Source organism: Brevibacillus agri, from assembly GCF_004117055.1.
GTDB lineage: Bacteria > Bacillota > Bacilli > Brevibacillales > Brevibacillaceae > Brevibacillus > Brevibacillus agri.
This window is the reverse complement of the sequence record NZ_CP026363.1, coordinates 2,498,197-2,726,256: the sequence shown is the minus strand read 5'-3', so window position 1 is coordinate 2,726,256 and position 228,060 is coordinate 2,498,197. Positions and strand designations below refer to the sequence as shown.

The following is a 228,060-nucleotide window of genomic DNA, read 5'->3' as shown; positions in this document are numbered from 1 at the left end:
GTAGGTGATGTTCATGTTGCGACGGATTGCGTGAACGGTGTGACCCATACCGATCGCAAATCCATCCCCGTCGCCGCCAGCCGCGATAACAGTCAGCTCGCGGTTTGCCATTTTCACACCTTGTGCGATTGGCAGGGCACGTCCGTGAATACCGTGGAAACCATAGCAGTTGATGTAGCCGGAAATACGCCCGGAACACCCGATACCAGAAATAACCGCCAGATTTTCAGGTTCCAGACCTACGTTCGCTGCGGCGCGTTGAATCGCCGCCTGGATGGAGAAGTCTCCACAGCCTGGGCACCAGTTAGGCTTTACGTTATTTCGAAACTCTTTCATAGTCGCCATGTTTTACCAGCTCCTTCACTTCAGCATAGATTTCCTTCGGCAGGAATGGGTTACCGTCATATTTCAGCACAGATTGGATTTTTTCAGCGCTTCCCACGTGTTGTTTGATGAGGTTTGTAACTTGTGCTTGGATGTTATGCTCAACAACAATCACTTTTTTCGCTTTGTCCACAAGTGCTTTGATTTGTTCGGTCGGGAATGGATGCAGCAAACGGATTTGTGCATGGTTGACCTTGATTCCCTCTTTTTCCAGACGGCCTTTTGCTTCTTGAATCGTACCGATGGTGGAGTTGATCCCCACTACCAGAACATCCGCGTCAGCATGAGGAGCATCGACTGTTACAGGGTTTTTGAACGTTTTCAAAACGCCATCCAGCTTGCGCATACGTTTATCCATTTGTTGGATACGGTTAGCAGCATTCTCGGAAGGACGACCGGTTTGATCGTGCTCTACCCCTGTTACGTGGTGCAAACCGTATTTTTGACCAGGAATGACGCGTGGAGAAACGCCGTCTTCGGTTACTTCATAACGTTTGAACAGGTCGTTTTGCTCTTTTTCTGGCAATTCTTGTCCAGCGAGCAGCTTCCCGCGGCGGATTTCTACTTTGCTGTAGTCAAATGGAGTAACGGTTTGTTTGCCCAAAGACAGAGTCAGGTCCGTCATGAGAATAACTGGCAGTTGGTATTCTTCCGCAATGTTAAACGCTTCAACAGCATCGTAGAAGCACTCTTCTACTGTGCTTGGCGTGATTACGACTTTTGGAATGTCACCGTGTGTACCGTAGATCATCGCATTCACGTCGGATTGCTCGATTTTGGTCGGCATACCTGTGGATGGGCCACCACGCTGGGTGTTTACGATCACAACTGGTGTTTCTGTAATACCAGCCAGACCGATTGCTTCCATCATCAGGGACAGACCAGGACCTGCAGAAGCAGTCAAGGAACGAGCACCTGCGAAGTTAGCGCCGATCGCCATTGTAATAGCGGCGATTTCGTCTTCTGTTTGGATAACGGTTCCGCCGAGTTTTGGCAGTTTTTTAATCAAGTATTCCATAACTTCGGAAGCCGGTGTGATCGGGTATGCCGGCATGAAGCGGCAGCCTGCTGCTACAGCACCCAAAGCGATCGCATCGTTACCGATCAGGAACAGTTGTTTTTGCGGGTCAGCCTTTTCCATTTGGAACTCAGGCAGTTGGCCGCCAGTCAGTTCATTTACAAAATCAAATCCGCGACGAATCGCTTCCATGTTCTTTTCTACTACTTTTTCGCCTTTGCGGAGGAACATATCTTCAACGATTGCTCGGTAACTTTCCACTGGAATGCCGAGGATTGCACTGGACGCACCAATCGACACCATGTTTTTCATCAGGGAAGTTCCCAGTTCATCAGCGATCTCAGTTAGTGGTACAGTGAAGAAGCGAACTGGCTTCAACCCGTCCGGCAACTTTGGATTGAATTTAGCATCAGCAATGATGATGCCACCTTCGCGAAGCTCATGCGCGTTAAAATCGATTGTCTCCTGGTCAAACGCTACGAGAATGTCCAGATCGTCGGAGATCGCACGCATTGGCGTTGTACTCACGCGAATTTTGTTGTTCGTGTGTCCACCCTTGATACGGGAAGAGAAGTGGCGGTAGCTGTACAGATGGTAACCCATCCGGTTCATCGCCATCGAGAAAATCTCACCAGTACTCTCGATGCCCTCCCCTTGCTGTCCTCCAACTTTCCAGGAAAGTTGACTAATCATTCAGATTCCACCCTTTCAGTGACTGTGAGCAAGCTGCCCATCTTACCTGAAAAAAGATTGATAAGATGTGACAATTCTGTGCATAGACAGTAACAATTGTAGTCCTGTCCCTGTCAAATTGCAAGTGCTTTTACTCAACTTACTTTTGACCTGAATTTTAATGTTGAACTTGGTACATTAATATCCTCATGTATTATTGTAGCACGTTTCCGAAAACACGCAACCAATTTCCTTGCACAAATTTCAATACTTCCGCCTCTTTGTAATGTCTGAGCAGCGCTTCTAGTAACTGGGAATACGCCGCTGCTGATGACAGGTCCATCACGTCCCAAAACCCCGGGTCCGCCAAATGGGAAACGTCGATGACCATCCCCAGCCGATTCATCTCTTCTATTACTTGTCGACCAAAAGCAGTAAGTCCGCCCGGATTCGGTTCGCCGCTGCCATCCGCCACGCATTTGCCATGATTCCAGGTCAACGTCATGCCGCGGACGCCGAGACGATACCACGTGCGAAGCTGTACGAGGCTTTCCTCCAGAGCATGTGCCCCTTCTACAAACAGAATAGCCCCTTTCTCCCCCTTTAATACGCGCTCGTCCAAATCAGCCATTGTGTAAATCGGGCGGAATTGTTCACTCGCCACCTTTTCATAAAAGATATCGATCATTTCTAGTATCGTATGAAAACGGCGGCCATACGGCACGTGAACAGGCACAAAACAGGCAAGCACCTGTATATCCACATTCCCTTTTGCGAGGGCAGGAAAACCCGCTTGCAAAAAATCGTCTTCTTTATAGAAGTCACGCTCCGGTTCTTTCCACAGCTTGCCCAACACATCGCAATGCGCGTCGAATATTTTCATGCATGCTCTCCCCTTTTTCTTCCTACTTGTCTGTAGCCGCTTTTTTGGACACGAAAAAACCTGTTCATTCTTCGAACAAACAGGCAGGCGATACGTTTGCAGTTTTATTATCTGGGTTCTACGATTAGTTTGATTGCAGTACGCTCTTCTCCATCAATCACGATGTCCGTAAAGGCTGGAATACAAATGAGGTCAACTCCACTCGGCGCTACAAACCCTCGTGCGATTGCTACGGCCTTCACAGCTTGATTAAGCGCCCCAGCGCCAATGGCTTGGATTTCGGCTGCACCGCGTTCACGGAGAACGCCGGCAAGGGCACCAGCAACGGAATTGGGGTTAGACTTTGCTGAAACTTTTAATACTTCCATCCTTTTTGAACCTCCCGTCTGATAGGAATCCTGTCATCATTAGAATGATATTCGCATAACCCCTAAAAATTCCTGCTAACTCGCTAGAAAGATTCAAAAAATTCTAATCTTATGTTCATTATTCCATAAAGGGATGGTCTACGTCAATTCTGATTCGCTCCAATTTCTTCGCTTGCCCGGTTGCCTTGTCAAGCGTAATCAGGACGGCGTTCAACTGCGCAGGATCTGGCGCCACTTCGAAGCGGACAGGCAGTTGGGTCAAAAATTTGCGGATGACCGCCTCGCGTTCCATCCCGAGGATGCCATTGCTCGGACCGCACATCCCTACATCGCACAAAAATCCTGTCCCTTGCGGCAAAACGCGTTCATCCGCGGTCTGCACGTGCGTGTGCGTACCGACTACAGCCGTGACGCGTCCGTCGAGATACCAGGACATCGCCTGTTTCTCCGAAGTAGCTTCGGCGTGGAAGTCGACAAAAATCAGCTTCGTGCGCTTGCGTGCCTGCTCGACCAGTTTGTCTGCCACCTGGAAAGGGCAGTCGAGCGGCGGGAGAAACGTCCTGCCCATCAGGTTGATGACTGCAAGCTCTCCTTCCGACTGCTTGATGTACGTAATGCCTTTTCCGGGCGCGCCCGCAGGAAAGTTCGCCGGGCGGATCATCCGCGGCTCCTCGTCAATAAAATCGAAAATCTCGCGCTGGTCCCACGTATGGTTTCCGAGCGTAATCGCCTGAACACCGATCTCGAACAGCTCTTTGGCGATCTTCTCGGTAATGCCTCGGCCATGCGCCGCATTTTCGCCGTTAGCGACAATGAACGTAGGCTTGTATTTTCTTTTCAAAAGCGGCAGGTACGTCTTGACGATGTCTCTGCCGGGCGATCCCATAATGTCTCCGATAAACAAAAGCTTCATCTACCATTCACCTCATTGCTAGTATACACAACTATTGCGTGATTAGAAAAAAAGTAAAGTGGCCGTCAGCCACTTTACTTTGCATACTCGACCGCCCTTGTTTCACGAATGACTGTCACTTTGATGTGACCAGGGTAGTCCAGTTCATTTTCAATTCGTTTCGTAATCTCCCGTGCCAGACGGGTAGCTTCCGCATCATCAATCTTGTCAGGTTGAACCATCACGCGAATTTCGCGTCCTGCTTGAATCGCATAAGACTTTTCGACGCCATCGAACGACTCAGAGATTTCTTCGAGTTTCTCCAAACGTCTGATATAAGTTTCCAATGTCTCACGGCGTGCGCCTGGGCGTGCAGCAGACAGAGCATCTGCAGCTCCCACGAGCATAGCAATGACGGAAGTTGGTTCGGTATCACCGTGATGAGAAGCAATACTGTTGACAACCACTTGATGCTCGTTGTATTTCTTGGCCAGTTCCACACCGATCTCGACGTGGGAACCTTCCACTTCGTGGTCGATCGCTTTTCCGATGTCATGCAGCAAACCTGCACGTTTGGCCAGCTTCACGTCTTCTTTCAGCTCGGCAGCCATCAAGCCAGCGAGATGAGCCACTTCCATGGAGTGTTTGAGCACGTTCTGACCATAGCTGGTACGGTAACGCAGGCGTCCCAAAATCTTAATCAGGTCTGGATGCAGGCCGTGTACTCCGGTTTCAAATGTTGCTTGTTCTCCGTATTCGCGAATGCGCTCGTCTACTTCACGGCGTGCTTTTTCCACCATTTCCTCAATACGGGCAGGGTGGATACGGCCATCCGCTACGAGCTTATCAAGCGCTGTTTTGGCGATTTCCCGGCGGACCGGATCAAAGCCAGACAGGATGACGGCTTCTGGCGTGTCGTCGATAATCAGATCGATACCGGTTAACGTCTCAAGCGCGCGAATGTTTCGGCCTTCCCGTCCGATAATCCGGCCCTTCATCTCATCGTTTGGCAACGTCACGACAGAAACGGTGGTTTCTGCGACGTGATCGGCTGCACAGCGTTGAATGGAGGTGGTAATAATTTCACGAGCGCGTTTGTCCGCCTCTTCTTTGGCTTGTGTCTCTATTTCTTTAATCATCACAGCCATTTCGTGGCGAACGGTATTTTCCACATCGGTCAGAATGATATTTTTCGCTTCATCCTGCGTCAGTCCGGAAATGCGTTCCAGCTCGGAAACTTGTTCTTTATATAAGTGCTCTACCTTGCTTTGCAGTTCTGCGATGGTACGGTCGCGCTCAGACAACTCTTCTTCCTTGCGCTCCAACTGTTCCATCTTGCGGTCCAGCGTCTCCTCTTTTTGAAGAATACGCCGTTCCTGACGCTGGATCTCGTTGCGTCTCTCACGCAACTCGGTTTCTGCTTCGGAACGAAGCTTGAACACTTCATCCTTGGCTTCCAGCACCTTTTCCTTTTTTACGGCTTCGGCATCCCGTTTCGCTTCCTCGACGATCTGGCGCGCAGCTTCCTCCGCACTGGAGATTTTTGCTTCCGCAATCGATTTACGAATGAAGTAGCCAGCACCCAAGCCGATGAGCAGGGCGACGAGCACGATGACAACTGTTAGTATAGGATCCATAGGCTTTTTCGTTTCACCTCCTTATTGTAAGACATCTCCCCGCTTTCCAAGCATTCGTTTTTCATGGAGTGCCGCTTTCGTTTTGCTCTCGCATTTGAACATTCGCTAAAAAACAGGACCGATTTTACTCGGTCCGCTGAATCCGTACTGCTGTCGCACGGTTGTTCAGTTGTTTCACAGGCAACGAGTGAGCAAAGCGCAAAAAGTTATGATACACCAAGTAAATACAAACCTATTTTATTATTTGTGAACAAGAATTGTCAAGAACATGCAAATAGAGTCAATCCTCTCCAACCCTTCTCTGGCGCAATTCTCCCCGAATCTGTTGGATGATGGAATGCGAGAATCCTTTGCGCATCAGCATGGCTAACAGCTTTCTCTCCTCGTCAGGATTCGGCGCTCCTTCGATGCGCCGCGCTTTCTTCTCTACCAAAGCGCGCGCCGCTTCCAGTTCAGCCTCTCTGGAAACGCCCTGCACGGCATCTTCTGCAATCGACTTGTCCACTCCGCGCTGTGCCAGCTCCATCCGCAGCATATAGGAGCTTCGCGGCTTCAGGCGCAGCCTCTCCTCCACCCATTGCTTGGCAAACGCTTCGTCGTCTATGTACCCTTGCTCCTCGCAGCGCTGGCAAATCTCGTCGGCGACGCGGATCTCGAAGCCCTTTTCCAGCAAGTACGCATGCAGTTGACTGCGCGTGCGCGGACGCATCCCCAAATACTTCAACGCACCCAAATACGCCTTGTGCTTTTCTTCTGCGACCAGCACCTCGCTGTAAAATGCCTCGTCTACCTCCGTGCCTTTAAACAGGTTGTACTTTACCAGTATGTCTTCATGTACCGTAAACGCATACTCCCCGTCCAAATCTATATGGTAGCGCTGCCTCTGCTTGTTATCGCGGTGAACGGCAGTAATTTGGCCGCTCTTCATGCGCTCTCGCTCCTCTCCAGTCGTTTTTCACACAAAACAGCCTGTCTCATCGACAGGCTGTTGACTTTTCGCTCATTAATCGAGGTCAAATGCTGGCTCTTCCTCTTGCTCCGGATCGATCACCGGCTCTGCCTCTGGAACGGAACCAGGGTTGAGGCTGAAGTACTCGCGAACTTTTGCCTCGATCTGCGCTGCAATATGCGGGTTTTCCTTGAGGAAGACTTTCGAGTTTTCCCGTCCTTGGCCGAGGCGCTCCTCGTTGAAGGAGTACCACGCACCGCTTTTTTGCACGACGTCGATTTCGGAACCGATATCGAGGATGCTGCCCTCTTTGGAGATCCCTTCCCCGTACATGATGTCCACTTCAGCGACCTTGAACGGTGGCGCTACTTTGTTTTTCACGACTTTGATCTTGGTCTTGCTACCCATGATGTCGTTGCCGACTTTGATCGCTTCGGCTTTGCGGACATCGAGGCGCACGCTCGCGTAGAACTTCAGGGCGCGTCCACCAGGAGTTGTTTCCGGGTTCCCGAACATCACGCCTACTTTTTCACGCAACTGGTTGATGAAGATCGCAATCGTCTTGGACTTGTTGATCGCACCGGACAGCTTGCGCAGGGCTTGCGACATGAGGCGGGCTTGCAGACCTACGTGGGAGTCTCCCATTTCGCCTTCAATCTCTGCCTTCGGAACGAGCGCCGCTACCGAGTCCACGACAATGATATCGACTGCACCGGAGCGTACGAGCGCCTCGGCAATTTCCAATGCTTGCTCCCCGGTATCCGGCTGGGAGAGCAGCAGCTCGTCAATGTTCACGCCCAGCTTCGCTGCATAGACAGGGTCCAGCGCGTGCTCGGCATCGATGAAAGCTGCTTGTCCGCCTTGTCTTTGCACTTCTGCGATGGCATGCAGTGCTACGGTTGTTTTACCGGAAGACTCTGGACCGTAAATCTCGACGATCCGGCCGCGCGGGAATCCACCCACACCCAATGCGATATCCAAAGCTAACGCTCCACTGGAAACGGTAGAAATCTGAACGTTGGACACTTCTCCCAACTTCATGATGGAACCTTTTCCAAATTGCTTTTCTATTTGACGCAATGCACTCTCCAAAGCTGCGCGACGATCTGACAAATGGTACACACCCTTTCACTATTCGCATCTCTTTTGCTTGTCTTCATCATACATCGAGACAGAACCGTTTGCCAAGTGTTTTTTACGAACAAATATTCGCATCGCAAAAAACAGCCATTTCCTGGAAGTTTCCAGCGAAATGGCTGTCTGTTTTTCACCTGTAGCGAAGTTAGGAGCGCTTCGCACCGCGCGGCTTCGCCGGCTCCAGGTTGATGCGCTTGCCGTTGATCCGGGTTTGGCGGAGCGATTCGTAGACGAACGCCGCCACTTCTTCCGGCACTTCCACAAACGTGAAGTTTTCGAAAATGTCGATGCGGCCCACCGCTTTGCCCGGGATGCCGACCGACTCGGAAATTTCGCGAACCAAATCTTGCGGCTTCATGTTCGCGTTGCGGCCTACGTTCAGGAAGAAACGCACCATGCCTTTTGCCGCACCCGTCTCTCCGAAGTTGTACGCTTCGGTCTCCTGAATTTGCCCTGCTTCGGTATGGAAAGCCAGGTGCAGTGCCGCAGCCGCAACCTTCTCAGCCGGGTATTGGCCCACGAGCGTTTCCGCTACTTTTTGGTACATATCCGCAATCGCATCGCTTTCCAGCAGGCTGGTCAACTGCTCGCGGAGCTGCTCCTGCTTGCGCTCAGCCACTTCCTCCAGCGACGGAACGTTGCGGGACAGCACTTGTGCTTTTGTCTGCTTCTGGATGAACATCATCTGTCTAACTTCACGCGGAGTCACCAAAGTCATGGCGATTCCTTTGCGTCCGGCGCGGCCTGTACGCCCGATCCGGTGCACGTAGCTCTCGGAGTCTTGCGGAATGTCGTAGTTGATGACGTGGGATACGTTTCCTACGTCGATCCCGCGCGCCGCTACGTCGGTGGCGATCAAAAACTCGATGGAGCCTTCGCGGAAGGCATTCATCACCTTGTCGCGCTGCGCCTGGGAAAGATCGCCGTGCAAGCCGTCCGCCAAATACCCGCGAGATTGCAGCACTTCGGACAGCTCATCCACCCCGCGCTTGGTGCGGCAGAAGATGATGCCAAGCTCCACGTCCTCGCTGTCGAGAATGCGACACAGGCTCTCTACTTTGTTCCGGTCAAACACTTTGTAATACACTTGTTCGATCAATGGCGCTGTCACTTCTTCGCGGCTGACCGCGATCGTTTGCGGCTGCTTCATGTAGCGGGTCGCCAGGCGCTTGATTTCAGGCGGCATCGTTGCGGAGAAAAGCAGAGTCTGACGCTCTTCCGGCATATGTGTGATGATCGTTTCGATATCTTCGATGAAGCCCATGTCCAGCATTTCGTCCGCTTCATCCAGAACGAGCGTATGTACATGATCGAGCTTCAATGTTTTGCGGCGCAGGTGGTCCATGACGCGGCCGGGCGTCCCGACTACGATCTGCACGCCTTGGCGCAGGGCGCGAATCTGGTGGCCGATCGACTGTCCGCCGTAGATCGGCAGCGTGCGTACTTTGTTGTATTTGGAGATGCGCAGCAGCTCTCCGGCAACCTGGATGGCAAGCTCGCGCGTCGGAGTCAGCACGATAGCCTGTACGCGGTTGGCTGGCGTAATTTTCTCCACGAGCGGAATCCCGAAAGCTGCGGTCTTACCCGTTCCCGTCTGTGCTTGGCCGATCAGGTCTCCCCCAGCCAGCACTTTCGGAATGCAAGCGGCCTGGATCGGCGATGGCTCTTCGAAGCCCATATCGTGGATCGCCTGCAAAATGGATTTATGTAAAGGAAAATCAGAAAACATCGTCATGAAAACGTCACCTTTCTTTTTGCATTTGCAGCGCATAAAATAGCGCAAATTTGGCGGCACGCCCAACAATCGCCTGTCTTCTGCCAGCCAGGCGCAGTTCTTTTACTACTGTGGGCATCCCTTCACCCGCAATTCCGACGTAGACAAGGCCAACAGGCTTGCCCTCCGAAGGGTCGGGTCCAGCCACACCCGTCACGGACACGCCGTATGTGGCTCCCAGCTTGGCTCGCACATTTTCTGCAAGCAACTGCGCCGTTTGCCGACTGACCGCACCGTCCGTATTCAAAACCTCTTCGGGCACGTCAAGCAGCCGGTTTTTCACATCGTTTGTATAACAGACTACGCCGCCTTGAAAAACAGACGAGCTGCCGGGAACGGACGTAATCAGCGAAGCGACCGTGCCGCCTGTACAGCTTTCCGCACATGCGATCGTTTCGTTTCGCTTTTTCAGCTCGCTCACCAAGACGGCATGCAGGGACGAATCTTCTCCCATCCCGTACACATACTCGCCAACACGCTTGCGAATTTCTTCTTCCACCGGCAAAATCAGCGCTTCCCCTTCTTCTGCCGTAGCCGCTCTCGCCGTGAGCCTGAGCGTCACTTCAAACTCCTTGGCATACGGCGCGATCGTCGGGTTGTCCTGCTTTTCAATCAAATCCAGCAGCCGCTCCTCCAGAGCGGATTCCCCGATTCCGTAGAAGCGCAGCACATGGGAATGGAATACTTGCTTCTCTGGCAACAGGTCTGTCAAGTACGGCATCACGTAGCGATCCACCATCGGGTACAGCTCGCTCGGCGGTCCAGGGAGCAGCACGAACGTACAACTGTCATGACGGATCGCCATCCCAGGCGCCATCCCGAAGTCGTTGGAAAAGACATGGCTGCCTGAGAGCACCAGCGCCTGCTTCCGATTGTTCTCCGTCATGACAATCCCACGTTGCAAAAAGAATTGTTCAATTCTTTCCATGGCTTCCTGGTTCGTTTCCAGCCCGACGCCCACGTGTGCTGCCACCGTTTCTTTTGTCAGGTCATCCTGGGTCGGTCCAAGCCCCCCTGTCAAAATGACGAGATCGGATCGGCCGGATGCGAGCGCAATGACCTGCCGCAATCGCTCTGAGTTATCTCCCACAACCGTATGGAAATAGACTCCCACGCCAATTTCCGCCAGCTTCTGCGACAGAAACTGGGCATTTGTGTTGGCAATTTGGCCTAGCAAAAGCTCGGTACCTACTGCGATAATCTCCGCTCTCATTTTCCTCATCCATTCTCTTTGAGAGTAGAAAAGCCTCTAACCAAACAGTTTATCACCGATAGCGGCTATAGAGAAGAGTCTTGTGAAAAAAGAGACCAATACCCGTAGCTACGAGTATTGGATGACGTTGCGATTTTTCGCAAAGTAGTCGTACCCGGAATAAAGCGTGATAACGACCATAGCCCACGTGGCGACTTCGTCAAACGGAATCCCGAAAAATTCAAAGGGGAAGTTGCGGATCATGACAGCGGTAATCGCCACAATCTGAACCCATGTCTTCAGTTTACCCAATGCGCTGGCAGCAATTACCTGACCTTCTGCCGCAGCGACCAGGCGCAAACCTGTTACAGCAAATTCCCTGCTGATGATGACAATCGCGATCCACGCTTCCAGACGCTGCATCTCCACGAGGGAAATCAGCGCTGCGGAGATCAGCAATTTGTCTGCAAGCGGGTCCAAAAATTTTCCCAGATTCGTCACGATCTTGCGTTTGCGAGCGATGTAACCGTCGAGTCCGTCCGTACTGGCTGCTAGGATAAACACCAAAGCCGCAATCAGCTCGTTATACGTCATCGTCAGGCTGCCAATGGAAAATGTCCCGATGTTGTAACGCACCAGCAGAAAAAACATGACTACCGGCACCAGGAAAATCCTGGCGAGGGTGATGCGGTTGGCGAGATTCACCTAGACTACCTCCCCGGCCAAATCGTATTCATAGGAGTGTGTGATCTTCACTTTTACGATAGAGCCTAATTTGCCTTTGAACCCTGTGACGAATACTTCCCCGTCAATTTCCGGGGCGTCGTATTGCGTCCGGCCTACATAAATATCGTTGCGTCCCTCGTAGCGTTCGATGAGAACGTCCAGCTCCTGGCCGACGAAGCGACCGTTGCGATCGCCTGCAACCTCACGCTGAATTTCCATCAGCATGTTCGCGCGCTTTTCCTTGACTTCTTCGTCGACATGGTCGGGCAAGCGGGAAGCAGGAGTGTCATCCTCATTCGAATACGTAAACACGCCCAGTCGATCGAAGCGGATGTCCTTCACAAACTCGCAAAGGCGCTCGAAGTCCTCTTCTGTCTCTCCAGGGAAGCCTACGATCAACGAGGTGCGCAGCGCTACATCCGGCACCTGCGCGCGGATTTTCGCCACAAGCTCGCGAATATCCGTTTGTCGCCCCGGACGACGCATTCTTTTCAGGATATGGTCTTCCGAGTGTTGCAGCGGCATGTCCACGTATTTGCACACTTTTGGATTGGTCGCAAACGTGTGGATCAGCTCGTCTGTAAAAAAGCCCGGATAGGCGTAGTGCAGACGAATCCACTCGATTCCATCCACTTCCGCCAAACGGTTCAACAGCTCTGGCAACATCAGCTTTCCATCGTAAATGTCTGTACCGTAGTTCGTGGAATCTTGAGCGATCAGGCTCACTTCTACAATCCCCTGCGCAGCCAGGTGGCGCGCCTCTTCGACGATGGATTCAATCGTCCGGCTGCGGAAGCCACCCCGCATCAGGGGAATACTACAGAAGGTACAGGCGTTGTCGCAGCCCTCGGCAATTTTAATGTATGCAGAGTACGTGCCTTCCTTCACCTTCCGCTTTACTACATCTTCGTACGTAAAGATCGGGTTGCCCACAAAAATCGGACGCTTGCCCGCCAGCGATTCTTCAATGATCCCTGTAATCGACATAAAATCGCCTGTACCGACAATGCCGTCCACCTCGGGAATCTCGTTCAAGATATCCTCTTTGTAGCGTTGTGTGAGACAGCCTGCCACCACAAGCGATTTCAGCTTGCCGGTTTCCTTCAATTCACCCATTTCCAGAATCTTGTTCACAGATTCTTCCTTGGCTGCATCGATGAAACCACAGGTATTGACGATGACCACGGTTGCTTCTTCCGGATTGTCAACCAGTTCATAGCCTTTTTCATCTATCAGATGGGCCATCATGTCCGAATCGACAAGATTCTTTTCACAGCCCAGCGTAACAATCGCTACTTTTTCTCGCGTACCTACCTTCTCTGCCATCTTTTTTCCTCCAATTGGTCACACCAGCCCATATTACACCTATCCAGTATAATATAAGCCTAAAGGAAGTGTCAAAAGAGACGAAAGTACGAAAGGCAAGCATTACGCTTGCCTACTGTGCTGCTGCTTCTTTCATTTTGATGGTGATGTTCGACGGCATGAACTTCATTTTGGACGTATCGACTACCGCTCCGTTCACCGTCAATTCGACAACGGTCGGCTTTCCGAGACGCACATACGCCGATTTCCCCAGTTCAATCGTGATTTCTTCCTTGGCTCCCTTTTTCAGTTCGCCTTCCTCGACGTACTTTTTGCCTTTTCCTTCCGATACCCCGAACCAGCTTCTGTCTTCCTTCACTTTCAGGTGGACGGTGATTTTTTCTCCACCCTGCAGGGAGTAGTTGTACATGGAACCTTGCTGCGAATCGAACGTGATCGTCGCCTGAGAAGTGACCTCTCCCGGCTCGGGTGTCGTCGTTCCCGGCTCAGGGGGAGGCGTGACAGTAGATGGCGGTTGCGGCTGCTGCGCGATCGGCGAGGTGGGAACCCCTCCACCTTTGTCCGGAGTGACGATTTCCGCTCCAGGAGTGACTGTTCCGCTCGGTACAGGCTGCGTGCTGATATTGCCGTTGTTATTTACTGCTGCGATGTAAATAACGCCGATAATCAAGGCAATGAACAACACCAGCAAAGTTTTGGTGACCCAACGCCCCGCCTGCAGCGGATTATTCGCGGAAGCAACTCTCCGGCGACGCAATCTCTCCACTTGCTCCGTTGGCGGCTGGGCTGGCAAATCGGCCTGAAAATGCGTCAGGATGTGATTCGGGTCCAAACCGACGGCTTCCGCATAGCTCTTTATGAACGCACGCGCATAAAAGTGGCCAGGAAGTACATGAAAATGACCTCTTTCAATGGCTTCCAAATATCGCCGCTGTATCTTGGTGATTCGTTGGATGTCGTCGAGCGTGATTCCTTTTTCCTCGCGGGCCCTTTGCAAGACTTGACCTAGCTCAGACACAGTTGCCCCTCCTTAATTCATGTCAAAATTATCAAAGCCGCGATTGTTAATCAGCTCGTATGTAATCTCCTCATCTGGATAGTGGCGAAGTTCGATAATGTAGTGGAAATCAGACATTTCGTACTCAGACTCCCGCACAAAAATATCCGGATGCTCAATGATTTTCGCGGCAGGAAAGTTCATAATCTCCCGAAGCAGGGTGTAGTGCTTCTCTGTCGATCGCAGCGTTGAAACAATCCCATCTATCAAATATACATGATCGGTAGACATCTCATCAATGGCTAAGGAGCTTCGCACCGTTTGTCGCAGCAAAGTTGAGGAAATGAACGTCCAGCGCTTGTTCGCCGAGACACTTGCTGCAATCATCGACTCCGTCTTCCCCACGCGAGGCATTCCCCGGATGCCGATTAGCTGATGGCCCTCTTTTTTCAAAATCTCGGCCATGAAGTCTACCAAAAGCCCCAGCTCGTCGCGCACAAAACGGAACGTTTTTTTGTCCTCGCTGTCACGCTCGATGTACCGGCCATGCCGAACGGCAAGACGGTCGAGCATGGTCGGGGGACGCAACCTCGTTATGGTTATGTTGTCCATTTTTTGCACAACGTTGCGCAAAACCTCCATTTTTTCATCGTCGTCCGTCAAGAGCAGCATGCCGCGTCGCATCGTATCCACGCCGTTGATCGTCACGATATTAATGTTCAACATCCCCAGAATAGAAGACACGTCCCCTAACAGACCCGGACGGTTGCGGGCAATTTCGTACTCCATGTACCATTCTTTTTTCGCTTCCATATACAATCCTCTCCGCCACCCAAAATGATCTTCTTCTGTAGTATATCACGTTCGTATCATTCGACAAACGCGAAAAGAAAAATCCCCATGAATAGGGGATTTAAACGTCTAGTTGCCACGATTGACATTATCGGAATTTTGAACGAGCTTCACCATGAGGGAAGCGAGTGCTTGCTGTTGCTGCTGATCGCCCGCATCCCAGAGCTGCTTCAACAGACGCTCTTGTTCGTTTTTCGGGTCGACCTGCTCTGCCAGATAGCCTCCAATCTGGTACGCTACGTTTTCCAGTGTCTGGCTTTCCATGCCAGCCTGTTTCGCCTGCTCTACTCGCTCTCCGAGAAACTCTTTCCAGTCGCGAAAGTTGTCCAAAATCGACATTAGGAAATTCCCTCCTTTTTTCGTTGCGGCAACGGTCTTCTACCGACCGCCCACACAAGAGGTAGACTTCCACCATTTCTCGGAAATTATTCACGAGAGCGGGAACAGGACTTACGTGTACCAGCCGCCGTTTGGACTGATGATCTGGCCTGTGACGTAGCTCGCGTCTGCGGACAGCAAAAACCGCACGACAGCCGCCACCTCGCGGGGATCGCCCAGGCGGTTCGCAGGGATTTCGTCCGCGATCATCTCCACTTCATCCGGGGAAAAACGCTCCATCATCCCGCCCTGGATCGCTCCGGGAGCAACCGCGTTGACCGTGATGCCATTCGGGGCCATTTCCTTGGCGAGCGCTTTGGTAAACGTGTTGATCGCGCCTTTGGTCAAGGAGTAAAGCACCTCGCAGGAGCCGCCAGTCAGTCCCCAGATCGACGAGACATTGACGATTCGTCCGTAGCGCTCGCGCAGCATCGCAGGCAAGGCAGCCTGGCAAACCAAAAAGGCGGAGCGAACGTTCATCGCCACCAGCTCGTCAAACGTCTCGACAGACACGTCGGTAAACAACCCGACGTGATCGGCCGAGGCGTTGTTGACAACGAGAAGCGGCGGCGCTGACATCTGCCCGAACATCGCCGCGATCTGCCCAGGATCGCGCAAGTCAGCCTGCAGCTTGACGCAAGGGACAGCGCGCTCAGAGCACAGATGCACCAGCCGGTCCAGCTTGTGCTCTGAGCGGTTGTAATGCAGGTAAAGGGGCACCCCTGCTTCCGCCAGGTAAGTACCGATCGCCTGGCCGATTTCTCCGGAAGCCCCCGTCACCAATGCCCAAGGCATTTTTTCCGTCATGCTCATTTTCTACTCCTGCGGCGAAGCGGAACGCACGATGGATACCGCCATTTGCTCCTCGAGAAAATGCTCCTGCAGGCGCGTCTCCGCTTCTTCGCGTGTAATTGACTCCAACGTTGGCACCACGGAGAACAGATCGTTTCCGTTGAACTTGAAGCTCGTAAACTGATTGGCGATAAACTCCACGGAGTTGAGCGAGCGCAGGAAATGGCCGATCTTTTTCCGCTTGGCCCGCTCGAACTCCTCCTGGCTGATCCCTTTTTGCTTGAGCTGCGCGATTTCTGCCTTGATCGTCGCCACGAGCCGATCCGGGTCGGGCGTATCTCCGCCGATGATCGTATAGGCGTAGTCCTGTTCGCTGCTGTAGTCAAAATCAAAGCTGTCCGTAATCAGCTCGCTCTCGTACAGCCGCTCATAAATAGCCGAGCTGGTGCCAAACGCGATGTCCAATACGAGCTTCGTCGTCAAATCTCTGCGCAGCAACGCTTCTTTGGTCAGTCCCGTTTCCTTTTCCTTGATGCCGATCATGCACTTGGGCAGACCGACGGTGAGAAACGCTTCGATCTTTTCCTGAGCCGGTGCGGCAGGCTCCTCGGGAAATACCCGGGTAATTTGCGGAGCTGGCGGAAATTCCTTTTTCGTCTGGTTCTCGCGGATCAGCTTCATGATCGCCTCCGGTTCAAACGAGCCTACGACCAGAAGCAGCATGTTCGCCGGATGGTAAAACGTTTCATAGCATTGGTAGAGGTATTCTTTGGTGATGTGCGAGATCGTTTCGATCGTGCCCGCGATTTCGATGTTGATCGGGTATTTTTGGTACATCGCCTTGAGCAGATTCATGTACACTTTCCAGTCCGGATTGTCGTCGTACATCGTAATTTCCTGACCGATGATTCCTTTTTCCTTTTCCACGCTGGCATCGGTGAAGTACGGCTCTTGCACGTAATCGAGCAGCAAATTCAAGTTGTCATCCAGCTTGTCTGTGCACGAAAAAAGGTAAGCGGTGCGGTTGAAGCTGGTGAACGCGTTGCAGGAGGCTCCGTTTTTGCTGAACTCGTGCATGACGTCGCGATCTTTTTTCTCAAACATTTTGTGCTCAAGAAAATGCGCGATTCCGTCCGGCACATTAATCTCTTCGCCGCTGCGCGTCTTGAAGTGGCTGTCAATCGAGCCATAGCGTGTGGTAAATACGGCGTACGTCTTGCTGAAGCCTTGCTTGGGAACCAGGAAAACTTGCAGCCCATTGTCCAATGTTTCGTGGTAGACGGTTTCGTTTACTTGCTCAAAAACAGTCGTCTGCATAATTACGCCTCTCCCTTCTTGTCGCGCAGCAAGTAGATCGTATCGATCGCTACCTTATTCGCCACCCGTTTGATGTCTTCGATGCCGGCCTGCTCAATTCCCGCGAGCAGTTCATCCAGCTTGCGCTTGCGGCCGCTAATCACGCCGTTGTAAGTGAAATCAATCATGCCGCGGGCGCTGTCCAAAAGCTCGCGAAACTGGTTGGACAAGGTAGCTCGCGTCTGCGTCAGCTCTTCCTCGGAAATATTGCCTGCCCGCATCTGCTCCAACTGTTCCTTGATGATCTCGACTGCGCGCTTGTATTTGCCGACGTCGATGCCGGACATAATCATCATGATTCCTTTATGGCTCTCCAGGCGCGATACAGCGTAGTAAGCGAGGCTTTCTTTTTCCCGGACATTGACAAACAACTTGGAATGCGGGAATCCGCCCAAAATGCCGTTGTACAACAGCAAGGCCGGATAGTCGTCATCCTTGTACGTCACCTGCGTGCGGCAGCCGATATTCAGCTTGGCCTGGTTCACATCGAGGCGATCGACGACTTCCTTTTCTTCCGCAACTTGCTTGGTCGCGCCACCGAGCTGCAACTCGCCCGCTGCCTTGCGCGCAAGCGGGATGTGCGTGCGGATCGCATCGGCCACTGTTTGCGGCTCGACATCCCCGACGACAAACATGTTGATCGGATTGGTTGTGGTGATTTCCTGAAAATAGCGGTACAGCTCCTGGCCCGTGATCGCCGGCAAGTCTTGCACTCGCCCCTGGACCAGCAGGGAGAACGGCTCTCCTTTGCACATCTCTTCTGTGACGCGCTGATTGGCGTACTTCATCTTGTCGTCAATCAGGCTCTCGATCCGCTTTCGCAGCGCTTCTTTTTCCTGCGTCACATACTTCTCGGCAAACGCATTGTTTTGCACATACGGCCGCACCAGCATGTCGCCTACGAACTGAATCGCCTGCTCCAATAGCGCGTCCTCTTTAGACAAGTACTTCTCGTTCGGCACCTCCATATAAATTTGCAGGATTTGCCGTTCGCCTTTTTTCATGACATCTACATCAAAAATGGCGCCGTACAAAAAGTCGAGGTGCGCACGCAACAGCTTGGTCTCCGGAAAACGGGCGCTCGCCCGCTTCATGACGTTCGCCAGCAGCGCGGTCTTGGTCACGTGTTCCTCCGACAGAGCCTGTTCAATCATCGTCACGATCGTCGTAGTCTTGAATTTGGCGGTCGGAAGAATATGTACGTTCATCCCGTTCATTTGGGAGCTTTGAAACGCGATCTCAGACGTCTGTGCTTTCATGGCAACTTCTCCCTTCTCCATCTGCTTATACTTCTCTATTGTAACCAATTGGCAGGCCATCTTTCATCAGAATCTTCCATTATAACTGCCCTGTTTTCCATCGTATGCGCCTGCGGCCCGCCGTAAGACTCCTCGCTTTCGTCCTTTGGCGTCCGGCTGTTCCTGCGTTTTTTTCGCGAAAAAGAAAAAGAGCAAGCCGGCCTTCTCGGGCGCGTGCTCGCTCTCGATGCTACATATCCATATAATCCCAATCTCTGGTGTCTTCCGAAGTGCCGCCTTCTTCCACGAACCGGCCGCAATCAGAAGACAGGCAAAGCACGCCATCCAACTGCTCGTCGTGAAAAGGCAAGCCGTGATTTCCTCCACAGTATGGACAGATCCACATACGAAAAGCCCTCCTATTCGTCAGGATTCCTTACCGTATAGTCTGTCCCATTACCCAAACAAGCTTACCACTTTGTTTTGCTCCCAGTAACGAAGGTAGTCGTACGGATCGACAGCTCGTCCGTTGTCATTCCGATACAGCCCGAAATGCAGATGAGGCGCAAACATCCCCACCGTACCTGGACCGCCATAGCCTGTATCTCCGACAAATCCGATCAACTGTCCTGCCTTGACCGTCCCCCCGACGCGAAGGCCGGGAGCGTAGGCGCTGAGGTGGGCGTAATACATGCGAAACTGCCCGTTTTTATCGGTAATGTTGATCCGCCAGCCGCCGTACGTATTCCAGCCTACGCGATTGATCGTCCCGTCCGAAACCGAATAGATCGGCGTCCCTTTTGGCGCCATGATGTCGATGCCTTCATGCCTGCGGACACTGCCGTTGTGGCTCTCCGTCCATTCGCGATCGGAACCGAAGCTGTCGCCATACGGCTCGTACCAGCTCGCATCGTTGAACGGAAACAAGTATTCCTGACCGAGCAAGCGTTTATCTCCGACCTTGTCTGCCAGAGGATGCTCCGCTTTTTTCGCCGCGTGCGGCAAAAACAGAATTTGCCCAATCGTCAGTTGATCGCTGGACAAGTAGTTGTTTTTCTTGATCGCACTCATCGTCGTCCCGTGGCGAAGCGCAATGGCCCCGAGCGTGTCATTTGGCTGCACCACGTACGGATTGGCGGCTTCCTCTACCGTGACGGCACGATCCTCCACAGGCTTTGTCTGCACGTGCGCCACGGACGACGTCGCGTCCCACTCCACCTGGTAGCCGAGCGCCTCGCTGACGAAGCGCAGCGGCACGAGCGTACGTTGATTGACGATAATCGGCGGCGCCTCCAGCGTAACCCGCTCCCCGTTCACATACGCCAGCCGACTGTTGACATCGAGCGAGACATGCTTGCCTTTTTGGCCAAAAGAAACGCGCTGTTGCTCGGCATCATACTCGACCTGCGACCCTGTCGCTTCGGCAATCACCCGGATCGGCACGAGCATCCGTCCGTTTTGGCGCAGCGGCAAAACGTCAGACTCCACCCCTTTGCCATCCACTACCAGCGATATGACCGGACCTGGCTCTTTTGCCGCTGCCGTACTGGCTAGTCCGCCAGACAGCCACAGACCAAGACAGGCAAAAAAAGCGCCCAGAATCCCGGCAGAACGTAAACGGCTGCGCTTATGTAGCCAGCAGTTCATTTCTTTCCCTCCCCGCGCAATCTCACAAGAAAAATTATCGCATACGGAAAGGAACGGGTTCCAGACGCAAATTATGTCAACTGATCCTTAACGAGAGCCGGTATCGTACGGTTTGCCCAGTGCGGCAGGAGCGTTGGAGCGTCCAACCAGACCAGCCATGACCAAAATAGTCAGTACGTACGGCAGCATGAAAATAAACTCGGTCGGAATGAACTTGGTCAGTCCGAAAATCTGCACCAAAGACTTGATCGCTTGGGCAACCCCGAAGAACAAGGCAGCGCCCATCGCTCCGGCCGGATGCCATTTTCCGAAAATCAACGCGGCAATCGCGATAAACCCTTGGCCGGATACGGTGTTATGGGAAAAGTTGCTCGTCGTCGTCAGCGAGATTGTCGCCCCGCCCAAAGCAGCCAGCGCACCGCTAATCATGACAGCGGTATAACGCATTCTTTTCACGTTGATCCCAACCGTGTCAGCAGCGCGCGGATGCTCACCGACCGCGCGTAGACGCAAGCCGAACGGAGTTTTGAAGATCAGGTACCAGGTCAAAAAGACCGCGATAAACGCCAAATAGCTCGTCGGATACGCTTCAAAGATAGCATGTCCCAAATACGGGATGTCGTGCAAAAGCGGAATTTCCCACTTAGCAAAGACGCTGGACAAGGTCGTTGTCTGGCCCGCGCCGTTAAAGATGATTTTGGTCAAGTACACGGACAGACCTGCCGCCAAAAAGTTCAAGGCCACGCCGCTGACTGTCTGGTCCGCTTTGAAGGTAACGGAAGCGACAGCGTGCGGAAGGGCAAAAATCGAACCGGCGATCCCCGCCAAAATAAAGCCGATCCACGGAGCGAATGCTCCCAGCGAATCTTGGAACGCGTACGTAATGACGGCACCTGTAAAGGCACCGATAATCATCATGCCTTCCAGCGCAATATTCACGACACCAGAGCGCTCGGAATAGAGCCCGCCCAGAGAGGCAAAAATCAGGGCAGTGGAAAACACGATGGTATCATGAACGAGGTTGCTAAGAATGACTCCCCAATCCATCAGTTTCCACCTTCCTTTTTCTTCTTCAAGATTGGTTTGACAAAAATTTTCACGATGCCGTGCGCCGCCACAAAGAAGATGACCGAAGCGATTACGACACGGATCAGCTCAACAGGCACGCCAGCGCCGAACTTCATGCCGGCTGCCCCGAAAGTGAGAATCCCGAACAAGATGGCGGCAAGCACGACGCCAAGCGGCGTATTTCCGCCGATCAACGCGACAGCGATACCGTCGAAGCCATAGCCTGGCTGCGCAGTCATGATCGCCTGGTAATGGAACACGCCCAAAATCTCGCAAGCGCCGCCAATCCCCGCGAACATGCCGCCGATGAACATCGCATTGACGACGTTGCGGTTTACGTTCATCCCCGCATATTCGGAAGCGTGCGGATTCAGACCTACGGCACGCAATTCGTAGCCGGACTTCGTTTTCCAAAGAATGACGTAGAAAAAGATAGCGGCAAGCACAGCAAGCAAGGTTCCCCAGTGCAAGCGGGCACTGTCAAACATTTGCGAGAGCCAGCTAATCGTAATCATGGATGATTCCTTAATCATTTCCGAACGCTGTTGTCCGGCCGGGATGAAAAACGCATTCATGACCCAGTTTGCCAAGTACAGCGCGACCCAGTTCAGCATGATGCTGGTGATAACCTCGTTCACGCCGCGAGCGGCTTTCAAGTAACCGGCAATCGAGCCCCACAGGCCGCCTGCTACCGCACCTGCAATCACAGCGAGAGGAGCGTGGATGTAAGCAGGAAGATCAAAAGAAACCCCTACTGTCGTCGCAGCGATCATCCCTACAATAAACTGCCCCTCTGCCCCAATGTTGAACAGTCCTGTCCGAAAGGCAAACGCCACTGCAAGACCCGTAAAGATCAGCGGTGTAATCTGCCGGATCGTTTCCCCGAAGTTATACGCGCTTCCGAATACCTTTTCGATCAGGGCCATGTAAGCCTGAATCGGGTTGAAGCCGCCTGCCAGCATGGCGATCGCCCCGGTCAGCAGGCCGAGAATGATCGCGACGACAGGAACGAGGAACGATTCTTTTGTAAAGACGGCAATCACTTTATTCATCGTTTCCTCCTCCAGGCATTCGTTTTCCGCCGGACATCATCAAGCCCAGCTCTTGCTCGCTCGTCGATTTCGCATCGACAATTCCTACAATGCTACCTTCATAAATCACGGCAATCCGGTCAGAGACGTTGATGACCTCATCCAGCTCCAAGGAAAGCAGCAGAACCGCTTTGCCTTTGTCGCGTTGCTCGATCAGACGGCGATGAATAAATTCGATCGCCCCTACGTCCAGACCGCGTGTAGGCTGCGCCGCGATCAGCAAATCCGGGTTTTTGTCCACTTCCCGGGCGATAATCGCCTTTTGCTGGTTCCCTCCGGACAATGCTCGCGCTGGCGTGTAGATCGACGGCGTGCGCACGTCAAACTCCTCAATCAGCTTGGCCGCATGCTTGTCAATCGCGCCATAGTCGAGAAAGCCGTTTTTGTTAAACGTCGGGTGGAAATACGTTTCCAACACCATATTCTCGCTCATGGTAAAATCGAGAACCAATCCGCGCTTATGACGGTCTTCCGGAATGTGCGACAAGCCCGATTCGGAAATATCCCGCGGCGACTGGTTCGTAATGTCTTTGCCATTGAGAAGGACACGGCCACTGGTTGCTTTCCGCAACCCGGTCAAAACTTCAATCAGTTCACTCTGCCCGTTGCCGTCTACGCCTGCAATCCCCAAAATCTCGCCCGCCCGCACTTCCAGGCTGAGATTGTTCAGCGCATTGACGCCGCGGTTGCCCATGGCGGTGAGGTTTTCGACAGCGAGGATGGTTTCCTTCGGCTTCGCCGCGGTTTTATCCACGCGGAAGTTGACTTCGCGCCCCACCATTTTGGCTGCCAGTTCGTCCGGGTTCGTGTCTTTAACCAGCACGGAGTCAATCACTTTCCCGCGACGGATAATCGTGCAGGCGTCGCAGACGGCCATGATTTCCTTGAGCTTGTGGGTAATCAGGATGATGGTCTTGCCCTCTTTGACCAAGTTATGCATGATTTCAATGAGTTCATGAATTTCCTGAGGGGTAAGAACAGCAGTCGGCTCGTCAAAAATCAAGATGTCGGCCCCGCGGTAAAGCGTTTTCAAGATCTCTACGCGTTGTTGCATCCCTACGGAGATATCCTGAATCTTTGCTCTAGGATCAACCTTTAGCCCGTATTGATTTGACAGCTTTTCCACCGCTTTTTCAGCGCTTTGGATATCTATTTGCAACCCGTTTTTCGGTTCGTTTCCTAATACAATGTTTTCTGTTACCGTAAACGTCTCCACAAGCATAAAATGCTGGTGCACCATCCCGATGCCAAGCTCGTTGGCAACGTTAGGGCTTGTAATCTTCACTACTTTTTCGTTGATAAGGATTTCGCCTTCATCTGGTTGATACAGGCCAAACAAAATGTTCATTAACGTCGACTTGCCTGCGCCATTCTCGCCGAGAAGCGCATGAATTTCGCCTTGCTTGACAGAAAGCGTGATGTTGTCGTTTGCCACAATCCCCGGGAACCGCTTGGTAATCCCTCGCATCTCAACTACTTTTTTTACCGAACTCAACCATGCTCACCCCATTTTTTGGGTTTAGTGTGAAGGTAAAGAACAAGGCCAGTTCCTAGAACCAGCCTTGTCCATTTGCCGCTTCATCGTTTTACTTGTCTGGCACCGAGATTTCGCCTTTAACGATTTTTTGCTTGTATTCTTCAACCAGCTTCAGTACGTCTTCTGGAACGTTCTTATTGGAAGTGGAAGCCAAGCCTACACCGTCTTCAGCAAGACCGAGCCATTTGATTTTACCGCCCTCGAATTTACCTTCGGACAGGTCTTTGGATACACGGAATACAGCTTCGTCAACGCGTTTTACCATGGAAGTGAGAGTAATCTCGTCACCGAATGTCAGGGATTGGTCTTTGTCTACACCGATTACCCAAACGTTTTCGCCTTTAGCTTTGCGGTCTTTTGCTTCGTTAAATACGCCATCACCTGTACCGCCGGAAGCGTGGAAGATGATGTCAGCGCCTTGACCGTACATTTGGGAAGCAGTGGATTTGCCAAGGTCAGGCTTGTCAAATGCACCTGTGTACACTTTGATTACTTTAACGCTAGGATCAGCCGCTTTTACCCCTGCTTCGAAACCAACTTCGAAACGTTTGATAACCGGGATTTCAACGCCACCAACGAAACCGACTGTTTTCGTTTTGGTCATTTTCGCTGCTACTACCCCAGCGAGGAAGGAACCTTCGTGCTCTTTGAAGAGAACGGATTCCACGTTAGGCGCATCTACTTCCGCGTCAATGATCGCCAGTTTCGCATCTTTGTTTTCGTCAGCTACTTTTTTCAGGTGATCGCCCATCAGGAAACCGATACCCCAAGTCAGATCCCATTTGTCTTTTACAAATTGAGTCAGGTTAGGTACATACTCAGCATCGCTGGTGGATTGCAGATAGTTTACGCTGTCTTTTGGCAGGTTCAGCTCGGTTTGGAAACGTTGCAGACCTTCCCAGGCACTTTGGTTGAAGGAGTTGTCGTTTACGCCGCCAACGTCCGTAACCATACCAACTCGGATCGCTGTTTTGGCACCGCCTTCAGCGCCGCCATTGCTTGCGCCAGTCTGACCTTGAGGTTGTGCTTCTGGTTTGCTTCCGCAGCCAGCAAGAACAAGCGACAGGCTGAGTGTTGCCACAGAAAGCACGGATAGAACTTTCTTCATCTGAGATTACCCCCTGTTTTTGGTTGATGAAAATTGTTGAGTGAGGTTTCCCCCACGATTACAACCGTCTCCGCACGACGTGAAAGTGAATTTTGTCAGCTCTGAAGTAGTTATGGGAGTATAAAACCGGCTTTTCACTTTCGTCGTAATGAATCTGCTTGAGCAAGAGCAATGGTGTAGATTTGTCGCAGTGCAGCAGATTGGAAACCTTTTCATTGTAGCCCATGGGTTCAATGTGAGCCACTGCATACGAAATTCGCACCCCTGTAGCGCTCTCCAGCCATTTGAAAATGGACTCCCCGCCAGCCGTGTAGCCTTCTGGCACCAAGCGCGCAGGAATACGGTCGATACAGTAGACCACTGGTTCGCCGTCGGCCGTCCGAATGCGCTCTACCGTCAGCACGCCTTCGCCCGGATTCAAGGCCAAGCTTTTCCGCTCCTCGTCTCCTGCCTCGCCAAAGTACGTCTTCAGGATCATCGTTCCTGCTGTGTATCCTTGGCGTTCAATTGCATCCGTCACACTAAAGAGTTCCCCAATTCCGCCTGAAAAAACAGGTTTGGAATTGATAAATGTCCCTACACCGTGTCTGCGAATGACAATTTTCTCTTCTTCCAGAAGACGGAGCGCCTCGCGAAGGGTTGCCCTGCTTACGCCTAACTGCTTGGATAGTTCGGCTTCGGATGGGAGGCGTTCACCGGGACGCAGTTGTCCGGTTTCGATATCACTCTTGATTTTGTCCATAACCAAGAGGAAAAGTGATCGAACATTCCCTTTGATGCTCATCGTCAATTCACTCCTGTTGTCCGCTAGCCATCCCAACAGGTAGGACGTCAGACCTCTGATTCTCATGAGACGTGATAACAACAATTCCCCTCAATCTGTTAAAAATTTTACATGAGGGTCGTCCATCATGCAAGTCAAATATTTTTAACTGCGGCCAGAAAAAATGACTTTGCCAGTTGCACGACACCAGCAAAGTCAAGGGATTTAGGAAATATTGGATTCAATGGAAGGACGAGGCACACGGACCTCTCGCGGCTTCGACCCTTCGTACGGGCCGACGACTCCTTGCGCTTCCATCATGTCGATCAACCGGGCCGCTCGCGTGTAGCCTACCCGCAAACGCCGCTGCAAAAGCGAGGCCGAGGCCGTTTGCGCTTCTGACACGATCTGGACAGCCTGATCGTACAGCTCGTCATCCACGACAGCCTGCTGCTCCTCCTGCACTTCTCCCGGAATCATTTCTTCGTTGTAGCGCACTTCCTGCTGCTCTTTGACAAAGCGGACAACTTCCTCGACTTCCTTGTCAGAGACGAAGGCGCCTTGCACGCGAATCGGCTTGGAGGCTCCCATCGGCAAGGAGAGCATGTCGCCTCTGCCCAGCAACTTCTCCGCTCCGCCCATGTCGAGAATCGTGCGGGAGTCCGCCATCGAGGAGACGCCAAAGGCGATCCGGGAAGGGATGTTCGCCTTGATGACCCCTGTGATGACGTCAACAGAAGGACGCTGTGTCGCAATAATCAAATGAATGCCGGAAGCGCGCGCCATTTGCGCGAGGCGGCAAATCGCGTCCTCGACCTCGCCTGGGGCGACCATCATCAGGTCAGCCAGCTCGTCGACGATGACGACGATGTACGGTAAAGGCGGGCCCTGCACTTGCGCATTGTACATCTCGATGTTGCGGCTGCCCGTTTTCGCAAACAGGTTGTAGCGCCGCTCCATTTCGGCCACGACTTTTTTCAGCGCGACCGAAGCCCGCTTCGGATCTGTCACGACCGGGGCCAGCAAATGCGGGATGCCGTTGTAAACGTTCAGCTCGACCATTTTCGGGTCAACCATCATCAGCTTGACTTCGTCCGGTTTCGCCTTGAACAAGATGCTCATAATCAAGCCGTTGATGCAGACTGACTTCCCGCTGCCCGTAGCTCCGGCCACCAGCAAGTGCGGCATTTTCGTCAGATCGGCCACGATCGGCTGGCCCGAAATATCGCGGCCCAAAGCAACGGTCAATTTGCCTGGCGCATCCTGATATTGCGGCGATTCCAGCACTTCGCGAAGCGACACGACGGCTACCTCGGAGTTGGGAACCTCGATACCGATCGCCGATTTGCCTGGAATCGGCGCCTCGATGCGAATGTCTTTGGCTGCAAGCGCCAGCGCCAGGTCGTCTGTCAAACTGACAATCCGGCTCACTTTTACCCCCGTGGCTGGCTGCACCTCGTAGCGGGTGACGGCCGGGCCGCGATGCACTTCGGAAACCGTCGCGCTTACGCCAAAGCTTTTCAACGTTTGCACCAGCTTGAGCGCATTCGAGGTGTGGTCCACATCTTTGGCCGTTCCCGTTGAACGCGGTCTGGACAGCATCTGCAAGCTCGGCAGCTCATATGGCACCGCTGGCTGTTCTTCTGCCGTCTCCAGCGTCCCGAAAATCTCTTCGTCGCCTTCCAGGGCAAACGTAATTTCCTGTTTCGGTTGTGCGGCAACAGGCTTGGGCGTTTGCGCAGGCTCTGCCGGCCCCCCATCGTCTTCCATCGCGATCCGGTCGGCAAAATCGTGAATGACAGGAATGACAGGCTGCTCCGCTGCCTGCTCGTCGAAGTTCGCCTTCAGCTCTCGCACAGAAATCGCATCCGGGTCAGGCTCGCCAGCTTCTGCCAGCTTCTGCTTGCGCTGCGCGTCCGCTTCCTTCGCCTCTTTTTTCCGGCGCTCGCCCTCTTCCTGCAAAAGCTGCACGGAGTCTTTGACCGTCTCCTTCGCCTTGCCGTAGAAAAGTGCGATTTTGTCCCGGACAAACATCAAAATGTTCACATAAGAAAGATTGAACAGAAACATAAGACCGACGAGAAACAAAAAGACGATAATTAAGCCAGTCCCGATCGTTCCGACGAGGCCGTTTGTGACAGCGAAGAAAAGCGCCCCCACCATGCCCCCGCCCACTCCGGTCGTGGACACTTTTTGGCTGTGATCGAGCCAAATTCTGTCCCATGTGACCCGAATGATGCTCTGCTCGGCGAATTTGCCGTCAGCCGTGATTTGCTTGTACAAAATCATATGGTCCCACGTCAGGATCGCTACACCGATCAGCGCAATCCCAAGCACGCGATAGGTGAGCCGCGGCGCCTGTCTCGTAAACATCATGTGGACAGCCATTCCGATCATCAGCACAGGGATGAGAAAATCCCAGGAGCCGGCAACGAACCGGAACATAAACGCCAGAATATTTTTGCCCAGCCATCCGCTTTCCAGAAGTCCGATCAAGGACAGCACAATAATGAGCAATCCGAGCAGCTCTATTTTGACAACCGAGGCCAATGCCGCTTGTGACCGCTCTCTTTTTCTCCTACTCAATGGCACGCCTCCTTCTGTGCTCACTAACGCTATGTACAAAAATGGTAAAAAGGCAGCCGTATTTTGTTCGGCTGCTGTTCGTACATCATTAGTATAACACAGGAAATTCATAGAAATACAGGACTTCTTAGACGAGCCATTCGGGGTGAAACTGAACTTTTTGTCCGGGAGCGTAATGGGCTTTCAAATAGTCTTGCGGGTCCGGGCTAATCAGCCTGACGATTCTTCCCTCATACGGTCCGGTCCGCTCCACCAGCATAGTCGCATGGCCGTTCGTAATCTCTTCCAGTTCCTGCTTTTCCACCTGGTCCATGTTGGCAAAAACCGTCTCCGTCGGGATAATCGAGTATAAAATCATTGAAGAACCCGCCCCTCCCCGTTTCTTGCTTTTTCAATCAGCTCATTCAGTTTTTTCAGCGCCTTGCCCAGACCGCCGACCTCGTCGATCAAGCCGTACTTGACGGCATCGACGCCGATGACATTCGTTCCGATGTCACGCGTCAGCTCGCCTGTGCGCGTCATCAGCTCGCGAAACTTCTCTTCGGAAATATTCGAATGACGGGCGATAAAGCTGACGACGCGATCCTGCATCTTGTCCAAGTATTCAAAGGTTTGCGGAACGCCGATCACGAGTCCGGTCAGCCGAATCGGGTGAATCGTCATCGTCGCCGTTTCCGCAATAAACGAATACGTGCCGGCAACCGCAATCGGAACGCCAATGCTGTGACCGCCGCCGAGAACAAGGGTCACGACAGGTTTGGACATCGAGGCTACCATCTCGGCAATCGCTAGTCCTGCTTCCACGTCTCCGCCCACGGTGTTCAAAATGACGAGAACTCCTTCGATCTTGCTGTTTTGCTCGGCTGCAACCAGTTGCGGGATGAGGTGTTCGTACTTGGTCGTCTTGTTTTGCGGCGGTAACTGAATATGCCCTTCTACTTGTCCGATAATGGTCATACAATAAATATTGCTTTCCAACTGCGGTACGTTCGTTTGCCCCAATTGGCTGATCGAGTCCAGAAGCTTTTTCTTCGGATCTTCCTGGGCTGGCGCTTCCGCAGGCGGCGTAGCAGCAGGCTCCTGTCCGTCCGGAGGCGTGCTTTCCGAGGCTGCGCCTTTGTCGTTGTTCGCCAGTGAGCTTGTAAAAGGCGGCCTATTTAAAAATTGGTTGTATGGTTGCTTCGACATGGATGATCCTCCCTCCCTTTCCTCTGTAGTATGGATAGCAGATGGGAAAATCATGCGCCGCGAAAGACCAAAAAAAGCCAGGAACCCCGTTGTTTTGGGGGATTCCTGACTCTTTTCCTAGCCTTACACTTCCATGATAATCGGCAAGATCATCGGACGGCGACGAGTTTGCTCGTACAAATAACGTCCCAATGATTCTTTTACGTTGTTTTTGAGGGATGACCATTCGTTTACATTTTCTTCCATGCACTTGACAAGTGTTTGGGTCACTATGCGATTCGCTTCATCCAGCAGTTCCTCGGATTCACGCACGTAGACGAAACCGCGAGAGATGATGTCTGGACCAGACAAAATCGTGCCATTTTGTTTGCTGAGTGTAACGACAACTACCAGTATGCCGTCTTGGGACAGTAATTTGCGATCTCTAAGTACGATGTTTCCAACATCGCCGACACCCAGGCCGTCAATCAGGACATTGCCTGCGTGGACTTTCGGGCCATAACGCGCCCGGCCCCCGGAGATTTCCACCGTGTCGCCGTTATCCAGCAAAAAGATGTTCTCCTCTGGAATGCCCACCTGTTCAGCCAGCAAGGAATGCATTTTCAGCATCCGGTATTCGCCGTGAACGGGAATAAAGTACTTAGGCTTCATTAAATTCAGCATCAGTCGCAGTTCTTCCTGACTGCCATGACCGGAGACGTGGACGGTTCCGTTAGGTCCATGGCCGCCATAAATCACATCAGCGCCAATTCTTGAAAGCTGGTCAATCGTGCGCGCTACATACTTTTCATTTCCCGGAATCGGGGTCGCTGCAATAATGACCGTATCTCCTGGAAGGATGTCAATTTTCCGATGGGCGGATCGGGCCATGCGTGTGAGCGCAGACATTGGCTCTCCTTGGCTTCCAGTAGATAAAATAACGACTTGCTCAGCAGGCAGCTTGTTGATTTCGTCGCTCTCGACAATCAAGCCTTCCGGAACGAACAAATAGCCCAGCTCTCTGCTGATATTGATGACGTTTTGCATGCTCCGGCCGACAACTGTCAGCTTGCGGTTGAACTGCACGGCTGCATCCACGACTTGCTGGATGCGGTGCACGTTCGACGCGAAGGTAGAGACGACGATTCGTCCCGTCGCCTTGCTGAAGACGTCTTTGATCGCGATGCCGACAGAGCGTTCCGATCCGGTAAATCCAGGCCGTTCCGCATTCGTACTGTCAGACAGCAAGCACAATACACCACGATCGCCAATCATGGCCATTTTTGCCAGATCGGCAGCCTGGTTGTTGATCGGTGTTTGGTCGAACTTGAAGTCTCCTGTGTGGACGACGTAGCCTTCAGGCGTTTCCAGGCATACTCCCACACAATCCGGAATACTGTGATTCACCCGGAAAAAAGTCGCTTTCATTTTTCCGAGGACGACCTCTGAATCGCTGTTAATCAATACTCGCTTCGTTTCGTTTAGAATACCCGCTTCTTTCAATTTTGCATCAATCAGGCCGAGGGTAAGTTTTGTCGCATAAACCGGGACTTTCAAATGCTTCAGCACATAGCTGAGGCCGCCGATATGATCTTCGTGTCCATGCGTAATAATGATACCCCGAACTTTGTCGCGGTTCTCTTCCAAGTAGGTGATGTCCGGAATCACCATGTCAATTCCCAGCATTTCCTCTTCCGGGAATTTCAATCCGGCATCAATCACTACGATGTCGTCCCCGCTTTGTACCACATACATATTCTTCCCAATTTCGCCGACTCCGCCCAGGGCGAAAATGAGAACAGAGTGATTCGACTTTGCCAAACGTGTAACCTCCTATATTTAGTTGTCATGTCCACTCAAAAAAACCGCCCCAAATCACTTATTTTCATTATACCCGAAGTGAAAACCCGAACACAAGGAAAAAGAGCCATCCCAATTGTGGAATGGCTCTTTTACGCATCTCGTGCTTTTTTCAGTTAGGCAAACAACGAGTGAACAAATGCTTTTTCCTGTTCGTTCAGCTCCACCAATGGCAGACGTACCCCCCCCACGGAAACGCCGAGCTTTTCCAGCGCGACTTTGGTCGGCCCCGGGCTCGGATACGCGAACAGCCCTTCAAACACAGGCATCAGTTTGCGGTGAATGCTCGCCGCTTCCGCGTGTTTTCCTTGGAAGAAGGCGTCCATCATCTCGGTCATTTGCGGGCCGACAACGTGGCTCGCCACACTGACAATGCCTACCCCGCCAATCGACAGGATGGGCAACGTCAAGCCATCGTCACCGCTGTACAGTTCGAAGCCTTCCGGAGCATGCTCGATAATTTGCGCCATCTGACCCAGGTTGCCGGAAGCTTCCTTGATGCAAACGACGTTGGGCAGCTTTGCCAGACGCAAGGTCGTCTCTGCCGTCATGTTCACAACCGAGCGGCCAGGTACGTTGTACAGCATGACAGGGAGGTCCGTCGACTCTGCCAATGCTTTGAAATGAGCGTACAGACCTTCCTGGGACGGCTTGCTGTAGTAAGGAGCCACAACCATGACAGCGTCTACGCCGATGGACTGAACCTCCTGGGTGAACTCGATGCTGGACGCGGTGTCGTTGCTGCCCGTTCCGGCGATAATGTGGCACTTGCCTTTTGCATACGCAACGGCGTGGCGAAACAGTTCCAGCTTCTCCGCGCGGGAGAGCGTCGGCGACTCGCCTGTCGTTCCGCTCAGTACGATGCCTGTCGTCCCGTTGGCAATCAGGTGATCGATCAGGCGCTCCGTTTTATCGAAATCAATCTGTAATTGTTCATTAAAAGGCGTTACCATGGCGGTAACCAGCCGACCAAAACGTGCCACTAGCTTTCCAACTCCTCTTGTTGTAATCAGTAGGCATCAAAAATGAAAATAAGAGTGCTCACATATGGTGGGCATGCAGATTGAACTGTTGATGCAAGGCACGTACGGCCCGCACCATTTCCGCCTCATGCACCAGTACCCAAATGGTCGTATGGGAGTCGGCCGATTGCAAAATCTGAATGTCTTCTTGCGTCAGAGCCTCAACGATTCGTGCCATGACGCCCGGCACTCCTGTCATTCCTGCCCCGATGACGGAAACCTTTGCGCAATGCGGCAGCAGTTGCGGTTCGTAGCCCATATCTGTCAAGAGCCGCGCTGCTTTCGGTCCCATCTCGTCGTGAACGGTGTAGGCAACCCCCAGCGGATTCACGTTGATGAAATCGACACTGATGTTATTCGTTGCCATCGTTTTGAATACTTGCAGTTGTGTATCGTAGTAGCCTTCCTTGTTGGCCACCTTGATCTGGGTAATGTTCGGCACGTGGGCAATCCCCATGACGACCCTGTCCTGAACCGAATACCCCTTCTTGCCGATCTCCAGCATGGTCGTCACAAGTGTGCCAGGGTCGTCCGAAAACGTAGAGCGAACGCGAATCGGCACGTTGGCCTGCATCGCGATTTCTACCGCCCGCGGATGAATCACTTTTGCTCCCAGGTGAGCCATGTTGCAAATCTCGGTGTACGTCACCATTTCGAGCGGCTGCGCTTCTTCGACGATGCGCGGGTCCGCTGTCATGATGCCCTCTACATCCGTAAAAATGTCTACCATCTCCGCTTGCAGGGCAACGCCGAGAGCTGTAGCTGTCGTGTCGCTGCCACCGCGTCCCAGCGTCGTAATTTCCCAATTCTCTGTCCGCCCCTGGAAGCCGGGCACGATCACGACTTGGCCTGCATGCAGGTCTTGCAAAATGCGGCTCGGGTCAATCGACATAATTTGCGCATTCGTAAAATCGTCGCTCGTCACGATGTTGGCCTGGCCGCCAGTCAAGATAGTAGCCTTGATGCCGCGGGAATTGAGCATGCTGCACATGACAGTCGCGGAGATGATCTCCCCTGTATGCATCAGCATATCCATCTCGCGGCGAGGCAGTTGGTTCCCATTGCTGCGAACCAACTGCAAAAGTGTATCGGTTGCGTACGGGTCGCCTTTGCGCCCCATGGCCGATACGACAACGACGAGGGCATAGCCTTCGTCGATCGCTTTTTCTATATGGTAGATTGCCCTCATCCGGCAATCTTCCGTCGTCAAGGAAGAACCACCGAACTTCTGGACGAGAATCTTCACAAACCTCTCCCCTATGCTCTTGCTTTGATGAGTTCTTCAGCGATTTGTACTGTATTCCATGCTGCACCTTTGAGAAGGTTGTCAGAAACGATCCACATATGCAGTCCTCGAGGATGATGGAGATCACGACGCAAGCGGCCGACAAACACATCTAGCTTGCCGGTAGCATCCGTAGCCAGAGGATATTGCTGTTCTTGCGGCGCATCTACCACCACAACGCCTGGGGCGTTCTCCAGGAGAGCTCTTACCTCGTTCAGGTCGTAATCCTGTTTCAGCTCCACGTAAACTGACTCACTGTGTCCGTAAACGACCGGAATGCGTACGCATGTGGCAGAAACCTGCACAGTGTCATCACCGAAGATTTTTTTGGTTTCATTGACCATTTTCATCTCTTCGTAAGTAAAGCCGTTGTCAGTAAACACATCAATTTGCGGAATCGCGTTGAAGGCAATTTGATGGTGAACAGGCAGTTTTCCTACAGGCAGGACATGACATTCTGCTTCTTTTCCGTCCAGAACGTCGCGGCTCTGGTCGCGCAGCTCGTTGATTGCGGACTGGCCGGCACCAGACACTGCCTGGTAAGTAGAAACGATAATGCGGTCTATTCCAAAACGATCATACAAGGGTTTCAGAGCGGCTACCATCTGAATGGTAGAGCAGTTTGGATTCGCAATGATTCCTTTATGAGCGAGAGCGGCGTCCATGTTCACCTCTGGCACAACGAGCGGCACATCCGGGTCCATCCGGAATGCGCTGGTGTTGTCGATTACGACGGCGCCGTGACGCACAGCGTGAGGAGCCAGTTCCTTGCTCACGCCTCCTCCCGCGCTGAACAGGGCAAAATCGATTCCCGCAAAGCTCTCAGGAGTAGCTTCTTCCAGGACAACTTCTTGTCCCTTGAACGTGACTGTCTTGCCGGCAGAACGTCCGGAAGCAAGCAGCTTGAGCTGTTTAATCGGGAAGTTGCGCTCTTCCAGTAAGCGAATCATTTGTTGTCCGACTGCGCCAGTCGCACCGACTACTGCTACATTGTAAGTCAGTTGGTTAGCCATCTCTTACTCTCCTCCTAATCGCGAAAAGCAGGTGAATTGTTTTTTTGTGTTTGGTTTAGTAGTTGAATCTTTCGATGAGCAAGGGTTGCAATTGCCTACCTTCCAATGCCGCCTCGCATGTTTCCAGTAACAGGTCCATGCGGGCAACGAGCGAGTTTGGCTTTTTGTCCGGAGCATCCTGCCCGAACGGCACGAAATAGATATTCTTCGCCGCCAACAGCTTGGCAATATTGGCAGCGTTTAATCCCAGACCATCATTGGTGGAGATTGCGATGACAAGCGGTCGCAAATTGCGCATGGTCGCCTTGGCAGCCATGAGTACCGCGCTGTCGGTGATGGCATTTGCCAGACGGCTGGTCGAGCTGCCCGTGCAGGGAGCAATCACCATCACGTCCAACAATTTTGAAGGTCCCAAAGGTTCTGCCTGGGGAATCGTCGAAATCAGTTCCTCCCCTGTCAAATCCTTGAGCTGCTGTTGCCAGCTCTGCGAGGTTCCAAAGCGCGTGTCCGTCGTCATGATCGTATTCGAAACGATCGGAATCACTCTCGCTCCGGCGTCCACAAACCGCTTGATTTGCGGCATGGTTTCTTCAAACGTGCAATGCGATCCTGACAATCCAAAGCCAATGGTCTTTCCCTGCAGCATGCTCATGTTGACTCCCCCCTGGTTCTCCTCTGCTCCGCAATGAGACGCGACAAAATCTGGGCCAAAATCTGCCCTGCGGTTTTCGGTGCAACGATTCCAGGTAATCCGGGAGCGAGAAGCGCTTTGATGCCTCGTCTTTCGGCGTATCGAAAATCTGTCCCTCCCGGCTTGGAGGCAAGATCGAGAATAAACGCCGATTGCGGCATTTGCGCAATGATCTCTGCCGTGAGGAGTAGCTGCGGGACGGTATTAAAAATGAAATCAGCATTCGTGACTTGTTGCTTTAGCTCACTGATCGGGAAGGGAGTCAATCCCATCTCATAGATGCGTGCCAAGTGTTCCTGACGCCTAGCCCCCACTCTAACACGCGCTCCCAGTGCATGCAGGGCCCGGGCCATAGACAAACCTGTTCGACCTAATCCCAAAACGATTGACTGAGATCCATGAATCGTGATATCCGTATTTTGAATCGCCATCATGAGTGCTCCCTCCACCGTCGGGATGGAGTTATAGATGGCTACGTCATCGCGATCCAGCAGCTCCACGAGGGGAGTCTGCTTGGATGCCAACAGTTTTTTCAGGTAAGGTTTTGCCATTCCCGTATATACCACGCAATGCTTCGGCAAGCTTTCCACGTGTTGATCCAGAAGCTGCAATTGTTTCGAGCAAAAGATGCTTTCCACAAAGCCTTGGTCATCGGTTCCTACGATGGGCAGGATGAGGGCGTCCACGTCTTTCAACACATCGCATGTTAATGGTCTCTTCGTTGCCCCTGTAAAATTGCTTTCCAGGTTGTCGAAGCCAACTAACGTGACACTGGCGTCCAGTTGAATGCATCGCTTGATGACTTCCAACTGGCGAGCGTCTCCGCCAATGAAGGCAACATGTATGCCGGTTAGCATGCTGCGTTCCCCTTTCCACACATTTTACTGCATTAAATGATCGGAACGCAAAGGTTTTCCTCTTGAAAAAGTTGACGGAAATCCATGCGGTCTACCCCCATCCTATTCGACTCCCGCTACTTCGGTGACACCCCCGCCTACTTTTGCGTAGCTTGTGTCTCTACCTGCGCAAGCGAGATGATGACCATGTCCGGACCGATTTTCACGATCGAGCTCCACGGGATAACCAGGTCCTCCCGTTTTTTTCCGAAGCCAAAGAAGCTGCCGCCGGGCAAAATGATCGACTGAATGACGCCGTTTTCCGGGTGGATGACGAGGTCGGAGTCGCTGATGACCCCCATTTTTTCCCCGTTGTCCAAACCGATGATTTCCTTCCCGCCCAGTTCGCTAAGCCGCATGGAGAAGCCCCCCTTTGTCCTGTTTGCGTTACTGTTGATATACGCAAAAAAATCCGGGCTATGCCGGATTTTTCACAGAGGGAGCTATTAGAGCAACAGATCGTTTTTCACATTGGACGGGTATCCATCCAGCGGGCTTACCATCGCCATCGCCAGCTTAGAGCGGAACAGCTCTTGCGCTACAGCCAGGACCGATTCGTGCGAGACGCGGTCGATTTTGGCGATAATTTCATCGAGGCTGAGATGGCGCTCCAGCAGCAGCTCATTTTTACCGAGGCGGCTCATCCGGCTGTTGGTGCTCTCCAGACTGAGCATGAGGCTACCTTTCAACTGTTCCTTCCCTTTGTTCAGCTCCTTGTCGGTGATGCCGTGATCGGCCACATCGCGCAAGACGTTCGTCACGATATCGAACACCTGCCCCACGTGCTCAGGCGCCGTGCCCGTGTAGACGGTAAACGTGCCCGCTTCCTTGTAGGAGGAATGGTACGAGTAGACCGAGTAGGCAAGCCCCCGCTCCTCGCGAATTTCCTGGAACAGCCGCGAGCTCATGCTGCCTCCCAGGACGTTGTTCAGCAAAATGAGCGAGTAAACGTCCGGATGCCCCACCTTGAAGCCCGGCAGCGACAGGCACAGATGCGCTTGCTCTGTAGCTTTGTTGTGGGCGATCGCGTTTGCCGCGAACGCAGGCTCCGCTAAAGGCGCGAGCTTGCCTGGTCGCTCGAAGCCGCTGAAACGCTTTTTGATCTCTTCAATGAGGCTGTCGTCAAAATTGCCGGCAACCGTTACGACCGTGTTCGTCGGGAGGTAGTGGGCGTTGATGTAGCTGAGCAGGTCATCACGCTTCAGGCTGCGCAGCACGTCTTCCGTTCCCAAAATCGAATAGCCGAGCGGATGCGTGCTGTAAGTCGCTTTTGCGATCAAATCGTGGACGAGATCGTCAGGCGTGTCTTCGTACATGCTGATCTCTTCGATGACCACGTTTTTTTCCTTTTCCAGCTCCTCCGGATCGAATACGGAGTCGAAATACATGTCGGCCAGCACGTCCAGCGCAATCGGAGCGTGCTGGTCGAGCACCCGCGCATAGTAGCAAGTATATTCTTTGGAAGTAAAGGCGTTTACGTTTCCGCCGATCTCGTCAAAAGTCTCCGCGATTTCTTTCGCAGAGCGCGTACTCGTTCCTTTAAAAAACATATGTTCAAGAAAATGGGAAATCCCGTTGTTTTTCTCGTTCTCATATTTCGAACCGGTCCCCACCCAGATGCCTAGCGCAACAGAGCGAACAGACGGAATACGTTCCGTCACAATTCTAAGACCGTTATCACACGTATGACGTTGTATCACACAAATCCTCCTCGGTTAATCATCTCTCTATCCGCAAACTTTCGGGAAGTGAATGTAAACACGTCTAACTATAGCAAACTTCTTTTATCTCCACAATAAAATGAACACGTTTTCGCATCACGGCAGGCGGCGGCTGGAGAGCACCTCGGATACGGTGACCGGGTGCAAGCCCTTTTGCTTGGCAATCGTGAGCAACTGGTCCAGACTGGCCTCTGAGGCTGCTGTCGGGTGCATCAGCACAAGGACGCCGTTGCCCATCAAGCCGCTGATTTTTTTGATGACAAAACTTGGGGAAGGCTTTTTCCAGTCCACGGTATCGGCCGTCCACATGATCGTCTTCATCTGGTAGGAGGCGTGCGCGATTTGCACGACCTGCTTGTTGAACGATCCGGAAGGGGGAGCAAACAAGGCGGGCTTGATCCCCAGTGTTTTGGAAATGACGTCCTGTGTGCGGCTGATCTCCTGGTGGATGCGCTGCGTCCCCAGCGTGCTCATGTCCGGATGCGAGTAGGCGTGATTGCCGATCTCATGGCCGCGCGCGGCAATTTTTTTCGCCTCTTCCGGATAGCGCTTGACCCACGAGCCATCCAGAAAAAACGTCGTCTTCACTTTGTGCTTATCCAATGTATCCAGCATCGAATCCAAGTATTCATTGCCCCAGGCTACGTTAATCATGAAGGAAATGGTCGGCTTCTTCGGATTTCCCCGGTAGATGGGCTGCGCCCCAAGCTGATCGAGCGAGACGGCTGGCGGAACTTCCTTGTAGACCAGCATTTCCGGCCCGGTCACTCCGGCAGCGAGCATCTTTTCCACGGACGCTTCCACGTCCACGACGCGTCCGTTGTAGCCAGGGATCGCTTTCCACGTCTGATCCACGACGGCATCGACAGGCGCTTCCTCCCGTCCTTCCTTCCACTGCTCAATCTGGGCCCGCAACCGCTCTTTTTCATCCAAAATTTTTTCCGCCGTCACGACCTGATCGTTTTTGACAAAGCTGATGTATTGGTGGATCGGCTGGTATTGCAGCAGCAGCGCCATCGCTCCTGCGACAAAGACCGTAACCCACAGCCTCCTCTTTCTTTCAGCCATCGTGGAGCCAGCCCTCCTCTTTGTACGTACAAGTCTCTCTTTGTCCAATGTATGAACGAGGCGAGTGACTTAGACATTTTGGCCAAAAGAAAAAAGCTTCCGTACACGAATTTCTTCGAGTGACGAAGCCTTTTGTTTGTCGTTTATTCTGCTTGGGTCGGTGCCTTGTCGGCCTGAGCTGCGGCCGCTTGTTCCTTGAGCACGGCTTTGCGGGACAAGTTGATGCGACCTTGATCGTCGATCTCGGTTACTTTTACTTGTACCTTGTCGCCAATTGCTACGACATCTTCCGTCTTGGCTACGCGTTCCTCAGCCAGTTGGGAGATGTGACACAAACCTTCCTTGCCAGCAAACAGCTCGATGAACGCCCCGTACTTCTCTACGCGCTTGACGGTTCCCAGATAAATCTGGCCGACCGCAACCTCGCGAACCAGGTCCTCGATGATTTGCTTCGCGCGCATGTTCGCTTCGTGGTTGATCGAAGCGATGAACACACGTCCATCTTGCTCGATGTCGATTTTGACGCCGGTTTCTTCGATGATTTTGTTGATGACGCGACCTTGTGGGCCGATTACATCGCGGATTTTGTCCGGGTTGATGGTCATGGTCAAAATCTTCGGCGCGTAAGGAGACAGCTCTTTGCGCGGTTCGGAAATCGTGCTCATCATGTGCTTGAGGATGTGCAGGCGACCTTCGCGCGCTTGCTCCAGCGCTTGCTGCAAAATTTCCCGATTGATCCCGGAAATTTTGATGTCCATCTGAATCGCCGTTACGCCAGCCTCGGTACCTGCTACCTTGAAGTCCATATCGCCTAAATGGTCTTCCATGCCCTGGATGTCTGTCAAAATGGAGAAAGACTGTTCATCCTTGCTCATAATCAAGCCCATGGCGATACCGGCTACAGGAGCCTTGATCGGTACTCCGGCATCCATCAGAGCCAGCACGCTCGCGCAAATGGAAGCTTGCGATGTCGAGCCGTTGGACTCAATGACTTCGGAAACTAGGCGGATCGTGTACGGGAACTCGTGCTCGGAAGGAATGATCGGCTCGATTGCACGCTCACCCAACGCTCCGTGCCCGATTTCGCGACGGCCTGGAGGACGCAGCGGACGAGCTTCCCCTACGCTGTAAGGCGGGAAGTTGTAATGGTGCATGAATCGTTTCGATTCTTCCAGTCCAAGACCATCGAGAATTTGCACATCGCCCAGCGCGCCCAGTGTGCAGACGCTCAACGCCTGTGTTTGACCGCGGGTAAACATCGCGGAACCGTGCGTGCGGGACAAAATGCCAGTCTCGCTGGAAAGCGGACGAATTTCGTTCAAAGCTCGTCCATCCGGGCGAACTTTTTCTTCTGTAATGAGACGGCGAACTTCGTCCTTGACGATGTTGCCCAGCACTTCGCTAATCATTTTCTCCTGCTCTGGATAAGCTTCCGGATCTTTGGCAGCGAAATGTTCCTTCGTCTCTTCCTTGATGTTGTCAATCGCGTCGTAACGCGCCTGCTTCTCTTCAATCCGAACGGCTTCTTTCAGACGTGCTTCTGCAAATTCGCGCACAGCCTGATCGATTTCCGGATCGACTTCATGCAGGATGACTTCCATTTTTTCTTTGCCGATTTCGGCTACGATCTGGTTTTGGAACTCCACCAGTTGCTTGATAACCTCATGGCCGGCCATGATCGCTTCCAGCATAACGGACTCTGGCACTTGGTTAGCGGCTGCTTCCACCATGTTGATCGCTTTGTGTGTACCTGCGACTACGAGGTGAATATCGCTTTTTTCTGCCTGCTCCACAGTCGGGTTGATGATGAACTCGCCGTCAATGCGCCCAACGATGACACCGGCAATCGGTCCTTCAAACGGAATCTCGGAAACGCATAGAGCGGCAGACGTCCCGATCATAGCGGCGATTTCCGGAGAGCAGTCCTGGTCAACCGACAGAACAGTATTGACAATTTGTACGTCGTTGCGGAATCCTTCTGCAAAAAGGGGACGGATCGGGCGGTCAATCAAACGGCTTGCCAAAATGGCTTTTTCGCTTGGGCGACCTTCTCTTTTAATAAAGCCGCCGGGAATTTTACCGACCGCATAGAGACGTTCCTCATAGTTGACAGTCAACGGGAAGAAGTCGAGCGCTTTCGGCTCCTTCGAGACTGTAACTGCAGACAGGATTGCCGTATCGCCGTACCGAACCAGAACCGAGCCGTTCGCCTGTTTGGCCATTTTGCCAAATTCCAGCGTCAGCTTGCGGCCTGCCAGTTCAAAATCATATGTACGGTATTGTTGCTCCATGATGCTAGCAGTCCTCCTTTGCGACAATGTGCATATCTACACTTTGTTTTCTACCTGTATGTATTATTTCCTGCCACCGTGAAAATTAAATGGTGAGCTTTGGCAGTCGTTTTGGATAATAAAAAAAGCTTCTGTTGAAGCCAATTCCATTGCGCCTGTATCGCATGCTTTGTGTTATCGCTTCAGAGAGCCTGACAGCAAGAAGCGCCAAGCTCTCCTACACGATAGAAAAAGCGGGAAGAACCCGCTTTTTACAAAACGCTGACTAGCGGCGCAGACCCAGGCGGTCTACTACCGAACGATAGCGTTGAACATCTGCTTCACGCAGGTATGTCAACAGGTTGCGGCGTTGACCTACCATTTTCAACAGACCACGACGGCTGTGGTGATCTTTTTTGTGCGTACGCAAGTGTCCGTTCAGGTTGTTAATGTTTTCGGTCAAGATAGCGATTTGAACTTCCGGCGAACCGGTGTCGTTCTCGTGAGTACGGAACTCTTGGATCAGTTGAGTTTTACGTTCTTGAGACAATGCCATCATGACTCACCTCCTTATTTTATATCCCGTTAGCCGAGTCTGCCGTCGGTGAGCATCGGACAGCCAAGCTACGGTTATCTGTACAACGTTTTGAATTATAGCATATCATTTCAGGAAAAGCAAAGAGATTCCGTTACGAGATTCCCTCGGCAAATTTGCGCTTGGCCATGTCTACGTCGCGGCCGATTTGCGCGATCAGCGCATCCACACCGCCGAACTTTTGCTCTTCCCTGATGTAGAACAGAAATTCTACTTCGACTTCCTTGTCGTAAATGTCACCAGAGAACTCGAAAATGTGCACTTCTAGTGATTTTTCTTTCTTCTCCAGCTCAAACGTAGGCTTGATCCCGACATTCATCACGCCGAAGTAGCTCTTGGAATCGACCGTGAAGCGCACGCCGTACACGCCGTTTTTGCCGATGAGATAAGGCTGTCCGACCCGGACGTTCGCCGTCGGGAAGCCGATCGTGCGCCCGCGCTTGTCGCCGTGAACGACCTTGCCGCGCACCTTGTACGGGCGGCCCAGCAGATGGCGCACCTGCTCGACATTTCCGTGGTGGAGATACTCGCGGATGATCGTGCTGCTCACTTTTTCCCCCAGCCGGTTGACCGGGCTGATGATGTCGAGCCCGTAGCGGCCTTTGCTCATCTCCTGCAGCGTTTGGGCGGTTCCCATTCCCCTGTAGCCAAACGTGTAGTCGAAGCCGACCACGACATGCCGGCACGCGAGGGGAAGCATGCACTCGGTAATGAAGTCCTCCGGGTAAACCGCGGCAAACCCGATATCGAACTTCATGACATACGTCCTGTCTACCCCCATCTTTTCGAATTGCTCCAGCTTGTCGGAAAGCGGAGTGAGGTAGCTCGTATAGCCGCTTTGCCCAAGAACCTCGCGCGGATGGGGGTCGAACGTCAGCACCGTACTCTCCCATCCGTTCGTTTTTGCGGTGTCAATCGCCTTTTGAATCACCCGGCGATGTCCAATATGTACGCCATCGAAATAGCCAAGCGCAATCGCGCATGGCGTCGCCTGCAACTCATTTGGTAGTGGATAGGTCAGGGAGATCGTTTTCACGGTTTACACCTCGGCTGGAAAGACTTTTTCTGCTTTGGCGAAAAGACCTTTGTCCCCACGGCACACGCGATGAATCCCCAGCAGCTCTTCGCCTGCAAACAGGCAGATCAGGCTGCCTACCTCGGCATCGACTCCTGGCAGCGCAGTCGCCAGTCCATTGCGCACCGCACGGGTTCGCTCCGGTTTGACCTGATAAGACGGCAAAAATGAAATCGCCTGTGGGATGGAGACAAGATAACGGGAGAGGTCCTCCCCACTCGCAGCCCGCTCCTCCAGTTCCTGAAGAGGAATCGCCTCCTCCTCTACGAACGGACCGCTCTTGATTCGCCGAAGCAGTTTCATATGGGCAGGATAACCCAGAGCGCGACCGAGGTCAACACATAAGGTGCGCATGTACGTCCCTTTCGAGCATGTGCACGTGAACGAGATATCGACGCTGTCCCCGTCTACCTTGATCTCGTGGAGCGTCAGCTCGTACAGCGTCACTTTGCGCGGCTGGCGCTCGATGACCGTGCCTTCGCGGGCCAGGTCGTAGAGGCGCTTCCCGTTTACTTTTACCGCGGAAAACATCGGCGGGACCTGCTCGATCTCTCCCAAAAACGATTGCAGCAATTGCTCGATGCGCTCTACCGTAATCGCGGCTGCGTCTACCGGAGCTTGCTCCAGCACTTCACCGGAGGCATCCTCCGTCGTCGTCGCGGAGCCGAGCCGCAAGACGACGTTGTAGCGCTTGGGCAAATCCTGCAAATACTCTACCAGGCGAGTCGCGTTGCCCACGCAGATCGGCAGCACGCCTGTCACATCGGGGTCGAGCGTTCCCGTGTGTCCTACCTTTTTCGTTCCATACAGCCGGCGGATGCGCGCCACACAATCGTGGGAAGTCATGCCCGCCGGCTTGTCGATTACCAGCACGCCGTGCGCGTTACTCATCGTGTTTCACTCCTAATGCTGGCTCCAGTACGTCCCATACTTTTTGTTTCGCTTCCGCGATCGTCCCTTTGACCGTGCAGCCGGAAGCTTTGGCATGCCCTCCGCCGCCGAGTTGCTTGGCAACAGCCGACACGTCCACGCGATCTCTCGCGCGCATGCTGACCTTGACGATTCCCGGCTCCGACTCCACAAAGGAAACGCCGACCTCGACGCCTTCGATGTTGCGGCAGTAGTTCACCAGTCCGCCTGCATCCTCGCGCTTCGCCTCTGCCTCGGCAAAATCATCGACCGACACGCAAATGGAGGCGACGAGGTTTTGGTGGGACAACTGCAACGTCTGCAGGGCGCGGCGCAATATTTTGACATGCGCAAACGTGATTTCCTCCAGGCATCGCTCCGCCACTTCGCCCGGCTTCACCCCGTAGGTCAGCAAGCGGGCCGCGATTTCCATTACCCGTGGCGTCGTATTGGAGTAGCGAAAGCCGCCTGTGTCTGTCAAAAGGCCGGTATAGATGCACAAGGCGAGTTCTTCGTTGAACGCGATTCCCGCCTCTTCCGCCACTTCAAACAAAATTTCCGCTGTCGCCGCCGCTTCCGGCCGCACCAGGTTGACCGTTCCGAACATGTCGTTGGTCGGGTGGTGGTCGATATTGAGGACAGCGGCGCCAGATGCAAATAAAGGCCGCACATCGCCCATCCGTGACTCATCGGCACAGTCTACGGCGATTACGGCCTCGAACATTTCGGTCAGCGGTTGTTTGCGCAGGTTGCGCAAGCGGTCAAAACGCGGCAAAAAGTCAAACTTGAGCGGCGTTTCCCCTTCGTTCACCACTACGTACTCTTTTCCCAACTGTTCAAGCATGAGCACGACTCCAAGCGCAGAGCCGGTAGCATCGCCATCTGGATTGACATGGGAAAGAACCAGGAAGCGGTCATGCTCCCGGAAAAAGCGGGCCGCTTCCTCTACTGCTGCTCGATTAGGATTCATCCTGTTTCTCTCCTTCTGTGGAGATTTCCCGCAGGATCGACTCAATTTTGGAACCGTAGTCAATCGACTCATCCAACTTGAAGACGAAGTCGGGAATATGGCGTAACTTGACGCGTTTGCCAATTTCGGTACGCAGGTAGCCTTTGGCTTTCGTCAGTCCTGCCAGAGAGTCTTTGCGCTGCTCCTCGCTGCCGAAAATGCTGACGAATACTTTCGCAAGCTGGAGATCGCTGCTCACTTCTACATCCGTTACCGTAACAAAGCCGACGCGAGGATCTTTCAGTCCACGTTGCAAGATGAGGCTCAGTTCTTTTTTGATTTCTTCGCCGACGCGGCTCATTCGTGTTTTGTTCATCTATTCTCACCTCCGCTGGCTGCCCTATTCGTAGTATTCCGTATCGACCCGAATCAACTCCACATCGGGATGGTTTTCCACGAACCGCACGACAGCCTGCATTTCTTGTTGCAAAAATGACATTTCATTAGCAACGGCAGCGATACCCAACACGGTACGCTGCCACTGCTCGGGATAAGCCATCTCCGCTGCGGAGACGTTGAAGCGGCTTCGCAGCTTGCCAATGAGACTTTTGACGATGGCCCGTTTTTCTTTCAAGTTTTGGCAAGCGGGCAGAAACAGTTCAATCTGCACCCCTGCTACCATTATTGCTTCACTTCAACCATGACGAAGGCTTCGACTACGTCGCCGACTTTGAGGTCCTGGAAGCGTTCCAAGGTCAGACCGCACTCGTAGCCTGCGTTTACCTCTTTGGCGTCGTCCTTGAAGCGTTTCAAGGTGTCCAGCTTGCCTTCGTAGATGACGATGCCTTCGCGGATCAGACGAGCACCTGCATCGCGGCTCAGTTTTCCTTCGGTTACATAGCAACCGGCGATGTTGCCGACTTTGGATACTTTGAAGACTTCGCGGATTTCTGCCTGACCGATGATGTTTTCTTTGTACACAGGGTCCAGCATGCCTTTCAGAGCTTGCTCGATCTCTTCGATCACGGTGTAGATCACGCGGTGCAGACGAATGTCGATTTTCTCCTGTTCAGCCATGCTGCGAGCGTTTGGCTCAGGACGCACGTTGAAACCGATGATGATCGCATTCGATGCGTTTGCCAGCGTAACGTCGGACTCGGTGATCGCGCCGACGCCAGTGTGAATGATTTTCACGCGGGTACCGTTGACGTCGATTTTTTCCAGGGAGCCGCGCAGAGCTTCTACAGAACCTTGCACGTCGCCTTTTACGATCAGGTTCAGCTCTTTGATATCGCCTTCCTGAATGTGCTGGAACAGATCGTCCAGCGATACGCGAGAGCTTGCACGGCGCTCGGATTCACGCTGCTTGGCTGCGCGCGCTTCCCCGATTGCACGGGCTTTTTTCTCGTCTTCAAACACGCGGAACTGGTCGCCCGCTTGCGGTACATCGTTCAGACCTGTAATTTCCACAGGGGTAGAAGGACCTGCTTCTTTCAGACGGCGGCCTTTGTCGTTGACCATCGCACGTACACGGCCGTAGGTAGAGCCGACTACGATCGGATCGCCGACGCGCAGCGTTCCTTGCTGTACCAGAATGGTCGCTACAGGACCGCGGCCTTTGTCGAGCTCAGCTTCGACTACCGTACCGCGCGCACGCTTGTCAGGGTTTGCTTTCAGCTCCTGAACCTCTGCGACGAGCAAGATGTACTCAAGCAGCTCTTCGATCCCAGTGCGCTGCTTCGCAGACAGTGGAGAGAAAATGGTGTCCCCGCCCCACTCTTCCGCAACGAGCTCATACTCGGTAAGCTCTTGCTTGATGCGGTCGATGTTGGCTTCCGGTTTATCCACCTTGTTGACAGCGACGATGATCGGCACGTTTGCCGCTTTCGCGTGGCTGATCGCCTCTACGGTTTGTGGCATCACGCCGTCATCGGCAGCAACGACGAGGATCGTAATGTCGGTAATTTGCGCACCGCGGGCACGCATGGTCGTGAACGCCGCGTGACCAGGTGTATCGAGGAACGTGATCTTCTTGCCTTTGATCTCGACCTGATAAGCACCGATATGCTGGGTAATCCCGCCTGCTTCCCCCGCTACTACGTTCGTGGAGCGGATGGCGTCGAGCAACGTTGTTTTCCCGTGGTCAACGTGACCCATGATGGTGACGACTGGCGGACGCTCTACGAGCGACTCAGGCGGATCTACTTCTTCGAGCGTTTCGAAGTTGGTTTCGTCGATGACGATTTTTTCTTCGACTTCTACGTTGTAATCAGCGCAGATCAGCTCGATCGCTTCGCGTTCCAGGTATTGGTTGATCGTTGCCATGATCCCCAAATTAAACAACTTTTTGATGATTTCCGCCGGTTCCTTGCGCAGTTTCACAGCCAGCTCGTTCACCGTCAACGACTCGGTAAAGGTGATTTTGCTAGGCGTCTCAAGCACTGGACGCTGTGGCTTTTGTCCGCCGCGCTGGTGGTTGTTGCCGCCACGACGGTTGTTTTGGTTGCGGTTATTTCCGCCGCGGAAAGGCGTGTTCTTTTTGTTGTCTTCAAACGTCTTTTGCGTTTGTGGAGCTTTTTTGATTTTCTCGCGTTTTTCCAAACCGACATTGGATGGAAGTTTTACTTTGTCTTCAAACTCATCCCCGGTGCGGCCTTCCGTTTGGCTGGCAGTTGCCTGTTGCGGAGGACGCTGCTGGTTTTGCGGTCTTTGTTGGTTTTGTGGTCTTTGTTGGCTCTGTGGACGTTGTTGGTTTTGCGGCTTACGGTCAGTCGGTTTTGCTGGTTGACTTCTCATATGGTTTGGTCTTCTCTCCTGATTCTTCCCCTGATTTTTTCCGTGTTGAGGACTATGCTGATCGGGCTGATTTCCGCTGGTGCTGCCTGGACGATTGTTGCCGGAAAAATCGCCGCGATCGCGTTCGTTTTGTCTGTCGTTTTTTGCAGCTTGTGACGGCTGCCCCTGCCCTGCGTGGGACTGGGTTTGTTGTCCTCTGGATTCGTTGGGGCGTCGTTGATCGTCCATTTGTTTTGATCTTGCATCGCCAGGCGTATTGCGCGCTTCCGGCTTGGAGCCGGCACGCAGTTTGGCCATGTGATCCTCGATCCGCTTGATCGTCCCTTCTTCCATAATACTCATATGATTTGCTACTTCTATGTTCAATCGTTTTAGCAAATTGAGGATTTCCTTACTGCTCATGTTGTGCTGTTTGGCATATTCATACACACGTGTCTTCAAATAAACTTCACCCTTTCTAAGTTAGGTGAGCAGACGCTGAATGCTTTCAGCCAACTTCCCATCGGTCACCGCCACGGTAACGCGCCCATCTTTTCCGATTGCGTGTCCCAATGAATATCGGTCGCCTGTGGTTACACATGAGACCCCGTAATAGGAACATTTATCCTTGACTTTTTTGGCCGTATTGTCAGATGCGTCCGATGCGAGCAAAACGAGACGGGCCTGGCCGTTGCGAACAGCCGTGATGACCAATTCCTCCCCGGTCACGATTTTGCGCGCGCGCATCGCAATGCCGAGCAACTGAGCTGCTTTAGGGATCATCGTCCCATCATCTCCAGCCATTTCTCACGAAAAGCATCGTACTTCTCTTCGGAGATGGACATGTTCAGGGCACGTTCCAGCACTTTTTTCCATTTTCCCGATGCGAACGCATCCGGCTTCAGACAGCTTTCCTGCCGACACACATAGGTACCGCGTCCCGCCGCCTTTCCCGTCAGGTCGATGACAATCTCCTCAGCGGGCGTCCGGACTACGCGGATCAATTCCTTTTTCGGAAACATTCCTTGGCAAACAATGCATTTACGCAAAGGGATCTTTTTTTGCTTCATGACTATTCGTTGTCGACTCCTTCATCGCCCTCTACTTCTTTCGGATAGACGATGCCTTCTTGGTCTGCCTGGGACTCGCTCTTGATGTCGATCTTCCAGCCTGTCAGCTTGGCGGCCAGACGAGCGTTTTGTCCGCGTTTGCCAATCGCAAGCGACAACTGGTAATCCGGCACGATGACGCGGGTTACCTTTTCGGCGAGGTTGACTTCTACATGCAGCACCTTCGCCGGGCTGAGCGCGTTTGCCACGTACTCGGCAGGATCTTCGGACCAACGAACAATGTCGATCTTCTCACCCTTCAACTCGGTCACGATCGTCTGTACGCGCATGCCTTTTGGACCGACACAAGCCCCTACAGGATCTACGTCCGGATTGATGGAATGAACAGCGATTTTCGAACGATCGCCTGCTTCACGAGCAACGGACTTGATTTCAACCACACCATCGTAAATCTCTGGCACTTCCAATTCAAAGAGGCGCTTCAAAAGTCCCGGATGGGTACGGGAAACGACGATTTGCGGTCCCTTGGTGGTTTTTTCTACTTTAATGATGTATGCCTTCACCCGATCTTGTGACTTGAACTCCTCGGAAGGCATTTTCTCGGTGATCGGCATAACCGCTTCCGCTTTGCCCAGATCAATGTAGTAATTGCGGGCGTCCATACGTTGAACAACCCCTGTGACGATATCATCCTCGCGCTCGATGAACTCGCTGTAAATGAGACCGCGCTCCGCTTCGCGAATGCGCTGGGTCACCACTTGCTTTGCCGTTTGCGCGGCAATGCGGCCGAAGTCGCGAGGCGTCACCTCGATTTCCACGATATCGTCCAGTCGGAAGTTCGGATCGATTTCTTGGGCAGCTTCCTGAGAAATCTCCAGACGCGGGTCCAAAACCTCTTCCACCACGTTTTTGCGTGCATACACGCGAACCATACCTGAATGACGATTTACATCCACCCGCACATTTTGGGCCGAGTTGAAGTTACGTTTGTATCCAGAGATAAGAGCCGCTTCGATGGCCTCGATCAGCACGTCTTTGGTGATGCCTTTCTCTCTCTCAATGGCTTCTAAAGCCTCGATAAAATCGCCGTTCATGACTTTCGTTGCCTCCTCCTTTACTTACCCACCGGCCGCTGGCATCTAAAAGACGATGGCCATGCGTGCCGTGTCAATTTGCTCCTGGGAAATCACGTACGTTTTTTTCGCTTCCTTAACAGTCAGCTTGCCGTCCTCGTACGATACCAGTTCGCCTTCGAACAGGCTTGCTCCTTCTATCGGCTCTTTGGTTGTAATGTGCACGTGCCTGCCGACAGCTTTGGTAAAATCCTTATCCTTGCGCAACGGACGCTCAGCACCCGGCGAAGATACTTCCAAAAAGTATGCAGTCGGAATCGGATCTACTTCGTCAAGTTTTTGACTCAGCTTCTCGCTGACAAGGCTGCAGTCATCGATGTCGATGTTGCCAGTTTCATTGTCGATAAACACGCGCAGAAACCAGTTGCTGCCTTCCTTTTTGTACTCGATGTCAACCAGTTCCAAACCCAATTCGTCAACAATGGGCGTGACCAGTTCGGTGACGATGCCCGTTACCTTGCTCAAGCAAGTACCTCCTTTACGTTTGAACCATGAGGTGCAGCCAGAAAGAAAGAGTGGGTTTCCCCACTCTCGATCTGTCGTGCGTATAAAACCAGTATTTCCAAAAAAATTATAGCATAACAGCCCTCCGCTGACAACCTTTGGATGCGGCTGCATCGCTTCGCTGCCCTAGAACAGCGACAACTGGTTCGATTCCGGCAGACCTTTCAGCGCGCCCTGCTCCTCCAAATACTCCAGAATCGTCTTGGAGATACGCGAGCGGGACAACAGGTCTTCCTTGGACAAAAACTCGCCTTCCTCCCGCGCCTGCACGATGCTGATCGCGGCGTTCGTCCCGAGACCTGGCAAGGCATTGAACGGCGCAATCAACGAGTCGCCTTTAATCAGGAAGCGGGTAGCGTCGGATTCATACAGGTCGACGTTGGCAAAACGGAAGCCGCGCTCCACCATCTCCAAAGCCATCTCCAGCACGGTGAGCAGCGCTTTTTCCTTCGGCTGTGCGTCGTGACCCTTGCCCTCGATTTCTTCGATTTTTTGCCGGATCGCTGCCGAGCCTTTGACCATCAGCGGGATGTCGAAGTCGTCGGCGCGCACGGTAAAGTACGTCGCGTAAAATTCGAGCGGGCGATGCACCTTGAAGTAGGCGATCCGCACGGCCATCATGACGTACGCGGTGGCGTGCGCTTTCGGGAACATGTATTTGATGCGCTGGCAAGACTGGATGTACCATTCCGGCACGTTGTTTTTGCGCATTTCTTCCTGATCCTCTTCCGGCACGCCTTTCCCTTTCCGCACCGACTCCATGATTTTGAAGGCGCGCGACGGCTCCAAACCTTTGTAGATCAAATAAACCATGATGTCGTCGCGACAACCGATTACTTCAGGCAGTTTACAAATGCCGTTGCGAATCAAGTCCTGCGCGTTGTTCAACCATACATCCGTACCGTGGGACAGACCGGAAATCTGCACAAGCTCGGCAAACGTCGTCGGCTTCGTATCCTCGAGCATCTGCCGAACGAACTTCGTTCCGAATTCGGGAATGCCGAGCGTGCCCATATTCGTCCCGATTTGCTCCGGCGTCACGCCCAACGCTTCCGTCGAGCTGAAGATAGACATCGTCTTTTTGTCGTCGAGCGGAATCGATTTCGGGTCCATGCCGGTCAAGTCCTGTAGCATACGAATGACGGTCGGGTCGTCGTGTCCGAGAATATCGAGTTTCAGCAAGTTGTCGTGAATCGAGTGGAAGTCGAAATGCGTCGTGCGCCACTCGGACTCGCTGTCGTCTGCCGGGAACTGGATCGGACAAAAGTCTTCAATTTCCATGTAGTCCGGAACAACAATAATCCCACCCGGGTGCTGTCCCGTCGTTCGTTTTACCCCTGTGCAGCCGTTGACGATCCGCGAAATTTCCGCATTGCGCAGCGTCAGTCCGCGCTCGTCGGCGTACTTTCTGACGTAGCCGTACGCTGTCTTTTCCGCAACGGTACCGATCGTCCCCGCACGGTACACGTAGTCCTCGCCGAAAAGCTCCTGCGTGTACTTGTGCGCCCGCGGCTGGTAGTCACCGGAGAAGTTCAAGTCAATATCGGGAACCTTGTCCCCTTTGAAGCCGAGGAACGTCTCGAACGGAATGTCCTGCCCATCCTTGGCGTAGTTGGTGCCGCACTGCGGGCATTCCTTGTCGGGCAAGTCGAAGCCGGAGGCAATCGAGCCGTCCGTAATAAACTCGCTGTGCTTGCAATTCGGGCAGCGATAGTGCGGCGGCAACGGATTGACCTCGGTAATCTCCGCCATGGTCGCGACGAAGGAAGAACCGACCGATCCACGCGAGCCGACCAGGTATCCATCCTGCAGCGACTTCGTTACCAGCCGCTGCGAGATCAAGTAAATGACGCCGAAGCCGTGCGTGATAATACTGTTCAGTTCTTTTTCCAGCCGCTTTTCCACAAGCTCCGGCAACGGATCGCCGTACAGCAGCTTTGCCTTGTTGTAGCACATTTCGCGCAACTCGTCGTCTGCGCCCGGGATGACCGGGGTGTACAGCTTGTCCGGAATCGGGCTGACGTCTTCGATCATGTCCGCAATCGCATTCGTATTTGTCACGACGATTTCTTTGGCCAGCTCTTCGCCAAGGTAGGAAAACGACTCCAGCATTTCATCTGTCGTGCGCAAATACAGCGGCGGCTGATTCCCGGCAGTCGGGTCGCCTTTTGACAACAGGAACACATCGCGGAAAATCTCATCCTGCGGGTTCAGAAAATGAACATCCCCTGTCGCGACGACGAGCTTGCCCATTTCCTTGCCCATTTCCACGATCATCTTATGGTAGCCCTTCATCGTCTCTAGCGACGGAATTTCTTCATTGCGAAGCAGTGGCGAGTAATGGTCAAGCGGCTGAATTTCCAGAAAATCGTAAAAAGCAGCGACTTCCTTCAACTCTTCAGACGATTTCCCGCGCAGGATCGACTGCATCAGCTCGCCTTCCTTGCATGCGGTTCCAATCAGCAAGCCTTCGCGGAATTTGGTCAACTGACTGCGCTGAATGCGCGGCCAACGGAAAAACGTCTCCACATGCGAACGGCTGACGAGCTTGTACAAATTTTTCAGCCCCGCCTTGTTTTTCACGAGAATCGTCGCATGGAAAGGACGGCCGCTCTTGTAGTCGGCTTCTTCGTTGCTCTTCTCGTTCAACTCGGCCAGCGTCTTGATTTGCGCTTCCTTGATGTCTTTGAGCATTTGCTGGAACACGTGGGCGAGCGCAACTGTATCGTCCAACGCCCGGTGGGCATTAATCAGCTCGACATTGAACTTTTTGGCGAGCGAGCCCAAGCGGTAGTTGCGCATTCCTTTGTACATCATCCGCGCCAGAGGCAGCGTGTCCAGAAACGGGTTGTTCCACGGCTCCATGCCGATCCGCTTCGCGCAAGCATTGATGAACGCCTTGTCGAACTCCGCGTTGTGCGCGACGAGCACGGCATCTCCGGTAAACTCCTTGAACTTGCGCAGCACAACATCGAGCGTGTCTTTGCCGCGGAGCATGTCGTTCGTAATCCCGGTAATTTCTGTCGTCTTCGGGCCGATCTCCAACTGCGGGTCAATCAGCTCGGTCCACTGGTCGACGATCTCTGCCCCTTTCATCTTCACGGCAGCAATTTCGATAATCGTATGCTCGGCGGCATTCAGACCTGTCGTCTCCGTATCGAAGACAACGTATTCGGTCGTCTCGTCGATCGGCAAGTTGTTGTCGGCGTTCAGGTTGTAAACGATGTCGATGCCGTCCTCCACGACATACGCCTCCATGCCGAGGATGCACTTCATGTTGTGCTTCTTGGCAATCGAGTACGCCTCTGGGAACGCCTGCACCACTCCATGGTCGGTGATGGCAATTGCCTTGTGCCCCCATTTCGACGCGGTCGAGATCAGCGACTTGACGGAAGCTACCGCATCCAGCGCGCTCATCGGAGTATGGCAATGCAGCTCGACGCGCTTTTCCTCGGCCTGATCCCGGCGAATGACCTGTTCGATCTGGTTCAGGTCGTTGGCGTTCATCACCAGCTCGCGGATAAAGGTGTCATGCTGCACGCTGCCGCGCACCTTGACCCACATGCCGTCCTTGAGCGCCTCCAGCATCTTGACGTCCTCCTTGTCGCGGGAGAACATCTTCACGGTCAGGGAGTCTGTGTAGTCGGACACGTTGAAGGTCAACAGATGACGTCCGCTACGCAGCTCTTTGACCTCGACGTTGAAAACCGTACCTTGAATCACGACGCGGCGCTCTTCTTCCTGAATCTCGCAGATCGGAATCGGCGCGTCCTTGATTTCGTAGCCCATCATCAAGGTCGTGATGGCTTCTGTCTTTTCCGAGCCTTTGCTTTCCTGGGCAGCGGCTGTCATGACGACTTCGACCAGCGCGCGCTCTTCCTCGTTGCGCTGCTCGACAAACGCCTGATAAGCCTCATCGCTTTCTTCGCCGTGGAAGGAAAAGCGCATGGAGCAATCCGTCGCCTTTTGAAAAGCGGCTAAGAGCTCGTTGTCCGCCCGTTTGCGCTTCGCGACTTCGACGGTCATCTCTGTCGGTAAGTACACCTTCACTTCCTGCTGCTCGACCTGCTTTCTGGCAGAGCGTAGCGTGACGGCCAGCGAATTGAGCGTCGGCTCTAAGCTTGCGACCAGCGCATCCCAATACTCCTCTACCACGAAGCCTAGCTCTGGTTTTTGCTTGTAGCGGAATCTGGCATCGACTTTTGCCAGGTGGGAAAAGGTTTGCGTCAGGCGCTTCGTGAACGCTGCATAGGCTTCTACGGGCAGCAGCTTGGGCAAGGTAAAATGAAAGACCCATTCCTTGTTTTGCTTGTAAAGCTCAAGCTTGTCAATCTGTCCGTCAAGAAAATAGCGGTTGACCCATTCGTCAGGCACTTCCATTTGCTTGAGCAGCAGAGAGAAGCGCTGTTTTTGCTCTTGTGTACGGTCCACGGTATTCCACCCTCCCAAAAACAAGAAAAAGAGGTACTCCCATTGTGTCCAGGGGAGTACCCCGTAAAATTCGACAAAATCTTCCTTCAATCCTGCTAGTTACTCGTTGCCGAACAGGGCTGCCCCGGTATGGTCTACACGAGCAAGCATCGTTTTCACTTCAGATACGAGGTCCTCCAGCTTCACGTTCACGGTTTCCCCGTTTTTGCGGACGCGAACTTCGACGGTGCCCTCTTGCGCCGCTTTGTCCGATACGGTAATGCGCAGCGGCAGGCCGATCAAATCAGCATCCTTGAACTTCACGCCAGCACGCTCCGGGCGGTCGTCGAACAAAACTTCCACGCCCGCTTTTTGCAAAGCTTCGGTAATTTGTTCGCTGATTTGGCGTTGCTCCTCTACTTTAACATTGACCGGGATCACATGTACATGGAAAGGAGCGACAGCTACTGGCCAAATGATGCCATTCTCATCGTTGTTTTGTTCAATGACAGCAGCGATCGTCCGCGATACGCCGATCCCGTAGCAGCCCATAATCATCGGCTGGCTGCGGCCGTTCTCATCCAGGTACGTTGCTCCCATCGCTGTTGAGTACTTCGTTCCGAGCTTGAACACATGGCCGACTTCCACCCCACGCGCAAACTTGATCGCGCCGCCTGTACGCGGGCACTCATCGCCTTCTGTGATGTTGCGCAAATCAGCAAAACGGGAAACGGCAAAATCACGGCCTGGCACAACATGAGTCAGATGGTAGTCGGTTTCGTTTGCGCCAACGATGCCGTCATACACATCCTGGACGTAGTTGTCCGCGATGATTTCCACTTTTTCGCCATCCAAGCCGACAGGGCCAACGAATCCGGCAGGCGCCCCTGTCACGGAAACGATATCCGCTTCGGATGCCAAACCGACGATTGTCGCATCGTACAAGTTTTTCAGCTTCACTTCATTCAGCTCGTGGTCACCGCGCACAAGCACCATTACCAGCTTGTCATCGACGCGGTAGAGGAGGCTCTTGATGATTTGCTTCGCTTCGATGTTCAGGAACTGGACGAGCTGGTCGATGGTCTTGATCCCCGGCGTATGTACTTTTTCGCGGGCTGGCGCTTCTTCCGTCGGCTTCGCGGATGGCTTGTACACGACTTCCGCTTTTTCCAGGTTGGCTGCAAAATCGCCTTCTTCGGAGTAGGCAATCGTGTCTTCGCCGATGTCACACAAGGCCATAAACTCGTACGTGCCTTTTCCGCCAATCGCGCCTGCGTCCGCTTCTACTGCGCGGAAATTCAGGCCGACACGGGTGAAAATGTTCGTGTAGGCGTCGTACATCGCCTGGAAGTTGCGATCCAGTCCTTCCTGGGTCGTATCAAACGAATACGCGTCCTTCATGATAAACTCGCGGCAACGGATCAAGCCGAAGCGCGGACGCACTTCATCGCGAAACTTCGTCTGGATTTGGTACAGGTTGATCGGGAGCTTTTTGTACGAGTTGATCTCGTCGCGAACCAGGCTGGTGATGACTTCTTCGTGAGTCGGTCCGAGCGCAAAGGAGCGGTCGTGACGGTCGCGCAAACGCACAAGCTCTGGGCCGTACACATCCCAGCGGCCTGTCTGATGCCACAGCTCAGCAGGCTGCATGGCAGGCATCAACAGCTCCTGGGCCCCTGCCTTGTTCATCTCTTCACGCACAATGGCCTGGATTTTATGCAGGGTACGAAGCGCCAATGGCAGGTACGTATAAATCCCGGAAGCCAGTTGGCGGGCCATACCGGCGCGGAGAAGCAGCTTATGGCTGGCAATCTCCGCATCCGCAGGCACTTCCCGCAAGGTAGGAATCAACATTTGACTTTGCTTCAACACGTGCGTGTCCTCCTTATGCCTCGTCAGCAATCAACGACGATCAGCCTACCTCGGTAGGTTTTTTCTCGTTGACCATTTCGTTAATTTCTTTCATCAGCTCTTCAAACAGTTCGTTTTCTTTCACTTTCCGAACAATGACACCATTGCGGAAAATCAGCCCTTCGCCGTTGCCGCCCGCAACGCCGACATCCGCTTCGCGCGCTTCGCCCGGCCCGTTTACGGCGCAGCCCATGACAGCTACTTTCAGCGGAACTTTCAAAGTGGAGATCGCGTCCTCAACCTTTGTCGCCAGTCCGATCAAGTCGATCGCACAACGGCCGCAGGACGGGCACGCGATGACGACCGGATCGTTGTTGACGATATCGAGGCTGCGCAAAATTTGCTTCGCCACCTTGATTTCCTCCACCGGGTCGGCCGTCAGCGATACGCGGATCGTGTCGCCGATACCCATCGACAGCACGGTCCCGATCCCGACGGAAGACTTGATCGCGCCGGAAAACTGCGTACCTGCCTCCGTCACCCCTACGTGCAGCGGGTAGTTGCGCTTTTGCGCCATCAGCGAATACGTTTGGATCATCGTCGGCACGTCGGAAGATTTCAGGGAGATGACGATATTATCGTAATTCAAGTCTTCCAAAATTTCCACGTGGTCTACTGCGCTCTCGACAATCGCTTCCGGCGAAGGATAGCCGTACTTCTCCAGCAGCCTTCTTTCCACGGAGCCGGAGTTTACCCCGATGCGGATCGGTACATTGCGCTCGCGGCAAGCTTCGACCACGCGTTTTGTTTTTTCCTTGGAACCGATGTTTCCGGGGTTGATCCGGATTTTGTCGATGCCGCTCTCAAGAGCGATCAGTGCCAGCCTGTGGTCGAAATGGATGTCCGCAACGAGCGGCAGCGGGGAACGCTCCTTGATTTTTTTGATGGCGCGGGCTGCGTCTTCATTGATGACGGCCAGGCGGACAATTTGGCAACCGGCATCATGAAGTCTTTGAATCTCGGCCAGTGTCTTCTCTACATCACGCGTGTCTGCTGTCGTCATCGATTGAATTACTACGCTTTTTTGGCCACCGATTTGCACGCCTCCCACAAAAACCGGTTTCGTCTCCTCGCGCTTGTACATTTTGCACCATCCTTTAATTTTGTCTGTTTTCTACTCATCATGATAGTACGTTATTGAAAGAACAACCGTTGCAGATCGTTCCAGGTTACAACCAAAATTAACAGCATCAAAAAGGCGAAGCCGAGAAAATGCACCATGCCTTCTTTGTGCGGATCAACCGGACGCCCGCGCAGCGCTTCTACCGCGAGAAATGCCAGTCGACCGCCGTCCAGGGCCGGAAGCGGCAGCAAATTGAACAGCCCCAGGTTGATCGAGAGGGCGGCTGCCCACTTCATCAAAATCGCCATGCCTTGCTGGGCGAACTCTCCGGTCATTTTGAAGATGCCCACCGGACCGCTCAGGTCGTTAAGCCCTACAGAGCCGGTAAAGAGCATCCCTAAGCTTTTCAAAATCATCGCCGTGAACTCATAAGTCGAGGAAGCGCCGTACTTCAACACTTCTCCCGGGGCATACGTCAATGGGTTCGTCACCATGATTTTGCCCACGTTATTTTCGTCTTTTGCGACCTTGACCAAAACCGAGTTGCGCTGTCCATTGCGCTCGTACTCAAACTTCATTTCTTTACCCGGCGACGTACTGATAATCTGGACGATTTCTTTCCAGGAAGCCACAGGCTGTCCCTGAATGGAAATAATTTTGTCCCCTTGCATCAAGCCCGCCTCGGCCGCCGGGCCGTTTGCTCTGACCTCGCCCAAATACGGGATGTCTTTTGGCACCCCATACAAAAGCCCGATCGCGATGAACAGGACAAACGCCAGCAGGAAGTTGGCAAAAGGCCCGGCAAAAATGGCCCAGAAGCGCTGCGAGATCGTCTTGCCTTTAAACTGCCTGTTCAAAGGCGCGATTTGCACCTCTTGTCCATCTTTAACCAGTTGCGCCTGGGGATGAACGGAAAACTGGCGCTCTTCCCCGCCCACATCCAGCACGATATGCAAATCTTTTTCCAAGTCAAAGCGAACAACCGTACCTGTAATCGCCCGAGGGGAAGCGCTCCCCGGTCCATCCAGCAAAAAATGGGTTACCTTTCCTAACGCATCCCGCTCCAGGCTTACTTCCATGTGCGGCTTCAACATATCCATCTCGGGGTCTTCGCCCGCCATGCGGACCATACCTCCAATAGGTAAGAGGCGAAGAGTGTATTCCGTTTCTCCCCCCTTCACGCGAAAAATTTTTGGCCCCATTCCCAGCGCAAATTCGCGGCACAGAATCCCTGCTTTTTTTGCCAAAAGAAAGTGTCCGAGCTCGTGCACGAAAACGAGCGCACCAAAAACGACGACGATCGCGAGAATTGATTCAACGGAATCCATGTTGGGAAAAGGCAAGTGAACAGCCACCTTTCGTTGGAGTGTCTAGATCCAGTTTTGTTATACGGACGCAAGCGCATGCGTGCGCGCCCACCGATCAGCTTCAAAAATCTCTTCCAGTTCAGGATTATGCACGCCCTTATGAGCCTCGCACGTCTGTCTGACGACCTTTTCGATGTCGAGGAAGGCAATCGCCCCCTTGAGGAAAAGATCGACAGCCACTTCATTGGCTGCATTCAGGACAGCGGTGTACGTGCCTCCCGCTTTCCCGCACTCATATGCCAATTGTAGCAGAGGATAGCGTTCAAAATCCATGGCAGCAAAATGAAGCGAGCCGATTTTGACCAGATCAAGAGGTTCCGTAGTCAGATTTTTTCTGCCGGGATAGCTCATGGCGTACTGGATCGGCACTTTCATATCCGGCGTGCCCAGTTGCGCCATCACGGCCCGGTCTTTGTATTCTACCATAGAGTGAATGATACTTTCATAATGCAGCACGCAGTCGATTTGTTCGTACGGCAAATCAAACAACCAGTGGGCCTCGATCACCTCGAAGCCTTTGTTCATCATCGTAGCCGAGTCAATGGTGATTTTTGCGCCCATGCTCCAGTTCGGGTGCGCCAATGCCTGCTCTTTTGTCACCTTCTGCAGCTCTTGGCGGCTCAAATGGCGAAAAGAACCGCCTGATGCCGTCAAAATGACCCGCGCCACATCTTCTGCCCGCTCTCCCTGCAGACATTGAAAAACAGCGGAATGCTCGCTGTCAACCGGGATGATCGCCACGCCCTTTTCCTTCGCCCGCTTCATCACGACGGGTCCTGCGCTCACCAGCGTTTCCTTGTTCGCAAGCCCGATCGTTTTTCCTGCCTCGATCGCCGCGAGTGTAGGAGCGACCCCTACACTGCCAACGACAGCGGTCATGACCATGCTGGCGGCTTCATGGCGGGCAACCAACTCAAGCCCTTCTGAACCGCAGACAATCTCGGGCTTGTATCCGCTCCCCAGTCGTTCGCGAAGCCGGGCAGCCGCCTGCTCGTTCCCCACCGAAACAAGCTCAGGCCGAAACGTTTCGACCTGCTGGGCGAGCAGCTCCACATTCGTCCCTGCTGCCATGGCGACGACAGAAAACTCTTCGGGATGCTGTTCCACGACTTCCAGCGTGCTTGTTCCAATCGAGCCGGTTGAACCCAAGAGCGCTATTTTTTTCACTGATTTCACCCTCTATATCTCTTCTATATGCACCAGGTTTCAGACGATACCTAGCAGATGCAAAACCGGAAAGACAAGCAAAAAACTGTCGAAACGATCCAGCACGCCGCCGTGTCCGGGAATGAGCTGTCCTGAATCTTTTACGTGAAAATGTCGTTTGAACGCCGACTCTACCAGGTCGCCCAACTGCCCGACGACACCGGCGACCAGCGCGATGACGAGCGCCTTGTCAAATGGCAAGCTGCCGAAGCTTGCATTGATGACGATGACGACCAAAATAGCCGCTGCCAAGCCGCCAAGCGCACCCTCGACCGTTTTGTTGGGACTGATTTCCGGCCACAGCTTGCGCTTGCCGATCGCTTTCCCGACAAAATAGGCCCCCGAATCCGTCGACCAGATCGCTGCGATCACCAGCGCGGTGAGCATCAGTCCGTCGGGGAGGTTGCGGGCTGCGGCCATGTATGTAAAACCGAAGCCTATGTATAACGCCCCCACCAGCGTAAGGGCGACGTGTTCAATGTGAAACTGATTTTTCCGCAAAACGGAGTAAATCAACAAAAGCAGGATGACAGGCAGCAACAGATCCGGCATACTGATGCGAAGCCATTCCGAAAACGCGAGCGACGGCCAGAGCAAGCTGACCACGAGCGCGTAGCCGAGTATTCCTGCCACATGGAATGGCTGAATGCCAGCCATCCGCATAAATTCAAAATGGCCTATGACGGCCAGCAAAAACACCAATAGTGAGTACCAGGCTCCACCTAGGTAGATAAAAAAGAGAAAAGCCGCTCCACCAATCAGGCCTGTTATGATTCGTTGCTTCAACTGATTCCACCTCTCGGCTATACCGCCCCGTAGCGACGAGCTCGGCCTTGGTATTCCACAATCGCTTGAAAAAAGTGTTCACGGGTAAAATCAGGCCAGAGCACATCCGTAAACCACAATTCTGTGTAAGCCAACTGCCAAAGCATAAAGTTACTCAAGCGAATTTCTCCACTGGTGCGAATCAAGAGGTCAGGGTCCGGAATGTCGCTTGTATAAAGATAACGGGAAATCGCTTCTTCATCCAGTTCTCCCGGATCGAGCTCCCCCGCTTTTACTTTCTGTGCCAACACGGAAAACGCTTTGACGATTTCGTCGCGACCTCCGTAATTCAAGGCAAAACACAATTGAAGACCTTGATTTCCTTGGGTGCGCTCCTCTGCTTCATGCAGAGCCTTCAACGTATGCGACGGCAGCTCTTCCTTGCTGCCGAGCATGCGGATGCGCACGTCGCGTTCGATCAATTCATCCAATTCTGTCGACAAAAATTCCTGCGGAAGCTTCATGAGAAAATCGACTTCGTCGCGTGGTCGCTTCCAGTTTTCTGTAGAAAAAGCGTACATGGTCATGTAACGCACGCCGATCTCGTCAGCAGCCTTTACGACTTCCTTTACCGTTTTCATGCCTGCTCGATGCCCGGCGACCCGGGGTAAATTGCGCATATTGGCCCAACGACCGTTGCCGTCCATAATCACCGCGACATGCTGCGGGATTTTTCCGGAACGATCCAACTCGGCTGGTACCGATTGTTTTTCCTTGCGGCTCCATTTGCGCGCCAGATGTTCTAACATAAAGTGTTCCCCCGTAATGAGAGATATAGACGTACATCCCCCTCAAATGAGGGGGATCGCCCTTAAAATTATACTTCCAAGATGTCTTTTTCTTTGTCCTTCACGATCTTGTCGACTTCTGCGATGAACTTGTCGGTCGTTTTTTGGATCGTTTCCTGATGGCGACGGGATTCATCCTCGGAAATGGTCGCAGCCTTTTCCAGCTTTTTGATCTCGTCATTCGCATCGCGGCGAATATTGCGGATGGCGACTTTCGCTTCCTCTCCGCCTTTTGACGCCAGCTTCACGAGCTCTTTGCGGCGCTCTTCGGTAAGCGGCGGGATGACCAGGCGGATGATAACCCCATCATTGGATGGAGAAATGCCCAGGTCAGACTGTTGCAGCGCACGGTCAATTTCTTTCAGCGCGGTTTTGTCCCACGGCTGGATCGTCAGCATGCGCGGCTCAGGAACGCTGATGTTCGCGAGCTGGCTGATCGGTGTTGGCGTACCGTAGTAGTCCACCATCACGCGGTCCAGCATCGCAGGGTTGGCACGGCCTGCACGGAGGCTGGACAAGTCTTTTTTCAAAGCGAGGATCGCTTTATTCATACGTTCTTCCATGTCTTTTAGCACTGTTTGTGGCATGATTATTCCCCCTTCACTAGAGTACCGATTTTATCGCCCATTACTGCCCGGCGAATATTGCCTTCTTCGGAAATGTTAAACACGATGAGTGGGATGCTGTTATCCATGCACAAGCTCGATGCGGTCGAATCCATAACACCCAGCCCTTTGTTGAGGACTTCCAGGAACGTCAGCTTGTCGTACTTTTGCGCATTCGGATCCAGGCTCGGGTCAGCGGAATAGACCCCATCGACCTTGTTTTTCGCCATCAAAATGACCTCTGCTTCGATTTCAGCAGCACGCAGGGCAGCCGTCGTATCTGTAGAAAAATAAGGGTTACCCGTTCCGGCAGCGAAAATGACCACGCGCATTTTCTCCAGGTGGCGAATGGCGCGTCGGCGTATGTATGGCTCCGCCACTTGTCGCATCTCAATCGAGGTTTGGACACGAGTCGGGACGTTCACTTTTTCCAACCCATCCTGCAAGGCGAGTGAGTTCATAATCGTGGCCAACATCCCCATGTAGTCAGCAGTAGCCCGATCCATTCCTTTGGAGCTTCCGGAAAGTCCGCGCCAGATGTTACCTCCACCGACGACTACGGCGACTTGTACTCCCAATTCTACGATTTCCTTGATCTGGTTCGCTACGGAGAAGATCACCTTCGGGTCGATTCCGTACCCGAGGTCCCCCGCCAGTGCTTCCCCACTCAACTTTAACACAACCCGTTTATAGGCAGGAAGTGGCATGTGAAACGGCCTCCATTCATGAATCATTCTCTGTGCCTCGTCTGCATTCCTTCTGAAAAGCTTCGGACACATTGCTTTTTACGTGCAGGAGAGTTTCACATGTCGTGAAACTCTCGCTTTGAAAATAGGGAACACGAAGGTGTTCCCTATACCTTTATTACTGCTTATTCACTTGAGCCATTACTTCGGCTGCGAAGTCTTCTTGCTTCTTCTCGATCCCTTCGCCTACTTGGAAGCGAGCGAATTCTTTCAAGGAAGCGCCTGCTTCTTTCAACAGAGCAGATACTTTCTTGTCTGGGTCTTTTACGAATGGTTGCTCAACCAGTACGTATTCTTCGAAGAATTTGGAGAGGCGGCCTTCCACCATTTTCTCTACGATGTTAGCAGGCTTGCCTTCAGCCAGTGCTTGGTTTTTCAGAACTTCGCGCTCGCGATCGATTTCGTCTTGGGAAACCTCTTCACGGTTAGCGAAACGAGGGTTGGAAGCAGCAGCGTGCATACCCAGGTCTCTCGCCAATGTTTCGTTTTGCGTGCCTTCGAGTGTTACCAGCACGCCGATTTTACCACCCATGTGCAGGTAAGTACCGAATATGCCGTTGTCGGATTTCTCGGATACAGCGAAACGACGGAAGGAGATGTTTTCTCCGATAGTCGCGATTTTTTCGTTGATAACTTGTGCCAGAGTGTCGCCAGCACCTTTGAACGGTTGCTCCAGCGCTTCCTCTACAGTTGCAGGGCGTTGGGATACAACGTGCTCAGCGATGTCTTTCACGAGTGTTTGGAACTCAGGGTTTTTCGCAACGAAGTCTGTTTCGCAGTTTACTTCCACAACTGCTGCTACGTTACCAGCAACCGCTGTAGCTGTCAAACCTTCTGCTGCGATACGGCCGGATTTTTTCGCCGCTTTTGCGATACCGCGCTCGCGGAGCAGGTCAATCGCTTTTTCCATGTCGCCCGCTGTTTCTTCCAGCGCGCGTTTGCAATCCATCATACCTGCGCCTGTACGCTCGCGCAGTTCTTTAACCGCTTGTGCACTAATTGCCATTGAGTGAAACCTCCTTGGAAAGTTACAATCTACAAATGCCTTTTGAAGAAAAAAAAGGATGGACGGGGGCTCTGACACCCTCAGTCCACCCTTTTACACACTTGCTTACGCAGTTGTTGTGGCTTGTTGCTCTGTTCCTTGGTTGCCTTCCAAGAGAGCGTCTGCCATTTTTGCAGTGAGCAGTTTCACAGCGCGAATTGCGTCATCGTTACCTGGGATCACGTAGTCGATCTCATCTGGATCGCAGTTAGTATCTACGATTGCAACGATTGGGATACCCAATTTGCGAGCTTCTGCTACAGCGATGCGCTCTTTACGAGGATCGATGACAAACAGAGCGTCTGGCAATTTATCCATGTGAGCGATACCGCCGAGGAATTTTTCCAGGCGATCCATTTCTTTGCGCAGAACGATAACTTCTTTCTTAGGCAATACTTCGAAAGTACCATCGTTTTCCATGCGTTTCAGCTCAGCGAGGCGAGCTGTACGTTTTTTGATGGTTGTGAAGTTTGTCAGGGTACCACCCAACCAGCGTTGGTTGATGTAGTAGTGACCTGTACGTTCAGCTTCTTCTTTTACGGATTCTTGTGCTTGTTTCTTCGTACCAACGAAGAGCACTTTTCCGCCGTCTTGAGCGAGTTCACGTACGAAGTTGTACGCTTCCTCAACTTTTTTCACGGTTTTTTGCAGGTCGATAATGTAGATTCCGTTACGTTCGGTGAAGATATAGCGAGCCATTTTCGGGTTCCAACGACGAGTTTGGTGACCGAAGTGTACACCAGCCTCGAGCAGTTGTTTCATCGAAATTACTGCCATATTTCACACCTCCTTCAAAAAGTGGTTTTTTTGATGCCTACCTCCGCCTCACCGCATGTTCCAAGCAATTCTGCCAAAGTGGCAGCACCATTGCCGGAATTGGTGGACGTGCGATTTCAACACCGTAAATGAATATATCATATGGGTGTTTCAATTGCAACAAACGAATTCCATTATTTTTGCAAAAAAATACCGCCTTATTTTTTCGGCGGCGTGGTGATGAGCTTGGCAATCTCCGCCTCCGAGACAGGCACCGAAACCTGATACGTCCCTACCCGGATGCGGTTCAGCTTGTCCATGGAGCGCAACTCTTCCACAAACTTGTTGTTTTTAGGCAATATCCCTTCCTTGACGAGCGTCGCGGCAACTCCCTCCGCCGTCGCTTTGTACGGCACTGTAAAGGAGACGGTTTTCTTCGCTGCGGGAGACGCGACAGCAGGCGGCTGTGGAGCGGCAGTTGCGGCTGGTGCTGTCGCCGGCGTGGTGCTCTGGCTCGCCGTCTCAGCGGCAGGAGCAGGCTGTGCGGCACTCTCCACGCTTGGCGGTGTCGCTTCGCTCGTCACTGGCGCTTTCGGCTGGACTGTCGCCGGGGGCTTCGTCTGCTGCACTTCAGGCGCTGCCGGCGCCTTCGGGGCGCTCGGTGCAGGCTGGACGTTGACCTTTTTTTCTTCCTGCCATTGCTTGTATTCCTCTGGCGTGAGTACGACCATTTGCAATTCGGTCGCCGCCTGCTTGATTTCTTCCTCGGTAAGTGCTGCCGGTGGCGCTTCGCTTTTCGGTGCGACCAGACCGATGATCGAAGCAGCCACGAGCAAGCCTGCGCCAAATCCGAATAACAGCTCGCGTTTACGCATCGGCAAAACCTCGCTCGTTCCTTTGCGCCAGCGCGAAAATGAGGTCGATTTCCCCGCGGCCTGCGCCCAGCCGCTTGGCGATCTCGTCAGGAGAGAGCCCTTCCCGGCTCAACTCGAACACGCGCCGATAGCGCTCGCGCAAAGCCAGCATATCGACATCCTCCGCCGCAGGTTGCGCGCCATTCGCTTGCCCCTGCTCGGCGGAGGCGGCCACTTGCGCATGGGCAGCTCTTTCGTTCCATTGCTGCTCCAGTTGCTCGACCCGCTTTTTCAACAGATCGATTTCGTGAAGCAAATCAGCCCTTGTTTCTTGCCATTCGGCAGAAAGAAGGGCGGTTTCCTGCTTGAACTGCTTGCTTAACCGTTGCAGGCTTTTTTCAGTTTCTGCCTTGTCTGTCAGTCGCTGTGTCGGTATGGCGGCAGCATCATCCGGCGTCTTTCTTTGCAGGAAAAAAGCAAGCAGCATGATGATGATTCCCGCTCCAATCAAGATGAGATACACTTGGTCCATGTTGGCCACCTTTGCTTCTGGCTTGTCTTACTTTGTTCCTTTTATAAGGAAATATCAATAAAGCGCCCGCGCATGGGATCTCGCATGGAGACAGAGGAAGGGGAGCTGTGCTCTTTTGCTGCGGCATTCTTTGCTTCGGCAGATGCGCTGTGCGCTGGGTCCTCCTGCTTCTGCTGCTGTCCCTGCTCCCTCTCGCGAATCTGATTTTTTTGCGTTTCATCGACGTTCGCCGGACGCTGGCGCATGTGCGCGTCCAAATCTTTGCGCTGATCGATCATCGACTGTGTTTCATGCATGGACCGTTGTAGCTGGTGCTCCTGAATCCGGCTGACCTCTAACGTGCGTGGCAGCGCCACTTGCAATTCAACCGCTTTCAAACTCATACAGCTCAACTCCCTTCCTCGCCTGCGGAATCAAACTCGGCTTTTAGATGAGGGTTGCGGTACTGATTTCCCCATCGAGGACGATAAAGCGCGTCCGGGCGTACTCATGCTTGATAAAATGCACGAGCTTGCCGAATGTCAGCTTGATCCCCGGATACATAACTTGGTACACCTCTACGGCGGCGGGGCCTTCGCCTTTTAGCTCGATTTCCAGCTCCTTTTTCCGGGCTTCAAGCTCCTTGCATTCCTTTTCCAAAACCAGTCGCGTATTGGTCAGCTTGATTTGCATGATCCGCTTTTCGGTTGTAAGCTCCTTGCCTGAGTGCAAAATTTGATTGAGCACACCCAGGCCCTGATCCGTTTTGCGTAAATTTTCATACACATTCTGCAAATCTTTTTGAATGTTGGCCAGTTCCTGGCGCAGTTCCGGCTTCACGCCTACCTCCAAAACGGTAGGGGTTGCGCTGTTGTTGCCGAACACCCGGGCGGCAATTTTTTCTCCCGCCTGCAGGACGCCCCCGATAATAATGCCTTTCGGGCCTTTGCAAATGATTTGCTTTCCTGCCCGCACGGTGGAAAACATGATGCTCTGCGACACGATCACCTGATGGCCCGCCGTCACATTCGCATTTTGGATAAACGACGTGCGGATGTCCTTCCCTGCGACGATCATGCCTTTGTCCTGCGCCACGATGCCGCTTTTAATCTCAATCGACCCGTCCGCGTACAGTTCGGCTCCTTCCACGCTTCCCAACACGCGGATATCGCCAGATGCCTTGACCCGAAATCCGTTCAATACGTTCCCGCGAATGACCACCGTTCCCACAAAGTCAATGTTGCCTACACCAAAATCGACATCCCCGTTCACTTCAAAAACGGGAAAGACGTTCAGTTTGTCCTGGTCGGTAAAGGAAACTTGTCCATCAATGGCAGCGTAAAGCATCGTACGCTCCTGGTTGTGCACGACATTTTTGCCGGGCTTGATGTTGATTTCCTTGCCTGCTTTGGGAGCGATGGGCTCTCCGGTAACTGCTGTCCCCGGGGTTCCAGGGGTAGCTGGAATTTTGCGGGCTAAGAGCTGTCCTTTTACTACATTCGGTATGCTGGTTATATTATAAAAATCGACTCGGCCATCTTCCAGTTCTTTTGGCCCTTCCTCATCGGAAACAGTTGCCAAATACGGATACTCGATAAAAGCATCGGTTCCGTCAACTGGAGCGACTCCGCGCGCAATCGTGACGCGGGCGTTTGCATACTTCGCAGGGATTGCACACAGCTCCTGCACAACTTCTTCGAGGATGCCCGCCTTCACTTTGCTCGTTTGCAGCGCGTTGTAGACGTCCGATTCCTTGAGCACGATGCTTTCGAGGTCTTCTTCCCCGACTTTCAGAAAGATTTCTGCCTCTAGTTTATCTGCTGAGATTTTTACCTCTAGTCTATAATTCCCGATCCCTTCCATACATTCTACCCCTCTCAAGCTTGGGTACATTACGTTTACATCAATTGCGACTTCCATCTCGACAAGGCGGAACGAAGCCGGAAAAGAGCCTTCGAATGAAGCTGGGAGATCCGTGAAGGTGACAAGCTCATGATTTCAGCGATTTCGGACAGCGTCATCTCCTCGAAGTAAAACAGGGAGACGACGAGTCTTTCCTTCTCTGGAAGCTTGTCGATTACACCTACTAGCACTTCTTTCAAGCTGCCGACTTCTGCTACCGTTTCCGGTCGCGGAGTCAGCTCGTCCACGATGTAGGAATGTCTTGCGGTCTTCTGCTCGTCCTCTTCCCCTACTGCCTCGTCAATGGAAACCATGCTGGCCAAAGAGGTTTCCAGAAACACCTGCTGCAGATCTTTTTCGCTTATTCCGAGATATTCGGAAACTTCCTGATCGGTTGGCATTCGCAGCATTTTCTGCTCCAAGGTGGTGTACGCTTCTTCGATTTTTTTGGCCTTGTCCCGAACGGTGCGAGGGATCCAGTCATTTTCACGCAGGCCGTCAATCATGGCTCCGCGAATGCGCCACATAGCATATGTCTCGAATTGCAGTCCCCGCGTATGATCGAATTTGGCCAAAGCGTCCAGCAACCCAAATCGTCCGTAGCTGATTAAGTCATCCTTGTCCACGTTAGCCGGCAAATTGATGGCCAGCCGATTTGCCACCTTGTCCACCAGCGGCAAAAACTTGGTGATGAGATCAACTTCCGCTTCGCGACTGCCCTCTTGCTTCCACATGACCCATTTATCGAACTCTTTTGCTTTTTCTTGACTGGTTAGCCGTGCCACGAATAGTCACCAACCTTTACTCATCTGTTAAGCGCCTAACGACCTCTGCAACGGTGGCTGGATCCTCAGTAGGAGGTACCGCCTCCAGCTTGGTGAAGGAGAGCGGAGAAAATGCTTCCTCTGCCGCCGTCTCACCCGTTTGTTCTGTCGGCTTCGCCTCTGTCCCGCCTTCAGCCAGAGGAGCGGTTGACTCCTCTGGTCCTTCTGCTGTCACGGACTGGCCTGGTGTCTCGGTGACGAGAGCCAGAACAAAGCGGATCGGAAAAGCGGCAAGGAAGAATATCACCAGAGCAATGACGGCCCGCTCCAGAGAGACAAGCCAGACATTACTCGCAAGTGCCGTGCAAAATGTGATGACAAAAGCGAGCAACCCCATGCCTGCATTTATCCAAATGGTTCCCAACATTCTTATACTTCCTTCACACCTTGATTTACCGTACGGATTTGAAGAACCCCACTGGTGGCATCCATCTCTATTGTCCGACCGCAGTTTCCCCCTGTATCTTCTGCCACGATTCTAATGTGAGCTTCCTTCAAAGCCTGTTTGCAAGCCTCGACATTTCTAGGCCCAATCCGCATGGTGTCGCTGCTTCCGAGAAAGGCAAACATCTGTGCTCCACCCGCGATTTTGGCGACGATATTCCGGGTTTGGGCACCTGCTTTTTCCATCAACTCGATCAGATGGGGAATCGCTGTATCGGCGTACTTCCCGATCGTCACCTCCCCGCTTTTGGCCAGCGAAGACTCCGGAAGCATAACGTGTGCCATCCCTGCAATTTTATGGATATGATCGTAGAGGACAACCCCTACGCAAGAACCCAGACCTGTGGTTCGTAGCTTGCTCGGTGGCTTTGCCACACCGAGGTCGGCCATACCTATCTTAATAATCTCCATCGAACGGAACCCCTAATGAACGAAATAGAATAGGAAGCGATTCAGGATCAGGGATAAGGAAAAAGTTCCCTTTGACTTTTTCATTGCCTTCAAAAAAAGCTGTGTCAATCGTGAGGGCAAAGTCACCCGCTTGACCCAACGCTATTAATCCGTAGCTGAGAATCGCTCCAGCCATATCCACAGCGAGCGCAGGTACAGAAGGCTGCAGGTTGAGCTGTGTGAAATCTGCCAGTGAGGAGAGATAGGACCCAGTCAAAATATTGCCGATCTCGTGAAGAGCCGAAATTTCCAGCTCTTCCCAATCATAAACATCCTTGTTGATCCCCGTAATTTGTTCCAGCAGATGTCTCGCAGAGTCCAGGTCGAGAATGAAAAACATGTTTCCTGGACAATCGCCTTCAACTCGTAAAAAGACGGTAACGACAACCGCTTCCGCGCCACCGACACAATCCGCCACTTCGTCAAACGGTATGATGCTGACCTGAGGCACTTTCATGTCGATCTCTTTTTGCATCAGCTTGGAGAGAGCCGTTGCAGCATGTCCTGCACCGATGTTCCCGATTTCCCGCAGCACATCAAATTGGAAATCCCCAAACTTTGTGAAATAGGCCATCTTTCTTACCCCTCAATTGAGTCCAGTTGTTTGATTTCCTCTGTGCTCAATACTTTATCGAGATTCAACAAAATCAACAGTCGTTTGTCCAGCTTCGCTACTCCGCGCAGATAAGCGGCTTCAACCCCGCCTACAACTTCTGGCGGCGGCTCAATCGCATTGACCGGGATGTCGATGACATCGTTGGCAGCATCCACAATCAAGCCGACTTCCAGTTCGCCTACCGCGACGATGATGATGCGGGTCGATTCGGAATAGAGGCTTTCCTCCAGCCCGAACCGGTTGCGAAGGTCAATGATCGGGGTGACTACTCCGCGCAGGTTGATAACTCCTTTGACGAACTGGGGCGTGCGTGGAACACGGGTGATGTGCTCCAGCTTTTCGATCGATTTTACTTGATTGACTTCTACCCCGTACTCTTCGTCCTTCAACCGAAACACAATCACTTTGACTTCGCTTACGATTTCTTTTTGATCGAGCATGTGGCTGCCCCTCCCTCTACTTAATCAGTGCGTTGCAATCAATGATGAGAGCGACTTGGCCGTCTCCCAGGATCGTTGCACCCGAAATGGCAAAGACGTTGACCAGGTACTTGCCAAGTGATTTGAGGACGATTTCCTGCTGGCCGATAAAGGAATCGACCACAAGGCCGGCCATTTTTTCCCCTTTGCGGACGATGACAACCGCTACTTCATCGTCTTTGTCCGCCCCGTTGTCCGGCACCTGGAAAATGTCCTGCAAGGAAACGAGCGGAACAACGCGTCCCCTGAAGTCGATCACCTTTTGGCGATGAGCCATCATGATCTGGTCTTTCTTGAACACAGCCGTTTCAATAATCGAGGAAAGCGGCACCGCGTACTTCTCGTCTTTTACCTGCACAAGCATCGCAGAAATGATCGAGAGCGTCAGCGGGAGCTGGATCAGGAAAGTCGTTCCTTGTCCGCGAACAGATTCGACACCGACGCTGCCGCCGAGCGATTCGATCTTGGATTTGACGACATCCAGCCCTACGCCGCGGCCGGAAATATCCGAGACCACTTCAGCGGTACTAAAACCCGCTGCGAACAACAGTTCGTGAATTTGCTTATCCGACATGCTATCTGCGTTGGCCGGATTCACAATGCCCCGTTCAATCGCTTTTTTCAGCACTTTTTCCTTGTTGATGCCTGCGCCGTCGTCTTTCACTTCGATAAAGACGTGGTTGCCGCTGTGGAACGCGCGCAGTACGATCGTTCCTTCTTCCGGCTTTCCGGCCATTTTCCGATCTGCCGGCGATTCGATCCCGTGGTCGAGCGAGTTGCGCAACAAGTGGTTGAGCGGGTCCCCGATCTCGTCGATGACGGTGCGATCCAGCTCTGTCTCCGCCCCGATGATTTCCAGATTCACTTTTTTATGTAGCTCCTTCTGCAAATCGCGAATCATGCGCGGGAAGCGATTGAAGACTTGCTCGACGGGAACCATGCGCATCGTCAGGATGATGTTTTGCAAATCTCCGCTGATGCGGCTCATATGCTCCACCGTTTCCTGCAGCTCGCTTTTGCCGATCTCGCGAGCCAACTGCTCCAGACGTCCGCGGTCGATTACCAGCTCGCTGAACAGGTTCATCAAAATGTCCAGGCGGTCGATGTCGACGCGGATCGTTTTGCCGCCAGCGGTCGCTTTCTTGGCAGCGGCTGCCTGGGCATTGTCCGGCGCTTTTTTCTCCACAGGTGCGGCTGCTTCCGTCACTACAGGAGTTGGTGGCGCTTCTTTTTTCAATTGAATCGGATCAATCGCAACGTCCTGTATCTCCGAAATGTTGAGAATCGTGCTGCGGACTTTTTCCGCAGACTGCATGGTGACGTAGGCGATCTCGAAAGATCGCTCGAAGCACTCGTTTTCGATATCCTCGACCGACGGCTTCGTCTTGATGACTTCCCCCATCGATTCCAACTGGTCGAACACCATGTAGGCGCGCGCCGCTTTCAGCAGGCAGTTCTCATTCAGCGTGACCTTGATCCACATCACGTTGTTGCCGAGCTCCTTGGACTGCTTCAGCACCATCAGCGCGTAGTCGTCCAGGTCGTGGTCCTCGGCAGGCGTGCCTTCCGCTTGCGCCGCCTCGACTGCTTCCTCTTCCGCTACGGCTGTCGCAGCCGCCGCCACTTCCTGTTCGGCGGAATAATCGCCGGAGACAATCGCCCTCAGCTTTTTCACCGGACCCGATACGTCGGCCGAGCCGTCTCCGCCTTCTGTAATATCGATCACCATGCTTTCGATCAGATCCACGCTTTGAAAGATGACATCCATGATGTCACTGGTGATCGTCAGCTTCTGGTTGCGAATCAGATCGAGCACGTTTTCCGCTTCGTGCGTCAGGCTGGCCATATCTTCGAAGCCCATGGTCGCCGACATCCCTTTCAAGGTGTGCGCCGAACGAAAAATTTCCTTGACGTGCGCAATGTTTCCCGGATCACTTTCCAACAGCAACAAATTGGCGTTGATTGCTTGCAGGTGTTCTTTTGACTCCTCAATAAACATGTCCAAATACTGATTCATATCCATCGGTGATCCACCTCCCAAAATCAGTGCAAGAGCTTGCACAACAGCTCTGGAATTTTTTCTAATGGGGCCACATGATCTGCCAGTCCTGCCTGGATCGCCGCTCGTGGCATCCCGAATACGACACAACTCGACTCGTCTTCGATAATACTGGTAACAGGTCCAAGCTCCTTCATCTGCTTTAGACCTTTGGTCCCATCATTTCCCATGCCTGTCATGATAATTGCCCATTTGTCTACATTTGTCAATCGACTGGCGGATTCAAAAAGGACGTCGACAGAAGGTCTGTGACCTCCCCGCGGCTCTTGCTGGTGCAGGTGGGCCTGCAGCTTTCCATTCGCCTGGTGCACCTCAAAGTGATACCCGCCTGGTGCAATATAGGCTGTGCCCGGCTCAAGCCATTCCCCGTCCGTTACTTCCGTCACACGTATGTGGCATAGGGAGTCGAGCCTTTGCGCCAGCGATTTCGTAAAACCAGCCGGCATGTGCTGCACAATCGCGATCGGTGCCGGGAAGCCAGCCGGGATTGCGGTCAGGACGTTTTGCAGCGCCTTGGGGCCGCCTGTCGACGTTCCCAGCACGACCAGTCTTGCTTTTCCGCTGCTTTGCAGTCGCGGCAAAGCGTTCAGGACAGGCGGCTGTGCCGTTCGCACCGGAGCGGTGGCAGAAGCCGGACTTGGCCGCATTGGCTCTGGCGCGGCAGGTCTGCTCGGTCGCAGCGTCCGGCGCATGTGGCCTTTCGCTACCACCGCCGCTTTGACCCGCTCGATCAGCCGATCCGCGACTTTGTGAATATCGAGTGAAATCGGGCCAGACGGCTTCGTAATAAAGTCAAAGGCACCCAGTTCCAAAGCCTGAATCGTCGCCTCTGCTCCCTCGCGTGTCAGGCTGCTCAGCATAACCACTGGCACCGGACAGTCTGCCATGAGCTTTTCCAATGCTTCCAGGCCGTTCATGATCGGCATCTCGATGTCCAGTGTGAGGACATCCGGACTGAGTTGTTTGCACTTTTCGATACATTCGAGTCCATTCTTTGCTCGATCAATCACTTCAATCTCGGGATCGCCTGATAAAATGTCGCTAATAACTTTACGCATGAATGCAGAATCATCTGTGACCAGAACTCGAATTTTGCTCAATCGAATGTCACTCCCTTCCTACCTGTTTGCCTTATCGTATGAAGTGTTTCAGCCTCGCAAGAAAACCTTTCAGCCCGCTCGTCATTGCATCTGCATCGGCTGGAGTCTCCAAATACCGGGCTACCAGATTCCGAATGCTTTTTGCGGCTTGCGATTGCGGATATGTAAGTAGAAAAGGACGCTGTTGCTTCACAGCCTTTGATACGTGAGGATCGTCAGAAACATGTCCAAGCGACTGGATGTCCATGTCCAGAAACCGCTTGGCGACCATCGCCAGCTTGTCGGCCGTCATCTTGCCTTCTCTCTCCGAGGAGACGCGATTGATGACCAGGCGGATGACAACCGCAGGGTTGCGGGCGTGGAGCATTTTAATCACGGCGTAAGCGTCCGTAATCGCGGGCGGCTCCGGCGTTGTCACCAGGATGACTTCATCCGACGAGAGCATGAAGCGCAACGACTCCTTCGACAAACCCGCTCCCGTATCAAAAATGATCGTATCCGCATAGCCCTGCAACGGATTCAGGCGGGAAAACAGCCGATCCAGCTTCGGCTCGTCCAGTTGCATGATCTGGGTAAATCCAGACCCGCCCGCAATAAATTCCAGTCCCCCGGGCCCTCGCTCAATGATTTCCCAAACATCAGTGTCCGGCTCAAGCAAGTGGAACAGGTGCTTCTTCGGCGTAATCCCCATCAACACATCGAGGTTGGCAAGGCCGAGATCGACGTCGAACAAGACTGCTTTATGGCCCCGTTCGAGCAATCCAAGCCCAAAATTCAAGCTGAAATTGGACTTGCCAACCCCGCCTTTTCCACTGGTCACGGTCACCAGCCGGGTCGTTTTTTCTCTTGCGCCGGATTGCTGCATGCGCACGCGAAGTTGTTCTGCTTGGTCTCTCATCTAAGTCAATCTCCCATAATCATCGTCGCCGCAAGCTCTGGTGAGGCTGCCACGATATCGTCTGGCACGTTTTGTCCCGTCGTGAAGTAAGAGAGGGCAAGCTTGCTCTCATAGCAAATGTTCAAGATCGAGCCGTAGCTGTTCGTCTCGTCTGCCTTGGTGAAAATGACCTGCTTGGCAGGGACCTCCGCAAAGTTTTCCACGATGGTTTTCATGTCGTTGTACTTCGAGCCGAGACTCAGCACGAGGTAATTCACGCTGTTCTTCCCATGCTCGACCAGCTCGCGAATCCCTTGCACGTATTCATCGTTGCGGAAATTGCGGCCAGCCGTGTCGACAAAAATGAGATCGCAGTCGCTGAGACGCTCCATAGCCGGGGCCATTTCTTTCGGAGAAAACACAACCTCCAGCGGCACATTCAAGATGTTGGCGTACGTCTTCAACTGCTCCACGGCTGCCATCCGGTACGTATCTGCGGTAATAAACCCGATCCGGCGCTTTTCCTTCAGCATGCTGCTGGCTGCCAGCTTGGCGATCGTGGTCGTCTTGCCTACGCCCGTAGGCCCGAAAAAGAAGGCGAACTGGACATTTCGCGGGATGCCTGCTGACTTCGGTGCGTAGGGCGCAAGCATCGACGCAATGATCTTGCGCGTCTCGCGAAAAGCCGTTTCCTCGCTCCATCCGCCCTGAGGTTGCGCCTGCTCCATCAGCTTGCGGATGATTTCCGCCGTCACCTCTTCCGCCGTCTCCTGCCTGACCAGCCGGCTGCGTACTTCCTGCACGGCGGGCGGCAGTTGCTGGCTGAGATCGTTGACCAACAGCTTCTGGAACATTTGCCGCATGTCGCGGACTTCGTTCGCGAGGGCATCGTGCGTCGTGCTGCTGGGAGCTGCCGCGCTTTCCTTTGCCTGCTCGGCGGGAGCTTCTTTGACCGCAACTTCCCTCTGCCGGCTGGCCGGCTGTGCCGCCTCCGTGCGCGTCGCCACAGCAGCCGGGGCAGATGCCGGATTGTCCGGCGTCCTTGGCTCGCTTCGTTGCGGCATCGCTCGCTCAGCGGCTTCTTTTGCCTGGTTGGCTCTGCGATAAGCTTGCTGAGCCGTGTAGGTACCCGTCTGCCCAGTGGAGAAAACGTCCTTCGACCGATGCTCATCCGCGACCGGAGCACTCTCGCGTTCCGTTGCCTTTTCATCGACAGCAGCGATTACTTCGATTTTCTGTTTGCCAAACATACCGAACAATCCGCCTGTCTTGATCGATTTGGAGTTCAGGATGACTGCGTCTATTCCCAGATCGAGCCTGATTTTTTCCATCGCCTCTGGCATCGAATCGACAATGTAACGTTTTACCCTCACGAAATGTTCACCATCCCTACGCTTTGCACTTCAACATTTGGCTCTAGCTCGCTGTACGACAATACAGGAATATCAGGCATCATTCGCTCCACCAACTGACGCAGGTACATGCGAATGGCCGGTGACGAGAGGATGATCGGCTGCTGGCCGGAGTTAATCATTTTGCTCACTTCCGCCGACATGCTTTGGAAGATCCGTTGCGACGTCTCTGGGTCCATCGCCAGGTAGCTTCCCTGCTCAGACTGTTCCACCCGCTCGGAGATTGCTTTTTCCAAGCCGGCGCCTGCTGTCAGCACCCGCAAAGGCTGTCCGGGCTCTGTAAACTGCAGCGTAATCTGTCTGGACATCGCCTGTCTTACGTACTCGGTCAGCACTTCCGGGTCTTTTGTAAACATGGCGTGGTCCGCCAACGCTTCGAGAATGACTTGCAGATTGCGAACCGACACTTTTTCACGCAACAGCTTCTGCAGTACTTTTTGCACATCGCCAATCGACAAAAGTCCTGGAATGAGCTCGTCCACCAGTACCGGGGCCACTTCTCGCACGTTGTCGATAAGCGCCCGCGTTTCTTGTCGGCCGAGCAGCTCATGCGCGTGGCGCTTGACCACTTCTGTGAGATGCGTCGCTACGACAGACGGCGGATCGACTACCGTGTAGCCAGACAGCTCGGCAATCTCCTTATTTTCTTCTGTTACCCATAATGCAGGCAATCCAAACGCAGGCTCTACTGTTTCGATCCCGACAATGGAATCATCGTCAATTCCAGGGCTCATGGCGAGGTAGTGATCGAGCAGAATTTCCCCTTTGGCGACCTGGTTGCCTTTGATTTTTATCATGTATTCGTTTGGCCGCAACTGAATATTGTCGCGGATGCGGATGACGGGAACGACGATCCCCATTTCCAGCGCGATCTGTCTGCGAATCATGATGACGCGATCCAGCAGGTCCCCGCCTTGCTTTACGTCAGCGAGCGGAATCAGGCCGTAGCCAAATTCGAACTCGATCGGGTCCACTTGCAAAAGGTTGACCACGCTTTCCGGACTGCGCACTTCTTCGATTTGCTGCTCCTCCACCTTGTCTGCCGATTCCTGAATCTCGATCTTCTGCTTCTTGTCCATCCGCCACGCTGCGTAACCCATGATCCCGGACACCGGCAAAACAGGCAGCAGCCCGATTGGGGTGAACAGGCCAAGCAGCAGCATGCAGCCAGCTACGATGTACAAAAGGCGCGGAAAGGAGAACATTTGCCGGGCGATGTCGTCGCCCAGCCCTTCCCCGGAGGTGGAGCGAGTGACGATGATCCCGGCTGCGGTCGAGATGAGCAGCGCAGGAATCTGGCTGACGAGTGCATCCCCGACCGACATGGTGGTAAAACGGGAAGCAGATTCTTGAAAGCTGAAGCCATGAACAAGCATCCCGATGATGAATCCGCCGATGATGTTCACAATAAAGATGATAATTCCTGCGATGGCGTCCCCTTTGACGAATTTGCTGGCACCATCCATGGCCCCGTAAAAGTCTGCCTCATTTTCGATCTTTTTTCTCCGTACACGCGCTTCTGCTTCTGTAATCATCCCTGCATTCAAGTCCGCGTCGATACTCATTTGCTTCCCTGGCATCGCGTCGAGCGTAAAGCGTGCGGCTACTTCTGCGACACGCTCGGAGCCTTTTGTAATGACGATGAACTGAATGACGATCAGAATCAGAAACACGACGAATCCGACTACCTGGTTCCCACCGACGACAAAGCTGCCAAACGTCTCGATCACTTGTCCGCCTTCCCCATGCGACAAAATGTTCCGCGTCGTGGACACGTTCAAAGCGAGCCGAAACAACGTCGTAATCAAAAGCACTGTCGGAAAAATGGAGAACTCCAGCGTTTCTTTTGTGTACATCGACACAAGCAAAATGGTCAACGCAAGGGAGATATTCAAAATGAGCAGCAAATCAAGAAGCCCAGAAGGGAGTGGGATTACCATCATGACAACAATGCTTATCACAAATAGAATCGTACCAATTTCCTTGAATCGAAATCCCACCGTTCATCCTCCTTCCTCGTTATTTCACTTTCCCTTGCAGCTTGTAGACGTACGCGAGGACTTCCGCGACCGCTTTAAACATCTCTTCGGGAATTTGTTGTCCAATTTCAACCTGACTATAGAGAGCCCGGGCCAGGGGCTTGTTTTCCATCGTAACAATCCGGTGCTTCTTGGCCACCTCTCTGATTTTCAGCGCCAGGTAATCCTGGCCTTTTGCCACTACCGTAGGGGCGCTCATTGCACTGGCATCGTAGCGGATTGCGACGGCAAAGTGGGTCGGGTTCGTAATGATGACGTCCGCTTTCGGCAGCTCTTGCATCATCCGACGCAGCGCCATGCTCCGCTGCCTCTCGCGAATTTTCCCTTTGATTAGCGGGTCCCCTTCCGCCTGCTTGTGCTCGTCTTTAATGTCCTGTTTGGACATCCGCAAATTCTTTTCATGTTCATACCGTTGATAGGCGTAATCCATAATCGCCAGAATGAACAGCAGCAAACCGATGTAAATTCCGAGTTTGGTTACTTCAGTTCCTGTAAAAGACAGGACGCTCCCCAGCGAGAGCAAGGAAAGCTGGGTGACTTGTTCTTTTGCACTCCATAAAATGACGTAAGCCACATACATGCAAGCACTGATTTTCAATAGCGATTTCAGCAATTCGACGAGGGAGCGCATGGAGAAAATGCGTTTGGCTCCTTTGATCGGGTCCAGCTTCTCCAGCTTCATCTGCAGCGGCTCCGTACTAATCATCCAGCCCACCTGCATGTAATTGACGGCGAAGGCGACCAGAAAGGCCAGCCCCAGTACAGGGCCCACGATTTTCAGCGCCTCGAAGGCCATCGACATGACGATGACTTTCAGATTCTCTTCGTTCAACTGCCAGCTCGTAAACGTGATAAGCGCTTCTCGCATCAGGTTCTGGAACGTACTGAGCATGGAAGGCCCGAGCATCATCAGCAAAAAAAAGAACGAAGTCAATACGATGGAAGGAGAGAGATCCTGGCTTTTCGCCACCTGCCCCTTTTTTCGGGCATCCTCCTTTTTCTTGGGAGTCGCCTTCTCCGTTTTTTCGCCGCTAAAAAACTGCAGGTCTACGGGGTAAAGGAACCTCATCTGCGTCATGGTGATCCTCCGAGCGATTTCATCATTTCTGCGAGTGCCCGGAACATGTTGTCAAACAGTCCGTTTAACGTCAGTAAAAAGGCGGGCATGACAACGATCAAGAGCAGAAAGCTGGCAAGCAGTTTGATCGGCAAGCCGACCACAAAAATATTAAACTGCGGGACAGATTTGGCGATAATACCAAGAGAGAGGTCTACCAAAAACAGCGCGACCACGATTGGCGCCGCCATCAAAAACGCGCTCAAAAACATGTTCTGAAACACTTTGACCGCTGTCATCATCGCGCTTTCACTGCCAAAAGCGGCCCACATGCGATCCACCGGAATCGCCTGGTAGCTGCTCATGATCCCGCGCAGCAGCATGTGATGTCCATTGATGCTAAAAAAATACAAAATCGCCAAGATATTCTTGAAGTTCCCCGTCACAGGGATGTAGGCGCCCGTTTTCGGGTCGATCACGTTCGCCATGGCCAGGCCCATTTGCATGTCCATCAGCCCTCCGGCAACCTGGACAGCGACAAACATCAGCTCGCAAATATAGCCGAGAATCAAGCCTACGAGCGCTTCCTTTATCACAAAGAGCATAAACGTCAAATCCAGCGGAATCTGTCCTTGCACCGGCAACGCTTGAAAGCTAATCAAGGCGACGATGAAGGCCAAGCCGATTTTGAACTGGGCAGGCACGCCCCTGATCGCGAAAAAGGGAGCCACTACAAAAAAGGCGCTCATTCTGACAAACACCAGCAAGAAAACAGGCAAATACGTGAGATAAAGGCTCATACGCTATCCGACAAAACGATGCAGGTTTCCGAAGATCCCCATCGTAAAATCTAGCATGACGCGCAGCATCCACGGTCCTACCGCCAAAATGATAATAAACACGGCGACGATCTTCGGAATGAATGCGAGCGTCTGCTCCTGAATTTGCGTGGTTGCCTGAAAAACGCTGACCATCAACCCGACCAGTAAGGCGATCCCGAGCGCGGGCGCCGAAACCAGCAGGATGGTGTAAACAGAGCTTTGGGCAATTTGCATCAGTAATTCCTGTGTCATGCTCTAACCTCCTGGTCCCTTCGGAATGTCGCTAAAAACTGGTCAAAAGGGATTTCACTACTAAGTACCAGCCGTCTACCATAATGAACAGCAAAATTTTGAACGGCAGCGAAATCATGACCGGCGGCAGCATCATCATCCCCATCCCCATCAAAATGCTGGAGATAATCATGTCGATGACCAGAAACGGGATGAAGATCATAAAGCCGATCTGAAAGGCCGTTTTCAGCTCGCTGATCGCATAGGCAGGTACGAGAACAGTAAGCGGAATATCCTGAATCGTCTTCGGTCGCTCCGCTTTCGTAAATTCCAAAAACAGCGCCAAATCTTTTTCGCGCGTCTGCTTGGCCATAAATTCCTTGAACGGAATGACCGCCGCATCGAATGCCTGCTGCTGCGTCAGCTTGCCCTGCATAAATGGTTGCACGGCCGTTTCATTCACTTTGCCCAAAGTCGGGGCCATGATGAAAAACGTCAGAAACAAAGCGAGCGCCACCAGCACCTGGTTGGGCGGCATTTGCTGGGTCGCCAAGGCATTTCGCACAAACGACAAGACAATGACAATTCGCGTAAAACTCGTCATCAACAACAAGATAGCTGGTGCCACTGAGAGCACAGTCAAGATCAGCAACAACTGAATCGCTGAGGATGTCTCCTGTGGTGTCCCAGTGCCGCCGCCGATTTGCAAGTCAATGCTCGGAATTAGCGGTGTTCCTCCTGGCGCGGCTGCCGCCATCTCCGGTACCGCGAGCACTGCGGCAACAAGCACAAGCACCTGTAAAAAATATTTCATTTTCGGTCCCCTCTGTCGGAAACTTCCTCTTTGTCCCACAAGTCGGAGTTGAGTGGTCGATTTTTCACGTTGTCCCACTGCCCTTTCAAAAGCTCCTGAAAGGTTTTTCCGTCCACATCCGAAGAAAACAGCAACTCTTCGTCAGCCTGCTTCTTTTTGCCGAATGGCAGCCAGTTCAGCGATAACGGGTTTTTGATCGGTGCGATTTCCGCATCGGCCAAGATCAGGTCCACCTCTTCCCCCGGTTCGATGCGGCGAAGCAGTTGGACATTCTCTCCCACTCCCACAATGTACAAGGACTCTCCGATCATGACCACCTGCAGCGTCTTCCCGTTGCCAAGGGCTGCCGCACTGATAATTTTGATCGGTCCTTGGCTTTGCCCGACTTGGCGTCGCCCGAGAAAACGGAGCAGGAAAAAGATAAGAACAGCGATAAAGCCGAGTGAAAAAATGACTTGCACCAAATAACCGATCATGCTGCCTGTTCCGCTGCCCGGAATGGCCGCCGGCTGTTCGCCGCCGGCGGGCGCATTGCTCTTGTCTGTATTCCCTTGGTTGTACGCATCGGCTACAGTACCTTCCGCATGGACGGCAATGGGCAGGGCGGAGACAAACAGCACGAGGATCAGACTGAAGATCCACAAAAGCCTCGTCCCTGCATTCCGGATCTTCATCATTAGCTCAAAGTCTTTTTGATCGCTTCCAGCACGCGATCTGCCTGGAATGGTTTTACGATGAAATCTTTCGCGCCCGCCTGAATCGCATCAATAACCATGGCCTGTTGTCCCATCGCGGAGCACATGATGACGCGTGCGTTCGGATCGAGCTTTTTGATTTCTTTCAGAGCAGAAATGCCATCCATTTCCGGCATGGTAATGTCCATTGTCACCAAATCTGGTCCCAATTCCTTGTACTTCTCAACCGCCTGTGCTCCATCGCTTGCTTCCCCTACGACGCTGTAGCCGTTTTTGGACAAAATCTCCTTAATCATCATACGCATGAATGCTGCATCATCAACGATCAATACTTTGTTTGACATGAATAGATCCTCCCCAATACTTGCTCTTGATTTGTGGTTTATTGCAATTTTTGAACACGATCAAACTGGCTGATGATATCGGTGACGCGGACACCGAAATTCTCGTCGATGACGACAACCTCGCCTTTGGCAATCAACTTGTTATTGACCAAAATGTCTACATGCTCACCTGCCAGCTTGTCCAACTGTATGATGGATCCGGCAGACAAGTCAAGAATTTCTCTAATCAACTTTTTGGTACGTCCCAGCTCCACCGTTACTTGCAGCGGAATGTCTTGCAAGAGATTCAAATTTTGCAGTTCTCCTGTGTACATCGGGGACGCGCCAAGCGGTGCAAACTGCGCTGGCACGACATTTGCCTGGTTGGCTGCCGGGCTTCCGAAATGCTGCGGCGCTGGCGGAGCCATAGGCGGTTGCTGGTAAACGCCCGGATACGGAGCATACCCCGGCGGCATCGCATATTGCGCGTATGGGTCCGGATACATCGGTTGCCCCGGATAACCCATCGGCGGAGCATATCCAGCCGGTGGCTGCTGCATCGGCTGCTGTGCAGGAGGCGGCGGCGCTACAGGCGGTACGGGGCTCTGTACAGGCTCCTGCTGCACAGGCTGGGCTGGCGGTGGAGCGGACGCGCTCGGGGCCGGAATAGACGGCATTTCCGTCTCGGCTACAAGTGCTGCGGCTGCCTCGTCATCCGAGCCTCCCACCAGTCGGTCGATCATTTTCTTCGCAAAAGAAAGCGGCAAAAGCTGCATGATATTCGAGTCAATCAACTCGCCATGTTCGCCGACTTTCAAGCGGAAGGAGACTTTCACCAGCGGGCTGTCATCGTCGGAGAAGCTGTCTCCGCCCTTGCCCTGCGCCAAGTCCATCACGTCGATGCCCGGAGGTGTAATGTTGATGAACTGGTTGAAGATCGTGGACATGGATGTCGCCGCTGAACCCATCATTTGGTTCATCGCTTCCTGGACTGCGCTGATGTGCAGCTCGGACATTTCCGTATCGGCAGGCTTGCCATCTCCCCCCATCATCAGGTCTGCGATTACCGCCGCATCTTCCATCCGAATGACCAACAGGTTGATCCCTTTGAAGCCATCCGTGTACTCGACGTGGACCGCCACATGAGGAATTGGAAACTCGCTTTCCAACTCATCCACGTTGACAACGGAAACGGTCGGCGTGGTAATGTCGACTTTCTGGCTTAACAAAGTGGATAACGCGGTTGCGGCGCTGCCGAAGGAGATATTTCCGATTTCGCCAAGCGCGTCCTGTTCAAACGGGGAAAGAAAATCAGCCACATTCTGACTCTCCGCGGGCTTTGCTTCCTCTTCGTCCTCAACCAAGTTGTTCGCGCGAAGTAGCGCGTCAATCTCGTCTTGAGAAAGCATATCTCTACTCATTTTGGTCCTCCCCCTCCTCTATGACTTCATCAATCTGCACGGCCATTCTGCCTTTGAGCGTACCCGGTTGCCCCAGGAACTTCAACTGATCGCCTATCTTGATCTTCAGCTTGCTGTCAAGCGACTGATCCAACTGGATGACATCGCCTTTTTGCAGCGCCAGAAAATCGCCGACGGTAATCGTAGCCGTCCCCATTTCCGCAATGATCGGCAGTTTGGCCACCTTTACTCGTTCTTCGACACGCAGGCGTTCATCTTCATCCCGTGTCTTTTTCTGCTTGGAGAACCAGTACTGACCGGAAAGCTTGGTCATGATCGGCTCCATTACGACGTGAGGCAGACAAAGGTTAATCATTCCTGTCGTGTCCCCGATTTTCGTACTGAACGAGATTACGACGACAATCTCGTTTGGCGAGACAATCTGCATGAACTGGGGATTCATTTCCAGTCCTTCCTGGTACGGATCAAGCTCAATAATTTGCTTCCATGCCTCGTGGAATGTATCCAGCGCCTTGCCGAATACTCGCTCCATCACCGTTGTTTCAATTTCCGTAAGTGCACCCATTTTTTCCGGGATTGCACCCTGGCCACCAAGAAGCCGATCCAGCATGGTATAGGCGATGTTTGGATTGACCTCCAAGACCATTCGTCCTTCCAAAGGAGGAGCTTCGAAGATGTTCAAGATGGTCATCTTGGGAATGGAGCGTATAAATTCGTCATACGGCAATTGATCGACGGAGGCAACCGTAATTTGCACGAAGGTACGGAGCTGAGCTGAAAAATAAGTAGTCAACAGCCTCGCATAGTTCTCATGGATTCGTGTCAAGCCACGGATCTGGTCTTTGGAGAACCGCAACGCGCGTTTGAAATCATACACTTTGACTTTGCGCTCAGTCTCTTCTTTTTTCAGCTCGTTGGCATCCATCTCACCAGATGATAGAGCGGCCAACAACGCGTCAATCTCACTTTGTGAGAGAACCTCGGCCATATGTCGTCACCTCCTTGCTATGTATCCGTGTGATCGCTTCCCTAGGACAAGACCCGCTTGGTCGTCACGACTTGCACGATTTTGCCTTCTTGCATCAGGGAGCTGATTTCATTCATGATTTTCGCTTCCAGCTTGTTTACGCCTTCGGTTCCTTTTATGTCTTCTGGTGTCAGGCCAGCCAACGTTTTAATAATCACCTGATTGACCTGTGGCAATCGCTGCTCCAGTTCCGTTTTGGCATCTGCACTGTCCGCTGTAATGCTGAAGCGCACAATCATGTAATTGTTCGTCAGCAAATTGGTTGTGATCTCGCCAGTATCTACGGAGTACTCCTGCATTTCTTTCGCTGACAAAGGCTTCACTTCTTTTTCTTCGGAGCTGGCCGTCTGCCCGGCCGGAGAGAGATACGTTTGCCAGAGCACAAACGAGATGACTCCCAGTAGCGAAATCGCGATGATGATAATTAGAGCCATGTTAAACAAACGATTTTGAAACATCGCAATGCCTCCCGCTATTCATTTAAATCGTCCGGCAGCTTGGGTGCAGTCGCTATCGGATGAGCGTTTTGATAAAAAGCCTGAACACGTTCAGCGATGGACTCTACGGAATCCTTCACGATGTACTTCCTGTCGTTGAACAACGTAATCACGGTATCGGGTGTTGCTTCAACCGTTTCGATGTGAGTGATGTTCAGATAAAACGCAGTGCCGTTAAAACGGGTCAGTTTAATCATCGTGTGCTCCTTTTCGGGATTAAACAGGGGAAGGAGTAAATCGCTTCCCCGCCTAATCCACTGCAAGAAGTTATCGTTTCAGATTCACCAGTTCCTCGAGAACGGAATCGGACGTCGTAATGATCCGCGAGTTCGCCTGGAAGCCGCGCTGCGCCACGATCATTTCCGTGAACTCTTCAGAGAGGTCGACGTTGGACATTTCCAGTTGACCGGCAATGATGCTCACGCGTGCATCTGCTGGAGTAACTGGTGTCATTGGGTCTTCGTCACGAGCACCGGCGTTCACCGTGTTTTCATAGAGCGAATTGCCGACTTTTTTCAGACCGCTCGGGTTGTTGAACGTCATGACGCCAATCGTGTTGTCGGCTGCAAGCGCGCCCGCATCGTCTACGGTCGTAATGACGCCGTCTTTGCCGATGGAGTAGGAGACGACACCGTCAGCCTGGCTGATCTGGATCGGAGCAGCATCGCTGTTCAACAGTTTCAGTCCTTGCGGGTTAACCAGGAAGCCTTGGGAGTCGCGGGTGAAGTTGCCTGCGCGCGTGTAGTAGATCGTCGCGCCGTCATCCGGGCTCACCATGAAAAAGGCGTCGCCTTCAATGGAAAGGTCTGTCGGCAAGTTTGTCGTCATCGGGCTTCCCGCCGAAAACACGGTATCAATCGATGCGATCGAGGAACCGAGACCGATCTGGGTCGGGTTGGTACCGCCTTTTCCACCGTCGGTCGGAGCGCCGGCACCTTGCACATTTTGGCTCAAAATATCTTGAAACATGACACGGCTTTTTTTGAAGCCAACCGTATTTACGTTCGCAATGTTGTTCCCAATGACATCAAGCTTTGTTTGAAAGCCGCGCATACCTGAGATACCTGAATACATGGAACGAAGCATGATCTGTCTCCTCCTCTGCTCTCTTACAAGTCTGGATTACCTCTGTCGTTCGGTAACCCGTAGGCTTCCTCCGGAGAGGTCCAGCCCGCTCGTACAGGCCATTTATACGAAGATGGCGCTGTCGATGTTGGTAAATACATTGTCCTTCATGCTGCCATCGTCCACAGCGGTAATGATTTTCCGATTTACGATGCTCACGACATAAGCCACGTTATCCATAATGATGAGAGATTCTCTGGCCCCTTTGGAGGCTGCCTTTTGAACCGCTGACTCCAAACGTTCCAACTGATGCCCTCCAAGCGCGATTCCACGTTGCTGCAGGCGGCTCATGGCATGCTGACTGAACGAAAGTGGCTGTGCTTTGGCATGTGGAGTCGTCGATTCGGTCAAGTACTGTTGAAACGTTTTGCTGGCTCCCGGCGCTGTCTGGGCAGCCGCTTTGGTGACGTGATTCGGTTTCGGAGGGAAATAGGGCTGCGCGACACGAAAATGGTTCATGCTGCTTCCTCCTTCATTCCATCCCTAGACGAGATCGTCCACTCCACGGGCTGATTCCCGCAGGCGATTCCATAGCGACTCGCTCGTTTCACTGCTGTCTACGAGCGCCTCTAGCGCAAACTCTTGTTCAGCCTGTTTTTGTTGCTGTTGCTGCTGATTGTCCCGCTGCTGTCCGGCTTGCTCGCGCTGTTGCTGGAAGCTGAATGCCGTGTCCTGCTGTTGATTGACCTCCAGACGATCGACCTGCAAGCCTTGCTGCGTCAAAGCCAGCCGCAATTGCGGAAGCTGGTTGTCGAGCAAATCTTTTCCGGCCTGTGTCTCGGCGTGGAACTGGGCGGTAATTACCCCGTTGTGCGAAGTAATCGTCACGTCCACCTGCCCGAGCGACTGCGGATTCAAGATCAGCCGTGCTTCATGCACACCGTTATGGCCGCTTAGTTGCAGCTTGGAAACGAAAAGCTGGGTAAGCTGCTGCGGCAATTGGTTCGCGTTCACATGGTGCGTCTGTCCGACTGCCTGTTGAAAACTTGCCACGCTTTGCGTCTGAGGCGCTTGCTGGGAAACAACCGAAATTTGGTTCGCTGTCGTCAGCAGCGATTCCTCCGGGTTTCCTTCCTGATTCAGCAAACTGCCGGAAAGCGTCGGCTGGATCGGTTGGGAAGATACTCCCGCTTCCAGCTTGTAGGCAGCCAGGCCGAGGTTCATCCGCAAAGGCGAAATCGTCTTGAACGCTTCTTGCTGCGATGCATTTAGATTGGGAATCGTCTCGGAGCGCAGCGGCAGCGCGCCATGCTTCGCTTTGCTTTCATTGCCTTTTTGGTTCTTCAGTGCTTCGAGAAGTGCGGCCAGCTTGTCCATCTCATCGGCAGATGCTTCCTTTTGCGAAAGCTTGGACAAAAGTTGCTTGAGATCCACTCCAGCCTGCGAGGCAAGCTCCATGCCTTGTCCGGACACTTTGCCCAAAAGCTGTTCAACCGCTGCTGCCTTTTCGCCTACTTGCTCGTTCAGTTCTGCGTTTCCTTGCTGACCTGCGGCAAGCAGTTGAGCGATCAACGCCATCAGTTCATCGAGCAATTTCTGGTCTTCCTCTGACAAGCCTGCCGGAGAAGCAACTGCCCCTTTGGAGTCTAGCATCGTTTCAAAAGTTTGCAGCATTTGCAAAGAGAACAACTGCCCCATGCCAGCATCTCCATTGCCTGTGGCAGCACCGACAGATGTGACGCTCCCGGCTGAACCTACTGGCGGAGTCAGATTGGCTACATTCATCTCGTTCACCTCCTCTTTTGGATTTGTTGCTTATGGAAACGACAACGAAAAGCCATGCTTTTTGTTATCGAAGCAACTCTTCTGTGATGCGTGCCGCCAGATTGTCTTTCTCTTTTTTGTCTTCCTTGGCGATCGCAGAGAGTGTTTGCGCCCGCTTGTCCGCAGGCATTTCTTTTAAGAGGGTAAGCGCTCTGCTCTTGTTCGTACTCATGAGCGAGCGAATGACCGCGGCAGAATCTTCTGCTGGCATCTGCGCGAATGTCTCGCTCAGTGCCTGGTCGTTTGCGCTGGAGGAAGAGCCGCTGCGCGTCTCGCTAAGCGCCTTTGTCAGCACCTGAACCCGCTGTTGCAAGGCCGCAATGTCGTCGTCCTTGTTGACAACAGAATCTTTCAGCAGTATCGAAATGTCTGCCGCTTTTTTCGGGTCCATCTTTGCCAAAATGTCTGCGCGCTGATTGGGCTTCATTTTGGTCATGACCGCGACAGACTCGTCCAGGCTCAAATTTTCGATGATGGCTGCTGCGTTTTTCGCTGACATCGTCGTGTACACTTTGGCGAGGTCCGTAAACTGCTTTTGCCGCTCCTCTTCGCTGGCTCTTTGTTCCTCCATGAGCTTGTTCAAGTCTTGCACCTGCTTTTCCAGCGCTTGAATCGTGGCGTCTTTTTTCGCTGCTTCTTCTTTCAGCGCGGAAATTTGCTGCTGATTTTTCGCCTGGTCTTGCTGCAGGGTCGCCACTTGCTTCTCCGTGTCTGGTTCTTTCTTTTCCTCCTCACCGGACAGCGTGTCGTATTCGTCCGGGACGAGCTTTTCCACGTACGGTATGGAGTTAGCCCAGTGGAGAACATTCCCTAGCACGTTCACTCCCAGCAAGCTCAGGAGAACGCCGCCAAGGAGGCTGGCAAACAGTGCAGGAATGACGATCATGTAAAAAAACCATTCCAACCTGCCGTATTCCCGTTCTTCTTGGATTTCTTCCATCTGGTACCTCCCTTAGTTGCTGCGGCGAAGATAGAGCTGCGTGCCGATCTCATCCATTTCTTTTTGCTCACGCTGTCTCTGCTCGTCGAGAAATTGATGGAGAGATTTTTCCCGCAGTCGTTGCCACAACTGGGACTCTTTCATTCTCTCGGTCAAATGGGACTGACAGCGCTCCACGTCCTGCTCACACCCGCGCAAGGTTCGTTGCTGCCTCGTAATCGAGCGGGCTACCGCTTGCTGGTACTGCGCGATAGAGATAAGCTGCGCCGCGCTGCACGTCTGCATTTGCGCTTCCTCAAGCATATGGGTCATCTCATCATGCTGTTCAGTCAATTGCACAAGTTTCCACTCTTCTTCGTTTTTGCGCTGAATCGATTTCCCAAATGCCCACTCTGCCTGCTCTTTCTCTTTTTCCTTCAGATCCAGAACTTTTTGGAGATGAAACTGAAACACTTTCACTCTAGTCCACTCCTCCGAAATGGGCTAACAGCGCCTTGATTGCGCTTTGAAGGGTCGAGGGCTCATGTGTGCCTTGGGCCGTAAACTCAGAAATGATGTCTTTATAGCGGATCGCGGCATCAATGTCGCGGTTTGATCCTGGCTTGTACGCTCCGATGTTAATCAAGTCTTCCGCTTCCCGGAATGTCGCCAGATGCTTTTTCAACTGTCTGGCGGCTTCCTTGTGCTCGTCCGAGACGATTTCCGACATGACGCGGCTGACGCTTGCCATCACATCAATGGCAGGAAAATGGCCTTTTTGTGCGATTTTCCGGTCGAGGACAATGTGTCCGTCCAAAATTCCCCTCGCCGTATCCGCAATCGGATCGTTCATGTCATCCGAGTCGACGAGTACCGTGTAAAACGCCGTGATGCTGCCTTTGTCGGCCGTTCCTGCCCGCTCCATCAGCTTCGGCATCAGGGCGAACACGGACGGGGTGTAGCCGCGTGTGGCTGGAGGCTCTCCGATGGCTAGTCCCACTTCCCGCTGCGCCATGGCAAACCGGGTGACAGAATCCATCATCAGCATCACATTCAGTCCGCGATCCCGGAAATATTCGGCGATCGAGGTCGCAATCAAGGCTCCCTTGATGCGAATCATGGCCGGCTGGTCGGAAGTGGCGACGACGACGACAGACCTCTTTAGCCCTTCTTCCCCCAGATCGCGTTCAATAAACTCCATGACTTCGCGTCCGCGCTCCCCGATCAGCCCGATGACGTTGATGTCCGCCGTCGTATTGCGGGCGATCATCCCCATCAGAGTACTTTTCCCTACCCCTGATCCGGCAAAGATGCCGACACGTTGTCCTTTTCCGACCGTCAAAAGTCCGTCTATGGCGCGTACGCCGACGCTGAGCGGCTCCTTGATGCGCGGGCGCAGGATCGGGTTCGGCGGGAGGTTGTTCGTCGGATAGGAAGCCAGTCCGAGCGGCAGCGTCCCTTGATACGGCCTGCCCAGTCCATCCAGCACCGAGCCGAGTATTTCCGGCCCTACTTTTACTTCCAGCGATCGGCCCGTCGCCACAACGTCGCAGCCCGGTCCGATGGCTGTCAGCTCGCCAAGCGGCATCAGCAGCACTTTGTTTTCCCGAAAACCAACCACTTCGGCGATAATCGGCTCTTTGCTGTTCGTCGGGTACAGATGGCAAATCTCGCCGAGCTTCACTTCGGGTCCTTGCGACTCGATGGTCAGGCCGACCACCTGTGTCACTTTCCCGTTCACGCGTAGCGGATCGAGCTCATACAGCGCCTGTCTGTACTTGGATATGTCCAGGATGCTCATCGGGACTCACTTCCTCCGGCAATCGCAAGCAATGCTTGTTTGATCTCTTCTAGTTGTGTATCCACCCGTGCGTCCACGCTTCCGAGCTGTGTGCGAATGACACAGCCGCCATCTGCTATCGTGTAGTCCGGATAGATGGAAAGCTCCGCCTGTCCTTCCAGCAACGCCAGCAGTTGGGGGCGATGCTCGGAAACGTAATGGAAGTAGTTGTGGTTGACGCAGATCGTGATCTCGCCGTGGACTCGCGAGCGCCGCAGCGCTTTTTTCGCAATTTCCAGCACCTGCTCCGGATTTTGCTGCAGTTCCTGTCCGATAATTTTTTTGGCGATTTCCAGGGCCAGCTCTACCAAAAACGGCTCTGCTTCCGCGATGATCTGCTGCTTGCTGCTGTATGCCTGCTCCAGAATCGCACGCGCCTCGGCGAGTGCTTGCGTCTCTTCCTCGTACGCTTGCTGCTTGCCTTCTGCAAAGCCTTTTTCGTGTCCTTCGGCCGTCGCTTGCTCCTGCGTCGAGCTGAACAACTGGGCAGCCTCCTGCTGTTTCTGCTCCCACCATTGCTGAATCTCCAGCGAGGCTTCCTGCTTCAGTTGTTCGGCCTCTTCTATCGCTTGGCGGAGAATGGTTTGCGCGGTTTCTTCCGCGTCTGCCAGAATCGTTTTGGCCTCTATTTCAGCTTCTTGAAAAATTTGTAGATTTTTTTGCAACCTTTCGGGATCACTTTCCGTCTTAGGTGGTACAGGCGTCACCGAGAGGAGGACAGAGTCCTCTGAAGGCCGATAATTCGCCACTTTAATGATCCTAGACAATGATATCATCTCCTCCACCGCGGGCGATGATGATCTCACCAGCCTCCTCTAAGCGACGGATAATCGCAACGATACGAGATTGTGCTTCTTCGACGTCGCGCAGACGAACTGGTCCCATGAACTCCATTTCTTCTCTGAAAGTGTCCGCCATCCGTTTGGACATGTTGCGGAAAATAACTTCGCGAACTTCTTCGCTGGACACTTTGAGCGAAAGCTGCAAATCCGCATTTTCCACGTCGCGGATGACGCGCTGAATGGAGCGGTTGTCCAGTGTGGCGATATCTTCGAATACAAACATGCGCTTCTTGATTTCTTCGGCCAATTCGGGGTCCTGAATTTCGAGAGAATCGAGAATCGTGCGCTCCGTCCCACGATCGACACCATTGAGAACTGCCACGATTGCCTCGATCCCGCCAGCTTGCGTATAATCCTGTGTCACCGTTGCCGAGAGCTTCTGCTCGAGGACTTGCTCCACCTGGGCGATCACTTCCGGAGAAGTGCTGTCCATCGTCGCAATCCGCTTCGCTACCTCAGCCTGGCGCTCTTGCGGCAAAGCCGACAAAATCATCGCAGCCTGCTGCGGTTCGAGATAAGAAAGCACCAGTGCAATGGTCTGCGGATGCTCGTTTTGGATGAAGTTTAAAATTTGACCAGGATCTGCCTTCCTGGCAAAATCGAACGGCCGCACTTGCAGGTTTGCCGTCAAGCGATTGATGATATCCATCGCTTTCGTCTCGCCCAGCGCTTTTTGCAAAATTTCTTTTGCGTACGTAATGCCGCCTTGCGAAATGACTTCCTTCGCTACGGCGATTTGGTGAAATTCAGCCAAGATTTTATCTTTTTCATCAGTATCTACTTTTCGCACATTGGCAATTTCCAATGTCAACTGCTCAATCTCATCCTCACGCAAATGCTTGAACACCTGGGCAGAGATTTCCGGCCCTAGTGAGATGAGGAGGATAGCCGCCTTCTGTCTTCCCGACAACTCTTTAGCGCCGCGAGCCATATCTTTCACTCCTTAATCTTCTGCTAGCCAAGTACGAAGCAGAACAACAAATTCATCCGGCTTGCTTCGCGCCAATTTTTCAAGCTGTTTTCTGACCACGACCTGGTCTCCATCTTCCTGATAGATCAAGTCAGGAATTTCGGCAGGTTGGTTTGGAGCCAGCAAGTCTGACATTTCTTCTTCCTGTTCCTGCTTCGCCTGGTTGCGTCTGCGGATGATGAGGAAGGCTACAGCGGCGAGAGCCAGCACGGCAATACCACCAACGGTCCACAATACAGCCGGGCTGAGTGCACTGGATTCTTCGACAGCCACTTTGCCAGAAAATTGACGTGGGAGAACGGAAATGTGTTTGTCCAGTTCTTCTTCGCTCAAATCGGTCGCTCTGTCGCTCAGTGTCACACGGACGACATTGCGCAGTACCTGTTTGATACTTTCGATTGTAGCAGCATCTAATTCTCCGCCAGTCGGCGGTTCGACCCCTACGTTGATCGTCAAATCTTCAATCTTGTACGGGCTTAGTGTAACATTTCGCGTGATTCGATTGACTTCGCGGTTAATGGTATCATTCAGTTCTTCATACTGACTGTTGCTGCCCTGAGGATTGTTCCCTGGGTAGTTGGGGACTGCATTCGCGCCTGTTCCGGCGATGCCCCCCGGCGGTTGGCCTTGACCCGAGAAAGCTTTTGATAATTTTTGAGAAGAGATGATAAGTCCTTCGTTGTTCTCTTTGTCGGGCGCCTCCACGAGATTTTCCACGCGGTTTTCCTTATCAAAATTCATTTTGATAAATGCGTGCACAATCACTTTGTCTCGGCCCATAATCGTTCCAAGCAAGTTATACAGGTTTTGTTGAATCTTCTTCTCAACCTCGGACTTGATTGCCTCTTGCTGTTTGAAGCTGCTTAATGTTCCTTCTGCTTCGTTGCCTTCCGCGCGTTCCAGCGGATTCGAGTATTGGTCCGTAATCGCGATGGCGTCCATCGGCAATTTCGGAACGCTTCGGGAAACGAGCAAATACAGCGAGTTAATCTGCTTTTGATCGAGCGTCGTACCCGGTTCCACGTCGACGATGACCGATGCCGTTGCCGTATCCGGTGTCTCTGTCACCCAAACACTTTCCTGCGGCAGTGTAATCATCACTTGTGCCGAGCGCACGCCTTTCACACGTTCGAGCATTTTGCGCAGCTCTTGTTGCAACGCTTCTTTTTTCATCACATCGAATTGCCTGTCGGTAACACCGAGCGTATTGGAAAAAATCTCAGAGTTGATGCCTGCCTGGCTGGGGATTCCTTGTGCGGCCAGATCGACGATGACATCCTGTGCCATTTTTTCCGGTACTTCAATGCTTGTCCCATTTCCCGTAATCCGGTACGGAATCTGCTGGCCTTCAAGTTCTTTTTTGATTGCGCCGATTTCTTGCTCGCTCAGTCTCTGATCGTAGAGTGGCTTGTAGACCGGCTGAGAAGCGATGTATATGTATAAGCCCAGCGAAATTAGCAGAAAAAGCGAGATTCCGGCAATCATCCATTTTTGTTTCTTGGAAAACTGGTTCCATTTAGACGTAAGCTGATTTCTGTATAAAGCTAAACGTTCGTTCATGATTCACCTCTCACTGGATAAAACGACAATCAAATCGGCATTCGCATGATTTCTTGGTAGGACTCGATCATTTTATTCCGGACTTGCATGGTCAATTGCAGCATCACGGAAGCTTTTTGTCCGGCGACTGTCAATTGATGCACATCCGTAATTTCTCCGGCAGCGAATCGATCTGCAAGATTTGCCGATTCTACTTGAGCCTGATTCACCTGGCTTAGCGCGTCCGTCAAGTACGACGAAAAGTCTTTTGTCACTTCGGCAGGCGTTGGCAGTTTGTTTGCGACAGGCGTCCGAACCGGAACCGTTTGGGAAAGTGCGTTTATGTCCATCTTTTATTGTTCACCTGCTTTATTTGATTTCCAATGCTTTCAACATCATCGCCTTGCTTGCGTTTAAAGCTGTCACGTTGGCCTCATAGGATCGTGATGCCGAGATCAGGTCGACCATTTCCTTCATCGGATCGACATTCGGCAAAAGCACGTAGCCCTCTTGATCCGCATCGGGATGAGCAGGGTCATATACGCGTTTAAATGGCGTGGTGTCCTCCTGAATGGCCGTGACTCTTACCCCTTGTTCTCCGCCACTGCCAGAAACAGTTCCCACTGCCGCCTGCAGAAAGCTGTCGAACGATTGGGTCGAGCGGGGTGACAATTCGACCATTTTTCGACGGTACGGCTGCCACTTGCCATCGACAAAACTCGCGCGTGTCGTTTCTGCGTTCGCAATATTCGACGCGATCGTATCCAGGCGCAAGCGATTGGCAGTCAATGCAGAGGCACTCGTATTAATTCCTTGAAACAAGCTCATCGTTATTTCCCTCCACCCTCAATGACACTGCGCAGCTTCTGGAAATGCCCTGCTGTCAGTTGTGTTAAGCCGCTGTACCAGATCTGGTTTTTCGCCAGCTCTGTTGTCTCTGCTTCCAGATCGACATCATTCCCGCTGTTCTGCACGTAGCTATTCGGATTGGAAACGACTTGAGGCATTGCAACCCCGCCGGCATTGCCAAATGGAATATGGCGTTGATCGGTGCGATAAGCCGCAAGCTTCCCATTTCCTATTTGCCCATTTAGTTCCTCTTGCAGATAGCCCTCAAAAATTACCTGTTGACTTTTGAATTGAGGGGTATCGATGTTGGCAAGATTGTTCGCGATCGTCCGGTGCCGCAACGTCGCGGCATTCATCGCTCTCTCTAGGACCTGCAGATGATAGCTCTCCAGCATATAGCCTTCTCCCCCAATTATGTGTCAATTCATTTCCACAAAACTGCCTATAATTCCTGTATTTTCGACATCCAATTTACGATTCAATCATAGCAAAATCGTAATAGTGAAAAAAGCCCCTATTGATGGCGACTTTCAAAATGATTCAATGGCACTAAATCCCTGTTTTTTACTTGTTTTGACATGCAATCCATATTCAATGCGTCACAAGTGGGCTAGCACTAAAAAATCAATAGATAATTTCTGGAAGCGGTTTGTCGGACATTGTTGAAACTGGGTATAAATACCCATGAAAAAAGGTATAGCAACCGATGTCGCTATACCTTTCAGTTCACTTTGACTAAACTTTTATTGCCATTTTCCTTACGAAGTTTTGAGCTTTTCCAGCTCAGGCAGCAGTTTTTCGTTCAAAACTTTGATAAAAGTTCCTTTCATTCCCAAGGAACGGGATTCAATGACCCCCGCACTCTCCAGCTTGCGCAGTGCGTTTACGATAACGGAGCGGGTAATGCCTACGCGATCGGCAATTTTCGAAGCGACGAGCAAGCCTTCTTTGCCTTCGAGCTCTTCAAAAATGTGCTCAACCGCTTCCAGCTCGCTGTAGGACAAGGAACCGATTGCCATTTGCACGACAGCCTTGCTGCGCGCTTCTTCCTCAATCGCTTCCGAACGCTCGCGCAGGATCTCCATTCCTACTACGGTCGCGCCCACTTCCGCGAGGATCAGGTCATCGTCCACAAACTGGTCGTTGATGCGTCCGAGAATCAGTGTACCCAAACGGTCTCCGCCACCCATGATCGGAACGAGAGTCGTCCAGCCGGAACGGAATACGTCTTTCATCTCCACCGGGAAAATAGTGTAAGGGCTTTCTACGTCCAGGTTTGCGGACGTTTCTTCCACTTTCAGAAGACCTTGGCTGTACTCCTCTGGAAAACGGCGCTCTTCCAGCATTTTGCGCATGCGGCCATTGTCCATTTCCTGGTGGATGGCAAAACCAAGCAGCTTGCCTTTGCGACTTACGACAAATGTATTCGCTTCAATTACGTCACTCAGCACTTGCGCCATTTCGTTAAAATTAACAGCATGGCCCGCAGATTTTTGCAACATGCGGTTAATTCTTCTTGTTTTCGACAGTAGATCCATCTGTATTTCCTCCCAATGTATGTGTACTACCTACCCAATCATTATAAAATGTATTGACTCAAGTCTTTGTTCCCCGCGATCGATCCGAGCTTTTGCCGGACGTAATCAGGGGTGATTTGCACAACTTCCAGATGAATTTCCGGGGCTTCAAACGAGAGATCCTCCAGCAGCTTTTCCAGGATGGTGTGCAAGCGTCTAGCACCGATGTTGTCTGTGCTCTGATTGACCTCCGCAGCCATTTTCGCGAGCTCCTGAATCGCTTCCTGCGTAAATTCTACCCGCACGCCTTCTGTTTCCAGCAAAGCCACATACTGCTTGAGCAGCGCATTTTTCGGTTCCGTCAAAATTCGCACAAAATCCTCGACGCGCAAGCTCGTCAGCTCAACCCGGATCGGAAAACGCCCCTGCAGCTCAGGAATCAAATCAGACGGTTTGGCCATGTGAAACGCTCCAGCCGCGATAAACAGGACGTAATCGGTTTTTACCGGACCGTATTTCGTCATAACCGTAGAACCTTCCACGATCGGCAAAATATCTCGTTGCACGCCTTCGCGGGATACATCCGGTCCACGGCCGTCCTTGCCTGCAATCTTGTCGATCTCGTCGATAAAGATAATGCCATGCTGCTCTGCCCGACGGATCGACTCTTGCGTAACTTCGTCCATATCCACCAGTTTTTGCGCTTCCTGCTGAATTAATACCTTTCGGGCATCTTTAATTCGCAATTTTCGCTTCTTCGTCCGTTTAGGCATCAAGCTGCCGAGCATATCCTGCATTTGCATCCCCATTTGTTCTGTACCCGGAACCTGGAACATGTCGAACATCGTTGGCGATTGATCTTCTACCTCTATCTCGATCATTTGTTCTTCCAACTGTCCATTCGCTAGTTGCCAAGCCACCTGTCTGCGCTGTTGCAGAACGGAAGCTTCTTCCTGGTCATGCGACGTTTGCTCTTGCTGCTGTTGTCCGCCGAACAGCATTTCCAGCGGATTTTTGAACGAGCTTTGCTGTTTCCGGGATGGAACCAATGCGTTTACGATCGCCTCGTTGGCGAGCTTTTCCGCTTTTTCTTTGACGGATTCCACTTTTTCCTGCTTCACAGTTCGGATGGAGGCTTCCACCAGATCGCGCACCATCGACTCAACATCTCGTCCTACATAGCCAACCTCGGTGAACTTGGTCGCCTCTACTTTGATAAACGGCGCGCCGGTCAGCTTGGCGATCCGGCGGGCAATCTCGGTTTTCCCCACCCCGGTCGGTCCGATCATCAAAATATTTTTGGGAACCACTTCGTCAATCATCTGCTCCGGCAAAAGGCTCCGACGATAGCGATTGCGAAGCGCCACAGCGATGGCTTTCTTGGCTTGTGCCTGCCCGACGATGTATTTGTCCAAATGCTCTACGATCTTACGCGGAGTTAATTGCTCAAGATTCAGCACAGAAGTTCCTCCCTTTTGCTCAATTCAACTCATCCACCACAAGATTGTTGTTCGTGAACACGCAAATCTCCGCAGCGGTTCGAAGTGATGCTTCTGCAATTTCCCGGGCACTCAGGTGCGGCGCGTATATTTTCAGAGCGCGACCGGCAGCCAGGGCAAAACTTCCGCCAGAGCCGATCGCCAAAATCCCGTCATCTGGCTCGATGATTTCTCCGTTGCCGGAGATCAGCAGCAGGTGATCCTTGTTGCCAACAATCATCATCGCTTCCAGGCGGTGCAAAACTTTGTCCAAACGCCACTCCTTCGCCAACTCAACAGCAGCCCGCTGAAGGTTTCCATGGTATTCCTCGAGCTTGCCTTCGAACTTTTCAAACAGCGTAATTGCGTCGGCAACTGAGCCTGCAAATCCTGCCAAAACTTCTCCGCGATAGAGCCTTCTCACTTTTTTGGCCCCATGCTTCATGACCATGCTGTTTCCAAAGGTAACCTGACCGTCACCGGCCATCGCGGTTGCCCCGTTATGCGTAATAGCGAATATGGTTGTTGCGTGAAACTGTTCCATCACTGATTCCTCCCGTTATGTCCGATTGGCGGAACCTGTACTATTCGGGTTAGCCCGCGGGTGAGCGGTGTCATATACATGGCGAAGTCGCTCCTTGGTCACATGCGTGTAAACCTGCGTCGTAGAGACATTGACATGTCCCAGCAGCTCTTGGACCGTCCGGAGGTCAGCTCCTCCATTCAACATGTGGGTCGCAAACGTGTGACGAAAGGTGTGAGGTGAAGCACGCAAATGAGAAGCGCACATATCTACGTATTTGTCTACAATCCGGCGGACGCTGCGGTCGGACAACGGCTCTCCGCGATAGTTAAGCAGCAGGTTGCCGTGATCTACTCTGCCGGCCAACAGTTTTTCTCTTCCATACTCTAGGTATTGCCTAAGAACGTCGCAGGCATAACTTCCCACAGGCACATACCGCTCTTTTGCCCCTTTTCCATATACAAGCGCGACGCCCATGCTCGGATTCACATCGTCGACTGACAAGGTAACCAGCTCAGAAACTCGCATGCCGCTCGCGTACAACAGTTCAAATATCAGCCGATCGCGTATTCCTAAAGGCGTTGATGTATCTGGCAGATCAAAAAACGCTTGAACTTCTTGTGGATACAAAAAGGAAGGGAGTTTCTTCTCCATCTTCGGAGTGGAAACGAGTTGGAACGGATTTTGCTCCAGTTGACCTTCACGCAACAAAAATCGATACAAGCTTCGCAAACTCGAGAGCTTGCGCGCAATACTTCGCCGGGATAACCCCCTGCCCGCCAAGTGCGCGAGAAAGGAGCGACCATGCAAATAAGAAACAGCAGCAAATGCAGAGATTTGGTGCTGTTCCATAAAGGAGACAAATTCGCTGATATCTGCCATATACTGCTTTACCGTATGAGGAGAGGCGTTTTTTTCGACTCGCAAATAACGGGTAAACATCGCAAGATCCGCAGAAATTTGTTGCGAAATGTCCATATGGGATGCACCCTCCTCGAAGCACCTATATAGTAACACAGACGAAATTCGGATATCAACGCTAATTGTGTCGTTATTGTGTAAAATTCTGAATTGTATCTAGCGCCCGCTCAGCAAGCTTTTCGTTTTTCTCACGCTTGTTGCGAATGCGCTCTGGCCACTCGGGAACCAGCCCGAAATTCGCGTTCATCGGCTGAAAATGTTTCGGATCCGCCGTCGTAATATAGCGCGCCATGCTGCCCATGACCGTTTCCGGCGGGAGCACGATCAGCTCTTCGCCTTTTGCCAGACGCGCGGCATTGATGCCTGCGAGCAGTCCGGAAGCGGCAGATTCCACGTAGCCTTCCACCCCTGTCATTTGGCCTGCAAAAAACAAGGTGTCCCGCTCCCTGTACTGATACGTAGGGCGCAGCAGCTTCGGCGAATTAATGAACGTATTGCGGTGCATGACGCCGTAACGGACGATTTCGCAGTTTTCCAGGCCAGGGATCAGCGAGAACACCCGCTTTTGCTCCGGCCATTTCAGATGGGTCTGGAAGCCGACGATGTTGTACAAGGTAGCCGCGCCGTTGTCCTGGCGAAGCTGAACGACTGCGTACGGCTTTTTGCCTGTGCGCGGGTCTGTCAGACCGACCGGCTTCATCGGGCCGAACAGCATCGTTTGGCGTCCGCGTTTTGCCATGACTTCGATCGGCATGCAGCCCTCGAAGAAAATTTCTTTTTCAAACTCCTTCAGCGGAACCGCTTCGGCGGCAATCAGCTCATCGTAAAAGCGATTAAATTCTTCCTCCGTCATCGGGCAGTTCAGGTAAGCAGCCTCCCCTTTATCGTACCTGGACGCCACGAAGACTTTGTTCATGTCGATCGAGTCTTTTTCGATAATTGGTGCTGCAGCATCATAAAAATATAGGTATTCTTCCCCAGTCAGCTCCTTGAGCTTTTGGGAAAGCGCTGGCGATGTCAGTGGTCCTGTCGCAATGACGACGATGCCATCCGCGGGAATGTCGGTGATCTCGTCGGTGATAACCTCGATCAGCGGATGATTTTTCACAGCATCCGTGACATAGCCAGCAAACTCATGCCGGTCTACCGCAAGCGCTCCCCCTGCCGGAACGGCGCAACGGTCAGCAGCCTCGATAATGACCGAGCCTAGACGGCGCATTTCTTCCTTTAATACGCCGACGGCATTGGCCAAGGAGTTCGCGCGCAAGGAGTTGCTGCAGACCAGTTCCGCGAATTTGTCGGTATGATGGGCAGGTGTCTGGGTCTTAGGCCGCATTTCGTACAGCTTGACGGGAATGCCTGCCTTGGCAATTTGCCAGGCAGCCTCGCTTCCGGCCAAACCCGCGCCTACTACAGTAATAGTTGGTGTTGTCATGCTGTTCTTCCTCCAAGCTACAAATTCTACCTCGTCCAATCAGGAGTCTGCTTCTTCCTGATAGTCGCATTTGGTGCAGACAACGCTAACCCCTTGCTTCTTGCGCTTTTTCTCCACGAGTAGGCTTGCGCATTTCGGGCAAGGACGGGCAATCGGTTTGTCCCACGATACAAAATCGCATTCCGGATATCGGTTGCAGCCGTAAAAAATACGGCTCTTCTTAGATTTACGTTCGATAATGTGTCCAGTTTCACATTGCGGGCACTTTACCCCTGTTTCTTTGACGATCGGTTTCGTGTTGCGGCATTCCGGGAACCCGGAACAAGCGAGGAACTTGCCGAAGCGCCCGAGCTTGTAGACCATCACGCGGCCGCACAGCTCGCAAGTCTCGTCAGACTCTTCGTCTTTCAGCTCGACTTCCTTCATTTCTTCTTCCGCTACGGCCACTCGCTTGGCAAAGTCACCGTAAAACGCATCGAGAATTTGAACCCAGTTCGCTGTGCCTTCCTCGATTTCGTCGAGATCGGACTCCATATGGGCGGTAAACTCCGCGTTGAGAATTTCCGGAAAAAACTCCTCGATCAGCGTAATGACGATTTCGCCCAGCTCTGTCGGGATGAACCGCTTTTCCTCCAGCGCGACATAGCCGCGCTTCTGAATAGTTTCCAGCGTTGGAGCGTACGTAGAGGGACGGCCGATGCCGCCTTCTTCGAGCGTCTTGATGAGACGCGCCTCCGAGTAACGCGGCGGCGGCTGGGTAAAATGTTGCGCCGGCGTTATTTCTCGCTGTTCCAGCGTCTGGCCTTCAGCGATTGGCGGCAGGAAGCTCTCTTCTTCCGTGCCGTCATCATTTCCTTCTATATAAACCTTCATAAATCCAGGGAACTTCACTTTCGAGCCAGTCGCCCGGAACATGACGCCCCCTGCATCAATATCTACACTCATGGTATCGAGTACAGCGGAAGACATCTGGCTCGCCAGAAACCGCTCCCAAATGAGTCGATACAAGCGCAGTTGATCTCTCGACAAAAATTCCTTGATCTCATCCGGCGTACGTGCGACCGAGGTTGGGCGGATCGCCTCGTGCGCGTCCTGAGCGTTTTCTTTTTTGACCTGGACACGAGGTTCTGCCGGTATGTAGTCAGCGCCGAATTTTTCCAGTATGTACTCTTTCGCCTCATTTTGCGCGGTTTCGGATACGCGGGTCGAGTCTGTACGCATATACGTAATCAAACCGACTGCGCCTTCCTTGTTGCCGACGTCAATCCCCTCGTACAGCTCCTGGGCGATCCGCATCGTCTTGGCGGTACGGAAATTGAGCTTGCGCGCGGCTTCCTGTTGCAGAGAGCTGGTGATAAACGGCGGTGCAGGATTGCGTTTGCGCTCGCGCTTTGTTACCTTTTGCACGACAAACGACTGATCCTTCATTTTGTCCAGCACGCGCTTGACGTCCTCTTCCGACTTCAGCTCGACTTTTTCATCCTCATAGCCGTAAAACTTCGCCTCAAACTCTTTGCCGTTGCTTGCGAGCTTGGTGGCAATCGTCCAGTACTCTTCGGGAATGAATTGCTGGATTTCGCGCTCCCGATCCATAATCAGCTTGACGGTGACAGACTGGACGCGTCCGGCGCTCAAACCTTTGCGCACTTTTTTCCACAGGATCGGGCTGATGTTGTAGCCGACCAGCCGGTCCAAAATACGCCGCGCCTGTTGGGCGTTCACCAAATCCATGTTGATATGGCGCGGATGCTTGAACGCTTCCTTGATCGCGTCTTTGGTAATCTCGTTGAACACCACGCGAAGCGGCTGGTTCAAATCGAGTCCGAGATATTGGGCCAGATGCCAGGCAATTGCTTCCCCTTCGCGATCCGGGTCGGCTGCCAGATAGACTTTCTTTACTTTTTTGGCGGCATCCTTCAGGCCCTTGAGTACATCGCCCTTGCCGCGAATGGTTATGTATTTGGGTTCAAAGCCATGATTGACATCTACCCCCATCTGACTTTTCGGGAGGTCGCGCACATGTCCCATGGACGCTTTCACGATATATTTGCTACCCAGATATTTTCCAATGGTTTTCGCTTTCGCAGGGGATTCTACGATTACGAGCGTATCAGCCATTTTTTTCCTCCCCTTTTAGTAAGGAATCTTCCCTATTATTAAATATGCTTATCCGATTTGTCAAACACTTGCAAGCTTTAGGGGATTCCCGGGAAAGGTCAAACATGCCTTAGCGCCGCGCGAAATACCCCCCTGGCAGTGCCGCAAGCACCCCTTTTGCCTCCAGTCGGACAAGCAATTGGTGCACGTTTTTGCGCCGGTCAGGCTCCAGTTGCTGTACAAGCTCATCCACGTGCACGCCTTCGTAAGTGATCGCCTCCACAATCACGCTTTCCTCTGCGGTAAGCGTTATGGAACTCCTGCCTTTTCCGGCGACAGACGCTGATTCAGCACCGCTCGCATAAGCCCGCGGCAACTCCTCCAAGATATCGCAGGGTCTTGTTACTAGCTTTGCTCCTTGTTTGAGCAAGTTATGCGGCCCTGCGCTCATCAAGGAAAAAATCGGGCCTGGAACGGCAAAAACGTCGCGTCCTTGCTCCAGCGCACAGTCCGCTGTAATCAGCGATCCGCTTTTTTCTGCTGCTTCCACGACTACTACGCCCAAACTTAGTCCACTGATAATGCGGTTTCGCTCGGGGAACAGCCCTGGGACGGGCGGAGTATCTGGCGGATATTCGGACAAAAGTAGTCCAAAAGATTCAATTTTTTCGTAGAGCGTTTGATGCCTTGGCGGGTACACATGATTCAGCCCGCAGCCCAATACGGCGATGGTCTTTCCTCCAGCCGCAAGCGCCGTCTGATGCGCTTCGCCATCTATGCCATAGGCCAGACCGGATACAATCGCAAGCCCCGCCTGCACCAGCTCTTTCACCAAATACGCGCAGCTCGCCCGGCCGTACGGCGTTGGCTTGCGCGAGCCGACAACACCGATGGCCGCCTCTGCAAGCAGCTTGCGATCGCCTCGGCAAAACAGCGTCAGCGGCTGGTCAGGAATATGCCGCAGCAAGGAGGGATAGTCTTCGTCAAAGATGCAAAGAAAGCGAGTCCGACTCGCCTCCCGTTTTGCTAACAGGTGCATGACAGCCGCGGCATTTGTTTGCATATCAACTTGTTGCACAAGCTCGACAGAAAGCCCCAACTCTTCCCCGATCAAAAGCCAATGATCGACAGCATTCTGAAAAGACCCTGCTGTTTCGCTAATTTTCCTGATTGTTCGACGTCCCAACCCCGGTGTCATCGCCAGTACATACAGCCAATCTCGCTCACTGATTTGCGGTTTGCCCATCAAACACCCTCCTTGCATTCCAAGCGTTACCTTGGACGGCTTCGAGTGCTATTGTAGCGAAAGACAGCGGCCTCTTTCAAAAAAAGAAAAAGTGGACAAGCATCTGCCTGTCCACTTCTGCTATCAAAACGATTACTTGTTCAACACTTTCTCCAGCATGCCGCGCTCTTTCAGCAGTTCTACCAGTGTTTCACCGATTACTGCTGGCGTTTTCGCTACGCGAACGCCGCACTCTTCGAGCTTCGCGATTTTCTCAGCGGCTGTACCTTTACCGCCGGAGATGATCGCACCAGCGTGGCCCATGCGTTTTCCTGGAGGAGCAGTTTGTCCGCCAATGAAGCCTACCACTGGTTTTTTCATGTTCGCCGCGATCCATTCAGCCGCTTCTTCTTCCGCCGTACCGCCGATTTCACCGATCATGATAACGGCTTCAGTGTCTGGGTCTTCGTTGAACATTTTCAGTACATCGATGAACTCCATCCCTTTTACAGGGTCGCCACCGATACCTACAGCAGTGGATTGACCGATGCCGCGAGTGGAAGTTTGATGTACAGCTTCATAAGTCAAGGTACCGGAGCGGGATACGATACCCACTTTACCAGGGGTGTGAATGTAGCCTGGCATGATGCCGATTTTGCACTCGCCTGGAGTGATAACGCCTGGGCAGTTAGGTCCGATCAGCTTGGTTTTCTTGCCTTCCATGTAACGTTTTACTTTTACCATGTCGAGGACAGGAATACCTTCGGTGATGCAGATGACCAGATCCAGTTCAGCGTCAACCGCTTCCATGATCGCGTCAGCAGCAAAAGGAGGAGCAACGTAGATAACGGAAGCATTTGCGCCTGTTTTTTCTACCGCTTCTGCTACGGTGTTGAAAATTGGAATACCGTCTACTTCGGTTCCGCCTTTACCTGGAGTCACGCCGCCAACCATTTGTGTACCGTATTCAACGGCTCCGCGAGTGTGGAACAAACCTGTTGCACCGGTAATCCCTTGTGTAATTACTTTTGTATTTTTATTAACGAGAATACTCATCGCGTTTTTTTCCCACCTTTTTTACGTATCTACTCGCAATTGCTTACTTTACCAAGGATACGATTTTCTCAGCGCCATCAGCCATGGATTCAGCCGCAACGATGTTCAGACCGGATTCGTTAAGGATTTTCTTACCGAGGTCTACGTTTGTACCTTCGAGACGCACAACGAGCGGTTTATCCAGCTTGATTTGTTTCGCTGCATTCACTACGCCGTTTGCAATGACGTCACATTTCATGATACCGCCGAAAATGTTAACGAAAATGCCTTTTACTTTTTCGTCGCGCAGAATGATTTTGAACGCTTCGGTTACTTTTTCTTCAGTAGCACCGCCGCCTACGTCGAGGAAGTTGGCAGGATCTCCACCGTAAAATTTCACGATGTCCATGGTAGCCATTGCAAGACCTGCACCGTTTACCATGCAACCGATGTTACCATCGAGGGCGATGTAGGACAGATCGTATTTGGACGCTTCGATTTCTTTCTCGTCTTCTTCATCCAGGTCGCGCAGAGCTACAATGTCAGGATGACGGTAGAGAGCGTTGCTGTCGAAGTTCAGTTTGGCATCGAGTGCCATTACTTCACCGTCGCCAGTAACAACGAGAGGGTTAATTTCAGCGATAGAGCAGTCTTTTTCAACAAATGCTTGGTACAGGCTCATCATGAACTTAGCTGCTTTGTTGATGAGTTCTTTCGGGATGTTGATCGCATAAGCCAGACGGCGCGCTTGGAACGCGTTCAGGCCCGTTACCGGATCGATTACTTCTTTGAAGATTTTTTCCGGAGTTTGCGCTGCTACTTCCTCAATCTCCGTACCGCCCTCTTCAGAAGCCATCATGACAACGCTACCTGTTGCGCGGTCAACAACGACACCCACGTAGTATTCTTTTTTAATATCGCAGCCTTGCTCGATCAAGAGGCGTTTTACTTCTTTGCCTTCCGGACCTGTTTGATGAGTTACCAGCACTTTGCCAAGAATTTCACTGGCATATGTACGAACTTCATCCAGGTTTTTCGCCACTTTTACACCGCCAGCTTTACCGCGGCCACCAGCGTGGATTTGCGCTTTTACGACAACAACCTGGGTGCCCAGTTCTTTCGCCGCTTCAACAGCTTCATCCACTGTGAAAGCTACGCGACCTTCAGGAACTTTTACACCGTACTGCTTAAGTATCTCTTTACCTTGATACTCATGAATGTTCATTCTCCATCCTCCTATGGCAGATAAAGATCGGCAAGCTTTTAGACCGGCACAAAGACATCTGTCTTCTTCCGGTCGAAAGCCTCCACTATCAGTGCAACGTAACTATTCTACGACAAAAATTGCAAAAGTGGTAGTAATATGTTCTCTTTATCGTGACCAGAACTTCGAAACTTCATGAGGAAAACCCATCATTTTCTAAGACTTTGCAACAATTTCCACTGCGCTTCGGCCATTTCATTGTGAGTGAACCAATTTGCATCCAATTGAAAATACTTGGCATACCAAATGACTTCGCGCTCTTTCCCATTGACGGTAAAGAACAAGCGATACTGCTCCGGTCCCGGATCTTTCGGTGCTTCCTTCAGCAGCTCTGCCGTTTGCAAAAGACGCACGGCCTGGTGCGCAATCCCTTGCTCCACGGTCGTTTTTCGGACTTCCAGTTCAAGGCTCTCTACAGCCATCGCACCTGTTGCGGCAATCCGAATCCGGCTCGCCTTGAATAGCTGCTCGAGCTGTTTTTCTTCCTTCTTGTCCGTTGGCGAAATCCATTCTGTCAGCTTGGAAAACAGCCCGCCGTCCAAGTGAAACGTGTGGGTTTCTTTTCCAAACGGCACACTGATTAAGGTAGGGGTCAGCACGGTCACTTCCAGCGGCCTTTCTGCTGAATTGATGCGCAAGCGATAATTCGGGTAGAGCGGATACTGCTTGAGGCTCGCTCCCGTCTCTGGCACAGCCGCTGCCAACGTCTTGCGGATGTCTTCTATCTCCGTCTCGCCAAGCACCCGTGTCTTGGCGAGGTCCTCAGCCGAGAGCAGGACCGTGTCGATTTTTTGCGACAGCAGTCCTTTTCCTGTCAGCTTTTGAATCCAGTGATAAAAAGCGACAGCGCCTGCACCGCGATATGTATTTTCGCCAAACTGGCTGGCTCCTTCTCCGACGGCCACGACGAGAGGGGCTAATTGCTTGCGGTAGAGCACGAGCGTAAAGCGCACGTCTTCCTGCTTCAAGGCTGTTTCTGAAAGCTGCAAATCTTTGCCTTGCCCAGACAGCTCCTTCATGAATGTCGGCAAATCCAGCATCACTTCCTGCCCATCTGTTGACATGACGGTTACCTTTTCTACCGCACCAAGCTCTTTCTCGATACGGTTACTCATGTCGGCCGGCACCTTGTCAGGCTGCGCACAACCGGAAATCATCATACTTGCGACCATCACAATTAACAGGTAAGCACGCAAAGACGATACCATGCAGCACCCTCCTTCGAGTATCAATCGTGCCCGATGATTCTACAAAAGTCCCAATCGTCGGCTGATCTCACTGCCAAGTTTTCGTTTGACGTAAATTTCGCCTATTTGGTGCGGGTCTTTGACCACAACCGAGCGATTGTTCGTGCGGATGACAACGTACTTCTCACCGTTTTTATCCAGTCCGCAAATCAGCTCGGAGGAAACCTCCACAAAAATCGCGACGACATGCTTGCCGTCCACTTTTTTCAGGGAGATTTTAGGAAAAGGGGTTAAAAATGGCGATGTTTTGTCCTGAATGTACTGTGTTATGGCCAAGATGTATTTATCCGGGTCGCCGTATTGCTCGATTTCGTGATCGATGCCGCAAATGGTACCTTCATCCGTAATCCCCAAAAAGAGATTGCCGTTGTTCGAGTTGGCAAATGCTACGACAGTTTTAATAATTCCGCCTTTGGACAGCAAAAAGTCGCGCTTGAATTCGATCATGTCGTTTTCGCCAAGCGAGGTTGCCACGAGCGGATCGTCTACCCGCCCGAGATAGCGAAACCTGCTGATCGCCCCCAAGCGATATACGTACTCTTCAAAGATATCAGCCGGCAAAGACAGGTCTTCCAGACTCGCATCTGTATTCTGCCATAATTTATACGTCTGTGGAGCGAAGCACATGTCAAACAATACGTTGCCGCCGAGTGATCGAATGTTCATTCCGATGGAAGCAGGCTTCGTAATCCCTGGTTGATAAGGGGGATCGTTCTCCACTTCCAGGACGCCGGAATGAAACAAAAAGTCAAAATAGTGCCTAGGCAACTGGGCATTTTGCCGCAGCAGCTCTCGGTCAACCGTAGACCTTCGAATCTCCTGGTACAAGTCGAAACGCACAGATTGTTCTGTCAGTTCATGGACAACGGCGAGTAAGGAACAAATATGGCGCATGTTTTCCCTCGTTCTTTTGTTTGGAATCCTTGTCATTGTTTGGTCATAATTTTAACGCAACTATTTGGAGGTTGACCAGTTTTTTTATGCAATCGCCCGGAAAGCGACAGCGGAACGCCCGCCAAAAGACAGGCGCCGCCGTCTAGTTTCCTGCTTTTTCAGGGCGGGACTGGTAGGCGTACAGCAATGTTTGAAGCTTCAAAGACAGTCCCATGTCCCCTTTTATTTTCAGCTTGCCCGTGACAAGAGCTGCGGCAGGATTGAGTGTACCACGGACAAGTTTGATGAAATTTTCATCGGACAATTCCAGCGTACAGCCCGCCTGTTCGGTAGCCCCGAGGCGATAGGTCGCTTCGTCATTGGCAAATTTGATTTCGTACGTACCGCCCTCTTTTCCGGCAAGCACAAAATGATAGACGGCAGAAAAGTTGCGGATCGGCTTCGGATTCGTTTTGATTTTTTGCGCCAGCTCTATCAGTGTATCTGCTACAGACACGTTCATCACCCTTTTGTCGCCGCTTCCTCTATACGCCGTGCGAAGAGGCGAGGCGCCCTTTCGTCAGCTTTTCGTACCAGCACCGTTTACACCAGTCGGGGAACGTCGCTCGCTTCGCTCTCGCTCTCATTGGCTTGAAGCGCTCGCAAGTGTTCGCACAAAAAAAGAAAGCCGGGCATTTGCCGGCTTATTTTACTCGAACAGCGGTTCCAGTCGCGATGACCATCATCATGCCTTCTCGGAGCGTTTCGAAGTCGAGGTCGACTCCAACGACTGCGTTTGCCCCGAGCGCGCGCGCTTTTTCCTTCATTTCTTGCAGCGCCATTTCGCGTCCTTCTGCCAGCTTGCTTTCGTAGGAGCCGCTTCTGCCACCGATGATGTCCGTGATTCCTGCCAAAAAGTCGCGGACCACGTTCGCCCCCATGATGACTTCTCCGCTGACGATATCCAAATAGGCTTCAATTTCTTTACCTTGCAACGTGCTGGTTGTGGTAATAATCATGGAAAAGGCCTCCTCTAACCGAATTCATTTCACTCTGACAATATGTAATACGAATGAACTTTGCGGCGGTTTCAGTTGCCCCTTTTTTAGCGGGCGGCTTACTCAAAGTGTGTGCCTGTAACCATGCCCTTATCCAGCAGCGTGCTTACGTAACGATCAGGAAAACGTAGACGCCGTCTTCTGTGCCTTGATCGCAGACGAGGCAAGGCTTGCTTGCGCGATCAGCTCCCTCCAGGAGTGGGCGAAGAAATCAGGCTCACTGTAGCCGTTCACATGGCCGACTGCGGCCGAAACCGTGATGTCCAGCACGTCGGTCGGACGCGAAATCAGCTCGATATACTGCTCGACGAGCGCGTCAGGAGCAGTAGAGATCAAGACAAATTCATCCCCTGCATACCGACACAGATGATCTCCCTGATCCTCGGCGATCGAGGAAAGCACAGCCGAATAAGTCCGGATGACGTCATCGCCGAACGGATGCCCGTATTGCTTGTTAATTCTGCCGAAATCGTTCAAATCGATGAACAGCAGGTGAAACGGAATTTTTTTCTGCAAATAGCTCTCCCCGATAAACTGGATATAAGGCGCCCGATACAGACCGGACAGCGGGTCTTTGTATTGGGCAATTTGCATTTCCACGATTTCTTTCGTAATCATCCCGCTTATTTGCTCGTCGTCCAGGATAATCGCCAGTCTGGCATTTTCATTGAGAAAGTAATGGTGCGCCTCCCAAATGTTTTGATCCGCCAGCAGGTAATGCACCTGATTGCACATCGCATCGGCGACAATCCGGTTTGGATGCGCAGTCAGGACATCTCGGGAAGTCACTAAACCTACGACCTCTCCATGGTCAATGACGACCAGCGAATCCATCTGATACTCACTCATGAGCCTTGCAGCATGGGAAACGGATTTGTCAGAGGAAATGGAATGGATCGTCGGGTTCATGATTTCGGAGATGTTCATAGCAAATCCACCTCTCGCTGTACAGACAACGCAATTTTCAGCTCAGAACGCAACACCATTGATTCGCTAATCATCCGCTCTGATTCCTCAAGAATAATTTTCATCAGCAGTTTTTCGTCCATCATCTGCAGGAGCGAGTTTCTCAGCAACACCGCCTCGATCTTCGGATGATCGATTTTCAGCAGGGTAAACTGCTCCGGAGACAGTGCCTCTGCCATCCTCCGTACTGCTTCCGGTCCGATCGGCGCTTTTCTGCCGATAATCAGCATATCCTGCATCGGAGGGACTTCAAACTCGGATATTTTTAAGGAAAGAGTGGCTTTCCTAGAATATACGCTACTATCACCAAACATCAGTAATTCCTCCAATTCTGCTCTCCCCTCTTAATCTTCTCGCAGGCGATCTGGTTTCCCAAAAAGGTATCCTTGTCCCATTGCAATTCCCAATGAAGAGGCGCAAGCAAAATCTTCTTCTTCTTCAACTCCTTCAAGAATGAGTTGAGGTTCGTACTTGCAAAAGTCAACAAACAGCTTGACGACTGTCTGTTTTTCTTGCGAAGTCGAAAGCTCCTTGGAATAGAAACGATCGATTTTGATGAAATCAGGCGAAAGATCAGTTATTTTATGAAAAATATTTGCTGCATCCCCTACATCATCTAACGCGATCAAAAAACCCATCTTTTTCAATTCGCCAATGCGATTGGTAAAAACGGGCTCATGCCAGCATTCCCCTTCCATGATCGATTCGTTTATTTCCAGTACGATTCTTTTCAAATACGGAAAAAAAGCTTGCTTGATTTCCTCGATGAATCCCGGAAACGAATCTTCCACGATCGTGGACGGAAAAATATTGACAAACAGGAGCTCCTGGGTGTGTTCCTTGGATGAACGAAGAAAAGACAAAAGCGCATGCCGAAATGACTGGGTATCCAGCTCCGGCAACTTTCTTTTTTCCTTGGCCATCGAAAACAACAGTTCCGGGTTTAGTCCCGCTTTGCTGCGGAGCAGCACCTCATACCCTATTCTTTTTTTATCAGGGAATTGGCATATGGGCTGAAACGCATGATAATACTCTCTTTTCTCAAATAGTTCCGCAATGCTCTCCATCAATTTTCCTTTCCCTTTCCTAGCAAATATGAACACAGAGAAAGCTTCCCAAGTGTGAGGTGCATAGGATGTACGCCCAATTCATTGGAAGTGCTGGGAAGTTCAACGACCAGTAAGACCGCAAACCCTAGAAGTTTTCGGCGCGAAAACTAGGTAAAAGAGATCACAAAATCTCCAGTCTATTCGACAACATATGTCTTTGTTCCTAGTTATTCGCCATTGTTTTGCATATCCCTTTCCAAATCATACTAAATTTCTGCTGAAAAAAAAGCAGCTTTTGGATAGCTCGGCATAATTTTCTGCGCGAGGCATGCCGTTTTTTCCTATATGGAACAATTATTTTTGGCTTTGTCGCTCTCCAGTTGCTCTCCTTTCGCCGCTCTCCACTCGGATTGCTTAGGCACTTTGCCGTTTTTTTCATACAGTTTGGGGAAAGGTGTTTTGCAGAGGAAAGGATGATGAAAATGGCGATGATCTCGACTTATACGCTTCAGGTGCAGAGCGGCCAGCCGTTTGCGGTCACGCTCGACGCAAATCCGACGACTGGGTACCAGTGGGCACTGTCCAATTCGGTGGACGAGACGTTTCTGTTTCTGCAATCCAGTGAATTTGTTCCGCCTTCGCAGCCCGCTCGGATTGGGCAAGGCGGTCAGCAGCGGTTCACTTTTCGGGCGCTGCGCCGGGGTGTGACTTCGCTTTCGTTCAAGTACTGCCGTCCGTGGGAGCCGTCTGATTGTGCCAGCTTTGTTTTTTATGTCGTTACGGTTGTGTGAGTTTTAGTGGTTGGGTATGGGGTGAGTGAAGCTGGGTTTTCGTGTTGCTTAGAAAAAGGCGATTTGTAAAAGGCTTGGGTTAAGCAAGGCGTTTGCCAAGCGGTACAGAGAGTATTCGCTTGCGCTTGTTTGCCAGAATGAGGTTTGTAGCTAGATGTTTGGGTAGGTGCTTGCAGTAGGTGTTGTAGTTGCTTGCAGCGGTTGCGTGCCAAAGCGCTCAACCGCACTTGCCCACCTACTGCACGCGGTCAAAACGGCACCCCTCTGTCCAACGCCCTGTACCGAATCGCCTCCGCGACGTGCGCGGCCTCAATCTTCGCTGCTCCCTCCAAATCTGCAATCGTTCGCGCTACCTTGACGATTCTGTCGTAGGCTCTCGCGCTCAGACCGAGCGTCTCAAACGCAAGCTGCAACATTTCTTGTCCTTCTTTGTCCAGTTTGGCGTAGTTGCGCAGCTCTTCGGCGTTCATCATGCTATTGAAGGGGCTGGCGGGGCGATGCCGATATCTGTCGCATTGAATGGCGCGCGCCCGTTCTACTCGCGCCCGGATGTCCCGCGACGATTCCTCCATGGAGCGGTTGTGCAACAGTTGTACGGGCACACGCGGGACTTCGATATGCAGGTCAATCCGGTCCAAAAGCGGCCCGGACAGCTTGGAGCGGTATTTGTATATTTGTTGCGGGGAGCAGGAGCACGACTGCTTCTCCCGGGTGCCGAAAAATCCACACGGACAAGGATTGCACGAGCCGATCAGCAAAAATCTCGCCGGAAAGGAAAACACCTGCTTGGCGCGGCCAATCGTCACAATCCCTGCCTCCAGTGGCTGGCGCAGCACCTCAAGGACGTGACGGGAAAACTCGGGCATCTCGTCCAAAAACAAAATCCCGCCATGCGAGAGGCTGCATTCGCCCGGTCGGGGAATTTGTGCCCCTCCCCCGATCAGAGCTGTAGCTGTAATCGTATGATGCGGAGCGCGAAACGGCCGCTCCTGGATGAGTCCGCCCTCGCGCTTCAGTTGTCCTGCAATGCTGTATATTTTCGTGACCTCGTACGATTCGTCCGTCGTCATTTTTGGCATGATGCCTGGCAAACAGGTGGCCAGCAGCGTCTTGCCACAGCCGGGCGGTCCGACCAGAATGACGTTGTGAAAACCGGCTGCCGCGATCTCCAGCCCGCGTTTGACGAAGCGCTGGCCGTACACATGCGCAAAATCCGGTGCCTGCGGGGTCACAGGGGTTTGGCTAGTCCGCGTTGATGCAGACGCCGCAGCCTGCGGATTTTTGGGCTGTAGTCCTTCTTTCCAATACTGCACCGCTTCCGTCAAATTGGCGGCGGGCAAGACGATAATCTCGACCAGATGCGCTTCGGCGGCGTTTGCCTCGGGTAAAATGACGTGGGTAAAGCCTGCCTTCGTCGCTTCCAGCAGGATGGGGAGAACGCCCGGCACGGGACGCAGGGAGCCATCGAGGGCAAGCTCTCCGAGGATCAAAATTCGCTCTGGGCGGGGCAGTATTTGTTTGGAGGCAAGCAAAATGCCAAACGCGATGGCCAGGTCAAAGCCAGAGCCTTCCTTGCGCTGGTCCGCTGGCGCCAGATTGACCGTAATTCGCTGCATCGGGTAATCGTAGCCTGCATTGCGCAAGGCAGCACGAACGCGGTCCCTCGCTTCCTTCACGGCAGAGCCGCCCAGCCCGACCAGGTCGAACTGCGGCAGTCCATTGGCAATGTCCGTTTCCACGCTCACAATCATCCCGTCTATGCCGAGAACAGTCCCGGAAAAGCTGCATGCGTACATATTCTCTCCCCCTTTGCTAGTAGCGTAGGAAAAGATAGCAGGGATGTGCAAGTTTATTACAGTGGCGGGAATGAAAACGCGAGGTGCGCAGGTTTAGCTCAGCAGTGAGAATGAAAGCGAGGTACACGCAGGTTTAGCGCAAGTGGAAAAGCAAGCTGAGTACGAAAGTTTATCGCAGCGGCAGAAAATCTTCCAAACCTGCCGCATATCCGTTTCTCACAGACTGCCTCCCTTCTCTTGCAACTGGCTGTGTCTTGCAACAAATCTGTCCAAACACAAAAAGACCCGCTACACAATACGCGAGTCTTGGCATGGCTGTTCTTTTGTCCCTGCAGCCGCTACACCCTGGCGGCAAGCCGTCACTTGCGCGGCGCAGCGCTGTTCGTTTTAGGAAAGCTCCTTTTTCACATTGGCAATGAGCTTGTCGGCATTGTTTTCGTCGTTGTCAAACATGACGAGGTCGTGCAAGACGATGCCCTCTACAGTTTGAATGGCTTCCGACATCGAGTCGGCCAGCTTTTGCATGTCGATTTTGTCTGCTTTTTCTACGTCTAATACGAGTACCAGCTTCTTCATCATGGAAATCCTCACTTTGCACGAAAAAATAATGGTTGGAAAAGATCGTATGTACCTACGGCATTATACCAAATAATTGGCGGGCAATCGACTGTGAGCTTGCTTTTCAATGCGTCCGCTACAATCTAGCCGCTTCCAGGTGCTTGCGCGTAGTAGCCTTTTTCAAAGACGATGACAGATTCCACAGGCTGGCACACGTCTTCAAACGCATAGGGAGCGTAGACGCCAAAGCCGTAGCGAAACGAAGTAAAACCGTCGCCTGTCGCTTGCCAATCAGGATCATGCTCCCGAACGAACGCTTCTACTTCCTGATACGGCTGCCCCAGCAAATTTTTTCCGTAAAAAAGAACTTCAACATTCGGATGAAATTCCACCGCCTCACAAACGCCGGGAGGTTTGTAGGAAACAAAGCAACACGAGAAATCGTCACTGTCCAAAGGCTGCTGAAACGTGCGAAATGGTCGCGGAATGAACTGCATGGCATCGGCCGCTTCCTCCCGGCTCATGCCAAGCAAAATCACTCCAGCCCCGACGTAAGGAGCAATGACAAATCGCTTGCAGGCTGGAAAGTCTGTCGGATGCAAACGCTTTGAACACGCTGCTGCCGAACCTCTCTCCGTCACGCCTGGCTCCCAGCAAGTGGTGTTTCGCTGCATGAAGGCGGTCGCTTGGACACATGCGGGCTTTGCGGGCTTTGCGGGTTTTGCGGGTTTTACGAGATTTGCGGGCTTTGCGGACTTTGCAGGCTCGCCCAACTTGTCCTTGCGCTTCAGTTCCTCGCGGGTATGCTCAGGCAGCTTTGTCATTGGCTGCTCCCCCATCCCTGTGCTCTTTTCGCTGCTCCTACGGCACTCGCATCACTCCGGCCAGGCCAAGCGCAAATAGCGGCGATACAGCTCGTCCAGCCTGGCCGTCTGATCGGGCATGCTGCCTGCGTATTCGCTCGCACAGGCGCTCAGTCTTTCCAGTCTGTCGTCGATATACGCGTGAATCACATCTATCCTCGGTTCCAGATCAAGCTCGTCTCCCTCCATTTTCCGGTGCAGCAGCTCGTCTATTTCCCGCCGCAGGTCCGCATCTGTCACCAGCTCGGCTACTAACTGCTGAAACAGGAGCGGAGGGTTTGTCCTGTACTTTTCGATCCATTCGCAAGCCAAGATCGGGCGCAGGACGTAAAAATATTTTTTGATCCGCACGTGGTCACCCTGCAAATCCTTGCGGTAGTTTCCATTCGCCATGCTCAAATAGTGGAGCATCGCTGTTTTGGGCGAGAACAACTCGTTGCGCATCTGAATCAGTTCCGCGCGAAATCCGAGCTCGTCCCGATAAACGATACCGGAAGCCAGCCATTCGTGCAGAGCCGGATTGGATTTGCGAAACAGCTTCAACGCCTTTCGTATATCCCAGCCGCTTATATCGAGCGTTTCATCGATGGGCAGCTCCACGACATCCCGCTTGTCATCAATGGAAAGATACCACTCGGGCTTCTTCACGTACACAAACCGTACATCATAGTCGCTATCCTGCGAAGGAAAGCCCCAGGCACGGCTCCCGGACTCGACGGCAAACAGCACCTTCAGCTCGTGTTCTTTTTCGATTTCCAGCAGCTTTTGCCTGATGAGTTCCTGCATCTGCCATCCCCTTCCCGACAGTCGCGAGCGCAAAACAAACGCTGACGTGTCGTCCGAATTTTTACCGTCTTTCCTGATTGTAGCAAGTGCGTCTTCATCCGGCTACTGTGTGCGGACCTAAAAAAAACTCGCTGAACCAGATGGTCTGGATTCAGCGAGCGTTTTCGCGGGCGTTATTATTTTACCGTTACTTTGATCTCTACTTCTTCGCCTTTGTATTTGGCTGTAATCGTTGCCGTTCCTTTCGCCTTCGCTTTCACTTTGCCGCTCGTGGAAACGGTAGCTACGGAAGACTTGGACGTGCTCCAGCTCGCTTTGGAGCCGGTGAGCTTTGTTCCATCATAGGTCAACGTAATCGTTTCCGAATCCCCTTTTTTCAGGCTCAGGCTGGTGTCGTCCGCTTCCAGCAGGCTGCTGCCTTTGTCGCCTACCGTAACCTCGATTTCGACTTTTTCACCTTTGTACGTAGCCGTAATCGTTGCGGTCCCTTTCTTTTTCGCTGTGACAACGCCATCGTCGTCAACAGTCGCTACAGATGATTTGGATGTTTTCCACTCTGCTTTGGAGCCGTTGAGCTTTTCGTCGTCATAGCGGAGGGTAATCGTTTTTTCCTGGCCTTTTTTCATCTTCAGCTTAGTCTCGTTTGCTTCCAGCAAAGCCGAGCTGCCGTTGTCGACGCTGACTTCGATTTCTACCTTGTAGCCTTTGTATTCCGCTGTGATGGTTGCCGTACCTTTGGCTTTCGCCGTGATGACCCCATCCGATACAGTTGCTACGGAAGATTTGGATGTTTTCCAGGTTGCTTTCGATCCAGCGAGCTTTTCATCATCATAGGTGAGCTTGATCGTTTCTTTCTCGCCTTTTTTCAGCGAAATTTTGCTCTCATTGGCTTCGAGCTTGCCGGATTGATTGCCGGACACTTTCACGTTAATTTTGATGGACTTTCCTTTGTACTCAGCCGTTATAACTGCGGTACCGTTTGCTTTCGCCGTAATTTCGCCTCTTTTTACCGTCGCCACCGATTCATCAGAAGATACCCAGTATGCATCGAGGCCGGAAAGCGCTTTGCCTCCGTATTGGAGGGAAACCGTTTTCGTGTCGCCTTTTTTCAGGCTTACCGAAGTGCTGGATGCTTCCAATGTCGGCTCTTTGATGACGGAAGCGCGGATGCGGATCGAATCGCCGTTGTATTTCCCGTTAATGATGACCATGCCTGTCTTATATCCGGTTACGACTCCATTGCGAACCGTTGCGATCGAGCTGTTGGAAGTTGTCCAGCTTACAAGCGCGCCATCCAGCGGGCGGCCATTGTATGTAACTTTCAAGGTCAGCGGCTGCCCGATGGTTACCTCCGCATAATACGAGCTTGCCTCAAGGCCGCTTGCATCGGCTTTCGCTACATAGCTGCTCGCAGCTTGGGCTGTGGATACTTGTGCAGACGCAATGCCCGTTACGGAAAACTGAACGGCGCAAATAGCTGCGACAGCGAGTGAGACGTTTTTCATTACCTTGCTTTTTGTCAGCTTCATGTTTTACCCTCCACATTGTTTCCTTCACCGAGTAAGACGAATGAAATGGAAAAATGTCACATTAAATCACAAGTTTTTTAGAAAAACATTTGTTTTTCTAAAAAACTTTAATTTAGCGCGAAAGGCAATCGTTTCTTTCGTTTGGCAACACAGGCTGATCGGACTTGTGGCTTATGCCGGAAAAAAGAAAAAATGCCTTCCAGCCTATGCCTGGAAGGCGAATGATGATGCTTGGAGGAGTTTCATCGCGTCGAGTACAGTACATTGTACGCAGGTGCGGTGACCCTTGCTGTAGACATATCCCCATTATCCAGGTAGCCTGGAGCCCGTTTTTTTAAAAAGCCCCCACAAAATGCTCGATCGTCGTCGCTGCTTGCTCGCCATCGGCCGAGGCGGGCTGGAAAATGGCGACGACGTCAAAGCGAATGGACGGCACATGCCGCGACTGCGCCTGCAAATAAGCGACAGCCAGCTCACGCAGCTTCTGTCTTTTCCTCCACGTCACGGATTCGGCAGCCGTGCCGCAGGCAAGACTGCTCCTGGTGCGCACCTCTACAAAGACAAGCGTTTCGCCATCCTGGGCAATCAGGTCAATCTCGCCCTGTCTCGTGCGTATATTTTGCGCGACGATCTCGTACCCTTTTTGCAGCAAATAACGCTTCGCGAGCTGCTCGCCTTTTTGTCCGAGAAGTCTGCGGCGGTTGCTCATCTTTTGGCTCCCCCTTTGTCCAGGCGGTACACGAAAGCGAGCACTTCCGCCACTACCTGATACAGCTCAGAGGGAATCTGCTGGTCTAAATCCAGCTTCCCCAGCACTTCTACGAGAGAAGGGTCTTCCTGAATAGGGATGTCGTGCTCCTTGGCCGTTTTCAGCATGTTCTCGGCAACGAAGCCTTTCCCCTTTGCGACCACTTTTGGCGCTTCCATGGCGCCAGCCTGGTATTTGAGGGCTACAGCCTGCTTGCGCTTGTTGTCAGGGGTGCCGGATTGGTTCATACGCGCACATCCATCCCTTTGTAATCGGCAAAAATCGCTCCTTTGGCCTGGCTCGCTCCCGGCTTGCTGCTCTGCCTGTCGGGAACTGGCTGAATGCGCATGGCGGACAAATGATAGCCCACGTCGTGCAATTGCTTCGCAAACTGCTCCTTCGTCCCCTGGGCCAGTGCTTCCAGCCAAGGAGAATCATTGAAGATTTGCAGGTTGACGATCCGGTTCACAATTCCGACGTCGATCATCGTCGTCCCCATGCCTTTCAGCTCCAGATGGAAAAACAAGCGGCAGTTTTCCGGGTCCAGCTTGCCGCTTCCCTGCTTTTTCGATTCGATCTGCACAAAAGCCGTCTCCTCGCCATCTGCCTGGCGAATCGGAATTTGCAGCACGATTTGCGACAAGGTGTGACTGCCTGGCTGGACCATCATCAACTGCTGTCCGGTGACTTGCTGCAGCAACTGATCGGCTGCCTCGCGCAGCGCAGTCGGCACTGATTGCGCAGGCGCCTGACTGATCTGCAAAAGCAACGATTTCACTGTTTCGAGCTGCTTGCGCGCTCCCGGATCGGCTTGTTGCTGTCCAAGCGCCTGGCCCATCAATTCGCGTTCATGGTTGATGCCCAAGTGTCGAAACAGTTCGACGAGCGGGTTGGCGGAGGGCGAGCCTGTTACAGTCCCCGTCACAGGCGGCTGCACTGCGCCATTCGCCTGTTGTCCGCCGGGGGTGGCGATTGGCCTGGCTGTAGCGGGAAGCTCGATATTTGGCCCCTGATTTTGCTGGGGAAAAAGTCCAGACGGCTGCTGGCTGTTTTTCGTCCCTTCCAAAGCTGCTCCCGCTGGAAAAGCGGAGCTTGTCTGCTCAGGCACAGCTCTCGCTTGGCGCATGGCATTTGCCGAAGCTGCGCTGGAAGGCGCTTCACCCGCCCCTGCGAGTGGCACAGCACCTGGCAGGCTGGTCGCTTTTCCCGTACCGTCAGACGGCTGACTGGCTGGCACTTGCGCTCCCGCCGCCTGTAGTCCGATTGATCCGGGAGCTACAGAAGCGTTGGACGCCGTCCCTTGCGCGTTTGAAGAAAGCGCTTGGAGAGTGGACTGGCTGGCATTGCCTGCCGCCGCTTGCGCTGTGCCTTGACTGGTTGCATTTCCTTGCGCGACTGGTTTGGTGGAGACAGCCGCACCTTCCGCGCTTTCCGCTGTCGGCAGCAACAACGGCAGCGCAGCCAGCTTTTCTTTCAGTTGGCCGACCACTTGCCGAACATCCGCGCTCATCGCGCCAGACGGTGCCCCTGTGCCGGAAGCGGAAGGCTGTCCAGGCTGCTTGGCGGCATTTTCCTCCTGGTTCAAAAACAACGTCGCTTCCTGCAAAAACTGCTGAATCGCCTGGCCCAGCGGTTTGCCGGACACAAACGCCTTCAGTCCCGAAACCGAATCTGGCGTCAGCGGCAAATTCCGCTTCATCGCCAAAAGAAACGCATCGACTGTGCTGTCATCCATCCCGATGCGCTGCGCCACCTGCGAAAAAGCCTGGGCGATTTCCTTGGTGACAGGCAAATTGGCGTTCACGAGCGCCTGTACGATTGCCTTGCTTTCTTTTGTCTCCGCAATGCCGAGAGAACGCATCAAGCTTTCCAGCGATGCTTCCTTTCCTGTCGCTTCCGCAGACGTGTCCAGCACTTTCAAGGTTACGACTCCGTTCGAAGGCTGAACCTGCAGCCACGCCTTTTGACCCGCTTCGAGATTCGCCTCCAGCTTGGCCTGAACCTGCATTCCGCCGATCTGGACCAGCGCCATTTGGTCCGGATAATGCTTGACCACCGTGCCTTTGAATACTTGTCCGGGCGTCAGCTCTACCGGCTTGACGTTTGCCGAAGGTGTCTTTTGCACGAAAGACGACATGATTTGCGACGTGGATAACATGGACTCCCCTCCTTCGAAAGTGCTAAGCAGTTGGTCAGGCTTGTTCTTTCACCCCGGTAAAGGTCATACGGTGAAGCGGCGTCGGCCCGTATGCGGCAATCGCTGCGAGATGCTCGGCTGTACCGTAGCCCGCGTTTTTATCGAAGCCGTACTGCGGGTACTGTTTGGCGTACTCAGCCATCATCCTGTCTCTCGTCACTTTTGCCACGATGGACGCTGCTGCGATCGATACGCATTTCGCATCGCCGCCAATGATCGGGATTTGCTTGCAGGACACCCCTGTCAGTTGCACAGCGTCAATCAAAAGCACATCAGCGGGCACTCCGGCGTCTTCGATGGCTGCCTTCATCGCTTCCTTGGTAGCGTTCAAAATATTGATCGCATCGATCCGCCGAGCATCGACCATGCCGATTCCGACCGCAACGGCATCCCGCATAATTACCTCGTAAAACGCCTCGCGCGTAGCTACCGGAACCTTTTTGGAATCGTTCAAGCCTGGCAAATAAAAATCTTTCGGCAAGCAAACGGCACTCGCCACGACAGGCCCGGCCAAAGGCCCGCGCCCTACCTCGTCCACCCCAAAAACGTGCTGGTGCCCGTCGGCATAGAGTGCGCGTTCATATGTACTCATCTCGGTCCACAGTTGCTGAAGCTTGGCCTGGCGAGCCTTCGCGGCTTCTACCTGCTTCGCCAGCGCCTGCACGCCTGCCCGTTTGTCCGCTTGCAAACATTGTAAAAAATCACTAGGTACCTCGTCCAATTTTTCGATCGCCATCCGTATTTCTTTTATCGACATATCCGCCAGATTCATTGACTCATTTCTCCTTCTTACGAAAAAAACCGTCTATCAGCAATCGATAGACAGGCTTTTCGTGTGCGTGTGCGGCAAAACGTTACGCTATTCCATAAGCGAGAGCGGCTTGCCGATCGGTTCGTCCATTTCCCAGTCAATCGGGCGTTCCACGGAGATCGGCCCGAGCTTCCCTGAGCGCAGCTCGCGCAAAAAGATTTCCGCCGCTTTGTCGTAATCGATGTTGCCGCCCGAAATGAGGCAGCCGCGCTTTTTCCCGATTTCCTCCAGCATGGCGATGCGATCGTCCGGCAGCTCCTTCAGCTTGAAACGCTCGATCAAGCGTTCCGGATAGTAGTGCATCATATAGCTGATGACAAACAGCGCTACCTCTGTAAAGTCAATCAGCTCGTCCTTGATCGCACCGCTCGCCGCCAAGCGCAATCCAACCATCTGGTCTTCAAACTTGGGCCAGAGAATCCCCGGCGTATCGAGCAGTTCAAGCGTGTCGCCCATCTTCACCCACTGCTGCGCCTTCGTGACGGCCGGGCGGTCGCCCGTTGCCGCTACCGAGCGCTTGGACAGACGGTTAATCAGCGACGATTTTCCGACGTTGGGGATTCCTAAAATCATGATGCGGATCGCGCGTCCTTGCATTCCGCGTTCGCTGCGCTTCGCCAGCATGTCTGCCGCCAGCTCCTTGCACAGCTCAGGCAGTTTGTTTACGCCTTTTCCGCTCAAGGCATCAATCGGCAGCGTGCGAATGCCCTCTTTGCGGAAATAGGCAATCCATTCTTCTGTCGCCTTCTCGTCTGCGAGATCGGCTTTGTTCAGCAAAATTAATCGTGGCTTGTCACTGACAATCTCGTCAATCATCGGATTCCGGCTGGAAAGGGGAAGCCGCGCATCGAGAAGCTCGATCACCACATCAATCAATTTCAGCTTTTCCGTAACTTGCCGGCGCGCCTTGGCCATATGTCCGGGAAACCATTGGATCGTCATGTTGTCTCACCTACCTTGAAGCTATTGCGATTATCTCGTCATGCGAATGCTTGCAATCGGCCAGAACGTAAACTCCGCTCTGCCAACCACCGTGCTGACAGCGACAGGACCGATGGCCCGGCTGTCATGGCTGTTCGGACGGTTGTCGCCCATTACAAAAATGTGGCCTGCCGGTACCGTGACGGGTGGGAAGTCGTTCGTAAAATAGGGCTCTCCCTGTTGTTTCGCCTGTTCCTTATGTTGTGCAAGATATGGCTCTTCAACCATGTTGCCGTTGATGTAGAGCTGATCGCCTTTCACCTCGACGGTATCTCCCGCCACAGCGATGACGCGCTTGATGTAGTCGCGCGTTTTCTCTGCGTGAAACACGATGATGTCACCCGGCTTCGGCTCCTGCAAATAGTAAATGGCCTTGTTGACGACCAGTTTTTCGCTGTTATGTAACGTCGTTTCCATGGACTCGCCCTCGACAATAAACGGGGCAAACAAAAAGGTTCGAATGAGAAAAGCGAGAATCAAGGCAATGCCGAGCGCCTTCGTCCATTCCCATAGCTCATTTTTTTTCGTGCGACCGGAGGATACTTCTTCGTTCATCACTTACGCCCTCCCAAGCTGGCTCGTCCAACCCTGTAAATGGAAAAAAGAGGCCTGGCAAGCAGACCAGTCCCCTTTTCAAGCGCTTCGCTTATCGACGAATTTCTTTAATACGAGCTGCTTTACCTACGCGATCGCGCAGATAGTACAGTTTCGCACGACGTACTTTACCATGACGCACGATTTCGATCTTCTCGATCTTAGGCGTGTGTACTGGGAACGTACGCTCAACACCTACGCCGTAAGAAATCTTACGAACAGTAAATGTTTCGCTGACACCTGTACCGCGACGGCGAATCACTACGCCTTCGAACAGCTGAATACGCTCACGCTGACCCTCGATAACCTTAACGTGTACACGAACAGTGTCACCAGGTCGGAACGCAGGAATATCCTGTTTCAATTGCTCTTTTTCCAATTCACGGATAACTTGGTTCATTTCAATTCCCTCCTTCCGATAGACGTTCTTACTCGTCTCGCCAGTTTGGCCCGGTCACCCATCAGGGACCGAATTACGAGTAGCGGACCGCCTTAGTCAGCGGGCAAAATTGCCACAAGAAGTATATTAACATAGTAGGCAGGAAACTACAAGGCCTGTTCTACAATTTTCCTTCCATGTTTTGCTCCTGCTCAAGCTCTGCCAGCAGCTTTTTCATTTCGTCTGTCAGCTCAAGCTTCGCCAAGAGATCGGGACGGCGCGCCTTCGTTCGGCGCAACGATTCTTTCAGGCGCCAGCGCTCGATGTTGGCATGGTGGCCGGAGAGCAAAATATCCGGGACCCTCCAGCCGCGAAACTCCGCCGGCCGCGTATAGTGCGGGTATTCGAGCAACCCGGTCGAAAACGAATCCTCGACGGCTGACGTCTGGTTTCCCAGAGCACCCGGCTGCAAGCGCACGACACTGTCGATCACGACCATCGCGGCCAGCTCGCCGCCTGTCAGCACGTAATCGCCAATCGAGATTTCATCCGTGACCAAATGCTCGCGGATGCGCTCGTCATAGCCTTCGTAATGGCCGCAGATGAACACGAGATGCTCCTCCTGGGCCAGCTCCTCGGCCAGCTTTTGGTTGTACGGCACGCCTTGCGGGCACATGAGGATCACACGCGGCTTCTTTTCCCCTGCGAGCGCCTCTACCGCCCGAAACAACGGCTCGGGCTTGAGCACCATGCCCCCGCCGCCGCCGTATGGCGTATCGTCAACCGTGCCATGCTTGCTCTCGGAAAAATCGCGAAAGTTGGTGACGTGAAAGTCGACCAGCTCCTTCTCGCGGGCTTTTCCCAAAATGCTGCTGGACAAGACGCCCGCAAACATTTCGGGAAACAGCGTAAAAATGTCAATCCGCATCAGAAGTACCTCCTACAGCAAGCCTTCCATCAGATGGCAAACCACGCGTTTGTTGGCGATGTCCACTTCCTTGATGCAATCATCGATAAACGGCAGCAAAATCTCTCCGCGCCGCCCTTTTACGACCCACACATCGTTTGCTCCCGGCTGCATCACATCGACGATTTTTCCGAGCTCTTCCCCTTCGTCCGTAACGACTTCGCAGCCGATCAACTGATGGATGTAAAACTCGTCCTCTTCCAGCTCCATCAGCGCGTCTTCCGGAATTTTCAGCTCGCCGCCCTTGTATTTTTCGATGTCGTTAATGTGTCCATAACCCTCGAAGCTCAAAATCTCAAAGTCTTTATGGGCGCGACGAGTCGCGATTTTCAGCTTCACTGGCTCGGAAAGAGACGGGTGAAACAAAAACAGCTCGCTGCCTTTGCGAAACCGTTGATCGGGAAAATCCGTCGTCGAGGTTACGCGCACTTCTCCCTTGAGCCCGTGCGTATTGACCAGCTTGCCCACCGTGTAAAACTTTTGGTTGCCCAAGCGTATTCACTCCTTCTATTCATCGGCTGCATGTCCTGCCGTTTGTCGAATCTCATGCACTCGTCCATCTTTTATCATGATTTCCGTTCCTGCCATGATTTCATCCCAAACATCGCCTACTTGGATTGTGACGGGACTTTGCACAGTCTGATAATCCATCTCACTGCCTTCGGGAAGACTCTCCGCCTGCTGCAAGGCAAAAGAGATTTGGGCGATTTTTTCCTTGCGCCGCCGCTCTTCCTGGGCAATCTTTTCTTGCGCGAGCGCATATGTATCCGCAGACTTTTTCTTCGCTTCGGCCAATATTTTTTTCGATTGGAACTGCCATTGCTCCCATTCTTCGCGCTGCTGGCGAAGCTGTCTGCTGTACTGGTCAATCAGCACAGCGCGGGATGCTTCTGTCATGATGAGTTTGACCTGTACCGACCGAAAAATCGTGAGCATGTCCTGTCACTCCTTTCGACGTATCAGTTCATATCAACCAAAAAAGACTGGGAAAGCTCCCAGCCTTTTTGTCAAACAATCTCAACCGTAACGCGCTTGTCCGTTTCCACGGATGCCGCCATCACGACAGTGCGCAGGGCTTTGGCGATCCGTCCTTGCTTGCCGATGATCTTCCCCATATCATCAGGGTGCACCGACAATTCAAAGACGAGAGTGCGCTCTTTGTCCACTGCATTCACACGAACCTCATTCGGATGATCGACGAGAGCTTTAGCGATCGTTTCGACCAGCGCTTTCATCATCAGACCTCCAGATGACCGACTTATTTGCCGTATTTGGTTTCGTGCACTTTTGCGAGAACGCCTTCTTTGGAGAGAAGGTTACGAACGGTATCAGTCGGAGCTGCACCATTCAGGATCCATTGTACCGCTTTTTCGGTATCAATTTTCACCACTGCCGGTTGAGCAACCGGATTGTAGTAACCGATTTCTTCAATGAAACGGCCATCGCGTGGGGAACGGGAGTCAGCTACTACTACACGGTAGAAAGGAGCTTTCTTGGAACCCATGCGTTTCAGACGGATTTTAACTGCCATGTTGTGTCACCTCCTGTATGGATCAACGCGAGATAAACATCTGCGTTGGTGCTACTATATCTGAACCATCGCGCTGTCTGACAAGTCAGCGGCGCGAAGAGATCATGCCTCTTTACTTGAACGGTGGTTTGAAATTGAAGGGGAAGTTCATGCCGCCTTGGTTGTTTCCTCCGCCTTTGCCCATGAACGGCAGTCCGAAGCCGCCTTTTTTCTTCGACTTCTTGACCATCTTGTCGGCGACGCCCGTGAATTGCTTCATCATTTTTTTCATTTCCTCGAACTGCTTGATGAACCGATTCACTTCCTGAATGCTCGTGCCGCTTCCGCTCGCAATGCGCTTGCGGCGGCTGGCGTTCAAGAGATCGGGGTTGGCACGCTCTGCCTTGGTCATGGATTTGGCGATTGCTTCCACGCGGGCAATCTGCTTCTCGTCCACGTTCATTTTGCCTTTCATCTTGTTCATTCCGGGCAGCATGCCGAGAATGTCCTCAAAAGGCCCCAAATTGCGCAACTGCTGCATGGAATCCAGGAACATGTCGAAGGTAAATTCCCCTTGACGCATCTGGCGCTCCATGTCGCGCGCTTTTTCTTCATCCACGGACGCCTGCGCCTTTTCGATCAGGCTGAGTACATCACCCATTCCCAAAATGCGGGAAGCCATGCGATCCGGATGGAACGGTTCGAGCGCATCCAGCTTTTCACCCATCGCCGCGAACTTGATCGGCTTGCCAGTGACAGCTTTGACGGATAGTGCCGCACCGCCTCGGGTATCCCCGTCGAGCTTGGTGAGAACCACGCCAGTCAGTTCGAGCTGGCTGTTGAAGCTCTCCGCCACATTGACGGCGTCCTGACCTGTCATCGCGTCCACGACGAGCAAAATCTCATCGGGCTTGGCAACTTCGCGAATTTGCTTCAACTCGTCCATCAACGCTTCATCAATATGCAGGCGACCTGCCGTATCGAGAATCACAACGTCGAGGTGATTGGCTTTCGCGTGTTCAATCGCTTGCCGAGCGATGTCAACAGGACTGACTTGATCTCCGAGAGTGAAAACGGGAACATTCAGTTGCTCCCCCAAAACTTGTAGCTGCTTGATCGCAGCCGGACGGTAAATGTCGGCTGCCACCAGAAGCGGCTTCTTGTTTTGCTTTTGCAAATACTTGGCCAGCTTACCAGTCGTGGTCGTTTTCCCCGCCCCTTGCAAACCCGCCATCATGATGACGGTCGGCGGACGGTGCGCCATCGTCAACTGAGCTACGCTGCCACCCATCAGGGCGACCAGCTCTTCGTTCACGATTTTGATAACCATTTGACCTGGCGTCAGGCTTTTCATGACTTCCTGGCCGACTGCGCGCTCTTTGACGCGAGCGACGAAGTCTTTTACTACTTTGAAGTTAACATCTGCTTCCAGCAGGGCAAGGCGGACTTCCCGCATCGCCTCGTTGACGACGGTTTCGTCGATCTTTCCTCTGCCGCGCAGTTTGTCAAATGCGTTTTGCAGCCGATTGGCCAAGCTTTCAAACGCCATGCGAGCCCTCCTAATCCATCTCTGACAGTTGGTGGAGCAAAGTATTCAGCTCGTCTCTTGTCTCGCTCTCTGCAAGCCCATTTACAAGCTCATTCATTCGTGCCAGCACTTCCATCCGCTTCTCGTGGCGCTGTGCCAGATTAAGCTTCTGATCGTATTCGAACAACTGCTTTTCTGCCCGCTTGATGTGGTCGTAAACAGCTTGTCGGCTGACCTCGTGCATTTCCGCGATTTCTCCGAGCGACAAGTCATCCAGATAGTACAGCTCCAGATATTCTCGCTGCTTGCCCTTGAGTAGCGGTGCATAAAAGTCAAACAAGAGATTGACTTGATTGGTCTTTTCTAACATGAAACCAATCCTTTGCTGTGAGGTACTCGTTTCGAAACTGTAAAGGCTTTTTCTTTACAGCACGTAGATTATAGTACCTAATTCTACACCTAGTGTCAAGGTTTTTTATTGACATCTTTTTTTGCGTTCCAGACATTATGATATTACGCGTTTTCCTGCTCTTCGGCTTCCTCTTTTTGGATCAATCCGGCAAACAGCGCATGCACAAACTGCTCGGGATCGAACTGCTGCAGATCGTCCATCTTCTCGCCGAGGCCGACGTATTTGACCGGGATGTTCAGCTCGTTGCGGATCGCGATGACGATGCCGCCCTTCGCCGTACCGTCGAGCTTGGTCAGGACTAGGCCGGTCACTCCGGCGGACTGGCCGAAAGTCTTCGCCTGGGACAGCGCGTTTTGCCCAGTCGTGGCGTCGAGGACGAGCAACACTTCATGCGGCGCGCCAGGCAGTTCGCGCTGCAACACGCGGTGCACCTTCGCCAGCTCCTCCATCAGATTGACCTTGTTTTGCAAACGTCCGGCCGTATCGCACAAAAGCACGTCGACCTTGCGCGATTTGGCGGCCTGGATGGCGTCGTAAATGACCGCTGCCGGATCGGAGCCTTGCTGCTGTTTGATGACGTCAACGCCGACGCGCTCGCCCCATACCTCCAACTGCTCGATCGCGGCTGCCCGGAACGTGTCGCCTGCGGCCAGCAGCACGTTTTTTCCCTGCTGCTTGAACATGTGCGCCATTTTTCCGATCGTCGTCGTTTTGCCGACTCCGTTTACGCCGACGAACAAAATGACATTCAGCCGTCCGTCCTCGACGTTGAGCGCGGTGTCTGCCGCCTCGTCGTTTTTCAGCAGGGCCACGAGCTTCTCCGACAAAATCGGCTGCAAGTCCATGGCGTTTTCGATTTTTTGCTTGCGCACTTCTGTCCGCAAATCGTCAATCAGCTCCATGACGGTGTTGACGCCGACATCGGACGTAATCAAAATTTCTTCCAGCTCATCGAAGAAATCGTCGTCGATTTTTTTGTAGCGGCGGACCAGATCCTCCACTTTTTCTACCAGCAAATCTCTCGTTTTCGCCAGTCCATCCGTAAACTTCTGGGTTACTTCTTCGGATTTTTGGACGATCGCGTCACGAAGGCGCTTGAAAAAGCTCATGTTCATCTTCCTTTGCGGATAATCTTGTCAAAAGCTCGCATGAAGTCGAGCTTCGGCTGTATGCTCGTTTCTATTGCTTGCGGGCACTGACGATGCTGCGGCGAATTACGAGGCAGACTCGACGAATTTGTCGCTGTCCTCCAGCTTGACCGAGACCAGCTTGGACACGCCGCCCTCCTGCATCGTGATCCCGTACAAAACGTCTGCGCTCTCCATCGTGCCTTTGCGGTGCGTCACGCAAATGAACTGCGTCTGGCTGCTGAACTGCTGCATGTACTCGGCGAAGCGGTTGACGTTTGCCTCATCTAATGCCGCCTCCACTTCGTCAAGCACGCAAAATGGCACAGGCTTGACGCGCAGGATGGCAAAGAGCAGAGCCATCGCGGTCAGCGCGCGCTCGCCCCCGGAGAGCAGAGCCAGATTTTGCAGCTTTTTGCCCGGCGGCTGCGCCACGATGTCGATCCCGGTTTCGAGCAGATTGTCCGGATTGGACAAGAGCAAATCGGCCCGTCCCCCGCCGAACAACTGCACAAACACGTCGCGGAACTGCTCGGAGATCGCCTCAAACGTCTCCTTGAAGCGGCGCGACATCTCTGCGTCCATCTCCTGAATCACCTGGTAGAGCATGTCTTTTGCTTCATTCAAATCGGCTTCCTGCGCGCTTAAAAACTGCTGGCGCTCAGACAAGCGCTCGTATTCCTCAATCGCCCCGAGGTTGACCGTGCCGAGTGCGGCAATTTGCTTTTTGAGCTGGGCGACGATTTGCGTCTCCGCTTGCAACTCACCGCGCGGCGGGTATTTTTGCTTCGCCAGATCGTAGCTCATTTCGTATTCTTCGGAGAGTTTATTCAACAGGTGGTCAAGCTCCACCTCGCCGCGGTTGACCTTGACTTCCTCCTGATGGAGCTTCTCTTCCAGCGCTTTGACCTCGCGGCGAATTTCTTTTACCTGCACTTCCACCTGCTCCTGCTTGTGGAAAAGCGTCGCCCGCTCGTTGCGGCGTTCGGCAATCAGTCCGGCTACCCGTTCCTTGTCCTGACGCAGCTCGGCGATGCGCTGATCGAGCTCAAGCCCGGACGATTCGTTCGTGCGCTCCAACTCGTCGAGTGCGGCGAGGTTCGCGTTTTGCTCTTCCCATTCGCGCTGGAGCAAGCTTTTTTGTTCGATCAGGCGCTCCGTCTGCTCCAGGCGGGACTGGTGTTCCTGTTTCACCTGGGCATTCAGCACTTTCAGGCTGGTAATTTTCTGGTTCATTTCTTCCTTGGATTCCAACTGCTCCTGGCGCTTGGCCTCGGCTTCGGCGATCAGCTCGCTCAGCTTTTGCTCTTCTTGCTCCAGGACGGCCAAGTCCGCTTGAAGCTGCTCCTCTTTGCGCAACGCTTCTTCCATCTCTTTCTGGTAGGCGGCAATATCTTGCTCTACCAGCTTGGCCCGCTCGCCCAGCGAACGTCCCTCTGCTTCGGTTTGCTGCAAGAGGCCCTTGACTTCCTGCTCCTTCAACCGCAGCGCTTCGCCTTCCGAGCGGAGCGCTTCCTGTTCTTCTTCCATACGGCGAAGCTGTTCGGCCAGTTGCTCCATTACGGTAGTATGTCCAGAAATTGCCTCTTCGATTTCGCGCATTTGCGCTTCGAGCTCTTCTGCCTGACGGTTGCGGCCGAGCAGGTTGGCGCTGTTTTTCTTCAGGGCGCCCCCTGTCATCGAACCGCCCGCGTTGACGATATCGCCTTCGAGCGTCACGACGCGGTAGCGATAGCCGAGCGTGCGGGCGACGCGGTTTGCCTGCTCCAGCTTTTCCGTCACGATGACGTTGCCGAGCATGCTCTCCAAAATCGGGCGGTACGCTTCCTCAAACGAAACCAGCTCGCTGGCGATCCCGACAACGCCGCTTTCTTTTGCCAACTGCTGACGGTCGTTTGCCTGCAAGGTGCGCGGCCGGATGACATCCAGCGGCAAAAAGGTGGCGCGGCCTGCATTGTGCTGCTTCAAATAAGCAATCGCGGCTCGCCCTGCCGCCTCGTTATCGACGACGACGTTTTGCAGCGCCCCGCCCAAGGCGACCTCCATCGCCGTTTCGTACTGCTGCGGCACGACGACCAGCTCGGCGACCGCGCCGTGGATGCCTTTGAAGCCCCGCTCGCGTGCCTTGAGAATTTCTTTTACCCCTTGCTGGAATCCGGCAAATTCGGACTGCATCTCTTTGATGAGGTCCAGGCGGGACTTCGCCGCTTCTCTTTTTTGCTCGGACTGGCGCAGCTCCCGACGCACCTGTTCCATGCGCGCTTGTCCATCGCGCAGGCCGTCCATCAACTGCTTGTAGCGGGTAACCGTATCCTGAATGGTCTGATCGATCTGGGTCAGTTGCTCCTGCAGCTCGGCCATTCTCACCTGGCGCTGCACCTCTTCCAGCTCCAACTGTTCCTTGCCGGCCAGTTGGCGGTCGACGCGCGCCTGCGATGTCTGCACAAGCTGCTGCTGATGGCGGATTTCGTTGCGCAGGTTGGCCATTTCGTTCAGCTTTTCAAAATAATCGCCTTTCAACCGTTCCACATCGTCTGTCAACGACTGCACCATGGAGAAAAACTGCCCTTCAGCCTCCTGCAACGATGCATGGGCTTCCGCCATCCTCCGATCGGCTTCCTTGGCGCGCTCCTGCTCTTCGGCAAGCTCCGCTTCCAGCGCGTGCTGCTTCTCTGTCAGCCTGTGCATCTGCTCCATCGTCTGCTGGCGATTGGCGCTCAAATTGCGCATCCGCTCGCGCAATACTTCGCGCTGGCCTTCTACCTTTTCCGTCTCCTCGCTCACCGTCAAGAGAACGTGTTGCAGTTCCTCGATCGACTGGTCGATTTGCGTGACCGAAAAACGGGCCTGCTCCAGATCGGCTTCGTGCTTGGCCGCTTCCGTCGTCTGCCTCATCAAAAGCTCGCGAAGCTCCTGCACGCGCTGCGTCGCGGCCTCCCATTTGCTGTGGGCCGCCTCGATCTGCTGCACGTACAGCGCGACTTCGTGCTCGACCAGCTTGCGGTGCAGCTCTTTGTACGTCTTCGCCGTCTCTGCCTGCTCCTGCAGCGGTCCGATCTGTTCGGTAATTTCGCTGACGATATCGTGGATGCGGATGAGGTTTTGCTCGGTGTCATCGAGCTTTTTCTCCGCCTCGCGCTTGCGGGTCTTGTACTTGACGATGCCCGCCGCTTCTTCAAAAATGCCGCGGCGATCTTCCGACTTCGTGCTGAGAATTTCTTCGATTTTTCCCTGGCCGATAATGGAGTACGCTTCTTTTCCCAGCCCCGTATCCATGAACAGCTCCATAATGTCCTTCAAGCGGCATGATCTGTTGTTTATGTAATACTCACTGTCACCGGAGCGGTAGACTCTGCGCGTGATGGAAACCTCCGAATATTCCACGTCGAGGGAACGATCCGTATTGTCCAAGGTGAGCGTCACTTCGGCAAAGTTCACTGGCTTGCGCTTGTCGCTGCCCGCGAAAATAATGTCCTCCATCTTCGCTCCGCGCAGCGACTTGGCACTCTGTTCTCCGAGCACCCAGCGGATCGAGTCGGAAACGTTGCTCTTGCCGCTTCCGTTCGGACCGACTACCGCTGTCACTCCTGGTACGAACTCCAATTCCGTCCTGTCGGCAAACGATTTGAATCCTGCCAGCTCCAGGCGTTTCAAATACATACTTACGGTCCTCCTTACCAAACCAACCTAATCTGCCCGTGACGCACGGCCGTCCGCAAGCGGACAAAGAGGCGCACGGCATGAATCGGATGGTACCCGAAAAGAGCCCCTGTATCAGACAGGAGCTACTCCACTGCGAGCCTTCGTGGTCATATCGAAATAAGTGTATCATAGAAAGCTGTCATCACGCAGTATTTTCCCGGCTTTTCCAAGCGGGAACAAAGAAAGCTACACCACCTGCGCCCGCAGATGATGCAGCTCCCTTTTTCCGAGCCTTTATTTCTCCCCCAGCTTTACCAACGCCCGCGCGGCTGCCTGCTGTTCCGCTTCCTTTTTGGAACGGCCCGAGCCAATGCCAAGCGAACGATTGTTCAAAAGCACTTCCGATACGAACTCTCGATTGTGAGCTGGTCCTTTTTCTTCTACAATGCGATACTGGATGTCTCCCAGATTGTCCTGTTGAACAAATTCCTGCAACTGGCTCTTGAAGTCTGTTACCTGGGCAAACTCTCCCTTGTCGATTCTGGGGTAGACGTATTTTTCCATGAAGGAAAATACGGCATCCAGGCCCTGATCCAGATAGAGGGCACCAACAAAAGCTTCAAATACGTCCGCTAGCAAGGCAGGTCGCTGACGTCCGCCAGTCAACTCTTCCCCTTTTCCCAGCAAAACGAGATCGCCAAAATTCAGCAGTTCAGCAAATTTAACCAGAGAAGGCTCACAGACAATCGCTGCCCGCAGCTTCGTCATTTCGCCTTCGCTCATCTTCGGAAAAGTTTTGTATAAAAACTGGGAAACAGTCAACTCAAGCACAGCATCTCCCAAAAACTCCAGCCGTTCGTTGTCTGATATTCGTTTGCCGCGTTGCTCGTTCACGTAGGAAGAATGGGTGAATGCCTGCCGCAGAACGCTCTCATCGTGAAAGCGAAAGCCTATCTTCTCTTGCAGCTGTGCAAAATTCATCACCCTCACCACCATTCCAGGAGACTGCCTACTTTTTCTCTCAGTAGGGCTCATTTATGCTTCGTATCGCTTCAGGATCACCGTTGCATTATGACCGCCGAATCCAAACGTGTTGGAAACAGCCACATGGACGGTCGCCTTGCGCGCATGGTTAGGAACATAGTCGAGATCGCATTCCGGATCAGGGTTTTCCAGGTTGATCGTAGGAGGAAGCACCTGATCGCGCAGGGCAAAAGCGGTCGCGATTGCCTCGATGCCGCCTGTCGCTCCGAGCAAGTGGCCTGTCATCGACTTGGTCGAGCTGACAGCCAGCTTGTAAGCGTGTTCGCCAAACACTTCTTTAATCGCCTGCGTCTCGGCGATGTCGCCCTGATCCGTAGAGGTTCCGTGTGCGTTGATGTAGCCCACCTCTGTCGGATCAATGCCTGCGTCACGCAGCGCATTTTTCATGCAGCGCGCAGCCCCTTCGCCACCTGGCGACGGAGAAGTGATGTGATGGGCATCCGCGCTCATGCCGTAGCCGATCACTTCCGCGATGATGTTCGCGCCGCGTTTTTTCGCGTGCTCCAGCTCTTCGAGGATCAGGACGCCCGCCCCTTCGCCCATGACGAAGCCATCGCGGTCTTTGTCAAACGGACGGCTCGCCTTTTGCGGCTCGTCGTTGCGCGTGGACATCGCTTTAGCCGAACAAAAGCCCGCAAACGCCATCGGACGAATTGTCGCTTCTGCACCGCCTGCGATCATCACATCCGCATGATCGAACTGGATCAAACGCAGAGCATCCCCGATTGCGTTTGTCCCTGTCGCACATGCGGTAATCGCGCTGGAAGTCGGTCCTTTTGCTCCGTATTGAATGGATACTGCACCGGAGGCCATGTTGGCAATCAGCATCGGAATGAAGAACGGACTCACGCGGCGTGGCCCTTTTTCCAACAGCACGGAATGCTGCTCTTCCCATGTAGACAGCCCGCCAATTCCGGACCCGATGTATACACCCACTCGTTCCGCATTTTCTGGCGTGATTTCCAGTTTCGCATCCTCTACCGCCATTTTGGCAGCAGCCAATCCAAACTGAACGAATCGGTCTGTACGTCGTATTTCTTTTTTGTCCATGTACAGCTCAGGGTTGAAGTCTTTCACTTCGCCCGCGATCTGCGTCGGATAATCCGTAGCGTCGAAAGCAGTCAGGCGGTCAATGCCTGATTTTCCTTCCAGCAAACTGTTCCAGAAGGTCTGCGCGTCATTTCCCACCGGGGAGACGACACCAACGCCAGTAATCACCACTCTTCGTTTCATTGCGATCACCTCTATATGAAAGTCAGCAGTCAGTTTCTTGCGTACACTTCATGCCTAACGTAACTTCCTGGTATGTATTCGGCGGCAATTGAAGGAGAAGTCCCGTATGGTACGGGACTTCCAACTGATGGATCTACTTGTGAGATTCTATGTATTTTACAACCTCACCAACAGAAGTGATCTTTTCAGCATCTTCGTCAGAAATCTCTAAATCAAACTCGTCTTCGAGTTCCATTACGAGTTCCACTACATCCAGGGAGTCAGCGCCCAGGTCTTCTTTGAAAGAAGCTTCCAAAGTAATCTTGGACTCATCTACACCCAGACGATCGACGATGATTTTCTTCACGCGCTCCAATGTATCTGCCATCTTGCTTCACCCCCTCTCCCGTATTATAGTAGATGAGCTTTCAAAAAACCAGTTTACATATACATGCCGCCATCCACATGCAAAGTTTGGCCTGTCATGTAATTGGCTGCGTCAGAAGCAAGGAACAGAACGACGGACGCAATGTCCTCTGTCTGGCCGAGACGAGCCAGCGGAATCTGGCTGATAAGGCCAGCTTTTACATCCTCCGGCAGCACGGCTGTCATTTCTGTATCAATAAATCCAGGCGCTACCGCGTTCACGGTGATGCCGCGGCTCGCCAGCTCGCGCGCGGCTGTCTTGGTCAGGCCGATGACGCCCGCTTTTGCCGCCACGTAGTTAGCTTGCCCCGCATTGCCGAGCACACCGACCACGGACGTAATGTTGATGATCTTGCCCGAGCGTTGCTTCATCATCGGACGAGTCGCGGCTTTCAGGCAGTTGAATACGCCTTTCAAGTTGGTGGCAATGACGTCATCCCACTCTTCTTCCTTCATGCGCATCAGCAAATTGTCGCGGGTAATCCCGGCGTTGTTGACGAGAATGTCGATCGAACCGAAATGGTCGAGCGCGGCCTTGAACATATCGCCCACTTCCTCGGCCGAAGAAACGTTGGCGCGAACCATGATCGCATCGCGGCCCAGCTCCTTGACTTTGGCAACGGTCTCGGCTGCTGCGGCTTCGCTTCCTGCGTAGTTCACCACGACATTCGCTCCTGCTTCGGCCAGCTTGAGTGCAATCGCACGGCCAATCCCGCGGGAGGCTCCTGTCACAAGCGCTGTTTTTCCTGTTAGCATAGTACCCCTCCGTTCAAAAGCTCAGTCAAGGATTCCATGTCCTGGACCGAAATGATCGTCGTATCGGCTGGCGCGATTTTTTTAATCAGTCCCGCAAGCACTTTGCCTGGTCCGATCTCCACGAACGTAGTCACGCCCGCTTCGACCATCCACTGTACCGAATCCTCCCACAAAACCGGAGCCGATACTTGCTGCACAAGCTGCTCGACGATCGTTGCCGCTTCGGTAACAGGGCGTGCCGTCACGTTTGCCACGACCGGGACGCTCGCTTCCTGGACTGTGACGCCTGCAAGCACCGCCTGCAATTTGTCTGCGGCTGGCTGCATCAGGCTGGAGTGGAACGGTCCGCTCACGTTCAGCGGGAGCACACGCTTCGCTCCTGCTGCCTTGGCCTTTTCGCCCGCCAGCTTGACGCCTTCGGCCGAGCCGGAGATGACGATCTGCCCCGGGCAGTTCATGTTCGCTGGCTGAACCGGATGCCCGGAAGCGGTTACTTCCTCGCACACGGCTTGCAGGGCTGCGCGCTCCATGTTCAAGACCGCTGCCATAGCGCCCTGGCCTGCCGGAACGGCTTCTTCCATGAATTGGCCGCGTGCCCGAACGACTTTGACCGTATCGGCAAAAGACAGCGCGCCTGCTGCCACCAGCGCCGAATATTCGCCCAGACTGTGGCCCGCCACGAAATCAGGCGTGTAATCCGGCAACTTTTCTTTCAAGGCTGCAAGCACAGCGACGCTCGCCGTCAAAATCGCCGGCTGCGTGTTCGCCGTCAGCTTCAACTCTTCTTCCGGGCCTGCAAAGCACAGACCGGAGAGCGAAAAGCCGAGCGCGGCATCTGCCGTTTCAAAAATGCGGCGGGCTGCTTCCGACTGCTCGGAAAGCGTCTGCCCCATCCCTACGAATTGCGAGCCTTGGCCCGGAAAAACAAATGCTACTTTCCCCACTACTGTCCGCTCCCTTCCGCTGGCGTGGTCGACCATTTCAGAAGCGTTGCTCCCCAGGTCAAGCCCCCGCCGAAACCTACGAGAATGACGTTGTCGCCTTCTTTTACCCGTCCCGCCGCGATCGCTTCGTCCAGCGCAACCGGAATCGACGCAGAAGACATGTTTCCGTAACGGTCGAGGTTGATCGCCACTTTGTCCTCAGACAAGCCGAAGCGTTGCACGGCAGAGTCGATAATCCGCTTGTTCGCCTGGTGCGGCACCAAAAGGTCGATGTTTTCCCGCTCGACTCCCGCTTTGGACAATACCGCTTCTGTCGCGGAGTTCATCACGCGCACCGCGAATTTGAAGACTTCGCCGCCTGCCATCGAGAGATAGTGCAGGTTGTTTTCGACCGACTCGCTCGAAGCCGGGATGCGCGAGCCGCCCGCAGGCAGGCACAGCAACTCTCCGCCTGCGCCGTCTGCGCCAAGCTCAAACGACTGGAAGCCAAAGCCTTCCCGCACTTCGCCGATCACAGCGGCACCTGCGCCATCCCCGAACAGCACACATGTGTTGCGGTCTTTGTAGTTCGTAATTTTGGACAGCGTCTCTACCCCGACGACCAGCACGTATTTGTAAAGTCCGTTGGCAATGAACTGCGCCGCTGTCGTGATGCCGTACAAAAAGCCTGTGCAGGCAGCCGATACGTCAAGCGCCGCTGCACGTTTTGCTCCTAGCTTTTCCTGCAGGATGCAGGCAGTCGACGGGAACATCATATCAGGCGTCACTGTTGCCACGATAATCATGTCGAGCTGCTCTGCGCTGATGTTGGCTCGCTCCAGCGCTTTTTTCGCAGCTTCATAAGCAAGATCGGAGGAAGCTTGCTCAGCCGAGCAAATGCGACGTTCCCGGATTCCGGTGCGGGAAACAATCCACTCATCTGTCGTTTCCACCATTTTTTCCAGATCGAAGTTGCTAAGCACTCTGTCAGGTGTATAGGAACCTGTAGCCAAAATGCCTACTGAACGCTTTTTGTCCATCTGCCTCACTCGCTTTCTCCCGTTATATTTTTCTGTAGCGCCTGCGCAATGACTTCGTTTACATCTTGCCGCACGAAGCGGGCTGCGCTGGCAATCGCGTTTTTCATCGCTCGCTCGTCAGAGGAGCCGTGTGCCTTGATGACAGGACTTTTCAGGCCCAACAACGGCGCTCCCCCGTATTCCGCATAGTCCATTTTGTTCTTGAAGCGCACGAGTCCCGGCTTTAAAATGGCCGCTCCTACTTTATTAATCAGACTGGAAGTAAACTCCTGCTTCAACAGCGAAAAGATTGTGGAGGCCGCGCCCTCTACCGCTTTCAGCAGCACGTTGCCGACAAAGCCGTCGCAAACGAGCACATCGCATGCCCCTTGCATGACGTCACGCGCTTCCACGTTGCCGACAAAATTCAGGTCTGCCTGGGACAGAAGCGGGAAGACGGCTTTGGTCAGCTCGTTTCCTTTTCCTTCCTCTGTCCCTACGTTGAGGAGTCCCACTTTCGGATTTTCAAAGCCCAGCACTTTTTCTGCGTACAGACTGCCCATCACCGCATATTGCAGCAGGTGATGCGGCTTCGCATCCATGTTGGCGCCGACGTCGAGCGTAAGCGTGACGCGGCCCAGTACATTCGGGATAAAGGCGGCCAGAGCGGGACGTTCAATCCCCTCCATGCGGCCTGCATAGAGCAACCCCGCCGTCATGAGCGCACCTGTATTACCTGCAGAGATCGCTGCATCCACGATTTTTTCGCGTGCCATCTCGACTGCTACGACAAGCGAAGAATTTTTCTTGCGACGTACAGCTCGAACCGGTTCATCATCTGGCAAAATCACTTCCGTAGTAGGAACGATCTCGATGTTTGCCGGCAAGTCTTGCGGCAAGTGGTTCCAAATGGCCTGTTCATCTCCCACCAGTACAACGGTAATGGCCGGGTTTTCCTTGATGGCAGCAAGCGCCCCTAAAACTGTACTTCGCGGTGCGTTATCGCCGCCCATCGCATCAACTGCAATTCGCAACCGTGTCTCCTCCTTACCTCTCATCCATGCCGATTTTGTGTCCCTGACATTTCTACAACCCGAAACGTCGCGGTAAAGACCAATTCTCCCTGAACCTTGGTCTCAACGCGCACTTTGCATTCGTCGCCGTTCCGGCTGCGCACCAGCGCTTTTGCCACCAGCTTTTCGCCGATGCGCACAGGCCGCACGAAGCGGATTCGGGCGGTTGCGGTCAACGCCACATCTGCATTAATGACTGCTACTGCCAACGAGTTGGCCTGGGCAAAAATATAGTGCCCCCTGGCAATCTGCGTCTTCGAAAAAACATGCTCTTCTTTTATTTCCAGTACGGAAATGGCCTGGGAATCGAGCTGCAAGTCGATAATCTCGCCGATCACCTCGTCGATCCCCAGCGATTTTACGGGATCGAGACTCTTTTCGGCAACCGATTTGATCCGCTCGCGCAGCTCGGGAATCCCAAGCTCCAATCGGTCTAAACGTATTGTTTGAATGCTGACATGAAATAACTCAGCCAGATCTTCGTCCGTCGCAAATGGATTATCCGCCAGCGACTGCACCAAGCGCGTCTGGCGGTCTTTTTTTGGCAAGCGGGCGATGCGAAACACCCCCCTAGCAAGATTCTCATTCGGATATGTATGATTGCGAGCTGTTTTTAATACCAGGTACCAAAACAGTATAAGGGAGAACGTCGGCAATTACAAGTAAAGTTCTTGAAAATGTGGCTCTCACTCGCGGTACATCAGCCGAATGATTTCCTCGATCCCGGGTTCCTTCATTTGGATGTCCAGCGGCTCGCCCCAGTTCGCGACTGCGGCGAGAATGCGCGGCGAAGAAATTTTGCCTTTGTCAAAATGAATGGACAACACATTGCCTGCAAGCTCCATCCGCTCAATCCCCGGCAGTTCCGCCTCCAGGTGCGGGGGCTGGCGATATTCGACCTGAATCAAGCTGGGCAGGCCAATTTGGCGGCGCATGTCGTCCAGGCTCGTATCCATCATCTTTTTCCCGTGATTGATGACGATAATCCGCTTGCACAACTGCTCAATATCGTCCATGTCGTGCGTCGTGAGCAAAATCGTCTTTTTTTGCGTCTCGTTGACTTCTTTCAAAAACGCGCGAATCCGCGTCTTCGCAACCACGTCCAGGCCGATTGTCGGCTCATCCAGGAACAAAACGGGCGGATCGTGCAAAAGGGTCGCAGCGAGGTCCGCTCTCATTCGCTGTCCCAAAGACAACTTGCGCACAGGCGTGTCCAAAAACTCGTGCAAGTCCAAAAGCTCCTGGTACATCGCCATCGCGCGCCGATAGGCCCGGTCGTCGATCTTGTACATCGCCTGTAAAATTTCAAACGAGTCTTTGACAGGCAAGTCCCACCACAACTGTGTACGCTGTCCGAACACGACGCCGATGCGCGAAGCGACCTGGATTCTGTCTTTTTGCGGACTGTAGCCGTCAATGCGAATTTCCCCCTGACTCGGATGCAAAATGCCGGAGAGCATCTTGATCGTGGTCGATTTCCCCGCGCCGTTCGGACCGATGTAGCCGACGAACTCCCCCGCCTCGATTGAAAAGGAAATGTCGTCCACCGCCTTGACTTCGCGCTGCTCGCGGGAAAACAGGGAACGCAGCGAAGCGAACGGACCTTCTTTGGGCGGAGTCAGAAAAAACGATTTGCTGATATGTGCTGTTTCAATCATGTTACAACCTCCTTAGCTTCCCGTACTGTGATAGTGCCGAATCCCCGTATTCCAGAAGGCTCTCGCCAATAGCAGCGCCACTGTCGCCGCGACAGGCGCTGCAAGCGGGTAGTACCAGCCGCCCCCTTTTCCAAGCAAGGTCAGCATTGGCAAGTAGTTCATGTAGGCGATCGGGAGCGCCGAGAAAAACAGCCACTTCAGCCAGCCCGGATAGAGCGAGATCGGATAGTTGGAGGCGTTGGCCGGAGCGTAAATGGTGAAAGTCAGCATGTCTTTCATTTGGTGCGTCCAAAAAGACAGCGCCGCCGAGGCCAAGGCCATGGAAAAATAAATGACGCCGCCCGACATGATCGCCACAGGCGAAAACAGGGCGAGCCACCCAATCGGTCTGCCCTCTGCCGCAAGCCCGGCGAGCGAGACAGCCAGCACCGCCACTCCCTGCACCACCCCGCCAATGCGCGAAAGGTCCAGATTGCGCGTGAGCAGAAGCATCAGCGGGGAGACGGGACGAATCAGCATCTGGTCGAACTCGCCGTGCACCACGTACTTTTCAAATTCGTGCAATTCTGGCGCAAACAGCCGATACAACGATACGGATGTCGACGAGATGCCGTACAGCATGCCGACCTCATAAATGTTCCAGCCCGCCACGTTGTCAAAGCGGTGCAAAATGGCGGAAAGAACGACGAAATCAAGCACCATAATCATCCCGGTCGTAGCCGCGCTGGTGATGAAATTCATTTTGTACTGCATTTGCGCGCGAATGCTGGCTGCGATTAGTTTTCGATAAAGTCCAAGCACCTCTCTACCCTCCTTGAATCTCCAGTTTTCTTCTCGCTCGCCCGGTCGCCAACAGCGCGATCGCCGTCAGCGCTACCGCCCAAAAAACTTGAACGGCTATCCCGTGCGCCGGAGCCAGTTCCAGCCAGGTCATGACCGGATAGTAAATCATCGCGGCAAAAGGCAAGAACGGAGCGACTTCCCCAAGGATGCCAGGCAACAGATCGACAGGAATCATCTGTCCGCCAAAGCCGAACAGCAGCGACATCAAAATAAGGTGCAACCAACGCACCTCTGTCGTCCAAAAGGAAGAGATCCCGACCAGATAAAACAGGAGCATGGCGATGTACACCGCGAGCAACAGCGAGAGCGGAAACAGGAGATAAGTAAGCGGGTGGGAAGGAACGTAGAAGCCGACTGCAAGCCCGAGCAAAATGCCGATTGGTAGACTGCGATAACAGGCGTTGTAGAGCAGCCTGCCAAACTCCTGGCTCAAGGTGTACCACAAATAGTGGACGGGCTTAATCATGTCCAGGCTTACCGCCCCGCTGCGAACGCCCAGTTGGACATGGAGGCCTGGAGACAAAAACGCCGTGACCCAGAGCACACTTTGGCAAATTGCGATGTAATGGGCCATGGTCGTGGCATCGTACGGACCGTGTACTTGCTTGCCACGCAAAACCCCCATCCAGATGGCAATAAAAACAAGCCCGAAAACCGCGCTCGCCACATTGTTGACCAGATGAGAGAGACGATACTGAAGATTGCGACGATAGCTTTTGCGAATCAGCCGCCAGTAGACCATAAATTCCTCCCACTATAAAGTAATGTTTTCTCCTGTTTTCTCGCTCATTCTCTGTTTTTTAACTTTGACATCTTAAAGCTCTTGTCGGAAGATTGAAGGAGATACAAATATTTCTGTAAGGGCTGTGGCGGGAATAGAGCCTGCAATCACCAGTTTCCAGACTGTGGATAAAAAGGTATGATCGCACAGTGGATCTCCACATCCGCCCTCGGGGTTTACCCTCCCATGTCACGCTGGGTCTATGCCCTTACATTCCTTCGTTCTACCTCTCAAGGGGTGGAGGCCGATTCTAGCTCCTCGACTGGGTCGTTGCCCTTATGGATTTTAATTCTTCGGCTTCTCCGGTGCTTCCGTTGTCATGGTTGTACACATGTGAATAAGCGAGATGACAGGTTTGTTGATAAGCTTTATGCAGCACTTTGTTGTAGCTGGGCTTGTCGAATCGGCCCCAATACTTCGTTTGCGTTATACTCTTTCTGCTTTGTCCCCAGTGTATAGAGGACGCGAACCAGTTTTCCACATAAGGCGATAATCGATTGCTTCTTCTTGAGCGGATTTTGACTACGCGTTGTATAATACTCGTGGAGCGCTTTAAACTCTTTGTTTTTGGCTACCATCGGCAGCATGCAGCGGAACAAGATGCCTCTTAGGCGAGAGCGCCCCCGCTTGCTGATTCCGGTCTTTCCCTTACGTTTTCCAGAGCTGTTCTCCGTCAGATTCAGCCCAGCCAGACGGATGATCTGCTGTCTATGGTCGTAGTTGTTCAGATCGCCAACCTCCGCCAAGAAGCCGGCGACGGTCAGAATGCCAATCCCTGGGATGCTCAGCATTTGCTTCGTTCCGGGGATCTTCTCCAGAATCTGCAGGACTTCCGTCATAATGCTTTCTTCTTGCTTGCAGTACAGATCGTACTGCTGCAGCAAGGCGGCAAGCTCGATTCGGGCAGCTGTCAGCCCCTCGGTAAGCCCGATAGAGACCGTAGCGGCAGCATAGAGCTGCTCCGCTCTCTTGATGCCCACTCCACGCTTGATTTCCGTCTTCCAATGTGTGAGAACGCCTCTGGCGCCTATCGAGACAATCTCCTCTGGAGTGGGAAACTGGCGCATGGTCATCAGTGATGCCTTGCCTTCCCAGTCCTTAAACACTTGTGGATACTCCGGAAAGTAGCGGTCAAACCAGTTTGTAATCCGAGCTTTCACTTGATTCAAGCTCACCATGACCTTCTCCCGAAAATTCATCAGAATGCGTAGCTCTGCATATTCCTTGGTCGGCAAATTGGGCTCTGAATATTTCCCGCTCCGAATCAGGTCGGCAATGACCTTCGCATCCTTGTAGTCGCTCTTGGTCTGCGAGTTGTCCTCAAGTTCTTTGCTCTTGTTCACATGGTGCGGATTCACGACGACGACCCTGATGTCTTGCTCCTTCAAAAATGCCGCTAACGGGAACCAGTAGTGTCCGGTAGGCTCGATGCCAAATACGATGTCGGTTTTCTCATGTATCCGGCCAAGCTCCTTCATCCACGCAGCCAGTTTCGTTAGCCCCTCCTGATCGTTGTGGAACACACATTCTTTCCCAAGCTCAATGCCTCGGAAATCCACGGCTCGAGCTACATGAATCTTTTTGGCGATGTCCGCGCCAACAACCAGTGTTTTTTCGGTAATTCGTGTAATCCGTTGATTCTGTTTCTGTTTCAGCTTATACTTCATGTAGAGCGTCCTCCTTTTCATTAGGGCAGTGAATGTGACCATTCCAAGACCCAGCATACAGGAGGCGCTTTTTTCTTTCAAAGCTCAAATTTCTTCATTACAGGAATGGCTCCTCGTGGAAAAGTCAGGATTTTTAGGATAGCAGGCCGTCTTTGTCCTTGCAAGCAAAAAAGAGAAGATTCTTCCCGCAAGAAGAACCTTCCCTGATAAATCCACCTGCTGTCACGCGGGGCTTCCCTTCACGCCAGCCAGGTGAAATCTATCCGCTCTTTGAAAAATCGTCGCCTACTCGTTTGCGACTATGACTTCCACTTCGTTTTTTTCCAGCGCCTCTGCCATCTCCCGCCCAGGCTGGCGGTCTGTCACGATCATGTCGATTCGCTCCAGGCTGGCTACGCGGTACAGCATGCTCTTCCCGAACTTGGTATGGTCGGCGAGAATGATGACCTGATCGGCCCGCTGAATCATTTCCCGAATGAGATAGCCGTGATCTTCATTCGTCGAGACGAGGCCGCTCGTCGTGAGTCCACATGCGCCAACCAGCACCTTGTCTACATGGTAATCCGCCAAGTTTTCAATGGTACGGGTGCCGTGCACGCACTGATCCTCCGGGTTGACGTCCCCGCCGAGCAGCTTCACAAGCACGCCATCCTTGCGCGCCACACTGGCGGCTGTCGCGAGCGAGTTCGTGATGATGACATGGTCTTTCGTCTGCAGCGATTCTACCGTCAGTTGCACGGTCGTCGACGCGTCGAGCAGCAAATAATCGCCGTCTTTTATCAGGCGGGCTGCTGCCTGCGCAATCCGGCGCTTGCCCGACAGGTCGAGCTGCATCCGCTCCTGATGCGAATAGCTTTTTTTGCTCAAGCTGGGCAAAATCGCTCCGCCGCGCGTGCGCAAAATCTCGCCCTGCTCCTCCAGCTTGACGATGTCACGCCTCGCTGTGTCGCGGGAGACGGAGAACTTTTCCACGACCTCCTGCACGCTGATGCGCTGGTGCTCTTGCAAATACTGCAAGATCGCGGCCAAACGTTCCTCTTGGTACATCACGATTTCACTCCATCCTCGCCTTTCTCCTTCATTGTAAGTCATTTGCACATTTTAAGCAATATATGTAAGTATTAATAAGTAATGATAAGCGAAATGAGCGCACAAAAAAAGCAAGGTGATTGCTCACCTCACTTTTTACGCAGCAAAGCTTACTTTGCCACTTTCACACCTTTGTAGTGACCGCAGCTTGGGCAAACACGATGCGCAAGCTTGTATTCGCTGCAATTATCGCATTTGATCATGCCTGGAATCTCTAATTTGAAGTGCGTACGACGCATTCTTTTACGGGTTTTGGAAGTTCTCCGTTGAGGTACTGCCATCTTCCTTACACCTCCTTCAACTGACAAATGCTAAGATGCTCTATTGGGTGGATAGTATAGGCAAAATGCTTATGCCATCCTTCAAAAATGAGACGCTGCATCCGAAGACCGGCGCCTCACCTTGAAAACGGTAGAATACTACTTGCTGTCCTTGAAAAAGTCCGCCAACCCGGCCAAGCGCGGGTCGATCCGCTCATTCTTGCAGCTACATGCCACTTCGTTGCGGTTCACTCCGCAAGTCGGGCACAATCCTTTGCAGTCTTCCTCGCACAACGGGAAGGTCGGCATCGCAAGCAAAAAGTCCTCTTGCAACAGAGCGGTCAGCTCGATTTCGTCGCCCTCCAGCGGCAGGATATCGCTGTCTTCGTCCTCGCCCAGCACCGGATCATCCGCTAGTGCAAAGGTTTCGGAGAAGTCGACTGCTGCGTGATGGGTAAAAGGATTCAGGCACCGGGCGCACACAAAATCGACATCCGCCTTCATGCTGCCTTTTACATAGTAGAGATTGCCGAGCTGTACAGCCTCGCCCTCTGCGTTCACAGGCGTAATCCCGCGAATTTCCTGATGGCGATTTTTCAGCTCCGCTGCGTCGAGCGTCAACTGAAACGGTAATGGCTCTCCTTTTCGGTGTTCCAACTCTGCTAACTTAATGTTCATAGCACTTCACCTCATGCACAACAAGGATGATTATAGCCCGTGCAAAAAGCTTTGTCAACCATTTTTCCTTGACAGCTTGTTTGCTCAGGAAGATTTCGGTTTTCGTCCATCCAGATACGCAATGGCATCCGCAACATTTTTGACAGGAACGATCTGCATGGAGGTTCCGATCCGTTTGGCGGTAGCCAGGGCTTCCTGATAATTGGAGGTTGCATCAGGCGTATCCTGAGGCGCGAAGAAAATCTCCGCCCCCGCCTTGTCGGCTGCGATGACCTTGTGATTGATCCCGCCGATTCGGCCTACTGTCCCATCCAATGAAATGGTGCCTGTACCGGCAATTTTATAGCCTTTTGTCAAATCTTTCGCCGTATCGAGCTGATCCAAAATTTCCAGCGCCATCATCAGTCCGGCAGACGGGCCGCCAATGCCCTGCGACGCGATGGTCACTTTTTTCGGTATGAAGATCTGCTGCTTGTTGTCAGGACGCACTCCGATCCCGACGGACTTTGACTCCGGCAGTGGTACCAAGGTTACCACCGTTTTGGCTTCTTGTCCATCTCTCGTGTATGTAATTTCCACCTGATCGCCGGCCTTTTTGCTTGCGAGAGCTTGCAGCAGGTCTTTGGCTTCGGCGGTGCGAACGCCGTCGACAGCCGTGATGATGTCGCCGATCTTCAGCACTTTTTTGGCAGGCAGGCCGTCCAGCGTCCCCATCACCCAGACGCCTTCCTTCTCGACCTTCACCTCGTAGCCTGCCAGGCGGAAAGCTACGGCCTCGGCGATCTTTTGCGAATTGTCCATCACCGCCTGCTCGCGGCGGACGAAGTCTTCGTTGTCCTCGCCTTTGCTTACGACCAGCTCCTTTGGCATCAATTCCGCATCGGGAGACAGGTTGGCGTAGACGTACCAGGCCAGATTGGCCTCGCCCATCCGCACGGTGGTGAGCATGAACGCGCCTGTCTCGTCCTTTTTGCCGCCCTCCACATCAATCATCGGCCCCAGCTCAATCGCCGAACCTGGCCGGGTCACGTAGTAATTTGTCGGGATAAAAAAAGAAAGTCCTACCAGTGCAACGATCAAGGCAAGAACCCAGCTAAAGCCTCTGCCCGCTCTTGATCTGCGTCTTTGTCCATAAAGCTGTTCCTCGCTCATCCGCTTTCCTCCCAGTTCGCAATCAGTTGCTGGATGCGCTCTGCCTGTGCTGCACCCTCGCGTTCGCCCAGCTCGATAATTTCCTCCACGCCAGAGTAGGCGATACTGCTATAGTGTCCAACATCCGGGCGGATTACGATGTCTGCCGCGATGATCCGATGGCGCAAAATTTCTCGTTCCATGACATCGATCGTCTGCGCGATGACATCAAAAATGCTGCTCACTTTCATCGGCGTATCGACCTGCGCGACGTCGACGGCAATGACGATGTCTGCTCCCATGTCTTTTAACACCGTCACCGGCACGCGGTCGATGACTCCTCCGTCGACGAGAAGCCGCCCGCCTACCTTTTCCGGAACGAAAATGCCCGGAATGGAAATGCTCGCCCTGACCGCCTGATCGATCGGCCCTTCGCGAAAAACGACCCGCTCACCCGATTCGATATCTGTCGCCACGATCGCCAGTGGCTTTTGCAGCTCCTCCATCCGCTTGCCGTGGGTGAGCAGTTTAATCAGTTGCTTGATTTTTTCTCCCGCCACAAAACCCATGCTCGGTACAGTCAAGTCAAGCCAGTGCTTGCGCTTGAGGTTTTGCGCCAGTTTTCCCATCATGTGCGGCTCGATCCCGTTCGCATACACCGCCGCGATCAAACTTCCCATGCTGCTTCCCGCGAGCATGTCGATCTCGACACCGTGCGCCTCCAATGCTTTCAAGACGCCAATGTGCGCAAAACCGCGGGCTCCGCCTGAGCCTAGCGCCACTCCCACGATTGGCTTTCGCTTCGCCGTCATGCAAACACCTCCTGTAACAGCCTATGTGGCCACTCCCCGTTCCTTTCACACTGGAAAGATACAAGCTCACGCATAGATCATCCCGCTGCCACGTAGACATGTACTATGATCTTTTCGTCGACACAGGAGGATTCCATGTCACGCCACTCACCGATTTTCACCCTGTTGCTTGCCCTCTCGACTGTCGCGCTCGTCCTGACTTTGGTGATTTATTCGCAAATTTCGTTTGAAGCTGCCGTCCGCGGACTCAAAATCTGGTGGGAAGTCGTCTTTCCCTCTACCCTCCCGTTTATCGTCCTCTCCGAAGTATTGATGGGACTGGGCGTGGTCCACTTTGTCGGCGTGCTGCTCGAACCGTTGATGCGCCCTTTGTTCAACGTCCCCGGCACAGGCGGCTTCGTGCTCGCCATGGGCTTTTCCTCGGGGTATCCGGTGGCCGCCAAGCTGACGACCCGCTTGCGCCAGCAGGGCAGCGTGTCGAAAGCCGAAGGAGAGCGGCTCGTATCGTTTACGACGACGGGCGATCCGCTGTTTGTCATGGGAGCGGTCGCCATCGGCTTTTTTCACAGCGAACAAATGGGGATCGTCCTGGCCTTGACCCACTATTTGTCGGCAATCATCATGGGGCTTGTTTCCCGCTTCCACGCTCCGTTTGCCGCCGTCTCGAAGCCATTGGAAAAAACGAGCCTGCCGCTGCCGCTTCGGGCGCTGCAAGCGATGCACCGCGCGCGAATCCGCGACGGGCGGCCGTTCGGCAAGCTGATGGGCGATGCCGTGCAGTCCGCGCTGAACACGCTGTTCATGATCGGCGGCTTTATCATCGTCTTTTCCGTCTTGATCCAACTGTTTGCCGCCATTCACCTGACGCAGATGATTAGCACGCTGCTCGCCATCTTTCTCGGCCCCTTCGGCTTTCCGCCTGCCTTTTCCCAGGCGATCATCGCCGGGCTGTTCGAGGTCACGCTGGGCGCGCAAGCAGCCAGCGTCGTACCTGACGGCGTCTCCATGGTCTGGAAGGCGGCCATCGCCAGCGCCGTGCTTTCCTGGGGCGGCCTGAGCGTCCATGCGCAAGTGGCGAGCATTCTCAGCGAAACCGATATTCGCGTAGCGCCTTATTTCATCGCCCGTGCCCTGCACGCCGTGTTGGCGGCGATTTTGACGTTTGTCTTCTGGCAGCCGCTGGTCAAGGTCAGTACGTGGTTTCTGGAAAAAAGCGTTCCCGTCTTCATGCCGACCACAGCGGGAATCCCCGTTACGAGTTGGTGGGAGACGATCGCTTTTTCCGGCACGCTCGCAGTCGGCGTAGCTGTCCTGCTGTTTGCGATCAGCTTGCTGGCCCGCTATGTTCAAAGCGGCAAGACGAGATAAACGGCTTCTTTCCCGTTTACAACTGGGCCATTTTTCGCTTGAGCGCCTCTTCGACGGCTGGCGGCACGAGATCGGCAACACTCGCCTTGTATCTCGCCACTTCCTTCACGATGCTGGAGCTTAAATACGAGTACTGGTTGCTGGTCATCATAAAAAACGTCTCGATCTGGTCGTCGAGCTTCTTGTTGATCGAGGCAACCTGCATCTCGTATTCAAAGTCGGAGACGGCGCGCAGACCGCGAATGATGACTTTGGCTCCGCGCCTGTTCATGTAGTCGATCAACAGACCGTCAAACGAGTCGATCTCCACATTGTCCATGTCCGCTGTCACCTGGCGAAGCATCTCGACGCGCTCGTCCACGCTGAACAGGGAATTTTTTTTGGAATTAATCAAAACGGCTACGATTACTTTGTCAAACACCTTGGCCCCCCGACTGATAATATCGAGATGTCCGTAGGTCACAGGGTCAAAGCTTCCCGAGCAAACGGCGATCGCCATTTTGTTTCCTCCTTTTCGTGTGCTGGTGCTTACGCTTCCTTTTGCGGATCGTAATAATACAAGGTGACAGCCGTATCACCGTAGGTCGCTTGCCGATCCTTGACGCAATCGCCGATCGCATCGGGAAAAGCGTCTTTGCTGTCGTGCTCCGCCACGATCCAGGCGCCTTCTGCGAGCAGGCCGAGCGCTTGCAGTTGCTCGATCTCTTCCACGATTCGTTGCTTCGCGTACGGAGGGTCGAGAAAAACGAGCTCGAACGGCTGGGCGCGCTTGGCCAACTGCCGGATCGCCCGCTCCGCATCCATGCGGTAAAGCTCGGCGTACTCGTCCAGTCGGCAGGCGCTGACATTTTGCTTGACGACGGCGAACGCTTTTGCATCCCGCTCGACAAAGACAGCCTTGTCCGCTCCCCGGCTCAGCGCCTCGATGCCCAGGCTACCTGTTCCGGCGTACAAATCCAATGCCCAGCCCCCGTCAAAATACGGGCCGATCATGTTAAAAATCGATTCCTTAACCTTGTCGGTCGTCGGCCGCGTCCCGCTACCTGGGACGGCGGCCAGTTTTCTACCTCTGTGTTCTCCCGCGATGACGCGCATAATGATTTCACCTGTTCAAAGAAGTTATAAGGGATAAAAGCTGATATCATACTATCACAACTGCCTACCCCCGTAAAATTGGCAACTGGAAAATTTATGGCGGATTGCGCGTATAGAATGCACAAAGATTGGAAAACATGATGGATAGCGACGCAATGGTGTCGCTGACAACCGCGGAGAAGACTTACGTTTCCCCATAAGCTCTTCCTCCGGTTTCTCCTCTCCCATAATTGAAAGGCAGTTCACTTTGGCGCACGGCGTGTCTGATAGGAGCATTCCGTGCCGACGCTCCCCGCGCGGGAGGAGTTGAACCGCTGCCCCATCGTCTTTTGGCGAGGGGGTATTTTTTTGCCCGCAGGGGGAGCATACTACTTGCACCTATTCCAAAAGGGGGAATCGACATGGCAGAAAAACAACCGTCCGCGCAAAAGCTGAAAGCGTCCAAGGCCCAGTCCATTGCCGACCGTACCGGAACAGGCGTCGAGCAAGCGCGGGAAATGCAGTCGCGCGCGGACCAGTCCGACATTATCAAGCACGGCCAATAACGCGAACACAAGCTAAAAAAGCCAGTCGCTACATCTGAACTGCACCCGATTGTTAGATACACCTAACAGTTGGAGGTGCAGTTTTTTTGTCTACGTTTACAGTTCTTCGCTATTTCCATGCCGGCTGGCGACGATGACAATGTTTCCCCGCCTGCATTTCCCTCGCGGCATCCGCTTGTCGGCTACAAACAATAAACAAAAACAGTCCGTACTGGAGGAATCATATGCACACCGTCTGGAAAGGCTCAATCAGCTTCGGCCTGGTCAATATACCCGTCCGCATGTTTACGGCAACAGAGGAACGGGACATTCGCTTTCGCCAACTGCACAAGGAATGCAACACCCCGATCAAATACGCCAAAATGTGCCCGCATTGCCAGCGGGAAGTGGAACCGAGCGAAATCGTCCGCGGGTACGAGTACGAAAAAGGCCATTTTGTCATGATTAACGACGAAGACCTGGAGGCGATCACGCCCGAGACGCGCCGCGCCATTGAAATTCTCGACTTCGTGGACTTGTCGGAGATCGACCCGGTTTACTTTGACAAAAGCTACTTCCTGTCTCCGCAAGATACGGGAGAAAAGGCGTATGCGCTGCTGCGCGCCGCCATGGAGCAGACCGGAAAGATCGCCGTCGCCCAGGTGACGATGCGCAATCGGCAAAGTCTCGCCGTCATTCGGCTGTACGAGCATTGCATCATGCTGGAAACGATTTTTTACCCGGACGAGGTGCGCCCGGTCAGTCAAGTGCCCGCCTTGCCGGAGGCTACTGTCCCGCTCGCGGAAAACGAACTGAAAATGGCGACAGAGCTGATCGGCAACATGACCGTTCCGTTCGATCCCGCCAAGTACACCGACGAATACCGCGTCGAGTTGCAAAAAATGATCGAGAAAAAGCTGGAGGGCCAGGAGATCGCCACCGCTCCGACGGTTGCGCGCACGAATGTGATCGACCTGATGCAAGCTTTGAAGGAAAGCCTGGCCTCGACAGCAGGCACTACGGGCAGTCCCGTGAAGCTTGCGCCGGAGCTTGCGCCGGAGCCTGCCCCGGCAGCCGCGAAGCCGAAAGCAGGGCGCAAACGGGCCGCTTCTGCGGAGAAAGCGGACAAGACAACCTCCCCTGCCAAAGAAGCGGTGGGGAAACCGAGTCCCGGTCCGACCTCGACAACGAAAACGCTTCGCCGCAAAAAAGCCACTCCTGTGTAAAGCGGCGTTGGAACAGTTGGTGGTGCGGTGCGAAGCCATAAGCAGAACACTTGGCTTGCGCGCAGCCATTGGCGACGCCTTAGCCTTACCGGATAACGTCTGCGCAAAAAAACCTGCCCCATTTGCGGACAGGTTTTTTGCTTATCTTTTTGCGAGCTGTTGTTCCGGTTCGATATGAATGTGAACCGTATTGATTTTGTGCACACGTTTCATCCGTTCTTCGATATTTTCGGTGATGGTGTGGCTTTCTACTACGTTCAACTGCGGATCGACGTGGATCACGACGTCAACGAGCACGCTGCTGCCGTGATAACGCGCCTTGATGTCGCTGATCGCTTTCACCCCGGAAATGGAGAAGATCGTCTCCTTCAGCTCCTCCAGTTGCCCCTCATCGAAGCCATCTGTTAAGCGATGCGTCGCCTCCCGGAAAATATCCCACGCCGTCTTCAGGATAATCACCCCGACCACGAGCGCTGCCAGCGGGTCGAGCCAATGCAGTTGGAACTGCGCGCCCGCCACTCCGACAAACGTCCCGATGCTGACGAAGGCATCCGAGCGGTTGTCGGCAGCGGCCGCGAGCAACGCCTGGCTGTTCGTTTTCACGGCGAGTTGGTGATTGTACCGATAGACCCCGAGCATAATGACCGCAGTCGCCAGCGCCGTCCAGCCTGCCAACAAGTCGGGAGCAGTGTGGTTTGTATCAAACAGCGTCGGAATCGCTCCGGTAATGACCTCCAGCCCGACAAACAGCATGATGAACGACGCGACCAGGGCAGAGATCGTCTCCGCGCGAAAATGGCCGTACGGATGGTCGCGATCCGGCGGCTTGCGGGCAATGCGCAGCCCGATCAGCACGGCAATCGACGCCACCACGTCCGTCGAGTTGTTCAGCCCGTCCGCCATTAACGCTGCCGAGCCTGTCAGCACCGCAACCCCTATTTTTAACGCCGAGCAGAAAATATAGGCGATAATGCTGACCCACGCACCCCGCTCTCCTTGCTTCAGATCCGAATATACATTCACACTCCATCACCTCAAAAAATCTCAATCGCCCTATTCGCCCAAAGCCTTAGAACAGAACGTATAAAAGCAGTTTCTCGTTTTTTCGAATTTCATCGTACCAGACGCAATTCGTGTGGGTCTACAGAAACAGTTTTAGTCCGATTCATGAGTATAGAGGGGGGGAAAATGTGTTGCCCTGTGGCAATTTTTGTTGGAAACTTTTTCTTGCCAAGCACGGCTGTTCTCCGGTATCCTAATCTTGCAACGACAACCAAAAACAAGCACGGGAGCTTGGAAATCACCAGGCTGAGAGGATGGTACTGTGCCATCGACCGTTGAACCTGAACTGGGTAATGCCAGCGGAGGAATGTCCATATGACAGATTAGCGACGCGTATCTTTTTTTCGGATACCCGTCTCTTCTCTACTCTCGCGTCTGGCGTCGCATGTTCCCATGTGGCGTTTTTTCGCGACGGGCCTCTTTCGCCTCCCTACAAGGTTCGCTCTTTCGTGCAACCAAGCCAAGGAGGTTTTTTTATGTCATCCATTTCATCTTTTCCCGGAAGCCGCAAAGTATACGAGGTAGGCAGCCGCCCCGACATTCGCGTGCCGATGCGCGAAATTGCGCTATCGCCTACCGAGGGGCTGTACGGCACCACACCAAACCCGCCGTTGCGCGTGTACGACACAAGCGGCGAATACACGGCCGAAGGTTATGTCGCCGACATCAACAAAGGGCTGCCGCTCGTGCGCCAGCGCTGGATCGAGGAGCGCGACGATACGGAGAGCTATGCCGGCCGCGAGCCAAAGCCTGTGGACGACGGAATCCGCAACGCCGACAGCGCAGGGAAGATGCCCGCTTTCCCGCGCGAAGGCTATCAGCCGAGACGGGCGAAGCCAGGCAAGACGGTCACCCAGCTTCACTACGCCCGCCGTCACATCATCACGCCGGAGATGGAGTACATCGCCATCCGCGAAGGCGTCACGCCGGAGTTCGTCCGGGCTGAGGTGGCGGCAGGCCGCGCGATCATTCCCGCCAATATCAATCATCCGGAAGCGGAGCCGATGATTATCGGCCGGAATTTTCACGTCAAGGTCAACGCCAACATCGGCACTTCTGCCGTCAGCTCCTCAATGGAAGAAGAAGTCGAAAAAATGATCTGGTCGGTGCGCTGGGGCGCGGACACGATCATGGACTTGTCGACCGGAAAGCACATCCACACGACGCGCGAGTGGATCATCCGCAACAGCCCGGTGCCTGTCGGAACCGTACCGATTTACCAGGCGCTTGAAAAAGTGAACGGCAAAGCGGAGGATTTGACCTGGGAAGTCTACCGGGACACGCTGATTGAACAGGCAGAGCAAGGCGTCGATTATTTCACCATTCACGCCGGCGTCCTGCTCCGCTACATTCCGCTGACCGCGAAGCGCGTGACCGGAATCGTCTCGCGCGGCGGCTCCATTCTGGCTGCGTGGTGTCTCGCCCATCACGAGGAAAACTTTTTGTACACGCATTTCGAAGAGATTTGCGAGATTCTCAAGGCGTATGACATCAGCGTGTCACTTGGAGACGGCTTGCGCCCCGGCTCGATTGCAGATGCGAATGACGAGGCCCAGTTTGCCGAACTAGAGACACTCGGCGAGCTGACGAAAATCGCCTGGAAGCACGACGTGCAGGTGATGATTGAAGGACCCGGCCACGTCCCGATGCACCTCATTCGCGAAAACATGGACAAACAACTAGCGATTTGCCACGAGGCGCCTTTTTATACGCTCGGGCCGTTGACGACAGACATCGCGCCCGGCTACGACCACATCACCTCGGCGATCGGCGCCGCGATGATCGGCTGGTTTGGCACCGCGATGCTCTGCTACGTCACGCCCAAGGAGCATCTCGGCCTGCCGAACAAGGAAGACGTGCGCAACGGTCTCATCGCCTATAAAATCGCCGCTCATGCAGCGGATTTGGCCAAAGGCCACCCGCGAGCAAAACAGCGCGACGACGCTTTGTCCAAAGCCCGCTTCGAGTTTCGCTGGAACGACCAGTTCAACCTGTCTCTCGACCCCGAGCGCGCCCGCGAATACCACGATGAGACGCTGCCTGCCGAAGCAGCGAAGTCCGCGCATTTTTGCTCGATGTGCGGCCCGAAATTTTGCAGCATGAAAATCTCGCACGACATCCGCCACCAGGCCCAGGAGCAGGAGCGGATCGAGCCTGCCGCCATCGCAGCGGGCCTGCAAGAAAAAGCCCGCGAATTTCGCGAGCAAGGAAGTCAACTGTACAAATAAGCGCCCGGAGGTGGCAGACGATTGAATGATGTGTTGCAATTGCGAAAAGAGATCGCGCGCCTGGAGGTTGACCTTGAACGTCTGAAGCGCCAACTGGCCCATTTGCAAAAAGCGTGCGCGCATGAGTTCGTCGAGACCCCCCTCGCCCGCACCTGTGCCAAATGCTTGCAAACGGAAAGCCTCTATTATTAGACAGCTTCCCTGCCACACCTAGGAAAGTTGGCTGCGCCAATGGCTCGGCCCCAGCCTTAATTGCCCCTTGTACTGGATAAGCAGCTTATGCACAAAAAAGACCGCCATCCTCGACAGTGGGATGGCGGTCTTTTCACCTGCTCGCTTCAGCCTGAGACTTTGACTTGCAAAGGAAGCCCTTCCTTATAATACAGCTCGGGCGACAGCAGGATAAAGAAAATATGGACGTTCTGGAAACCTTGCTTTTGCAAAATCCGGTTCATCGTGCTGGCGATCTGGTCGTGCTGCTTTTGCTCCCGGGGAAACATCATGATTTCAAGCGACAACGGACTGTTCGTCAACTGCTCGACCAGAAGCAGCTCCAGCTTGACTTTTTCCTGGCTCACTTCCGCGATGCGGGCAAACTCTTCTATAATAAGGGGCGATACCGATTGCAGCTTTTCTTTTTCAAAGCCTTTAAAGCGAAGAAACGGCAAGTCAATTCCTTCTTTCCGGAACAGGCGGCCAGCAACAGCAACGCACGCCGAAGCTGTTCCCAAAATCATTACCTCAGTAATTATAAACTACAGTCTATTTCTGGATCAACGAAAAAAGAATGAAGAAAAGTGAAGGCGAGCAACTTGGTTGCCCCTATACTTACTAAGAATCTTATCCATTCTTCTCTGTACAAAAAAAGGACTATATCCAGAAATGACTTTCTCCTTGCGCACTTGTGGTGGACGTACCACGATAGGAGGTCAAAAGTCTGTCAGATATAGCCCATCCATACTGTTTCCAACGCGTTTCAAATCATGCATGATGTTTCGTGAACTGCTTCCTAGTATAACGCAAATACAATACTTAATCAATAAAGAAGTTTCTTAAAATTCAATCAAAACTCTCTGTCCTGACCCGTGCATAGACGATCGCGAATGGTGACACCGTACAAATGGCAGACACCAAGCACATACGGGAGGCTACCATGAAGCTAACGCCGATTATTCCTTTCGAGCCGACGACGACGGATGACATCGCGGATGGCCCCGACTGGATTGCGCAAGTCAAATGGGATGGGATCAGGCTGTTGACGTACTACGACGGCAACTCGGTCAAGCTGTACAATCGCAAGGCTAACGAGCGGACTTTGCACTACCCGGAAATCGCCGCAATCTCCGACTACTGCCGGGCGCAGTCCGTCATTCTCGACGGCGAGGTCGTTGCGCTTGGTGCAGATGGCAAGCCTTCTTTTTACGAGGTCATGCGCAGGGACGGTCTGCGACGGATGGAAAAAATCGCAGCCGTAAAGCGTCAGGTCCCCATCTTCTACATGATTTTTGACGTCCTGTACGCAGACGGCGAATGGGTCACGGCCTGTCCGCTGGCAGAGCGCCAGCGCCTGTTGCAAAAGCTCATCTCCCCGACGCCCACGGTGCAGCTCGTCGACAATTTTACGAGTGGCCGGGAGCTGTTTCAGACGATCGAGCAGCAAGGGATGGAAGGCGTCATCATCAAAGATTTGACCAGCACGTATGCCATCGCCGGAAAAGATGCGCGCTGGCAAAAGAAAAAAAACTACCGGGATTTGATCGCGGTGGTAGGCGGAGTGACGATGCGGGATCAGACGGTCAATTCCTTGCTGCTCGGGCTTTACGACGCCAAGGGCGCTCTCTGGTATATCGGCCATGCCGGAACCGGAAAGCTGACCCACAGCGATTGGCGCAGCTTGACCGAAACGATTCAGCCGTTGATCCAGGCTGACATGCCTTTTCATAACAAGCCGGAGCGCATCAACGGCACCATCTGGCTAAAGCCGCAGCTCACAGCCAAAATTCAGTACGCAGAGTGGGCAGACGGGCACTCCTTGCGCCAGCCGAGCATCCAGGGCTTCGTCGACTCCCCTGCCCGCCAGTGCACATTCGAAGCGTAAACCGCAGCACCAGCATACAGGCGGGCAAAACGACGGGCCTTACTGCCGAAAACTGCCTTGCTGCTTGGGCCGCCCCAGCCTTTGCTTGCCGTGGTTGAGGGCCTGCATTTCTCCGTAGCTGGTCAACACCCCGATCACCAGGAACACGATGTAGGCGATGGCCGTCGCGATCCCTGCCGCCGGAGATTTGTCCCGCAGCAGATCCCCGACCAAGATCGTCAGGAAACAGCCTGCAATGCTGAATACTCCCCCCCACACCATCATCCGGTAAAAGCGGTGCAGCTTCGTGCCTCGCGGAATCAGAGCCTGGCCTTCTTCCCGTTTTTTCCGGCGGGCGACGATAAACAGAAACAGGAGCAGCGGCACCTGAAAAAGCACGACAAGCAGCGGAAAGCTGTAGCTGATGAACTGGTTGATATCCGACACCTTGGGAAAGGCGAGCAGCGAGGTCACCACCATGAAGCAGCCGGTGGGCGCGTTGTACGTGTTGTAGTGCAACTGTCCGCCAAACGATCCTACGCCCACGAGGAAGGCCAGATAGGCGACGATGACTTTAATGCTGAACGCAGGAAACCACAAGCTGAACAAAATCATTTCCACCCGGTCGAGAAAGTCCGTCAGGTGAATTTGCTGCACGAGAATGTAGATCGGAAAATTGAGTCGGCCCGCAATGACGTAGCCCATCACCCCAAGGAGAATCAGCACCGTAAGCGTGGTCGTGAAGCAGGCGATCATGATTCCGTGCTTCATGGCGGTAAACAGGAGACGCGGCTCGCTGCTGGCGTGCAAAAAAGCGCCAAACAGCAAAATGTCTCCGTAAACGCCGATCGGCAGCAGGTTGCTTATCGTAATCCGATCCAGGCTCGTGCTCAAAATCGGCTCCAGCCGCTCGATGCTGTACTCGTTCATCAAAAGAAAGTAGAGCAGCAGGCACATGATGAAGTAGGCGGGAAAAAAAATTTCGTTGACCCTCGCCGCCACCTCCAGGCTCGTTTTGCCGTAGTACATCAACAGAAGAACGAACACAAGCAGGATGATTTCCAAGGGCGTCTCCGGCAAGAGGGAGATATGCAAAAAGTCGGCAGCCCCTTTTATATCGAGGGCGAGGATCACCCAAATATAAAACAGGATCAAGCAGTTGATAAAGCCGCCGAACCATTTGCCGCAGATGATGAACATGATCTCGAACAAGTTTTTCCCCGGGTAGGCGCGCACAAGCTCCGACAATACATAGGCGACGAGCAAGGCATAGCAAGCCGGAAGAATTTGCGAGAACCACGAATCCATCTTGGCGACCTGCACAACCGACCGCAAAAAGCTTATCATCATCCCTGTCATCAGCAGACTTCCGACCAGCCAGGCGATTTGCCGATGATTGACGACTTGCTTGTGTATCATGCGCTCCCTCCTCTACAGGATCTGGTCGATCCACATTTTCACCCGTGGCGTGAGGATGTTCAAAAAAAAGTCGGTTGGTATCATCCTGGTATGCTGAAATTGGATCGCGTACAATCCGAGCACGGAAAGGGCGTAAATCGTATAAATGACGATTTGCTGCCTTCGCTGCATCTGCTTGCGCTTGAAGAAAAAATCGAAAAAGGAAAACACCAGCATCAGGATTAACAAACATAAAAACAATCTATTCATTCTCGCGGTCTTCCTTTGTGATGTTTTTCGTCGTTTGCCCGATATCTTCGACGGCCACCTTGGAACGGATCGTGAACGTAATTTCCGGCAGTTCTTCACTCCAACGGTCCCGGTACGTTTCCCGCCACTCCCGGGGGAATTGTCTGGCCATAATAAGGCCCATTCCAATTGTGTCCGTCCGATACTTTTGCATTAACTGCAACGTGTTCTTCACGCTGACCTCGACCTCTTTTTTGAGCATGTCCTCGATCATCGCAATGTTCTTTTTATGCTCCAGATCCAGATTCGTCATGTTCTCCACTATCACACTTGTCGCGTGCACCATGATGTCGTAATGGACCCGCCCTTTTTTCAAAACAGGCTTGAGATCGGCCTTTCCTTTTGAAAAGTAGAAGGTCAGCCGGCCTTTGTCGCCAAGCGAGAGCACGACAGAGAACGGCATGAAGTTGCGCTGAAACCAGCGAAGACCTTTGATCGATTCGGCCTTGGACACATACACGAGCTTGTCACCGCGAAACAGGCCGATCCCCGTAAACTCGACTTCCTTCGACTTGCCTTTGGGATGCGAGTCAACGGGAGCCAGCACCGGGAGAAACGCATCAATCCCGGGTGTAGTGAGCATCTGTGCAACGTCTTTGAGCGATACGGGAATCGCCTCCATTTTCACCAACTCGCGCATCGCCTCCCCGGAAAAGCGTTCGAACTGCGGCTGGGCATTCAACAGCTCGATCCCTTTGCCTTTGGTCATGACGAGATAAGCGGTCAGCCGATTTTCGGGAAAACGGGCCACGATGTCCAATACGTCGCTCATCCCCTCCTTGGCCAGTTGCTCGCCGATGACAATCATCCGGTGGTGGGAATAGTACAGCTCGCGAGACATGCGCGACTGGATCATGCTGTTCGCTTCCCTGATCGTCTTGCCGACGGCTGAGTCCACATAGTACGTCTTGTCTCCGCTCGTCCCGCCTCCCCCGCCAGACGTGGAGCCGAGACTGCTGACCAGCGGAACCTGCACGGACAAGCGATAATGGCCGTTTGGCTCCTTGTCCATCGCCATTGCAATCACGATCGCCATATCGTTTACTTCCCGCCGATCCCAGCAGCCTGACACCACCAGCATTCCCATCAGCAACACGACAATCGGAGTGAGACGTTTCACGCTTTGCCCTCCTCGTCTGAATTCCCGCGGCTCGTCGTTCCTGCGTGCCCTCCTCTTTGCTGCACCTGGTTGGCAAAGTTTGCGTTCATCCGCCTCGCATCTCGAATCCCGAGAAAGCTGGGCCGCTTTTCCATAAACGACCACGGCACCCGCACCAGAACATCCTTCAAGTCTCCAACGGACATCGGGGCAAGCGGAGACAGGTACGGGACGCCAAAGGAGCGCAAGTTAGCCATATGCCCCAAAATGAGCAGCACGCCTACCAAAATGCCGTAAATGCCGAGAATAGAGGCCGCAATCATCAGCGGGAAGCGCAGCATTCGCAGCGAAATGGCCGCATTGAAGTGCGGAATCGTAAAAGAGGCGATCCCGGTGAGCGACACGACAATGACCATCGGCGCGGAAACAATCCCGGCTTGCACGGCCGCCTGTCCGACGACGAGCGCCCCCAAAATACTGACGGCCTGCCCGACCGTTTTCGGGAGGCGAATCCCCGCTTCACGCAGCGCTTCAAAGGCAATTTCCATAATGAGCGCCTCCACGATCGCGGGAAAAGGAATCGACTCGCGAGCTGCGGCGACGCTCAAGAGCAAGGTCGTCGGCAGCATTTGCTGGTGGTACGTCGTAATCGCCACGTACAGCGCAGGCGTAACCAGCGCAATAATCAGAAACAAATAGCGCAGCCAGCGGAGCAGCGTCGTCATCTGGAAGCGCTCGAAGTAGTCCTCGCTCGCCTGCATCAGCATCCAAAACGTGGCGGGAGCGATCAGCACCATCGGCGTGCCATCGACAAAAATAGCGACGCGCCCTTCCAAGATCGAAGCCGCCACCGTGTCCGGCCGCTCGGAATACATGAGCTGGGGAAAGGGCGAATAGACGTTGTCCTGAATCAGCTCTTCGATGTAGCCGCTCTCCAAAATGGCGTCGATGTCGATGTTGCTGATGCGTTGGGAAACCTCTTCCACGACTTGCGGGTCCGCGATGCCTTCCAAAAACGCGACCACGATGTTTGTATTCGTCTCTCTCCCCACGACCAGCGACTTCATTTTCAACCGGGGCGTGCGCAATTTGCGCCGCAGCATCGACGTGTTCGTGCGGATGTTTTCAATGAAGCCTTCCCGCGGCCCGCGCACGACGGCTTCTCCCTCCGGCTCGTTGACCGAGCGCTTTTCCGCACCGCGGATGCCCAGCGTGAGTGCCTCGACATTTCCGTCGACCATAATGCCGGTATCGCCGGACAGCACAGCCTGCAAAAGCTGCTTGTAATCGTTCACCCGCGCGATTTGCGAGACGGGCAGCAGCGCTTCTTCGATTACTTCGATGTCGTCATCGCCCTTTTCCATCACCATGAGCGATTTCAGCGCCTGGTTCACTTCGGCGGTATCAATCAAGCCGTCTACAAAAATCGCGGCCGCACGCGCACTGTGTTTTAGCCTAAACTCGCGGATGACAAAATCCGAGCAATCCGAGAACAGCTTTTTCAACACTTCTACGTTGTCATCCAAATCCGGAAAAAGCGCAATGCCTTCCATCTCAAGCAAGCTGCACGTATCAATCGTCTCCAGCAATTTTTCGATTCTGCTTTTTTTCCTGAACTCCATCTCATCACCAGCCACTGGAAAGCTAACGGTATTATGGGTGATTTGCTGGAAAGATATGCAGTCCGCCCGTGGGCTGCATATCCGTTTCGCGAACGGGAGAAAGTAGGAGCACATCTACCGCCCAAAGGAAGGTGCCATCGTGGCGAATGCAACCAAAGAATACGAGCTGACTATCGGCGGTCATGCCATCAGCATTACGAACCCGTACAAGCCGCTCTGGCCGGAAGCGAATGTGACCAAGCTAGATTATTTGCGTTACCTCCTGACGGTGGCGCCGCATCTCTTGCGCTATGCCAAAGACCGGCTGTTAACCGTGATCCGCTATCCGCACGGCATCCACGACAAACATTTTTATCAAAAAAACATTCCCGAGTACGCCCCGTCCTGGATTCAGACGCACACGTGGGAAAACGTCCGCTATGTGCTGTGCAACGATGAAGCCACCCTCATGTGGATGGCCAATCAGGCGGCGCTGGAATGGCACGTTTCCTTTCATCTCGCGGCCGACGAGACGCCGACCGAGCTGGTGTTCGACCTCGATCCGTCCACGGAAGACTTTGCTGTCGTGATCGAGGCTGCGCTGCTCGTCAAGGAGCTGTTGGACGAGTTGAGGCTGCCCGCCTTTGTCAAGACTTCAGGAGCAAGCGGCCTGCAGGTGTACGTCCCGATCGAGCTACGCTATACGTTCGAGCAGACGAGACAGGTCGGGCAGTTTATCGCTTCGTATCTGGTCAACAAGCACCCTTCCTTTTTGACCATCGAGCGCATGGTGAAAAATCGCGGGGACAAGCTGTACATCGACTACTTGCAGCACTGGCGCGGCAAAACCCTTCCCGCTCCTTATTCGACGCGGGCCAAAAAAGGGGCGACCGTCTCCGCCCCGTTATTATGGGAGGAAGTGCCCAAGTCTCATCCCAGCGACTACACCGTACACACCGTTCCGCCACGCCTGAAAGAGAAGGGAGACTTGTTCGCCGCCGTCTCCCGCCCGACCACAAGAGCCTCCCTCGACCCGATCCTCGACTTTTTGCGCTTTCAGTAGGCGACCTATTGGAATCCCCCTGTCCAGGTATGCTATACTGTGCACAGACGTTTGAGGCAAGGAGGCATTTTCATGATTGATCCGATCGCGATTTCGCTCGGACCCCTTAAAATTCACTGGTACGGCATCATCATGGGGTTGGCTTTTTTTCTGGGGACTTACCTCGCGAGGTACAATTCCAAACGTTCCGGCATTGATCCCGATCACGTCCTGAACATGGTTGTGTTGATTATCCCGGCAGCGATTGTGTGTGCCCGCTTGTATTATGTCGCATTCGAATGGGCGCAGTACAAAGACAATCCACTGGACATCTTCGCGGTCTGGAAAGGCGGCCTGGCGATCCACGGCGGGCTGATCGGGGGAGTTCTCGCGGGAACGTACTACATTCGCAAGCACAAGCTTCCCTTCCTTCGCCTGGCTGATGTGTTCATGCCCAGTGTCATCCTCGGTCAAGCCATCGGCCGTTGGGGAAATTTCATCAACCAGGAAGCACACGGCGATGTAGCCTCTGCGGAATTTATGGCGAAGTTTCCCGCTTTCATCCGCGACCAGATGTTTATCGGCGGACAGTATTATCATCCGACGTTTTTGTACGAATCGCTGTGGAACTTGCTCGTCTTCGGCATCCTGCTGTTCATGCTGTATCGGTTTAAAAAATTCGATGGGCAAGTTTTGTTCAGCTACATGATTCTTTATTCCATCGGCCGCTTTTTCATCGAAGGCATGCGTACAGACAGCCTGCTGATCGCAGACACGCTGCGGGTCGCACAGCTTGTCAGCCTGAGCCTGATCGCCCTCGGGGCCATTCTGATGCTGGTCTTCGCTCGCAAAAGCAAGCAGTCAGGCCATTCCCACAATTCAATGGAATAGCAATCGGGACAATCCTGTACAACCACTCTCGCCGCTTTGGCAGAGTGGTTTTTTGCAGTTCGCTCGTCTGAATTGTCGCAATGCGGGAAATAACTAGAAGACAGGAGGGATCGCAGATGGATGACGGCATTTTGGAGGAATATCTGGACCGTCTGGTGCGCATACATTTTGCCCCGGACATGATCGGGCCAGGCTTGCCCGCCTACGCGGAAGGCAAGCTGTTCGACTACAGCCCCAACGGCATTCTGATCGAGGAAAAGGACGGCTCGCTCGACTACATTCCTTTTTCCGCTGTACGGCTCGTGCAAATCAAGCCAAAAGCCAGCTTGTGGGACCGTTTGACGGGTTTTGGGTAAGCAAAAAGACACCTCGCTACGAAACGGTACGTAGAAGGTGTCTTTTGTATTTTACAGGAAAACGTCGAAGACAACGTAACAGGCTGCGGCCAACAGACCCGTTACCGGGAGCGTAATGATCCAGGTAACGACGATGCGTCCAGCCACTCCCCATTTGACTGCGTTCAGCTTTTGCGACGCGCCTACACCCAAAATCGAAGAGGTGATGACATGGGTCGTACTGACCGGCAGTTTCAAGGTAGTAAAGATTGTGATAATCAAGGCAGATGACAGGTCGGCCGAAAAACCGCTGATTGGCTTGATTTTCATAATCTTGCCACCCATGGTTTTGATAATGCGCCAGCCGCCGAAGGAAGTCCCCAGCGCCATGGCAATCGCGGCGGACAGCTTGACCCACAGCGGGATCGCAAACTCGCCAGGCTCCTGCACCAAAAATCCGCCAGAGAGCAAGGCCAGCGTGATAACCCCCATCGTTTTCTGGGCGTCGTTGGCTCCGTGGCTGAAGGATTGCCAGGATGCAGACAACACTTGCAGCATGCGGAAGTTGCGATTCGTTTTATGGTAATTCATGTTGGCGACAATCGCGGAAACGATTTTGATGACGATAAAACCGATGACAAACGCGACGATCGGCGAAATGATGAGCGCCTTGACGATCTCAATGAAGCCTTCCATGTTGATCGAACCGAAGCCGGCAGCTCCTACAGCGGCACCTGCAACGCCTCCGATGATCGCATGCGAGGAAGAGCTCGGGATACCGAACCACCACGTAATCAAGTTCCACAAAATCGCGGCGGTCAAAGCTGCCAAGACGACAACCAGTCCATTTTCCAGCTTGAACGGGTCCGTGATTTTGCCCCCGATCGTCTTCGCTACACCCGTGTACGTCAGCGCGCCAATCAGGTTGAAGAGCGAGGCGATAACAATGGCTGTCCGCGGACTCAAGGCCCGGGTCGATACTGAGGTCGCAATGGCGTTGGCCGTGTCGTGAAAACCATTGATAAAGTCAAAACTCAGCGCCATGACGACGACAAGTACGAGAATAACAACCTCTGGCGAAAAATCAGGCATTCTTTAACACGATCCCTTCGACCAGGTTCGAAACGTCCTCGGCAAAGTCAGCACAGTCTTCTAGCTTGTCGTAAATTTCCTTGAGTTTGATCGCTTCGATCGGATTCGCATCCGGCGAATTCAGCAGATCGGATACCATTTTGCGGTAATTGGAGTCGGATTCATGCTCCAGATCTTTGATTTCCCGCGCGATTTTCGATACTACCTGATGATCGAGCTTGCGCAGCGTGCGAATCAGCTCAATCAGCTTTGCCGAACATTTGACCAAAATGTTTGCTTGTGCCAAAACGCGCGGCTCCGGCTGACGAACTTGATAGAGATACATGCGATCCGCAACACCGTCAATGTAATCGATCATCGAGTCCATTGTATGTGCGAGCTGGTGAATGTCTTCACGCTCAAGCGGAGTGATAAAGGTAGAATTCAATTCGTTCATGATGCGGCGAACGATCTCATCCCCTTCTTTTTCAACAGCCTTGATTGCCTTGACTTTGGCTTCCACATCTTGATAGTTTCCTATCATTTCATAAAAAAGATGAGTCCCTTTGTGCACCGTGGCAATCTGCTGTTCAAACAGATCAAAGAAGATATACTTGTTAGATTTCAACATACGGTCCTTCTTCACTCCTTTGGATAAATCACACCTAGACGATTATATCGAAAGATATTGTTGACGTAAATTTAAATTCAAGGGCAAGTGTGTAGATTTTTCTTTAAAAAAATATTAAGTTTTTGTAAATTTCCTTTACAATCCGCAAATAAAAATAAAACACCCGTCTCCTTGAGCGGGCGACAGGTGTTAGTCTTGCCATCTATTCTCTTCTTTATCGCGTAGCGACTACCATGCAATCTTTCTTTTTCTTCGCTTCGTACATGAGCATATCCGCCTTGTGCGTCAGCTCCTCTGCCGTAGCCGCATGCATCGGATAGGAGGCGACGCCGATGCTGACCGTCACGCCGGACAGCGTCTCGCGAACCTGCTCCTGGATCCGCTTCCCGATTGCGAGCGCCTCATTCGTATCCGCATGCTTCAGCAGCACGACAAATTCTTCGCCGCCCCATCGGCCGACCGTATCCTGGTTGCGCACATTGGCTTGCAAAATGGAAGCGAATTGGCAGAGCAGCCGATCCCCTTCCATATGTCCATGGCAATCATTGAATTTTTTGAAATTATCCAGGTCGATAAATAAAAGCGTGATCGGATAGTGCTGATTTTTCGCCTGCCTGATCTCGCGAATCAGCCTGTCCAGAAACCGGCGATTGACCAATACCCCCGTCAATGAGTCGTGATAGGCCATTTGTCGCAGACGATTCACGTATATCCCCAGGCTGTATCCGGCTGCCATCTGGATGATGGCCATCAGCACGACAAACCGCATCGCCGACTGCTCATCAGGCAGCCCGCATACGATAAGCCAAATCCATATAATAAAACAGGACACACCCATGCCAATCCAGCGTGAGTCCAAGGTACTCTCCACCTCCGGCCCATCCATTGTAGCAGCACCATAAGTACTTTTCCGTTACATAAGACCTAAACGTTTTCTTTAAAACTAGGTCTTACTTCGTGCTTACAGGAATATTTTACCTTCCTTTCCGCCACGGTTCAAGCACTATTCTGTTGAATGCCCTGATGGGCGAACAGAATAACTTGCTTTCTCTACTTTTATCGAATTTTCCCACTTATCCCAACCCTCTTTTTTTTTCGTATAATGGGTAAGCTATACTTTCAAAATATGATTGATCGATAGGGAGGAATTAACCGAATGGTCTGGCTTCAACAAATGATCGCCCGCTACGACACGACGATCTGGATTCGCGTCATCGGGACGGTCCTTACAACTTTTGCAGGCTTCATGCTTCGGCCGTTCCTCGCCTTCTATCTGTACGACAGGATGGACGGAAATCTGCTCGTGGCGGCGATGGTCACCAGCCTGCAACCGCTGACGAGCATCATCTCCGGCTATTTTGCCGGGAGCCTCTCCGACCGCTATGGCCGAAAGCCGCTGATGATCGCCGCACTGTCCATTGAAGCGATCTCCATGGCCGGTTATATTTGGGCGGAATCTATTTTTGCCTTTGCCGCGCTTACCGTCTTGAACGGGATCGGAGCCTCGTTGTTCTGGCCAGCCGCAAGCGCCCAAATTACCGATGTCGTGCCGGAGGAAAAACGCAGCGAAGTATTCGCGCTTCTGCACACCGCGCTGAATCTCGGGGCCGCCGCTGGCCCGCTGATCGGTGTCGCCATCTATAAAGTCAACCCGGCGATTGCGTTTGGCATCTGCTCCTGTATGCTGTTCGTCTACGCGCTGCTCCTCTTCTGGAAGGTCCCGGAGACGCTGCCCGACCACATCCGGGCACAGGCCAGCCGTTCTGCCAAGACGGACCAGGCTCCCCGGCTGAAGCTGGCCGAGCATCCTACGCTGATCTGGATGACGCTTGCCGCGGTGCCTGTGTCGCTTTTGTACTCGCAAGTAGAGATCATTTTGCCGCAGCATTTGCGCACCCAGTACACCGACTTTCTCAGCGTCTTCGCTACTTTGATGACGATCAACGGCGTCTTGGTCGTCTGTTGCCAGATTGCGATTGCCAAGTACGCCGAGCGCTTTCCTGCTCATTGGGTCATTCTCACCGCCTACCTGTTTCTCGCCTGTGTCGGTTTCGGCTACGGCTGGGCGCCTGGCTTTCTCATTCTCGTGCTCGCCGAAGTCCTGTTTACGATCGGCGAGATGCTCTACGGGCCGCAAATTCAAAAAGCGATCTCCGTCATGGCCCCGGAAGAATATCGCGGACGTTATTTTGCGATCTTCGGCGCGAACTGGGGCATCACGGGCACGATCGGCCCGAGTGTCGGCGCCGTCGCGTTCAAAGGGATCGGGGGCGCTCTCTGGTTCTCCATCCTCAGCCTGCTGCTGCTCGTCGGCGGCCTGTTCCAATACCGCTTTGTCAAAAAAACGACGCAGGCGGAGCCTGCCGAAAGTGTCCAGTCGCTTTCGAGCTAGAGCACTGTGTCCATTCCAGCCTGTCTGCCAAACGGTGGGGTTGCCAACGTTTCGCATACAGGCTTTTTCTTTTTTTCGAGATAAACGGCTACGCTGCGAAGGATATTCGCCGATTGCTGCAATCCGGCAAGCATGCGGCTCCCGCCATGCTCCAAGCCTTCGTAGTACTCCCGCTCGGCCTTTTCAACGGCTTCTGTTGTCCAGCCGTTTTCATGCGGTACGACGATCTCCTGGGAAAACGTCATTTCGCAGCCGCCCTCCACAGAGGCGAGCACGACGGCAATCCGCTCCTGTGTATCGCTAAATTGCGGCAGTGCAAACGTAAACACCAGCAGATGGGCGGATGCGATGAATTGGAATCAATTGGAAGGGGAAACATAGTTGTACATTATGAAACAACGGGAGTGAAAAAGTGTATGCCCCGTATCGAATCCGTTGCGACAGCAGTACCGCCGCATGAAGTTTCCACGGAAGCTTCCATGCAGCTCGCCCGTCATTTTTTTCAGGATGCTTTTCCCGATATTGATCGGCTCCTGAACGTTTTTGCCCACAGCCATATCGAAAAACGGCACTTTTGCATGCCGCTGGACTGGTTTTCCAGCGACCAGCCGTTTGCCGAAAAAAACAGGCTGTACATTCAGCACGCAGAAGCGTTGTCGCTTGCGGCTGCGCGAAAATGCCTGCAAAAAGCCGGGCTTGTGCCAACCGATATCGATTGTCTCGTATTCGTCTCCAGCACAGGGATTGCCACGCCGAGCATGGATTCCCGCCTGGTCAACAGTCTCGGGCTTCGCTCCGATATTACGCGGATTCCGCTGTGGGGACTGGGCTGTGCCGGGGGAGCGATGGGCTTGTCCCGCTCGTGCGAGTACGCCGGAGCCTACCCCGGGCGCAGGGTGCTGCTCATCAGCGTAGAGCTGTGCGGGCTGACCTTTATTCGCCAGGATTTGTCCAAAAGCAATCTCGTGGCGACTTGTCTGTTCGGGGATGGAGCAGCAGCCGTCGTGGTCAGCGGCGACCATGTCCAAGCCTCGGCAGAGGAAGGCGCGCCCCGGATCCAGTTTCGCGATGCCCGCACCACGACGTGGCCGGATACGCTCGACGTGATGGGCTGGGAGCTGACAGAGCCGGGGTTGAAGGTGATTTTTTCCCGCGACATTCCTACGTTGATTCAGACATACATGCGCGAAAACGTGGAAAGCTTTTTGACGTCGCACCAGACGACCGTGGACCGTCTGCGCCACTTTATTTTTCATCCGGGCGGCGCAAAAGTCTTGAACGCGTACCAGTCTTCGCTCGGCATTGATGCCGAGGCGACGCGCCACTCCGAAGAGGTGCTGCGCCATTTTGGCAACATGTCTTCGCCGACGGTGCTGTTTGTGCTGGAAAAAAGCATGGAGCAAGCGTGGCAGCCGGGCGACCGCGGACTGGTTGCGGCGCTTGGGCCGGGGTTCAGCTCTGAGCTGCTCCTCTTGGAAGCGAGGTAGGCGCGATGCTCTTTTTCGTCACAGTCATGGCTGCCGTCTGCCTGCAACGCTTCTGCGAATTGGTGCTGGCCGCGCGAAACGCCCGCTACGTGTGCGCCCTGGGAGGCGTCGAGATCGGCGCGGGCCATTACAAATACATCGTGCTGATGCATGTTTGCTTTTTTGTCAGCTTGATGGTAGAAGTGCTCGCGACAGGCAGTGCTTCGGCGCTGCCTCCGTGGTGGGGGTACAGCTTCGGCCTGTTTTTGGCGGCCCAACTGCTCCGCTACTGGTGCATCCAGAGCCTGGGCAGGCGTTGGAATACGCGGATTCTGGTCATTCCAGGGGAAGCGCCGCTCCGGCGCGGTCCGTACCGCTGGCTTCGCCATCCGAACTACGTCGTCGTGGCGATCGAGCTGTTCACTCTCCCGCTGACGTTTTCCGCCGTGAATACCGCTGTCGCCTTTACGCTCCTGAATGCCTGGCTACTGCTGCGCGTGCGCATTCCGCTGGAAGAAAAAGGCGTGTACGAAGGCGAAGAATCGTCATAAAAAAAGTCTATGGCACAAGCCACAGACTTTTTTCCTGTTTACAGGTTTACGATGGGACGAATGGAGGAAAAGAACAAGGAATACGTTACTATAAGTCCCGTGAGGTGGAGCCAGCGTGAACCGTACAAATATCGTAGAGCCTCTGGAAGCAAAGCGCATCATCGTGCGTGACTTCCTCAGCCTGATGAAGACCTTGCCCAATCAGGACGATGCCGCCAGCGTTCAGACATTTCTCCGCTACCTGCAAAGCTTGCTCAGAATCAAGCAGGTCATCCCGCCGGTGGTCGAAATCCTGACGCTCATCAAAACGGACAAGCCGATCCTCTATCATTCCGCTCGTCGCTCCATCATGTCCTCCAGCAATTTGCACATGCTTTTCCAGATCGAAATGGATGTTGAGCTGGCACAGGAGAGACTGTCTCAGTACGATAAATAATCGGGCTGCCGGGGTTCTACTTCAAGTTTTCCGGATTGAGGCACTCCAACTCGGGAATGACAAAGCGGCCGTCTTTGCGGATCAGGACGCCATCAAACCAGATTTCTCCCCCGCCCCACTCCGGACGCTGGATGGAAACCATGTCCCAGTGAACCGACGACTTGTTTCCGTTGTACGCCTCATCGTAACATTGACCAGGCGTGAAGTGGAAGCTGCCGTCGATTTTTTCGTCGAACAAAATGTCTTTCATCGGGTTGCGGATGAACGGATTGACCCCGATCGCAAACTCGCCGATGTAGCGCGCGCCCTCGTCCGTGTCGAGAATTTCGTTCAGCCGCTTGCTATCGTTTGCGGTCGCCTCGACGATTTTGCCGTCCTTGAAAGTCAGGCGAACGTTTTCAAACGTAAAGCCGTGGTACGGCGTAGGCGCATTGTGTGTAATTGTGCCGTTGACAGAGTTTTTCACCGGAGCGGTGTACACTTCGCCGTCCGGGATGTTGCGCAGACCCGCACATTTGACCGCCGGGATGTCCTTGATCGAGAAAGTCAGGTCTGTATCCGGCCCGACCAGACGGACTTCGTCGGTGCGGTTCATCAGGTCGACCAGGCTGTCCATCGCCTTGTCCATTTTTCCGTAATCCAGATTGCACACCTGGAAGTAAAAGTCTTCAAACGCCGCCGTCGACATGTTCGCCAATTGAGCCATGGACGGGTTCGGGTAGCGAAGCACCACCCATTTTGTTTTGGGCACGCGGACGTTCATGACTGGCAGCTCGTACAAACGGGAGTACAGACCGAGCTTGTCTCCGGGAACATCTGCCATCTCATTGATGTTGTCGGCTGCGCGGATGCCGATATAGCCTTGCATTTTTTCCATGAGGGCCACTTCGCTTTCCGCCATGACCTTCAGTTGCTCCTCGTTGCAGTTCATCGCGATTTCACGGCTGATCGCCGGATCAATCTGCTGGACGAACGGGCTGCCTCCCGCCTTGTAAATCTCACGGACGAGGGCAGATACCAGTTCAGGCGTCTTCCCTTTGGCGTTAATCAGGATGTTTTCCCCTGGCTGTACGCGGACGGAATAGTTCACCAGGTTATAGGCCAATTGCTCCAAACGAGAGTCTCTCATGCGTGACACACCCTTTTTTAATTTTCTGATTCCAATTGTATTCTTGCCGATAAATCTCTGTAAGTCAATAAAATTTATTTTATCAAAAGCACAAAATAACAAGCCAGCTTTTTCCCCTAGACAAAAGCTGGCTTGCTCCCGTGGTCCAGCGCGGTGCTATTCGCTCTGCTCGCTGTCCTCGATCGTCCCCATCTTGTACATGTCGCTCACCTGTTCCTGTGTAGCCGCGAGTCCTCCTGCTTCTTCCTCTACCTGATACACGGCGCTTTCCATCTGCCCCGTCTCACTCAGTTGCTGCGTGGGGCGGTTTTCACGTTCTGCCATCGCTTTCTTCCTCCTTCTAGCTGATTTTCGGTATAGTGTGCGTCAGGCGCTCCCGATTTAGCCATTTAGCCATCGCAGAAAAGAAGAAGCCGCTTTCGCGAACAGACGAAAAAAAAAACGCCTTGCCCGTTGCGGCAAAGCGTCTTCCACCTTTATTCTTACTTGTCTTTGTCAGCCGAAACATCTGGAACCATCAAGGACCAGCCGGTTCTGTTGGTCACATCTTGCGTAGAGTTGCGTCCGATGACGATGCTCTCATCTTCTTTTGGCAATGCGGTCCAACCGCTGTTTGGCGCTTGCACGACCTGGTAGTTGTTCGTGGAAACGAACTCGTCTTCTACTGGCATTGCCATCCAGCCACCGTTGGACGTTTGCACCACTTGGTAGCGGTTTGTCGAAATGAATTGATCTTCAGCCGGCATTCCCATCCAGCCGCCATTTGCCGTTTGCACGACTTGGAAACGATTGGTGGAGACAAACTGGTCTTCTGCTGGCAAGAGGGACCAACCGGACGTCGAGGATGCGTCAGGAACAAATTGGCCGCTCACGAAAACGTATTCGTCTTCCCCAGGAAGCTTGACCCAAGCTCCTTGAACGCCGTTTCCAGGTTGTGGCTGTTCAGCTACGGGTGCAGCCGTTGGAGTTGTTGTTGTCGTCGTTTCAACTGCTGGCGCAGGAGTTGTCGCGGAAGCTTCAGTTGCATTAGCGGAAGCTTCTTCTGCACAGGCCGACTGTGCAAACAGCGCCGCTCCGAGAATCAAAGAACCCATCATCAATGTGCTGCTTTTTTTCATATGTGTACACTCCCATTCGCGTAGTACACACATTGTCCGCTGAAATGTCCCCCACCTGCTACCCTGATGGCAACGCTACATGCATTGCTTCATTTTCCGCAAGAAGTACGTAAACTGCTCCAATTCTTCGTCGCTCAGGTTTTCCAGCAGTTTGCCCACCAGTGCTCTTCTCTGGCACAAAAGCCCCTCCAGCATAGGGACTGCCTTTTGCGACAGCGTGACCCATACGACTCTCCGGTCCAGCTCGTCGCGGACCCGGTCGATGTAACCGGCTTTCACCAGCCGATTGAGAGCAATCGTAGTCGCACTGTTGGATTGCTTCAGAATGGTCGCCAGTTCGGAAACTGTGCTTCTTCCTTTTTGATGAAGCACTCGCAGCAAAATAAATTGCTTGGGACTAATCAGCTCTTCCTCTTCCAGCCAGTGGCTGATGAAGAAGCGAGCCATCTCGACAAATGCTCGATCCAGTTCCTCAATTTTACTGGCGCGGGACATGTCGCTCACAACATCACCTATTTTCAGAAAGTAAATAATATAAGTACTTTTACTATAAAACTATATAGCCTAAGTACATGAAGATCAATAGACCTTCCAAAATTATTTCTTTCCTCGAAAGATATGTATGAGCCGGAACAAAGTGTTTACTACTTAATATTTTTACTGTAAAACTTATATGCAACATCATCTTACCGCAAACAGGAAAAACTGACAATAGGCGAAGATGGCAAAATCGTGACAGCAGCTTTTGGGCGCGCCCTCCATTAATTTCCTTGAATCTTATTCCGTATCCAATCGTATTGCATGTATAATAGAAAGGCAGTCCCAAGCGCAGGGCGTTCTTTTGCCCACGGCAATCTGTTGCCAGCGAAACCATGTACATAGGAGATCAAGTTGATGGAACAAACCAAAAGCACAGCGAAATGGAAAACCGAATTGCTCGACTGGTTGAAATCGTTTGTTTTGATTGGCGGTTTGACTGCCTTCATCTACGTGTTCGTCATGGCGCCCTACGTCGTGCAAGGACGGTCGATGGAGAGCACGCTGCACGACCGCGAACGGGTCATCGTCAACAAAGCGATTTACTATCTCAAGGAGCCGAAACCGGGCGACATCGTCATTATTCACCCGGATGCGAGCGGCGACAACTGGATCAAGCGCGTCATCGCTGTCGCAGGCGATACGGTAGAAGCGAAAAACGACCAGGTGTACGTCAACGGCCAACCGCTCAGCGAAGAGTATTTGGCCAACAACAAGCTGCAAGCTTCGGCGGCTGGCGTGACCCTGACCGAAGACTTCGGGCCGATCACCATTCCGGAAGGCAGCGTTTTTGTAATGGGAGACAATCGCAACAACAGTATGGACAGCCGGGTCATTGGCCCTGTCAAGCTCGATCATGTAGTCGGTCGCGCGGAAGCGGTCTACTGGCCGTTGTCGGACATCCGTCTGCCAAAATAACCGCCTGCTACCTAGCTGGGCAGTCGCATACGAAAAAGCCGCTCTTGCACGTGAGCGGCTTTTTCTTTTCCCCTTTTATTTTTGCGCCGTGGCGGTTGCGGACAAGTAATCCTCCAGGGTAAGCCCTGCCGCCGTGATCTCTCGCGCCATTTCTTTTCCGACGTAGCGCAGATGCCACGGCTCATAGGCGTATCCGGTCGTGTCTTCCTTGCCTTTCAGATAGCGGATGATGAAGCCGTATTCCGCGCAATGCTCCGCCAGCCATTTTCCTTCCGGCATTTCGCCAAACGACTCTTCCAGCCTTGTTTTCGCATCTGCCCCCGACACGTCCATAGCCAATCCGGTCTGATGCTCGCTTTTTCCTGGAACAGCGCTGTACGCAGCAGCATGCTCTGCGCCTTGTGTTCTAACATATGTCTCGTACAGCGATTTTTGCGTCTTGTACGAGCGGTAGCCGGACACGGCGTACAGCTCGATGCCGTCCTGCTTGGCGGCTGCGAACAACTCTTCCAACGCTTGTGCGGCTTCTTGGCGCATCAACCGTTTTTCCACTTTTTCATCGAACGGAAACGGCACGTCAGGCTCCACCAGATCAGGCGGAATATAGTCAGCAGGCAGCGCCCGCTTCTTGTTCACAACAACGGCGAGATCGGTCGGGTTTGTCACCGTCGGGACCCCGTTGACGTCTTGGATCGTTTCGGCCAGGGATGCCTGCTTCGCGCGAGGGGATTCTCCCTGCGCCGGCTCTGTTGTATTTGTTTGCGTACCGTCTTTCGCTGTTGCCGTATTTCCCGTCGGCTGAGACGGTTGGTGGGAAGCGAGCAACCCATCCAACGAAGGGGCTTCACATCCACTGAGCAGGGCTACTGATAGTGCGGCGACGATCGCAAGACCATTGGTGCGATTCTTTTTCATCATTGATCCTCCTGGTTCCATACAGACACATATGTTCTGCTTTACCTTACCATGGAGTTAGACGAAAAAAAAGGACGGATAGTCACGCTTTTGCTTGTACAGTTTCTTTTGCGATCGATTGAATCAGCTCCGGCAGCCACGAATCGAGGGCCGCGAACGCATAGCCTGCCGCCGCTGCCTTGCTCGTGTCCATGAAAAAAGAATGCGGGAATCCGAATGGCGACTGGTGAGCCGGGTCGGTCTCTGCCTCAATGCGCGCTGGTTTGCCCACGGCTTGCGAAATCATGTCCAGCAAAGCTTGCAGCGTAATCGTGCCTTGCGAGTTGGCGTTGACGGGGCCAGTAAAGGCGTCCGTGCCGACCCAGGCCAAAAATTTGGCCGCCTCCCCGGCGTGAATAAAGCACATGACAGCTTCCGGGTTCACAAGCCCGATCGGCTGCTCCTGTTGTACGTGCTCTACGTGAAAATGCAGGCGGCGCGTATAATCGTCCTCCGCGAGCACGATCGGAAAGCGGACGGCTGCCACCGGAAAAGCAGCGGTCTGGAAAAATACGGCTTCGGCTTGCCGCTTTCCTTCCTGGTAGCTGACGCCTTCCCACGTTCCCGGACGGAGCGGGTACGTGTACGGGTCAAACGCTTCCTCTTTTAACGCCTGATCGGAAAAATCGTACACCGACAGCGTCGAGGTCAGCACGTATTTGCCTACTTTGCCGCAGAAAACTTCGCAGGCGTCCACGGCATTTTGATAAGAGTAGCAAATGTTGTCGTAGACGATGTCCCACTGTTGCTCCCCGGCTGTAGCAAGCGCGCTTTTGTCGTCGCGGTCGAGCGTAAGCCGCTTCACCTGCGGCGGCAAATCCGCCTCCGCCAAGCCCCTTGTCGCTACCGTTACCTCTGCGCCAGAATCAGCGAGCAGTTGCACGAGACGTTTGCCAAAAAAACGGGTTCCTCCGAGTACCAGTACCTTTTTCATTGAAGCTTCCACCTTCCAAATTGGTTTTGTTTACTTCTTCAACTCGATGACCCGTTCGCTTTCATCCCAGGTGACGGTGAACCCGAGCTTTTCCGCGACTTTTTTCACAGGGAGGTACGCCACTCCGCGTACGGTAATCGCATCTGCCCGGAAGTCGGCGCTGCTTTTGCCCAAACCGAGCAGCAGCTTCTCCGCCTGCACATAGGCAATGCCATCCACGACCAGCTTCTGTTCCGCCAAAAACGGGTACGTCTGCCCGTTTACGGCAATGGCAAAAGGCTCACCCGGCTCATACGGCACTTCCTCCGGCTCGGCAGCCGTGTAGGCGATCGCGTCGACGCCAAGCACCGTGCCTTCTCGCGTATCGTCTGCCCCTCCGTACATCTTGCCTGTTTCAAAATCGTAGACGATCGCCTGAACATTGCCGATATCCGCAGGCTGCTCGGCAAAGACGTGGCCTTTTGCCATCAACTGCAAGATGACGTCCTGGTCAATCCCCGCCTCCCAGGAGACGTTCGGATAGCCGCTGGAAAAAATGCGGGGAGCGCGAATAGCGTCCTCGATGTTCATGCCGTGGTCGATCACGTTGAGAATCGTTTGCGACACAGAGGCGATAATCGTCGAGCCGCCCGGCGAGCCAACGGCCAAAAACGGCTGCCCGTCTTTGAGCACGATCGTCGGCGTCATGCTCGAGCGGGGGCGCTTGCCTGGCTCCACCTGATTGACGCCGCCCGGAACCGCGTCAAAATCCGTCAGCTCGTTGTTGAGCATGAAGCCGTAGCCCGGCACCATCACGCCGCTTCCAAAAATGTCCTCAATCGTGGTCGTATAAGAGACGAGATTGCCCCATTTGTCCATGACGGCAAAATGGGTCGTCTGTTTCACGGGCGAGCTGTCGAGCATTTTGATCGCGGCCGCCGGCTTTTGTCCCGTGTCGTACTTCCACGGGTCGCCAGCCGTGATGTTCGCGTTGGCCCGGTTGTCGTCGATCAGCTTGCGCCGTTCTTTTATGTAATCGTCGTGGAGCAGGCCTTGCTTGGGCACCGGATAGACGTCCTCGTCCGCCATGTACGCCGCCCGGTCGGCATAGGCGAGGTGGTTGGCTTCAATCAGATGGTGCAAATACGCTACGGAGCCGAATCCGTCCTTCTGGTTGTCGTAGCCTTCCATCAGCTTCAAAATCTGGATCATGGTCAAGCCGCCCGAACTGGGAGGCGCCATGGAAATCACCTCGTAGCCGCGAAACATCCCGCGCACCGGCTCTCGTTCCTTGACCTGGTAAGCCTTGAGGTCGTCCATCGTCATTTTGCCGCCTGTGCGCTGCACCTCTTCGACGAGCGCGCGGCCAATCTCGCCTTTGTACAAAACATCCGGCCCTTCGTCGCGGATCAGCTTCAGCGTCTTGGCCAAATCGGGCTGGACGAGCATTTGCCCTTCCTCCAGCGGACGGCCTTCCGGCAAGAACACTTGCGCGGCTGTCTTGTGCTTTTCCAGCTTGTCGCGCGACTTGGCGATGTAGTCCGCCGTCACCCAGTTGACACGAACGCCTTTTTCGGCCAGCTCGATCGCTGGCGCAAGCACGTCTGCCAGCTCCCACGTGCCGTACTCCTCAAGCGCCTCTGCCACGCCGAGCAACGTCCCCGGCACGCCTACTGCCTGACCGCTGGTGTGCCGCTGTTCAAAAGGAATCGGCTGCCCGTCGGCCTGTAAAAACATGTCGGCTGTCACATTTGCCGGGGCTACTTCCCGACTGTCGATCACCGTGATTTTGTTCTGGTCCTTCAAATAGATCATCATAAAGCCTCCGCCGCCGATTCCCGACATGTACGGCTCTGCCACATTGAGAGCCAACTGGATTCCGGTGGCGGCGTCCACAGCATTTCCCCCCTTGGCCAAAATGTCCCGTCCAACCTGCGCGGCCGCAGGGTGGGAGACCGCCACAATGCCTTTCGTGGCGCCATCTACGCCAGCCGGAACACCGGGCACCTTTGCCCATGCCAATTGGGTCAGCGAAAAAACGGAAACGAACGAGAGGGCTACCATCATCTTTTTGTTCATAAGATCCCCCCTGTTTTTTTCTTCCTATCCTTATTATTATAATTTTCAGCATTTTTCCAGGTCAACCCATCTGCTCTCTGACAGACGAAAAAACACTCTTCCGCAGCGAAGCCAGGTTCCCCGCTGGAAGAGTGTCTCTATTCAAAAGCATTCGCTTACCGCTTACGGCAAGATGACCAGATTGCTCACGACTGGTCTTTCTTTGCCGTCCGAAGGCTTGTTCAAAAGCTTGCCGTTGTAGTAAAACGCGCTGGAGCCGCCGCCATCGAGATTGTACGCGTCGACGACGTGGAATTCCTGCAGCTTGCGTTGCGCTTCTTCCAAAGTAACGCCTTTGCTCCAGCCTTCTCTTCTGCCGTCGATGACGATGAGCAGCAAGTCGCCGTTGTCAAAGTGCCCGATGAGCGTGCGCGGCTGGCGAGTGTTGGCCCAGTCGCGAGGAATCGGCAGCCGTTTCCCGTCCTGCAGCAGTCTTGGCAAAAAGCTGGCCCCTTGCAAAATGCCTTGCTGGGTAATTTGCGCCTGGGTAGTAATTTGGGTTCCCACCAGGTGGCCTTTGTTGTTGAATCCGACGAAGCTCAGATTCGAATTGTTGGAAAACGTGCGAATCTTGCCGTCGACAACAGTAATGCCAAGCGGCGTCAGATTGCCCTTGCTGTCGCTCATGAAGCCGCCTGCGTTGATCGCCAGGACAGCTCCGGTGCGCTTCCCGGCATGGCTCGTCGTCTCGCCTTTGCTTTTGACCGAGTTGTTGGCAAGCACCATCTTCAGTGCGCTTGGGTCTTTCAGCCGGACCTTCGCCATGTACCCGCGATAGCCCGCTTCCTGCAGCGAGTACACTTTCACTATTGATTTGTTGCCGAAGGACTGCCCGATCGGGTCGCCGAGCATGTTGGACAAGATCGCATCCAGCACATCTGCCGACTTTTGCGTCTGCGATCGGCTCGTCACCAGCAGGTTGTTGATGTGCTTGTTTTGCTCTTCGTACTCTTTTTGCTCCTTCTTGGCGCGGTCGCGGATGTCCGCTACGACCGCTTCTACATCGCGCAGCGTTTTCTTCGTGTCGTCCAACTGCTGTCCCAGCTCGTCCGCCAGTTGTTTCGACTGTTCGGAAGCGAGCTTCAAGCCTTCCGCCTGCAGCTTGTCCGCGGGATTGGTCAGGGTGAGGGCAAGCAAAAAGCCGAGCGCTGGCGCCAGCAGGAACAGGAAAAAGCGATTGACTTTACCAAGCACGGGCTGCATCCTCCAGTTTTTTCAGCGATGCCTTCAAATCGACCAGTTGCTTGTTCAACTGGTCGATCCGATCCTGGAGAGCTTCTTTTGTCTTGTTCGTCCCGCCAATCGTCTCACCCGTCAATTGCAGGTCTTCTTCCAGATTGCCAAGACCCGCCTGCACGTCTTTCATCTCTTCCTGCACCAAAGCCAGTTGTTCGCCCAACGCTTTCATCTGCTTCTGATTGTCTTCCTGTATCTGATCGATGCGCAGGTTCACAAGTTGCTGCTGCTTGTCCAGCGTATGGGCAGCATAGGCGTACCCGGCATAAGCAAGTCCCGCCCAAACCAGTACAGCCAGTACGATTGGCAATAGAGGCCGCTTGCCTTCTGTTTGGGAGGGAAACAATGCCTGAAACAGGCTGCCTCGTTTGCGTCTGTTCGCCTGCTTCCCGTTTGCCGGGAGTGGCAGAGTAGTAGACGAAGTCGATGACGCTCCCATGTATTTGTCGTTCATCGGCTCCCTCCTCCTTTCTGTGACATAGAGTGAGGTTTTATTATATCATAGTTTATTTTTCGGCAAGGCTTTTGCGAAAATAGTGGAAATTTTGCTCGAAAAAAAGAAGATACCGCCGCTTCGTGCCCTTGACGGTATCTTCCAAGGCTATTTCCCCAGGCTCCACTCGCTTTGCAGCGTGCGGTGCAGCCGCTGCAAAAACAGAATCGGCTCTTCCTGCCGCGCCTGTTCCTCGCTGTATTCCAGCTTTTTTTGCAACAGGCGGGCGATTTCTCCCGCCAACTCAAGCTTTTTGGCTTCCGCCAGCGAGGACTGCCGCGCGATAAAAGTCGAAAGCAACTGCCAGTCCTCGCGGGTGAACGCCTGCTTTTGCTGCTCGCTCAAAGCAAGCGGCTCTGCCAGTGCCGCTCCCTGTTTTTTCGCCTTTCTGTTCTGGAACAGAGCGGTGCGGCCCCCGCCTTCGACTACGACGATCGTTCCTGCGACGAGGTCGCCGATGCGCTTGTCGCGAGGATGAAAAAAAGAGACGAGCGCTCCCAAAAAGTAGCCGGACGGGAGAGTGTCCACGATGCGGAACAGATTGCGGATCGTGGAGGACAAAAACGTCGCCGGCTGGCCGTTGTCGCGGATGACGCGAATCCCCATCCACTTTTTCCCGACGGTCTGCCCCGACCAGAGCGCTTCCAGCAGCAAAAAGTAGCCGAAGTTGAGCACGAAGAGCAGGAGGATGACAACGGCGATGGCATAGCCGTCACTATCCAGGAAAAAAATATCTTCTTTCCCAAATAAAACTATACCGATTACAATAAATACAGTAAGATTAACCAGGAGCAAAATGACGCTGTCGATCAACTGGGCAGCGGCCCGACTGCCCAATCCCGCTGTCTGGAACCGCAGCATCACATGCTCAGGGGTGACAACGGACGCTTCGCGACCTGCCTGATTCACGGATGGATTTTCATTCATGTCGGTTCGCTTCTCCCTCTCGCAATTCTAGTAGATAAGGAGGCCTTATCCATGGATATCACTTCATTTTGGCACAAGCATAAAGCCTCTTGGGCCGAACTGGAACAACTGGTCGAACGGTTCACCCGGCAAGAGCGGCAGATTACAGCCGCAGACATTGACCGTCTGACCCATTTGTATAAAAAAGCTTCCGCCCATCTGGCGCTCGTCCGCTCGTATCACCCGATGGATGAAATCACGCTCTACCTCAACCAGCTCGTATCCCGCGCCCACAACCTGACGTACAAGCAGCAGTCGGGAAGCTGGCAGCAACTGCGGCACTTTTTCGGCGTCCATCTGATCGGGCTGATGCAAAAGCGGATCGGATTTATCGGCATGGCCGCCCTGCTCTTCATCATTGGCGGCATATCCGGCTTTGCGGCCGTGCTCGCCGACCCGCTCAACCTGTACTACGTGCTGCCCCAAGGCATGGCCGAACAGATTGATCCTTCGCGACTGGGGGAAGGGCACGATGCCATCAACAGCCCTGTCATCTCTACGATGATTATGACCAATAACATGAAAGTAGCCATTCTCGCTTTTGTCAGCGGGATTACATTCGGCCTCGTGCCGATCTACATCCTGCTGTTCAACGGGCTGCTGGTCGGGGCATTGGCCGCTGTCTACTATCAGGCAGACAGCAGCTACGCTTTTTGGGCGTACATCCTCCCGCACGGCGTCATCGAGCTGACGGCGATCTTCATTGCCGGAGGGGCCGGCTTGCACATGGGCTACCGTCTGCTCGTGCCCGGGCGCTACGCCCGCAAGTATCAGTTTTTGGAGGCGGCGAAAGAATCGGCCCAGTTGCTGCTTGCGACCCTGCCGCTGTTGTTCGTGGCGGGAGCCATCGAAGGCTACATCACGCCTTCGACGCTCTCCCTGGAAACGAAGTACCTCGTGGCGGCGGCCACGTTGCTGCTTTTGTGCCTTTGGTATGTTATCGGGCGAAGGCGCCAGGCTCACAATGCCTCTCTCGCCTTTATTTCCAAATAAGCATTTATCACTGTCAGCGTCAACTGATCGGCCGGCACATCGAGCACCTGGATGCCCGCGCCGGTCATTTTTTGTTGAAACGCCCTGCGGTCGAGCTGGAAGCGCTGCGCCACCGATTTGATGTAGGCCAGGCGGCTGTTTTCGACCGGAACCCGCGTCCATTCGTGCAGCAGCGGGTCCGCCTGCGAGAGCAGCAAAAACAGGTGCGAGCGGCGCATTTTCCACAAATAGCTGGCGAGCAAGTCTTCCACCAAGTAATTTTCCATGTCCGAGAACAGCACCATCAGGCTGCGCCGCTTTTGCTGGCGATGCATAAATTCCAGTGCCTTGGCCGGATCGGCCTCGACGAAGTCATGGGACAAATCGTAGGTGGCTTCCAAAATCGTGTGCAAATGTCCCATCCCGCGCCCTGGCGGTATGTACGTCTTGATCTCGTGGGAATAGGCCAGAAACGCCACCTGATCTCCCTGGCGCAAAGCGACCGCAGCCAGAGTGAGCGCCGACTCCAGCGACTGATCGAGCCTGCTCTGGTTGTTCTGCTCGACGCCCATCAGCCTGCCGCAATCGACGAGAATCGTAATGACTTTGCCGTGCTCGGGCCGATACTGGTTCGTCATCAGCCGCCGGGAGCGTGCCGACGCCGACCAGTTGATCGTGCGCGGATCGTCGTCCGGGACGTACTCGCGGATCGCGTGGAACTCAGAGCCAGCCTTGGCCCGGCGCAATATTTTTTTGCCGTCGACAATCAGGCTCTCCTGCAACGAGTTCAAATAGCCGCGAACTTGCGACAAATCGGGGTAAATTTTGATCGTCTGCGGAAAGGAAAAGCGGCTCTGGCGGTACCACAAGCCGATTTTTCCGCTCCAGCGCAAATACAGCCAGGCAAATGAATAGTTCCCCCGCTCGCATCCGCGCGTCTGATAGGCGATGCGCGACTCGCCGCTTTCCATCCTGCCCGAGATCGGCCCTGCTTCCGCAAAAGAGTGCGGCAAATCGTCCATGAGCACGTAGGAAACCGTCTGGCCGCTTCTGTTCGTCATTTCTACCTCGACCAAAAACGACTGGCCGATGTCGCTCTGCTCGGGAAGCACGCGGCGCAGCTCCAGGTCTTTGCGCTTGGGCAGCGTCAGCCAGTCGAGCACGCTCGCCACACAGACGAGGCCGTTGTACAGCCAGAAAGCCCCGTACCCGGTGCCCATGAAAAAGCCGATGACGGCAATCGGGGTGCCGAGCAGCAGCAGTACGAGCAGCCGCTTCGTCGGCAAAACGAAGCGATCTGCCAAAAAATCAGCGAGGAACCGGAATAGCGGCCAACGTCTCTTCGATGATGTGGTCACTGGTGCCCCCCTCCAATTCTACCTGGGGTGACAGGATGAGACGGTGCCGCAGCGCAGGCCGGGCCACCATTTTCACATCATCCGGCGTCACGTACTCGCGGCCGTCCAAAAGCGCCCAAGCCTTGCTGGCCAAGAGAACCGCAATCCCGGCACGGGAACTTGCCCCGAGCAGAAGTCGTTTCGTTTCCCGCGTCTTGCGAATCAAGGTCGTAATGTACTCAAAAATCGAATCGTCCACGACGACGTCCTGCAATTTGCGCCGCTGCTCCAAAATGTCGTCCAGGCTGCAGATCGGCGCTTGCTTCGCCTCCTGCCCGCCTGTGTGCCGGACGTGCTGGACCAGAATCTGCTTTTCGCTCTCATGCGACGGATACTGCATCGTCAGCTTGAACAAAAAGCGGTCGAGTTGCGCCTCCGGCAGCACGTAAGTTCCTTCGTACTCGACCGGGTTTTGCGTGGCGACGACGAAAAATGGCTCGGGCAACGGGTACGTGACTCCGTGAATCGTCACCTGGCCTTCCTCCATCGCTTCCAAAAGCGCCGCCTGCGTTTTCGGCGGCGTGCGGTTGATCTCGTCCGCCAGCAGCAAATTCGCGAATACAGGGCCTTTGATCGTCTCAAAGCGGTTGTCCTGCATGTTGAAAACGACATGGCCGATAATATCCGAAGGCATCATGTCAGGCGTAAACTGGATGCGCCTGCTCTCTCCCCCGATCAGCCCCGACAAGGTGCGGACCATTTTGGTCTTTCCGATCCCTGGCACTCCCTCCAGCAGTACGTGACCGCCAGCGAGCAAGGCGGCCACGAGCAGCCGAATGTTTTGCCGCTGTCCGACCAGTTCTTTTTCCATCTGTTGCAACAATTGCTCCACGATTGTTATGTCACTCCTTCATCAGTTGCGTAATGATCTCATCCAGCAAAAGACTGTCTGCCAAAAGCCGCTTCGCCGAATATCCGGTTCCGCTGCGTGCTTGCTCCAGCCGATCCAGCAGCTCGGCAAGCCTGGTGACTGCCTGCTCGCTCCAGCGTAGCCGGGCACAGCGCAAAATCTCGGCGCGGTCCGCTTTTTGGTGAACGCCCCAGCGATCGTGCATCAGTTGGCGCATATACGCTTCCCTATGCGCCAGCGCGTCACGCGCAAGTCCCCGGCGCTCATACCAGCTCGACACGGCTAAAAGCGTCTCGTCCCCCCGGCGAACCGTCCACTCGCGCAATGTGTAGACAGGGCCAAACCGCTTCCCTTTCCACCAGACGAACAAAAGCAGCACGACGGCCAACTGGACGAGCGCTGCCACCAGCCAGCCGGGATAGATCGCCAAAAGCCCTGGCTTCTCCTGCAGCCCGTGATGGTATTCGTCCACCCAGATCGCGGACCAGTTTTTTTGCAAATGCGGCCACACCGCCTCGAAGTGAGACAGCTCGCCAATTTTTCGATTCGTCAACCAATCCGGGACCAAAAAGTACGAGATGCTTCCGGCTCCTACCTGGACTTTTCCCGCAAGGATTCCTTGGTCGTCGTAAAAAAGCGGCTCCAGCCCCTCCGCCTCTTTCCATCTGGCCTGTGTTTTTGCCTGGCCCAGCAGCCCTTCAGCGAGCAACTGCCCCTGCACATTTCGTTCCTGGTTGCCCTTCTCTTCCATATACTTCGCTTCAAGCGGCAAGCCGGCCCACAAGATCGGCCGCTCGGAGAAAACAAACAGGTCGTTTCCGCCGCTGGCCCATGCGAGCAAGTCATCCTGCTCGTTCGCGCTCAGGTTGTCCGGCTCGACGACAAGCAGCGCCTGGCCCGCTGGCTTCGGCAGCAAATGCATCGGCTGCCGCCACTCCTTAACCTGGCTGCCTTTTTCCTCCAGCAGAAGCAGCACCGCCTTGATTCCGTCCGGCTGTGCCGACGATGCCAGATAAGGAGGCAGTTTCGTGGCTACAGGCTTGACGATAAACCATCCGACGACGACGAGCAGCACGATCGCCACGCTGATGCCCACGCGATACGTTCTCAGGCTATTCATGCTGTCCCTCCCCGTCCAAAATCTGCGCAAGCTCGCGGATGCGCTCCAGATAGTCTGCTTTGTCCACAGCTACCTGCCCGTACCAAGCTTGCTCGAACGCCCGGGCATAGCGGCGAAACAGCGCCTTCGCCTCCGGGTGGTTGGCCTCGATTTCGTCTGCGTACTCCCAGTTCGTCTTCCACTGTTCAATGCGAATCCACGACTGTTTTTGCATGTAGACGAGCAACGCCAAAAACAAGGAACGTTCGCCCTCACGCCATTCTCCGCGATCGGCACACTCCTGTGCCTCCCGCAAGTAATCGGCATGAGAGCGGATTTTTTCACCGTGGACAAACAGGGACGCCTTCCGCTTTTGCTCCCATACCATTCGGCGGAACAGCCAGAAAATGACCATCACCAGCAAAAGCGCCGCGACGACCAGCACGACCGTCGATGCCGTCGTCGCCGCACCCGAAGGAATGTCCGACCACGAAAACAGCCTGGCAAGCCATTCGAGCAAAAAATCGCTCACTCGCGCAAGCCAGCTCTCCCCTTCCGTGTGCAGGGCTTGAAATTCGTCGCGCTGCAAAATTTCCTGCAAATGCTCCTTGTCGGCTGCCCAAGGATTTGTGCTATTCATGCGCTGCTCCCGGCTCCTGTGTAGAAGGACGGTCTGCTGCCTGCTCCAACTGCCTGTTCATCAGTTCCTGCAGGTCTGTTCCATCTTTTCGGACGCGCAAGTCGAAGTAAGCGAGCGCATAAACAATCGCGATCCACGGCATCAGCAGGCAACTCAACACGACCATGATGATCTGCGAAATGATCGACGTCCCCAAAATTCCCATGATGGCCACCTGGATGCCGCCGGAAAAGATCGAATACAGAAGGCTCAAAACAATGAAAATCGCAAATAGCCTCCAAAAATTTCCTTTTGTCAAATGCCAGCTTTTCCCGATGCCGACGCCGCCCTTTTCAAACAGGACAAGCGGCAAGTAAAAGCTCCATCTGAGCAGGAAGTAGCCCGGCACTAGAAGCATGCCGATCAAAAACAAAATGTAGCCAAACAAAAAGACAATGATGAAGAGGAACGGATTGAACTCGCTTCCCGAGTCAAAAAACGTGTCAATCGAATTGCCGGTAGCCATCACGAGCAAAAAGCCGATGAACAAAAACACGAGGGCAAACCCGAACGTCACCGCGAGCATGAGCAGTCCGTAGACGAGGGTGCTTCCGACAAGCGGCCAAAAGCGTCCCAATGCGCCTTTCAGCGCGGCCTTCAAATCAACCGTTTGCTGCTCCCATACAGATTTCGTCAGCAAGGTGGCGCCCGCAATCAACTGCGGATAGGCCACGACCATCGTCAGAGGCGCGACCAAAAACACATACAGCAAGAGCAGGCCGACGTTTTGGGTGACCATCTCTTCCTGCCCTCCAAACTTTTCCCCCATCGATTCCCAAAATTCCAGTCCTTCGGTATCTTGCATGAGTAGCGGCACACTGCTAAGGTCGACCAGGAGTAGCTGTTGTAAAAGCAAAAACGGGCCAAACCAAATAAGAGCCAGAAAAAAGTACGCCCCAAAATGCTGGCGATATACGTTAAAGCTTTTGTCCAATAGCTTCCCCACTCCCATTGGGGTCATTGGCATTTGATTCATGGTGAAACCTCCATCTCTCTTTTTGAGATTACCTGAATAGTATACACGATTTTCCATTTGTTTTTAAAAATTTCCGCTAAATTCCCTAATCATTTCCTGCCTGATTTTTTTTGGCAAGGGTATTTGTCTATTTCTCTCCGTTCCGCGCTGAATATGATAAAGCATGACAGTAGGAGGTGCATTGTCTTGGGATCTGCGAAAAAGAAGACACGGGCGAAGTCAGTCTCCCGCAGCAGACGCCGCTCGTCTGGCCAGGCGACCAGGCGCTTGCTCGACAGGCTGAACCGGGTCGTCCGCCTCCATGTGCGCGCCCCGAATGTAAAAGTCACCACGCCCGCTCCCCACGTGTCTGTCACGAGCGCCACGCCCACCGTCCAGGTCGAGGCGCCGATCGTCCAGTTTGAAGCACCGAAACCGCTCGTCATCCCCGCCCCGATTGTCAACGTGGACGTAGAAGCAGAAGACACGCCCGAGCAGGAAAGCGTGGAAGGGCTGCGAAAAGAGCTGTACAAATGCATGAGGCAAAACAGGACAGTCGAAGTCATTCTCACATCCGATTGGGGACCAGGCAGCCGCCCTTACCGGGTGGGGCAGCTCACAAGAGTCGACGACGGCATCATCGAGCTGAAGCTTGGCGGAAGCTACGGCAGTTGTATTCTCATCCCGCTCAACCGCATTGCCGCCATCATTCCCGACGCCCCTCCGCCGGAAGCAGCCGCCCCCACAGACGAAGCGGAAGAGACCGCGCCCGTCACCCTGAAAGTAATCGAAGGTTCAGCCAAAGTACTTTGATTTCTTCGCCTCGCTTCGTCCTCCCACTCCTGCTTGGTTTTCACCATGCGCCAAAAGACATTGGCGCTTCCGCTTAAAAAGCCGGGAGTGGGGGAGCCGCTTTTTTCCGTCTTTGCTTGCACAGCTTTTGGACAAGCTTGTGGCGAGCTTGTGCGCCTGCCTGCCGCAGGCTTGTCCCTTTCTCCCCTGCAAGAAAAACGGACCAAGCACCCACTTCTCCCCTCTCTCTCGAAAAAAGTGGGTATTTGCGTCCTGTCAGCTCACGCTACAAGTTCCTCCATACGTCCAGCACTTCCCGGGCCACGCGCTCCCACGTAAACCGCTGTTCCGCCAACTGTCGGCCGCTGTTCCCCATTCTGCGCTGCAGGTCGCGGCTGGACAGAAGCTGCTTCAGTTGAGTGGCAAAAGACTGCGGGTTTTCCGGCTCTTCGACGAGCAGGCCGTTTCCGCCGATAATCACTTCCGCATTGCCCCCGCGTTTTGTCGTCACAAACGGCAGCCCTGCAGCCATCGCTTCGTAGTGGACGCGGGCGAGCGGCTCCTCCCATTGCGAAGGACAGACAAAGATATCGCCTGCCCAAAACCAGTGGTGGATGTTCTCTGCTGCCACATAGCCTGTCGTGATGACAGGAATCGGCGAACGATCCGCCAGCGCGCGCACATAGGCGACATAGTCGCTGATTTTATCGACGCCGTACCAGGAGCCTCCGACCAGCACAAGCGCGATGTCGGATTTGTAGGCCGAAAGCTCGTTCATCGCCCGCACGAGGATGTCCGCCCCTTTTTTCGGGGTCAGTCTGCCGACGAACAAAATGACCTGCCTGTTCCCGATGTTGTGGGCAGCCCGCAGCTCCTGGCGAATTTTTCGTGCAGCCTGCGAGCTCTCCCACGGGACGAACGTCTGTAGATCGACACCGGAATAGATCGTGCGCAGTTTCCCTTGCGTTTCCGGGTAGAGCGACGCAAGGACGCGTCCTACATAATCGCTGATCGTGATGATCGTCGACGTGTTGGCGATGGCGCTCGCCGCTTCCGCCGGGGGAATTTTCGCCGCATCGAACATGTCGTTGTGCATGCTCAGTACGATCCGTGCGTTCGGGCATACTTCGCGAATCAAGGGAACCAGCCGCGGTCGGTTGAACACGTGAATCACATCGTATGCATTCGCTCGCAAAAACGCGAGAACTTCCTGGGCGTAGATTTCGAAGACACCGTGTCCATTCACACGCGCATAGCGAACATTTCGCACACGTTCGTCCATGGCGAGCGTTGGGTCCGACGTCCCTAAAATGGTAAGGTCGTGATGCTTCCCGAGCGTATCCGCGATCCCGGCTATATACGTCTGGATGGCACCGCCCCGCACCGGGGGAACGGGCAGCTTTTCCGTACAGATCATGACTACCTTCATCCGAATTCTCCTTTCCTGACACTACTCATCGCATGCTTCTGCCTGTTTTTTTTGCTTTCACCGCGCGCGGCTTCTTTGCCTGATTACTGGTCAATTTGCGGCTTGGAGCTGCTGCCTTTTTGTAAGGATGCTTGACGGCTGCATGCTGAGTGCCTCGGGGAGAACTGGACCGTTTTGCAAGTTGGGTTCCTGTTTTTGCTTTTTCGTTCGACTTGCCAGTCTTTTTGAGCGCTTTTCCTGCGGGCAGCTTGGCGCTTGCTTTTTTGGCGACCGAACTTTTGTTCAGAACGGTTTTCTTGCCCGTTTTGCTTGCTGTTTTTACCGAGCCGGTTGACGCTGCCTTTTTCTTCACTGGCTTGCTCCCGGCTTTTTTCACAGTAGCTACTATCGGCTTCAGGCGCTCGCTCTGCCTGCTCGCTGGCGTCGTTGTCTCTGCGAAAGGCAGCTCGGGATTAGGGAAGAGCACGACATCTGGCGGCTTTTTCGCGGCCACAGCAGTTCGAACAGGCTTACTTTCTTTTTCGGGGAGACGAATAAGCTTTCCGGGTTCCACATCGACTGGCTTGCTCTCACCTTTTGCCGCCGGATTTGGCGAAGCGAGCTGCCAGTTTGCCTGATCTGATGCACTCGCAGGCGCTTGGCGCACGGTCGTGGCCGGGACGGCAGCCTGGGTGTAATCGCCGGGCTGGTACTGGCTGATGTCTTTCGCCAGCTCCGCCAATGCCTGGTCTTTTGTCTGGTCGGTGGAGAGGATTCGCTGCAGGATGGCCTCTGCTTCCGTGTTCAAGAACGTGACAGGATCGTAAAACATTTCCTTCAGATGCTTGTAAAATTCATTTGGCGCCGCCAGGTCGATCAAAAGCACCTCAAATGACTCCCGATCGAGCGGGTTAGCCCGGTGATACGCCTCGATCATTCCTCTCATCCACGTCAAATCCCAGACACCCATGTCGTCCATTGTGCTTGTAATCAGCTTGCGCAGGTCGCGGAACGGCAAATCGTAAGCCACACCGTCCAGGTCGATGACCCAAAGCCCGCCTGGTCCATTCTGTCCATTGGACCAGCCATAGTCCTGATGAACTACTCCCCAGTGCGGTTCACCCATCTGCACCATTCTTGGATAGGCAGATGCCTTCAGACGCTCCAGCGCATCCAATGCTTGTCGCTCATACTTGTCTACGACAGATAGAATCGAGTTGCTTGCGGTCGTCTCCCCATAGGCTTTTGCCATCTCACGCATCCAGCCGATTTTTTTGGCAATCTTTTGATAGTAGTTGGGCCAACGGTACAGGCGGGAAGAATTTTTCGCCCCTTGTGGCGGCACGTATCCTTTCGAATGTCGATGAAATTCTCCCAGGCCGAAGCACAGCTCCTGCGCTCCTGCCAAGTCTACTTTGGTCGCTTGCGTAAGGGCAATCCAGTCCGTGACAATCCACAGCTTTCCGCCCTTTTCCACGAAGAGCTTTCCGTCTCTGGCCGGAATGAGCGCGGGAACTCTGGCCCCCTGTCTGACGACGTATTCCTGCAAGCCAACACTGTAAAGACTCCGCTCCGGTGTGCGGTGCAGCACTTTCAGACTGCGCGGCCCTTTGTCTGTCTCGATCCGCCAGATCGCGCCGCCTTTGTCCGGCTTCGAGGTAATCAGCGTCTTGCTGCTGACGGACATCTCGTATTCTTTCATGACGAGCTCCGCGATCGCATCGACTTCCGGAGGTACTTGCATATCCCAGTCGACAGGCGCAGGTTGGCCGTCGTCCCGGGTGTCCCATGGCTTGATGACGTATTGTTCCATTTCCTTCCCCCCCCACGTTCCTTGTTAAAGCGCTCACCTTCTTCCTAAAATATTCATGCGCGCAGGTTGACGAAACGGACAAATACCCTTGGGAACTTGCCAATTCCACGCGCGAAAAAGCGGCCGGACCTGCGCACAAAGGACGCAAGTCGGGCCGCTTTAGCCGATCATCAATATTTCCCGGATGTCTTCTTCGCTCATGGAGGAGATCGCTTCCTCGCCTGGCGCTATGACTTCCTCAATCAAATGCTTTTTCTTTTGCTGAAGCTCGTACATTTTTTCCTCTACCGTCCCCTGCGCGACCAGCCGAATGACCTGGACGACGTTTTTTTGCCCGATGCGGTGCGCCCTGTCCGCCGCCTGCTCCTCTACAGCCGGATTCCACCACAGATCGTACAAAATGACGGTGTCGGCTCCGGTCAGGTTCAAGCCTGTTCCCCCGGCTTTTAAAGACAGGAGAAACAAGTCGCCCTCTCCGTCGTTAAATCGGTTGCACAACTCGATGCGCCGGGCGGCTGGCGTGTTGCCGTCCAGGTAAAAAAACGGGACGCCGTAAGCCCCAAGCTCTCGTCCGATGATCGAAAGCATTTCCGTAAATTGCGAGAACAAAAGCACCCTCCGCCCCGCGCTCCGGCATTCCTCCAGCACTTCCAGCAGTTGCTCGAATTTGGCCGAGCTGCCTTCGTAGCCTTCCACGAACAGGCCAGGATGGCAGCAAAGCTGGCGAAGCCGGGTCAAGCCGGCCAATATTTTGATCCGGTTTTTGTCAAAGGTGCGCTCGTGCAAATGTTTGGCGGCCTCCTGCTGCAACTGCGCCAAGTACGCGATGTACAGCTTTTTTTGCTCCGGCAAAAGCTCGGTGGCTTGCAGCGATTCGATTTTTTCCGGCAGCTCACGCAGCACCTCGGTTTTCAGCCTGCGCAAAAGGAACGGCCGCGCACGCCTGGCGATGGCGTCTCGGGGCAAATCCTGAAATTCCTTGCGCCCGGGAAACAGTTGTGGAAACACAACGTTGAAGATCGACCACAGTTCCTCCAGCCTGTTTTCGATCGGCGTCCCCGTCAAGGCAAAGCGGTGCTTGGCAAAAATGCGCTTCACGACCTGCGCCGTCTGTGTCGCATAGTTTTTGAACGCCTGCGCCTCGTCCAGAATCAGCGTATGGAACGTGCGCTGGGCGTACTCCGTGTAATCTCTGCGCAGCAGCGGATAAGACGTAATCCACACATCGGCATCTCCCGCTTCCTTTCGCGCCTGGTTCCGTTCTTCCTTGCTGCCGTCCACGACGCGCACGCTCAGCTCAGGAGCAAACTTGTGCAGCTCGTTGCGCCAGTTGTACAAAAGCGACGCAGGCGAGACGATCAGCACCGGCTGCTTTTCGCGGCGAATGTCCGGCAGCTTGGCGAGGATGTACGCGATGCTTTGCACCGTTTTGCCAAGGCCCATATCGTCCGCCAAAATGCCGCCGAAGCCGTAGTGGGCGAGCGTCATCAGCCACTGGAAGCCGAACTTCTGGTAATCGCGGAGCACAGGCTGCATCGTGTCCGGAACGTGGAAGTCGAGATTGTCCGGGTTGCGCATATTTTCCAAAAAGCTCCGCAACGCCTTGCCCAACTGCACCGTCTTGCCCGGCTGGGACGAATCGAGCAAGCGCAAGCCGCGAAAGGCCGGGAGCGCAAAGCCGTTCCCGATCCATTCCGCCTGGCGAATCCCCAGCTCATCCAGGAACCGGTTGATCTGTTCAAATTCTTTTGTATCAAGCGGCAGCAGCGCTCCTGTCGGCAAGCGGTAATATTTGCGCTTTTCCTCCAGCGCCTGCAGCAGTTGTTTGATTTCGGAGGGCGGAAAGCCTTCGATATCGAAGCGAACCTCCAGCCAGTTCGTCCGCTCGTTCACATCGGCTTTCACTTTGGGCGGCGCGTGCAAGGAGTGCAGCCGCAGCTTGACCGCCGTCGTCGCATACACCTTGCACCATTTTTCCAGCTCGGAGACGGTCTGGTGCAAAAACTCGAACTCGGCTTCCTCGTCTTCAAGGTAATACCCCTCTTCGGTCCGGGTGAACGCGCTGTTGTCCATCAGCTCCAAAATGCGCTGCTCCCGCTCGCCGTCGCGCAGTAAAATCTGATCGTTGCGGCGCTGTTGCCCATTCGTCTCTTTTGCCAGCGGATTGATGACGATGTCGCCATACTGAAACTCCAGCCCGGCCAACAGCCGCTCCCGTACCCGGTCCAAATAGAGCCGAGCCTGCAGTTGCGTCTGGACGATCCGATCGGCGACCGCCTGCGCGATCTGCACGCTGCCCAGCTTCATCAGCCCAGGGACGACCCTGGTCATGAACGACTCCATTTTCTCCTGCGGAACCGCGATGTCCTCGCGCTGATGCGCCTCCAGCATCTGCTTGAGCTGCGCGAGACTTTTGCACGCGTCAGCGGACTGCCGCATCCAGACGCCGCCGTGCAGGACAAACCCGTACGCCTCCAGCACGGTCAGCTCGGCAAGCCCGTCCACTGTCAGCCGATACTCGTTTTCGCGCTCCCCCGCATCGAAGGCGAACTGCAGCGGCACCTTTCCCGTCTGCGCCTGAAACTGCTCATACGTGCGCTCGCCCTGCTGGACGCGCACACCGGGAGCCTGCCCGAGCAAATCGAACAGCTTGTCCCAGGCAAACGGCGGCAAAATCAACGTGCGCTCCGTCCCCACCGGCTTTGGCTCCTGATAGCCGTAGCCAGCCGTCTCCCGATACAGCTTTTCATGCTGGAACACGCGGATCAGCTCCTGGAGAATCGCCTCCTGCTCGGGCAAAAAGCGGTGGCTTTCCGGGTCGTAAGTAAAATGCGCGGAAAAGACGGTCGGCTGCCTGCTCTCCAGCCGCTTCAAAAACTCGCGAATGTTTTTTACGACGTACAGCCGCTTCGGCCCCAGCTTCAGTTCAAGCCCGATTACCGATTTGCGAAAGCCATACGGTATCACTTTGCAAATGATTTCCAGCTCCAGCAACGCTCGCTGGTCGAACAGCGCTTTTCGCGTGCCTATACTGTGCGGACGCGGCTTGCCGAACAGATCGAAAATGCCCTGCGTCAGTTGCGCTTCGCTTGCGGCGGAGCCGTCCGCACCCGGTAAACGCGTCCCCCGGCTCGCCTGTGGCGCCAAATCGTCCGCTGACAGATCGCGCATTGCCAAAAGAGCCGCCGCGATATGCTGGCAGTATTGTTCATACGAATGCAGCGTCGGACAGCTACACGCCGCCACGAGCCCTGCCTCATCCAGTTCGAGCATCACCCGATAGTCGTGGCTGCCCGCCCGCACGGTGGCCCGGACGCGGGCAGGCTCGGGCTGGAAGTGGTCGATGCTCACTTTTTGCGAGCGGTAAAACGCTTTTCCCCGTTCAAAGGAGAGTCGGCCACACCATTCTTTTATCATTTGCTGGCTGATTGAAAAGCTCATTGCCCCTACCTGCCTCATCTTCGTAAAATATGTTTCATGATAGCAGATTTGGAAAGCAAAAAGATACGCCTTGGCGAGAGGCCACTGTCACACAGACACGGCTTGGCATCGCCCAGTTGCCTAAAATTACGGAGCCGTTGAATCTGCTCCAAGAAACCGTCGAAGATGACGTGGAGCAATTGCGAATTTCAGAAGATCAGGACGCGCGAGTTGGCCACAAAAGTGCGGATTCCTCGTTCTTTGGATACAAGACACATCTCGCCTTGACCGAGGAACGGATCATAACGGCGGCCGTGGTTACGACAGGAGAAAAAAGCGACGGCAAGCAACTCCAGGCACTCATTGAGAAAAGCAAGGCAGCGGGCATGAACGTGAATTGAAGCCAAGAATAGCGAACTCAAGCATAGGCACGGGTATGATGTAGCTACATCCTCGAACTTGTTAGGTATGGAGCTGCAAGGCGCTATGGCGATATTCGCGGTTAATCTCAAGCGTATACTGAAATTGGCGGACTAAAAAAAGGGAAATGCAGTAACAAAAAAGCGACACCTGCCAGGAAAAACGGAACAGGTGTCGCTTATTTTTTTACAAAAATCTCAGATCACCGGCAAAACCTAAGTTCTTCAGTGGCCTCCTTGGCGAGCGTATCTTTTTTTCGTATTTAGCAAGAAATCAGTCTTCGTCCTCTTCATCGTCGTCGTCTTCCAGGACCGGGTCCTGATTTTTGGAGAAGATCCACTTTTTCTTGGTGCCGTCCTCGTACTCTACCTTGACTTCGATCTCTTCAATATATTCGTCCTCACCAACAGCGTCACGCAAATACCTCAACCAATCCATGACTACACCTCCTGGTAACGGATGATGACATGCCTGTCGTCAGCGGCTTTTCCGTCGACATTGATACTATATGACAAACGTCTTTTGCCTGGCATGGTTCACTGTCCCTTTCCGCCGCGCAAGTTTTACCCAACTTGCCGTCCCCGTTTCCCGCCCTGCTCGTTACATATTTGCAAGGGGACTGGACAAACTTTGGATGGAAACGTCCGTGCTACCGTCATGACTTGGGATAGGAAAGGAGTGCCAGAATGATGAAACCACGCTACAAAAAGCTGCTTCACGTTGGCGCCATTCTGCTTTTGGCGTTCACCCTGCCGCTGCATGCGGCTGTCGCCCATCAGGACCATCCATACCATTTCGGCTTCAAAAAAAGCAAGAATGGACAGCTTCCTTCGATCAACGAAGAAGGCTTCAAAAGCATTGTAGATCGGCACGGCGCTGTTTTTTTGGGAGACACGTCGAAAAAAGAGCTGTATTTGACATTTGACAACGGGTATGAAAACGGCTTTACCCCGGCGATCCTGGACACGCTGCAAGCGAAAAAAGTGCCCGCGATTTTTTTTGTGACGGGCCATTACGTCAAGGAACAGCCTGAACTGTTGAAGCGGATGACGCAAGAAGGCCATCTCATCGGCAACCACTCCTGGAGCCATCCGGACATGACGACCGTGTCCAACGAAAAAATCAAGGAGGAGCTGACACGGGTCAGCGAGGCAGTCGCCAAAGTGACCGGACAGGCGAACATGCGTTACCTGCGTCCGCCCAGAGGCATTTTCAGCGACCGCACACTCGCCGTCAGCAAGGAGCTGGGCTATACGAACGTATTTTGGTCGATCGCCTACAAGGACTGGGATACAAAAGTGCAGCGCGGGGCGAAGTACGCATTTGACAGCGTCATGAGCCAGTTGCATCCGGGAGCCGTGATTCTCTTGCACTCTGTTTCCAAGGACAACGCAGATGCGCTCGGGTCCATCATCGACGAGGCCCGCAAGCGCGGCTACGAATTTAAAAGCCTGGACCAGTTGCCGCAAAAGCAGGCTGGCACTCCGTAAGCTTTGACAAAGGGCGGGTCGCAAGCTCTCCCGCGAAACAATTGTGTGTCGACTAGAAAACTTGGCTGTGCCAAGCGATTGGCGCAGCTTTAGTTGCCTTTATACTGGACAACAATCTTATCCATTCTTATCTGTACAAAAAAACTCCCGCTGCCTCGTCAGTTTCAGACAAGGGCGGGAGTTTTTGCACACATTCCGTTTTACGATTATTCGCGATCCAACAGGGAAGCGCCAGCAATACCCGGATGAGTCATCTCGAACGGATCGAGAATCAGGTCCAGCTCTTCTTCCGTCAGGACGTTGTACTGCAAGCACAGCTCGCGCACCGATTTTCCGGTCAAAATCGCTTCGCGCGCAATGCGGGCAGCCGTTTCATAGCCGAGATGCGGGTTGACGGCTGTGATGACGCCTACGCTTTTTTCTACGTATTCTTTCATCCGCTCGCGGTTTGCCTCGATTCCTTCCAGGCAATAGCGCGTAAAGGCGCGGAATGCGTTGTCCATGATGCTGATCGACTGCAGCAGGTTGAAGACCAGCACCGGCTCCATTACGTTCAGCTCCAGTTGACCTGCTTCGGAAGCGAGGCAAATGGTGTGGTCGTTTCCGATTACCTGGAATGCCACCTGGTTAATGACCTCTGCCATGACCGGATTGACTTTGCCCGGCATGATCGAAGAGCCTGGCTGGCGCGCTGGCAGCGAAATCTCGCCCAGTCCCGCACGCGGTCCGGATGCCATCAGACGCAGGTCGTTGGCGATTTTGGACATGTTCATCATGCATACTTTCAGCGCTGCGGATACTTCTGTGTACGCGTCCGTGTTTTGCGTAGCGTCTACGAGATGCTCCGCCCCGACGAGCGGGAAGCCGCTGATTTCCGCCAGATGCTTGACCACGGTGGTAATGTAGCGCGGGTCGGCGTTCAGGCCTGTCCCGACAGCAGTCGCCCCCATGTTCACTTCGTACAGGTGCTGGCGGGATTGCTTGATCCGCTTGATATCGCGCTCCAGCACGCGACGATACGCTTCGAACTCCTGGCCGAGACGGATCGGAACGGCATCCTGCAAATGCGTGCGCCCCATCTTGATGACGTCATCGAACTCTTTTGCTTTTTGGCCAAAAGCGTCATGCATTGTCTCCATGGTCACGAGCAGCTTTTCCAGCAAATCGAGCGTCGCGATGTGGATCGCCGTCGGGAAAGCGTCGTTGGTCGACTGCGACATGTTGACGTGTGTATTTGGACTGAGATGGAAGTAATCTCCTTTTTTCTCTCCGATAAGCTCCAGACCGCGGTTGGCGATCACTTCGTTCGCATTCATGTTAATGGATGTTCCCGCACCGCCCTGAATGGGGTCCACGATGAATTGATCGTGCCATTTTCCGTCAATGATCTCCTGCGCGGCTGCCACAATCGCATTGCCGAGTCGCGGATTCAGACGGGAAACCTCCATGTTCGCAAGGGCCGCCGCTTTTTTGACCATTGCCATTGCGATAATCAGGGAAGAATGAAGACGATACCCGGTAATCGGGAAGTTTTCTGTCGCCCGCATCGTTTGCACGCCATAGTAGGCATCTACGGGAATTTCCTTTTCACCGAGAAAGTCTTTTTCCGTGCGAAATGTTTGTTGTACCATTCTTATCAGACCAGCTTTCTAGGAATAGTGGTTACTGCTACCTCCCCATTTTAGCACAGATTCGAAGTGGTATGACCAGTAGTTTGTAACACCGTACGGCTTTTTTACGTCTTACCAAGTGAACAGCTCCACCCACAATCTCGACAGAATCGAGGGATACTATGAAAAAGCTTCTTTTCGTCTTGTTGACAGTCGGTCTGTTGCAAGGCTGCACGAGCGCTCCGCCTGCGCAGGAAAATCCGCCTGTCACGCAGCCGGAAACGCCAGCCCCTGCCCAGCCGCAGACTCCGGCAGAACAGCCGCCTGCCGAGCAGCCGGAAACGAAAGAAACCGTCTATGCCAATGATATTTTTCGCAATGTCACCGTGAAAAAAACAGGGGAGGATACATTTGAAGTAAAAGGGCAGGCGCAAGTGTTCGAAGCCGTCGTCAACTACGTCGTGGAAGACGGGCACAACGAGCTGACGCAAGGCTTTTTCCAAACCTCTGCCGGAGCTCCGGAATGGGGCGACTTCACGCAAACCGTGAAGGTGAAAAAAGCCGAACCGAACAGCACGCTCATGCTGATCCTGTTTGAAGTGAGCGCGAAGGACGGCAGCCGCCGGATGGAGCTAATCATTCCGTTGCCAGAGGAATAGACGCTTCGCCGACGCGAGATTTTTTTCCAGTTTTTTCATTCCCTCTCTTCCATGTTCATGCCTGTCCGTTATAATGAGAGAGATTCATGATACGTGGGGAGGATGACTGTCGGATGAAGAAAACTGCCTTGCTCGTCGTCGATGTACAAAACTTGCTCGTAGAACACTGCTACCAGGGACAACAAATCGTCGAGCGGATCAAACGCGTGATCGCGGAGGCGAGAGAACGCGAACTTCCCGTTATCTACGTGCAGCATCATGAAGCGGAGGAACTGGTTTTCGGATCGCCAGGCTGGGAAATTCCCGCTTCCATCAAGCCGGAAGAAACCGATCCGGTGGTTCACAAAACAGCGCCAGACTCTTTCTACGAAACAGGCCTGCACGACAAGCTCCAATCGATGTCCATTGAAAAGCTGATCGTCGTTGGCTTTCAAACCGACTACTGTGTGGATACGACGTGCAGAAGCGCCATTTCTTTGAACTACGATGTGACACTCGTCAGCGATTGCCACTCCACCGTAGACTCCCCCGCCCTCAAGGCAGCCGACATCATCGCCCATCACAATACGACTTTGCACGGCTTTGGCACCCCGCAGCATACCATTAGGGGCAAAGATTCCGCATCGGTTTGGGAAGCGTAGCTTTTTTGGCCACGAAAAAAACCATTGGGGCGATGACTCCAATGGTTTTTTCGAAAAATCATAACCCTCTCGCTTGGAGAGGGTCATGATGCGTCAGACTTCTATCTATAGTGTGTGGCAACATGCTGACTTGCGTCGTGCTGCTACTTTTGCTCGCTTTGTTCTTCCTTGTAGCAATCCATGCAAAGGGCACCATTGTTCTCGATCTCGTAATCTGTCAAGCGAGCCTGGCAAGATTTGCACTGTTTTTCCGTGAGCACCAAGTTCAAGACTATATCTCCTCTCAATGATGTACGTTAGTCTAGTTACATTATAACCGATGATTGATATCCGCCAAGCAAGCTTGTGTTAAAATTTCGTGAATTCTCTCAATTATACATAGAAGCTTGCGAAAGCCTTTCCGCCAGGCCCCTACAGCTTGCGCCGAACAAACATCCCCCAGGGAGGATCAGATGAACTCGCCTTCTTTTTCGTTGACCATTTCCGGGGAGCCTTTTCAGCCTTTCTCGCTCCCGCACCTGCTGGCTCTCGCGGTTACCCTTGGCCTGCTGCTGCTTTTGTACCTGTTTCGCCGCCAGTTGCAAGCACCTGCGGCCAAGCGCGCCTTTCGGTTTGCTTTGGCTGGCGTGCTGCTCTTGTCCGAGGTGGCTTTTCAACTCTGGCATGTGCTGACGGATAGCTGGTCGGCTGCCTATACGCTGCCTTTGCAACTGTGCAGCGTCACGCTCCTGCTGTCTGTCATCATGCTGCTTGCCAGAAGCTATCGCGTGTACGAGATCGCTTTTTTTGCCGGGATCGGCGGCGCAGCCCAGGCACTGCTTACGCCCGAGTTGTTTTATCCGTTCCCGCACTTTCGCTTTGTGCATTTTTTTGTCGCCCATGCCGGGATTATTCTCGCCTGCCTGTACATGACGTGGGTGGAAGGCTGTCGCCCGACTTTTCGCTCCGTGCTGAAAACGATGGGGTTTCTCAACGCGCTTCTGGTTGTGGCGCTCGTCGCGAACGCCTGGACAGGCGGCAACTATCTCTTCGTCTCGCGCAAGCCGGACAATCCGAGCCTCATCGACTTTTTGGGGCCGTATCCTTGGTACATCCTCTCGCTGGAAGGGGTTGCTGTCGCGCTCTTTTCGCTTTTGTACGTGCCGTTTTGGCGGAAAACGCCCGCCTCCGTCCCTGCCGAGCGGGATTTGTCGTCGTGACCCGCGTCTTTCTACCCTTGCTCGCGCACCCACTCGGTCACGACTTGCAAAAAGCGTTTGGCTGCGGGCGACTGCTTGCTAAACGACGTCGCCGCCACGCCGAGCGAACGGTAATGCTCGCCCGCGAGCGGAATCATGCGGATGTTGGGCGGCAGGCAAAACAGGATCATTTCCGGGAGGATGCTGATGCCCAGCCCGTTTTGCACCATGGCGATAATCGCGTGGTCGTCCCCTACCTCGTACTTGACGCGCGGCTGTAGCTGATACTGCGCAAGCAAGCGCTGAATGTCGTTGTCGCAGCCTTCTTTCGGCATGATGAACGTTTCTTCGGCCAGGCGGCTCACATGCACCCGCTCTTCCTGATAGAGCGGGTGTTCGTCTGTGACGAGCAAGTATAGCTGGTCTTTTTTCAACGGAATCGACTCCAGGTCTTCTGTCGTCGGCAGCGAGACGAAGCCCATGTCCACTTCGCCCGTCTGAATCCAGCTCTCGATTCCGTCGTAGTAGCCTTCGAACAGCTTGACCTCGATGGCGGGATACAAGTCCTGAAACCGTTTGAGGATGCCTGGCAGCCATTGCGTGGATACGCTGGTGAACGTCCCGATCCGCACCGTCCCCACCTCCATGCCATTGATCGCGTACACTTCCTGCTGCATCCGCTCCTGCGCCCGCAACATTTCCCGCATGTACGGCAGCAGCCGCTCGCCGTTGCTCGTCAGGCTGATACCGGAGCGCCCGCGCGTCAGGATCGAGAAACCGAACTCCCGCTCCAGGCTGGCGAGGGCGTGGCTGATGGCGGACTGCGTCAAGCCGAGCATTTCTCCTGCTTTTGTCAGACTCCCCGATTCGATGACGGTGACAAACACTTCGTACTTGCCGAGACTCACGTCGCTTTGCCTCCTTTCTTTTTCATTAAATCCTTTCATGAAAAGCATGATAAACATTCATTTTTCTTATTCAAACAATACTCTTATACTGAGTATGACGCAACGCGATTTCTTCATGGTTAGCCTGTTTCATGCGGGCAAGGAGGCTGGAAATGAAACCGCAAGTAAAAGCCGATCTGGCAATGCTTCTGGTTACCCTTTTTTGGGGATCTTCTTATTTGTTCATGCAAATGGGGCTGAAGGATTTGGAAACCTTCAACCTGATCGCCATCCGCTTCGGCATTGCCTTCGTTCTCGCGGCTGCCATTTTTCACAGGCGGCTGCGCGGCACCAGTCGCAAGACGCTCGGCCACGCCTTTATTCTCGGCACGATTTTGTTCGGCGTGTTTGCCACGGTCACAAACGGCGTCAAATCGACGACCGCTTCGCAAGCCGGATTTTTGGTCAGCCTGACGGTGATCTTCGTCCCGCTGCTGTCCATCCTGCTGCGCAATCGGCCGGAAAAGCGCGTATTTGTCGGCGCCGGACTGGCGATGGTCGGGATCGGCCTGTTGACGCTCAGTTCCGAGTTGCACATCAGCCAGGGGGATTTGCTGTGCATCGCCGGAGCGCTCTGCTACGCGACGCACATCACCGTGACGGGCAGATGGGCTTCGTTTTCGGACACGATTCAACTCGGCATTTACCAGCTCGGTTTTACTGCCTTGCTCGGCCTGCTGTTTTCCTGTTTGTTCGAATCGCCTGCCCTGCCGCATTCCGCAGAAGGCTGGGTCGCCGTGCTCGCTCTCAGCGTCCTGTGCAGCGCGATCGGCTTCGTCGTCCAGACTGTCGCGCAAAAATATACGACGCCGACGCATACCGGGCTGATTTTTTCGCTGGAGCCTGTCTTCGCCGCCCTGTTTGCGTTTTTGTTCGCGGGCGAAATCCTTACCGTGCGCGGGTATATCGGCGCAGCGCTCGTCTTAGTCAGCGTGCTGATTGCCGAAATCGACGTAGTCAAATGGCTGCGGAGCAAGCGGCAGACGAGGCTGTCGGCCTGACGCGTCGTCTGGCGCAACATTGGGCGCATGGGAAAACAGTCAAAAAACCGGCTCCGTATGCGAAAGCCGGTTTTCTTGTCGTTTGGATGGCGCGACCTGTTTTTCCTATTTGTTGTAGACGACCTTGCCGCCGATGACGGTCATCACGACCTTTGTGTCGAGCAGCTCATCCGGGTCGATGGCAAACAAATCGCGGGAGTAAACCGTCATGTCCGCGTATTTGCCGCGCGACAGCGTTCCCTTTACGTGGTCTTCGTTGGTGACTTGCGCTCCGCCCAGCGTAAACAGATGGAGCGCTTCCTCCATCGTCAGCTTTTCCTGCGGGAGATAGCCGTCGTGCATCTCGCCCGGAGCCTTGCGCGTCACGGCGGCATGGATGCCGAGCAGCGGGTTGATTGGCTCGACTGGCGTGTCGGAGCCTGCCGCGCATATAATCCCTTGTTTCATCATCGTTTTCCAGATGTACGAATGCTGGATGCGTTCCTCTCCCACCCGGTCGATGACCCACGGGAAGTCTCCGGCGAGAAAACGCGGCTGGATGTCGGCGATCCGGTTTGGATGGTTCAGCCGCGCCAGCAAGTCCGGGCGCAAAATCTGCGTGTGAATCAGCCGGTCGCGATAGGCTACAGCCGGGAACTGGTCGAGGCTGTCGAGTACCATTTCCAGCGCCTTGTCGCCAATCGTATGTACGGCAATCGGCATCCCCAGCTCGCGGGCTTGCCGCACCAGCTCGGTCAGCTCCTCCTGCTCGTGCACGGGATAGCCGCTCGTCGTCGGATCGTCCGCATACGGCGCGGACAAGTAAGCGGTTCTGCGGCCCAATGCCCCGTCCGCAAAAATTTTCACCGCGCCAATCTGCACGTGGCTATTGCCGGAGCCTGCCGTCATGTTCAAATCACGCAGTTCGTGCATGTGCGGGTAGTAGACCAGCAAATGGCTGCGCAGTCCAAGCCCCTCCCCGTTGACCAGCTCGTCGTACAGCCGGTACGTTTGCGCCAGCCCGTTCAGCTCGCGCAAGTCTTCGGTATGCGCCCCTGTCAGGCCGTGCTCCATCGCGTAGCGAATCGAGCTGCGCAAGCTGTTTTTCAGCGTCTCGTAGCCAGGCTTGGAGATGTGCTTCGTAATCAGGTTGGACGCCGTCTCCAAGAGCATGCCTGTCGGTTTTCCTGTGGCCGAATCGCGCACGATCACGCCCCCGGCCGGAACCTCGATGTCCGGGTGGTAGCCGCACAGCTCCAATGCCCGGGAATTGACCAGGTTCGCATGTCCACAAATGCGCGGCAAGAAAATCGGGCAATGCGGCGCTACTGCGTCCAGCTCCTCGATCGTCGGGATGCCGCCGCCGTCGACAAACAGGTTCTCATCCCAGCCAAAGCCTTGTACCCATTCGTTCGCGGCAGTTTGCTCCGCCTTTTGTCTGATGAGGGACAACATCTCGTCCTTGGAGCGCGCTGTCCGCAAATCTAGCTGCAAAAAGGTCAGTCCGAGCCAGCCGAGATGCAGGTGACTGTCAATCAGACCCGGCGTTGCCGTGCAGCCATGCAAGTCAATCACCTGCGCATCGCTTCGCCCGTATTGCAGCAGCATGTCCGCGTCGCTGCCCAGATCGTGGACCAGCCCGTCCCGCACGACAACAGCCTCCACAAACAAATGTCTCGAATCTCCCGTGTAGATGCGGCCGTTTTTGAAAATGGTCGTCGCCATGTTGGTTCCCCCTTGTGAATTGCGATCCTTCGCTATCCCCTCTCCTTATTTGTTTGCCAATCACCTTTTTCCTTCCTATTCTGAAAAAAACTTCGGCTTTCTGCTTCCTGGGCCGCCAATAGCTGAAAGCCTTTTCTAAATCAAGGAAAATCTGGTACTTGCTTTGCATCCTGTTGAAAGCTTGCCAGGTGGGGCACGTTATGTTCATGGCCCACTAACGAAGCGGGGTGATCGTATGCAGCAAAAAACGAAGAACCGCCTTTCTGCTCTTTTCCAGCCGCAGAACAACAGCTTTGCGAAATCGGCGGGCACCGCTTCTCCCGAGCAGCACAAGCCGGGGGAGCTGGACAGCCAGGCCCGGCTCCTGCTGCTGGTGAACGGACTGTTCATCGCCGCAGGCTCGCTCTCCGGCACGTTCGTGAACGTCTATTTATGGAAGGTAAAAAGCCAGTTTGCCCCTATCGCCTGGTTCACATTTGCTACCCATCTGGCTGGCGCCCTGACCTTTTGGATCGCGGGCGCCTACGTCAAACGGTTCAACAAAATGAACATCTTGCGGGCAGGGATGGCAGGCTCGGCGCTTTTTTACATGCTCGTGCTGCTGGCAGGTCCTTTGGCCGTCTCGTACGCTGTCCCGCTCGGGCTGGTGCAAGGGATGGCGGTCGGCTTTTTTTGGCTTGCCTTCAATGTCGTCTACTTCGAGATTACCGGACCGGACAACCGCGACCGTTTCAACGGCTGGGCAGGCTTGCTCGCTTCTGTCGGCGGCATGCTTGCTCCGTGGCTGTCGGGCTGGCTCATTTCCCGGCTGCCTGGCAGCAGTGGCTACCGCCTGATCTTCGCCCTCTCGCTCGCTTTGTTTGTCGTCGGCGGCATCATCAGCTTTTTTCTGAAAAAGCGCCAATCGGAAGGGTTGTACGCCTGGGGCTTCTCCTTTCGCTGTCTGCGCGAACAGCCGGAGTGGCGCTGGGCTGCCGCCGCACTGGCCGCGCAAGGGATGCGCGAGGGCGTGTTCGGCTTCATCATCGGGCTGTTCGTGTACATTGCCACCAAAAGCGAGATGACGCTCGGCAACTTCTGGCTGATTACATCGGCGGTCGGGCTGTGCAGCTACTATGCTGCGGCCAAATGGTACGCTCCGCGCTACCGCAAATGGGGCATGCTCATCGGAGCGATCGTGATGTCCGGCATCTTGCTCCTATTTTTCTGGCAGGTGAGCTATGTGACGCTGCTCGCTTTCGGAATCGCCGTCTCGATCGCCTACCCGCTGTTTTCGATGCCGATGATCTCGACTGTCTTTGACTTGATCGGCACCAATGAACAAAGTGCGCGCAACCGGGTCGAATACGTCGTCCTGCGCGAGTTCGCGCTCGATGTCGGCAGGCTGCTGGGAATCTCGCTGTTTTTGTTGGTTACCTCGTTCAGCGTCTCTGCGCTCACGCTGAACTGGCTCGTATTCGCCATCGGCACAGGACCGCTGATCGCCTGGCTGTGCATGACCAGACTGTTTTCTGCGGCAAACGCAAAGCAGAGCCGCGCGTAGCCCCGGCTCCTGGCAAAAAGCACGGGGCTGTTGATTCGCAAAGTTTTTACTTAGCACGCTGACCAGCCATTGGTATAATGAACCAAAGGGCAGTCGATCTCCACGGTTATCGCCCGTGAGATCAACTGCCCTTTTTGGCGCGTACATAAATGGATGAAGGAGAGAAACCGTGAAAGTCAAACGCATTTTATTCATCCTCGCGTTTTTGCTCGGCCTCGGCTACTTCGGCCTGTTTGCCGAGCAGCAGGGCGTCCCGACCGACAGCGCTGCGACGCAGGCGGATGTCATTTTGCATTTTCCCCGCGAACGGTATCCCGAGACGGCGCAGCACATTCGCTCCGCCATCGAAAAAGGCCAGCCTGCCGTCTGTACCATCGACCGCAAAGCGGCGGACAAGCATCGCGAGGAATCGCTTTCCGGCATTCCGACGAAGCGCGGCTACGATCGGGACGAGTGGCCGATGGCGATGTGCAAGGAAGGCGGCAAGGGCGCCGATATCGCTTACGTCTCCCCTTCCGACAACCGCGGAGCAGGCTCGTGGATTGCCAACCAGCTTGAGGATTACCCGGACGGCACCCGCGTGCAGATTGTCATTGACGATCAGCCCGCGCATTAGAAAACGCGGCTGCGCCTCGCTTTTTGGCGCCCGAGAAAAACCCGCCTGGACGACGTGTGCCAGGCGGGTTTTGTCTTTTCCCGTTCAGGAAGAAATGCGCCAGCCGCTCGACTCCTGCTGCAGCCGCCACAACCTGGCATACAGACCTTGCCGCTCAACCAGCTCGTCGTGCGTCCCTGCTTCGACGACGCGGCCTTTGTCCAGCACGTAGATGTTGTCGGCGTGACGAATCGTTTTCAGCCGATGCGCAATCGCAATCACGGTTCGGCCCTCAATCAGCGTATCAATCGCTTTTTGAATCTGCGCTTCGTTTTCCGGATCGAGCGAGGCAGTCGCCTCATCCAGCAGGACGATTGGCGCATTTTTCAGAATCGCCCGCGCGATGGAAATTCGTTGCTTTTCCCCGCCGGACAGCGTGCTGCCGCCCTCGCCTACCATCGTCTCGTAGCCGTTCGGAAGCTGCACGATGAAGTCGTGGCAGCACGCTTGCCTGGCCGCCGCTTCGATCTCCTCCTGCGTCGCGTCCCTTTTTCCGAAGCGAATGTTGTTGGCAATCGTGTCCTGGAACAAATAGACGTCCTGAAACACCATGGATATGCGGGACAGGAGCGCCTCCGGGTCCATGCTCGCCAGCGGCTTTTGCCCCAGCAGCACCTGGCCCTCAGTCGGGTCGTAAAAGCGGGCGATCAGGCGCAGCACCGTGCTTTTTCCGCTGCCGGACGGCCCGACCAAAGCTGTAAACGAGCCGGTTGGCATGCGCATGCTGACGTTGTTCAGCGCCATGTTTTCGTTGTACCCGAACGAGACACGTTCGAGCGTCACGTCGTTTTCCTCCGGCGGCTGCAGCTCGCCTGGCATGATCGGCTCCGCCAGCAGTTGCACAATCCGCTCCCCGGCCTGCTCGTGGTAACGAAATTCGGCATAGTTGACAAGCGCGGTAGTCAACGGGTCGAAAATGCGCGTGCCGACCAGAAGGAATAGGACGAATGTAATCAGGTCGAGGCTGCCTCCCACCAGCAAGTACACTCCTGTCATGACCATGAGCGTGAGTCCGGCCCGGATGAAGGCGATAGCACAGAGCACAATCGGGCCGAGCAAGCCTTCGATGCGAATGCTTTGCCGCATGAACTCGCGAAACGACCGCTCCAGCCGCACGAAGCGCTCACCCGTCAAGTTGTACGCCTTGATGACGCGGATGCCGTTCAAATATTCCTGCAAGCGGTTGGCTGCGTCGATTTTGGCCCGCATATGCTGGGCGCCCAGCTTTCGCTGCAGCCCGGACGTCGCGAGCACGAGCAGGATCGCGACTGGAAAGGCAGCAAACAAGGCCAGCGCCATGCGCCAGTCGATAAAGGACAGCCCGGTAATGGCGATGACAGGCATGAGCAGCGCCCCGATCATTTGCGGCACGAGGTGGGAAATCCCGTGCTCGACCATCGTGAAATCGCCCATCATCATGTTCGCCAAATCGCCCGGGTCGCGTTTGTTCAAATAGCCGAGCGACAGCTTGCGCAAATGCTCGGCGAGCCTGGCCCGCCCTTCTGCCGCCACGCTGTAGGCACCGCGAAACTGCGTGCGGTAAGCGGGCATCTCCGCCGCAAACAAAAGCAATAGCGAGACGACGAGCCAAACGCATACCCACCATTGCCTCGTCGTGTCAAGCGGCGCGTCCGGATGGACAAACGGCTCGAAAACCAGGCGCGTCGCCTCGACCAGCAAGGCAAACGGCACAATGCTTGCGAGGTTGGCCAGCGTCGTATAGATAACCGGCTTTAGCAGCGCCCGCGGTTTACCGGCTGTAATATTGCTGAGCATGCTCATCGGTATCCACCCTCCCTCTCTGTTTCCCGATCTGCCAGTTCTGGGCATCTGTGTACGCCGCCCACATCCGCGCGTACAAGCCGTTTGCCTGAAGCAGCGCTTCGTGCCGTCCTTGCTCGACGACCTTGCCTTTTTGCATGACCAAAATCTGGTCGGCCTCGCGGATCGTCGACAGACGGTGCGCAATGACGATGACGGTTTTGCCTTTTACCAGCTCGGCCAGCGCCAACTGCATTTCGTACTCGTTTTCCGGGTCGGCAAAAGCGGTCGCTTCATCGAGCACGAGAATCGGAGCGTTTTTCAAAATCGCCCGGGCTACCGCCACGCGCTGCTCCTCTCCTCCCGACAAATAGACGCCGTCTTCCCCGATCAGCGTGTCGTAGCCTTGCGGGAGCTTTTGAATAAACGCGTGGCACTGCGCGGCCTTGGCTGCGGCATAGACCGCCTCGGGCGCCGCGTCCGGCATCCCGACCGCGATGTTGTTGTACACCGTGTCGTAAAACAAAAACGTCTCCTGGAACACAAACGCGACGGTATTCATCAAATCAGAGCTGGACATTTCCCGAATGTCTACGCCGCCGATGCGGATTGCCCCTTCCTGCACATCCCAAAAGCGCGGGATGAGGTTCGCCACCGTAGACTTGCCTGCCCCGGACGGACCGACGAGCGCCGTCACCTGCCCGTGGCGAGCGAGAAAGGACACGCGGGAAAGAGCTTCTTTGCCTGCCTCGCCCTCCGTGGAGTAAGCAAACGAGACGTCGTCAAACTGCACATCAAAATGCTCGGGCTGCCTGGAAGCAAGCGGCTCGGCGACAGGCGGCTCGGCGAAAATCCGATCCATCCGCTCCACCCCTTCGCCAATGTCGCGCAAAGTCGAGGTCAAAAACATGATCTTGAACATCGGCGCGGAAATGCCGGGCGCCATGACGAGGAAAAAGAGCAGGACAGACGCAAAAGCGACGTTTTGCGGGTCGCGGCTCAACAAAAACACGCCCACAGGCAAAATGAAGGCGGCGAACGAGCCCAAAATCACCTTGAACGTCAAATAGCCGTTTTGAAAATCGTTCGTATGCTTGACACAGTAGTCTCGATACGCAATCATGTCCGCGTAAAAACGCCGAAAAGAGTGAACGGTTTGCCCGAACACTTTAATCGCCGGCATGCCACGCACGTACTGGACGGCCGATCCGTTCATCCGCTCCAGCGAGTCGTAGTACTTCCTGACATTTTCTTTTGTTCTCGTACTGGCAAACGACAGGACCTGCACCAGCAGCGCGAGGACGATTGGCACTACGCAGGCGAGCGCCAGCCACACATTCAGGTAAAACATGACGCCGATCATCACAACCGTCGTCACGATCACCTGCACCAGATCGGGCAATTGGTGCGCGACAAACGTCTCTACTTTTTCCACGTTTTGCTCCAGCGTCTTTTTCACGGCCCCCGTCGACGTTCCGTTCAGCCAGCCGAGCGGCAGTCGGCCAATATGCGAAGCCAGCTTGACGCGCAAGCCGTACAAAATGCGAAAAGCAGCGATATGCGAAACCATCCCGCCTGCGTACATCAGAATGAGACTGCCGACCAGTCCGGCCAGCGCGATCACTCCCCAGCGGACCATGTACGCCCCGTCGGCATTCGCCGGAGCCGAGGCATGGAGCAATAGCTCCTGCAAAATAAAATAGACGGATGCGTAAGGAATCAGCATGCAGATCGCGCTCAAGGACGACAAAATCCCCGAGACAACCAGCAGGCTGCGTTTTTCGTCTGCGATTTCCAGCAGACGAAGCACTCCTTTTTTCTCGCTCATCCTACTCCACTCCTTTCCAGCGAAGTTATGCGGCCTGCTTTTTTGGCAAGCAAGCAGGCCTATGCAAACATTTTGAGAAACGAGATGTCCCCGAGCAAACCGGATGCGGCAAGCCCGACAACCAGCAGCCCGGACAACAGCCAGTGCAGCAGGATAAACTGCCAGTCTGCCCGGTGAAATTCACTTTTCTGCTTTTTGCCGCTGGTCGGCAAGCCCGACTTCGCGCAAGGCCCGCGTGATGCGCTGCTCCATCTCTGCCCGCTCCAGGCACAGGTTTTCCAGACCGAACGCCACCTCGTCCTCCACCGTAAACGCAACCAGTCGGGCTTCCGGGTCCTGAAACACCATCCCGACGTGCATCGCCAGCTCGCCTACTGTCGCCTCCCGCGTGTTTCGCCCGGCGACCCGGACCTCGCCGTCATAGCTGCCTTGGAGCGCGTGGGGAATCAAGCCGTTCAGCGCGAGAACCAGCGTGCTTTTGCCCGCGCCCGATGCTCCTATGACGAGCAGCAGCTCGCCTGTTTGCACGCGAAAAGTCACGTTGCGGATGACAAGCTGCTCCGCGTCGTCGTAGCCAAAGCAGACATTCCGCGCTTCCAGTACGCCGCTTACCATCGGCTACCGTCCTGTCCGGTTCGCCAGGTTCACGCGATAGTCCGCGAGCAAGCCTGCCTGCAAAAGCGCGTGGCACAACGCCCGGGAGAGCCATGCCGCCAGCATGTAAACGTAATTCACGCCAATGATGACGATGGCAAAGACGACACCGAGCAGTCCTGCCATCAGCAGGTCCTTTGTCCTCCAATATCGCTGGACGCGTCCCGCCTTCTCCAAGCCTGTTTTCATTGGGTTCCCCTCTCTAGCGCTTGCTGCTTTCTGTTTTCCCTCTTCATCATAAGGGGAAGGCCCTGGCCTTTACCGCCATTTCACGGAGAGACGCTGCCCCTGGACGGAGAAATTGCCCATTTCTCACGGTCATGCGCTGACGGTGAGTTGCGCGCAACGCAAGCAGTCGGCCCTGTTTTTCGGGGCAAAACGCCGCGCCCCATTCACTAGAACACTGGGCTGCGAGCTTTTCGTCCCCAAATGGCAAAGGACACAAGTCTCGCTTTCTCCCTTTGTTCGCAGCCTCGCGATGTCGCCCTTATACTGCTCAGAATCTTCTCCCTTCTTGTCTGTACAAAAAAGACGCCCTGCAACATGCAACAGAGCGCCTTTCTCGCTGGTTTATCGTTTCTCGACCCGTTTGCCGTACAGCTCGGGTTGATGCCGTACGTTTTGCGAAAAATCGAGGCAAAATGGCTGAAATTGCTGTAGCCCACGAGCAACGCCGCCTCGCTGACGCTGATCCGCTCTCTTTCCAGGAGCAGCTTGGCCTTTTCCAGCCGACTCCGTAAACTGTGAAAATTCGGCTTGAATACGCATCTGTCCCATCCTCTTTTTAGTCCGGCATGTATGGTAAGCGAACAACCGTCGCTGGCTTGCACATTTTCTTCCATTATATTGATTTTGATTCTCATTATCAATGAAATTCGCTTCTTTGCCACTAATCGGCATGCACAAAAAAACCTTTGCCGCCCAGAAATTCACCGGGCAGAAAAGGTTTCGTCCGTTCGCTTTACAATTACGCAGTCGTTGTTTTTTCTTTTGGCTTGGTCACGATGTGGTGACCGAGCGGCAAACCGCGCTGTTCCAGCTCATCCGCTGTCACAATGTGGAGCGTTTCGCTCTTACAGGGCATGGGCATCAATCCGCCCAAAGGGCTCATTACCCGTCCGATCGTGTCCGTCTCGATAAGCACGTACAAGCCTTTTTCCTCCAACTGCTGAATAAAATCCCCCCAACGTTTGGAAGTAATTTGATCGGCATGCTTGGTGAACATGACACCCATTTCTTGTGCTAGCATGTAAAATCTCCTTTGTCCTATCCATCAGATATCTGCTTCAAAAAAGATATCCTAACAATACAGGGAAACAGTCCGTTCTGGCAAAAAGCGTTTCGGCCAAAAAAAGACGAAAAACGGTTGTTTTTGACCGCTTTTCGTTTCAGGAATCCCGCATCTTCTTCACACACACCGTTTCAGCGCGGCACGCTGTTTTTTGCGGCTTGCCTTTTTGCCAAGAGCCCTTTTTGCCAAGAGCCCTTTTTTGCTTCATTGATAGCTGATCGCCTGTTTGCCCAGCGCTGTCCAGCTCGATTCCAAAGCCTTGTGCGCGACCTTCTGCTGCTTTGCTCCCGTAAGCGGATCGTTGACGTACGCGTAAGTCTCGTCATAGCCCACCAGCAAGACAGCGTGCTCGTCAAAAGGAGCTACCACTTTTTTCCCGTCCTTGTACCAGCTCTCCCACTCGGTAGGCAGTTGAAAATCTCCGGTCGCCCAGATCACGACCGGACGCCCCGCTGCCACCTGGTCCAAAAGCGCCTGGTAGGATGCCCCGGTCAAATTGACCGTCCGCTCGCCCATGTAGCGGCGCAGCAGCTTTTCCAGCGGCTTGTTGTAAACGGCGAAGCCTTTGCGCACCCCTGTCATGTCGCCGACAAACCCGATGTTCGGATCTCCCCATTCCTTGATGTCCCCTTGTTCCTTCACCAACGGCTCAGGATCTTTGGGCACTTGCTCGGCCAGCACCCGTTTGTCGACGTTTTGTCCGGCATGCCTCAGCAGCATCGCCAGGCTCGTTACTTCACAGCCGTTGTGCAGCTCCGGCTTCTGGCTAATAATCGGGACATCCAGCATCATTTTGGCTGGTCGCGGTGCTTGCTGCGGCGACAGGTCGAACAGCTTCTCCTGCTGCACACGCGCGGGCGCGACAGGGTCACGTGCCGGGTCCGCCTGTTCCTGCGGAAGTGTGCAGCCCGCCAGCATGGCAAACGCGGCTGCCCATGTAATGTTCCTTGCCCAACTCAACGTTCACGCCACTCCTTTGTCTTTTACCCACAGGGTGGCCCGGCCAGACAGTCGCGCATGAATGGTTAGTTTTAGAAAGGCGCTGCCAGCTCCGCATGCAGCAAGCGGGCAAACGAAAGCCAGTGCATCTCGGAGCCGGCCCGCAGCTTCAATCGCCGCGCTGCCTGATCTATGTGCACGACCTGTGCCGACAAGCGGCGCGGCGCCTGCCCGTCATAGTACGTCAACGTCAAAACGCTCTTTGTCTGGAACGCCTGCCACACCAGCTCGCTTAGCGCTCCCAGTTGCTCCTGGTCCAGCTCGGGCGGCACGTAGCGGCGCTCCTCTTCCTTCATGCGCACGTACATTTCCCGATGCTCCGGCAACACAAACCGGCTCGAGACGAACAAATTTTCCTTTTTGGATACGCGTGTCTCTCTCATGCTCGCTTCTCTCCTTGGTGATGATCTCGTACCCATGCGCCGACAAGCTCCTGGCACTCGGCGCGCAACACCTCAATGATATAGCTCGCTTCCCGCAAGTACCCGCGCTGCCGGTAATGAACCACGTACGCATAATCCTCGCGGCGAGCGCTGACAATCGTGCATCCGAGTTGCCGCAAATGACGGCGCAATTGCTGATGCTTACGCTCTGCCCAGCGGGAGAGCTCCTGGAACACGTCCTGATAAGACAGCTTCAGCGGTACAACTCCCATCTGCCCCGCATCCGCCATCACCGCGTGAAACAGGATGCCAAACAAAATATATTGACGCACCAGCTCTTGCTCCCTCGCTTCTCCTGACGGCATCGGCTCTGTCACTTGTAATGCCCTCCGATCTTGCGGGCACGCTCCTTGGCCTGCCCCGCCTCCAAGGCTGAGGCCGCTCGCAAAATCGCATCCTGGCCAAAGCGCGCCCGAATGTCGTCCATCGCCTGGGCAAGCGAGCGGCGCTTGTGCGTGTCTGTAAACAAATTCAGTTGCACGATATTATCAGGCACGAGCTGCCCTAGCGTGACGCCAATGCTGCGCACAGGCCCCCCTGTCCAGTGCCGCTCAAACAGGCGACAAGCCGCTTCGTACAGCGCCATGGCGTCATTCGTCGCTTCCGCAAGCTTCATCTGGCGGCCAAAACCTTCGCCAGCCGCCAGATTCGCGCCGCGACAGCCGATGGAGAGCACCGAGCCCATCCGTTCTTTTTGCCGCGCCCGTCGGCACACTTCCTCGCACAATTCCAACAGCACGACCTTGATTTCTTTTGCCGTATGGTAATCGCGCGGCAACGTCATATGGTGGCCGATCCCTTTTTGTGTCCCGTATTCGTTCAACGAAACCGGCGAGTCGTCCAGGCCGTGCGCTGTGCGCCACAGCACCTCGCCATTCACGCCCCAGTGGCGGATGAGCACGGCGGGGCTGAGCGCAGCGAGCTGGCCGATCTGATAGACGCCCATCCGGTGAAAATGGCGCTTCATGCGCGAGCCTACCCCGAACAGTTTTTCGATGGGCAGCCGCCACAGCGTGTCGGCCAGCTCTGCCCGCTTGAGCCAAAATATCCCGCTTTCCTGCTTTTTGGCGAAGTTGTCACAGGCCATTTTCGCGAGGACCTTGTTCTCTCCAATTCCGACCCGGCAGTTGACTCCCGTCTCCAGCCAGACGCGCTGCCGAATCTGGGCAGCCAGCTCCAGCGGATCGCCAAACAAGTGGACGCTGCCTGTCACATCGAGAAACTGCTCGTCGACCGAGTACGGCTCCACCTGATCGGTAAACGACTGGAAGATGCGCGTGATCTGCATCGACACCTGAAGGTAGTGCTCCATGCGCGGGCGCACTACCACGAGCTGTCGACATTTTTGTTGCGCTTGCCACAGCGCTTCTGCCGTTATCACTCCGTATGATTTCGCAATCGGACACGCGGCCAGCACCACTCCACTGCGCCGCTGCGGATCGCCGGCGACCACGATCGGCTGATTGCGCAGCGCCGGATTCGCCGCTTTTTCAATGCTGGCATAAAAGCTTTGCATATCGATCAAAAAAACAATCCGTTTGCCCGCATTAGGCATCACCATCATCCCCTGAACAAGAACTTGTGTTCCTATATGAACTTTGTTCTTATTATAGCAAACGTATGTTCGTTTTTATACCTGTCCCTCCGAAAAAAAACATGGTAATTATTTCTGCAAAGACAAGCACACGCTGGCAGGTGTTTGGCCGAGCGTGTGCGAATCCCATACGATATGTTATTTTTTGACAACCGGAATCCAGATTTCACTGCGAAACGTCGGCGATGTCGTGTCTTTGTCAGCATTCCACAGCATCTCCGGACCTTCGGCCAGCTCGTAGCCGGAAGACAAAAACCATTCGGAGTAGATGCGCCCCCAGACGTCCTGCAGCGTATCCGGAAAAGGCCCTACGGCTTCGAAGACGGCCCACGTAGAGGCCGGGACTTCCAGCTTCGCCAGGCTCTCCGGGCAGTCCAGCGTAGTCGCCACTCCGATGTAATGGTCCAGCTCGCCGTTGTCCAGGCGGCCGTCGGAAAAGTTCGTGGATGCGCTCAACATCCCGAGCGGCTCTACATTGGAAAGCGACTTGAGCAGGCGGATCTTCTCGGCGTCGAGTGACGCCCACATGGCGGCAATCTCGGGATTCACCCCGTTGTAGATCAGCGGAACCCTTTTCTTCAAGCCGACGATGCGAAATGCCTCTTTTTCTTCCATGCGGTAATTCATGGCACTGCCTCCTTTGATGGATAGATGAAAGGTCATTCGCGGATAGGCTTTCAAGGACTGCCCGCTGGCTCTCGCTTCGCTGGGCGTCACCCCGTGCATCTGGGCAAAGGCGCGAGCGAACGAGTCAGGCGAGTTGTACCCGTACTTGACGGCGATGTCGATCACCTTCAGCTTGCTGTCTTTCAGGTCGAAAGCCGCGAGTGTAATGCGCCTGCGCCGGATGTACTCCGAGAGCGGAATGCCCGCCAAGGACGAGAACATTCTTTTGAAGTGGTATTCCGAGCAGCACGCCACCCGGGCGACTTCCTTGAAGTCGATCTCGCCAGCGAGATGTTCCTCGATGTAGTCCAAAGCTTCATTCAGCTTTTGCAGCAAATCCATGAAAACGACCTCCCTCACCACCACAGAATAGCAGACGCCAAACGAAGCCATCCGACATTTCGTGCCCGATTATGCAGGCTCGCTTCGGCTGGCATTCCTAACAAGCATACCATACCGCACCGAAAGGGATTGTTGCCCATGACCGCTTCTCCCTTGCACGCCGAAATCGGAGGCATTTTCGTCGCTGTCCGCGACATCGACGCCGCTTATCGCTTCCTGGAGGAGCTTGGCGTGGAGCTGACCAGCCCCATCCAGCACGGGCACTGGTTCACCTTCAAAGATCCCGACGGAAATGCGTTGATGGCAGCCAAATGTTAGCAAAAAAGAAGAGGTGACCCGCATGACCGTCCGCCTGCGACTGACTGTACCGACAGACCTCCCGTTCGTCTGCGACGTGGAGCAAGCGCCAGAAAATGCCCCGTTCATCCTTCCGTGGCCGGAAGAGCGCCACCGCGAGGCTTTGGATGATCCCGACATCTTGCACATGATCGCCGAGAAAACAGAAACAGGCCACCCCGTCGGCTACGTCATCATCGCCGGGCTGGCCAGTCCGCACCATTCGATTGAGCTCTTGCGCATTACGATGGCAGTAAAAAGGCACGGCTACGGCCGTCGTGTCCTGCGCCAGATTAAAGAGTGGGCTTTTCGCGAACAAAAAGCCCATCGGCTGTGGCTGGACGTCAAGGAAACAAACGGCGTAGCCCGCGCGCTCTACCTGTCCGAAGGCTTCCGCGAAGAAGGAATCTTGCGCGACTGCCTGAAAACAGGGGACACTTACGAATCGCTGGTTGTTTTATCCATGCTGGCCGACGAGTACGAAGCCTAGCGTCAGGTCTGGCCAGCCGTCACAAGCTAGAAAGCCAGCGTCCGATCCGTCATCACGTACAGCCATTTGCCGTCCGCGCTCGCTCCCAGGAGGGAAAGCCCCGCAGGAAGGCCCGACACGAGCACAGACTGCTGCTTCGTATCGGCGTCAAACAAGTACAGCGACTGCTTCAAGTCGGTTTCCTGCGCGGCTTTTTCCCATTCGGTAAACAAATAGCGGTGCGTGCCAGGCAGCCACAGGCCCTGGCCGCGCATGTCCATCAACTGCACGTTGCCCTTGAACAGCCCTGCATTCCAGTACATTTGGTACTCCCCGTCTGTCGACTGGACATACCCGGACCAGAAATCAGCCGGAACCGGGGGATGCCAGTCGATGACCTTGCCGCTCTTCCAGTCGTAGCGCTGGCGAATCTCCACAAAGCCCGCTTCCTCGCTTCTCATGGCAAACGTGGCGTAGCGGCCGTCGTCATGGAAGGAGACAGGCAGCACTTCCCCGTTGAACTCGCTCGTCGGAATCCAGCCTTTGATCGCCCCGGCAATCCGCTTCTCTGTTCCTTTTCCCAAGTCGTACACGACCAGATCCAGGTCTTTTTTCTGGTCCGCTCGCCCCACCGCCATCAGCAACTGCTTCTGATCGTGGCTAAAGCTGGCTCCGTGCACATACCCTTGTACCTGGACACGGGTGACGCTGTCGCTGTTCGGAACGGTTGTTCCTTGCTCCGGCTGGGCGTAAAAGAACCCGCGCCGATCGGCAAAAAATACGCCCTCTCCGCGGTAGTTGTCTGTCAACTCGACCGGATACGGAGTCCGCTGCTTTGTTTTCGTATCGTAAATCGAGTAGAGCATCGGATAGCGGGCGTCGCACTCGCAATACTTCGTAAAGCGGCTCTGCAGCACGTACCGTTGCTCGCGGTCGAGCAGCTCCATACTGGTCATAACGGAAAAGTCAGTCAGCTTTTCGCGCACTTTGCCGTCTACGGAAACGCGCCAAATTTGCGCAGGCGGCAGCACGACGGCGTGAAAGGCGTTGGAATCGCCGACGACCGCGCCTTTTGCCGACTTGGCTCCGGCCGCGCTAAGCACGTATTCCGTCCAGTCCCGCTCCTTTGTCTCCTGTTCCGGAAGCGTCACCAGAACTTGCAGTTGGCGGTTGCTCGCCCAATGAAAAGCGAACGCTGGCTCGATGAAGCCGAGGCCCTCTCTCGCCGCTTCTTCCTTCGCATGCTTGCGAATCGCCGCCTCTACGCTTCCCCGGTCCATCTCCTCGCGGAAAAACAGCGTGTACGCTTGCGGAGCAGCGCCGACGACTGTACGCAGTGGCGACTGCAGGCGCGGCTCCTCGTTCAGTTGAATGACCACGTCTTCTTTCATGGCCGCATAGTCAAAAGGCCGCTCCGGCTGCTTCCAGTCACTCGCTGCCTTCGTCGACGCGCTCGCTGGTGCAATCTGACCGGACGCAGCGCGCACGGCCTGCCCTGCGCCTGTTTGTTTTTCTCCCGAAGCGGCTGCGGCGGTGCTGCAGCCTGACATGACAAGCAAAGAGAAGCCCAACGCGATGCTCATTCCTCGAAGATTTCGCAAAAACACAAAACTCGCCTCTCTCCCCAGTAATTTTTTCCATCCTCATAGAAGAAAGACGTTTTTCGCTGTCGTTTCGTCACGTTTTTTCGAGGGCCGTTTTGCACAAAAAAGCGAAAAGACCTCCTTCGCACACACAGGTGCGGCAAGAGGTCCCTCTCGATGCTGCCTTAATCGAACACGATGCCATCGAGTACGCCTTCGCGCTGCAAATAGTCGCGCAACCACTGGTACGCCGGGTCTCGCCAAAACGAGTCGTCGGCCACCAGCCGCGCCGTCTCCTGTCTGGCAACCTCCAGCGCCTTGTAGTCGGACAACAGGTCAGCGACTTTGAACTCGGGCAAGCCACTCTGCTTCGTGCCGAAAAAGTCACCCGGTCCGCGCAATTCCAAATCGCGCTGCGACAGCTCGAAGCCGTCCGTCGTCTCGCACATGACGCGCATCCGCTCTTTGCCGATCTCGGACTTCGGATCGGCAATCAGGACGCAGTACGACTGCTCCGAGCCGCGCCCGACCCGCCCGCGCAACTGGTGCAACTGGGCAAGCCCGAACCGCTCCGCGTCGTAAATGACCATGTAGGTAGCGTTCGGCACGTTGACGCCGACCTCGACCACCGTCGTCGAGACGAGAACGGCGTGCTCCCCGGCGAGAAAAGCTTGCATCACCGCATCTTTTTCCTTCGCAGGCAGGCGGCCGTGCATGAGCCCGACGCCGAACTCCGGGAAGACGTGGGAAAGCTGCGCGTGAACATCAATCGCGTTTTGCACGTCGAGCTTTTCCGATTCTTCGATGAGCGGGCAAATGACGTACGCCTGCCGCCCTTTGCGCAGCTCGTTGCGCATTTGCTCGAGGACAGCCGGGAACTGGTCGTGCTTTTTCCACGTCGTCTCAATCGGCTTGCGGCCTGCCGGCATCTGGTCGATCGTCGAGACGTCCATATCGCCAAACGCCGTAATCGCCAACGTGCGGGGAATCGGCGTGGCGGTCATGAACAGGACGTCGGGAGTGAGTCCCTTGTTGCGCAAAATGCGCCGCTGCTCGACGCCGAAGCGGTGCTGCTCGTCTGTAATCACCAGTCCCAGCCGCGAAAAGAACACGTCCTCCTGAATGAGCGCGTGCGTCCCCACGACGACGTCGATCAGCCCCATTTGCAGCGAGCCGATGACCTCCCGTCTGCGCTTGGCCGTCAAGGAACCGGACAGCAAGGCGACCTCGATGCCGTAGTCCGCCAACAGCTTCGTCAGCGACTGCACATGCTGCTCGGCGAGAATCTCGGTCGGCACCATCAATGCTCCCTGATAGCCAGCCTTCACGGCAGCCAAAAGCGCAATCGCAGCCACCACGGTTTTCCCTGAGCCGACGTCTCCCTGCAACAGCCGATTCATCGCATGCGGGGCGCGCATGTCGTCCAGTATTTCCTTGACGACCCGCTTTTGCGCATCGGTCAGCGGAAACGGCAGCCCTTTGACAAACTGCCGCACCTCGTCCATCGGAATGGCGAGGGCCACGCCTTCCGACTGCTGCCGATTGATGCGGCGCAGCGTCTGGATTTTCAACTGAAATAAAAACAGTTCCTCGAACATGATCCGGCGCCGCGCCTGCCGCCCGTCCTCGGCGTTTTCCGGAAAGTGAATCGAATGAAACGCCGCCACGCGCGGCATCAGCCGGTAGCGTTCCACGATATCCGGCGGCAAAATTTCCGGAATGTCCTTGCCGTATTGCCGCAGCGCCTGCTGGATCGACTTGCGCAGCAGCGTGTGCGTCATATCGCCGCCAAGCGGATAGACCGGAGCCAGCTCGCCGCGTTTGGTCGCCCGCTCCGAATCGACCTCGGTCATCTCGCTGACCGTAATCTGGAGCTTGTGCTTGTCCCATTTTCCGGTCACGAGAATTTCCTTGCCGGGCGATAGCCTGCTTTTCACAAACGTCTGGTTGAACCAGACCGCCGTCACCACTACGCGATCCATGACCATTTTGACGGAGAGGCGCGATTTTCGTTTTCCATAAAAACGAACAGAGGGTTCGCCGTACACCGTGCCCGCCAGCGTGACCCTCTCTCCGTCTTTTACTTCTGTCAAATCGCGCACGCGGTAGTCTTCATAGCGGGAAGGAAAGTACTCCAGCAAGTCGCCGATGCTGTGAATTCCGAGTCCCGCAAATGCCTTCGCCCGTTCCTCCCCTACCCCGTGCAAAAGGGAGACAGGCGACTGATACACCCCGGCCATTTACTTCTCCAGCCGTACGCCGAATACTTTCGCTTCGATCATACGGCCCGTCTGGGTAGCCGCCAGTCCGCCCTGCGCCGTTTCCTTGAGCGCAGTCGGCATGGAGCAGCCAATCCGATACATCGCGTCAATCACTTCGTCTGTCGGGATCACGCTCTTGATGCCCGCCAGCGCCATGTCGGCTGCGACTGTCGCAATCGCGGCTCCCATCGCATTTCGTTTGACACACGGCACTTCCACCAGTCCGGCTACGGGGTCACAGACCAGACCGAGCATATTTTTCAGCGCAATCGCGACTGCCTGCGCCGATTCCTCCGGGGTACCCCCCGCCATCTCGACAATCGCGGCCGCCGCCATCGCTGTCGCCGAGCCGACCTCTGCCTGGCAGCCGCCCGCAGCGCCGGAGATGAACGCGTTATTGGCGATGCAATAGCCAATCGCGCCTGCGGTGAACAAGTAGTTGACCATCTGCTCGCGCGTCGGCTTCAGCTTGTCCGAGACAGCAAACAGCGTTCCCGGCACAATCCCACAGGCACCTGCTGTCGGCGTCGCCACGATCGTTCCCATCGCCGCGTTTACTTCGTTGACCGCAACCGACATCGAAACGGCGTTGAGCAGCGTCGGGCCGGACAGGAAAGGCTTGTTCTTCATATAGTCTTGCAGCTTTTTCGCATCGCCGCCCGTCAGTCCGCTATGGGAGCGAATGTCTTCGGTAAGCCCGCGATGCACGGCTTTTTCCATCACGTCAAGATTGGCGTACATGTCTTGCATAATCGCGTCTTTCGTCCGCTGGGACACTTCCATTTCCGCTTCAATCATCACCTGGGAGATTTTTTTGCCCTGGGATTCGGCCAATTCTACCAGTTCAGCTACGTTACAAAACATCTGGTTGATTCACTCCTCTGCTCCTGCTTTTTTCGCGCATCTGGCTGAAAGACAAGCTAGAACGAAAGCAGGGAAACATCAAAAATATGGGGGATCTGACGAATTTTCTCCAGCACTTCCGGGGATACCGTCGAGTCCGTCTCAATCGCCATCAAGGCCCGCGAGCCGCGCTCGTGCCTGGACACTTCCATGAACCCGACATTGATCCGATGCTCCGTCAGCACTTTGGCCACGGCAGCAATCATCCCGAAACGGTCTTCATGCAAAACGAGGAGCGTCGGCGTATCGAAGCCGAGCTGGAACGAAAATCCGTTTAACTCCAGCACCTCGATCTTGCCGCCGCCGATCGACACGCCGACCAGTTCAATCTGGTGCTGATCGTCGGACAGCTTGATCCGCGCGGTGTTCGGATGCTCTGTCAAAACGTCCGAAGTGGTCAAGACCACTTCCATTCCTGCTTTTTCTGCAATCAAGAGCGAATTTTTCAGGCGCAAATCAGACGTATCGAAGTCGAGAATCCCTGCAACCGTCGCCACGTCTGAGCCATGCCCCTGATACGTTTTCGCGAATGAGCCGTAAAAAGTAATGTCTGCCCGCTTTGGCTGCCGCCCGAACAGCTTGCGAGCCACCCGGCCAATCCGGGCAGCGCCAGCCGTATGGGAGCTGGATGGTCCAACCATGATCGGGCCGATGATATCAAATACGCTTTTGTACTTCAACCGGTTCTCCTCCTGAATGACAAAGGGGTTCAACAAGATTCACTCTCATTGTATCCTACAGGCTGTCAAAGCGCCACATGGGAAAGTGTAGCGTATGTTTGGCCGCCTCTGTTGCGGTCGTCCCTCTTTTTGAAACCATTTCCTCCCCATACCATACCTATTCCTATAGGGGGAATTGGTGTGGCTGTGATCGAAATTCTTTTTTTATGTCCTGTTTCTATTGTTTGTCGGCTTTCTGGCCCTCTATCCGCGCGCGATCTGGGAGTATGTGAGCAAGCACGGCACCAGTCAGGACGAGCCGTCCGAATTTTACTTCGACATGCTGCGCATAGTGGCCGGGGCGCTTTTCGCCGTGCTGATTCTCGTCGGGTTTGTTTATTATGAATAAACAAGGCGCGGGCGCTTGCTCGTTTTGCATCACGGCGTGTAGCCAGGCGGCGAATCCCGCTCTCCGCTGTTTCGTCCGGACGCGTTGCTGCTTTTGTCGCGCAAAAAGCCTCCCGTCGTTCGGGAGGCTTTCTCGCATATGATTCGCATGGACTTTCGTGCCTACTGCTTGACCATCACGACACCCAACAGCCCTGGCCCTGTATGCGTGCCGATCACCGGACCGATCTGCTCCAGGTGCGATTCGGTCACTTGAAACTCGTTTTTCACCCGCTCCAACAGCTCAGCCGCCTGCTCGTGGGCGCTGCTGTGGAGGATGGCGACTTTTACAGGCTGGCCCTGCGCGTACTCCTGCAACGCTTCCAGGACGCGGTTGAGCGCTTTTTTCGTGCCTCTGACTTTGTCAAAAGCCGCGACGTATCCCGCCGGGTCCAGCGTCAGGATCGGCTTGATGTTGAGCAGCGAGCCGATGACAGCCGAGGCGCGGCCAATCCGCCCGCCTTTTTGCAAAAATTCCAGCGTGTCGACGATGAAGTAAACCTGCACCTCGTCCAGATAGCGGTCGATCGCATCGAGAATCTGCTCTTTGCCCTTCCCGGCCTTCGCGTCCTTCGCCGCTTCCACGCAAATCATTCCGTGGACAAAAGAAGCTTTGCGCGAGTCGATCACGGTAATGTCCATGTTCTCATCGAGCATGGATTTGGCGATCATCGCCGACTGATACGTGCCGGACAGAGAACCGGACAACAGGATGGCGATGATTTGCACGTCGCTTCCGTACTGCTCGTAGATCGCCTTGTACGCTTCGGCAAACTCCAGCGGAGACGGCTGGGAAGTCGTCGGCAAGGCATGCGACTGCTTCAGCTTGTCAAAAAACGCGGAGGAAGAGATCGTCACTCCGTCCAGATACGTCTCCGCCCCAAACATGACCTTCAGCGGAACAGCCACAATCCCGAGCGACTGCCTGACAGACGCATCAATATCGGACGCGCTGTCGGTAAGAATCACAACTGGCATTCTTGCGTGCTCCTCTCCTCATTACTCCACGGAAAAAATAAACGGATACAGCGGCTGTCCGCCGAACTGAATCTCCACTTCCGCATCCGGGTATGCGTCCGCTACAGCTTCCTGCAACGCGTCCGCCTGCTCCTCTGTCGCACCTTCGCCGAGGAACATCGTGATGATCTCGGTGTCCTCGTCCGCCATGCCGAGCAGCAGCGTCTTCGCGCACTCCAGCAATTCCGGTCCAGCCGTGACGATTTCTTTTTCGGCCATGCCGATGAAATCGCCTTCCTTGATCGCGACGTCGCCCATCTGCGTATCGCGAACGGCATGCGTCACCATTCCCGTCTTCACCTGGGTGATCGCTTTTGCCATCGCCGAAGCGTTCACGGCAGGCTCGGCATCCGCATGGAATGCGAGCAAAGCGGCCAGCCCCTGCGGGATGCTTTTCGTCGGCACGACCGAGACGGGAACTTCCGCCAGCTCGGCTGCCTGCTGCGCCGCCATGATAATATTGCTGTTGTTTGGCAGGATGATGATATGTTGCGCATGCAGCCCGGCGATGGCCTTCATGAAATCTTCCGTGCTCGGGTTCATCGTCTGGCCGCCCTCGATCACGACGTGCACGCCCATGCTGCGCAAAATTTTCGCGATGCCTTCGCCAGCGGCAACTGCGATCAGTCCGTACGGAAGCTGCTCGTCCGCCGGCAGGGCCACTGCCGCTGCCTGCGCTTCCCTTTTGCCCTCTTCCGCTTTGAGAATGTTCGCATGCTGCTCGCGCATGTTTTCGATTTTGATCCGGTGCAGGCTGCCGAACTGCTGGGCGTATTGCAAGACGCTGCCCGGATGCTCTGCATGTATATGTACTTTGACGACCTCATCGTCAGAAACGACCAAAAGCGAGTCGCCCATCGTATCGAGATGGCCGCGGAACAGCACCTCGGAAAACGGCTTTTTGTGCGGCTCCGTGCTGTGCGCCACATGAACCATAAATTCCGTACAGTAGCCGTGCTTGATGTCCTCGGTCTTCATGTGGACTTGCGCATTGTGCTGCTCGGAAATCAGCTTGTCCAGCTCTTCCGGGCTCACGGACGGCTTGGCGTGTTCTTCGCTTTCGATCTGTTCCTCGCCGCGCAAGGCGCGCAGGAAGCCTTCGTAAATAAACAGAAGCCCCTGTCCGCCTGAATCGACGACGCCTACTTCTTTCAGTACAGGCAGCATTTCTGGCGTGCGCAAGAGTGTAGCTTGCGCCTGCTCGTACGTTTTTTCCATTACAGAGACAATGTCATCCGACGTGCGCGCTGCACGCACAGCCATCTCCGCCGCTTCGCGGGCTACAGTCAAAATCGTGCCTTCCACCGGCTTCATCACTGCCTGATAGGCAGCGTCCACACCGGACTTCAAGGCGTCGGCGAACTGACGGGCATTCACCTCGTCTTTTCCATTGACTGCTTTGCTAAAGCCGCGGAACAACTGGGATAAAATCACACCGGAGTTTCCCCGCGCTCCCATCAAAAGCCCTTTGGCCAGAGCAGCAGCACTGTCCGCGACTCGGGGAGATTCCTTGCGCCTTAGCTCGTCCACACCGGAAGAGAAAGTCAAATTCATGTTTGTCCCCGTATCGCCATCCGGCACAGGAAAGACGTTCAAGCCATCTACTACTCTGACGTTGGCGGATAATAGGTTCGCCCCCAGGTAAACCATCCGGCTAAACAGCACGCCATCTAGATGCGTATGTACCAACTGTTGTTCCTCCTTACGAATCTCTGTCTGTACGAACTCCCTGTACGAAGATGTTGACGGCCGTGACATCAATACCTACCGTTTGTTCCAAGGTATATCTCACGCGGCGTTGCACGTTGCCGGCGACCTCGGAAATTTTCACGCCATAGCTGACGATAATATGCATGTCCAAAACCACTTCGCCGTTCGTATTGTGCACAACGACGCCTTTGCTCAGGTTGTCGCGGCCAAGAAGCTCAGCAATTCCATCCTTCAACGCCTTGCGGGAAGCCATACCCACCAGCCCGAATACTTCCATGGCTGCGCCTCCGGCAATTCGTGCGATCACGTCTTCTGTAACATCGATCTTTCCTAGCGATGTACTCATTTCCACTGTCATGCAAGGACTCCTCCTCTGTTAAACAGCTTGACCTCCATAGGTAAGCGTACCCATGCTTCCCTCAATTCTACACTAACATATGGGAGAAATGAAGCGTTTTGTCGAACCTACCAACCCTAGCAGAAAGACGGGGCAAATCATCATGTCAAGTATTGCAATTGACAGCAATGCTGTGCTAATATAGTCGAGTATTTGTATTTCCCATCAAGGAAATCCCGTTTAGATGCAACAAGGGAGGTGGATCGTAATGGCACGTCGCTGCTTTGTAACAGGTAAATCTGCAAAAGCTGGAAACGCTCGCTCCCACTCCATGCGCGCAACTCGCCGCACCTGGGGTGTCAACGTACAAAAAGTGCGCATTCTCGTTAACGGAAAACCGAAGCGCGTTTATGTAAGCACTCGAGCACTGAAATCCGGTCTCGTCACTCGCGTGTAGTTTTGACAAGCTACGCGAAAAAAAGCACCCTCGAGGTGCTTTTTTGCATTTCTCCGACGTTCCTTTTCCGTCTTTTCATGAAGGAGGCCGCGTCTTCATTTTTTCTTGTTGAATGCCTCGATGATGCCGCGAATCATGCCACCCAGGAACTTCGGCAACTTGATGGTGTAAAATCGCATGCTACCCCTCCTCACCGAAATTACTTCCCACGATACAAATACCAGCCCGCCCCCATGAGTGCCGCCGCCAACAGGCTATACCAAACCCACGGAGGTGCCATGTACAGGAAAATGGTGATTCCCCCGACAGCCAACGCAACCCCGAGAACACGTCGCAAGGCGCCCCCCTGTCGCAGGCGATAGGAGCGCAATCCCATTTCTTGCTGCACCTCCTTTAGGTGTTCTCCCAAACGTGCATATTACATCATATTCTGCTGTCGGATAAACATGTATCCTGCCACGCGAAAATGTCGATGTCCGCTGCAAACACAGGTAGAACAGATGACGGCGAAAAGAAAAATTCAGGCAACGCAATTGCTGCCTGAATACATTATGAAAACAATCTGTCTTTTATGCAGGTCCCACTACGCCAAACGGTCGCGCGCCGGAAACAAAAGCTGCGAGGCGCTGCCCAGCACCACCGACAGGACGACGCCCGCGATAATCATTTCGGGAAGCAGGTAGGTGATATTGTAGACAAAGGAATACAGCGCGACAGGCGTGCCTTCTGGCGCGTACTCGCCAAACCAGATGACCCCCGACGTAAAATGGCAAACCAAGCGACCCAGCCCCCCGATCAGCAAGCCGCTCCACAGCGCGAAGATCCGCTGCTTCTTTCCTTCCCGGCCGGACAGGCGGACAAGCCCGGTCAGTCCCAATGCGGCAAACGCCAGCGGATAATCGAGCAACACTTGTACCGGATTGACCAAGGTACTGCCGAACAAGAGCTGAAGCAGTCCTACTACCATCCCCGTAACGACGCCCGCCAGCAAGCCGCGGCGAACCGCGATCAAGGCAATCGGAACCATGACCAGCGAGACGGAGCCGCCCTGCGGCATTTCAAACACCTTGATCTGGCTGAACACAACCGCGAGCGCCGCCATCATCGCCATCTCCAGCAAGATGACCAATCGTTGACGATCCAATCTCCTTCACTCCTTGTCATTCCTCATGAATTTTCATAATAAAAGAGCAACAGCCACCGAAGCTGT

The 228,060-nt window shown here is 53.9% G+C and carries 234 protein-coding genes, 1 pseudogene and 1 riboswitch (1 of these 236 only partly in view); of the genes and pseudogenes, 29 read left to right on the top strand and 206 right to left on the bottom strand.

What is annotated here, in order from left to right; genetic code table 11:
* The 112 genes from BA6348_RS13665 to BA6348_RS13115 form a co-directional block, all read right to left on the bottom strand.
* Nucleotides 1-345: the 5' portion of a 2-oxoacid:ferredoxin oxidoreductase subunit beta gene (locus tag BA6348_RS13665; protein WP_005835614.1), read on the bottom strand. 522 nt of this gene lie to the left of the window's left edge; the window shows 345 of its 867 coding nt (coding positions 1-345); the start codon lies at nt 343-345; its stop codon lies off the left edge, out of view.
* The gene (locus BA6348_RS13660) at nt 317-2,095 is read right to left on the bottom strand and encodes a 2-oxoacid:acceptor oxidoreductase subunit alpha (RefSeq protein WP_005835612.1); all 1,779 of its coding nucleotides are present in this window, start codon (nt 2,093-2,095) and stop codon (nt 317-319) included. Before BA6348_RS13660 ends, BA6348_RS13665 begins: the two co-directional genes overlap by 29 nt.
* A 193-nt stretch (nt 2,096-2,288) precedes the next feature.
* Nucleotides 2,289-2,957: a dipeptidase gene (locus BA6348_RS13655; protein WP_122952487.1), complete on the bottom strand. Its 669-nt coding sequence runs from the start codon at nt 2,955-2,957 to the stop codon at nt 2,289-2,291.
* A 107-nt stretch (nt 2,958-3,064) separates the two neighbouring features.
* Nucleotides 3,065-3,325, bottom strand: a complete 261-nt coding sequence (gene spoVS, locus BA6348_RS13650) for a stage V sporulation protein SpoVS (protein ID WP_003385776.1) — start codon at nt 3,323-3,325, stop codon at nt 3,065-3,067.
* A 118-nt stretch (nt 3,326-3,443) separates the two neighbouring features.
* The gene (locus tag BA6348_RS13645) at nt 3,444-4,238 is read right to left on the bottom strand and encodes a TIGR00282 family metallophosphoesterase (protein ID WP_122952488.1); all 795 of its coding nucleotides are present in this window, start codon (nt 4,236-4,238) and stop codon (nt 3,444-3,446) included.
* Between the two features lie 74 nt (nt 4,239-4,312).
* Entirely contained in the window at nt 4,313-5,854 is a 1,542-nt protein-coding gene (gene rny, locus BA6348_RS13640) for a ribonuclease Y (protein ID WP_005834089.1), read from the bottom strand.
* A gap of 280 nt (nt 5,855-6,134) precedes the next feature.
* Nucleotides 6,135-6,782, bottom strand: a complete 648-nt coding sequence (locus BA6348_RS13635; RefSeq protein WP_005834091.1) for a RecX family transcriptional regulator — start codon at nt 6,780-6,782, stop codon at nt 6,135-6,137.
* A 75-nt stretch (nt 6,783-6,857) separates the two neighbouring features.
* A complete protein-coding gene (gene recA / locus BA6348_RS13630; RefSeq protein WP_025846053.1) occupies nt 6,858-7,916 on the bottom strand; it encodes a recombinase RecA in 1,059 nt (352 codons plus the stop codon).
* A 169-nt stretch (nt 7,917-8,085) separates the two neighbouring features.
* Nucleotides 8,086-9,675 (bottom strand): DEAD/DEAH box helicase, encoded by a 1,590-nt coding sequence (locus BA6348_RS13625; RefSeq protein WP_007786887.1) that lies wholly within the window; start codon nt 9,673-9,675, stop codon nt 8,086-8,088.
* Nucleotides 9,676-9,682: 7 nt separating this feature from the next.
* Entirely contained in the window at nt 9,683-10,927 is a 1,245-nt protein-coding gene (locus BA6348_RS13620) for a competence/damage-inducible protein A (protein WP_007786885.1), read from the bottom strand.
* A gap of 108 nt (nt 10,928-11,035) precedes the next feature.
* Nucleotides 11,036-11,611, bottom strand: a complete 576-nt coding sequence (gene pgsA / locus BA6348_RS13615) for a CDP-diacylglycerol--glycerol-3-phosphate 3-phosphatidyltransferase (protein WP_005834099.1) — start codon at nt 11,609-11,611, stop codon at nt 11,036-11,038.
* Nucleotides 11,612-12,958, bottom strand: a complete 1,347-nt coding sequence (gene rimO / locus BA6348_RS13610) for a 30S ribosomal protein S12 methylthiotransferase RimO (RefSeq protein ID WP_005834102.1) — start codon at nt 12,956-12,958, stop codon at nt 11,612-11,614.
* A gap of 112 nt (nt 12,959-13,070) precedes the next feature.
* On the bottom strand, nt 13,071-13,976 hold the full coding sequence (locus BA6348_RS13605) for a helix-turn-helix domain-containing protein (protein ID WP_005834104.1): 906 nt from the start codon (nt 13,974-13,976) through the stop codon (nt 13,071-13,073).
* A 12-nt stretch (nt 13,977-13,988) separates the two neighbouring features.
* On the bottom strand, nt 13,989-14,768 hold the full coding sequence (locus BA6348_RS13600; protein ID WP_005834105.1) for a YmfK family protein: 780 nt from the start codon (nt 14,766-14,768) through the stop codon (nt 13,989-13,991).
* A 108-nt stretch (nt 14,769-14,876) separates the two neighbouring features.
* The gene (locus BA6348_RS13595; RefSeq protein WP_005834108.1) at nt 14,877-15,146 is read right to left on the bottom strand and encodes a DUF3243 domain-containing protein; all 270 of its coding nucleotides are present in this window, start codon (nt 15,144-15,146) and stop codon (nt 14,877-14,879) included.
* 111 nt (nt 15,147-15,257) lie between these two features.
* Complete coding sequence (gene ymfI, locus BA6348_RS13590; protein WP_005834109.1) at nt 15,258-15,992, bottom strand: elongation factor P 5-aminopentanone reductase; 735 nt, start codon at nt 15,990-15,992, stop codon at nt 15,258-15,260.
* 9 nt (nt 15,993-16,001) lie between these two features.
* The gene (gene yfmH / locus BA6348_RS13585; RefSeq protein ID WP_007786878.1) at nt 16,002-17,294 is read right to left on the bottom strand and encodes an EF-P 5-aminopentanol modification-associated protein YfmH; all 1,293 of its coding nucleotides are present in this window, start codon (nt 17,292-17,294) and stop codon (nt 16,002-16,004) included.
* Between the two features lie 2 nt (nt 17,295-17,296).
* On the bottom strand, nt 17,297-18,592 hold the full coding sequence (gene yfmF, locus BA6348_RS13580) for an EF-P 5-aminopentanol modification-associated protein YfmF (protein WP_007786875.1): 1,296 nt from the start codon (nt 18,590-18,592) through the stop codon (nt 17,297-17,299).
* Nucleotides 18,593-18,821: 229 nt separating this feature from the next.
* A complete protein-coding gene (locus BA6348_RS26720; RefSeq protein ID WP_165328989.1) occupies nt 18,822-18,977 on the bottom strand; it encodes a hypothetical protein in 156 nt (51 codons plus the stop codon).
* A gap of 50 nt (nt 18,978-19,027) precedes the next feature.
* The gene (locus BA6348_RS13575; RefSeq protein ID WP_005834117.1) at nt 19,028-20,218 is read right to left on the bottom strand and encodes a stalk domain-containing protein; all 1,191 of its coding nucleotides are present in this window, start codon (nt 20,216-20,218) and stop codon (nt 19,028-19,030) included.
* 87 nt (nt 20,219-20,305) lie between these two features.
* Entirely contained in the window at nt 20,306-21,265 is a 960-nt protein-coding gene (locus tag BA6348_RS13570) for an ABC transporter permease (protein ID WP_005834119.1), read from the bottom strand.
* Nucleotides 21,265-22,338, bottom strand: coding sequence for an ABC transporter permease (locus BA6348_RS13565; RefSeq protein WP_025846068.1), 1,074 nt, complete (start codon nt 22,336-22,338; stop codon nt 21,265-21,267). The genes BA6348_RS13570 and BA6348_RS13565 overlap by 1 nt, the downstream gene beginning before the upstream one ends.
* A complete protein-coding gene (locus tag BA6348_RS13560; protein WP_174435221.1) occupies nt 22,331-23,845 on the bottom strand; it encodes an ABC transporter ATP-binding protein in 1,515 nt (504 codons plus the stop codon). Before BA6348_RS13560 ends, BA6348_RS13565 begins: the two co-directional genes overlap by 8 nt.
* Nucleotides 23,846-23,963: 118 nt before the next feature.
* A complete protein-coding gene (locus BA6348_RS13555) occupies nt 23,964-25,022 on the bottom strand; it encodes a BMP family ABC transporter substrate-binding protein (protein WP_005834125.1) in 1,059 nt (352 codons plus the stop codon).
* A 58-nt stretch (nt 25,023-25,080) separates the two neighbouring features.
* Nucleotides 25,081-25,806: a GntR family transcriptional regulator gene (locus BA6348_RS13550; RefSeq protein WP_005834128.1), complete on the bottom strand. Its 726-nt coding sequence runs from the start codon at nt 25,804-25,806 to the stop codon at nt 25,081-25,083.
* A gap of 204 nt (nt 25,807-26,010) precedes the next feature.
* Nucleotides 26,011-28,377: an FtsK/SpoIIIE family DNA translocase gene (locus BA6348_RS13545; RefSeq protein WP_035422725.1), complete on the bottom strand. Its 2,367-nt coding sequence runs from the start codon at nt 28,375-28,377 to the stop codon at nt 26,011-26,013.
* Nucleotides 28,378-28,498: 121 nt separating this feature from the next.
* A complete protein-coding gene (locus BA6348_RS13540) occupies nt 28,499-28,729 on the bottom strand; it encodes a YlzJ-like family protein (protein ID WP_005834131.1) in 231 nt (76 codons plus the stop codon).
* Complete coding sequence (locus BA6348_RS13535) at nt 28,726-29,559, bottom strand: ClpP family protease (RefSeq protein ID WP_005834133.1); 834 nt, start codon at nt 29,557-29,559, stop codon at nt 28,726-28,728. Before BA6348_RS13535 ends, BA6348_RS13540 begins: the two co-directional genes overlap by 4 nt.
* A 123-nt stretch (nt 29,560-29,682) precedes the next feature.
* Nucleotides 29,683-31,359 carry a ribonuclease J gene (locus BA6348_RS13530; protein ID WP_005834135.1) on the bottom strand — a complete coding sequence of 559 codons (1,677 nt, stop codon included), beginning with the start codon at nt 31,357-31,359 and terminating at the stop codon, nt 29,683-29,685.
* Nucleotides 31,360-31,514: 155 nt separating this feature from the next.
* Complete coding sequence (gene dapA, locus BA6348_RS13525; RefSeq protein WP_005834137.1) at nt 31,515-32,381, bottom strand: 4-hydroxy-tetrahydrodipicolinate synthase; 867 nt, start codon at nt 32,379-32,381, stop codon at nt 31,515-31,517.
* Between the two features lie 58 nt (nt 32,382-32,439).
* Nucleotides 32,440-33,666 carry an aspartate kinase gene (gene dapG, locus BA6348_RS13520; RefSeq protein ID WP_005834139.1) on the bottom strand — a complete coding sequence of 409 codons (1,227 nt, stop codon included), beginning with the start codon at nt 33,664-33,666 and terminating at the stop codon, nt 32,440-32,442.
* Nucleotides 33,667-33,677: 11 nt separating this feature from the next.
* Nucleotides 33,678-34,718: an aspartate-semialdehyde dehydrogenase gene (locus tag BA6348_RS13515; RefSeq protein WP_005834140.1), complete on the bottom strand. Its 1,041-nt coding sequence runs from the start codon at nt 34,716-34,718 to the stop codon at nt 33,678-33,680.
* Between the two features lie 55 nt (nt 34,719-34,773).
* Nucleotides 34,774-35,370 carry a dipicolinate synthase subunit B gene (locus BA6348_RS13510; protein ID WP_007786853.1) on the bottom strand — a complete coding sequence of 199 codons (597 nt, stop codon included), beginning with the start codon at nt 35,368-35,370 and terminating at the stop codon, nt 34,774-34,776.
* Nucleotides 35,367-36,266 (bottom strand): dipicolinate synthase subunit DpsA, encoded by a 900-nt coding sequence (gene dpsA, locus BA6348_RS13505; protein WP_005834142.1) that lies wholly within the window; start codon nt 36,264-36,266, stop codon nt 35,367-35,369. Before dpsA ends, BA6348_RS13510 begins: the two co-directional genes overlap by 4 nt.
* A 137-nt stretch (nt 36,267-36,403) precedes the next feature.
* Nucleotides 36,404-36,664 (bottom strand): YlmC/YmxH family sporulation protein, encoded by a 261-nt coding sequence (locus tag BA6348_RS13500; protein ID WP_005834144.1) that lies wholly within the window; start codon nt 36,662-36,664, stop codon nt 36,404-36,406.
* 87 nt (nt 36,665-36,751) lie between these two features.
* Entirely contained in the window at nt 36,752-38,005 is a 1,254-nt protein-coding gene (locus BA6348_RS13495) for a M16 family metallopeptidase (RefSeq protein ID WP_007786849.1), read from the bottom strand.
* Nucleotides 38,006-38,122: 117 nt separating this feature from the next.
* Nucleotides 38,123-39,094, bottom strand: coding sequence for a polysaccharide deacetylase family protein (locus BA6348_RS13490; protein WP_005834148.1), 972 nt, complete (start codon nt 39,092-39,094; stop codon nt 38,123-38,125).
* A gap of 143 nt (nt 39,095-39,237) precedes the next feature.
* On the bottom strand, nt 39,238-41,385 hold the full coding sequence (gene pnp, locus BA6348_RS13485) for a polyribonucleotide nucleotidyltransferase (RefSeq protein WP_007786846.1): 2,148 nt from the start codon (nt 41,383-41,385) through the stop codon (nt 39,238-39,240).
* A 265-nt stretch (nt 41,386-41,650) separates the two neighbouring features.
* On the bottom strand, nt 41,651-41,920 hold the full coding sequence (gene rpsO / locus BA6348_RS13480) for a 30S ribosomal protein S15 (protein ID WP_025846085.1): 270 nt from the start codon (nt 41,918-41,920) through the stop codon (nt 41,651-41,653).
* Between the two features lie 133 nt (nt 41,921-42,053).
* Nucleotides 42,054-42,995, bottom strand: coding sequence for a bifunctional riboflavin kinase/FAD synthetase (locus tag BA6348_RS13475; RefSeq protein WP_005834156.1), 942 nt, complete (start codon nt 42,993-42,995; stop codon nt 42,054-42,056).
* A gap of 3 nt (nt 42,996-42,998) precedes the next feature.
* Nucleotides 42,999-43,925: a tRNA pseudouridine(55) synthase TruB gene (gene truB / locus BA6348_RS13470; protein ID WP_005834158.1), complete on the bottom strand. Its 927-nt coding sequence runs from the start codon at nt 43,923-43,925 to the stop codon at nt 42,999-43,001.
* Nucleotides 43,918-44,913 (bottom strand): DHH family phosphoesterase, encoded by a 996-nt coding sequence (locus tag BA6348_RS13465; protein WP_122952489.1) that lies wholly within the window; start codon nt 44,911-44,913, stop codon nt 43,918-43,920. The genes truB and BA6348_RS13465 overlap by 8 nt, the downstream gene beginning before the upstream one ends.
* Complete coding sequence (gene rbfA, locus BA6348_RS13460; protein WP_005834162.1) at nt 44,903-45,268, bottom strand: 30S ribosome-binding factor RbfA; 366 nt, start codon at nt 45,266-45,268, stop codon at nt 44,903-44,905. The genes BA6348_RS13465 and rbfA overlap by 11 nt, the downstream gene beginning before the upstream one ends.
* A 24-nt stretch (nt 45,269-45,292) precedes the next feature.
* Complete coding sequence (locus BA6348_RS13455; RefSeq protein WP_005834164.1) at nt 45,293-45,574, bottom strand: DUF503 domain-containing protein; 282 nt, start codon at nt 45,572-45,574, stop codon at nt 45,293-45,295.
* Entirely contained in the window at nt 45,574-48,129 is a 2,556-nt protein-coding gene (gene infB / locus BA6348_RS13450; RefSeq protein WP_007786836.1) for a translation initiation factor IF-2, read from the bottom strand. Before infB ends, BA6348_RS13455 begins: the two co-directional genes overlap by 1 nt.
* Nucleotides 48,130-48,150: 21 nt before the next feature.
* Nucleotides 48,151-48,450: a YlxQ family RNA-binding protein gene (locus BA6348_RS13445; protein ID WP_005834170.1), complete on the bottom strand. Its 300-nt coding sequence runs from the start codon at nt 48,448-48,450 to the stop codon at nt 48,151-48,153.
* Nucleotides 48,447-48,737 (bottom strand): RNase P modulator RnpM, encoded by a 291-nt coding sequence (rnpM, locus tag BA6348_RS13440; protein WP_005834172.1) that lies wholly within the window; start codon nt 48,735-48,737, stop codon nt 48,447-48,449. The genes BA6348_RS13445 and rnpM overlap by 4 nt, the downstream gene beginning before the upstream one ends.
* A 2-nt stretch (nt 48,738-48,739) precedes the next feature.
* Nucleotides 48,740-49,831: a transcription termination factor NusA gene (nusA, locus tag BA6348_RS13435; RefSeq protein ID WP_005834174.1), complete on the bottom strand. Its 1,092-nt coding sequence runs from the start codon at nt 49,829-49,831 to the stop codon at nt 48,740-48,742.
* A 45-nt stretch (nt 49,832-49,876) separates the two neighbouring features.
* On the bottom strand, nt 49,877-50,335 hold the full coding sequence (gene rimP, locus BA6348_RS13430) for a ribosome maturation factor RimP (protein WP_122952490.1): 459 nt from the start codon (nt 50,333-50,335) through the stop codon (nt 49,877-49,879).
* Between the two features lie 165 nt (nt 50,336-50,500).
* On the bottom strand, nt 50,501-54,805 hold the full coding sequence (locus tag BA6348_RS13425; protein WP_025846090.1) for a PolC-type DNA polymerase III: 4,305 nt from the start codon (nt 54,803-54,805) through the stop codon (nt 50,501-50,503).
* A 99-nt stretch (nt 54,806-54,904) separates the two neighbouring features.
* On the bottom strand, nt 54,905-56,653 hold the full coding sequence (locus tag BA6348_RS13420; RefSeq protein ID WP_141333627.1) for a proline--tRNA ligase: 1,749 nt from the start codon (nt 56,651-56,653) through the stop codon (nt 54,905-54,907).
* 43 nt (nt 56,654-56,696) lie between these two features.
* Nucleotides 56,697-57,779 carry a flavodoxin-dependent (E)-4-hydroxy-3-methylbut-2-enyl-diphosphate synthase gene (ispG, locus tag BA6348_RS13415; RefSeq protein ID WP_005834181.1) on the bottom strand — a complete coding sequence of 361 codons (1,083 nt, stop codon included), beginning with the start codon at nt 57,777-57,779 and terminating at the stop codon, nt 56,697-56,699.
* A gap of 50 nt (nt 57,780-57,829) precedes the next feature.
* On the bottom strand, nt 57,830-59,101 hold the full coding sequence (rseP, locus tag BA6348_RS13410) for an RIP metalloprotease RseP (protein WP_122952491.1): 1,272 nt from the start codon (nt 59,099-59,101) through the stop codon (nt 57,830-57,832).
* A 42-nt stretch (nt 59,102-59,143) separates the two neighbouring features.
* Entirely contained in the window at nt 59,144-60,292 is a 1,149-nt protein-coding gene (locus tag BA6348_RS13405) for a 1-deoxy-D-xylulose-5-phosphate reductoisomerase (protein ID WP_005834185.1), read from the bottom strand.
* A gap of 39 nt (nt 60,293-60,331) precedes the next feature.
* Entirely contained in the window at nt 60,332-61,117 is a 786-nt protein-coding gene (locus BA6348_RS13400) for a phosphatidate cytidylyltransferase (RefSeq protein WP_007786826.1), read from the bottom strand.
* A gap of 17 nt (nt 61,118-61,134) precedes the next feature.
* Nucleotides 61,135-61,905 carry an undecaprenyl pyrophosphate synthase gene (locus BA6348_RS13395; RefSeq protein WP_005834189.1) on the bottom strand — a complete coding sequence of 257 codons (771 nt, stop codon included), beginning with the start codon at nt 61,903-61,905 and terminating at the stop codon, nt 61,135-61,137.
* A 68-nt stretch (nt 61,906-61,973) separates the two neighbouring features.
* Entirely contained in the window at nt 61,974-62,531 is a 558-nt protein-coding gene (frr, locus tag BA6348_RS13390) for a ribosome recycling factor (RefSeq protein ID WP_122952492.1), read from the bottom strand.
* A gap of 2 nt (nt 62,532-62,533) precedes the next feature.
* Nucleotides 62,534-63,256 (bottom strand): UMP kinase, encoded by a 723-nt coding sequence (gene pyrH, locus BA6348_RS13385; RefSeq protein WP_005834193.1) that lies wholly within the window; start codon nt 63,254-63,256, stop codon nt 62,534-62,536.
* 157 nt (nt 63,257-63,413) lie between these two features.
* Complete coding sequence (gene tsf, locus BA6348_RS13380; RefSeq protein ID WP_005834195.1) at nt 63,414-64,301, bottom strand: translation elongation factor Ts; 888 nt, start codon at nt 64,299-64,301, stop codon at nt 63,414-63,416.
* A gap of 105 nt (nt 64,302-64,406) precedes the next feature.
* Entirely contained in the window at nt 64,407-65,117 is a 711-nt protein-coding gene (gene rpsB / locus BA6348_RS13375) for a 30S ribosomal protein S2 (protein WP_005834198.1), read from the bottom strand.
* Between the two features lie 197 nt (nt 65,118-65,314).
* Nucleotides 65,315-65,971 carry a hypothetical protein gene (locus tag BA6348_RS13370; protein WP_007786821.1) on the bottom strand — a complete coding sequence of 219 codons (657 nt, stop codon included), beginning with the start codon at nt 65,969-65,971 and terminating at the stop codon, nt 65,315-65,317.
* The gene (locus BA6348_RS13365; protein WP_025846099.1) at nt 65,964-66,482 is read right to left on the bottom strand and encodes a DUF6115 domain-containing protein; all 519 of its coding nucleotides are present in this window, start codon (nt 66,480-66,482) and stop codon (nt 65,964-65,966) included. Before BA6348_RS13365 ends, BA6348_RS13370 begins: the two co-directional genes overlap by 8 nt.
* Before the next feature lie 41 nt (nt 66,483-66,523).
* Complete coding sequence (locus tag BA6348_RS13360; protein ID WP_005834204.1) at nt 66,524-66,865, bottom strand: hypothetical protein; 342 nt, start codon at nt 66,863-66,865, stop codon at nt 66,524-66,526.
* A gap of 43 nt (nt 66,866-66,908) precedes the next feature.
* Complete coding sequence (locus BA6348_RS13355) at nt 66,909-68,324, bottom strand: flagellar assembly protein A (protein ID WP_005834206.1); 1,416 nt, start codon at nt 68,322-68,324, stop codon at nt 66,909-66,911.
* A gap of 35 nt (nt 68,325-68,359) precedes the next feature.
* Entirely contained in the window at nt 68,360-69,148 is a 789-nt protein-coding gene (locus BA6348_RS13350) for a FliA/WhiG family RNA polymerase sigma factor (RefSeq protein ID WP_005834208.1), read from the bottom strand.
* Nucleotides 69,149-69,164: 16 nt separating this feature from the next.
* Nucleotides 69,165-69,554 carry a hypothetical protein gene (locus tag BA6348_RS13345; RefSeq protein ID WP_005834211.1) on the bottom strand — a complete coding sequence of 130 codons (390 nt, stop codon included), beginning with the start codon at nt 69,552-69,554 and terminating at the stop codon, nt 69,165-69,167.
* 2 nt (nt 69,555-69,556) lie between these two features.
* Nucleotides 69,557-70,042: a chemotaxis protein CheD gene (locus tag BA6348_RS13340; RefSeq protein ID WP_005834213.1), complete on the bottom strand. Its 486-nt coding sequence runs from the start codon at nt 70,040-70,042 to the stop codon at nt 69,557-69,559.
* On the bottom strand, nt 70,029-70,655 hold the full coding sequence (locus BA6348_RS13335; RefSeq protein WP_005834215.1) for a chemotaxis protein CheC: 627 nt from the start codon (nt 70,653-70,655) through the stop codon (nt 70,029-70,031). Before BA6348_RS13335 ends, BA6348_RS13340 begins: the two co-directional genes overlap by 14 nt.
* A gap of 5 nt (nt 70,656-70,660) precedes the next feature.
* A complete protein-coding gene (locus BA6348_RS13330; RefSeq protein WP_005834216.1) occupies nt 70,661-71,137 on the bottom strand; it encodes a chemotaxis protein CheW in 477 nt (158 codons plus the stop codon).
* A gap of 16 nt (nt 71,138-71,153) precedes the next feature.
* The gene (locus tag BA6348_RS13325; RefSeq protein ID WP_122952493.1) at nt 71,154-73,199 is read right to left on the bottom strand and encodes a chemotaxis protein CheA; all 2,046 of its coding nucleotides are present in this window, start codon (nt 73,197-73,199) and stop codon (nt 71,154-71,156) included.
* A 20-nt stretch (nt 73,200-73,219) separates the two neighbouring features.
* Nucleotides 73,220-74,335: a protein-glutamate methylesterase/protein-glutamine glutaminase gene (locus tag BA6348_RS13320; RefSeq protein WP_122952494.1), complete on the bottom strand. Its 1,116-nt coding sequence runs from the start codon at nt 74,333-74,335 to the stop codon at nt 73,220-73,222.
* A gap of 31 nt (nt 74,336-74,366) precedes the next feature.
* Nucleotides 74,367-75,233: a MinD/ParA family protein gene (locus BA6348_RS13315; RefSeq protein WP_005834223.1), complete on the bottom strand. Its 867-nt coding sequence runs from the start codon at nt 75,231-75,233 to the stop codon at nt 74,367-74,369.
* Nucleotides 75,234-75,238: 5 nt separating this feature from the next.
* Complete coding sequence (flhF, locus tag BA6348_RS13310) at nt 75,239-76,585, bottom strand: flagellar biosynthesis GTPase FlhF (RefSeq protein ID WP_122952495.1); 1,347 nt, start codon at nt 76,583-76,585, stop codon at nt 75,239-75,241.
* Nucleotides 76,582-78,624, bottom strand: a complete 2,043-nt coding sequence (flhA, locus tag BA6348_RS13305) for a flagellar biosynthesis protein FlhA (protein WP_025846108.1) — start codon at nt 78,622-78,624, stop codon at nt 76,582-76,584. The genes flhF and flhA overlap by 4 nt, the downstream gene beginning before the upstream one ends.
* Nucleotides 78,625-78,643: 19 nt before the next feature.
* Nucleotides 78,644-79,741, bottom strand: coding sequence for a flagellar biosynthesis protein FlhB (flhB, locus tag BA6348_RS13300; protein ID WP_005834229.1), 1,098 nt, complete (start codon nt 79,739-79,741; stop codon nt 78,644-78,646).
* A complete protein-coding gene (fliR, locus tag BA6348_RS13295) occupies nt 79,738-80,520 on the bottom strand; it encodes a flagellar biosynthetic protein FliR (RefSeq protein WP_007777786.1) in 783 nt (260 codons plus the stop codon). Before fliR ends, flhB begins: the two co-directional genes overlap by 4 nt.
* A gap of 3 nt (nt 80,521-80,523) precedes the next feature.
* A complete protein-coding gene (fliQ, locus tag BA6348_RS13290; protein ID WP_005834233.1) occupies nt 80,524-80,793 on the bottom strand; it encodes a flagellar biosynthesis protein FliQ in 270 nt (89 codons plus the stop codon).
* Nucleotides 80,794-80,824: 31 nt separating this feature from the next.
* Complete coding sequence (gene fliP / locus BA6348_RS13285) at nt 80,825-81,586, bottom strand: flagellar type III secretion system pore protein FliP (protein WP_005834235.1); 762 nt, start codon at nt 81,584-81,586, stop codon at nt 80,825-80,827.
* Nucleotides 81,583-82,230 carry a flagellar biosynthetic protein FliO gene (locus BA6348_RS13280; protein ID WP_238500992.1) on the bottom strand — a complete coding sequence of 216 codons (648 nt, stop codon included), beginning with the start codon at nt 82,228-82,230 and terminating at the stop codon, nt 81,583-81,585. Before BA6348_RS13280 ends, fliP begins: the two co-directional genes overlap by 4 nt.
* 32 nt (nt 82,231-82,262) lie before the next feature.
* Complete coding sequence (locus BA6348_RS13275) at nt 82,263-82,625, bottom strand: response regulator (protein ID WP_005834238.1); 363 nt, start codon at nt 82,623-82,625, stop codon at nt 82,263-82,265.
* 38 nt (nt 82,626-82,663) lie between these two features.
* A complete protein-coding gene (gene fliY / locus BA6348_RS13270; protein ID WP_026557321.1) occupies nt 82,664-84,025 on the bottom strand; it encodes a flagellar motor switch phosphatase FliY in 1,362 nt (453 codons plus the stop codon).
* Nucleotides 84,018-85,013, bottom strand: a complete 996-nt coding sequence (gene fliM, locus BA6348_RS13265; RefSeq protein WP_007777779.1) for a flagellar motor switch protein FliM — start codon at nt 85,011-85,013, stop codon at nt 84,018-84,020. Before fliM ends, fliY begins: the two co-directional genes overlap by 8 nt.
* A gap of 41 nt (nt 85,014-85,054) precedes the next feature.
* The gene (locus BA6348_RS13260) at nt 85,055-85,510 is read right to left on the bottom strand and encodes a flagellar basal body-associated FliL family protein (protein WP_122952497.1); all 456 of its coding nucleotides are present in this window, start codon (nt 85,508-85,510) and stop codon (nt 85,055-85,057) included.
* Between the two features lie 14 nt (nt 85,511-85,524).
* The gene (locus BA6348_RS13255; protein ID WP_005834244.1) at nt 85,525-85,746 is read right to left on the bottom strand and encodes a flagellar FlbD family protein; all 222 of its coding nucleotides are present in this window, start codon (nt 85,744-85,746) and stop codon (nt 85,525-85,527) included.
* A 70-nt stretch (nt 85,747-85,816) separates the two neighbouring features.
* Entirely contained in the window at nt 85,817-86,635 is an 819-nt protein-coding gene (gene flgG, locus BA6348_RS13250) for a flagellar basal body rod protein FlgG (protein ID WP_007777776.1), read from the bottom strand.
* 102 nt (nt 86,636-86,737) lie between these two features.
* Nucleotides 86,738-87,133 carry a TIGR02530 family flagellar biosynthesis protein gene (locus BA6348_RS13245; protein WP_005834248.1) on the bottom strand — a complete coding sequence of 132 codons (396 nt, stop codon included), beginning with the start codon at nt 87,131-87,133 and terminating at the stop codon, nt 86,738-86,740.
* A 24-nt stretch (nt 87,134-87,157) separates the two neighbouring features.
* Complete coding sequence (locus tag BA6348_RS13240; RefSeq protein WP_026557322.1) at nt 87,158-88,399, bottom strand: flagellar hook-length control protein FliK; 1,242 nt, start codon at nt 88,397-88,399, stop codon at nt 87,158-87,160.
* A gap of 64 nt (nt 88,400-88,463) precedes the next feature.
* Nucleotides 88,464-89,378, bottom strand: coding sequence for a MotE family protein (locus BA6348_RS13235; protein WP_005834251.1), 915 nt, complete (start codon nt 89,376-89,378; stop codon nt 88,464-88,466).
* 12 nt (nt 89,379-89,390) lie between these two features.
* A complete protein-coding gene (gene fliJ / locus BA6348_RS13230; protein ID WP_005834253.1) occupies nt 89,391-89,837 on the bottom strand; it encodes a flagellar export protein FliJ in 447 nt (148 codons plus the stop codon).
* Nucleotide 89,838: 1 nt separating this feature from the next.
* Complete coding sequence (gene fliI, locus BA6348_RS13225; protein ID WP_122952498.1) at nt 89,839-91,158, bottom strand: flagellar protein export ATPase FliI; 1,320 nt, start codon at nt 91,156-91,158, stop codon at nt 89,839-89,841.
* Nucleotides 91,155-91,973 carry a flagellar assembly protein FliH gene (gene fliH / locus BA6348_RS13220; RefSeq protein ID WP_007777769.1) on the bottom strand — a complete coding sequence of 273 codons (819 nt, stop codon included), beginning with the start codon at nt 91,971-91,973 and terminating at the stop codon, nt 91,155-91,157. Before fliH ends, fliI begins: the two co-directional genes overlap by 4 nt.
* On the bottom strand, nt 91,957-92,970 hold the full coding sequence (gene fliG / locus BA6348_RS13215) for a flagellar motor switch protein FliG (protein ID WP_005834258.1): 1,014 nt from the start codon (nt 92,968-92,970) through the stop codon (nt 91,957-91,959). Before fliG ends, fliH begins: the two co-directional genes overlap by 17 nt.
* A gap of 12 nt (nt 92,971-92,982) precedes the next feature.
* Nucleotides 92,983-94,569: a flagellar basal-body MS-ring/collar protein FliF gene (fliF, locus tag BA6348_RS13210; RefSeq protein WP_005834259.1), complete on the bottom strand. Its 1,587-nt coding sequence runs from the start codon at nt 94,567-94,569 to the stop codon at nt 92,983-92,985.
* 29 nt (nt 94,570-94,598) lie between these two features.
* Nucleotides 94,599-94,898, bottom strand: a complete 300-nt coding sequence (gene fliE, locus BA6348_RS13205; RefSeq protein ID WP_005834260.1) for a flagellar hook-basal body complex protein FliE — start codon at nt 94,896-94,898, stop codon at nt 94,599-94,601.
* Between the two features lie 19 nt (nt 94,899-94,917).
* Nucleotides 94,918-95,376, bottom strand: coding sequence for a flagellar basal body rod protein FlgC (flgC, locus tag BA6348_RS13200; RefSeq protein ID WP_005834262.1), 459 nt, complete (start codon nt 95,374-95,376; stop codon nt 94,918-94,920).
* A 2-nt stretch (nt 95,377-95,378) separates the two neighbouring features.
* Nucleotides 95,379-95,792 (bottom strand): flagellar basal body rod protein FlgB, encoded by a 414-nt coding sequence (flgB, locus tag BA6348_RS13195; RefSeq protein ID WP_005834264.1) that lies wholly within the window; start codon nt 95,790-95,792, stop codon nt 95,379-95,381.
* 363 nt (nt 95,793-96,155) lie between these two features.
* On the bottom strand, nt 96,156-96,935 hold the full coding sequence (codY, locus tag BA6348_RS13190; RefSeq protein ID WP_005834266.1) for a GTP-sensing pleiotropic transcriptional regulator CodY: 780 nt from the start codon (nt 96,933-96,935) through the stop codon (nt 96,156-96,158).
* Between the two features lie 41 nt (nt 96,936-96,976).
* Complete coding sequence (gene hslU / locus BA6348_RS13185) at nt 96,977-98,374, bottom strand: ATP-dependent protease ATPase subunit HslU (protein WP_005834268.1); 1,398 nt, start codon at nt 98,372-98,374, stop codon at nt 96,977-96,979.
* Between the two features lie 19 nt (nt 98,375-98,393).
* Nucleotides 98,394-98,936: an ATP-dependent protease subunit HslV gene (hslV, locus tag BA6348_RS13180; RefSeq protein WP_005834269.1), complete on the bottom strand. Its 543-nt coding sequence runs from the start codon at nt 98,934-98,936 to the stop codon at nt 98,394-98,396.
* A gap of 15 nt (nt 98,937-98,951) precedes the next feature.
* Nucleotides 98,952-99,893: a tyrosine recombinase XerC gene (gene xerC / locus BA6348_RS13175; RefSeq protein ID WP_007777759.1), complete on the bottom strand. Its 942-nt coding sequence runs from the start codon at nt 99,891-99,893 to the stop codon at nt 98,952-98,954.
* Nucleotides 99,894-99,966: 73 nt separating this feature from the next.
* Nucleotides 99,967-101,271: an FADH(2)-oxidizing methylenetetrahydrofolate--tRNA-(uracil(54)-C(5))-methyltransferase TrmFO gene (trmFO, locus tag BA6348_RS13170; protein ID WP_005834272.1), complete on the bottom strand. Its 1,305-nt coding sequence runs from the start codon at nt 101,269-101,271 to the stop codon at nt 99,967-99,969.
* A 39-nt stretch (nt 101,272-101,310) separates the two neighbouring features.
* On the bottom strand, nt 101,311-103,389 hold the full coding sequence (topA, locus tag BA6348_RS13165; RefSeq protein WP_005834274.1) for a type I DNA topoisomerase: 2,079 nt from the start codon (nt 103,387-103,389) through the stop codon (nt 101,311-101,313).
* A gap of 109 nt (nt 103,390-103,498) precedes the next feature.
* Nucleotides 103,499-104,614, bottom strand: coding sequence for a DNA-processing protein DprA (gene dprA / locus BA6348_RS13160; protein ID WP_122952499.1), 1,116 nt, complete (start codon nt 104,612-104,614; stop codon nt 103,499-103,501).
* 132 nt (nt 104,615-104,746) lie between these two features.
* The gene (gene sucD / locus BA6348_RS13155) at nt 104,747-105,649 is read right to left on the bottom strand and encodes a succinate--CoA ligase subunit alpha (RefSeq protein WP_005834278.1); all 903 of its coding nucleotides are present in this window, start codon (nt 105,647-105,649) and stop codon (nt 104,747-104,749) included.
* A gap of 43 nt (nt 105,650-105,692) precedes the next feature.
* Complete coding sequence (gene sucC / locus BA6348_RS13150) at nt 105,693-106,853, bottom strand: ADP-forming succinate--CoA ligase subunit beta (RefSeq protein WP_005834279.1); 1,161 nt, start codon at nt 106,851-106,853, stop codon at nt 105,693-105,695.
* 188 nt (nt 106,854-107,041) lie between these two features.
* Nucleotides 107,042-108,100, bottom strand: coding sequence for a hypothetical protein (locus BA6348_RS13145; RefSeq protein WP_005834281.1), 1,059 nt, complete (start codon nt 108,098-108,100; stop codon nt 107,042-107,044).
* A 39-nt stretch (nt 108,101-108,139) separates the two neighbouring features.
* Nucleotides 108,140-109,033 carry an AlbA family DNA-binding domain-containing protein gene (locus BA6348_RS13140; RefSeq protein WP_007777751.1) on the bottom strand — a complete coding sequence of 298 codons (894 nt, stop codon included), beginning with the start codon at nt 109,031-109,033 and terminating at the stop codon, nt 108,140-108,142.
* Nucleotides 109,034-109,175: 142 nt separating this feature from the next.
* Nucleotides 109,176-109,535, bottom strand: a complete 360-nt coding sequence (locus BA6348_RS13135; protein ID WP_274388479.1) for an SCP2 sterol-binding domain-containing protein — start codon at nt 109,533-109,535, stop codon at nt 109,176-109,178.
* A gap of 181 nt (nt 109,536-109,716) precedes the next feature.
* A complete protein-coding gene (locus BA6348_RS13130) occupies nt 109,717-110,031 on the bottom strand; it encodes a YbjQ family protein (protein ID WP_005834287.1) in 315 nt (104 codons plus the stop codon).
* A 156-nt stretch (nt 110,032-110,187) separates the two neighbouring features.
* A complete protein-coding gene (locus tag BA6348_RS13125; protein ID WP_005834288.1) occupies nt 110,188-110,997 on the bottom strand; it encodes a GGDEF domain-containing protein in 810 nt (269 codons plus the stop codon).
* Complete coding sequence (locus BA6348_RS13120) at nt 110,994-111,365, bottom strand: hypothetical protein (RefSeq protein WP_235694688.1); 372 nt, start codon at nt 111,363-111,365, stop codon at nt 110,994-110,996. Before BA6348_RS13120 ends, BA6348_RS13125 begins: the two co-directional genes overlap by 4 nt.
* A 15-nt stretch (nt 111,366-111,380) precedes the next feature.
* Nucleotides 111,381-112,103 (bottom strand): EAL domain-containing protein, encoded by a 723-nt coding sequence (locus tag BA6348_RS13115; RefSeq protein ID WP_007777743.1) that lies wholly within the window; start codon nt 112,101-112,103, stop codon nt 111,381-111,383.
* Nucleotides 112,104-112,567: 464 nt separating this feature from the next.
* Between BA6348_RS13115 and BA6348_RS13110 the strand changes: the two genes are divergently transcribed.
* Nucleotides 112,568-112,876 (top strand): protease inhibitor I42 family protein, encoded by a 309-nt coding sequence (locus tag BA6348_RS13110; protein WP_026557325.1) that lies wholly within the window; start codon nt 112,568-112,570, stop codon nt 112,874-112,876.
* Between the two features lie 248 nt (nt 112,877-113,124).
* Here the strand turns inward: BA6348_RS13110 and BA6348_RS13105 are convergent, their stop codons facing one another.
* The 38 genes from BA6348_RS13105 to BA6348_RS12915 all read right to left on the bottom strand — a co-directional run bounded on the left by BA6348_RS13105 (nt 113,125) and on the right by BA6348_RS12915 (nt 148,676).
* Entirely contained in the window at nt 113,125-114,672 is a 1,548-nt protein-coding gene (locus tag BA6348_RS13105; RefSeq protein ID WP_122952500.1) for a YifB family Mg chelatase-like AAA ATPase, read from the bottom strand.
* A 387-nt stretch (nt 114,673-115,059) separates the two neighbouring features.
* Entirely contained in the window at nt 115,060-115,251 is a 192-nt protein-coding gene (locus tag BA6348_RS13100) for a hypothetical protein (protein ID WP_007777738.1), read from the bottom strand.
* Between the two features lie 122 nt (nt 115,252-115,373).
* On the bottom strand, nt 115,374-116,054 hold the full coding sequence (locus tag BA6348_RS13095) for a hypothetical protein (protein ID WP_242507487.1): 681 nt from the start codon (nt 116,052-116,054) through the stop codon (nt 115,374-115,376).
* 51 nt (nt 116,055-116,105) lie between these two features.
* Nucleotides 116,106-116,879 carry a nucleotidyltransferase domain-containing protein gene (locus BA6348_RS13090; RefSeq protein WP_005834300.1) on the bottom strand — a complete coding sequence of 258 codons (774 nt, stop codon included), beginning with the start codon at nt 116,877-116,879 and terminating at the stop codon, nt 116,106-116,108.
* 176 nt (nt 116,880-117,055) lie between these two features.
* A complete protein-coding gene (locus BA6348_RS13085) occupies nt 117,056-118,408 on the bottom strand; it encodes an Ig-like domain-containing protein (protein WP_005834302.1) in 1,353 nt (450 codons plus the stop codon).
* A 334-nt stretch (nt 118,409-118,742) separates the two neighbouring features.
* On the bottom strand, nt 118,743-119,117 hold the full coding sequence (locus BA6348_RS13080) for a YraN family protein (RefSeq protein ID WP_005834303.1): 375 nt from the start codon (nt 119,115-119,117) through the stop codon (nt 118,743-118,745).
* Entirely contained in the window at nt 119,114-119,404 is a 291-nt protein-coding gene (locus BA6348_RS13075) for an EscU/YscU/HrcU family type III secretion system export apparatus switch protein (RefSeq protein ID WP_026557327.1), read from the bottom strand. The genes BA6348_RS13080 and BA6348_RS13075 overlap by 4 nt, the downstream gene beginning before the upstream one ends.
* The gene (locus tag BA6348_RS13070) at nt 119,401-121,314 is read right to left on the bottom strand and encodes a hypothetical protein (protein ID WP_122952502.1); all 1,914 of its coding nucleotides are present in this window, start codon (nt 121,312-121,314) and stop codon (nt 119,401-119,403) included. The genes BA6348_RS13075 and BA6348_RS13070 overlap by 4 nt, the downstream gene beginning before the upstream one ends.
* A 34-nt stretch (nt 121,315-121,348) precedes the next feature.
* Nucleotides 121,349-122,125 carry a ribonuclease HII gene (locus BA6348_RS13065; RefSeq protein ID WP_005834307.1) on the bottom strand — a complete coding sequence of 259 codons (777 nt, stop codon included), beginning with the start codon at nt 122,123-122,125 and terminating at the stop codon, nt 121,349-121,351.
* 87 nt (nt 122,126-122,212) lie between these two features.
* On the bottom strand, nt 122,213-123,106 hold the full coding sequence (gene ylqF, locus BA6348_RS13060; RefSeq protein WP_005834309.1) for a ribosome biogenesis GTPase YlqF: 894 nt from the start codon (nt 123,104-123,106) through the stop codon (nt 122,213-122,215).
* 30 nt (nt 123,107-123,136) lie between these two features.
* The gene (lepB, locus tag BA6348_RS13055; RefSeq protein WP_005834311.1) at nt 123,137-123,700 is read right to left on the bottom strand and encodes a signal peptidase I; all 564 of its coding nucleotides are present in this window, start codon (nt 123,698-123,700) and stop codon (nt 123,137-123,139) included.
* A 91-nt stretch (nt 123,701-123,791) separates the two neighbouring features.
* Entirely contained in the window at nt 123,792-124,139 is a 348-nt protein-coding gene (gene rplS / locus BA6348_RS13050; RefSeq protein ID WP_005834313.1) for a 50S ribosomal protein L19, read from the bottom strand.
* 160 nt (nt 124,140-124,299) lie between these two features.
* Nucleotides 124,300-125,046 (bottom strand): tRNA (guanosine(37)-N1)-methyltransferase TrmD, encoded by a 747-nt coding sequence (gene trmD, locus BA6348_RS13045; protein ID WP_005834315.1) that lies wholly within the window; start codon nt 125,044-125,046, stop codon nt 124,300-124,302.
* Between the two features lie 12 nt (nt 125,047-125,058).
* The gene (gene rimM / locus BA6348_RS13040) at nt 125,059-125,577 is read right to left on the bottom strand and encodes a ribosome maturation factor RimM (protein WP_005834317.1); all 519 of its coding nucleotides are present in this window, start codon (nt 125,575-125,577) and stop codon (nt 125,059-125,061) included.
* Between the two features lie 15 nt (nt 125,578-125,592).
* Nucleotides 125,593-126,021, bottom strand: coding sequence for a YlqD family protein (locus tag BA6348_RS13035; protein WP_122952503.1), 429 nt, complete (start codon nt 126,019-126,021; stop codon nt 125,593-125,595).
* A 71-nt stretch (nt 126,022-126,092) separates the two neighbouring features.
* Nucleotides 126,093-126,320 (bottom strand): KH domain-containing protein, encoded by a 228-nt coding sequence (locus BA6348_RS13030; RefSeq protein WP_005834320.1) that lies wholly within the window; start codon nt 126,318-126,320, stop codon nt 126,093-126,095.
* A 23-nt stretch (nt 126,321-126,343) separates the two neighbouring features.
* Nucleotides 126,344-126,616: a 30S ribosomal protein S16 gene (gene rpsP / locus BA6348_RS13025; RefSeq protein ID WP_005834322.1), complete on the bottom strand. Its 273-nt coding sequence runs from the start codon at nt 126,614-126,616 to the stop codon at nt 126,344-126,346.
* Between the two features lie 112 nt (nt 126,617-126,728).
* Nucleotides 126,729-128,144: a signal recognition particle protein gene (ffh, locus tag BA6348_RS13020; protein ID WP_007777724.1), complete on the bottom strand. Its 1,416-nt coding sequence runs from the start codon at nt 128,142-128,144 to the stop codon at nt 126,729-126,731.
* Between the two features lie 10 nt (nt 128,145-128,154).
* A complete protein-coding gene (locus tag BA6348_RS13015) occupies nt 128,155-128,493 on the bottom strand; it encodes a putative DNA-binding protein (RefSeq protein ID WP_005834326.1) in 339 nt (112 codons plus the stop codon).
* A gap of 143 nt (nt 128,494-128,636) precedes the next feature.
* Nucleotides 128,637-129,644, bottom strand: a complete 1,008-nt coding sequence (gene ftsY / locus BA6348_RS13010; RefSeq protein ID WP_005834327.1) for a signal recognition particle-docking protein FtsY — start codon at nt 129,642-129,644, stop codon at nt 128,637-128,639.
* Nucleotides 129,645-129,749: 105 nt separating this feature from the next.
* The gene (gene smc, locus BA6348_RS13005) at nt 129,750-133,322 is read right to left on the bottom strand and encodes a chromosome segregation protein SMC (protein ID WP_005834329.1); all 3,573 of its coding nucleotides are present in this window, start codon (nt 133,320-133,322) and stop codon (nt 129,750-129,752) included.
* A gap of 276 nt (nt 133,323-133,598) precedes the next feature.
* Nucleotides 133,599-134,285, bottom strand: a complete 687-nt coding sequence (gene rnc / locus BA6348_RS13000) for a ribonuclease III (protein ID WP_005834331.1) — start codon at nt 134,283-134,285, stop codon at nt 133,599-133,601.
* A gap of 54 nt (nt 134,286-134,339) precedes the next feature.
* On the bottom strand, nt 134,340-135,581 hold the full coding sequence (gene fabF, locus BA6348_RS12995; RefSeq protein WP_005834333.1) for a beta-ketoacyl-ACP synthase II: 1,242 nt from the start codon (nt 135,579-135,581) through the stop codon (nt 134,340-134,342).
* 133 nt (nt 135,582-135,714) lie between these two features.
* Nucleotides 135,715-135,948: an acyl carrier protein gene (gene acpP / locus BA6348_RS12990; RefSeq protein ID WP_005834336.1), complete on the bottom strand. Its 234-nt coding sequence runs from the start codon at nt 135,946-135,948 to the stop codon at nt 135,715-135,717.
* Nucleotides 135,949-136,001: 53 nt separating this feature from the next.
* Nucleotides 136,002-136,742: a 3-oxoacyl-[acyl-carrier-protein] reductase gene (fabG, locus tag BA6348_RS12985; RefSeq protein ID WP_005834339.1), complete on the bottom strand. Its 741-nt coding sequence runs from the start codon at nt 136,740-136,742 to the stop codon at nt 136,002-136,004.
* The gene (gene fabD, locus BA6348_RS12980) at nt 136,736-137,686 is read right to left on the bottom strand and encodes an ACP S-malonyltransferase (RefSeq protein ID WP_122952504.1); all 951 of its coding nucleotides are present in this window, start codon (nt 137,684-137,686) and stop codon (nt 136,736-136,738) included. Before fabD ends, fabG begins: the two co-directional genes overlap by 7 nt.
* Nucleotides 137,686-138,705, bottom strand: coding sequence for a beta-ketoacyl-ACP synthase III (locus BA6348_RS12975; protein WP_005834342.1), 1,020 nt, complete (start codon nt 138,703-138,705; stop codon nt 137,686-137,688). The genes fabD and BA6348_RS12975 overlap by 1 nt, the downstream gene beginning before the upstream one ends.
* 5 nt (nt 138,706-138,710) lie before the next feature.
* The gene (gene plsX / locus BA6348_RS12970; protein WP_122952505.1) at nt 138,711-139,718 is read right to left on the bottom strand and encodes a phosphate acyltransferase PlsX; all 1,008 of its coding nucleotides are present in this window, start codon (nt 139,716-139,718) and stop codon (nt 138,711-138,713) included.
* Between the two features lie 20 nt (nt 139,719-139,738).
* Complete coding sequence (gene fapR / locus BA6348_RS12965; protein ID WP_005834346.1) at nt 139,739-140,323, bottom strand: transcription factor FapR; 585 nt, start codon at nt 140,321-140,323, stop codon at nt 139,739-139,741.
* Between the two features lie 120 nt (nt 140,324-140,443).
* Complete coding sequence (locus BA6348_RS12960; protein WP_122952506.1) at nt 140,444-141,415, bottom strand: ABC transporter ATP-binding protein; 972 nt, start codon at nt 141,413-141,415, stop codon at nt 140,444-140,446.
* A gap of 12 nt (nt 141,416-141,427) precedes the next feature.
* Complete coding sequence (locus BA6348_RS12955) at nt 141,428-142,216, bottom strand: ABC transporter permease (protein ID WP_007777713.1); 789 nt, start codon at nt 142,214-142,216, stop codon at nt 141,428-141,430.
* A 4-nt stretch (nt 142,217-142,220) separates the two neighbouring features.
* On the bottom strand, nt 142,221-143,000 hold the full coding sequence (locus BA6348_RS12950) for an ABC transporter permease (protein WP_005834352.1): 780 nt from the start codon (nt 142,998-143,000) through the stop codon (nt 142,221-142,223).
* Nucleotides 143,001-143,407: 407 nt separating this feature from the next.
* Nucleotides 143,408-144,694 carry an IS110 family RNA-guided transposase gene (locus BA6348_RS12940; RefSeq protein ID WP_197186350.1) on the bottom strand — a complete coding sequence of 429 codons (1,287 nt, stop codon included), beginning with the start codon at nt 144,692-144,694 and terminating at the stop codon, nt 143,408-143,410.
* A gap of 297 nt (nt 144,695-144,991) precedes the next feature.
* Nucleotides 144,992-145,753, bottom strand: a complete 762-nt coding sequence (locus tag BA6348_RS12935; RefSeq protein ID WP_005834353.1) for a DeoR/GlpR family DNA-binding transcription regulator — start codon at nt 145,751-145,753, stop codon at nt 144,992-144,994.
* 152 nt (nt 145,754-145,905) lie between these two features.
* Nucleotides 145,906-146,076, bottom strand: coding sequence for a 50S ribosomal protein L32 (gene rpmF, locus BA6348_RS12930; RefSeq protein WP_005834357.1), 171 nt, complete (start codon nt 146,074-146,076; stop codon nt 145,906-145,908).
* 138 nt (nt 146,077-146,214) lie between these two features.
* Nucleotides 146,215-146,733, bottom strand: a complete 519-nt coding sequence (locus BA6348_RS12925) for a YceD family protein (protein WP_005834359.1) — start codon at nt 146,731-146,733, stop codon at nt 146,215-146,217.
* A gap of 84 nt (nt 146,734-146,817) precedes the next feature.
* Entirely contained in the window at nt 146,818-147,885 is a 1,068-nt protein-coding gene (locus BA6348_RS12920) for a SepM family pheromone-processing serine protease (protein WP_005834360.1), read from the bottom strand.
* The gene (locus BA6348_RS12915) at nt 147,882-148,676 is read right to left on the bottom strand and encodes a patatin-like phospholipase family protein (protein WP_005834363.1); all 795 of its coding nucleotides are present in this window, start codon (nt 148,674-148,676) and stop codon (nt 147,882-147,884) included. The genes BA6348_RS12920 and BA6348_RS12915 overlap by 4 nt, the downstream gene beginning before the upstream one ends.
* Nucleotides 148,677-148,811: 135 nt before the next feature.
* On the opposite strand from BA6348_RS12915, the gene ylbJ reads away from it, so the two are divergent.
* Nucleotides 148,812-150,044 (top strand): sporulation integral membrane protein YlbJ, encoded by a 1,233-nt coding sequence (gene ylbJ / locus BA6348_RS12910; protein WP_026557334.1) that lies wholly within the window; start codon nt 148,812-148,814, stop codon nt 150,042-150,044.
* A 16-nt stretch (nt 150,045-150,060) separates the two neighbouring features.
* Here ylbJ and coaD read toward each other — a convergent pair whose 3' ends face one another.
* Together coaD and rsmD are read right to left on the bottom strand one after the other, a co-directional pair.
* A complete protein-coding gene (gene coaD / locus BA6348_RS12905) occupies nt 150,061-150,543 on the bottom strand; it encodes a pantetheine-phosphate adenylyltransferase (protein WP_005834369.1) in 483 nt (160 codons plus the stop codon).
* 29 nt (nt 150,544-150,572) lie between these two features.
* Nucleotides 150,573-151,139: a 16S rRNA (guanine(966)-N(2))-methyltransferase RsmD gene (gene rsmD / locus BA6348_RS12900; RefSeq protein ID WP_005834371.1), complete on the bottom strand. Its 567-nt coding sequence runs from the start codon at nt 151,137-151,139 to the stop codon at nt 150,573-150,575.
* Between the two features lie 401 nt (nt 151,140-151,540).
* On the opposite strand from rsmD, the gene BA6348_RS26715 reads away from it, so the two are divergent.
* Together BA6348_RS26715 and ku are read left to right on the top strand one after the other, a co-directional pair.
* Nucleotides 151,541-151,684 (top strand): hypothetical protein, encoded by a 144-nt coding sequence (locus BA6348_RS26715; protein WP_005834373.1) that lies wholly within the window; start codon nt 151,541-151,543, stop codon nt 151,682-151,684.
* A gap of 224 nt (nt 151,685-151,908) precedes the next feature.
* The gene (ku, locus tag BA6348_RS12895) at nt 151,909-152,889 is read left to right on the top strand and encodes a non-homologous end joining protein Ku (protein WP_122952764.1); all 981 of its coding nucleotides are present in this window, start codon (nt 151,909-151,911) and stop codon (nt 152,887-152,889) included.
* A gap of 141 nt (nt 152,890-153,030) precedes the next feature.
* Here the strand turns inward: ku and BA6348_RS12890 are convergent, their stop codons facing one another.
* Nucleotides 153,031-153,912, bottom strand: a complete 882-nt coding sequence (locus BA6348_RS12890) for a cation diffusion facilitator family transporter (RefSeq protein ID WP_122952765.1) — start codon at nt 153,910-153,912, stop codon at nt 153,031-153,033.
* A gap of 253 nt (nt 153,913-154,165) precedes the next feature.
* A riboswitch (TPP riboswitch) is annotated at nt 154,166-154,276 on the top strand.
* 151 nt (nt 154,277-154,427) lie between these two features.
* Here BA6348_RS12890 and thiC point away from each other — a divergent pair.
* The gene (thiC, locus tag BA6348_RS12885) at nt 154,428-156,179 is read left to right on the top strand and encodes a phosphomethylpyrimidine synthase ThiC (RefSeq protein ID WP_005834379.1); all 1,752 of its coding nucleotides are present in this window, start codon (nt 154,428-154,430) and stop codon (nt 156,177-156,179) included.
* 21 nt (nt 156,180-156,200) lie between these two features.
* On the top strand, nt 156,201-156,371 hold the full coding sequence (locus BA6348_RS26710) for a hypothetical protein (RefSeq protein ID WP_165328988.1): 171 nt from the start codon (nt 156,201-156,203) through the stop codon (nt 156,369-156,371).
* Between the two features lie 146 nt (nt 156,372-156,517).
* Here BA6348_RS26710 and BA6348_RS12880 read toward each other — a convergent pair whose 3' ends face one another.
* A complete protein-coding gene (locus BA6348_RS12880) occupies nt 156,518-156,847 on the bottom strand; it encodes a DUF1904 family protein (RefSeq protein ID WP_025846190.1) in 330 nt (109 codons plus the stop codon).
* A 485-nt stretch (nt 156,848-157,332) separates the two neighbouring features.
* Between BA6348_RS12880 and BA6348_RS12875 the strand changes: the two genes are divergently transcribed.
* Nucleotides 157,333-158,277, top strand: a complete 945-nt coding sequence (locus BA6348_RS12875; protein WP_005834384.1) for an ATP-dependent DNA ligase — start codon at nt 157,333-157,335, stop codon at nt 158,275-158,277.
* A 39-nt stretch (nt 158,278-158,316) separates the two neighbouring features.
* Here the strand turns inward: BA6348_RS12875 and BA6348_RS12870 are convergent, their stop codons facing one another.
* Genes BA6348_RS12870 through BA6348_RS12855 form a run of 4 tightly spaced genes read right to left on the bottom strand, consistent with a single transcriptional unit; the run spans nt 158,317 to nt 162,684 of the window.
* Nucleotides 158,317-159,675 (bottom strand): GerAB/ArcD/ProY family transporter, encoded by a 1,359-nt coding sequence (locus BA6348_RS12870; RefSeq protein WP_007777698.1) that lies wholly within the window; start codon nt 159,673-159,675, stop codon nt 158,317-158,319.
* A 12-nt stretch (nt 159,676-159,687) separates the two neighbouring features.
* Nucleotides 159,688-159,924, bottom strand: coding sequence for a hypothetical protein (locus tag BA6348_RS12865; RefSeq protein WP_007777696.1), 237 nt, complete (start codon nt 159,922-159,924; stop codon nt 159,688-159,690).
* Nucleotides 159,917-161,083: a Ger(x)C family spore germination protein gene (locus tag BA6348_RS12860; RefSeq protein WP_007777694.1), complete on the bottom strand. Its 1,167-nt coding sequence runs from the start codon at nt 161,081-161,083 to the stop codon at nt 159,917-159,919. The genes BA6348_RS12865 and BA6348_RS12860 overlap by 8 nt, the downstream gene beginning before the upstream one ends.
* On the bottom strand, nt 161,080-162,684 hold the full coding sequence (locus BA6348_RS12855) for a spore germination protein (protein ID WP_122952766.1): 1,605 nt from the start codon (nt 162,682-162,684) through the stop codon (nt 161,080-161,082). Before BA6348_RS12855 ends, BA6348_RS12860 begins: the two co-directional genes overlap by 4 nt.
* Before the next feature lie 139 nt (nt 162,685-162,823).
* Between BA6348_RS12855 and ligD the strand changes: the two genes are divergently transcribed.
* From ligD to BA6348_RS12840, 3 genes are all read left to right on the top strand, one after another.
* Nucleotides 162,824-163,726: a non-homologous end-joining DNA ligase gene (gene ligD / locus BA6348_RS12850; protein WP_005836341.1), complete on the top strand. Its 903-nt coding sequence runs from the start codon at nt 162,824-162,826 to the stop codon at nt 163,724-163,726.
* A gap of 72 nt (nt 163,727-163,798) precedes the next feature.
* The gene (gene lgt, locus BA6348_RS12845) at nt 163,799-164,596 is read left to right on the top strand and encodes a prolipoprotein diacylglyceryl transferase (protein WP_005836343.1); all 798 of its coding nucleotides are present in this window, start codon (nt 163,799-163,801) and stop codon (nt 164,594-164,596) included.
* Nucleotides 164,597-164,712: 116 nt separating this feature from the next.
* On the top strand, nt 164,713-164,952 hold the full coding sequence (locus tag BA6348_RS12840; RefSeq protein WP_005836345.1) for a hypothetical protein: 240 nt from the start codon (nt 164,713-164,715) through the stop codon (nt 164,950-164,952).
* A gap of 51 nt (nt 164,953-165,003) precedes the next feature.
* On the opposite strand, the gene BA6348_RS12835 is transcribed toward BA6348_RS12840, so the two are convergent.
* From BA6348_RS12835 to BA6348_RS12825, 3 genes are all read right to left on the bottom strand, one after another.
* A complete protein-coding gene (locus tag BA6348_RS12835) occupies nt 165,004-166,023 on the bottom strand; it encodes an inorganic phosphate transporter (RefSeq protein WP_005836347.1) in 1,020 nt (339 codons plus the stop codon).
* Entirely contained in the window at nt 166,016-166,633 is a 618-nt protein-coding gene (locus BA6348_RS12830; protein WP_005836349.1) for a DUF47 domain-containing protein, read from the bottom strand. Before BA6348_RS12830 ends, BA6348_RS12835 begins: the two co-directional genes overlap by 8 nt.
* A gap of 214 nt (nt 166,634-166,847) precedes the next feature.
* Nucleotides 166,848-167,492: a GGDEF domain-containing protein gene (locus BA6348_RS12825; RefSeq protein ID WP_122952767.1), complete on the bottom strand. Its 645-nt coding sequence runs from the start codon at nt 167,490-167,492 to the stop codon at nt 166,848-166,850.
* A 297-nt stretch (nt 167,493-167,789) separates the two neighbouring features.
* Between BA6348_RS12825 and BA6348_RS12820 the strand changes: the two genes are divergently transcribed.
* A complete protein-coding gene (locus BA6348_RS12820; RefSeq protein WP_122952768.1) occupies nt 167,790-169,025 on the top strand; it encodes an MDR family MFS transporter in 1,236 nt (411 codons plus the stop codon).
* Here BA6348_RS12820 and BA6348_RS12815 read toward each other — a convergent pair.
* On the bottom strand, nt 169,022-169,354 hold the full coding sequence (locus BA6348_RS12815; protein WP_238503364.1) for an activator of HSP90 ATPase: 333 nt from the start codon (nt 169,352-169,354) through the stop codon (nt 169,022-169,024). The two genes, BA6348_RS12820 and BA6348_RS12815, sit on opposite strands and share 4 nt — an antisense overlap.
* An 87-nt stretch (nt 169,355-169,441) precedes the next feature.
* Here BA6348_RS12815 and BA6348_RS12810 point away from each other — a divergent pair, with 87 nt between their 5' ends.
* From BA6348_RS12810 to BA6348_RS12800, 3 genes are all read left to right on the top strand, one after another.
* A complete protein-coding gene (locus tag BA6348_RS12810) occupies nt 169,442-170,512 on the top strand; it encodes a type III polyketide synthase (protein WP_026557340.1) in 1,071 nt (356 codons plus the stop codon).
* 5 nt (nt 170,513-170,517) lie between these two features.
* Nucleotides 170,518-171,042 carry an isoprenylcysteine carboxyl methyltransferase family protein gene (locus tag BA6348_RS12805; protein ID WP_005831849.1) on the top strand — a complete coding sequence of 175 codons (525 nt, stop codon included), beginning with the start codon at nt 170,518-170,520 and terminating at the stop codon, nt 171,040-171,042.
* 115 nt (nt 171,043-171,157) lie between these two features.
* Nucleotides 171,158-171,478, top strand: coding sequence for a hypothetical protein (locus tag BA6348_RS12800; protein WP_005831850.1), 321 nt, complete (start codon nt 171,158-171,160; stop codon nt 171,476-171,478).
* 16 nt (nt 171,479-171,494) lie between these two features.
* Here BA6348_RS12800 and BA6348_RS12795 read toward each other — a convergent pair whose 3' ends face one another.
* The 4 genes from BA6348_RS12795 to BA6348_RS12780 all read right to left on the bottom strand — a co-directional run bounded on the left by BA6348_RS12795 (nt 171,495) and on the right by BA6348_RS12780 (nt 174,229).
* Entirely contained in the window at nt 171,495-172,607 is a 1,113-nt protein-coding gene (locus BA6348_RS12795; RefSeq protein ID WP_122952770.1) for an aminopeptidase, read from the bottom strand.
* 156 nt (nt 172,608-172,763) lie between these two features.
* A complete protein-coding gene (locus BA6348_RS12790) occupies nt 172,764-172,931 on the bottom strand; it encodes a DUF4025 domain-containing protein (RefSeq protein WP_005831854.1) in 168 nt (55 codons plus the stop codon).
* Between the two features lie 158 nt (nt 172,932-173,089).
* On the bottom strand, nt 173,090-173,725 hold the full coding sequence (locus BA6348_RS12785; RefSeq protein ID WP_005831856.1) for a hypothetical protein: 636 nt from the start codon (nt 173,723-173,725) through the stop codon (nt 173,090-173,092).
* 75 nt (nt 173,726-173,800) lie between these two features.
* The gene (locus BA6348_RS12780; RefSeq protein WP_007777678.1) at nt 173,801-174,229 is read right to left on the bottom strand and encodes a MarR family winged helix-turn-helix transcriptional regulator; all 429 of its coding nucleotides are present in this window, start codon (nt 174,227-174,229) and stop codon (nt 173,801-173,803) included.
* Between the two features lie 390 nt (nt 174,230-174,619).
* Between BA6348_RS12780 and lepB (BA6348_RS12775) the strand changes: the two genes are divergently transcribed.
* Nucleotides 174,620-175,180, top strand: a complete 561-nt coding sequence (gene lepB / locus BA6348_RS12775; protein ID WP_005831859.1) for a signal peptidase I — start codon at nt 174,620-174,622, stop codon at nt 175,178-175,180.
* 75 nt (nt 175,181-175,255) lie between these two features.
* Here the strand turns inward: lepB (BA6348_RS12775) and BA6348_RS12770 are convergent, their stop codons facing one another.
* The 6 genes from BA6348_RS12770 to BA6348_RS12745 form a co-directional block, all read right to left on the bottom strand.
* Nucleotides 175,256-176,095, bottom strand: a complete 840-nt coding sequence (locus BA6348_RS12770) for a M15 family metallopeptidase (protein ID WP_005831097.1) — start codon at nt 176,093-176,095, stop codon at nt 175,256-175,258.
* 82 nt (nt 176,096-176,177) lie between these two features.
* Nucleotides 176,178-177,068: an NAD-dependent epimerase/dehydratase family protein gene (locus tag BA6348_RS12765; protein ID WP_122952771.1), complete on the bottom strand. Its 891-nt coding sequence runs from the start codon at nt 177,066-177,068 to the stop codon at nt 176,178-176,180.
* A 30-nt stretch (nt 177,069-177,098) separates the two neighbouring features.
* Complete coding sequence (gene ggt, locus BA6348_RS12760) at nt 177,099-179,126, bottom strand: gamma-glutamyltransferase (RefSeq protein ID WP_005831096.1); 2,028 nt, start codon at nt 179,124-179,126, stop codon at nt 177,099-177,101.
* Between the two features lie 162 nt (nt 179,127-179,288).
* Entirely contained in the window at nt 179,289-180,368 is a 1,080-nt protein-coding gene (locus tag BA6348_RS12755) for a phosphodiester glycosidase family protein (RefSeq protein WP_174435219.1), read from the bottom strand.
* A complete protein-coding gene (locus BA6348_RS12750) occupies nt 180,349-180,855 on the bottom strand; it encodes a hypothetical protein (RefSeq protein ID WP_005831094.1) in 507 nt (168 codons plus the stop codon). Before BA6348_RS12750 ends, BA6348_RS12755 begins: the two co-directional genes overlap by 20 nt.
* Nucleotides 180,856-181,002: 147 nt before the next feature.
* Nucleotides 181,003-181,821, bottom strand: a complete 819-nt coding sequence (locus BA6348_RS12745; protein ID WP_005831093.1) for an RDD family protein — start codon at nt 181,819-181,821, stop codon at nt 181,003-181,005.
* 51 nt (nt 181,822-181,872) lie between these two features.
* Here BA6348_RS12745 and BA6348_RS12740 point away from each other — a divergent pair, with 51 nt between their 5' ends.
* On the top strand, nt 181,873-182,853 hold the full coding sequence (locus tag BA6348_RS12740; RefSeq protein ID WP_005831092.1) for a stage II sporulation protein M: 981 nt from the start codon (nt 181,873-181,875) through the stop codon (nt 182,851-182,853).
* On the opposite strand, the gene BA6348_RS12735 is transcribed toward BA6348_RS12740, so the two are convergent.
* From BA6348_RS12735 to BA6348_RS12715, 5 genes are read right to left on the bottom strand one after another with little or no spacing between them, the layout of a single operon-like run.
* Nucleotides 182,820-184,190: a DUF58 domain-containing protein gene (locus tag BA6348_RS12735; protein WP_005831091.1), complete on the bottom strand. Its 1,371-nt coding sequence runs from the start codon at nt 184,188-184,190 to the stop codon at nt 182,820-182,822. The genes BA6348_RS12740 and BA6348_RS12735 overlap by 34 nt on opposite strands.
* Nucleotides 184,141-185,061 (bottom strand): AAA family ATPase, encoded by a 921-nt coding sequence (locus BA6348_RS12730; protein WP_007777648.1) that lies wholly within the window; start codon nt 185,059-185,061, stop codon nt 184,141-184,143. The genes BA6348_RS12735 and BA6348_RS12730 overlap by 50 nt, the downstream gene beginning before the upstream one ends.
* A 10-nt stretch (nt 185,062-185,071) precedes the next feature.
* On the bottom strand, nt 185,072-186,199 hold the full coding sequence (locus tag BA6348_RS12725; RefSeq protein WP_005831090.1) for a DUF4350 domain-containing protein: 1,128 nt from the start codon (nt 186,197-186,199) through the stop codon (nt 185,072-185,074).
* On the bottom strand, nt 186,192-186,818 hold the full coding sequence (locus BA6348_RS12720) for a DUF4129 domain-containing protein (protein WP_005831089.1): 627 nt from the start codon (nt 186,816-186,818) through the stop codon (nt 186,192-186,194). Before BA6348_RS12720 ends, BA6348_RS12725 begins: the two co-directional genes overlap by 8 nt.
* Nucleotides 186,811-187,833: a hypothetical protein gene (locus BA6348_RS12715; RefSeq protein ID WP_007779075.1), complete on the bottom strand. Its 1,023-nt coding sequence runs from the start codon at nt 187,831-187,833 to the stop codon at nt 186,811-186,813. Before BA6348_RS12715 ends, BA6348_RS12720 begins: the two co-directional genes overlap by 8 nt.
* A 186-nt stretch (nt 187,834-188,019) precedes the next feature.
* On the opposite strand from BA6348_RS12715, the gene BA6348_RS12710 reads away from it, so the two are divergent.
* On the top strand, nt 188,020-188,625 hold the full coding sequence (locus BA6348_RS12710; RefSeq protein WP_122952772.1) for a hypothetical protein: 606 nt from the start codon (nt 188,020-188,022) through the stop codon (nt 188,623-188,625).
* A 265-nt stretch (nt 188,626-188,890) separates the two neighbouring features.
* On the opposite strand, the gene BA6348_RS12705 is transcribed toward BA6348_RS12710, so the two are convergent.
* The 3 genes from BA6348_RS12705 to BA6348_RS12695 all read right to left on the bottom strand — a co-directional run bounded on the left by BA6348_RS12705 (nt 188,891) and on the right by BA6348_RS12695 (nt 195,266).
* On the bottom strand, nt 188,891-190,033 hold the full coding sequence (locus BA6348_RS12705; protein WP_005831085.1) for a glycosyltransferase family 4 protein: 1,143 nt from the start codon (nt 190,031-190,033) through the stop codon (nt 188,891-188,893).
* A 25-nt stretch (nt 190,034-190,058) separates the two neighbouring features.
* Nucleotides 190,059-191,825: a CotS family spore coat protein gene (locus BA6348_RS12700; protein WP_122952774.1), complete on the bottom strand. Its 1,767-nt coding sequence runs from the start codon at nt 191,823-191,825 to the stop codon at nt 190,059-190,061.
* Nucleotides 191,826-191,984: 159 nt separating this feature from the next.
* Entirely contained in the window at nt 191,985-195,266 is a 3,282-nt protein-coding gene (locus BA6348_RS12695; RefSeq protein ID WP_122952775.1) for a DEAD/DEAH box helicase, read from the bottom strand.
* A 107-nt stretch (nt 195,267-195,373) separates the two neighbouring features.
* Here BA6348_RS12695 and BA6348_RS12690 point away from each other — a divergent pair.
* Nucleotides 195,374-195,782, top strand: a pseudogene (locus BA6348_RS12690) (transposase); the annotation flags it as partial.
* Nucleotides 195,783-195,938: 156 nt separating this feature from the next.
* Here the strand turns inward: BA6348_RS12690 and BA6348_RS26705 are convergent.
* Nucleotides 195,939-196,103, bottom strand: coding sequence for a hypothetical protein (locus tag BA6348_RS26705; protein ID WP_007779087.1), 165 nt, complete (start codon nt 196,101-196,103; stop codon nt 195,939-195,941).
* A gap of 251 nt (nt 196,104-196,354) precedes the next feature.
* Between BA6348_RS26705 and pdaA the strand changes: the two genes are divergently transcribed.
* A complete protein-coding gene (gene pdaA / locus BA6348_RS12685) occupies nt 196,355-197,155 on the top strand; it encodes a delta-lactam-biosynthetic de-N-acetylase (RefSeq protein ID WP_005831081.1) in 801 nt (266 codons plus the stop codon).
* Nucleotides 197,156-197,361: 206 nt separating this feature from the next.
* Here pdaA and aspA read toward each other — a convergent pair whose 3' ends face one another.
* Entirely contained in the window at nt 197,362-198,786 is a 1,425-nt protein-coding gene (aspA, locus tag BA6348_RS12680; RefSeq protein ID WP_007779092.1) for an aspartate ammonia-lyase, read from the bottom strand.
* 161 nt (nt 198,787-198,947) lie between these two features.
* Between aspA and BA6348_RS12675 the strand changes: the two genes are divergently transcribed.
* The 3 genes from BA6348_RS12675 (at nt 198,948) to BA6348_RS12665 (ending at nt 201,264) form a co-directional block, all read left to right on the top strand.
* Complete coding sequence (locus BA6348_RS12675; protein ID WP_122952776.1) at nt 198,948-199,424, top strand: Gmad2 immunoglobulin-like domain-containing protein; 477 nt, start codon at nt 198,948-198,950, stop codon at nt 199,422-199,424.
* Nucleotides 199,425-199,537: 113 nt separating this feature from the next.
* Nucleotides 199,538-200,065 (top strand): cysteine hydrolase family protein, encoded by a 528-nt coding sequence (locus tag BA6348_RS12670; protein ID WP_122952777.1) that lies wholly within the window; start codon nt 199,538-199,540, stop codon nt 200,063-200,065.
* Nucleotides 200,066-200,517: 452 nt separating this feature from the next.
* Entirely contained in the window at nt 200,518-201,264 is a 747-nt protein-coding gene (locus BA6348_RS12665) for a YwaF family protein (protein WP_025846233.1), read from the top strand.
* Between the two features lie 11 nt (nt 201,265-201,275).
* Here the strand turns inward: BA6348_RS12665 and BA6348_RS12660 are convergent, their stop codons facing one another.
* Nucleotides 201,276-202,151: a LysR family transcriptional regulator gene (locus BA6348_RS12660; protein WP_005831073.1), complete on the bottom strand. Its 876-nt coding sequence runs from the start codon at nt 202,149-202,151 to the stop codon at nt 201,276-201,278.
* Nucleotides 202,152-202,303: 152 nt separating this feature from the next.
* On the opposite strand from BA6348_RS12660, the gene BA6348_RS12655 reads away from it, so the two are divergent.
* Nucleotides 202,304-203,191: a DMT family transporter gene (locus BA6348_RS12655; protein WP_005831071.1), complete on the top strand. Its 888-nt coding sequence runs from the start codon at nt 202,304-202,306 to the stop codon at nt 203,189-203,191.
* A 105-nt stretch (nt 203,192-203,296) separates the two neighbouring features.
* On the opposite strand, the gene BA6348_RS12650 is transcribed toward BA6348_RS12655, so the two are convergent.
* On the bottom strand, nt 203,297-204,895 hold the full coding sequence (locus BA6348_RS12650) for an amidohydrolase (RefSeq protein WP_122952778.1): 1,599 nt from the start codon (nt 204,893-204,895) through the stop codon (nt 203,297-203,299).
* A gap of 235 nt (nt 204,896-205,130) precedes the next feature.
* Here BA6348_RS12650 and BA6348_RS12645 point away from each other — a divergent pair, with 235 nt between their 5' ends.
* Nucleotides 205,131-206,438, top strand: coding sequence for an MFS transporter (locus BA6348_RS12645; protein WP_005831067.1), 1,308 nt, complete (start codon nt 205,131-205,133; stop codon nt 206,436-206,438).
* Between the two features lie 169 nt (nt 206,439-206,607).
* Nucleotides 206,608-207,054: a NucA/NucB deoxyribonuclease domain-containing protein gene (locus BA6348_RS12640; RefSeq protein WP_007779117.1), complete on the top strand. Its 447-nt coding sequence runs from the start codon at nt 206,608-206,610 to the stop codon at nt 207,052-207,054.
* A gap of 84 nt (nt 207,055-207,138) precedes the next feature.
* Here the strand turns inward: BA6348_RS12640 and BA6348_RS12635 are convergent, their stop codons facing one another.
* The 12 genes from BA6348_RS12635 to BA6348_RS12585 all read right to left on the bottom strand — a co-directional run bounded on the left by BA6348_RS12635 (nt 207,139) and on the right by BA6348_RS12585 (nt 216,671).
* Nucleotides 207,139-208,875, bottom strand: a complete 1,737-nt coding sequence (locus tag BA6348_RS12635) for an ABC transporter ATP-binding protein (protein WP_122952779.1) — start codon at nt 208,873-208,875, stop codon at nt 207,139-207,141.
* A complete protein-coding gene (locus tag BA6348_RS12630; protein ID WP_005835938.1) occupies nt 208,844-210,682 on the bottom strand; it encodes an ABC transporter ATP-binding protein in 1,839 nt (612 codons plus the stop codon). Before BA6348_RS12630 ends, BA6348_RS12635 begins: the two co-directional genes overlap by 32 nt.
* A gap of 59 nt (nt 210,683-210,741) precedes the next feature.
* A complete protein-coding gene (locus BA6348_RS26700) occupies nt 210,742-210,894 on the bottom strand; it encodes a hypothetical protein (protein ID WP_155808594.1) in 153 nt (50 codons plus the stop codon).
* Nucleotides 210,863-211,297: an energy-coupling factor ABC transporter ATP-binding protein gene (locus tag BA6348_RS12625; protein ID WP_122952780.1), complete on the bottom strand. Its 435-nt coding sequence runs from the start codon at nt 211,295-211,297 to the stop codon at nt 210,863-210,865. Before BA6348_RS12625 ends, BA6348_RS26700 begins: the two co-directional genes overlap by 32 nt.
* A gap of 3 nt (nt 211,298-211,300) precedes the next feature.
* Nucleotides 211,301-211,525, bottom strand: coding sequence for a hypothetical protein (locus BA6348_RS12620; RefSeq protein ID WP_122952781.1), 225 nt, complete (start codon nt 211,523-211,525; stop codon nt 211,301-211,303).
* Between the two features lie 206 nt (nt 211,526-211,731).
* The gene (locus tag BA6348_RS28005) at nt 211,732-212,178 is read right to left on the bottom strand and encodes a helix-turn-helix domain-containing protein (protein ID WP_005835933.1); all 447 of its coding nucleotides are present in this window, start codon (nt 212,176-212,178) and stop codon (nt 211,732-211,734) included.
* Between the two features lie 125 nt (nt 212,179-212,303).
* On the bottom strand, nt 212,304-212,585 hold the full coding sequence (locus tag BA6348_RS12610; protein ID WP_005835932.1) for a hypothetical protein: 282 nt from the start codon (nt 212,583-212,585) through the stop codon (nt 212,304-212,306).
* 246 nt (nt 212,586-212,831) lie between these two features.
* Nucleotides 212,832-213,587, bottom strand: a complete 756-nt coding sequence (locus BA6348_RS12605; RefSeq protein WP_007779137.1) for a C39 family peptidase — start codon at nt 213,585-213,587, stop codon at nt 212,832-212,834.
* 71 nt (nt 213,588-213,658) lie between these two features.
* Nucleotides 213,659-214,009, bottom strand: a complete 351-nt coding sequence (locus tag BA6348_RS12600) for a YolD-like family protein (protein WP_005835928.1) — start codon at nt 214,007-214,009, stop codon at nt 213,659-213,661.
* A complete protein-coding gene (locus BA6348_RS12595; protein WP_005835926.1) occupies nt 214,006-214,386 on the bottom strand; it encodes a YhjD family protein in 381 nt (126 codons plus the stop codon). Before BA6348_RS12595 ends, BA6348_RS12600 begins: the two co-directional genes overlap by 4 nt.
* Complete coding sequence (locus BA6348_RS12590) at nt 214,383-215,624, bottom strand: DNA polymerase IV (protein ID WP_005835925.1); 1,242 nt, start codon at nt 215,622-215,624, stop codon at nt 214,383-214,385. Before BA6348_RS12590 ends, BA6348_RS12595 begins: the two co-directional genes overlap by 4 nt.
* A 177-nt stretch (nt 215,625-215,801) precedes the next feature.
* Entirely contained in the window at nt 215,802-216,671 is an 870-nt protein-coding gene (locus BA6348_RS12585; RefSeq protein ID WP_025846253.1) for an AraC family transcriptional regulator, read from the bottom strand.
* Between the two features lie 138 nt (nt 216,672-216,809).
* Between BA6348_RS12585 and BA6348_RS12580 the strand changes: the two genes are divergently transcribed.
* Nucleotides 216,810-216,989, top strand: coding sequence for a VOC family protein (locus BA6348_RS12580; protein ID WP_005835920.1), 180 nt, complete (start codon nt 216,810-216,812; stop codon nt 216,987-216,989).
* 22 nt (nt 216,990-217,011) lie between these two features.
* Nucleotides 217,012-217,497 (top strand): GNAT family N-acetyltransferase, encoded by a 486-nt coding sequence (locus BA6348_RS12575; protein WP_007779148.1) that lies wholly within the window; start codon nt 217,012-217,014, stop codon nt 217,495-217,497.
* Nucleotides 217,498-217,523: 26 nt separating this feature from the next.
* Here BA6348_RS12575 and BA6348_RS12570 read toward each other — a convergent pair whose 3' ends face one another.
* The 4 genes from BA6348_RS12570 to sdaAB form a co-directional block, all read right to left on the bottom strand.
* Nucleotides 217,524-219,059, bottom strand: coding sequence for a hypothetical protein (locus BA6348_RS12570; RefSeq protein ID WP_122952800.1), 1,536 nt, complete (start codon nt 219,057-219,059; stop codon nt 217,524-217,526).
* 185 nt (nt 219,060-219,244) lie between these two features.
* Entirely contained in the window at nt 219,245-221,299 is a 2,055-nt protein-coding gene (gene recG / locus BA6348_RS12565; protein WP_005835914.1) for an ATP-dependent DNA helicase RecG, read from the bottom strand.
* Nucleotides 221,300-222,184, bottom strand: coding sequence for an L-serine ammonia-lyase, iron-sulfur-dependent, subunit alpha (sdaAA, locus tag BA6348_RS12560; RefSeq protein WP_122952782.1), 885 nt, complete (start codon nt 222,182-222,184; stop codon nt 221,300-221,302). It lies immediately after the preceding gene.
* Between the two features lie 56 nt (nt 222,185-222,240).
* Entirely contained in the window at nt 222,241-222,903 is a 663-nt protein-coding gene (sdaAB, locus tag BA6348_RS12555) for an L-serine ammonia-lyase, iron-sulfur-dependent subunit beta (protein ID WP_122952783.1), read from the bottom strand.
* 220 nt (nt 222,904-223,123) lie between these two features.
* Between sdaAB and BA6348_RS26695 the strand changes: the two genes are divergently transcribed.
* A complete protein-coding gene (locus tag BA6348_RS26695; protein WP_157797557.1) occupies nt 223,124-223,291 on the top strand; it encodes a DUF6199 family natural product biosynthesis protein in 168 nt (55 codons plus the stop codon).
* Between the two features lie 161 nt (nt 223,292-223,452).
* Here the strand turns inward: BA6348_RS26695 and BA6348_RS12550 are convergent, their stop codons facing one another.
* The 3 genes from BA6348_RS12550 to BA6348_RS12540 are packed head-to-tail and all read right to left on the bottom strand — an operon-like array spanning nt 223,453 to nt 226,414.
* Nucleotides 223,453-224,307 carry a DegV family protein gene (locus BA6348_RS12550; RefSeq protein WP_005831016.1) on the bottom strand — a complete coding sequence of 285 codons (855 nt, stop codon included), beginning with the start codon at nt 224,305-224,307 and terminating at the stop codon, nt 223,453-223,455.
* A gap of 21 nt (nt 224,308-224,328) precedes the next feature.
* A complete protein-coding gene (locus BA6348_RS12545; RefSeq protein WP_005831017.1) occupies nt 224,329-226,035 on the bottom strand; it encodes a DAK2 domain-containing protein in 1,707 nt (568 codons plus the stop codon).
* A gap of 13 nt (nt 226,036-226,048) precedes the next feature.
* On the bottom strand, nt 226,049-226,414 hold the full coding sequence (locus tag BA6348_RS12540; RefSeq protein WP_005831018.1) for an Asp23/Gls24 family envelope stress response protein: 366 nt from the start codon (nt 226,412-226,414) through the stop codon (nt 226,049-226,051).
* Between the two features lie 247 nt (nt 226,415-226,661).
* Here BA6348_RS12540 and rpmB point away from each other — a divergent pair, with 247 nt between their 5' ends.
* Nucleotides 226,662-226,850 (top strand): 50S ribosomal protein L28, encoded by a 189-nt coding sequence (gene rpmB / locus BA6348_RS12535; protein ID WP_005831020.1) that lies wholly within the window; start codon nt 226,662-226,664, stop codon nt 226,848-226,850.
* Nucleotides 226,851-226,945: 95 nt separating this feature from the next.
* On the opposite strand, the gene spoVM is transcribed toward rpmB, so the two are convergent.
* From spoVM to thiT, 3 genes are all read right to left on the bottom strand, one after another.
* Nucleotides 226,946-227,029, bottom strand: coding sequence for a stage V sporulation protein SpoVM (gene spoVM, locus BA6348_RS12530; protein ID WP_005831022.1), 84 nt, complete (start codon nt 227,027-227,029; stop codon nt 226,946-226,948).
* A 20-nt stretch (nt 227,030-227,049) separates the two neighbouring features.
* On the bottom strand, nt 227,050-227,187 hold the full coding sequence (locus tag BA6348_RS26690) for a hypothetical protein (protein WP_162129876.1): 138 nt from the start codon (nt 227,185-227,187) through the stop codon (nt 227,050-227,052).
* Nucleotides 227,188-227,433: 246 nt separating this feature from the next.
* Complete coding sequence (gene thiT, locus BA6348_RS12525; protein WP_007779172.1) at nt 227,434-227,994, bottom strand: energy-coupled thiamine transporter ThiT; 561 nt, start codon at nt 227,992-227,994, stop codon at nt 227,434-227,436.
* Between the last annotated feature and the right edge of the window lie 66 nt (nt 227,995-228,060).

Excerpts from the sequence above, each read along its gene's own strand:
- BA6348_RS13660 (WP_005835612.1), bottom strand. The coding sequence starts at position 2,095 with ATGATTAGTCAACTTTCCTGGAAAGTTGGAGGACAGCAAGGGGAGGGC.
- BA6348_RS13655 (WP_122952487.1), bottom strand. The coding sequence starts at position 2,957 with ATGAAAATATTCGACGCGCATTGCGATGTGTTGGGCAAGCTGTGGAAA.
- spoVS (WP_003385776.1), bottom strand. The coding sequence starts at position 3,325 with ATGGAAGTATTAAAAGTTTCAGCAAAGTCTAACCCCAATTCCGTTGCT.
- BA6348_RS13645 (WP_122952488.1), bottom strand. The coding sequence starts at position 4,238 with ATGAAGCTTTTGTTTATCGGAGACATTATGGGATCGCCCGGCAGAGAC.
- rny (WP_005834089.1), bottom strand. The coding sequence starts at position 5,854 with ATGGATCCTATACTAACAGTTGTCATCGTGCTCGTCGCCCTGCTCATC.
- BA6348_RS13635 (WP_005834091.1), bottom strand. The coding sequence starts at position 6,782 with ATGAAGAGCGGCCAAATTACTGCCGTTCACCGCGATAACAAGCAGAGG.
- BA6348_RS13625 (WP_007786887.1), bottom strand. The coding sequence starts at position 9,675 with ATGACGATGTTTTCTGATTTTCCTTTACATAAATCCATTTTGCAGGCG.
- BA6348_RS13620 (WP_007786885.1), bottom strand. The coding sequence starts at position 10,927 with ATGAGAGCGGAGATTATCGCAGTAGGTACCGAGCTTTTGCTAGGCCAA.
- rimO (WP_005834102.1), bottom strand. The coding sequence starts at position 12,958 with ATGGCAGAGAAGGTAGGTACGCGAGAAAAAGTAGCGATTGTTACGCTG.
- BA6348_RS13600 (WP_005834105.1), bottom strand. The coding sequence starts at position 14,768 with ATGGAAGCGAAAAAAGAATGGTACATGGAGTACGAAATTGCCCGCAAC.
- BA6348_RS13595 (WP_005834108.1), bottom strand. The coding sequence starts at position 15,146 with ATGTCGATTTTGGACAACTTTCGCGACTGGAAAGAGTTTCTCGGAGAG.
- ymfI (WP_005834109.1), bottom strand. The coding sequence starts at position 15,992 with ATGACGGAAAAAATGCCTTGGGCATTGGTGACGGGGGCTTCCGGAGAA.
- yfmH (WP_007786878.1), bottom strand. The coding sequence starts at position 17,294 with ATGCAGACGACTGTTTTTGAGCAAGTAAACGAAACCGTCTACCACGAA.
- yfmF (WP_007786875.1), bottom strand. The coding sequence starts at position 18,592 with ATGAAAGCACAGACGTCTGAGATCGCGTTTCAAAGCTCCCAAATGAAC.
- BA6348_RS26720 (WP_165328989.1), bottom strand. The coding sequence starts at position 18,977 with ATGTGGATCTGTCCATACTGTGGAGGAAATCACGGCTTGCCTTTTCAC.
- BA6348_RS13575 (WP_005834117.1), bottom strand. The coding sequence starts at position 20,218 with ATGAACTGCTGGCTACATAAGCGCAGCCGTTTACGTTCTGCCGGGATT.
- BA6348_RS13570 (WP_005834119.1), bottom strand. The coding sequence starts at position 21,265 with ATGGATTGGGGAGTCATTCTTAGCAACCTCGTTCATGATACCATCGTG.
- BA6348_RS13565 (WP_025846068.1), bottom strand. The coding sequence starts at position 22,338 with ATGAATAAAGTGATTGCCGTCTTTACAAAAGAATCGTTCCTCGTTCCT.
- BA6348_RS13560 (WP_174435221.1), bottom strand. The coding sequence starts at position 23,845 with ATGCGAGGGATTACCAAGCGGTTCCCGGGGATTGTGGCAAACGACAAC.
- BA6348_RS13555 (WP_005834125.1), bottom strand. The coding sequence starts at position 25,022 with ATGAAGAAAGTTCTATCCGTGCTTTCTGTGGCAACACTCAGCCTGTCG.
- BA6348_RS13550 (WP_005834128.1), bottom strand. The coding sequence starts at position 25,806 with ATGAGCATCAAAGGGAATGTTCGATCACTTTTCCTCTTGGTTATGGAC.
- BA6348_RS13540 (WP_005834131.1), bottom strand. The coding sequence starts at position 28,729 with ATGATTTTATACTCGATTATCCCGACGGAGACGGTTTTTGCCAACATG.
- BA6348_RS13535 (WP_005834133.1), bottom strand. The coding sequence starts at position 29,559 with ATGTCGAAGCAACCATACAACCAATTTTTAAATAGGCCGCCTTTTACA.
- BA6348_RS13515 (WP_005834140.1), bottom strand. The coding sequence starts at position 34,718 with ATGGCTAACCAACTGACTTACAATGTAGCAGTAGTCGGTGCGACTGGC.
- BA6348_RS13510 (WP_007786853.1), bottom strand. The coding sequence starts at position 35,370 with ATGAGCATGCTGCAGGGAAAGACCATTGGCTTTGGATTGTCAGGATCG.
- dpsA (WP_005834142.1), bottom strand. The coding sequence starts at position 36,266 with ATGCTAACCGGCATACATGTTGCCTTCATTGGCGGAGACGCTCGCCAG.
- BA6348_RS13500 (WP_005834144.1), bottom strand. The coding sequence starts at position 36,664 with ATGCGGCTTAGCGAACTGGGCGGGAAGGAAATCATCGGTTTGGACAAC.
- BA6348_RS13490 (WP_005834148.1), bottom strand. The coding sequence starts at position 39,094 with ATGGCTGAAAGAAAGAGGAGGCTGTGGGTTACGGTCTTTGTCGCAGGA.
- pnp (WP_007786846.1), bottom strand. The coding sequence starts at position 41,385 with ATGGAGCAACAATACCGTACATATGATTTTGAACTGGCAGGCCGCAAG.
- rpsO (WP_025846085.1), bottom strand. The coding sequence starts at position 41,920 with ATGGCATTGTCTCAAGAACGTAAAACTCAACTGATCCAAGAGTTCCGT.
- truB (WP_005834158.1), bottom strand. The coding sequence starts at position 43,925 with ATGAGTAACGCGCACGGCGTGCTGGTAATCGACAAGCCGGCGGGCATG.
- BA6348_RS13465 (WP_122952489.1), bottom strand. The coding sequence starts at position 44,913 with ATGAATCCTAATCGAGCAGCAGTAGAGGAAGCGGCCCGCTTTTTCCGG.
- rbfA (WP_005834162.1), bottom strand. The coding sequence starts at position 45,268 with ATGAACAAAACACGAATGAGCCGCGTCGGCGAAGAAATCAAAAAAGAA.
- BA6348_RS13455 (WP_005834164.1), bottom strand. The coding sequence starts at position 45,574 with ATGGTAGCAGGGGTGCAGATTGAACTGTTTCTGCCCGCTTGCCAAAAC.
- BA6348_RS13445 (WP_005834170.1), bottom strand. The coding sequence starts at position 48,450 with ATGATCCCTAAAGCAGCTCAGTTGCTCGGCATTGCGATGCGCGCGCGC.
- rnpM (WP_005834172.1), bottom strand. The coding sequence starts at position 48,737 with ATGAAGCAAAAAAAGATCCCTTTGCGTAAATGCATTGTTTGCCAAGGA.
- nusA (WP_005834174.1), bottom strand. The coding sequence starts at position 49,831 with ATGAACGGCGATTTTATCGAGGCTTTAGAAGCCATTGAGAGAGAGAAA.
- ispG (WP_005834181.1), bottom strand. The coding sequence starts at position 57,779 with ATGTACAAGCGCGAGGAGACGAAACCGGTTTTTGTGGGAGGCGTGCAA.
- BA6348_RS13395 (WP_005834189.1), bottom strand. The coding sequence starts at position 61,905 with ATGTTAGAACATCTGGCGCGCAAATGGAGCCGCAAGGAAAAACAATCG.
- frr (WP_122952492.1), bottom strand. The coding sequence starts at position 62,531 with ATGCCACAAACAGTGCTAAAAGACATGGAAGAACGTATGAATAAAGCG.
- pyrH (WP_005834193.1), bottom strand. The coding sequence starts at position 63,256 with ATGCCACTTCCTGCCTATAAACGGGTTGTGTTAAAGTTGAGTGGGGAA.
- tsf (WP_005834195.1), bottom strand. The coding sequence starts at position 64,301 with ATGGCAATTAGTGCACAAGCGGTTAAAGAACTGCGCGAGCGTACAGGC.
- rpsB (WP_005834198.1), bottom strand. The coding sequence starts at position 65,117 with ATGGCAGTAATTTCGATGAAACAACTGCTCGAGGCTGGTGTACACTTC.
- BA6348_RS13370 (WP_007786821.1), bottom strand. The coding sequence starts at position 65,971 with ATGCGTAAACGCGAGCTGTTATTCGGATTTGGCGCAGGCTTGCTCGTG.
- BA6348_RS13365 (WP_025846099.1), bottom strand. The coding sequence starts at position 66,482 with ATGGACCAAGTGTATCTCATCTTGATTGGAGCGGGAATCATCATCATG.
- BA6348_RS13360 (WP_005834204.1), bottom strand. The coding sequence starts at position 66,865 with ATGAGTTTGAAAGCGGTTGAATTGCAAGTGGCGCTGCCACGCACGTTA.
- BA6348_RS13355 (WP_005834206.1), bottom strand. The coding sequence starts at position 68,324 with ATGGAAGGGATCGGGAATTATAGACTAGAGGTAAAAATCTCAGCAGAT.
- BA6348_RS13345 (WP_005834211.1), bottom strand. The coding sequence starts at position 69,554 with ATGTTGGGAACCATTTGGATAAATGCAGGCATGGGGTTGCTCGCTTTT.
- BA6348_RS13340 (WP_005834213.1), bottom strand. The coding sequence starts at position 70,042 with ATGGAGATTATTAAGATAGGTATGGCCGACCTCGGTGTGGCAAAGCCA.
- BA6348_RS13335 (WP_005834215.1), bottom strand. The coding sequence starts at position 70,655 with ATGGCCTATTTCACAAAGTTTGGGGATTTCCAATTTGATGTGCTGCGG.
- BA6348_RS13330 (WP_005834216.1), bottom strand. The coding sequence starts at position 71,137 with ATGCTCGATCAAAAAGAAATCGTAAGCGAAGTCAAAGTGATTGTGTTT.
- BA6348_RS13325 (WP_122952493.1), bottom strand. The coding sequence starts at position 73,199 with ATGGATATGAATCAGTATTTGGACATGTTTATTGAGGAGTCAAAAGAA.
- BA6348_RS13315 (WP_005834223.1), bottom strand. The coding sequence starts at position 75,233 with ATGAGAGACCAAGCAGAACAACTTCGCGTGCGCATGCAGCAATCCGGC.
- flhB (WP_005834229.1), bottom strand. The coding sequence starts at position 79,741 with ATGACGCAGATGAGGTTCCTTTACCCCGTAGACCTGCAGTTTTTTAGC.
- fliR (WP_007777786.1), bottom strand. The coding sequence starts at position 80,520 with ATGAGCCTTTATCTCACGTATTTGCCTGTTTTCTTGCTGGTGTTTGTC.
- fliQ (WP_005834233.1), bottom strand. The coding sequence starts at position 80,793 with ATGACACAGGAATTACTGATGCAAATTGCCCAAAGCTCTGTTTACACC.
- fliP (WP_005834235.1), bottom strand. The coding sequence starts at position 81,586 with ATGAAATATTTTTTACAGGTGCTTGTGCTTGTTGCCGCAGTGCTCGCG.
- BA6348_RS13275 (WP_005834238.1), bottom strand. The coding sequence starts at position 82,625 with ATGTCAAACAAAGTATTGATCGTTGATGATGCAGCATTCATGCGTATG.
- fliY (WP_026557321.1), bottom strand. The coding sequence starts at position 84,025 with ATGAGTAGAGATATGCTTTCTCAAGACGAGATTGACGCGCTACTTCGC.
- fliM (WP_007777779.1), bottom strand. The coding sequence starts at position 85,013 with ATGGCCGAGGTTCTCTCACAAAGTGAGATTGACGCGTTGTTGGCCGCT.
- BA6348_RS13260 (WP_122952497.1), bottom strand. The coding sequence starts at position 85,510 with ATGTTTCAAAATCGTTTGTTTAACATGGCTCTAATTATCATCATCGCG.
- BA6348_RS13255 (WP_005834244.1), bottom strand. The coding sequence starts at position 85,746 with ATGATTAAACTGACCCGTTTTAACGGCACTGCGTTTTATCTGAACATC.
- flgG (WP_007777776.1), bottom strand. The coding sequence starts at position 86,635 with ATGCTTCGTTCCATGTATTCAGGTATCTCAGGTATGCGCGGCTTTCAA.
- BA6348_RS13245 (WP_005834248.1), bottom strand. The coding sequence starts at position 87,133 with ATGAACCATTTTCGTGTCGCGCAGCCCTATTTCCCTCCGAAACCGAAT.
- BA6348_RS13240 (WP_026557322.1), bottom strand. The coding sequence starts at position 88,399 with ATGAATGTAGCCAATCTGACTCCGCCAGTAGGTTCAGCCGGGAGCGTC.
- BA6348_RS13235 (WP_005834251.1), bottom strand. The coding sequence starts at position 89,378 with ATGGAAGAAATCCAAGAAGAACGGGAATACGGCAGGTTGGAATGGTTT.
- fliI (WP_122952498.1), bottom strand. The coding sequence starts at position 91,158 with ATGAGCATCCTGGACATATCCAAGTACAGACAGGCGCTGTATGAGCTC.
- fliH (WP_007777769.1), bottom strand. The coding sequence starts at position 91,973 with ATGATATCATTGTCTAGGATCATTAAAGTGGCGAATTATCGGCCTTCA.
- fliG (WP_005834258.1), bottom strand. The coding sequence starts at position 92,970 with ATGGCTCGCGGCGCTAAAGAGTTGTCGGGAAGACAGAAGGCGGCTATC.
- fliF (WP_005834259.1), bottom strand. The coding sequence starts at position 94,569 with ATGAACGAACGTTTAGCTTTATACAGAAATCAGCTTACGTCTAAATGG.
- fliE (WP_005834260.1), bottom strand. The coding sequence starts at position 94,898 with ATGGACATAAACGCACTTTCCCAAACGGTTCCGGTTCGGACGCCTGTC.
- flgC (WP_005834262.1), bottom strand. The coding sequence starts at position 95,376 with ATGAGCTTGTTTCAAGGAATTAATACGAGTGCCTCTGCATTGACTGCC.
- flgB (WP_005834264.1), bottom strand. The coding sequence starts at position 95,792 with ATGCTGGAGAGCTATCATCTGCAGGTCCTAGAGAGAGCGATGAATGCC.
- codY (WP_005834266.1), bottom strand. The coding sequence starts at position 96,935 with ATGGATCTACTGTCGAAAACAAGAAGAATTAACCGCATGTTGCAAAAA.
- hslV (WP_005834269.1), bottom strand. The coding sequence starts at position 98,936 with ATGGAACAGTTTCACGCAACAACCATATTCGCTATTACGCATAACGGG.
- xerC (WP_007777759.1), bottom strand. The coding sequence starts at position 99,893 with ATGGACATTTCGCAACAAATTTCTGCGGATCTTGCGATGTTTACCCGT.
- trmFO (WP_005834272.1), bottom strand. The coding sequence starts at position 101,271 with ATGACAACACCAACTATTACTGTAGTAGGCGCGGGTTTGGCCGGAAGC.
- topA (WP_005834274.1), bottom strand. The coding sequence starts at position 103,389 with ATGGCTGATACGCTCGTAATCGTAGAATCCCCTGCGAAAGCGAAAACC.
- dprA (WP_122952499.1), bottom strand. The coding sequence starts at position 104,614 with ATGGGCAAACCGCAAATCAGTGAGCGAGATTGGCTGTATGTACTGGCG.
- sucD (WP_005834278.1), bottom strand. The coding sequence starts at position 105,649 with ATGAGTATTCTCGTTAATAAAAATACAAAAGTAATTACACAAGGGATT.
- sucC (WP_005834279.1), bottom strand. The coding sequence starts at position 106,853 with ATGAACATTCATGAGTATCAAGGTAAAGAGATACTTAAGCAGTACGGT.
- BA6348_RS13145 (WP_005834281.1), bottom strand. The coding sequence starts at position 108,100 with ATGGTATCGTCTTTGCGTGCTTACCTGTTAATTGTGATGGTCGCAAGT.
- BA6348_RS13140 (WP_007777751.1), bottom strand. The coding sequence starts at position 109,033 with ATGCGCCATATTTGTTCCTTACTCGCCGTTGTCCATGAACTGACAGAA.
- BA6348_RS13135 (WP_274388479.1), bottom strand. The coding sequence starts at position 109,535 with ATGAACGTGTCTGTAGCAGATACACTGATAGAGCTGGCGCAAAAAATC.
- BA6348_RS13130 (WP_005834287.1), bottom strand. The coding sequence starts at position 110,031 with ATGATTATTACCACAACCAGCACGTTGCAAGGTAAAGAAATTGAAGCC.
- BA6348_RS13125 (WP_005834288.1), bottom strand. The coding sequence starts at position 110,997 with ATGAACATCTCCGAAATCATGAACCCGACGATCCATTCCATTTCCTCT.
- BA6348_RS13115 (WP_007777743.1), bottom strand. The coding sequence starts at position 112,103 with ATGGAGAGCATTGCGGAACTATTTGAGAAAAGAGAGTATTATCATGCG.
- BA6348_RS13110 (WP_026557325.1), top strand. The coding sequence starts at position 112,568 with ATGGCGATGATCTCGACTTATACGCTTCAGGTGCAGAGCGGCCAGCCG.
- BA6348_RS13105 (WP_122952500.1), bottom strand. The coding sequence starts at position 114,672 with ATGTACGCATGCAGCTTTTCCGGGACTGTTCTCGGCATAGACGGGATG.
- BA6348_RS13100 (WP_007777738.1), bottom strand. The coding sequence starts at position 115,251 with ATGATGAAGAAGCTGGTACTCGTATTAGACGTAGAAAAAGCAGACAAA.
- BA6348_RS13095 (WP_242507487.1), bottom strand. The coding sequence starts at position 116,054 with ATGACAAAGCTGCCTGAGCATACCCGCGAGGAACTGAAGCGCAAGGAC.
- BA6348_RS13090 (WP_005834300.1), bottom strand. The coding sequence starts at position 116,879 with ATGCAGGAACTCATCAGGCAAAAGCTGCTGGAAATCGAAAAAGAACAC.
- BA6348_RS13085 (WP_005834302.1), bottom strand. The coding sequence starts at position 118,408 with ATGAAGCTGACAAAAAGCAAGGTAATGAAAAACGTCTCACTCGCTGTC.
- BA6348_RS13080 (WP_005834303.1), bottom strand. The coding sequence starts at position 119,117 with ATGAGCAACCGCCGCAGACTTCTCGGACAAAAAGGCGAGCAGCTCGCG.
- BA6348_RS13075 (WP_026557327.1), bottom strand. The coding sequence starts at position 119,404 with ATGAACCAATCCGGCACCCCTGACAACAAGCGCAAGCAGGCTGTAGCC.
- BA6348_RS13070 (WP_122952502.1), bottom strand. The coding sequence starts at position 121,314 with ATGTTATCCACGTCGCAAATCATGTCGTCTTTCGTGCAAAAGACACCT.
- BA6348_RS13065 (WP_005834307.1), bottom strand. The coding sequence starts at position 122,125 with ATGAATCTGGCGGATATGTCGATAAAAGAAATACGGATGGCGATCGAA.
- ylqF (WP_005834309.1), bottom strand. The coding sequence starts at position 123,106 with ATGACGATCCAATGGTTTCCCGGACATATGGCCAAGGCGCGCCGGCAA.
- lepB (WP_005834311.1), bottom strand. The coding sequence starts at position 123,700 with ATGAACGAAGAAGTATCCTCCGGTCGCACGAAAAAAAATGAGCTATGG.
- rplS (WP_005834313.1), bottom strand. The coding sequence starts at position 124,139 with ATGAACCAAGTTATCCGTGAATTGGAAAAAGAGCAATTGAAACAGGAT.
- trmD (WP_005834315.1), bottom strand. The coding sequence starts at position 125,046 with ATGCGGATTGACATTTTTACGCTGTTTCCCGAAATGTTTGCGGGCGTC.
- BA6348_RS13035 (WP_122952503.1), bottom strand. The coding sequence starts at position 126,021 with ATGCTCACGATTTTTCGGTCGGTACAGGTCAAACTCATCATGACAGAA.
- BA6348_RS13030 (WP_005834320.1), bottom strand. The coding sequence starts at position 126,320 with ATGAAAGCGCTGGTCGAAACGATCGCTAAAGCTCTCGTCGATCATCCG.
- rpsP (WP_005834322.1), bottom strand. The coding sequence starts at position 126,616 with ATGGCAGTTAAAATCCGTCTGAAACGCATGGGTTCCAAGAAAGCTCCT.
- ffh (WP_007777724.1), bottom strand. The coding sequence starts at position 128,144 with ATGGCGTTTGAAAGCTTGGCCAATCGGCTGCAAAACGCATTTGACAAA.
- BA6348_RS13015 (WP_005834326.1), bottom strand. The coding sequence starts at position 128,493 with ATGTTAGAAAAGACCAATCAAGTCAATCTCTTGTTTGACTTTTATGCA.
- ftsY (WP_005834327.1), bottom strand. The coding sequence starts at position 129,644 with ATGAGCTTTTTCAAGCGCCTTCGTGACGCGATCGTCCAAAAATCCGAA.
- smc (WP_005834329.1), bottom strand. The coding sequence starts at position 133,322 with ATGTATTTGAAACGCCTGGAGCTGGCAGGATTCAAATCGTTTGCCGAC.
- rnc (WP_005834331.1), bottom strand. The coding sequence starts at position 134,285 with ATGAATTTTGCACAGCTGCAAGAGAAGATAGGCTTTCGCTTTCACGAT.
- fabF (WP_005834333.1), bottom strand. The coding sequence starts at position 135,581 with ATGAAACGAAGAGTGGTGATTACTGGCGTTGGTGTCGTCTCCCCGGTG.
- acpP (WP_005834336.1), bottom strand. The coding sequence starts at position 135,948 with ATGGCAGATACATTGGAGCGCGTGAAGAAAATCATCGTCGATCGTCTG.
- fabG (WP_005834339.1), bottom strand. The coding sequence starts at position 136,742 with ATGCTAACAGGAAAAACAGCGCTTGTGACAGGAGCCTCCCGCGGGATT.
- BA6348_RS12975 (WP_005834342.1), bottom strand. The coding sequence starts at position 138,705 with ATGGACAAAAAGCGTTCAGTAGGCATTTTGGCTACAGGTTCCTATACA.
- BA6348_RS12960 (WP_122952506.1), bottom strand. The coding sequence starts at position 141,415 with ATGATTGAAACAGCACATATCAGCAAATCGTTTTTTCTGACTCCGCCC.
- BA6348_RS12950 (WP_005834352.1), bottom strand. The coding sequence starts at position 143,000 with ATGGTCTACTGGCGGCTGATTCGCAAAAGCTATCGTCGCAATCTTCAG.
- BA6348_RS12935 (WP_005834353.1), bottom strand. The coding sequence starts at position 145,753 with ATGTACCAAGAGGAACGTTTGGCCGCGATCTTGCAGTATTTGCAAGAG.
- rpmF (WP_005834357.1), bottom strand. The coding sequence starts at position 146,076 with ATGGCAGTACCTCAACGGAGAACTTCCAAAACCCGTAAAAGAATGCGT.
- BA6348_RS12925 (WP_005834359.1), bottom strand. The coding sequence starts at position 146,733 with ATGAACATTAAGTTAGCAGAGTTGGAACACCGAAAAGGAGAGCCATTA.
- BA6348_RS12920 (WP_005834360.1), bottom strand. The coding sequence starts at position 147,885 with ATGAGCGAGGAACAGCTTTATGGACAAAGACGCAGATCAAGAGCGGGC.
- BA6348_RS12915 (WP_005834363.1), bottom strand. The coding sequence starts at position 148,676 with ATGACGGCGAAGCGAAAGCCAATCGTGGGAGTGGCGCTAGGCTCAGGC.
- ylbJ (WP_026557334.1), top strand. The coding sequence starts at position 148,812 with ATGTCACGCCACTCACCGATTTTCACCCTGTTGCTTGCCCTCTCGACT.
- coaD (WP_005834369.1), bottom strand. The coding sequence starts at position 150,543 with ATGGCGATCGCCGTTTGCTCGGGAAGCTTTGACCCTGTGACCTACGGA.
- rsmD (WP_005834371.1), bottom strand. The coding sequence starts at position 151,139 with ATGCGCGTCATCGCGGGAGAACACAGAGGTAGAAAACTGGCCGCCGTC.
- BA6348_RS26715 (WP_005834373.1), top strand. The coding sequence starts at position 151,541 with ATGGCAGAAAAACAACCGTCCGCGCAAAAGCTGAAAGCGTCCAAGGCC.
- ku (WP_122952764.1), top strand. The coding sequence starts at position 151,909 with ATGCACACCGTCTGGAAAGGCTCAATCAGCTTCGGCCTGGTCAATATA.
- thiC (WP_005834379.1), top strand. The coding sequence starts at position 154,428 with ATGTCATCCATTTCATCTTTTCCCGGAAGCCGCAAAGTATACGAGGTA.
- BA6348_RS12875 (WP_005834384.1), top strand. The coding sequence starts at position 157,333 with ATGAAGCTAACGCCGATTATTCCTTTCGAGCCGACGACGACGGATGAC.
- BA6348_RS12870 (WP_007777698.1), bottom strand. The coding sequence starts at position 159,675 with ATGATACACAAGCAAGTCGTCAATCATCGGCAAATCGCCTGGCTGGTC.
- BA6348_RS12865 (WP_007777696.1), bottom strand. The coding sequence starts at position 159,924 with ATGAATAGATTGTTTTTATGTTTGTTAATCCTGATGCTGGTGTTTTCC.
- BA6348_RS12855 (WP_122952766.1), bottom strand. The coding sequence starts at position 162,684 with ATGGAGTTCAGGAAAAAAAGCAGAATCGAAAAATTGCTGGAGACGATT.
- lgt (WP_005836343.1), top strand. The coding sequence starts at position 163,799 with ATGATTGATCCGATCGCGATTTCGCTCGGACCCCTTAAAATTCACTGG.
- BA6348_RS12840 (WP_005836345.1), top strand. The coding sequence starts at position 164,713 with ATGGATGACGGCATTTTGGAGGAATATCTGGACCGTCTGGTGCGCATA.
- BA6348_RS12835 (WP_005836347.1), bottom strand. The coding sequence starts at position 166,023 with ATGCCTGATTTTTCGCCAGAGGTTGTTATTCTCGTACTTGTCGTCGTC.
- BA6348_RS12830 (WP_005836349.1), bottom strand. The coding sequence starts at position 166,633 with ATGTTGAAATCTAACAAGTATATCTTCTTTGATCTGTTTGAACAGCAG.
- BA6348_RS12820 (WP_122952768.1), top strand. The coding sequence starts at position 167,790 with ATGGTCTGGCTTCAACAAATGATCGCCCGCTACGACACGACGATCTGG.
- BA6348_RS12810 (WP_026557340.1), top strand. The coding sequence starts at position 169,442 with ATGCCCCGTATCGAATCCGTTGCGACAGCAGTACCGCCGCATGAAGTT.
- BA6348_RS12805 (WP_005831849.1), top strand. The coding sequence starts at position 170,518 with ATGCTCTTTTTCGTCACAGTCATGGCTGCCGTCTGCCTGCAACGCTTC.
- BA6348_RS12795 (WP_122952770.1), bottom strand. The coding sequence starts at position 172,607 with ATGAGAGACTCTCGTTTGGAGCAATTGGCCTATAACCTGGTGAACTAT.
- BA6348_RS12790 (WP_005831854.1), bottom strand. The coding sequence starts at position 172,931 with ATGGCAGAACGTGAAAACCGCCCCACGCAGCAACTGAGTGAGACGGGG.
- BA6348_RS12785 (WP_005831856.1), bottom strand. The coding sequence starts at position 173,725 with ATGAAAAAAAGCAGCACATTGATGATGGGTTCTTTGATTCTCGGAGCG.
- lepB (WP_005831859.1), top strand. The coding sequence starts at position 174,620 with ATGGAACAAACCAAAAGCACAGCGAAATGGAAAACCGAATTGCTCGAC.
- BA6348_RS12770 (WP_005831097.1), bottom strand. The coding sequence starts at position 176,095 with ATGAAAAAGAATCGCACCAATGGTCTTGCGATCGTCGCCGCACTATCA.
- BA6348_RS12765 (WP_122952771.1), bottom strand. The coding sequence starts at position 177,068 with ATGAAAAAGGTACTGGTACTCGGAGGAACCCGTTTTTTTGGCAAACGT.
- ggt (WP_005831096.1), bottom strand. The coding sequence starts at position 179,126 with ATGAACAAAAAGATGATGGTAGCCCTCTCGTTCGTTTCCGTTTTTTCG.
- BA6348_RS12755 (WP_174435219.1), bottom strand. The coding sequence starts at position 180,368 with ATGCAGCCCGTGCTTGGTAAAGTCAATCGCTTTTTCCTGTTCCTGCTG.
- BA6348_RS12750 (WP_005831094.1), bottom strand. The coding sequence starts at position 180,855 with ATGAACGACAAATACATGGGAGCGTCATCGACTTCGTCTACTACTCTG.
- BA6348_RS12745 (WP_005831093.1), bottom strand. The coding sequence starts at position 181,821 with ATGAATGAAAATCCATCCGTGAATCAGGCAGGTCGCGAAGCGTCCGTT.
- BA6348_RS12740 (WP_005831092.1), top strand. The coding sequence starts at position 181,873 with ATGGATATCACTTCATTTTGGCACAAGCATAAAGCCTCTTGGGCCGAA.
- BA6348_RS12725 (WP_005831090.1), bottom strand. The coding sequence starts at position 186,199 with ATGAATAGCCTGAGAACGTATCGCGTGGGCATCAGCGTGGCGATCGTG.
- BA6348_RS12720 (WP_005831089.1), bottom strand. The coding sequence starts at position 186,818 with ATGAATAGCACAAATCCTTGGGCAGCCGACAAGGAGCATTTGCAGGAA.
- BA6348_RS12715 (WP_007779075.1), bottom strand. The coding sequence starts at position 187,833 with ATGAATCAAATGCCAATGACCCCAATGGGAGTGGGGAAGCTATTGGAC.
- BA6348_RS12705 (WP_005831085.1), bottom strand. The coding sequence starts at position 190,033 with ATGAAGGTAGTCATGATCTGTACGGAAAAGCTGCCCGTTCCCCCGGTG.
- BA6348_RS12700 (WP_122952774.1), bottom strand. The coding sequence starts at position 191,825 with ATGGAACAATACGTCATCAAGCCATGGGACACCCGGGACGACGGCCAA.
- BA6348_RS12695 (WP_122952775.1), bottom strand. The coding sequence starts at position 195,266 with ATGAGCTTTTCAATCAGCCAGCAAATGATAAAAGAATGGTGTGGCCGA.
- BA6348_RS26705 (WP_007779087.1), bottom strand. The coding sequence starts at position 196,103 with ATGGATTGGTTGAGGTATTTGCGTGACGCTGTTGGTGAGGACGAATAT.
- pdaA (WP_005831081.1), top strand. The coding sequence starts at position 196,355 with ATGAAACCACGCTACAAAAAGCTGCTTCACGTTGGCGCCATTCTGCTT.
- aspA (WP_007779092.1), bottom strand. The coding sequence starts at position 198,786 with ATGGTACAACAAACATTTCGCACGGAAAAAGACTTTCTCGGTGAAAAG.
- BA6348_RS12675 (WP_122952776.1), top strand. The coding sequence starts at position 198,948 with ATGAAAAAGCTTCTTTTCGTCTTGTTGACAGTCGGTCTGTTGCAAGGC.
- BA6348_RS12670 (WP_122952777.1), top strand. The coding sequence starts at position 199,538 with ATGAAGAAAACTGCCTTGCTCGTCGTCGATGTACAAAACTTGCTCGTA.
- BA6348_RS12665 (WP_025846233.1), top strand. The coding sequence starts at position 200,518 with ATGAACTCGCCTTCTTTTTCGTTGACCATTTCCGGGGAGCCTTTTCAG.
- BA6348_RS12655 (WP_005831071.1), top strand. The coding sequence starts at position 202,304 with ATGAAACCGCAAGTAAAAGCCGATCTGGCAATGCTTCTGGTTACCCTT.
- BA6348_RS12650 (WP_122952778.1), bottom strand. The coding sequence starts at position 204,895 with ATGGCGACGACCATTTTCAAAAACGGCCGCATCTACACGGGAGATTCG.
- BA6348_RS12645 (WP_005831067.1), top strand. The coding sequence starts at position 205,131 with ATGCAGCAAAAAACGAAGAACCGCCTTTCTGCTCTTTTCCAGCCGCAG.
- BA6348_RS12635 (WP_122952779.1), bottom strand. The coding sequence starts at position 208,875 with ATGAGCATGCTCAGCAATATTACAGCCGGTAAACCGCGGGCGCTGCTA.
- BA6348_RS12630 (WP_005835938.1), bottom strand. The coding sequence starts at position 210,682 with ATGAGCGAGAAAAAAGGAGTGCTTCGTCTGCTGGAAATCGCAGACGAA.
- BA6348_RS12625 (WP_122952780.1), bottom strand. The coding sequence starts at position 211,297 with ATGGTAAGCGGCGTACTGGAAGCGCGGAATGTCTGCTTTGGCTACGAC.
- BA6348_RS12620 (WP_122952781.1), bottom strand. The coding sequence starts at position 211,525 with ATGAAAACAGGCTTGGAGAAGGCGGGACGCGTCCAGCGATATTGGAGG.
- BA6348_RS28005 (WP_005835933.1), bottom strand. The coding sequence starts at position 212,178 with ATGGAAGAAAATGTGCAAGCCAGCGACGGTTGTTCGCTTACCATACAT.
- BA6348_RS12610 (WP_005835932.1), bottom strand. The coding sequence starts at position 212,585 with ATGCTAGCACAAGAAATGGGTGTCATGTTCACCAAGCATGCCGATCAA.
- BA6348_RS12600 (WP_005835928.1), bottom strand. The coding sequence starts at position 214,009 with ATGAGAGAGACACGCGTATCCAAAAAGGAAAATTTGTTCGTCTCGAGC.
- BA6348_RS12590 (WP_005835925.1), bottom strand. The coding sequence starts at position 215,624 with ATGCCTAATGCGGGCAAACGGATTGTTTTTTTGATCGATATGCAAAGC.
- BA6348_RS12585 (WP_025846253.1), bottom strand. The coding sequence starts at position 216,671 with ATGGATTTGCTGCAAAAGCTGAATGAAGCTTTGGACTACATCGAGGAA.
- BA6348_RS12580 (WP_005835920.1), top strand. The coding sequence starts at position 216,810 with ATGACCGCTTCTCCCTTGCACGCCGAAATCGGAGGCATTTTCGTCGCT.
- BA6348_RS12575 (WP_007779148.1), top strand. The coding sequence starts at position 217,012 with ATGACCGTCCGCCTGCGACTGACTGTACCGACAGACCTCCCGTTCGTC.
- BA6348_RS12570 (WP_122952800.1), bottom strand. The coding sequence starts at position 219,059 with ATGAGCATCGCGTTGGGCTTCTCTTTGCTTGTCATGTCAGGCTGCAGC.
- recG (WP_005835914.1), bottom strand. The coding sequence starts at position 221,299 with ATGGCCGGGGTGTATCAGTCGCCTGTCTCCCTTTTGCACGGGGTAGGG.
- sdaAA (WP_122952782.1), bottom strand. The coding sequence starts at position 222,184 with ATGTTTTGTAACGTAGCTGAACTGGTAGAATTGGCCGAATCCCAGGGC.
- BA6348_RS12550 (WP_005831016.1), bottom strand. The coding sequence starts at position 224,307 with ATGCCAGTTGTGATTCTTACCGACAGCGCGTCCGATATTGATGCGTCT.
- BA6348_RS12540 (WP_005831018.1), bottom strand. The coding sequence starts at position 226,414 with ATGACAGTGGAAATGAGTACATCGCTAGGAAAGATCGATGTTACAGAA.
- rpmB (WP_005831020.1), top strand. The coding sequence starts at position 226,662 with ATGGCACGTCGCTGCTTTGTAACAGGTAAATCTGCAAAAGCTGGAAAC.
- spoVM (WP_005831022.1), bottom strand. The coding sequence starts at position 227,029 with ATGCGATTTTACACCATCAAGTTGCCGAAGTTCCTGGGTGGCATGATT.